We start from the raw sequence: 230686 nt of genomic DNA on the forward strand, positions 1-230686 counted from the left end.
CCAAGATCGCGGCTGCGTTAAGGATCACGCTTACACCACAAGAGCAACAGGCCCTTGCCGCAAAACCAACCGAGAATTTGCAAGCTTATGATCTTTACCTCAGGGGCAGGAATTACGCTCGACGCGTCGGACGTCAAGACCTTCAGATCGCCGTGCAGATGTATGAGAATGCGGTCGCCCTTGACCCCGGTTTCGCCCTCGCCCATGCCGGTCTCGCGAACGTATGTGCCCAATATTACTATCATTTTGAGAGACAACAGCAATGGCTTGACCGCGCGATAGCGGCGACCCGAAAGTCCAGCACCAATGGCAATGATGCACCGGAAGTCAAACTTGCCGAAGCATGGGTCGATTACGCCGAAAAGCGAAATGAGGAGGCGGTAAACAAGATCCGTCAGGCCCTTGAGCGCGATCCGGACCTGGACGGCGGCTACTATTTGTTGGGAAGATCGCTCTTTGACGCCGGGAGATACCACGAGATAGTGGCGGTGATGGAAGATGCACTGGCTCATGCCGGAGAGAACTACAACACCACGATACCGATCCACAACGCGCTCGGAGCCCTAGGAAAGACCGACGCCCTCAATAACTATTTGCATCGTGAGGTCGCCATTTACGAGACACATTTGAAAAAGGTGCCCGAAGATGCTCGGGTCCGAATATTGCTCGCAGGCGATTATGCCAAACAGGGGCGTCTAGAAGATGCAAAACGCGAGGCGGACATGGCCGTCGCCCTTCGTCCCGACGACGCGATGGTGCTATACAACGTCGCTTGTAGCTTTTGTGCGATGAACAAACCGCAGGACGCTATGAACGCTCTCAAAAAGGCTTGGGATGCGGGCTACCGCGATCCCGCATGGACCCGGCAAGACCCCGATCTTGCGATACTGCACGGCGAGCCCGAATTTGAACGACTATATCCACCTGCGGATGCATTAGCGGCTTGATCGGCTGGTCCATCAGCACGTTCAAACCGAAAAATGACCGCATTCCTGATAATTGCTGGCTTAGTGATCTTGGTCTGGTTGGCCTATCAAGCCACTCCCGACGGATTCAAGTTTTTTCCTGACCGCAGACGGAAGGATGCATTCTCGCGCTCGGAATTGGTTTCGGCGCTGTTGAAACTCGACGATGCTTCACTTTCCACATTATTCGAGATCTATAAGAATGAGTTCGGCCCAGGACCGGCTCGCTATGCCCGACAGACCTATAAAAAATGGAAATCAGGTGAAGTTCGTGCGGCAAATCAAACCTTCAGGCGATTGTTTGAGCATATGCCAAGGGTAATGCCGTTCGATCTGAAATGTGAGGTTCTCAGGCATTTCATGGAGGAGTTTGCAGCAAAGGACCATCACGAGATACGAGTAACGACAAGCGATTGGGAACAAAAATTGAAACCGCTTGTGCATCAGATGATCACAAAGGCGTTCACTTCGCAGCTTCCGGCTGAGGTTGAAAAAAAACTTGCGTGGCTTGGGGAAGGCGACATGCAGGCGGCGCAGGAGATTCTGCGCCGGTCACAAGTCGAGGAGAGCCGGATAATGGTTTCCGACCTTCAAAACGAGTTTAATGCTATCAATCGATTATTGTCTGAACCTGGTTTAAGGCCGCGTGTTAAACACGTGTTAGAATTTCCTTACGGCACGATCACGCTCCATATTTCACGAGAGGCAAAGGCAAATGGAAGATGAACGATTAGAAGTTGTACCGAAAAAGCAATCGCTGTTTCCGGTCTCTGCGGAGGACATCGTTGACAATGCGCTGCATAACCTTGATGAAGGTCAGGCGAAGCGGGTTACTGAAAAGGCGGCAGATGAGATCGTCCGGCTCGCTGTAGAAAAGAGAAAAGCTGAATACAGAAATGCGGCGGCCCACGAAGAAATGAACAATCTTGTTCGAAACGCTCGGTTGCTTGAGCAACAAGTTGGCGATTTCAAGATCAATTCAACTTTTGAGACCGCATCGGGGACGACGAATGTCGAGATCAAAAAATCAGTTCTAACGACAACAAATCTAATAATGATCGGTGGCATTTTGTTTGCGGCCCTCGTTCTTATTTTCCTTCTACTGCGTTGATCTTACCTCCCGAGTGACTCAGGACAAAAAAATTTGGGGCAGACCGAAAGGCCTGCCCCAAACTAGTTTCAGCAAAGTCGAACGCTCTTAATAACTACTGCCCTTGTCCGAGCGAATATCCCGCTTCGCCGTCGAAGTTGTAGAGATGCTCGGTTTTGATGAAATCGATCCCTTCTGCATCGAATCGCGACAGCAGATCGATGACCTGCTTGTGCGTTACGATGCCGCCCTGTTCGTCGGCCATGAAACGGCAACGCCAGTGGTCAACGCAGAATGTGTCGGGCATGCCGTTCGGATAGACCTTGGTGCCGCGGTTCGAGATCATTACTAATTTGAGTCCGTCGCCGTTCACTTTCTCGACCATCGCACCGAGCTTGTCGGCGGTGCCGTAAAAGCTGCCGTCCCACCAGTGAACGAAAACATCGACGCCGACGAGGTCTTTCTTTTGCGGTTCGCGGATGGTGTAGATCGGTTTACGGTCGGCCTCGGCGATGACCTCGGGTTTCACATACTCGACGGCTTTGAGCGTCTCCGGTTTTTGACCGAGGCGATCGACTACGGCCTGTGCAAATTCTTTCGTGCCGACCTTTTCTTTCGAGACGCCTTCCTTAAACACGTCGTAAGTATGCACGCCGTCTTCGACCGTACGGAGCCACGCGTTGTGTACGAGCTCGGCAATATCAGGCTGGCCGATATGGACCAACATCATCACCGAACCCAGGAACAATCCTGAAGGATTAGCCAGATTCTGTCCCGCACGTCGGGGAGCCGAACCGTGGATCGCCTCAAACATCGAGATGTTCTCGCCGATATTTGCCGAACCCGCAAGCCCGACCGAGCCCGCGATCTGAGCAGCGACGTCTGACAAAATGTCGCCGTAAAGATTTTGCATCACGATGACGTCAAAATTCTCGGGCGTGTCGGCCATCTTGGCGGCGCCGATATCGACGATCCAGTGATCGGCTTCGATCGACGGATATTCCGCAGCGACCTCGTCAAAAACCTCGTGAAACAGCCCGTCGGTGCGTTTCATGATGTTGTCCTTCATGAACGCCGTGACCTTTTTACGGTTGTTCATACGGGCGTATTCAAACGCGTAACGGACGATCTTTTCACAACCGGGACGCGAGATAAGCTTGAGGCACAGCTCGACCATGTCCGTCTGTTTGTACTCGATGCCGGCGTAGGTGTCCTCTTCATTTTCGCGGACGATGACAACGTCCATCACCGGGTGCTTTGTCTTAATGAACGGATGATAAGAAACGCACGGGCGGATATTCGCATAAAGGCCGAGCGTCTTGCGGACCGTCACGTTCAGCGACTTGAATCCGCCGCCCTGCGGTGTCGTGATCGGCGCTTTTAGGAAAACCTTTGTTCTCCGAAGCGAATCCCATGACTCAGGCGCGATGCCGGCAGAATTTCCCGAGAGATAGACCTTCTCGCCGATATCGATAGTTTCGATATCGATGCGGGCACCGGCTTCTTTGATGATATGAAGGGTCGCATCCATGATCTCGGGGCCGATCCCGTCTCCATGGGCGACTGTTATAGGCACATTTGACATAGTTGTATTAAGTTCCCTCTAAAAGATCGAATAGCAAAGGATAAACGAGGATTTTACTTGAACACGGTGTTCAAGGCAATCGGCCGCCCTGTTCAAAGGCCTGACGGCGGACGCCCTCTTTTGAGCGAAGCCAGATACAACCTATACTAAAAAGACACGCTATGAATAACTTGCTTTACCTGAAAACCTCGGCAGCGCCTCGATTTCGCATCTCCCTTTTGGCTTTTCTTGCGATGACTTTCATCGGAGCTCCGGCTTTTCAGGAGACGTTCGGCCAGTTTCCGCAGCAGCGGCGGCTTGAGATACGCGAACAGCGGCAGGCGGAGGCTGAAAGGCGCAGAGTTCAGCAAAATGAGGCGGAGCTTGCAAAACGCGACGCTGTCCCTCAGCCGCGAGCGGCGGTGATGAACGTGAACGTCCAGATGGCCCTGACGACCCAAGAGGCTAAGACCTTTGCAGAGGCGAACGCAAAAGCGGCCAAGCGTGTCCGCGACGGCGAGACGCTGTGGATGCATCTAAAATTTCAGGGGAAGCTCGGCGATTACGTGCTGACCTTTCGCGACGAGGAAAGCGGAACGCTGCGGTACCTGCTTTACGCCGAGACCGGCCCGCAGGACGACCCGACCGCTCTGGCGAAGTATGCGATCGAGTTTTCAAAAGACGACCTGGCAAACCCCGAGATCCGCATCTCATTGACACCAATAAGCCCCGGCCAAAGGATCGCAACCCCTGTCTTTCTTGCAACGGCGGCAACCCGGCAGCCTGGCGTCTGGAACAACGAACTCCGATTGACGAATAATCCGGTCATCCCGCGGACACCGAATGATAACCTCGCAAAGCTCGCCTTTGCGCTGGATCTCGGAGAGGGAAACCCTCGGTTTTCAGGGCTTTGGAATACATTTCGTAGTTTTGGACTCAGCGGCCCGGCGGCCGATACCGCACTTCCGGTGGCGAGGTCTTTCTACAGCCTGCCGATAAAGACTGCGATCCAGCAACACTTGAACGGAAAGAGCATCGAGCCCGTGAGGTTCTTTTTTGCTCAGGACCATTGGCTTGAACAACTGCAGTCAACAACGAACAAAAACCGGGAGCGAAGTGTTATCGCGATCTTTACTTACAAGAATGGCGAGGAATGCTTCTTTGGGGCCGCGACCGCTACGCAGGCCTATTCGCTGATGAGCAGCAAATTCGACGACGCCAAGATCGAATCACGCGACGGCATGCCGCTCGATTGCAAGGAACTGCAGTAGGACGAGCGGCCTAGCTGATCTGATCGATATTACTCGCGAGGGCAAAGTCGAGCTCGGTCAGGCCGCCGCGGTCGTGGGTCGTGATCTCAAATTCAGCGTAACCCCAGCCGAGCTTTATGTCAGGATGATGATCAGCGGCCTCGGCAAGCTCGCCGGCTCGGTTCACGAAGCTTAGGCTCTCGGCAAAGTTCGCGAACTCGAATCGCTTTCGCAGCGTTCCATCTATCACATCCCAGCCTTTGAGCCCGCTAAGGCGCTCCGCGATCTGATCTTCGGCCAATCGTTCCCGTGTCATTGTTTTTCAGCGCTCCTCTTTTCGGTTATACTTCCTCTTTATTTTAGAAGATAAATATCAAATTCCGTTTTTTCGAATGCGTTATCGAGCTTCAATTTCTAGCCTCATTGTATTTCTTGCCTTCGCGTTGGCGGCGTGCGGCGGCCCGGACAAGCCGGCCTCGCCAAAAGAGACGTTTCAAACCTATGCAAAGGCCCTAAAGCAAAAGGACATCACGACGATGAAGCTTTTGCTTTCCTCCGAAACGCTCAAAATGCATGAACAAGAGGCAAAAGCTCAGGGCGTTACGGTCGATGACATTGTAAAACGCGAGGCCCTGATCGGCGAATCGCAGACCGTCGTCAAGTTTCGCAACGAAAAGATCGAGGGTAAGCGAGCAACGCTCGAGGTCGAGAATTCCTTCGGCAGTTGGGATACGGTCCCGTTCGTCTTAGAAGAAGGCGAATGGAGGATCGATAAGAAAGGCTTTGCCGACCAGATGATGCGTGACATCGAGGAAAGCCAGAGGCAGATCGACGACGCGATCAACCAGGGACGACAGGGCGACCCGATCGCTCCGATGACCGATCCGGCAATGAGCCCATCGCCGGTTAACCCCTTCTAACGCAGAAAGGAGAGATTGTGACACTGATAAAACCTTTCCGCGCTCTTCGTCCGGCCCCCGACGCCGCCCGCAGCGTTTCAAGCGTTCCTTACGATGTGATAACCGAGGACGAGGTTCGGGAATTCATCCAGGAAAACCCTCTCAGCTTTCTACGCATTACGCGGGCAGATGCCGACTGCTCTGAGGCCGACAACCACCTCCAAAAGGCCGAAGAAAACCTCAAAGAACTGATCGAAAGTGGCGTGCTTTCTGAGGAGCCTGAGCCTGCTATTTATATCTATCGACTCATCGCTGAAGGGCACTCGCAGACCGGCGTTGTTGCCTGCTGCTCGCTTGATGAATACCGGCAAGGCCTTATAAAAAAACACGAGCACACGCGGCCGGAAAAGGTCGCCGAGCGAACGCGGCACATGGTCTGCCTGCGGGCCCAGACCGGGCTGATCTTCCTCGCTTACAGGGGAACAGACACGATAAATGGCTTGGTCGCGGAGGCGGTTTCGGGCGAGCCGATCTACGATTTTACGTGCACAAACGGCATCCGCCAGACTGTCTGGAAGACCGTCCGGCCGAGCGACTTTGAGGATGCGTTTGGTGACGTTCCCGCACTATATGTCGCCGACGGGCATCACCGTTTGGAGAGTGCACGGCTGGCAGCGGATGAACTCGCCGCCGCAAACCCGGAACACGATGGGACCGAAGATTATAATTTTGTGATTGCCGGGATGTTTCCGGCCGAGCAGCTAAAGATACTCGCCTACAACCGCGTCGTCCGAGATGATTCCGGCCGTACGGATGAGGAGATACTCGCTTTGCTTTCGGAGAGCTTCATCATTTCGCCCGCCGAACGAGCGGTTCCCGAAGAGCACGGCGAGATCATAATGTACATGAGCGGCAAGTGGTACGACCTTCGCCACAACGTCAATTACTTTCGCGAGCCGGACCCGATCGAGCGGCTCGATGTGACGATACTCCAGCAATACGTCCTCGCACCGGTCTTTGGGATTCAAGATCCGCGGACCGACGAGCGGATCGGGTTCGTCGGCGGCATCCACGGCACGGACGAACTAGTACGCCGGGTCGATTCCGGCGAAGCCCGGGCGGCTTTCTCGCTTTTCGCGACGACGATGGACGACCTCTTTGCCGTCTCGGACATGGGCGAGACGATGCCGCCAAAATCGACCTGGTTCGAGCCAAAGCTCAAAGACGGCCTCTTCATTCACCGCATCTGATCACGACCTTGGCAATGCAATGTCCCGAACGCCGGTAAGCACGCCGCCGCTTCGCTCGAGCGTCAGGATCGGATTAAAGCCGCCCTTTCGCGATTCGCGTTCGCGGGATGAGATAAGCTGATCGCCTTCGAACAAGATCGAATCGATCCAGTCCTCTTTGGCCTCGGGCGTCGTGACGGTCATATGGATATGGGCCGCGAACCGTCGGCTCGGATACTGGGCCGGGCGGATCGTCTCAAATTCATATCTGCCCTCGGCGTCGGTCAAGAGCCATCCGCGAAAGCGGCCGTGTTTGTGCTCACTTCCGCGTCCGTAAATGCCCTCAATGTCAGTGTGATAAAGGTAGATCAGCGTATTCGGCGCCGGAGTTCGCTCATCGTGAAGATAAACGCGGCCGCCGATCCGGAGCCGCTCGCCCTCTTCATCGGGGCCTGCAATGACGGCCTTTGAAGCAAGATTTTCCGGCATATCGCGGGCACCGCACCACTCGCATCCGGCATCTGCGATCGCATTTTTCAAGAGCCGCTGTCGAACGTCAGCGCCTCCGATCTGCGCACTTACATCAGGCCGACAACCCGGCAAGAGCGGCAGCACAGCGAATGCCGCCGCAGCACGCAAAAAACCCCTACGCCCTTCACTTTGGATATTGATCATTCCGTTAACCCCCTTATTGAAATGAAACACCGCCGGGCTTAATTTTGTGTCCGGTTCCTAGGGAAATTCCAACCTTTACCCGCAAATGTGATAGAATTCGCCCGTTTCAAGCGCTGAAAGGCCTTTAAAATGATCGAACATTTTCCGGAAACCGAACGACTAGCGTTTCGCGCATTCACCCTCGACGACCTGCCGTTGCTGATCGAACAGCGTGCCGACCCGGAGATGAATCGCTATCTCGGCGGGCCGGAGCGTCAGAACACAGAGGCTATAACTAAACGCTTCCGGTTTTACATATCGTGTTACGAGTCGCACGGTTTCGGGATGTGCCCGGTGATCTGGAAGGAAACGGGCGAGATGATCGGCGCCGCCGGGCTGCAGCCATTGGTCGGGACAGACGATATCGAGGTCGGATACAGCCTGATACCGGAATATTGGCGTCGCGGTCTGGGGTTAGAATCGGCGCGGGCCTGGATGGATCTCGGATTCGGCGTCCACGGCCTCGAACGCATCGTCGCTGTCGCCCACCCGGAGAATGCCGGTTCGCGGCGGATAATGGAAAAGCTCGGAATGACATACGAAAAAACGGAGGAGCATTACGGCGAGGATTGCGTCTTTTATGGCATATCACGAGAGACCTACCTTGCCGCGGGATGAAATTATGAAAAAGCTTGCAGCCGATGCGGTTTTTTACCGTAATGGACTTCAACAGCCTTGTAAAGGAATATATCGCGAAGCATTCAGTGCTCTAGTTGCCATAAGGACGTGAAGCCGAATTACCTAAAGCTAATCTTTGCCGCTATCGCTTCGGTTTACTTCCTTTGGATCGCGTACGACCCAATGGAAGGAAGCTTTCTCGACCTCGTTGATCTCCCAATACACGAGACAGGGCATCTTTTGTTTAGGCCGCTCGGCGAATTTATGATGATCGCCGGCGGAACCCTTTTTCAGGTGATAATGCCTGCCATTTTCGTCGGCTACTTCTTTTGGAAAGGCAATTATTACTCGGCTGCCATAGTGCTTTTCTGGGTCGGCCAGAGTATCCTTAATGTTTGGGTTTATGCGTCGGATGCCGTCGTGATGCAGCTCGTTCTGCTCGGCGGCCTGACCGGAAGCGAGGGCAGCTTTCACGACTGGAACTACATGCTGACGCGGCTCGGGCTGCTCGATTCGACCAAGACGGTCGCCGGGCTGATTCGCGCCGCCGGAACGCTGTCCATAATCGCTGGTGCGGCGCTCTCCATCTATCTTTCATTTGGTGAAGAGGCAGAGCTCGACTTCACCGACGATCTATGAAGGTAAGCCTGATCACAGGAGCATCGAGCGGGATCGGCGAAGCATTTGCCCGGAGGCTCGCGGCCGAAGGGCACGACCTGTTGCTGGTTGCTCGGTCCGAGACGAAGCTCGCCGCACTTTGCGAGGAGCTTCGGGCAGCTGACGGTGTCTCGGCAAATTACGTCGCGATCGACCTTACGGATTACGAGGCCGACCGCCGGCTTTATGAAGAAACGGAAAGGCATGGCCTGCAGGTTGATTGGCTTATCAACAACGCCGGGTTCGGTTCGATGGGCGACTTCATTGAGCTCGATCTTGAACGCGAGCTTGAGATGATCGGCCTTAACGTGATGGCCCTCGTGGCTCTTACACATCGTTATTTACCGGGAATGCGGCAGCGGAAAAGCGGGACGATCATCAATGTTTCCTCGACGGCAAGCTATCAGCCGGTTCCCTACATGGCGACATATGCGGCGACAAAGGCTTTTGTGACCTCTTTCTCACAGGCGATCGCGGAAGAGAATCGGCGAGATGGTATTCTGGTGCAGGCACTTTGCCCGGGGCCGACCGAAACGGCCTTTTTTGATACCGCAAAGATCGAACCGACCTCGATGTTCAAACAGCAGCAAACGGCCGAGGATGTCGTCGAAGCCGCGATGCGGGCGGTCGCAAGCGGCAAGACAAAGGCGATCTCGGGCTGGATGAACAGATTGGTCGCCACCGCGAGCCTGATGGTGCCGGACAGGCTGATCACGAACGTCGTCGGGAAGGCGATCGGGCCAAAGTTTCGAAGCAAGAAATGAGATTTACCGTACTTGGCAGCGGCTCGACCGGCAACGCAGTGCTGATCTCCAGCGATCGGACCAACGTCCTCGTTGACGCCGGCCTGAGCGCACGTGAGATCGTTCGGCGGCTTGGCGAGGTCGGCGTCTCGCCTGAATCGCTTGACGGAGTCCTGATCACCCACGAGCACTCCGACCATGCCGGGGGCCTTCGGGTTCTACTTCGCTCGATAGCGTGCCGCGTGTTCATTTCGGGTGAAACTGAAGCTGCTTTTTACTCAACCCGTCGCGGAATACAGAACGGCGATAGTGAAGGCATAAAGCGACAAGACGCTTTGAAAGAGCGAACTGTTGCGATCGAATCCGACGCCGAGTTCCGCATCGGCGATATAGATTTCGAGCCATTCACCGTGCCCCATGATGCCGCCGACAACTTCGGATTTGTCGCACGCTCGGCTGGCGTTCGGGTTGCAACGCTGATGGACTTTGGCCATTTCACGCCGCTAATGAAGGAAAAACTTCGCGGGTGCGATGCCGTTGTGATCGAATCGAACCACAGCCGTGATATGCTTAGCGCGTGTCCGGTCTATTCATGGGACCTCAAGCAACGGATCGCTGGGAAAACGGGCCATCTCTCAAACGAGGATCTCGCCGATTGGCTTGAGAACGACTTTGACGGCTCTGCCCGCGATATAGTGCTTGCCCATCTTTCACAGCGTGCGAACGACCCCTCGCTTGCCCGCATTACGGCTGAATCGGCACTCGCGGCCCGGTCGCCGCTCTTCAAGAGCGACGTCAAGGTCTCGATCTCGCAGCCAAAATCGCCGATGCCCTGGTTCACTTTTTAAGGTTTAACATCCGGCCCACAAATATCCGGAAAAACTTTGAAAAAATCCCCGTAAATACTGTTTTTCATTGGTATATACCCGCATTTTGGGTGTATGCTATAGAGTTTAAAGGTGTTTGGCGATTTTCGGGCCGTCATCCGTGCGAATCGTGACGCTAATCCGAGTTCTTTATTTGAAAAGAGGTTTGAAGAGCCCAGGCAGTTCATCGCCGGGCGAGAGATATCAGAATGGCATTTAAGTCTTTATTTAGTTTATTTTCCAGCGATCTTGCGATCGACCTTGGCACGGCAAACACGCTCGTCTACGCTAAGGGCCGCGGAATCGTCGTCAGCGAACCTTCGATCGTCGCGATCAACAAGGTTACGAATCAGGTCGAAGCCGTCGGCCGCGACGCGAAAGAGATGCTTGGCCGCACGCCGGGCAACATCGTCGCCATCCGCCCAATGAAGGACGGCGTTATCGCCAACTTTGAGGTGACGGAGAAGATGCTTCAGCATTTCATCCGCAAGGCGCACAACGGCAAGTCGTGGGTTCGGCCGCGGGTCGTGATCGGCATTCCGTCTGAGATCACGCAGGTCGAGCGACGTGCGGTCGAGGATTCCGCATATCGGGCGAAGGCATCGGAGGTCTATCTGGTCGAGGAAGCAATGGCGGCCGCGATCGGTGCCGGCCTGCCCATCACCGAACCGCACGGCAACATGGTCGTCGATATCGGTGGCGGAACGACTGACATCGCCGTTATCTCGCTTTCCGGCATCGTTTATTCGCGTGCCGTCCGCGTTGCGGGCAACGAGATGGACGAGTCGATAACGCAGTACATCAAGCGAAAGTACAACCTGCTGATCGGCGAGCGAACGGCCGAAGCGATCAAGATCGCGCTTGGCAGTGCCTTTCCGCTCGATGAGCCGCTTTCGATGGACGTCCGCGGCCGAAACCTGATCGAAGGCATCCCGAAGACCATCACCATGACCGACGAAGAGATCCGCGAGGCCCTTTCGGATTCGGTCTCGACGATCATAAACGCCGTCCGCGTCGCTCTTGAACGAACGCCGCCGGAGCTTTCGGCCGACATCGTCGAACGCGGCATCGTCCTTACGGGCGGCGGCGCATTGCTCAAGAATCTTGATAAGCGGCTGATGATCGAGACCGGACTTCCGGTAATGATCGCCGATGATCCGCTCTCCTCGGTCGTGCTCGGAACGGGCAAGATGCTCTCCGATATTGAGCTCCTCAAGCGGGTGAAATGGGACAACTCGCTGATGACGGGTAGTTAATTTTTTTCCGTTGGACTTGCGACGCGGGGACACGGAGCAGTTTTGCCGGGTCGCCGCGTTGCTTGCTTAAGGGCCCGAGCCGTCTCTCTCAAAAAATGGTTGAACGAAGTCAAACAGAGGTCTGGAGATTGACGCCGTGGCTCGTCATCTTTCTACTTCTGGGTAATTTTATCTTGATGGTGTTCAACGCCCGCGTCGAAGGCGGCGAGCGGGTTATTAAGGTATGGGCTCTGACGGCCGCCGATTTCGTTCAGTCACCGGTTACGACGATCAGCTCCGGGGTCTCGAACTATTTCACATCATTTGCCGAACTCAGATCGGCGCAGGACGAAAACACCCAGCTAAAGGAGCGCGTTCAAGAGCTTGAGGTCGAGATCAAAGGACGGTCCGACCTTGAATCCGAGAATGAAAGACTTCGGCAATTGCTCGATCTGAAAGAAAAGAGCAAGTACCGTGTGCTCTCGGCCCGCATCATTGGCCGCGACCCTTCCGCCTGGTTCAACTCGGCGGTGATCAATCGCGGAAGCCTAGATGGCATCGCTCTCAATATGCCGGTGGTGACGGATGGCGGATTGGTCGGCCGAGTAACGGCCGTCGGGCCGCTGACGGCACAGGTCGATCTGATCACCCACGACAAATCGGGCCTAGGGGCGGTCATCGGTGAGATCGGAAACTCGAATGCGCTCGGCGTTGTCAGCGGAACTGGCAAAACGGATGTGATCGAAATGCGATATGTTTCGGGAAGCATTGAGGTTTCGCCGGGGCAGGTCGTCTTCACGACCGGGCAAGACGGCATTTATCCGGATGGTTTGAAGGTCGGGGAAATTGTCGAGGTCATCTCGGGCTCGGCAACGGTGCCGCATCGGATATTCATTAAGCCGGCCGCCGGGCTCGGGTCTATGCAAGAAGTCGGCGTATTGCTTTATGAGCCCGAGCAGAAACCGGATTTTGAGAGCTCGCTCTCACCGGGCGAGAGGACGAACAGGCGGCAGGGCACAACGCCCTAGAACGAGATGGAACAGGTCAAGGTCACCATTGCATTGATACTTGCCGTACTGGCACAATGGTCGCTCCGTAATGTCGCGGAGCCCTTCGCCTATGTCGATTTCCCGCTGATCATAATCGTTTTCGCCGCCCTGCAGCGAAACTCGATGCGTGCGATCATTTACGGCACCCTCGCCGGGCTCGCCGTCGATGCTCTCAGCAGCGGACTTCTCGGGGCGAACGGCTTTACCAAAACGCTTGTCGCTTTTATGGTCGCGGAGCTTGCCCGGCGAGTCTATCTGGACAACCTATTCTTGCGGATGTTCGTCATAGCGGGAGCGTGTTTGATCGACGACCTCGCTTATTATGGGTTGCATCAGTTGCTCGGGGTTCCGCCCTCGGCTCCTCTGGTAACGACCGTGGCGTATTCATTCATCGGAACCCTGATCGCCGGAACGATAATCTTTTTCGTATTGGATTACGCTTCATCGGATCGGCTCCGGCCGCGTCGGCGCGAGACACTTTCACCACGCAGGCAATCTCGGCGACGGAATCCGATAAAACTGAACCGATAACGGACGCAATATGAAGCTGCACGAACAATCGCAGAATTTGGGGTTGAGGATCGTGACGATCCAGGTCGTCGCATTCATTTTGCTCGCCGTTCTCGGCGTGCGTTTGTATTATTTGCAGATAGTCCGCGGGGAACACTTTCAAGAGCGGGCCGAGAATCAGAGAATACGTTTGATCCCGATCCCGGCACCTCGGGGAGCGATCTTTGACCGAAACGGCAACATCCTTGTGGATTCGCGGCCGACCTTTAACATCGTCATCTCAAAAGAGCCGCTCAAGACCATCGACACCGATGAACGGATTCCGGAGTATTCTCGCGGCCTTAGCCTCGAACCGCAGGTGGTCACCGAGCGGCTCAACGCCATCAACAAACAGACGGATTTTGAGACGCTGATCCTAAAGGACAATGCTTCTATGCAGGATATCGCCTGGGTCGAGGCGCATTCGCTTGAGTATCCGGAGCTTCGCGTCGAGCTTCAGCCGCAGCGATTTTACCCGCATGGCAAGTACATGGCGCATATTCTCGGCTACGTCGGCGAGATAAGCCCGAAGCAACTCGAATCCGAACGTTGGGCAGGCCTGCGACCGGGAGACATTATCGGCAAGGGCGGCCTTGAGGAGTATTACGACGAGTTCCTTCGCGGGCGGCCCGGCTACAGGAAAGTGATCGTTGACAGCCGCGGGCGCATTCAAAGCGAGATCGAGGTCGTGCCTCCGCAGGCCGGGCAGGACATGGTATCGACCATCGATCTTGACGTCCAGATGGCGGCGGAGCGGCAGATCGAGAACTCTGCTTCAAAGCGCGGCACCATCCTTGCGATGGATTCACGAAACGGCGAGATGCTGGCAATGGCCTCGCAGCCGTCATTCGACCCGAACATCTTCGTTCAGGGAAGCAAGACGCGTGAAGGCCGGAAGCAGATAGCGGAATATTGGCAGGACGAGGAACGGCCGCTATACAACCGTGCGATACAGGGCCGCTACCCACCGGGTTCGACTTGGAAGATCCCAATGTCTGTTGGCGGCTTCCAATCGGGCGCTATGACCGAGTCGAGCAATGCTTTTGCCTGCGGCGGCGGCATTCAGATCGGCAGCAAGTTCACTAAGTGTATGGGCAACCACGGCACGCCCACGCTGATTCCGGCCATCTCGCGTTCGTGTAACGGATATTACTACCGGCTCGGCCTAAAGATGGAGATCGAAGGCATCATCGATATGATCGAGACCTTTGAGTACGACCGCCGGACCGGCATCGACCTGCCAAACGAGAAGATCGGCCAAACGCCGAAGAGTTGGCGGCCGATCGTCGAGAAACGCGAAGGACGCTGGCCGGACATCCGTACAGTTTACGCTTCCATAGGGCAGGACACGGTCGTCGTTACGCCGATCTCGCTCATCCGAACGATCTCCGCGGTCGGGATGTTCGGGCGGATGTATGTCCCGCATTTTCTAAAAGAATTCAGGCCGATCGTCGGCACCGAGCACTTTGACGAGAGACCCGGCTTCGGCTTTCAACGTCCGGAACCGAAGATCATCGAAATGACGCCCGGTCAGCAAAAAATGATCGCCCAAGGCATGGCGGATGCGGTAACGGGAGGAACGGCAAGGGTCGTCAATATCCCTGGGTTTGATGTCGCCGCCAAGACGGGCACGGCACAGGACGGCGACCCGAAAGCCGGCAGGAAAGACCACGCCTGGATAGTTACGTATGCCCCGGCCTTTAATCCGGAGATCGCGGTCATTGGGCTGATCGAGAACGTCGGCTTCGGCGGGACCCACGCCGGCCCGGCTGTCAAGGGCGTTTATGAGGCATATCTGGCCAAAAAGAATCCGCAGCCAGCGGAGCCGACCGAGGTTGCAAAAAGATAGCAGATGGTAGCGATACTCGAAAAACATTCGTTAAGAGATTTTGACTGGCTCACCACGGTGTTGGCAGTTGCGATCGCCTGCTTTGGCGTCTGGCAGATCTATAATGCCGTCCCAACAGCTTCTATTTGGTCGAAGCAGATTATCGGCCTAAGCATCGCTATCTTCGCTTTTCTTGTCGTCGCGTTTACCGATTATCGCCGGATCATTGAAGCCGCTCCGATCTTCTATGGCTTTGGCCTGCTGCTGTTGTTTCTTGTCCTGACGCCTCTCGGGGTAGAGGTGAACGGTCAGAAAGCCTGGCTTTGGCTTCCGGTCGTCGGGCAGTTCCAGCCCTCTGAATTTGCGAAGATCCCGACCGTGCTGATGCTTGCGAAATATTTCGGTGACCGAAAGCCGGTGCCTTTGAGACTCAAAGAGCTTCTGATAGGTGGTGCGATCTTGGCGGGCCCGGTTGGGCTGATAATGCTCGAACCGGACGCCGGGCAGGCGATCACGTATTTTCCGTTGCTTATCGCGATACTTTTTCTTTCGGCTGTCAAAGTTCGTTATATCGTCGCAACACTCCTCGCCGCGGCGATCCTTATCCCAACGTCGTATTATGTCGGCGTACAAAGCGGCGTGATCAAACAGTACCAGCGGCAGCGGATCGAAGCGATCATCAACCCCGAGGCTGTAGATCCGCGTGGATTCGGCTACCACACCATTCAATCGATGATAACGGTCGGCAAGGGCGGCCTTGCGGGTATTCAGGGCGACACGGAAACGTCGCAGAGCGTGCTCAAGTTCCTCCCCGAGCCGCAAACGGATTTCATCTTTGCGGTTACGGCCGAACACACCGGATTTATCGGCTGCGTTTCGTTGCTGCTTGCCTATGCGCTACTGCTATCAAGGCTGATCGCCGGTGCTCGCGAGGCTAACGACCGGGCGGGAATGCTTGTTATAATGTCCATTGCGGCGGGGCTGGCGTTTCAGATATTCATGAATATCGGGATGACGCTCGGGATACTGCCCGTTATCGGCGTTCCGCTGCCGCTGATGAGTGCCGGACTTTCGGCAATGCTCGCGACGTTCATCGCGATCGGATTTGTGGTCAGTATCAAGATGCGGCGGTTCGTCAATTGAACAGGTAATATTCTCGAAGAGGTTTTATGGCGAGAGAAAGAAAGATCGTTGAGAAAGAGATCGGCTCTATTGAGCGGAAGAATGGATTGTTGGCGAAGGCTGCCTGGTTCACCGCAGCACTGCTTTTGGCACTTGCGGCCGGAGGCCTCACCGGCGTTTTGGCCTCGTATTATCTCAACAATTCGCGGTATTCCGTCGAGGTCTCGGCACTTGCGACATATCGGCCGCCGCAGGTGACCACGATCTATGCAGACGACGGCGAGACGATCCTTGCCGAGTTTGCGATCGAAAAGCGTATTCCGATCAAGGAAAGCGACATCCCGCAAAACGTTGAGGACGCCCTCATCGCGATCGAGGATTTTCGCTATTACGACCACATCGGCATTGACCCCTATCGCATCGCGGGTGCCGTTTACAAGAACTTCACCACCGGGTCGACCGAGGGTGCCTCGACGATAACGCAGCAGCTTGCCAAGAATCTTTTTCTCTACAAAGATCAGACCTACACCCGAAAGGTCAACGAATGGATGGTCGCGCTCCAGATCGAACGCTTTTATACAAAGCGGCAGATCCTTGAGATGTACATGAACTACGTCTTCCTCGGAGCAGGGGCATATGGATTTGAGGCCGGGTCAAGGACGTATTTCGGCAAATCGCTGAACGACCTGACCCTTGAGGAAGCCGCACTGCTCGCCGCCATCCCGAAGTCACCCGAATATTCGCCTACAAGGAACATAAAGCGGGCAGAGATGCGGCGCAATATCGTGCTCGATCAGATGGCGAAGTATTTCCCCGAGCGCTATTCGCAGGCCGCCGTTAACGCGGCTAAGGCGAAGCCGATCAAGCTTGCCGATACAGCCTATTACCAGTCGCTTCCGAAATCGACGCCGTGGGATTACCCGGTCGAGGAAGTTCGCAAGTATCTCGAGGATAGATACACGACCCGCGTCGCTCAAGGCGGGCTGAAGGTCTACACGACCATTAACGTCGAAGCCCAAAAGATCGCCACACGCGTCATTCGCGAACGGCTGCGGTCCTTCGATAAGGGACGCAGATGGCGGTCGGATTACAAGGACATACTTGTCGACAACGACGGCCAGCCGATCACCGACCAGAAAGAACGAGAGAAAACTCTGAACGCCTTCAAGCACGCCGATTGGTACGGCGACGAGTACGAAGAGGGCGAGTACATCAAGGGGCTTGTCGTGACTCAGAATCCGGTCGCTGATGAGGTCGGAGTTCGGTTTGGGCGCTACAAAGCGGTCGTTCGCAGTAAGGATATGGGCCGGAGCGGCAAGCGGCCAAAGGACGAGCTCAAGCCGGGATATCTTGCGGAGTTTTTGATCAAGAAGGTCGATAACGAGAAGCAAATGCTTGAGGTCCAGCTTGAGCAGGTGCCCGAGATCCAGGCCGCGATCACTACCGTTAATGCCAAGACCGGCGAGATCGCTGCGATGGTCGGCGGATATGATTTTCATACCAATCGATTTAACAACGCGACGCAGGGACTTCGGCAGACCGGTTCGGCCTACAAGCCATTCATTTATGCCGCAGCGGTTGAGGACGGTATGACGCCGGACATGATCGTAAGCGGTGCCCCGCTCAAGCGGGGCGGTTGGCAGCCTTCTAACTACGACGGATCGCCGAGCCACCCGAATGTGCCGATGAAGGTCGCCCTTGCCAAGTCGTATAACCTCGCTGCCGTGCATTTGCTCGATCAGGTCGGGATTCAGGCGGGTGCCCAGATGGTCCGTCGGTTCGGTATCACAAACCCGATGGCTCCGAGCCTTCCGTCAGCACTTGGAGCTTCTGAAGCTTCGCTGCTCGAAATGGTCGCGGGCTTCGGCGTCTTCCCTAATAAGGGCGTTCGGATTCAGCCACATCTTATCCGTAAGGTTTATAGCCGCGACGGCACGTTGCTGGAAGAGTTTGACGGCTCGAGCAGCCGCGTTACGAGTGAATACGTTGCACTCACGATGGTCGATATGATGCGTGGCGTGACATCCGGCGGCGGAACGGCGGCCGGGGCGAGTGCAGCCGGCCATCCGCTTGCCGGCAAGACCGGAACGGTAAATAAACATACTGACGTTTGGTTCATTGGTTACACGCCGACATACGTTACGGGTGTTTGGATGGGCAATCCGCTAAGGAAGGAATCGATCGGCCGCGGCATGACCGGCGGCGGCACGGCACTTCCGATCTTCAATGCCTTTATGAACCCGTTCATGAAGGACAAGCCCCGAGACACGTTTCCGGGCGTGCCCCCAATTCCCTCTGAGATCCGGGCATTGATGGAGCGAAACAAACGCGAAGAGGCTGAGAAGCTTGCCCGTGCAGAGCTTGCGGCAGCAAGATCGGGAGCAAGCACGCAGACGGTTGAAACTGAGACCACCGAGACTCAGACCGGCACGGGCTCAGCAGTCACGACACTACGTCCCGGCAATGATCAGCGGCCGACAGTCCCCGAGCCGCCGCCGCCGGTCATTCGCCCGCAACCGCAGACTGAACCGCGAAGAGTACCTGACGCTAAACCACCTTCACAACCGGAAGGCACTCAGCGCAAGGGCAAGAAGGGAGACGGCTAGAACTCGCGACGCGGGGACCTAGAGACAAAGCGACGCGGCGAAGCATTCAATTGCTTTCGCCGCGTCATTGTTTTCGACTGCTCTTTGCACTATTGAGATGTACTCACATCTATTCAACAAAGCGTCCAAGATAGTACGGCAGCATCTTTCGCCACCATGGCCAGTCGTGGTTAACGTCGTGGCCCCAGAGTTCGAGGAGGTGCGGAATGCCTTTTGAATGCAAGATGCCGGAAAGCTCGCGGCTCCTATCCGGAGCTTCATACGATCCCTGGCCCGAAACGATAACGATCGAATCCGCCTTTCGAAGGTTCGGCAGATGATGGCCGTCGTTCAGATTTTTCAGGTACATCGCGGGGTTGTTGAAATAAACGCTATCGTTGTAAAACCCCTTGTCCAGGTAATTGTAGATGTCGTAGCTCCCGCTCATTGCAATGGTCCCGCGGAAGTCGTGTGAATGCTTGAAGTAAGTATTTGCCGCAAGGTATGCGCCGAGCGAGGCTCCGGTCGTAAGCGGACGCGCGTCCTGTCCGCATTCGTTGCGAATGAGCGGCAGGACCTCGTCCATGATGTAGCGATCGTAGCGGTTTAGCATCTCGACCTTCCAGGCCGGGTGCGACTCGCGGTTAAGCAGGCTATATTTGTTGACCGAGTTGATCGAATACGCCCGGATCTGGCCGTTCTCGATCAGTCCTTTGATCGCATCGACCAGATGAAAGCGCTCGTATTCAAGGTAGTCTGCCGCCGCGGTCGGGAACATCAGTAGCGGATAGCCGGCGTGTCCGTAGGCAACCAGCGGCATGTCCATATTCAGGTTGTGGCTGTGCCACGAGGTTATATCGCGTCGCATATTTTGTCAGAGGCCCGCGCATAAGCGAGGGCATAAATCATTTGTCGAAATATTTGAGAATATGTGAAATCCCGGCCGTCCGCAAGCGAGCTTTGCTCCGCGATGCGGGGCCTTTCAGGAATTCGAGGTGATCTTCAGCCCGGCAATGCCCGCGATTATCAGCATTATGCAGACGATGCGGACGGCGTCCCGCGGTTCATTGAAGAGCACCATCCCTAGGATTGCCGCACCGACCGTCCCGATACCGGTCCAAACGGCGTAGGCCGTACCGATCGGCAGCGTCTTGACCGCAAGCGAGAGAAAGTAGAAGCTCGCGATCATCAACACACCGGTAATAAGGCTGGGCACAAGCCGTGTCCAGCCTTCGGTGTACTTGAGCCCGATCGCCCACGCGATCTCCAGAATTCCTGCGATTGCGAGGTAGATCCAGTTCACCCTAATTCACAAATACTAGCGACAGAGCCGGGGTTCTGCCGCTATCTGTGTAACGCTGATTAACGAAAGCCGAACAGTCGACAAAAGCATCGAAAATCTCCCGAAGTCTCGTTCGAAACGCCTCGGTCTCAGTGATTTCGATCTGCAACATCTCATCTGGTTTGATCAGAAATCTAGTCATCCCTTCTTCATCCAGACTCGACATGCAGTCGATCCAGGCATCCATGTTCTTTCCATAGAAATCGGGAAAGCCGAAAACTTCCATGCAGTATTCGTGGAAGGATTTCCAGTCTTGCACGTTAGAGCTTTCGAATCTAACCGCGGCCACTATTTGATTACCGTTATGTCTCGCGTCGTTGAGTTATACCCGCCGTTATCCACGACATTGCCGTCCTTATCGATGAGTTCGAGCTTGATCGTGTGCTTGCCGGCGGTCCAGCCCGCGAGCCACAGCGGTGCCCATTTCTCGATCATCTTCGGTTCGCCACCGTTGACCGAATAGCGTATTCGGTATTCGCCGCCGTCTCCGACGAGCTTAGCGTTCGCGAGCCAGAAGTCGATCATTATCGGGTCGGCGTCGGCCCCCTTGTATTCGCCCTTCGGCCGGCTGTAGGTGAGCAGCGGCTTGGTGGCGTCGATGGCTCCACCCGCAGAGGCCGGCATTTCCTTGCCTTCGGGCGTTGGTGCAGCGTTGGCATTTGAATTGGCATTTGCGGCCGGCGTAGCGTTCGCGTTTGAATTCGACATCGTCTGGCCAGAATTGGTCGTCGCCGGGAGGTCAAGATTCGCTCCGCCGTTCTTTACCGTAAACTTCACAACGTCAAACGCGTCCGCGTTCTTGTAGCTTTCATGCCAGGGCCGCGAGGCAAAGACCCGCAGCGTGTGCTCGCCGTCCGGGACGTTGCGGAGTTCGAATTCCTGGTCGATGTTGTAATAGGCCTCATAGGGCTGGTTATCGAGGATGACGTGAATGTGATTGCCCATCTTCGTCTCCGGGTCCATTCCCGGCCTGTAGCCCTTCAGATCGCCGCCAACCACGAGCTGCACGCGTACCGTCGAAGACTCGACCGTTGAGCCCTCGACCGGAGCGGTGATGCTAACCATCGGAGCGGCGGCATCCTGCTCGCCGCGGGCGGCCATCATGTCCTTGATCCGCTGCGGCACTTCTGCATCCGTCAGTATCAACGGGCCGGCCGGAGCGACGTTTGCATTGGCCGCGTTGTTATTGGTATGGCCCGAGTGATCCTCGGTGCCGGAGCCGCAAGCAGCCGCGAACGCGGCCACGGAGATCATAGTAAAGATAAGCAATTTTTTCATAATTTCCTCCCTGTAGTAAAAACATCAGGCTGCGGAAACAGCCGGAATTTCAATATCGCCGGTCACCTCCGCAACCCCAAAAACGTCCGCAAAATTCCGTATCAGCCGATCTTCAACCTCGGCCATCGGCACCTCGCGGCCGAGCAATCTTTCCATCGACGTGACGGGTTCACCCTCGCATGCGATGATCCAGTTGAAGTAGCTGAGGTCGGTATTCACATTGAGCGCAAAGCCGTGCGTCGTGACCCATCGCTTGATGTGGATACCGATCGCCGCAACCTTGCCCTCGGCGGTGTGCACACCCGTCAGCCCCTCGATCCGAAACGCTTCGATTCCGTAGTCGGCCATCGTTCGGATCAACACTTCCTCGATATCGCGGACGTACTTATGCACATCCTCGCGATCGGGCGAAAGGCTGATTATCGGGTAACCGACAATCTGGCCGAGCCCGTGATACGTCACCTTTCCGCCGCGATCGCTCTCAAAGACCTCTGCCCCGATCTGCCGTAGCACTTCGGCGGTCGCAAGCACGCCCGCCTCCTTCGCTCGCCGCCCGACCGTGTAGGTGTGCGGGTGCTCGAGCAGGAGCAGGTAGTCGCGTTCGCGTCGCTCGATGACCTCGCGCTCAAGCTCTTTCTGGAGCACGAGAGCCGTTTGGTAATCGATACGCGCAAGGCGTCGAACCTCAAGCGTGCGTTTTAGCATCTACCTCTATGATAAGATTTTCGCATAGCAATTTACAGGACGGACAAATTCAATGACCAAACGCTTCGCTTTTCTGCTCGCCTTCATTCTGCTCGGTTCGGCTGAGGCCGCCGATGCGCAAACGCGTCGGACGACCCGCCGACCCGCACCGCCAAAGGTAGTTACGAGCACCGCGCTTCCCACGAACGCGCTCGCCGAGCGTAAGGCCGGGGCTGAAAAAGCGGCGATCCAAATCAAAAATGTCAGCCGGTTCATTTTCCTGCTCGGCGGCGTGGCAAAGGGGATTGAGGACATTGACAAAGACCCTCGAGCGAACCGGGCGGCGAAAGATGCCAACGAGACCAACAAACGGGAGCTTGTCCAGGCGATCAGGAACCTCGAGGCCGGCCTGCAGGCACTTGAGATCGAGTTCCGGACAAAGGAAACGCTCAAAAAGAACGTGCCTATCATCGGCGGTATCACCGAGCTTGCCCGAACTTCGGGCGACCTAGCCGCGGCGGGGCGTTTGACCGAGGCCGGGCGGCCGCTCTTGACCGTGGTCGAAAAGCTCTCGGACACGCTAGTCGAAATGCCTTAGGGCTTTTGCAGCTTAGGCCCGGCGGTTGCGGGGTCGCAGGCCTCGACCGGTTCATTTCGGGCGCTTAACAACTCACTTCCCGTCTCAAGCCCGAGCTTTTGCCGAATGAACTTTTCGGCCTCGGGCTTGATCATTTCGCCATTGATGACCTTCGGCCGCGTGACGAGCACGTCGCCATCCGGCATGACCGCTGCGGGCTCGATAAAGACATACCAAGGCGTTCCCCATTTTCGCCTGTCGCCTGCCTCGCGGCGTTGCGTAAAGTGGACCGTCTTCTCGCGGTCGGCCGGTTTGTCGGTTTCATAGACCGATGGAAATGTGAGTTTTTTCTGCTCAAAGTGCTCGCGCATCTTCCGCAGCGAATCGTACTCGCCGACGCCGATTATCGCCAGGCCCTGATCGCCGTATTTTTCATCCAGCTCGCGGACGAAGTCCACGTCATGGGCCCAGTTCGGGCACCACGGGGCCCAATAAACGACCATCACGAACTTCTTGCCTTTGACGAACTCACGTAAGTTCGTCTCGCCTTCGCCATTCAAGTTCTTCCGGGTCCAATCCTTATAGGCAAAGTTGCCGTCGATGATCGGGGCCTGTTCGTATTGCCCAAATGCAACGGCCGCGGCCGCGAGGATGACGAAAAGTATCGATAAACGCTTCATAAAAACCTGCTTGAGAAAGATTATTGGTTCAGACGCAGTAACACAACCAAAAGTTGCAGATTGCCTACGCATCGCCGCCCTCCTGCAAGAGTTTCGACCGCCGCCCGAACAGCCGCCCGCCCCAATAGACAACATTGAGGTAAATACCAGTCAGCACCGAGAGCGTCGCGATGCCGGAAAGGATGAGTAGCAGCGGCACCTGCCAGCGGCCGGCAAAGAAATAGAAATGCGCCTCGCGGAAGAAACGCGTCCGGGCCGTAGGCGGCTTTGAAAACTCGGCAACGCCGGTCTCGGCGTCGATAAATATCGAATCTGCCCCGAGCCCGCCTATCGACTGATATTGCGGACGGCCGTCTTTCATCAGCAGCGTCAGCGCCGTTGTCGGGAGTTCGCGTCCGGCGAGCCGGTTGGCGCTTGCGATCGCCTCGGCCGGCGAAATGCGGACGCGCTCGGCAGCGATATTTTCGACCACGCCGCCCTCGACCGCGTTCGGGAGCGAGTAAAGAAATCCGCTCGCCGCCCAGCCGAGCAGCGGAATGGCGGCCGCGAGGCCGAGCAGAAGATGCAGTTTGTAGATAAAAGCTCGCATAATAAAAAGCCAGATTAACACACCCGCCGGCCGCCAATTTTGGCCCCGTGCGGATTAAATTCGGAGTGCGACTATGCTAATCTGAGAACACTTATGAGTGCTCCGACAGTTACCGAGATCTTCAAGCGTGCGCTTGAGCTTCGCGAAAAGAACCCGAACGCCGATTACCCGGCCCTGAAGTCGCAGTTGATCGGCGAGTATTCCGGCAAGCCGTTTCCGGACACCGCCTATCTGACCATCCCGGAATATGACAACATCGTGCCGGAAGAGGACTGGACCGCCGGGCTGCCTGTAACGCTCCGCGGCATTCAGAACGAGGACTGGAACGACGTCATTCATGGCATCATCATCAGCCTCGAGCAGGTCGAGAACTATCCGATCCAGTCCGGCCGCGAGGACGACCCGACCAAGGACTGGCGCAACCGAAGCTCGCGGATCGCCGAGGCCGAGGACAAGGTGACCGAAAAATGGATGCCCGAAGACCTGATGTCCCTCGCCAAACGAAATACTCATAACTGACCTCCTCTCCGCAGTTTCTGACCAGAAAGCGTCTCCGGCCGGGCCGGGAACGCTTTTTTCTTTTGGGCTGCGTGTTTCATTTTTTATAAGGGCCATAGGTTTCTGAAACGGTTGAAACGAATGAATGAAATGAAATGCCTGAAAGACGTGAAACGCTTGAAACGCTCTGGAGTTTTGAGTCCCGGCTTTAGCCGGCCTCTCGGATTCCGCATTCCGCATTCCACCTTCCGCATTTGGTAGTGTTCTGTTTTTTTCGGGCATCGCGCGTTCGCGGAAACGCCGTGAACACCGAAAACATCGCGAACATCTGGAACGATTGGGACGAATGGGACAGATGGGACATCTTGGACATCTGGGACACGCGGCCGGGATTGGGTCTTGGAGTTGTGGCTTTCTCTCGCATTGTCAATTGTTAATCGGACCATTGTTAATTGGTCAAAAATGGAGATTGGGCTTTGGTCTTTGGTCTTTGTTTTTTGCATTTTCACACTCGAACTTGGCATTCCTTTTAATTACGAATTACTAATTTCTAATTATTAATTGGCTGGAATGAAGGTGCTCCGGTCTGCTTCCCCGTTGCTCACTGCTCACTTCCTCCCGCTGTCCATTTTCTTAGGCCGTCAGACGAAATTGAATGGCGATCCGTGAGAAATGGAAGATATGGATGATATGGAAGGTGCGAGTTGTGATGTTGCGATGTTCGGAGTTCCAGCTTTAGCTGGCCTCCGGAACGCGGGCATCCTGCCCGCCGCAAGTAGGAACCACAAAAAAAGAAACGAAGAAACCGGAACTCAAGTTTGGCTTTCTCCTTTACCCTTTACCCTTTTTCCTTATTACGGAACACCCTCCCTACCGGTCGGGTTTCCGCCTGTGGTGACGCCCAACGCGTCGCGCGGCCCGACCGCGACGGAGGGCTCCGATGAAGGGGCCTGCACGTAAGTAAGGGCGGTTTCTCGAATTCGGAATTCGGAATGATGAATTCGGAATCTGGAATCTGGAATTTGGAATTTCCGATCCCTCTTGACTTCACTGCTACAATTATCCCAACAAGCCAACCGCCGCCCGGCCCGGAGCATCTTTGATGGTTGGAAACATGCAATTTCGAAAGCCGGACGAGATTATCATCGAGTCAAACGGAGCGAGCAATGTCAAACTTACTATCCGAGACAAGATGCGTTTGCGCTAAATCGATCATATTTTTCGTAGCTGCCCTATTCGTCGCATGTGGTGGCGCGAACCTTGATCCTCCTGGAAGGGCACAAGCTAGCAATACGCAGGTGCCAGTCGAACGTGACAAGGAAGACAGCCTTGCGAACAGGCTTTCGGCTCTGTATGACGCTAAGAATTGTCGTGGCTTCTTCGATACATTCCCAAGTTCTTTCTCGGAATTCGAACGACTTTACGGGTTCAACGATGCTACGAGTGAGAGCCCTCTTTATTCGAAGTATGAAAGACACGTTCAGTATTTCTTAAGTTGTCCGGACATTTCCATTCGCGAACGGCTCGAAAAGGCGATTGGCGTCGGAGTCGGCGGCAAATGGGATGCGGACGCTACAGCAAAGATACAGGAAGCAAGTTATGAATTGATCAAAGAGAATCCTGCAGAATCGGAAGAAATTCTAGACCGCTTGCCTGAAACGCAGGCGTCCTCGTTTTGGTTTTTCGTCCTTGATGGTCCGCACCCACAAGACAATGCGACCCTTGAAAAAGTGAATGTCCTGGTGAATGCGTTAGGCAAAGAATCGAAGCAATCACAGCTACTGACGGTGCAGCACCAAGAACTGCTCAGAAACGCGCGTTCACATTGAGACAGCTATGGATGCCCAAGTAAATTGGTATATGCAACGACGAAGGAGGTATTTGGTTGTGAATCGTACAGAGGGATCGAATGCATTTGATCTCACTTGCAGTTTTTCAGTGGTCGGTTTCATGGTAGTTGTCCTTGCTAGTTGGGTCGTTGGCCAGACAGTCGATGTTCGCGACACTAGCATGCCGAATGTTTATTTGTCCTTCGAGAATCAAAGGCAGTCAAATTCCGGAACTCGCGGCAAAAGGGATTCACTGTTCATTTTCCGAATTCATAATAATCTTTCGGTCCCGATCAATGTCGCGGCCAATTTCGACAATCGGTCTTCAGGTGAAATCGAGGATGGCTCCTACCAAATGCCAGACGGGAGACTTGGAACGTTTCTGAAATCCGGGGCAGAAGTAGAGCTGTGCTTTGACGCTGAGGGGCTTTTCGTCCCCCAAGGAAATACGACTCATAAAAAAGCGAAAGCCCCCGCGAATGAGTCTCTCAAGGACAGTTGTGATTTTCGTGTCAATGGAAAGCAACGAGCAGATCCTTTTGAAAGGGGCTATTGGATACGACCGGGAGAGTACGTTAGGTTTGCAGTTCCTTCGAAGATCATCAAGGCGAATACAAAACTCTTTACCGATTTCAGTTATCCTTGGGAGTTCCGCGACGGGATCATGAGACTGAATGAACCGCGGCATAGGGTGTATTTTTTCTATTATGATCTGCCTGTCGAGTTACTGCCGTAAGAGGACAAGATGAAGAGAGTTTAGACTCTGGCTTACGTTGATGTTCTCGCTGGTCTTGCTGGTTTCTGCCGTTTCCGCGCAGACGGGCGGCGTATGTGCGATGAATCCATCTGCGGAGAGATCTGTTCAAGCGGATGCGTTTTGCGGCCCGGCGGGATGCAAGCAGTTTGACTTTCAAGGCGTATCCTTTCGCGTGCCCAGAAATTTTGTTATCCGAAATGTGAATGGAATTGAGGGAACGAGCTTGGTCTCCGAGCATGATGACATTTTGCTTTCGGTTGACGTCCACCCGGACGCGTCACGGCCGACTTTCGAGAGGCGATTAGAGAGCTTTCGGGATGAGGTTTCGATTGTCGGAAACATTCGTTATTGGCGATGGGAGTTTGGTGAATTGACGGGCTGGAAACATTCGATCGGGGTCAATGTTTGGGATGACAGTAAAAATATGTACACGGCGTCGGTGATATTTCTGACGAAGTCACCCAACCACGTGGCTCTTGGAAAAGGAATCATTAATTCGGTTTGCTACGAGAAGAAGGAGCGGTCTGATTCTGGATCGACGATCGATCTTTGCGATATTCAAGCGAAGCCTTCGGAGTTTCTCAACAAAACGCTCGAGGTACGCGCCGACTACGTCGCGGGATTCGAAATGGGCTGGTTCGAGGACGTTCGTGGGTGTGATGCCAAGCAAACGAGTGCGATCGTTTATTTGTTTGACGAGGAATTCGCAAAGGCTACGGGGAAGGCCCAACACAGGCGCTTTGAGCGAAAACTCAAAATTCGGCGCGACGTAGGCTTGCCGCGTTCCGTTCGAGGTACTTATCGGATCCGGGTTGAACCCTATGCGAAAAGAAATGAGATGGATCGGCGTTTCGATTATCAGATTCGTGTCCTTGCGGCTGTAACGATCGAGTAGGATAGAGCTTCTCGTTCATGCAAGCACGTTCGATGCCAATGTCGTCGTCTTCAACGACTCGGTTTGGTGCTATGGCCCGACCCACGTCTTGCGACGTGGGCTACATCGATGGCGTCGTCTTCGACGAATTTGGCTTTTCTGCCTGCTGCATTCTGAGTTGGATGTTAAGCCCTTGCTTACGCGCAGGCTTCTGCATTGGAGCCCTTGCTTACGCGCAGGCCTCTGACACAAGCGGATTCCGCATTCATCATTCCGCATTCCCCATTAAGTTGCGCCCTCCCTTACGGTCGGGCTACTGACACGGTGCGAATTCCAGATTCCAAATTCCAGATTCCAAATTCGCATTCACAACTCACCATTTCACCACTCACTATTCAACATTAACTATTCATCATTCATCATTCCGCATTCCTAATTCCACCGTGAGTCCGTCTTGAGCTTCGAGGACGGTGCATGGGGGCGTCTGGTCGGCGAGTTCGGTGGTTAGGTCGGTGGTGTCCCATTCGGGGTAGAGGTGGGTGAGGACGGCTTGGCGGGGTTCGGCGCGGCGGATGAGCCACGTTGCCTCGGTGAGTTCGAGGTGTGACTCGACCGGCTTGTTGCGAACGAATGAGCACTCAAGAATGAAGAGATCGGCGTGGCGGGCAAAGGCGGCGAGCGGCTCGTGGAAGCCCGTATCAGATGTGAAGACGAGTGTACGCCCGGCGGCGTCGCGGAGGTGGATTGCGTGGCTCTCGGGCGTGTGCGGCGTTTTTGCTGTGACGGCGGTGAGGCCCGCGGCGATAGCGAACGGCTCGGAGGTCTCCGTTTCGATGATCTCGACCGGAAAGGACTGTTCGAGCAAGCGAAAATTGTTAACGCGGTCATAGGCGGCGACGATCTCGCTAATGCCCGCCGGGCCAAAGATGCGGAGCGGCTTTGTGCGGCCCGAGGTCTCCGGCGCGTACTTGATCGCAAAAAGCAGCGGAGCGAGTCCGCCGCAGTGGTCGAGGTGAAAGTGCGAGATCCAGATGGCGTCGAGCCCGGCCCAGTCGCAGCCCTCGGCGGGCATCCGGTGAATGGCCGAGGGTGCACAATCGAGGAGTACCTTCGCGTCCGACGTCTCTACCCAAATTGCCGAACTCGTCCGCCGCGGGTGCGGCACCGAGCTTCCCGAACCGAGTATCTTTACACGCATCAGCCGAATGATAGCAGAGCGAGGCTCTTTGCCCGCAAGCCGAGGTGGCGTAGAATCTAGGGCTTATGGATTCCGCATCGCCGGAAGAGCTGGAGCTCGAGAAAAAACTCCGCCTGCTTGAGCGGCTCAAGGATCGCCTCGCCGACCGCGAGGAGGACATGACGGACCTCCGCGAAGAGCTTGAGCGCTTTGAGGCCCGTTATACGATGGAGGTCGGGCGACTCTATGCCGAGCAGGACGAGCTTGAAGCCGAGATCGCCGAAGAAGAGCTAAAGCTTGTCCCGGACGATGAGGAAATTAAGAAACGCGTAGAGGAACTTCGCCGCCTCGCGGAGGAATCGGCCGCCCGCCTCAAGGCCGCCGAGGAGCACGAGCAGGACAGGTGGGAGCCGACCGCCGAGGCCCGCAAGGCCTATCACGACATCGCCCGTGTGATCCATCCGGACCTTGCCCTCGACGCGACCGAAAAGGAACGCCGGCACGGGCTGATGGCCGAGCTTAATCAGGCCTATGCCTCGGGCGATCAGCAGCGGCTCAACAAGCTCGTTGCCGAATATCGCGTAAGCCCGGAGACGGTCCGCGGCGATTCGGCGGGCGATTCGCTCGTCCGGGCGATCCGCCAGATCTATCAGATAAAGCGGCGGTTTGCCGAGCTCGATGTCGAACGCCGCGAGGCGGAGGCCTCAGAGCTTTACGAGCTCTTTCGCAAGTCGAAGATCGAGGCCGCCGAAGGCCGCGACATGCTCCGGCAAATGGCCGAGCGGGCCGGAACGCACATCCGCAAGACCGCCCGCCGGCTTGAGAACCTCCGGGCCGTTACCGCCGCACAGGAAGAGCACGTTCGCGAGACCTACGGGATGGACATCGGCGATTTCAGGAAGCAGAAATGAAATTTCTAGCAAGCCAGGTCAGCTATTTTCTTAACCAGCGGGAGAGCCGGCAGAACATTTCGGCGCTCGTTAAGTATCTGCTTTTTCTCGGATCGGTCATCACCTTTTACTCGGTGATGTTCCATTTCATAATGGCCTGGGTCGAGGGCAAGTACTTTTCGTGGATCACGGGTTTCTATTGGACGCTCGTGGTAATGACAACGCTCGGCTTCGGCGACATCACCTTTGAGAGCGACATCGGCCGGGCGTTCAGCTTGCTGGTACTCCTTTCGGGCGTTTTACTGCTGCTGATAATGCTGCCATTCGCGTTCATCCGGTATTTTTACGCGCCGTGGCTTGAGGCACAGATACATGCCCAATGCCCGCGTGAGGTTCCGCCCGATACGGCGGGCCATGTGATCATCTGCGGTTACGACGACATCGCCCCGACGCTGATAAAGCGGCTCAATCAGGCAGGCATTCCCTACTTTGTGATCGAAGAAGATGCCGCGGCCGGTGCCCAGCTTTTCCAGACCGGTGTTTCCGTGATCAACGGCAAGGTCGATGGCCGCGGCACCTATGAGCGGATGCGGGTCAGCCACGCAAAGCTCGTCTTTGCCAATCTGGCCGATACGACGAACACCAATATAACGCTCACCGTCCGCGAGGCGGCGCCGGACGTACCGATCGCGGCGACGGCGACCGACCCCGATTCGATCGACATACTAGAGCTAAGCGGAGCAACGCACGTGCTTGCGCTCAAGCAGCAGCTCGGCGAACAGATCGCGAACCGGATAAGCGTCGGCGACGACCGCGCTCATGTTGTCGGTCGTTTCGGCGCATGGACGGTCGCGGAATTCACCGTCCACAGCACCACGCTCGAGGGAAAACACATCCGCGAAACGGGCGTCCGCGAAGCGACGGGCGTAAACATCGTCGGGGTTTGGCGTCGGGGCAGGCTGCTTAAGGCCGAGCCCGAACATCTGCTCGCAGATTCTGACGTTCCGGTAGCAGTCGGGACCGAAGAACAGATCGGCGCACTGGAGCTGTTTCTTGACCGGCAGCAACCGCTCGCCGGTTCGGTGCTGATCCTGGGCGGCGGCAAGGTCGGCCGTGCGGCTGCGGAAGCGCTCAAAAAGAAGGGCCTGACGGTATATATGGTCGAACGCGAGGCCGGCCGCTGCGCTCCGATAAGCGAGTCGCTTGACCGGCTGACGACCGGCGACGCCGCCGACCGCGAGACGTTGATGCGCGGCGGGCTGATGGAAGCTTCGCTCGTTCTGCTGACGACGAACGACGACGCGGTGAACATTTACCTCTCGATCTATTGCCGGCGGCTCAACCCCGAAGTAAGGATAATCAGCCGCATCACACACGACCGGAACCTTGAGGCGATACATCGTGCGGGTGCGGATTTTGTCTTGAGCTATGCACCGCTCGGGGCCGAATCGGTGATGGCGATCGTGCAAGGGCGGCAGGCGTTCGTTATGGGCGAGGGCGTTGAATTCTTTGCGGCGGCGGTGCCGGACAGCCTCGTTGGCAAAACGCTGATGGAAAGCGAGATCGGCGAGAAGACGGGACTGTTGGTGCTTGGCATAGAGGAAGGCAAAAAGATGATCGCGAATCCGCCGCCCGCGACGAAACTCCCGGCCGGCGGCATGCTCGATATGCTCGGGACGAACGAACAACTCCAGGCCTTCAGGGACGCCTTCGGCTAGACGGCAGTGCCGGCGGCATGGCCGGATGCCCACGCCCACTGAAAATTATAGCCACCGAGCCAGCCTGTAACATCAACGACCTCGCCGATGAAATAAAGCCCCGGCACGCGTTTCGCTTCCATCGTCTGCGATGAAAGCTCGCGGGTCGAAACGCCGCCGAACGTCACCTCGGCCTTGTCCCAACCCTCCGTCTCAGTAAACGTCCGCCGCCAGCGGTGAAGCTCTGCCTCGATCATTTCGATGTCGCGGTTGCTCAGCTCATTGAGCGGCTTTTGCGGCAGGCGGCCGGCGGTGAAGATCTCGACAAAACGCTCGGGCAAAAAGCCCTTCAAAAAGTTATCAAGCCGCTGCCGGCTTCGGCGATTCTCATTTACTGCCGTGGCGATATCCTGCGCAGGCAGAAGGTTAAACTCGACCTCGCCGCCGGGCGACCAATAGTTTGAGGCCTGAAGGATCGCCGGGCCGGAGAGCCCGCGGTGTGTGAAGAGAATATTCTCGCGAAAGCTGTGCGCGCCCGCCGTGACCTCGGCATCGATCGAAATACCGGCGAGCCCGCGAAACTCATTCGCCCCCGAAAAAACGAGCGGCACAAGCGACGGCCGCGTCTCCTCGATCGCGAGGCCGAACTGCCGGGCGATGCCGTAGCCGAAGCCGGTGGCGCCGATCTTTGGGAAGGATGGCCCGCCGGTGGCAATGACGAGCGCTTCGCTCTCAAATATTCCGCGGGAAGTGCGAACGACGAAGTGCTTGTCTTTCTCGATCCGCTCGACGCTCGTGTCGGTCTTGATCTCGACCCGCGAAGTGCGGCACTCGGCGAGCAGCATATCGACGATCTCATGCGAGCGGCCGCGACAGAAAAGCTGGCCGAGCTTTTTCTCGTAATACTCGATGCGGTGGCGTTTGACCAATTCGACAAAGTCGGTGGGCGTATAGCGGGCGAGGGCCGAGCGGGCGAAGTGCGGATTGCGCGAGACGAAGTTCTCGGCCGTCGTGTTGAGATTGGTAAAGTTGCAACGGCCGCCGCCGGAGATGACGATCTTGCGGCCGACCTCGGCATTGTGCTCGACGACGAGCACGCGACGCCCTCGTCGGCCAGCCGCGATAGCGCAAAAAAGCCCCGCGGCCCCGCCTCCGATGATGATGACGTCAGCCTTCACCGGCAACAACGCAAGCTACTTAGCAAAGAGCCGGATCACTTCATTCATCAGCTCGTCAAAGGCTTCATTAGTTTCGCCCGCGGGCGTCGGTGGGCGGGTCACCCGGATCTTGATGAAATGATTCTTGTAAACGAAAAGATAGATCTCCGATTCAAGCCCTGTCCTGTTTGCGGAAAGTGTGTAGAGGGTGTAAAGCGCCTCAACGCCATCTCCTTCGCCGATCGTGATCGTGCCGGAGCGGATCTCGCGTACGTTTTGATAATAGCCCGCATCGGCCGCCGCTGCTATATCTGACCTCGCTTGGGTCATCTGGCCGGCGACCGGCCCTGTCAGGCTGTCCGAGATCGTTTTCAGCCCGCCGTTGTAAACATAAAATGTAACGCGGCCGTTTTCACTCGAGTCATACGAAACGCTATAACCGAGTGCGGCGGTCGGGTAGCGCGTTATCGAGCTCTTCTCCCAGCCATCGACCTCGGGAAACTCGACCTTACCGTCAAAGGGCTTGTCCGTCTCGAGCTTGTACTTCTGCTCGGCGGGCGGCGTTGACTGCGGCATCGGCTTTGGCGGCGGTTGTGGCTTCGCTTGCGCGGCGGCAACCATCGCAAGGGCGAGGATCGAAAGAATTGTGGTAGTTAAATGCTTCATTTTGTCTCTCCGTGATGGCTCAGATATTGATCGCACGGGAAAGCGTAAACCAAGCGTTCGGCTTGGTCAATATCTATGCGCTATTCTTGTAGCCTAAATACAATGCTGACTTTGATAACAGGTGCCAACGGGATGGTTGCCCGGGCGGCGAGGGAATATTGCGAAAGTATCGGCGATGAGGTGCACGCGTTTGCTCGAGCTGAGCTCGACATCGCGGATGCTGACGCCGTGCGGCAGACGATCGAGCGGCTGCGGCCGGACGCGATCTTGAACTGTGCGGCGTTTACCGACGTTGACGGTGCCGAAGCCCAAGTCGAGGCGTGCTATGCGGCAAACGTTGAGGGCGTCCGGAATCTCGCCCGCTCGGCGGCCGACTTTGACGCGCGGTTCGTTACCATCTCGACCGATTATGTTTTCAGCGGCGAGAAGGAAGGCCTTTACACCGAGGACGATCTGCCGGAGCCGAAAGGCGTTTACGCCGTCTCAAAATTCGAAGGCGAGCTGGCCGCCGCTGAGGCAAACCCGGAGGCGGTCGTCGTCCGCTCGGGCTGGATCTATGGCCGCGGCGGGACGAACTTTTTGAGTGTTATGCATCGCTTGCTCGGCGAAGGGAAAGCGATCAAGGCCATCAGCGATTCATACGGTACGCCGACCTACGCCGGCGACCTTGCCCGGCGAATGCGCGAACTTGCCGCGAGCGACTTCACCGGCGTCATCCACGTTACGAATGCAGGCGAGGGAACAAGCTACTCAGGCTTTGCGAAAAAGCTGGCGGAGCTTGGCGGATTTGACGCTTCGCTCATCGAGGACGTCTCGGGGGAAACGCTCAAGCGGCCGGCACCGCGGCCAAAGAGTTCAAAGCTTGGCTCGGTCCGCGAGGTAAAAAGCTTGGGCGCCCTTCCCGATTGGGAGGACGCCCTTAAGCGATTCCTTGCGACGGCAAATGTCAGCTAAAAGCTTAAGCCTTGTCGTTCGAGCCGTTGCCGTTTGTTTCAGTGTCCATCCTGGGCGTTGAGGTATCATCCTCGGCGTTCTTGTAATAGTCGTAATAGCCCGCGCCGTAGTAGCCGTACTCGACCGAGCCCTGCTTGATGCCGTTGAGCACCACGCCGTAGATGCGTGCACCGATATTGCCAAGCCGCTGCTTGAACCGCCGCATCAGGTGGAGCGAACTCTTGCCCGCCATCGCCACCAAGATGACCCCATCGACCTGTGTCGAGAGAATGGCTGCGTCGGTAAACGAAATGGCCGGCGGCGAATCGATGATGACGTGCTTATACTTGCTCCGGAGAAACTGAAGCAGGTTGCGCATCTCGTTCGAGCTCAAAAGCTCGGCCGGGTTTGGCGGGATCGGCCCGCTGGTTATCACCTTAAGCCGCGGAAGATCGCGGCAGGCCTTGATCAGGTTCTTGGTATTTCGGTCGCCCGAGAGATAGTTGGTCAGCCCTTCGGAATTCTCTAGGTCGAAATAGTTATGGATCCGCGGCCGGCGAAGGTCGCAATCGACGATGATGACGTCAACATCGGCCTGAGCGAGCGTGATCGCCGTATTGATGGCGGTGGTCGTCTTGCCCTCGGAGGGTTGCGACGAGGTTACCAGGATCGATTGCGGCGGCTTACCGGCGGATGAGAACAGGAGCGATGTTCGCAGGTGGCGATATGCCTCGGCCATCGGCGATTGGCGCTCATCGAGCGCGACAAGGCTTGTAACCGGATTGCCGCCATTCTCGGCAGCAAGCCGCAGCCGCTTTTTTTCCGAGCCGAAATAGTGCGGGATGAGGGCAAGGGTCGGAAGACCGAGCTGGCGGCCGATGTCCTCAGAGGTCTTGACCGAATCGTCGAGATAATCAAGCAGGAACGCCAGGCCGATGCCCGCAGCAAACGAGAGCAACAAGGCAACGATGATGTTGCGGATGCGGTTCGGGCCGACCTTATTTGACGTCTCGGCCGCACCGGCCATCTTGATATTGTCCGGCGTGCTGTTGGCAATGGCTAGTTCCTGTTCCTTGAGTCGCTGGGTATAGGTATCGAGCAGGTTCCGCTTGGTTTCGATGTCGCGTTTGAGCGTCGTCAGCCGCGTCTGCGCCTGGCCTTGTAGGTTGGCTAGTGCAGCTTCGCGATCGTAGGCGGACTGGGCTTGGCCTTCCTCTTTCCGCTTTGCCTCAAGCTGTGCCCGGAGCGCGGTCAACGCTCCGCCGACGGCTTCGCGTTCGATCTTTTTCTGGTCGCGGTCGATGATCGCGGTGACCTCTTGTTCGGTCCGCGTGCGGGTTTCCTTGAGAGAGGTGATCCGCTCCGCCATCTTCTTCACTTCCGGATACTCGGGCGTGTAGCGGACGAGCAGTTCGGACCTTTCGGTCTCGGCCTGTTGGATCTGCTTATCGATATTGCGGATGTCGTCCTGCAGCTTTGCCTTGCGCTCATTGTTGAGCCGCATCGTGTCCTGAAAGATCTTGTTCTCGTAAAGGTCGGGAATGTTCATCCCTTCGCCGCGTTGGCTTGCGGCAAGTGCGGCGTTATAGCGGCTCTCAAGCTGCCGCCGCGTTTCCATCGTCTTGAGGTAGGTTTCGCTTAGCGACCCGAGGCGGCTGGCGGCGAGGTCCTGGCCTTTCTCCTGCAGGGGCAAATTGCTCTCGCGCATCGCGGCGATCAGCTCAAGTTCCTGCTCGGCGATGGTCCGCGAGAGGTCTTCCATCGATTTCTCAAGGTCCTCTTTAGCGCGTATCGCACCTTCCATTTCACGCTGGGCATGCTGGCGGATGAAGACCTCGGGCAGCTTGTTTGCAACCACCTTGGCAAGTTCCTGATTTTTGCTCCGCACCTTTACATCGACGAGGTTCGTCCGCTCAATAGTTGTTGCCGAAACCGAGAATAGCCCCGAATAACTAATAACGCGGGCCTCTTCTTCCGGAGAAAGCACGGGTTTCGTGTCTTCGGTAACCGGAACTTCACTCAGGACTGGCAGCGTGCTTTGCTTCTCGCCCTCGGGTTCAGAACCGGCAAAGATCGAGGAAAAGCCGCTGAACATTCCACCGCCGCCGCCCGCAAGGTTTGGGTCACGATAAAGCCCGAGCTCTTTGACGAGCTCTTTCCTGATGTCAGGGCTTTGCAGAAGCTGGAGCTGCGTCGCCATGTAATTGGCATCGCCGCCGAAATTGATATTGATGGAGTCCTTTGAGGTGACCTTCGGCCGCCGCGGCTCGATCACCATCTTCGAAACCGCCTCGTACTGGTTCGGCTGGCGAAACATATAAAATGCGGCAGCTGAGGTGACGATCGCCATCAACGCCAGGATCAACGGAAGCCGCTTCATGACTACCGTCAGGTAATTCTGGAGGTTTCGCCGGCCCTCGGAGACCGGATCGTCGTACATCGGCAAATAGCTCTGCTGATATTCGGGTGCCGCTGTTCGTATTTCGCCGGCCCTCGGCAATGGAGCTAGCCGCTGTTCCTGTTCCATAAAAGCTCTAAACTGAACGAGATCAATAATATCGGGGGAAATCTCGTGCAAACTTGTTTTATACCATATTCCGCCCGCATTTACACGGTTTTTCCGTCTGACAACTTAACTGGGACTCGATCGCAGGGCCTCAAGTTTTGTTGGCCTTTCGGGCGCGGTGATAGAATAAAAAGTTGAATTTATTTACGTGATCTTCACGAATATATATCTATATGACGCCATTTTCCGAGATAAATAATAATGCCGACGGGTTCGACTTCGAACTCGGCATCGACGGTTATAATTTCTCAGATCTTTATGATGCAGAGAAGCTCCGAGAGCTTGCCGAAAAGTTCTACGCCGAGGTCGCCGAAAAGGAACCCGTGCTCGGCGATGCCTTGCAGAAATACATTGCCGCCCGCGGCGAGGGCTTCGAGCGAAGGGTCGAATCAAAGATATTGACCGATGCCGCACCGTTTCTTTCTGACTTTGTCGGGCGGATCTTTCGTATCTCGCGGGAACGCGAGGCGATCGAGAAAGCCATCCTCGAACAGGACCCGATCTGGAAATACAAGTTCTTTGTCCAGCGGCGAGCGATCAAGTCCTATAAGCCTGAGTCGATAGCCGAGCTTAACCTCAATGAGCTGAATTTGGCCGTCACCGAAATGCGGAACCGGGCATTTGATGAGACGCTCGTCTTTGATGATGAGCTTGGCATTGCCACGATGGCCGCCCGGTTGACCGAGGCCGAAGAGGCATTCCAGAAAGACCCGAATGCGAACGGAGCAAACAAGGCAGCGGTCGATAACATTCAGGCCCTTTACGACAGACAGAAGGATCAAGCATTCGGCAAGGTCTTTACCGAGCACATTATCAAAACGGACGCGACGGGCGAGATGCTTACCGTAAAGGCAGCACTTTCGATCCTCGAAGCTTGGTCGGCGGCCGAGTTCTACAAGAAAGAAAAGCGTTGGAAGGCGTTCAAAACTCCGCACGCGCTCGACTATCAGAACCTCGTTCATCTGATCCACCCGGAACCGAAGCTCCACAACATAATGCGCGGGAGCGAGGAAGAACTTCGTCGGCGCGACGGCTTTAAGCTGACGGACGACCGTGGCACGATGCGCGACGCGCTCTACGAGATCGATTACTGCATGATCTGCCACGAGCGCGAAAAGGACGCCTGTTCGACCGGGCTCCGCGAGCCCTCAGGCGAGCCAAAGCGCAACCCGCTCGGCATCAAGACCGAAGGCTGCCCGCTCGACGAACGCATCTCGGAAATGCACCTGCTCAAAAAGCAGGGCGACCCGATCGGAAGCCTCGCGATCATCACCATCGATAACCCGATGTGTGCCGGAACCGGCCACCGCATCTGCAACGACTGTATGAAGGGCTGCATCTTCCAAAAGCAGGAGCCGGTCAACATCCCTTTGGCCGAGACGGCTTCGCTGACGGACGTGCTCGACCTGCCCTATGGCTTTGAGATCTATAGCCTTCTAACGCGATGGAACCCGCTCAATGCGAAACGCCCGTTTGCACTGCCTTACAACGGCAAGAACGTGCTTGTCGTCGGGCTCGGGCCGGCCGGTTACACGCTCTCGCAATATCTGCTCAACGAAGGTTTTGGCGTGGTCGGCATCGATGGCCTCAAGATCGAGCCGCTCCCGGACGAATGGACCGGCAAGCTCGGAACCGAGTGCCCGCGGCCGGTGAAAGATATTTCGGAGATCACGGAAGAGCTTGATGAGCGAATTCTCTCGGGCTTTGGCGGCGTTTCGGAATACGGCATCACGGTTCGCTGGGACAAGAATTTTCTGACGATGGTCCAGCTTTTGCTCCAGCGGCGGAAACGCTTTCGGGCTTACGGCGGCGTCCGCTTTGGCGGGACGGTGACGATCGAGGACGCATGGGATTTTGGTTTTGATCATATCGCGATCGCGACCGGTGCCGGCCGCCCGACCATCGTCCCGATGAAAAACAACCTGATCCGCGGCATTCGCCAGGCTTCGGACTTCCTGATGTCGCTCCAGCTTACGGGTGCCTTCAAGAAAGACACGCTCTCGAACCTGCAGGTGCGGCTGCCGGCGGTGGTCATCGGCGGCGGGCTTACTGGAGTCGACACGGCGACCGAGCTTTTCGCTTACTATCCGGTGCAGGTCGAAAAGATGCTCGCGAAATACGAAGACGTTATCGCCGAATTTGGCGAGGAAGCGACGCTTGCAAACTTTGACGCCGAAGAGCGGGCAATGATGCTCGAATTTCTCGACCACGGCCGCATGATCCGGGCCGAGCGCAAGCGTGCCGCGGCCGCTGGAGTAGAACCGAATTTCGTCCCGCTTGTGCGTTCATGGGGCGGCGTTTCGCTTGTTTACCGAAAGCGGCTGCAGGATTCGCCCGCCTATCGGCTCAACCACGAGGAAGTGCAGAAAGCACTCGAGGAAGGTATCAACATCGTCGAGTTGATGTCGCCGACCGAGGCTGTGCCGGACGAGTTTGGGGCGGTGAAGGCCTTGAAGTTTGAGGCCGTCAATTACGACGCCGAGACCGGTAAGTTCGCGAACTCCGGCGAGATACACGAATTCCCTGCGAGGACGGTCTGCGTGGCCGCGGGCACCTCGCCGAACGTCATCTATGAGAAGGAAAAGCCGGGAACATTCCAGCTTGATGAATGGCGGCAGTTCTTTAAGCCGTTCAAAGTCCAGCGGAACGGCGACGGCAAACCGTACGTGGCCGAGGCTGCAAAGGGCGAGCCGGCGTTCTTTACCTCATACGAGCACGAGGGCAAATTTATCTCCTACTACGGCGACAATCACCCGCAGTATGCCGGCAATGTCGTAAAGGCGATGGCCTCGGCAAAGCACGGGTATTCGAAAGTGGTCGAGCTTTTTGCCGATGAATTTGCCGAACAAGGCGCGGTGCCGCAGAAGGAACGCGATGCGATCTTCGACAAGCTCATCGCCACGCTCGACGAAGAGCTTCGGGCTTACGTTGTGAAGGTCGTAAGGCTGACGCCGACCATCGTCGATGTCATCGTAAAGGCTCCGCTGCAGGCGAGGAAATTTGAGCCCGGGCAGTTCTACCGGCTGCAGAATTTTGAGACGCAGGCACCGGTCGTCGACGGCACACGGCTGATGATGGAAGGGCTTGCACTGACGGGTGCATGGGTCGATGAAAAGGCCGGGCTGCTTTCAATGATCGTGCTCGAGATGGGCACATCCTCGCGGCTCTGCTCGCTCCTGAAGGAAGGCGAGGAAGTGCTCGTAATGGGCCCGACCGGAACTCCGACCGAGATACCGGAGAACGAGACGGTCCTGCTTGCGGGCGGAGGCCTCGGCAACGCGGTGCTCTTTTCGATCGCACGTGCCTTGAGGGAAAAGCACAACAAGGTCGTTTACTTTGCCGGCTACAAAAACAGCGCCGACCTCTTCAAACGCGAGGAAATAGAGAACGCGACCGACCAGGTGATCTGGGCGACGGACGCGGGCGATTTTATCGAACCGCACCGGCCGCAGGACGCCCACTACCGCGGCAATATCGTCCAGGCGATGGTGGCATATGCCGAGGGCGGGCTCGGCGAGCAAACCGTGAACTTGGGTGAGATCGACCGCATCATCGCCATCGGGTCTGACCGGATGATGAACGGCGTCCGCGAGGCACGCCACAGCGTGCTCAAGCCTTTCCTGAAAGAGCAGCACGTTGCCATCGGCTCAATAAACAGCCCGATGCAATGCATGATGAAGGAGGTCTGTGCACAGTGTCTGCAGCGGCACGTCAACCCGCACACCGGCGAGGAGTTCTTCGTCTTCTCATGCTTTAACCAGGATCAGCACCTCGACTTCGTCGATTTCAAGAACCTAAACGACCGTCTCCGGGCCAACAGCGTTCAAGAGAAACTAACGAACCTCTGGCTGGACCGTGCATTTGGAAAGGAGGAATTCAAGAGGCTTTACGGAAAAGCTGCTTAGTCGTACAACGTTCTAGAGATCGCGGCGGGTCGCCATGCCCGCCGCCCTTTTTTGCCGGATCCACTACCACTATTTCCCTTTCGGTTTCACCAATCTGAGGTTCCAGGTGATCTTCGTTTTGCCGTCAGGTGAAGAGTGCGACCCGGAGAGTCTGTCCCTGTTCTTTGCGTCGACCTTACCTTCGGCATCAAAACTTGTCGGCTGAAGCTTGCCTTCCGGAAGTGACTGCGGTTCTTCCTGGGTCGGCGGCTTTTCGGATGGGCATCCGGAATAGTTGCGTCTGGTCTCGTACTTGCCATAGATGACGCCGGCCGGGGCGTTTACCTTGATGCTGTAGCTGCCGTCGCTGTCTATCGAGATAAAGACCGGCATCGTATCGGTGCCCTGGCCGAGCTGGGTCGTCGTCTCAGTATATTCCTCGCTGAAATTTGTAAAGTATGGATTTTTCCCGGGCTCGCGGCAGCGAACCTCACCGCTGGAATTCGAGCTTTTCCCGAATGTGAATTGCGTTCTTTGCATTACGCGGGCCTTCGGCGAGTTGACTGAAGCTCCAGCCGCGGGAGCTCCGCTAAGCGACGCCTTGATGGTGTGCTGCATATTGGAGGTTTCAGTCGTCCTGCGTTTGACGTTTCTTCTCACAGCATGGGCGGCTCCGCTGTCATCTGTCGTCTTTGTTTCGCTACTCGAAAAGACGTAATTGACCGTGCCGGTCCAGTGCGGCTTGCACGTGTCGGCAAGATAAGGGCCGAGGTCACGCACCAATTGTTCCGCCACCTCGCTTTCGCTTCCGGTTTCCCGGGCGACCGCTCTTGCGGATGTGGTGTCAATTACGGAACCCGAATAGACCGTCGTGCCACCGGGGCCGGGCAGTGCCTGCACATTCATGATCATTCCGGCGCCGAGCCGTTCGCCCAACGCTTTCAGCACATCAGATGGATCGCCGCCCTCAAGGAGCTCACGCTCGCGCTCATCCTGCAAGGCATCGCGCAAATCCTGATCATCCATGGTTTCGACGCATGGTTTTGCATTTTCGAGAGCCGACCGGAATTTATCGCGGAGGCCTTTGGTCGCATTCTCTCCGCCGTTGGCCGGAGAGGTCGTATCGTGAATAACTATCGACGACGCTTTCCCCTGAGCCTTGGAGCCCTCCGCAAGAGAGAAGATGACGACGAAAACGAGGAAAAAGTATAGAGTGTACGGCCTCATTGAAGCGACCTCCCGGGCTGCGTGCAGCAACCCGTTACACCTCCAGTTTCGTCCTTTTATTTCGATAGAATGTGACCGCGGTCACCTGTGCGGAAGATGATCAAAACGATCCCCGCTCGGGCTCTATCGCAGATCGAATTTCGCCGACCGCGTCGCCGCGGCGGTTTTGTATCGGCATTGGCGCGAGTTCTGGTGTCAGCCGGGCAAAACGACCGATCTCACGCGACCCAGAACGTCCCCGAACTCCAAACGGTACTCCAGTCCCTTTTTGTCCTTTGCAACAAGTAGGTTGAATCGAACCCGCTGCATGCAAATTCACCTTTCACCCTTACCAAAGCAAATCCATTTCCAATGGCGACGCGTGAGAGTTGATAATATCCGCCCGCCTCAGGAAACTTTCGGTAGAATGGCTGCCAATGTGTACTACCGCATGTGTCGATCACCGTGAGTAAGTTCTTCTTTTTCGCATCTTCGATTCGCCGCTCATTCTCGGCCCTTCCTTCAAGAAAAAGCCGGTCGAGTTCACCCTGCGATACGAGGTCGTAAGCCCTTGAGTATCGGCCGGGAGGCAATTTCCGTTCGATGCGATACTGCGAACGGTTCAAAAGCTTGAAGCGATCGACCAAGCCTTTGAACTTTCTGGCCGTCGGAAAGCTGGCGGGTTCTGATCTGAAAGTTTGGTCGATGATCACAAAACCTGATTCATTCGAGTAGGTCTGACTCCTTTCCGCGTAGATCGTCCGAAGAACTGCACCGTAAACGGCGTATTCCGACGGAGAAGGCCCCGTTTGACCGAATCCCGGACAAACAAGGAAAAGAAAGAAAACGAAAATAGTCCTTGTTTTCAGCATCGCCTTTGAGCGTTCTCTATTTGATGCAGCTCTCAACCCAACCGATAGTATCACTGCGGGGGTTTGGCCACTTTCCGAAGCACACGGATCAGACGACGAGTGTTTTTCTCAATTATCTGCCAGTTCCACAGGGACGGAGACCCTAATTCGGGGTTGATATCGGACCACGTGTCCGCACCTTTCCGGGATTCTACGCTGAATGAGCAGCTAATATTGTCGATGTCGGTTAGTGTTACCTGAAACGCGATCAACCCCCATCCCGCCATCACATACCGAAAAGTCGCCCCATTGCACTTCTTCGGGTTGAGTTCGACACGACGCTTTCTCACCACGCCATTCGATCCGGGATACCGCAGCGCACAGAAAATAAATTTATGCTTTTCGTTGTTAACCAGTTTGGCGGCAATTAGCTGTTGTAGTGATTCTCTCGTAGGAAAATGCCGGACGTCGGACTCGAACTCTGAATACACCTCGAAAACCTCCGGGTCGCCTTTGTAGACAGCCTCGGAAATTAATTCGAGCGATTCAAGTGTGATCTTCTCCTCACGTTGCATACTGCCAGTTCACTAATGGAAACTCCCATCATAATGCCACACAAGCGATGATCCTTCCGACTTCGTCGCCGCGGCGGTTTTTTATGGGCATTGGCGAGAGGTCGGGGAGGGCTTCGGGGGTGATGAGGCCGAGTTGTTTTAGGATGGCGGCGGAGGCGACGGGACGGGCACGGCGGTCGTCGCCGTCCTCGACCTTGAGCCCGATGGCGAGCCCTGTTGGGTATGCTTCGCTTGGCAGGACACCGCAGAGCCAAAGGCCCTCGGCGCCGACCTTTGAGATGATGCGGCCTTCGGCAGCTTGCATCAGCATGGTGTCGAGCCGGTCGGTGCCGCCGATCAGCTCGGGGTTTTTCACCATCGCCGAGACGACCCTTCCGCAGGCGGCCTTGAGGTCGCGAGAGAAATGGTCGGGCGGCGAGATGAGGTTCATAAAGCCGCGGGCCATCGCGACAAGCGGCAGGGCAAAGTTTGGTGCGGCGCAGCCATCGATGGCGGTCTTGATCTTCGCTGCCGGGACTTCGGTGATCGCTGCGACGGCCTTCAGTATCTCCGCTTGAACCGGATTCTCCGGCGAATCGTAGCTCGTGATGTCGGCCCCGATGTGCTTGGCGAGGGCGAGCATCGCAGCGTGCTTGCCGGAGCAATTGTTGTGAAGCTCGGTCGGATATTCGCCGGCCCGCTGCATCCGCTCGGCCTCTTTGTCGTAAAAGGGCAGGTGCGTTCCGCAGCGAAGATGTATCTCCGAAAGGCCGATCCGCTCAAGCATTAGCTGTGCGATGCGGACGTGGCGAGCCTCGCCGGAGTGCGAGGCTGAGGCGAGTGCGATCTCCTCTTCCGAGAAGCCAGCGGCGTCCGCGGCACCGCTCGTAAGGCACGGCAAGACCTGAAAAGGCTTGGCCGCCGAGCGGATGAACGTGACCGTTTTGGGGCTGCCTTCGGAGGCGATCTCGCGGCCTTCGCCATCGATGATCACGTAGTGGCCGCGATGGACCGATTCCACCACATCGCCGCGAAAGACCTTTGCCAGAACCTTTGAAGCCATAGTAATTCTATCCTGCCGCGGCGAGCATTTCGCGGGCGTTCTCGCGGGCGGCGTCGGTTATCTTTTCGCCGGCGAGCATACGGGCGATCTCTTCGATGCGTTCGGCGGGGCCGAGTTCGCGGAGGGCGATCTCGGTCCGGCCTTTTACGGCCGCTTTCTCAACTACAAAATGCCGATCCGCCTTTGAGGCGACCTGCGCCTGATGCGTAACGCAGAGCACCTGTTGCGACTCGGCAAGCGCCTTGAGCTTGAGCCCAACAGCTTCAGCCACTCGCCCGCCGATTCCGGCATCGATCTCATCAAAAACCGATGACGTCGCCGAACTCCGCGGCCGCGAGGCCGTCTTCAAAACAAGCATCAGCCGCGAGGCCTCGCCGCCCGAGGCGACCTTTGCCAGCGGCTTGACCGCTTCGCCGGGATTTGCCGAGAAGAAAAACTCAACGCGGTCGATGCCACTCGCGGCCGGTTCCGCCGGAAGGCCTTCGAGGCGTGTTTCAAATTTAGCTTTATCAAAGGCAACGTCCTTGAGCGATGCCTCGACCTGCTTATCAAACTTCTTCGCGGCGGACCTTCGTTTCTCGCTGAGGCGTTTCGCGACCTCGAGATACGCTGTCTCGGCCTCGGCGAGCTCGGCGGCAAGTTCTTTCTCGCGAAGCTCGGCAAGTTCGATATTTGAAAGCCGCTGTTCGGCATCGGCCTGATGCTCGAGGGCCGCCTCAACCGAGCCGCCATATTTGCGCGAGAGCCGCGTTATCTCGGCCAGCCGATCCTCGATCTCCTCAAGCCGCTCGGGCGAGTGCTCAAGCCCGCCGCGAAAGTCGCGGAGCGTCGTTCCAAGGTCCTCGGCGACCGCCTCAGCACTTTGCAGGCCTTCGATGTAATCAGCAAATCGGCGATCGTAGGTCGCGAGTTCCTCTATCCGCTTGATCGCCTGCCCGAGCGATGAAAGGGCCGAATGCTCGTCCTCGTAAAGCAGTCCGAAGGCCTCATCGCTGAGCGACGAAAGCTTCTCGATATTTGCCACCCGCCGCTTTTCATCCTCAAGTTCCTCGGCCTCACCGGGCACGAGGCTTCCCTCTTTCAGCTCATCAACCTGAAAACGGAGAATGTCGAGAAGCTGGAGCTTTTCGGCTTCGTCGCGTTTCAGCGTGGCAAGCTCGCGGCGAACGCGTTCGAGGTCGGCAAAGCGATAACCGACCTCCATCGGAAGCTCGCCCGTATCGGCAAAATCATCGAGCAGGGCAAGATGCGTCGCCGGGTCAAAGAGCGTGCTCTGCTCGCCCTGGCCGTGGATGGCGACGAGCTCCGGCCCGAGCCGCTTGAGAAACGCGGCCGTTACCAACTGGCCATTTACGTAAATACGGTTCTTGCCGCTGCGGCTGATGTCGCGGCGGACGATGAGTTCGATCTCGCCTTCGGCGTCATGGTCGATGCCGCTTTCATCAAGCAGCGTGAGCAGTAGCGAATTTGCCGGTAGGAAAAAGATGCCCTCGATGCGGGCCGCTTCCTCGCCGTCGCGGATCAGGTCGGTCGAAATGCGGTCGCCGGTGAGCGCCCCGAGGCTGTCAACAATGATGGACTTGCCCGACCCGGTTTCGCCCGTCAATAGATTGAGCCCGTGGCCAAATTCGGCCTCGAGTTCATCGATGAGGGCGATGTTCTTAATTCTTAGAACGGTCAGCATAATGCCGGGCGGGCCGGCTATCTCTTTATCTTCGGGACGTCCTCGCCGCCCTTGAGCCATCGTCCGAGCGAGAAGATGGCGTCGGGCGGAAACTCGGTCTCGAGCTCGGGACTTGTCCAGTTTACCTGCCGGCCTTTCTTATAGAAAAGAAGATCCGCGAAGGTTCCGCTCTTTATCGGATTGTAACGGCCGATGACGTTGTATCCCGAGACATCAAACTCCTCAAGCCCGGTGACGCTGCTGAGGTCTCCAACCGACCTGACGAAGCCGGGCGTCGCGAGACCGGCACGGCGACGCTCGACGTTGACGGCGATGTCGGACGGCTTGGCCTCGGCCGGCTTGGCCCTTTCGATCACGGTCGCTCCGCGAAAAATGAAATAGAAGATGCGACGCGAGCTATTCCGCGGGATGAACTCGTAAGTGGACGGGCTGTATCTCGCCTCGCTGCCATCGGCAAGTGCGCGAAGTGCCGTGATGTAAGCGACGAAATTCATCTTTGCCAGATAGAACTCATCGCGGCCGTGGAGCCCGCCGGTCTCGATCAAAATGGTCGGTGTGCCCCAGGCGGAAAAGTTGTCGCCAAAGGCCGTCGGTGTCCAGTCATCACCGTAGCGGCCGATGTGACCGGGAATGAACTGGTTGAGCGCCGAATACATAGCCGAGACGAGCCGCGTGTTGCGCTCATGGCCGGGCGTCAGCGTCTTTGCCTCGTCGCCAAAAACGACAAGGAACGAGATCGCGGCTTGCTTGTCGGTTGCGCCGACTGTGGTCAGGTAATTCTGATTATGGAGATTAAAACCGATCTCGGGCTGCCAGGAATCGCGAAGCGCCTTTAGCACACGGCCCTCGGGCGTTTTAAGGTCCACGGCGTCGCGGTTTATATCAATTCCCTGCAAGTTGCGCCGGATGAAGAGCTCGGCGCCATCGGGGTTGAGCATCGGGACGACGCGGAGCGTTATCTTTTCTTCGATCTGCTTGACCCATTCCTTATCGCGATTTTTGTGGAATATGGTAAGCATATCGAAGAGCACCGGCGTTGCCGTCGGCTCATCGCCGTGCATCTGCGACCACATAAAGACCTTGAGCGGCCCGCGGCCCCACTCCGCCTGAAATATCGGGCGATCGGCAACGCTCCGGCCAACCTCGTTAACGCGAATCCCGAGTTTGCGCAATGCTTCGACCTCGTCGATAACGTCTTTGATACGGAGGATCGATGCGGGCTTCTTCACCACGTGCTCGCGTTCCCAGAGTTCGGCGAGTTCGGCGGGCGTTTGCGGCAATGCATTCATTACAAAAAGGACAGCTGTGAGAGCGAGGGCTGCGGCTATTCTCATATGTGAATAAGATAAACCGAGATTTCGGCGGCGGGCAAGGCTGTAAAGACAAAGAGGATGTCGGGAAAGCTTTATTCCCGACATCCTCTATCGAAAACCGACGCCAAATTTACTGTGCGTGGCGGGTTACCGCTTCCTGAAAGACCTTGGTTGCCGGCGGGATGTCCGCGATGGCGACCTTGTTGACCCCGGTCAAAAGATCGTTGGCCTTGAAGCCGTAAAGTGCCATGTTACGGTCGTTGTCAGGACTCATTACGCCACCCTTGAGCGAAACGCCGGCAAAGAGTCCCCTGCTCCGCGAATAAGAAAGGATCTCTGCCTGAAGCTGTGCATCGGTCGTTGCCGCGGCGGTACGGCCAACCGGTCCGGCTGCGACCGAGCCTTCGGCACCGAGCTCGAACCGGTCCTCAAGCAGGTTCTTCAATCCGTCCTCGTTCATAAAGAGCAGCACGTAGTCGGTCGATGAAGCTCCGATCTGGAATCCGACGCTTCCGGCCGCGAGCTTGAATGCCGTCGGAGCGCTCCAGCCACTCGCCAGACGACGAGAAATGAGTCCGTGTCCGCCGCTTCCGCCGATGCCGAAGGCGACCTTCTTGACGCCCGGGAAAACGGCTATAGCTTTCGCATTTTTGAGCAGTGATTCGGGTATCGAATTTGCGGGTATCCTCATCAGCTCGTCAAGGACCTTGCTGGCCTTCTTTGCCGTTTCACCGGCCTTTTTGACCTGATTGCGTTTCTCTTTTTCGCTCATCTGCCCGTAAACGCCGGAAACTCCGAACGCAAATACGACCGCAAGAGCGGTCAGGGCAGCAATGTAATTTCGTTTGAACATTATTCTTTTCTCCTGAATGTCTATTCCCACTAACATGGCCGCGCAGGCAAACTTCGCCCTGAGGCGAATGCCCGCTTAGCCTAAAGTTGCTACATGTTTAAAGCCTAGTGCTATTGAGACGCGAAGTCAATGATTTTCTTTAAGAGCGCTGAGAAGGCTTTCGCGAAAATCGATCTCCGGTGCCACAAGTGTGCTGAGCTCGGCAACGAAACACGGTAAAGAGAACAGCTCGGGCTCGAGCTTTACGGCGTCCTTGGCGGTCGTTAATAATGCAGAAGCACCGGCCGCATTTGCCGATGCTGTGAACCATTCGACATCGGTCTTGGTATATCGATGATGATCGCGAAAGGCCTTGGTTCCGGCGACGTCGGCTCCCGCTCGGCGGAGCGTAGCGAAAAAATGTTCGGGGTTCCCAAGGCCGCAAAAAGCGAACGCAGGCCCGGGCAAGTCACGGTTTGAACCGGCGTTTTCGCCTGCGAGAAAAGCGGAAAGCTCGGTGAACCCCGAGATGCCGCTTTCGGCACGGAAGATCTCGGCCTCGGATGCGAAGCGTCTGATCTCTTGTTCGAGCTTTGCAAGGTCGGCCGCGGCTTCGGCCTTGGTAATGATGACCGCATCCGCACGGCAAAGGTTTGCGGGCGATTCGCGGAGCCTGCCCGCGGGCAGCAATTCGCCGCCGCCGAAGGGATCGGTCGCGTCGATACAGACGATGTCGAGTTCGCGGGCGGCACGCCGATGCTGGAAGCCATCGTCGAGGACAAAGCAGGAGACTGCAAACTCATTTCTCGCGTATTTCGCTGCCGCGACACGGTCGGCATCGGCGATTATGACTGCGGTTCCTGCGAGGCGACGGGCGAGCTCGACCGGTTCGTCGCCGCCCGTTTCGGCATCGGCAAGTATCGATGAGCCATCGGAGACGACGACCCGCTTGCCAGGCTCGCGGCGGCCGTAGCCACGGGTCAGGATACAAACTCGTTCGCCGCTTTCGGCAAGAATTTCGGTGACGAGAGCGACAACGGGCGTCTTCCCGGTTCCGCCGGCGGTGATATTTCCGACGCTGATCACTGGTGCGCCGAGGCTGTGCACTTCAAACCATTTGCGGTCGTAAAGCGCGTTGCGGAGCCCGGCACCGGCCGCATACGCCCAACCGAATGGCGAGAGTGCATTCATCAGAGTTCGAGGAAATTGCGGAGCATCGTCTTGCCGTGCTCCGTCAGGATAGATTCCGGGTGAAACTGAACGCCCTCGATCGCGAGTTCGCGGTGCCGCATCGCCATCACAAGCCCATCGGGCGAGGTGGCCGAGACCTCAAGGCACTCCGGCAGCGAGTCGCGTTCAACAACGAGAGAGTGATAACGCCCGGCGGCAAAGCCATCGGGAATGCCGGCAAAGATCGATCGGCCGTCGTGATTTACTGTAACCGGCTTACCGTGGACCGGCTCAGGGGCACGAATGACCTTACCGCCAAAGTGCTGGCCTATCGCTTGATGGCCGAGACAGACGCCGAGGACCGGCAGCCGGCCCGCAAAACGCTCTATCACCTCAAGCGAGATTCCGGCGTCATCCGGCGTTCCCGGCCCGGGCGAGATAAGGATCCGCTCGGGCTTGAGGTCGGTTTCGATGGCGTCGGCCGTTATCTCGTCGTTGCGGAAAATGCGCATCTCCGCCCCCATTTCGCCGAGGTATTGGACGAGGTTATAGGTAAATGAATCGTAGTTGTCTATTACAAGCAGCATCGCCGTTCTGTCTAATTTCGCACCTGCGGCTTCCAAATACCAAACGCCTTTCGGCAAGAAATCATTTACGAGAGCGTCCTTTCAATATATTATGTTCGGAACTTCTGTTCGAGGTTTTCTATGAGGCCAATCAAACTTGCGTGCACACTAATGCTTTTCGCGGCGGTCGCCTTTCCGCAAAATCCGGAGGATGAGAAAAAGAAAAAGGCCGAGGAAGTGAAGGCGAAAGCCGTTGCGATGCTACGCGAAACGACCTCTTCGGTCGCCAATCTCCGCACGGCCGAGAACCGGATCAGCTTTATGGCCGAGCTTGCCTCGCTAATGTGGATGCACGACCGCGACCAGGCACGGGCGATGTATGGCTCGGTGGTAATGGATTTCAAGAACCTGATCGCCCAGATCGATACTCAGATGAACATGGCCCAGGCGGCCGCAGATGCTGACCTGCGCGATCTCGGCCCCGGACCGGGAATGTTCAACGAACCGACCGATGCGTTACGCGCGGCTACGAAGTTTCGCTCGGCGATGGCCGTTAGGCAGGCGATAGCGATGAGCCTTGCCGAACACGAGCCCGAGCTTGCCCTGAGCTTTTATTACGACGCGATAGCGGGCATCACAAACCCGCGACTCGCAGAGATGACCTCGAACGACGGTTATTTCGAGGTGCAGTTGCTGCAGAGCGTCGCCAAGAAGGATCTTGACCGGGCGGTCCAACTGGCGAAGAATACGCTCAAGGGGCGGCTCAACTATCTGCACATCGGGCTTTTGCGTCAGGTTTACGATAAAGACGCGGACAAGGGCGTCGAACTGGCCGGCGTTTTTCTTTCAAAGATCAAAAACGACGGGCCGGAGAAGCTGGAGATCTATGTGGTCGCAAGCCTTGTAGGGCTGTCGGACGAATTGATGCCGGAGCGGGGCAACGCCGCAAACCGAAAGCCGCTCTACACACAGCAGGAGCTTCGCGAGCTTGCGGACATAATGGGCCGGGCGATGCTGGAGGGCGACCCGGAGATGGGCGCCGGGATCAGCTATATATCGATCATAGATAAATACAGCCCGGCACGTGCGGCGCAGGTTCGGGCCAAGTTCAAAATGGGCCCGGCGGGACGTTCTAGTGGGCGAAACATTGGGACATCGAACGCGATGGCAAACGCCGCTAACACGACTGCGAATATAGGCGTAAGCAGCACACCGAATCCGGATTGGGAAGCCGCTGAACGTGAACGCGAGGCACGCGAAGAAGCCGAGCGCAAGTTGATGGAAGACATCGGTGGCCTCGGCAAAAAGGAATTGCCGAAAGAGGAACGCGACCGCATCGTCGCCCGCTCCCGCGAGATAATAATGAAAACGCCGGGCCGCGAAAAGAAGATCATGGCCCTGAGCGCTCTTGCGACGTCGGTCAAGCAAGCCGGCGATGTCGCACTCACTGCGGAGATTATGCGCGAGGCCGAATCGCTCGTCCGGCCCGATCCGCGAAATTATCAGGACTTTCTCGCAACCTGGATGATCATTTCCGGCTATGCCTCGGCCGAGCCCGACCGTGCCTTTATGATGCTCGATGACACGATCTACCGGGCAAATGAGGTGATCGGGGCATTCGTCCGGGTCGGCGAATTCATTGATGTGACGGAGCAGATGATCGTCGATAGCGAGATACAGCTCGGTGCCTTCGGCGGCGGAATGATCCGCGGGCTTTCAAATGAACTCAACATCGCCGAGGCGACCATCGGGCTGCTAGTCGATGCAGACCTTGCGCGGACAAAGGCCGCGGCCGATAAATTTGACCGCCCCGAGACGCGTGTGCTCGCCCGGATGATGATCCTGCGGAATATCCTTGCCGACAAGGAAAAAGCGGATGATGTCGATGAGATCCTCAGCGGGCTGAAGTAGTCGGAAACTAACGCCAGCTTTGTTCTTTGCGGAAACGCTTTACGACCATGTCGCGACGCATTTTCGGAAGGTGGTCGATGAATAGCTTGCCGTTGCAGTGGTCGGTCTCGTGGAGAAATGCACGGGCGGCGTAGCCTTCGGCCTCGCTTTCAAACCACTCGCCCTTCGTGTCCTGTGCCCGGAGCCGTGCCTTCATCGGCCGCGTAACGACCGCCGGCACTTTGCCGACCGAAAGGCAGCCTTCCTGTCCGGTCTGTTCGCCCTCGGTGTGAACGATCTCCGGATTGGCCGCGATCAGCTTTATACCGTCGCAGTCCATCACAAAAAGCCGGAGGTTGAGCCCGATCTGCGGAGCGGCGAGCCCGACGCCTTCGGCCGCGTACATCGTCTCGAACATATCCTCGCAGAGCGCTTCGAGCTCGGCATCAAATTTCTCGACGGGCTTTCCCATCTGCCCGAGAACGGCCTCGGGATATTCAGTTATCTTGCGTATTGCCATTGCGGTCGGAGCGATGAGGATCAACGAGGGATGACGCCGGTCCGGGCACCGCGGGTATAGCCGCGATGCGCAAAGAACCCCTTCTCTTCACGAGAGAGGCACTCCCAGCAGACAACGGTCCGGTCGTTCGTCGGCGATAGAAATGTGTTGTAGTGCGTCACCTCGCGGTCGCACTCGGTGCAACGCGCAAGCGGCTTTTCGGTCACTTTTGGATCGATCGCAGATATCATCAGGCTTCTCAGACCTCTATAATCACAGGTAGTTTATGTTGGAACAGATTCATTTGCAATGCCGTCCCGGAATCGCCGCTCGATGCCGGCAATCTAATTTGTCCGGCTGACCCTCGTTCCCTCCGCGACGCTGTTGGGCGGATGGAGGATCACCGGTTCTCCCTCGGCAAGCCCGCCGCGAATCTCGACAAACGACGGCGACCGATGGCCGATCTCAATGGTCTTCGTTCTTGCCTTTGAGCCCTCGATAACAAAGACCTGCCATTCCTCGCCGCGGCGGAAAAGAGCGCTTGCGGGCACGCGCAGAACGTCCTTCCCTTCCCAGACGATGATCCGGACATCAACGCGATAGTTATCCCCGAGCCTTTCGGGCGGATCGACAAAATCGGCGATGACATTGACTCGCTGTTCCTCAACGCCCAGCGAAGAGACCTTTGTAAATGCTTGCGGCTCGACGTTTCGGACCTTTGCTTTAAGTTGGGCATCGTCTGCCCGGTTCGAGATGAGGACCTGCATATTGGGCCGGACGAGCGTCGCATCCGCCGAGAGAAGGTCGGCGACGACCTCGATCTGCGATGGCTTGCTCACCTCGGCGATCGGCGCACCGGCCTGAACGATGCCCTCGCTTGTGGCGAAGATCTTGGTCAGGATGCCGTCCGCCGGCACATAGACGTTATAGGCGAATGGGAACACTTTCGGTTCGGGCACCCGGCTCGGGTCGAGCGGCCGCGGCGGTGCCGGATCGATGCGCGTCAGGACATAGCCCTTTGGGACACGGTCGCCCTCATGGAGCTGAATGCGGTACATCTTGCCGGAGACCGGTGCGGTGACCACGAACCGTTCGTGGTAACGGGTTCGGCCCTCGGCGTCAATTGATGAGATAAGCTCGCCGCGGGTGACGCTTCCGGCCTCGACCAGGACCGCATCGGATCGGAAGAACATGAAATAGCCCAGAATGAGAACGAGCACGAGGCCGCCTCCGATATAAAGATAGCGATTCTTTGGTAACTTCATGACTTTACTCCCGCGTTTTAAGCACAGCGATCAGGTCCATATGCCTGATCCTTCTTGCAACGATCATTCCTGAGACGGCGGCTGCGATGACGACGATGCCGGCCGAGTAGATGAACGTCTCTGCCGAAATGACGACCGGCAACCGGACGATCTCAGCATCGACGACCCTCGTGACCAGCCACGAAGTCACGAAACCCAGAAACCAACCCATCGGGATCGCAAGCAGCGTCAGCGCGGCCTGTTCCCCGAGAAGCATTTTGGATATCTCGCGATTTGTGAACCCAAGCACCCGCAGCGACGATAGTTCGCGGCCGCGTTCGGCGAGTGCGATGCGGGCTCCGTTATAGACAACGCCGAATGCGATGACACAAGCAAAGCCGATCAGGAACCACGTCATTGTGCCCATCGTCTTTGCCATAGTATCGTTGAAACTTTCGAGTGCGGCCTTCGGCAGGCCAACGCCCGAGACCGCCGGCGTGCGTTTGAGCCTGGAGTAAAGCTCTGTTCTTGCGTCCTCATCTACGCTCATGAAGGCGCCCGAGACCGTCTCGCCTTCCATCATTAATCGGTTCAAGGCCCGAATGTCCATATAGGCACTCAGCCCAAGCAACTCCCGCGGCACATCGGCGATGGCCACTTCGCGGACCGGCCGCGAGCCCTCGGTCACTTCGACCGTAACGATATCGCCCTTTGCGACCCCGAGCGATTCGGCTAACGTGCTGCCGAGGACGATCCCCTCGGGCGGCAGGTTGACTATCCGCAGGTCGTCATTGACGATGCGGCGGAGTTCTCCGTCCGAGCTGAGCCCGATCAGCCCGACGCGCCGCGAGCGGCTGGCGAAACGAAGCCTGGCCGAAACGACCCGGTAGGGCTCGACCCGCCGGACGCCTGGAAGCCCAGCAAGTTCGAGTGCCGCACGGCCCGGCCGCGGCTCGTTGAAACCGACCTCGACGTCCTCCCTCTGAACAAGATCGAACTGGACCATCACGATCCGGTCGATGGCATCGAAAAAATAGAACCCAATGAATAGCAGAGCGATCGAAAGCGAAATGCCGAAGGCAGAAAGAAGGGCCTTCACCGGCCGGCGGGCAAGATTGCGGGCAGCGATCCGCGACTCGGTCGAGAGCATTTGCTGGAAGCCTGTCGATTCGATGAAGCCGGCGTGAAAGTTCGCGGGCGGCTCCGGCCGCATAGCCTCGGCGGGTGGGAGCGAGACCGCATCGCGGACGGCCGCAGTAGCACCAATGGCCGCAGACCCGATGCTGATAACGAAAGACCAGACGACGACCGGGAGCGAGATGCTGAAATCGAGGATCGGAAAATGAAAGAACTCGCCGTAAAGCCTTGCCATTCCACGGCCCGTCCACCAACCGAGCCCGATGCCGATGACGATGCCGCCAAAGATCGCCAGAACGGCGAGCTGAAGATAATGCAGGCCAATGTCCGCGTTCGAATAGCCGAAGGATTTGAGGAGTCCGATCTGTTCGCGCTCGACATTAACGAGCCGCGTCAGAACAAGGTGGAGCAGAAACGCTGTCACGCCGAGAAAGATGACCGGTATGACGGTGCCGAAGACTTGGAGCTCAGAGAGTTCATTCGCGACAAAGCGGTGCGAGAGTTGGTCGCTGCGGCCATAGGCGCCGAATCCTCCATATGGTTCGAGGATCCGGTCGAGCTTTTCGATAACGTCGGCCTCGCCGGCACCGGGAGCGAGCGTCAAGACAACGTCATTGAAGGCATTCTCCATCTGGAAAACGCTCGCGACCGCTTGTTCGTTCATCCAGAGAATGCCGAACCGGCGGTTATCCGGAAAGATGTCGCCGGGCCGGATCTCATAGATGTACTCGGGCGAAAGCGCAATGCCGACGACCCGCAGCCGCCGCAGCCTGCCGTTGAGCACGGCGCTGACCTGATCGCCGGGCTGAAGCCGGTTGGCATCGGCAAAGGCTCCGCTGATGACAACTTCGTCCCGATCGCCGGGCTCGAGCAAACGGCCGCGGAGAAGAAAGAGCGAATTGAGATGGCCGGCTTCTGTTTCCGGCACCGAGACAAGGCGGCCTTGGGCGGGCTCGGGAAGATCGGGCAGGTCGAGTGTAACCTTTGCCACGACGCGAGCCTCGACCTCGGCAACGCCGGGGATCGCCCTTATCTCGGCCGCAGCCGAACGCGGAGCTCGCTTGAGCCCGGCGAAGACATCCGCAAAACGGTAATGCGAATAGTAATTGTCGCGGCTTTCGACGAGCGACTCGTAGGTGCTTTTCATCGCCACAAAAGACGCCACGCCGCAGGCAACGACAAGCATCGTCGCCAGCACCTGGCCCCGCAGGTGCCAGAGGTCGCGGACCATCTTTTTGTTTAGCGGCTTCATCGCTACCAGACCATAGAATCGGGACTTATCTTTTCGGCATTACGAATGATCTCGGTGATCCGTCCGCTACCGATGTGGATAACGCGGTCGGCCATCGCCGCGATCGCCGCATTGTGTGTGATGATCGCGGTCGTCGTTCCGAGTTCCCGGTTCACCTTCTCGATCACCTTGAGAACAAGCTTCCCGGTCGTCACATCCAGAGCCCCCGTTGGCTCATCGCAAAGCAGAACATCGGGCTGCTTGGCAACGGCACGGGCGATAGCCACACGCTGCTGCTCGCCGCCGGAAAGCTGTGCCGGAAAATGATCGATCCGCTCAGAGAGCCCGACCATTTCGAGCGCCTCTTCGGCCGAGATCGGGCTTTCGGCGATCTCGGTTATCAACTGGACGTTCTCGAGCGCGGTCAGGCTCGGGATGAGGTTATAGAACTGAAAGACAAAGCCGACGTGCTCCCGGCGAAAGCGCGTAAGCTCAGATTCATCGGCCGAGGTTAGGATGTGGTCCTGGTAAACCACCGTGCCTTCGGTCGGCGTATCGAGCCCGCCGATGATGTTGAGCAGGGTCGATTTTCCGCTTCCCGAGGCACCGAGGAGAACGACCAACTCGCCACGGTAAAGCTCAAGATCGACGCCCTTCAAGGCGTGGACCTCGACCTCGCCCATGTGATAGACCTTCGTCACCCCGCGGATCTGAAATACGGCATCGAGAGCCGTGTTCGCGGCCGCATCGCTCGCATTTGCCCCTGATCGTTGTCGCTGTTCCTTCATTTCGAAGTGCCGATTTTCTATAAAATTCGGCTTCCGAAGATACGATCTGCAAAGACCTGTCCACAAAAGCGGAACGGAATTTGAGACAATGCATTTTGTGAAACTGCGTTTAAGGCACAATTCGATCCGCATACGGCTTACCCGGCCCGAGGTTGAAGCACTCGCCTCGTGCACGGCGGTCGAGGAATCCGTGGCGTTCGGCCCCGGAGCGGAAGCGGTTCTTGCTTACGGGATCGAATGCTCCGATGAAGCCTCTGAAGCCGACGCACGGTTTGGGGGTAACCGCGTGGTTGTTAGCCTTCCGCGGACGGCGGCGGTCCAATGGGCGGCGGGCGACGAGGTCTCGATCGAGTTTACAAAGATGGTCGGCGATGGTGCCGAATTGAGGGTGCTGATCGAAAAGGATTTTGCATGTCTCAACCCGCGGCGGGGCGAGGATGAGTCGGATATGTTCCCGAACCCGAATGCGGGAACGGCGTGTTAGCGGACGAGATGTGCGTGGAATTTTCCTAAGGTGCGAGAAATTTCGCAGCTCGGGCATTGCCCGGAGGTAATTGAAATGACAAAAGCAGCACAAAAACACGAATGGGCAGATTTTTTGAAGTTTTTTAGTGAGAAGTTTGAAGGGCGGCCGACGCGGCTCGGCGTTTTCGAGAACGGAAATGACTACTGGCTCGAGTCCGGCCTGCCTTTTGTCGGTGCCGATATTGACACCAAGGACGAGAGGCCGGCTGTCCAGTTGATGGTCGGCGACATGACCCGCAGCATCGAGGACGTCAAGGCGATCCAATTCAAATTCTCAGAGTCGGGCGAGGAAGACGGGCTCGATGTGACCTCGGCAAACGGCCGGACGACCATCCTTCGGTTTGAGAAAGCCGGATAATGGGCGGACCTCTCAGATTGCGATGAATTCGGAACTCGGAGGCGGGCTTTCGTTCGCTTTCTTCTTTATCTGTGCCGAAAGACGATAGGAAATAGTTTTGGCCTTCGCGTGTATTATTGAAAAGATGCTTGACAAGAAGCATCTGGCAAGTTCATATTTCAAAGTTGGAGCTATGAAGCGACGATTTGCAGCCATCATCTTCGTACTGACCATCGCCGGCAACATCTGGGCGGGCGTTTGTCATTGTGTTGAGATGGGCGGCGATTCGGTCTCAAGCTGCTGCAAACGCGAGAAGGTTCAGGGCACCGCGATGAGCGCCCAGCCCTGCTGCGAAGAGCTTTGCGGCGACGAAGGTTTCGTCAATGTGCATCGTGCAAATGCCGATGCGCAGGTGAAGCTCCCTGTCGCTAAGCTTGTCGTGGCCGAGCCATTCGTTCCCTTCACGCCGGTTCGGATTGTCGAACACGCACCACCGCCCGGAGCAGAACGCCTTATCGCAACGCCGCAACTTCCGCGGCCGCCGGACCTTTTCCTACAGCATAATTCCTTCCTGATCTAATTTTTTTCAACGGCCGCCGTTGGGCTTTGAGCGCATTCGTGTGCCTCGAGCCCCGGCGGTTTTTCGCGTGTGCCCGCGATCGCGGGGCCGCAATTGCATTTAAGCCAGAACAAATCAAAAGGAGAAGACCTATGAAGAAGACAACTGTATTTTTGATCATCGCGGCGTTTGCCGTGTTTGCGGCCGCCTGCGGCGGTTCATCGAGCGGCGGAGATGCGGCCGCGGGCGGCAAGACCGTTAAGAGCGGCCCGGCCGGCAACAACCTGACCGCGACGCTCGCCAGCAAGGACGGCGTGCTCCGCAAGGGCAAGCAGGACTTTACGCTGACGTTTACTGATGCCGGCGGCAAGCCGGTCGATGTCGGCTCGGTCTCGCTTAACTTCCACATGCCGGCGATGGGCACAATGGCCGTTATGAACAACCCGGCGACCTTTACGACGACCTCGACGCCCGGCGTTTATGCCGGCAAGACCGATCTTGAAATGGGCGGCGAATGGCAGGCACAGATCAAGTATGAAGGCCCGGCCGGAAGCGGCACGGCAAACTTGCCGATAGTCGCACAGTAACGCACGGAGAAGCAGAGGAAGGCATCGATGATCAATTGGCTGATCGAGTGGTCCATTAAGAATCGCGTTATCGTGATCGCCCTTTACCTGGCACTTGCGGGGGCGGGCTTCTATGCGCTGCTCAACACGCCGATCGATGCCATTCCCGATGTTTCCGATAACCAGGTCATCGTCTTTACGGACTGGCCCGGCCGCTCGCCGCAGGAGGTGGAAGACCAGGTAACCTATCCGCTGGTCTCCAATCTGCAGGGGCTGCCGGGCGTCCGGACCGTAAGGGCGAGTTCGGCGTTTAGCTTCTCGATGATCAACATCATCTTCGAGGACGATGTTGAGCTTTACTGGGCGCGGACGCGCATTCTTGAAAGGCTCAATCTGGTCGCCGCGCAGCTTCCCGCCGGAGTTACGCCGACGCTCGGGCCGGACGCTAGCGGGCTTGGACAGGTCTTTTGGTACACGCTTGAATCAGACAAGCACAACCTGCAGGAACTCCGGACCCTGCAGGATTGGTTCGTCCGCTATCAGCTCAACTCGGTCGACGGCATCTCGGAGGTCGCGACAGTCGGCGGTTACGTCCGGCAATATCAGGTCGATATCGATCCGAATAAACTTCGGGCATACAATATTCCGCTTTCGCGGGTACTCGAGGCGGTTGAGACAGCGAACTCGAACGTCGGCGGCAACGTCGTCGAGCAGGCCGGCGAATGGGCGGTCGTCCGCGGCGTCGGGTTGGTCGAATCGGTCGAGGATGTTGAAACGGTCGTCGTCGGCTCACAGAACGGCACGCCGATCTACGTTCGCGACCTCGGCGAGGTGAAGATCGGCAATGCCTTTCGCACCGGCGCGCTCGACAAGAACGGCAAAGAGGCCGTCGGTGGCGTGGTCATCATGCGGTATGGGGTTAGTGCTCTTGTCGCGATCGACAACGTCAAGAAAAAGATCGAGGAGATAAAACTTGGGCTGCCCGAAGGCGTAACCATCGAGCCCTTTTACGACCGAACGGAACTCATCAACCGGACGGCCGATACGCTCAAGGGCGCGCTCATCGAAGAACTTATCCTTGTAACGCTCGTCAACCTGTTCTTCCTCGCGCATTTCCGCTCGAGCTTTATCGTAACGATACCGCTTCCGCTCGCAGCACTCGCTTCGTTCCTTTTCATGTATCTGTTCGGCATTACGTCGAACATAATGTCGCTCGCCGGCATTGCCATTGCGATCTCGGACCTCGTCGACGCCGGGATCGTCGTTACCGAAAATGCCTATCGGGCGTTGGAGAAAGAGGGCGTCGATTTCACCGACCGCAAACGCGTCTGGGAGATCGTCACCGACGCGACGAAGATGGTCGGACGGCCGATCTTTGCCTCGATGGCGATCATTATCGTGGCCTTTGCACCTGTCTTTGCCCTGACGGGTCAGGAGGGCAAACTCTTTCATCCGCTTGCGTTTACAAAGTCGTTTGCGATGATCGCGGCGGCCGTAATGGCGATCACGCTGGTGCCGGTGCTGTGCGGCCTTATGCTCCGCGGAAAGCTCCGGCCCGAGGAGTGGAACCCGATAATGCGGTTCCTGCGGGCGATCTATCAGCCCGTTTTGCTTGCTGCGTTGAAGCATCGCCTAACGACGATCGCCATCGCACTCGTTCTTTTTGCGGGAGCTATGTTCCTTACCACGCAGATCGGCAGCGAATTTATGCCGCCGCTCAATGAAGGCGACCTGATGTATATGCCGGTGACGGACCCCGGCATCTCGCTCAATGAAGCGACGCGGCTGCTCAGCAAACAGGACCAAATCATTGCTTCATTTCCGGAGGTGAGATGGGCGGTCGGAAAGGCCGGACGGGCCGAGAGCTCGACCGACCCGGCGCCGATAAACATGAATGAAACGGTCGTCCACCTCAAGCCCGAGAGCGAATGGCGGCCGGGGATGACCCGCGAAAAGCTGATCACCGAGATGGACGCCGCACTGCGGATGCCGGGCGTTACGAACATCTGGACCCAGCCGATCATCAACCGAATCGAGATGCTCGCGACCGGCATCCGCTCGCAGATCGGCATCAAGGTCTACGGCAATGACCTCGACACAATCGAACGGACCGGGCAGGAGATCGCCGCCGTGCTCCGCGATGTTCCCGGGGCGGCGGATGTTTATCCCGAGCAGATCGGCGGCGCTCCGTATATTGATATCGAGATCAACCGGCCAGCCGCGGCACGCTACGGCATCGAGGTCGCGACCATTCAGCATGTGATCGAACGCGGCATCGGCGAAACGAACCTGACGACAACCATCGAAGGGCGAAACCGCTTCCCGATCCGCGTCCGCTACGGCGAGGAATATCGCTCTTCGCCCGAGGCGATCGGCCGCATACCGGTGCTCTCGCCGAGCGGCGAAGCAATACCTCTCTCGCTTCTAGCCGAGATCAGATCGGTCGAAGGGCCGGCGATGATCCAGAGTGAGAACGGGCTTCTACGCGGGACCGTGCTGCTCAACGTCCGCGGTCGCGATCTCGGTGGCTTCGTCGCCGAAGCAGACAAGGTTGTCCGCGAACGCGTCCAATTGCCGACGGGCTACTACTTTAACTGGAGCGGGCAATATGAAAACCAGGTCCGGGCTCGCGAGCGGCTGATCATAGTTATCCCGATCGTGATCCTGATAATCTTCGGGACGCTTTACCTGACGTATAACTCATTCCTCGAGGCGGCCCATGTGATGCTCGCCGTGCCGTTTGCGCTGACCGGCGGTTTCTACCTGCTCTGGATGTTGCAATACAACTTCTCAGTGGCGGTCTGGGTCGGGTTCATTGCACTATTTGGTGCGGCGGTGCAAACGGGCGTGGTGATGGTCGTTTACCTTGAGGAAGCCGTGCGGCGAAAGACCGAGGAACTCGGCCAACTCGACCGCGAAACGCTTATGGAAGCGGTCATCGAGGGAGCTCTGCTCCGCCTGCGGCCGAAGGTGATGACGGTCGCGACGATAATCTTCGGGCTTTTGCCGATCATGTGGAGCACGGGAGCGGGCTCGGAGGTGATGCGGCCGCTCGCGACGCCGGTTTTCGGCGGAATGGTCTCTAGCCTGCTGCACGTGCTGATCGTTACGCCGGTGATCTTTTATTGGCTGCGGGTATTTCAATTAAAGAGGGAGGGCGAACGCGATGCGACTGCGTGATCGATTTTCCGCCCTGACCCTGATCGCCGCCGGCGGACTCGGTTTCGTGTTTCTCTTTGCGGCAGGCATTTCGGCTCAAGTGGTGATCGATCCACCGCGGTCGGTCTCGGTCCAAAAGTACCTCGACCCGCAGGGCGGAATGACCGCCGATGAAGCGGTCCGCCGAGCGATCGATGGCAATCAGGAACTTGCGGCAATGCGGAAAGAGGTCGAAGCCGGCGAGCAACTCCTGAGGCAAGCGGGTTTGCGTGCAAACCCGAGCCTTGAACTCGGCGGCGAGCGGCAGATCGCCGGCATGGATAAAAGCTATATGGTCCAGGGCGGCATTCCGCTCGAGCTCGGCGGCCGCCGGGCGGCACGCAAGCGGATAGCCGAAAGCGAACTTGAGATCCGCCGGCTTGCCGCGGCCGAAAGCGAACGGCAGCTTGCCGGCGAGGTGCGGACGAAATTTGGCGAGGCACTTGCGGCGATACTCAAGCTGCGATTTACCGAGGAAATGCTCGTCGCGGCCGAGCGGAACTTTGACCTCGTCGCCGCACAGGTCGAAGAAGGCCGAAGGGCTCCGCTCGAGCGGAACATCGAAGCGGTCGAGCTTAACCGTATCCGTGCGATGCGCGAAGAGGCAGAAGCCGCGGCCGAGATCGCCCTGCTCGATCTGCGAAACCTGATGGGCCTTACGCCCGACGCGCCGATGCGGCTCCGCGGCACGCTCGATGTTGCCCCGGACGCACTTCCTTTGCAGGCAGATGCCGTAGCCGCGGCTCTCATCCGCCGGACGGACCTCGCCGGAGCACGTGCGGTTGAGCAACTCGCGGCCGCACGCGGTGCACAAGCCCGTGCCGAGGGCCGCGTCGATGCCGACCTGATGCTCGGCTATCAGCGGATGGAAGCCGGCTTCCCTTTTCGTGCCTTCGATAGCGAAGGAATGCTGATGCCGATCGAGAACCGGATGAATTTCTTCACATTCGGTGTGCGGCTAAATCTTCCGGTTTTTGACCGGAAGCAGGGAATGATCGCGGCGGCAAAGCTTGAAGAAGAGGCGGCAGGAAAGCGGCGGGAGTTTGGCGAACTGGTCGTCCGGCGTGAGGTCGCCGCGGCGTATGTGAAGTTTAACCGGTCGGTCCGGGCCGAGCAGATCTATCGCGTCGGCGTTCGCGAGCAGGCTGCCGAGAACCTCGAGGTCGTAAGGCAGATGTACGAGCTTGGCGCTCGAGACTTGCTCGAATATATCGGCGAGCTACGGCGGTATATTGAGGTGGAAAGCGGATATATCGACGCCCAACGAGAGGCATATATGGCACGGATCGAGCTGCTGCGAGCAACAAATTCTGAGGAGTTGACGGGCAAATGAACGAGAACGAAAACAACGAAGTGGAAGCGGCGGCACCTCGCAACACAAAGCTGATCGTGGCGATCGCGGGCGGAGCGGTAGTTGTTTTGCTTGCGGCAGTCGCCATCTGGTATTTCGCGTTCGCGGGAGACGGTGCGGCAGGCAGGGCGGTGCCCGCTCCGCGTTCTTTGCCGACCGCTCCGAGCGAAAGCCAGCCATTGACCGGCCAGACCCTGACGATCGGCGCCGAACAGCGTGAGAACGCCGGCCTCGTTATCGAGACCATCGGCGAGCAGCTCGCCGCCGAGCTTGGGCTAACCGCGGCGACCGGCGTCGTCGAGCCGAATGCTTATCGCAACACCCCCGTGCTGCCACTCGTCGGCGGAGTCGTTCGCAGCATCGGGCCGGAGCTCGGCGATCAGGTCTCGCGAGGGCAGACGGTTGCAGTGGTTTTCAGCAATGAATTTGCCGATGCCCAGTCGCGCTACGTCGCCCTGCTGACCGAGGCCGAAAATGCCCGACGAAATTTTGAGCGAACACAGCGGCTAGTCGCAATCAATCAGCCGGGCCGAACCGAATTTGACGCCGCCGCACGACAGATGAAGGCCGCCGAGGCCGCACTCAACGAGATGCAGGCACGCTTTCAGCGGACGACCCGCCTGCTCGCCATCGGCGGTGCAAGCCGTGAGGAACTTGAGCAAGACACGACGAAACTTCGCACGGCCGAGGCCGAAGTGGCCGAGGCCCGCAACCGCTACGACCGTGCCGGCCGGCTGCTTGAGATAAACCCCGAAACGCGTTCGCAGAATGAAGAGGCGCTCAATAAACTCCGCACCGCCGAGGGCGAACTTGCCTCGGCACGGCAGAGGCTTGTTCTATATGGGATGAGCGAGGCGAGGCTGAACGGGCTTCGTTCGCCCTCGCAGATCCGGTCGGAAATGGAAGTGCCGGCACCGGTCTCGGGCACTGTCACGACCCGGACGGCCAACCCGGGCGAAGTGGTCGACGCCAATAAGGAACTCATTCGCGTAACTGATCTTTCGACCGTTTGGGTCATCGCCCAGGCATTTGAACGCGACCTGCCAAAGCTCCGGACCGGCAGCGGGGCGTCGGTCACGACCGCTGCCTTTCCTGATAGGCTTTTCCGCGGGCAGGTGACCTACATCGACCCCGCCATTGACCCCGCAACGCGTACGGCGAAGGTCCGCGTTGAGATACCGAACGGTGATCGAGTGCTCAGGCTCGGGATGTTCGTCAACGTCGCCTTCGGCGCACTTCAGCAGAGCGAGCGGACCGTGCCCGTAATTCCGGCCGACGCCGTGCAAACGGTGAGCGGCAGGCCGACCGTTTTCCTCGCGACGGCCGACCCGAACGTCTTCGAACTGCGGCAGGTCTCGCTCGGGAGTGAGACTAACGGCCGCTATCCGGTGCTTGAAGGCGTTAACGTCGGCGACCAAGTCGTTACGACCGGAAGCTTTCTGCTACGTGCTGAGTGGGTAAAGTTAAACCCGGGGCAATAGCCGGAACATCTATCACTTCATCGAATCAAGAATATCGGCGATGTCCTTTTCGGTCGTGTCGGGATTGATAAAGCAAAATCGGGCGACGGTTTCGTGAACTCCATGTGACCGCCACTTGGTCGGCGCGACGAGGGCAAAGCCATCGCTGTGGTTTTTATAGGTCCAGCGGTTGTAGTCGTCGGGCTGCCATCCGAGCCGGCGATAAAGTACGCACGAAAGGCTCGGGTCGCGGACAAGCTCAACGTGCGGTGCGGCGTCGATCAGCCGGCCGGCGATCTGGGCAAGCTCAATGCCGCGTTCGATCGCCTTGGCGTAGCTGTCGGTCCCGTGCATCGCCAGCGAGAACCAGAGCGGAAGCCCGCGGACGCGGCGCGTCAACTGAATCTGATAATCCGCCGGGTTGAATCCGCGAGCACCTTCGTCGTAAAAAATGTCGAGATACGACCCGCCCTGCGAATGCGCACGGCGGGCGATCTCCGGCTCGCGATAGATGACAGCACCGCAATCATAGGGCGAGAAGAGCCACTTGTGCGGGTCGATTGTGACGCTGTCCGCCAGCTCGATGCCATTGAAAAGATGCCGCACCGACGGGGCCGCGAGCGCTCCGCCGCCATAAGCGGCATCAACATGAAACCAAACGCCGAGGTCGCGACAGATCCGTCCGATGCCCTCAAGGTCGTCGATGATACCGGCGTTGGTAGTCCCGGCGGTTGCGACCACGCCAAAGAACCGCGAGCGTTCCTCGGGCGTCAGCAGGCTGATGCGTTCGGCCAGCATCTCGCTCCCGAGCCGGCCTTCGGTATCGATCAGCATCACGTCCGCATCGATCACTTTCGCCATCGCACGAACTGAAGAATGCGCTCCCGCAGAGCTGATGATCAGCCCGCGGGTCGTGCTACGCGAAGGATCCGCCTCTCGCCATGCCTCGCGGGCGGCTACCATCGCCGATAGATTTGCCTCGGTCCCGCCGCTTGTGAAAACTCCAAAGGCGCCCTCGGGCAAACCTGTCAGCGAAACGAGCCACCGCATCGCTTCATTTTCGGCAAAGATGCAGCCGCCGCCTTCCATCCAGAAGGCTCCGTGGACGCTGGTCGCCGAGGTGACGAGGTCGAACATTATCGCCGCCCGCGTTGGCGAGGCCGGAACGAAAGCGAGATGCCGCGGATGATCGATCGGCACACTCGCCTTTACAAGCACATCACGGAAAAGCTCGAAGGCCTTCTCGCCGCCGATTCCGGCAGGCGTTACGGTCTCACCGACCAGCGAGCGGAGTTCCCGCTCCGACTTCGGCTTGCCGAGATGCGGATCCGTATCGGTGATGCGGTTTATCGCATACTTCATGACGTCGAGCGTCATTTCGATGAGGTCAATGTCTATCTCATGCATTCGTGTTCAATTCTGCTGCGGCCGGTCGAAGGGCGTTATGACCCGGATGCCCGCAAACCCGGCGATGCGGCCACCGATCTCACCCGCTTCGCTCGGTTCCATTGTTTTGAGGACGTGCATCCCTTCGGGACGGCCGGTAATGTTTCCACGCGATTCAAGCACCCACTCGCTCGGGATCGGGCGGAGCGGAATGTTGAGCTCGATCTCGTCCGGGCCGATCTCGCGATAGATTTCGGCGAGCCGCTCGATGTCTGCTTCGGCGGGCCGCGTCAGAAGCATAGTCTGGATGCCGAGAAAGCCTGCAAATTCTTGCCGGAACTGCTGGATGCCGGAAATGATCGAATCGAGACCGATGCCCGCTGCCGGGCGGTCAACGCGGCGGAGCGAATCTTCGGACCAGGCATCGAGCTTGCAGTAAACGCGGTCGGCAAGGCCGGCCTCGGCCCGCACATTCGCATCGCCGAGAAGGGTCGAGTTGGTCAGGATCGCGATCGGTTTGCCGGTCCGCTCGCGGATCGCCGTTATGATCTCGCCGAGATTAGCGGCAAGCGTCGGCTCGCCGCTGCCGGAGAACGTGATGACAACGGCCGACTGCCAATCTGCTTTTTGCAGGTCGCTGATGACCTTTTCGGTCGGGATGAAAACGGCCCGTTCGGTGGTTACGCGGTTGATCTTGCCTAGCTGGCAATAAACGCACTCGAACGAACAGATCGAATCGACGCAAAGGACGTCCACACCGAGCGAACGCCCCAGCCGCCAGGAATCGACCGGGCCATAGATCGAGTTGTGTTCAGCTTCGGCCATCGCGTTCAGATGCCCGTATGATAACCGATGATGAGCGAAAGGACAGCCGCGAGGCCATAGATGACCTCCCAGACGCCGATCTTCATCGCCTTTGCCGGCCGGCGGAAGCGAGAAAGGCCGATCACCGAACGAACGAGAAGAAGTACAAAGACCGCGGCCGCAAGCAGCGGCAGAAGCCCGGCGTTCCAAAGCAATGCGGTCACGGCGAGAGCGACCAAATGCGAAGCGGCAGGCACCGCGAACGAGAACGGCTTGCCCTTTTCTAGCCGCAGCCGGCTGCGGACGTAAAGTATCGAAGGAACAAACCTTGCGATGAAGAACACCCAGATCGCCGCGGCCTGCGGCCAATCAAAACCGCCGGCAAGCGCGATGGCCGCGGCCGATGAAGACATCGCAAAGGCACCGGTCAGCTCCGCGGCAAGCTCGCGGTTCTTTCGCGAGGCATCGCAATAGATCTGATAAAGGGCAAATGGCGCGACCACCGCAAACGGCAAAAAGGCGACAAGCGGCGAGGTCAGAAACGAACCTGCAAGGCCGGCCGCAAACACCGCGAAGAAGATCAACACGAACTGAAGCGCGATGCGGGTTTGCGGAAGCGACCTGCCGGCGAGCCGATCGACGAGAAAGATCTGCAGCGGCCGCCGCATCATAAATGCGCCGATCACCATTACTGCAATCGGCAATGAAGCTGCCGAAAACGCGATCGCAGTAGCCGCGACGATCGGCTCGAACAAAAACCCCCACGATCCGTGCTCAACCGGAAGAACGATCTTGCTTGCTCGGATCGCGGGGCGTTTGAATTCGACTTCGGCAGCCTGCTGCATTGCTTGTATTTTTGCCCTAGGCCGCGACTGCGAGAGCGGCGTCTTCGAGTTCGACGGCACGAGGGAAGAGCACGTTATTCTCCAGGTGAATGTGCTCGTGAAGGTCGCGTTCGAGCTCGGCCAATCGGTAATAAAGCCCCGTAAAGCTCGGGCAAGCATCCGGCGGCGGCGTGTAGTCCTTCGAGAGCGACCGCATTTTCCTGAGTATATCACCGGCCGTATCGTGCTCGCTCATCATCATCCGGATCGGATTGCGGACCGTACCGAAGGGCGGCATCGGTGCGGGCAGCCCTTTCTCTTTGCAGCGGGCCAGCCGCTCGACGAAGGGAAAAAGCACCTCTTCCTCTTTCATCATATGAGGGAAAAGGTCATCTGAGAGTTCTTCGAAGGCGGCCTTGAGCTCGATCAGCTCTGAGTGGTTGTCGCCATGGACGCGGGCGACCTTGTCCATCAGCGGTGCGAGGCTGCGAAGCTCGTTCTTCGTGAAAACGTGATGCTTATCAAGGATGTGCGAGATAAGTTCAGGGAGCGAAGCGTTGCCGACCCAGGGATCGGCCGCGACGCCCGTGGCAAAGAGAGCCTCGAGCCGCTCGATCACGTCTCGTGTGTCAACGCCCGCACGCTCGCAGGCCTCGGCGATCGGCTTTCTGCCGCCGAAGCAGTAATCGATCTTAAATTCTTCAAAGACCCTTGTCGTTTGCGGCATTTCAAGGGCGATCTCGCGTACGGTCATGGTTGAAAGGTTTTGCATAATTACTCCTAAGACAGGTAATGTCACTCTTGATTATGTTGCCCGGCGGTGCGGAAAAAAATGACCCCGGTCATAAAGCGAAGATTTAATGAAAGCAGCGGCTTACATCATTGCCGGCGGTGAGGGAAAGCGGCTCGGGCAGCCGAAATGGACGGTCGAGCTCGGTGGAAAACGGATGATCGCTTTCATCGCGGAAGCGCTTTCGGAGGTAGCTGAGGACGGCGAAGTGACGGTCGTTGCGAGGCGGCCTATCGAGGTTGAAGGTTTTAGGGTCATCGCAGATTCGCCGCCGATCAGTGCCGCGGAAACGGCCGGCGGGCCGCTCGTCGGGCTTTACACGGCGTTGCTGGATTCAGAGAGCGAGTGGCTAATCGCTGCGGCCTGCGACCTGCCTTTTGTTACGGATGAATTATTCAGGCGGCTCTTGAGCGAGTGTTCGGACGATCTCGACGCTGTTGTTCCGGTTCAGCCTGATGGAACACCGCAGCCGCTTTCTGCGGCGTATCGCGTGGCGGCCTGTCTGCCCGCGGCGGAGAAGGCGATCGCGGATGGAAATCTCAGTATGTTCAGCCTTTTGGATTGGGTCCGAACACGGTTCGTGCCGTTTGATGAGCTTGAAGATCTTACGGATTCAGAACGCTTCTTTTTCAATATCAACACTCCCGACGACCTCGCGAAAGCCCGCGAGATGATCCGCACCCGCCGCTGACCGAACCCGAACCCGCCTGCCGGTCGAATTCGTTATCACGGAGCAGTTAGTTAAGCTTGAGCTTGGAACGGATGAGAAAACTCGCCCTACAGATAGCCTTCGTGCTTCTCGCTGCCGTCGGTGCCTTTGGCCAGATGGGCGAGGTGCGCGTCACCGTTCGCGATTCGGCCGGAAGGACGCTGGCGACCGCCGCGGTTGAAGTACAGGCAACAGGAGGAACCGCAAGACCATGCGAGGAAGCGGTTGGCGGATTCGTTTGCCGCATCGAGCCCGGCGAAAGGGTCTCGGTTTCGGCCAGCGGCTTTGCCCGAGTTGAGAGAAGCGTTTCAGCAGATGAACTTGCGTCAGGCGAGATCGAGATAGTGCTCGAACCCGCCGGGCTGCGCGAGACGGTCGTCGTCTCCGCCGAGCGGACGGAGGTGAGGCTTGGCGATTCGCCGGTCAGCATCGCCGTCATCGGCCGCAATGCTTTGGAGCGAACGGCGGCACCGACGGTCGACGACGCGCTCAGGCAAGTTCCGGGCTTTTCGACCTTTCGCCGCTCGAGCAGCCGCAACTCAAATCCGACCACGCAGGGCGTCTCGCTTCGCGGCGTCGGTGCAAGCGGGGCGAGCCGGACAGCGGTTCTCTTTGACGGCGTTGCGATCAACGACCCATTCGGTGGCTGGGTGCAATGGAACCGCATTTCGCCGCTTGCGGTCGAGCAGGTCGAGGTTGTCCGAGGCGGCGCTTCGAGCCTTTACGGGAGCGGATCATTGAGCGGCACCGTCGCCATCGAACCGCGTTCGACGCGGGAGCCCTTCGCCGTTTCGGGTGAATTTTCGGCCGGTTCGCAGGAGACGCTTTCCGCCGCCGGATTTCTCGGCACAAATTACAAGAGCTGGTTCGCCGATCTCAATTTCGACCGCCTGCAGACCGAGGGCTACGTTCCGGTCTCAGGTGAGGATCGAGGCCCGATCGATGAGGCCGCCGGGGTTCGCTCCGTGAATCTGAGCGGCCGCTTTGGAAAGCGATTCGGCGATACGGGCTCGCTGTTTGTTCGCCCGTCGTACTTTTCCGAAGACCGAACCAATGGCACGCCGCTCCAGCGAAATCAGACTCATTCGCGGGGTTTGATCGCCGGCGGCCGGTTCGAGCGTGCGGACGGAAAGCTCGGAACTGAGTTCCGCGCGTTCGGCGGGACGCAGGTTTATGACCAGACGTTCACTGCGGTCTCGGCCGCTCGCGATGCGGAAACGCTTTCGCGGCTGCAGCGTTCGCCTTCGCAGAACGCCGGGCTTTCGGCGCGGGTCTTCTCGCTGCTCGGCAGCCATTCGATCGGTGCCGGTTTTGAGGTCCGCGAGGTCCGCGGCTCGAGCGACGAGGTCGGCTACTTTGGGGGCAACCCGACATCGCTTCTAGGCTCGGGCGGCCGCGAACGCTCGTTCGGCGTTTATGTTCAGGACGTCTTTGCGTGGGGCTCGCGGGCGGTGATCGCCGGTTCGGCACGCTACGACCGTTGGTCAAACGACCGCGGGCTTTCGGCAATGCAAAGCCTCGCTACCGGCATCACGACGACAACGATTTTTCCCGACCGCGAGGAAGACGCTCTCAGCCCGCGGCTTTCCGTGCTCTATCGCATTACGCCGGAGCTTTCGCTCAATGGCTCGGCCTCGCGGAGCTTTCGCTCACCGACGCTCAACGAGCTTTACCGCGGATTTCGCGTTGGCAACATCGTGACCAACGCCAATGCCGATCTGCGGGCCGAAAGGGCAACGAACTACGAGGCCGGAGCGAGTTTTGCACGCGGGCCGGTGTACGTTCGCGGGACCGGATTTTTTACCGATATCGACCGGGCGGTCGCGAATGTCACTCTCGTGGTCACGCCTGCGCTGATCACCCGCCAAAGGCAAAATGCCGGCACGACGCGGTCAGCAGGGTTTGAACTCGACGCCGAAGTGCGGATTTCGCGGCTGACGCTCAATGCCGGATATCTTTTTGCTGATTCCCGCATAACCGAATTCCCGTCAAATCCGGCGCTCGTTGGAAACTTCATTCCGCAGGTGCCCCGGCACCAGTTCACCTTTCAGGCACGCTACACCGCCCGCCGCTGGGACCTCGGGCTTCAAGGCCGGGCCGCGGGACAGCAGTTTGACGACGACCAGAACCAGTTTCGGCTCGAACCCTTCTTTCAACTAGATGGTCTCTTTAGCTTTCGGGTGAATGAAAATCTCGGCCTCTTCCTTGCGGCCGAAAACATCTTCAACAGCCGCTATTCGATCGGCCTAACGCCGCTCAGAAGCGTTGCCGCACCTGCCTCGGTTCGCCTCGGTATCCGGTGGAAATAGAAAAGGCGAGCCGTAGCCCGCCTCTCATGATCGATATCGAAACCCGCTACTCGGGTTGGCCTTTGCAACCCTCGCCAAAAAGGGCCGGCTGCTTTGTGCTGATGATCGGATAACTTTCGGCCTCTTTATTGATCTCAAGCCACGGGAGATATTCTTCCGGGATCGACATATCAGAAAAGATCGCCTCAACCGGGCACTCCGGCAGGCACGCATCGCAATCGATGCAGGTATCGGGATTGATCAAAAGCTTGTCCGGGAGTTCATGGAACGCCTCGACCGGGCAAACCGCGGCACAATCCGTATATTTACATTCAACGCAAGGTTCAGCAACGATATATGTCATCTACTATTGGATCTCCGATGTTCAAGGTGCCTGCAGGCCAAAGATACAAACTAATATTCGCATAAGAAGTTGTCAAATCCTTTAGAATCAATGTTAGAATGAGGCATCCTGTAGGACAAATATTGATTTTTTGCGGAGATCCCGATGAAGAATACCAAAGCCGAGCATGAGCTCGCCCTCGAATTTTTGCGTGTGACCGAAGCCGCCGCCATTGCCTCAGCCAGGACAATGGGCCAAGGCGACCGTAAGCACTCCGACCACGTCGCCGTTGAGGCGATGCGAGAGGTTATGGACACCGTCCCGATGCGCGGCCGCATCGTTATCGGCGAAGGCGAACGCGACGAGGCGCCGATGCTCTACATCGGCGAAGAGGTCGGCGGCGGTGCGTTTACGGACGAATCGCGTGCCGAGTTTCCCGAGGTCGATATCGCCGTTGACCCGCTCGAGGGAACAAATCTTTGTGCCCTCGGTGCCAATAATGCGATCGCCGTGCTTGCGGCGGCCGAACGCGGCGGGCTGCTCAATGCTCCGGATATATACATGGATAAGATCGTTGTTGGGCCTTCGTGCCGCGGCTCGGTCGATATCGATGCCCCCGTTGCGGAAAACCTCAAGAATATCGCCCGCCGGCTTGGCCGCGAGATCGAGGACCTGACCGTTATCTGCCTTGACCGCAAGCGTCACCGTCAGCTTGTTCAGGACGTACGCGCGACCGGAGCGCGCATCCGGCTCATATCTGACGGCGACCTTTCGGCGGGAATCTCCGCGGCCGTAGCCGGGACAAATATCCATGCCCTCATGGGTATTGGCGGAGCGCCCGAGGGCGTTATCACGGCTGCCGCGATGAAGTGCCTGAACGGCGAGATCCAGGCGAAGCTTGTCTTCGACCCCGAAAAGCTCGGTGTTGACGCCTCAAAGGTCCCGCCGGCCGAGGAGGTCATTGAGCGGATAAAGGAGATGGGAATCAACGACCCAAACAAGATCTACGACACCAATGACCTTGCACCCGGCAAGAAGGTCATATTTGCGGCGACCGGCGTGACCGATGGCTCGCTGCTCCGCGGCGTGCGTTTCTTTGGCGAGGGCAAGCGAACCCATTCGGTCGTGATGACGACGGACTCGAAGAGCATCCGCTTTGTCGATACGGTCCACGTCGAAGGCGGGCCCGATGCCGTTATCAGGTTTTAGTCTGGGCTAATGATGGACGACAGCAAACCATTTGTACTCGATCTCATAGAGGTTGGAGCGGGCGATGTGGCCCTCGTCGGCGGCAAGTGCGCAAGCCTCGGCGAGCTCTTCCGCGAGCTGACGACCGAGGGCGTCAACGCCGTTGACGGCTTCACGACGACGAGCCACGCCTACGAGGTCCTGCTTGAAACAGGCGGGCTTCGCAAGAGGCTTCGAGAGCTCCTGAAGGGCCTTGATGTCAATGACGTTGATGAACTTGCCCGCGTCGGTGGCGAGGCTCGGCGGCTGATGCTTGAAACGCCGTTTCCGCCCGAGGTCGAAACGGCGATCAAGACCGCATACGAGCAACTCGGCGAGCGTATCGGCAAGAAATCGTTCGAGGTCGCGGTCCGCTCGTCGGCAACTGCCGAGGATCTGCCGGACGCCTCGTTCGCCGGCCAGCAAGACACGATCCTCAATGTCCGCGGCGATGCCCGCTTGATAGAAGCCTGCCACGAATGCTATGCCTCGCTTTGGACAGACCGTGCTATTTCCTATCGGACAGCAAAAGGCTTTGACCATTTCGACGTCGCACTCTCTATCGGCATTCAGCCGATGATCCGCTCGGATGCGGCCTGCTCCGGCGTGATGTTTACGCTCGATACCGAAAGCGGCTTTCGCGACGCGGTCGTTATCAATGGCGCCTGGGGACTCGGCGAGGCGGTAGTTCAGGGAATGACGACGCCCGACGAATGGATCGTCTTCAAGCCGACGCTCAAGCAGGGCTTTCGGCCGATCGTCACGCGAAAGCTCGGCGTAAAAGAAGTGAAGATGGTCTTTGCCGATGATGGAAGCGGAACGCAGGTCCGCGACGTCGTCGAATCGCAGCGAAAGCGTTTTTGCCTCGCGGGGTTTGAGGTGCTGCAGCTTGCCAAGTGGGCTTGCGCTATTGAGGACCATTATTCGAAGCTTGCCGGTAAGTCGCAGCCGATGGACATCGAGTGGGCAAAGGATGGCGTCACCGGCGAGCTATATATTCTTCAAGCTCGGCCCGAGACCGTCCACACGCAGCAGGACAATAACTACATTGAGACATATGCGCTGACCGGCACCCACGGAGCTCCGCTCTCGTCCGGAGTCGCCGTCGGCAACCGGATCGGCCACGGAAAGGCTCACGTATTGCTCGATTCGAGCAAGCTCAATTCGTTCAAGGAAGGCGAGATCCTCGTCACTTCATCGACCGATCCGGCCTGGGAGCCGATCATGAAAAAGGCTTCCGCCATCGTTACCGAACGCGGCGGCCGGACATGCCACTCGGCGATCATCAGCCGCGAGCTCGGCATTCCCTGCATTGTCGGCACCGGCGACGCGACCGAGAAGGTCAAGAACGGCACTGACATCACTGTAAGCTGTGCCGAGGGCGACGTCGGAAACATCTATTACGGCAAGATCGATTTCGAAGTGCAGCGGCACAAGATCTCGTCCGATAAACGCCCGGAAACGCAAATCATGATGAACGTCGGCGACCCCGACCATGCGTTTACCGTCTCTCGCCTGCCGAACGACGGCGTCGGCCTCGCCCGGCTCGAGTTCATCATCAACAACCACATCGGCATCCACCCGATGGCTCTCGTCAATTATCCGCGGCTTCGCAATCGCGAGGACGTTCAGCTTATAGCCGACCGCATTCTCGAGGAAGACCCGAAGGAGTATTTCGTCCGTTCGCTGGCCGAGGGCATCGGCCGCATTGCCGCCGCGTTTTATCCAAAGCCGGTGATCGTCCGGATGTCCGACTTCAAATCGAACGAATACGCGATGCTGATCGGGGGTGCCGAATTTGAGCCGCACGAAGAAAATCCGATGCTCGGCTTTCGCGGAGCCTCGCGCTACTACGACGACCGCTACAAGGCCGGCTTCCGGCTTGAGTGCCTTGCGATGCGGCGCGTCCGCGAGGATATGGGCCTGACCAACGTAAAGGCAATGATCCCGTTCTGCCGGACGGTCGCCGAGGGCGAAAAAGTGATCGCTCTGATGGCCGAACACGGCCTTGTGCAGGGCGAGAACGACCTTGAGATCTACGCGATGTGCGAGCTGCCGGCAAACGTCGTCTTTGCTGATGAGTTCCTTCAGGTATTTGACGGCTACTCGATCGGCTCGAACGACCTGACCCAGCTTGCCCTCGGGCTCGATCGTGATTCGGAAATGGTCGCCCACCTTTTTGACGAACGCGACGGCGCGGTGATGAAAATGGTCGCGATGGCGATCGAGGCCGCCCGCCGCAATGGCAAAAAGATCGGGATCTGTGGCCAGGCTCCCTCGGACTATCCGGAGTTTGCCGATTTCCTCGTCGAGCACGGCATCAATTCCATCTCGCTCAACCCGGATACGGTGATCAGCGCAGCTCATCACATTCTCGAAACCGAGAAGAAGATGAAAAGCTCGGCCGCGACTTCCGAAGCTTGAGCGGTTACCCGCCGCTCATCAAAGATGATAAATTGACCTCAATGGCACGCCGTGCAGATGAATACATTTCGCTCACCGATTCGGGCAGCCTTCGCCGACAGGCCGTTCGGGTCGTTGCCATCACCGGTATCGTAACCGCGGTTTGGCTTCTTCTGATCCTTTCGCCGCCTCTACTTTACGCAGCCGGCTTTGGCTCGGCGGGCAGTTCGGTTTTCGGGTTCTTTGGTAACATCTGCCACCAGATCCCGGAGCGTTCGTTCCATTGGCTTGGCCACCAGTTGGGCGTTTGCTCGCGCTGCTTTGGTGTTTATGCCGGGCTCGTTGCGGCGGTCGTTGTTTATCCGCTCTGGCGGGCGGTGGATAATATCGAACCGCTTCCGCGCATCTGGCTGCTTCTTTCGGTAGTTCCGATGGCGGTCGATTGGGCGCTGACCATATTTGGCCTCTGGGAAAATACCTTTTTCACGCGGACGCTGACCGGCCTGATACTCGGCTTTGCATGCGGCGTTTACATCTTGCCCGCCCTTGTTGAGATAACGCGCAACTTCCGACCGCCGGCCCGGCAGGCCGCGGCATGACCTTCACGGAAACGTATCAGCCGGGAACCTTGCCGGACTTAAGTCGTATTAATATTGACTTAAGTGCTAAAAAAATCAGAAAATTGAGGTTACCAATGAAGTTTGATGAAAAAAGTGCCGTCGAGCGTTCCAAAAGGGACCTCGCCGAGCGCCTCGGCGTCGGCGAAAACGAGATCAGCGTTAAGAAGGTCGCCAGCACAGAGTTCCCAGATATGTCGCTCGGTGCCCCCGAAGATGGCGAGATGGCCGCACAGATGATCGCCACCGGTTGGAAGATCGGGCTTGCATCAAATGGCAAGGACTACGAATATCGTGCGGACAAATATCAGCTCAGGCTGAAGGACTTTAAGGGCCGCAACCACGTCATCGTTTACTAATTTCCGTTCGGAGTAAAGCAGTATGAACCGCAATAATTTTCTTATCCACTTCGTCATCGCTCTCGTGCTTGTCACCCTCGCCGGCGTGCTCGGCCAGATGGACAGATGGCGTTCGAGCCTAAGGCCGGCAACATCGGAGACGCGCGACCTTGCCCGCAATAACGGCGAAGCCCGGCAGCAAGTTCGTGCCGACGGCGAACCCGAAGTGCTGGTGCGGTTCAAGCCGGGAGCTTCCCGAACCGAGATCGACCGACTCACGCGCCGGTTCAATGACCGCGTTGAGGATCGCATCGAATTCGTCCGCGGATTGAAATCGATCGATGACCTCGATAATGCAGACCCTGAAACGGTAGCGGCACAATATCGGGCGATGGCGGATCTTGTCGAATATGCCGAACCGAATTTCCGTATCGAAACCGAGCTCCCGGATTTTCGTCCCGTTGCCGAACGCAGCGATGAGGCTCCGGTAAATTCGCCGAACGATCCCTATTTCAATGATCAATGGGCGCTCTTTAACAATGGCGAGAATGGCGGCAAGTCGCGTGCGGACATCGATGCTCAAAAAGCCTGGGAGCTGACAAAGGGCAGCGAAGAGGTGGTCGTCGCGGTGCTCGATACAGGCGTTGACTACACGCACCCGGACCTCGTTGCAAATATGTGGACGCGGCCGGATAATATTCCGCAATACTCGGACGCACAGCTCGGCACCTTCAACGACCGGTTTGGCTTTAACGCACAGAGCAACCTCGCCGACCCGATGGACGACAACGGCCACGGAACGCACTGTGCAGGTGTGATCGGAGCCGAAGGCAACAACGACCTCGGTATCGCCGGCGTGAATTGGAACGTGCAGATAATGCCGCTCAAGTTTCTCGGCCGCGGCGGATTTGGCACGACCAAGGACGCGATCGAGGCGATCAACTACGCCATAGACCGCAAGCAGAACGGCGTGAACGTACGCGTCATCTCAGCAAGCTGGGGCTCGACGCAATATTCGAAAGCTCTTGAAGATGCGATCCGTGCCGCCGGCGAGAACGGCATTCTCTTCATCGCCGCTGCGGGCAACTCCTCGACCGACAACGACCGCCGCCCGCATTATCCCTCGAACTACGATCTGCCGAACGTGATCAGCGTGGCCGCACTCGACCGCAACGATTCGCTCTCGTCGTTTTCAAATTACGGAGCAAAGACGGTCCACGTTGCCGCTCCGGGACGCGATATCGTCTCGACCTGGCTTAAGGAAGCGTTCCGCGAAGCATCTGGCACCTCAATGGCAACGCCGCACGTCGCTGGCATCGCAGGGCTGATGATTGCCGCCGAACCGGAAATCACGGTCGAAACACTTCGCAAGCGTCTGATCGCAGCTACTGACAAGCTTGAAACAGTCGACGGCAAGGTCGTCTCAGGCGGCCGCATAAATGCCGCAAAGGCACTCGCGAAGTAAAGCTCAACTATATCGGTCGGCAATCGACGATTTGGAGCAGGCCCCGTATCGGAAGATCCGGGGCCATTTAATTTTTTCGACAAGCTGCAAGTGTAAATTATTGTAAACAGGAGATTTATCCACGACATCAGTTATCTGTCCGGTTTTGGCACGCACCTTGCTTTTTTACACGGCGGGCAATGGCAGACCCATTGCGAGTTCAAAATAGGAGAGGTAAAGAAATAATGTTTAAGAATCTTAAAGGGACCATAGCGATCGCCGCTTTTGCACTTGCTGTGATGGCTCTGCCAACGGTTGCTTCGGCACAGTGGCGTGACCGCGACCGCAATGATGATTATTACGGACGCGGCAACTACAACCGCAACATTCGCGGGACGCTTGAAAATCTCAAGAACCGTGCCCGCAACTTTGAGCGTACGACCAATCGGATCGAAGATCGCCGCGATGACCGCGATGACCGATGGGGCCGCAACGACCGTAACAGGAACAACAGAGATGACCGCTGGGGCCGGAATGACCGTGGCAACTGGGGCGGCAACCGCAATGGGAATGTTGGGCGGCTTGAGAATCTTGCCGATCGCTTTAAGAAGGCAACGGACGACCTCCGCGACGACTACGGCAACGGCCGCAATTTGAACGGCAGCCGTGACGAGGCTCGCCGGGTTCTCGACCTCGGCCAGCAGATCGAGCAGGAAATGCGAAACGTCCGCGTCAATCGTCAGGCACAGAACGAATGGAACCGCATCCGCCGTGACCTCAACGTCGTCGCTCAGGTCTATGGATACAATTACAACAACAGGGGCAACTTCCCGCGACGCAACACGGGCGGCTTCCCGTGGCCCTTCTAACTAGCTGATCGCTCCCTTATTGATTACCAAGGCCGGACGTGTTAACGCGTTCGGCCTTTTTGTATTAAAGTGGCTTGAGAAGCGAATGGCAGGCGTTCTTTATATAGTTCCGACACCGATCGGCAATCTCGGCGACCTCTCGCCGCGTGCCGAGGAAACCCTGCGCTTGGCCGACGTCGTCGCCTGCGAAGATACCCGCCACACTCAAAAGCTCCTGAACCATTTCGGCATCAAGGTTGAGCTCGTCAGCTACCACGAACACAATGAACAACAGCGGGCCGCCGAGCTCATCCGCAAGCTTGAAAGCGGGCTCTCGGTCGCGCTCGTCTCGGATGCGGGCACACCGGCGATCAGCGACCCCGGTGTGCCCCTTGTCCGTGCTGCTCATGAAGCGGGCATAAAGGTGATCTCGTTGCCCGGGCCGTCTGCATTGATTGCGGCCGCGGCGGCCTCGGGGCTTGGGACGGATTCGATATTTTTCGGCGGTTTTCTTCCCTCGCGGCCCGGCCAGCGGCGCAAACGGCTCCGCGAATGTGCGGAAATTCCGGCAACTCTCGTCTTTTACGAATCTCCGCACAGGATCGCCGCGAGCCTTGCAGACTGCCTTGCCGTGCTCGGCGACAGGCAGGCTTCGATCTCCCGCGAACTCTCAAAGATCCACGAAGAGACCCTCACCGGAAAAATTAGTCAGCTCATCACAATAATTGATGCAAAAGCTAAAGGCGAATTCGTTCTAGTTATTGACCGGGGAACATCTGAGGCGGCAATCGCCGATAAAGACACCCCGGATTTGAAAGAACGGGTCAGAGCACTTGAGGCAGAAGGGATGACATCCCGCGAAGCCTTAAAGAAAGCGGCGAAGGAACTCGGGCTTGCCCGGTCCGAAGCCTACAGGCTTTTGCATATCGACGGCGAATAGCCCGAACGCTCACCCCAAACTTTTTTTGCAAAGGACCGCAGGTCCGCAAGCAACTTTTTCCGAAGATTAGGATTCTGAGAAGCGCAAGATAGCGAAGAACCAATTGATAGCCGAGGTACGAAAGATCATGCTTAGATCACGCTTAGCATTAGCCGCATCCGCCGCCGTGGCGGTAGTTTCCATCCTGACAGCTCCCTTGAGCGTAGAGGCCCGCCGCTGCGGCGAAGAGCCGCCGAAGACGCTGCTCGCCCTTTACCGCGAAAGCGCCGAGATACATATCGCAAAGCTCGATCGGCAGATCGAGACCGGTATCATCGAAGAGGGCGAAAGCTATCGTGTTATGGGCATCCAGCGGCAGTTTTCCATCTCAACGACGCTGAAGGGCGAGACCCGCAAGTTCATCGCCATTGACGACCAGGAATATCGCTACACCGGGCAAGAGGCGGAGCCGGTAGAGGAAGGGCCGGATGAGCACGTGGTCGGCACCAAGGTCGGCGATACCGTGATGCTCTTCGTCAAACCGAGCGAGGAAGACAATACTAAGCTGGTGCTATCGCATTACCGCGATGCGGAAAAGAAGCTTGAGGCCGAAGAGATGTCCGCCTATGAAAAGATGGTCGGCAGCCTCAATAGCCTCCACACCAATGGCACACCGACGGACGACGCCGTTATCGGCTGGCTTATGTCGGTCGCACGCGATCCGCTTACGAGATGGGAAGGCGTCGCCGAGCTTCTGACCTCGGTCGAATACGGTGAGTATCGCCAGGAGCGGCTTAACTACCTTAAGGAACAAAAGGCAAAGCCGGAAGGGCTTGAAGAATGGGAAGCCGAGGAGCTGAAGGAACTCGCTGAAGACTCGAGAGAATATGGCAGTGCGAGGCTCGCGACCCGGTTGACCGCAGCACAGAAAGAAGAGCTTCTCGCCTTGGCCCTTGAGGTCGAACCAAAGCCGGCCGAGGGCGATGCCAAATATCCGGAAATGAGCGAAGGCGACCGGATGCTGATGGAACTCGTTTCGCGGTGGGGCGATTCGCGGCTGGTCGCCAAGATGGCCGATTCGCTTCGCGGCAACATTGAGCCTTATCAGGCTTCGCTGATGATGGAAAAGATCGTCCGCATCATCGATGACGCCGATGCACGAAAGATCGCCGAGCGATATTCCGGCGTGTTCTATATGGACACCGATGAGGCCATTACGGCCGAGCGTGCCGGAGAAATGGAGCTTACCGCCGAAGAAAGCGGTATATTCCCGAACGCGGAAAACAAGAACCCGGCCGCGGTCAAGACCTTCGGCCAGCTTCGCGATGAACTGATAGGACGCTTCGTCTCGCGTGTCGAGGTTGTGCTTACTACGGCGGCTAAGTAGATGCCGCTAAACAGACAAAAAGGGGAAGGCTTCCGGCCTTCCCCTTTTTATTTATCGGCTACGGAGTTCCGGCGGCAGTTCTTTATCAACCTTTGGCCGTTCTCGCATGTCGGTCAATTCCCACATCGTCAAAAAGATCGTTCGCGTTATCTTTTCATACTTAGCGTAATCGATCTTGTCCGGGTGGTCGCCGGGCTGGTGATAGTCTTCGTGAACACCGGTGAACCAAAAAGCGATCGGGATCCCATTGACCGCGTAGTGGAAGTGGTCTGAGCGGAAAAAGAAGCGGTTCGTGTCCTTTGGATCGTCATACTTGTAGTTGTAGTCAAGCTTCAGAAACGCATCGTTCGTGCCCTTGGTTATGGATCCAAGCGTCGAGCTCATCATCTCAGAGCCGATGACATAAACCTCATTCGGGCCCGAAAGGTCCTTGTTTCGCGGGTTCGTATCGTCGGCCTTCTTGCTTCGGCCGATCATGTCGATATTGAGCTGGGCGATGACCTGCTTGATATCGACGGTCGGGAACTTGTTGAAATATTCGGCTCCCCAGAGCCCCTTCTCTTCACCCGCGTGCCAGACAAAAAGCACCGAACGCTTAGGCCGCACCTTTGAAACGGCTAACGCCTCGGCCATCGCGAGAAGTGCGACCGTGCCCGAGCCGTCATCATCGGCCCCGTTCCAGATCTTATCCTCGCCCGGCGCGTTCGGGTTGGTCCCGACGTGGTCGTAGTGGGCTCCGACGGCAACCATCTCATTCTTTAGCACAGGATCGCCGCCTTCCCAGAGGGCGACAACGTTCTGCGTCATTCGGGTTTCCTGCTTAGCGGCAACCGAGATCTCGGCGGTCTTGCTTATTGCAAAAGCGGTCTTTGAATCGCGCGTTCCGGACTGGCCCGCGAGCACCTCGGCACCGGTCGCACCCGAGACGAGCAGGACAGGCATCGCTTGGGCCGCGGCCGGCGCGTCTCTTAAACCTTCGATATATGAACTTCCGCGGGAAAGGAAGTTCCGAACCTGTCCCCAAGCAGCATCGACCTGCGGCGAGCCTATCATGATGATGCCTTTCGCCCCATTCGCGTTGGCATGTGTGACCGGGTCGGCCCAGTCCGTGCCTTTTGTTCCGGTCAGGTCTGCAGCCGTGACACCGGCGGGCATTCGCGTCAACGTGTTCTGGGCCGGAAATCCCGGTTCGTAAAGCACGACGATCTTGTCACGAACATCGACGCCCGCGTAAGCATCCACGCCTTTCGACTTGACCACCCAACCGTGGCCCGCAAAGACCATTTCGCCCGAGATGGAACTATTCCCGCCGAAGCGGAAGAAGTCGTCATTGAGCTTGAACGATCGTTCGCCGATCTTGAGCCGTGTCGCTTCGGCGTCGATGGACTCGGTCTTGAGTGTCATCTTCTGGAAGAAGGTGCCGTTATCGCCGGCGGGCTTAAAGCCCCAACGCGAGAGGTTCATCTTCAGGAACTCGGCCGTTACGTCGAGGCCCTGCGAGGGCGTATCGCGGCCGGCCATCGCATCGGACGCGACAAAGTGCAGCCAGTTGCTGAGCTTATCGGCGGTGATGGTCTCGGCGATGCGACGTTCGGCCGGAGTTACCCGGACCGGAGCCTGGGCCAAGGCAATGCTCGGCGCCAGAAGGCTGATGAACATCAAAAGGGCAAATAGGTTTTTTCTCATTATCTCTCCAATGAACAAAAGGTTAGCTGATGTTGTAGATACGAAAAGCGGGCCTGGCAAGTTTCGGTTCAGCTGCCGATAATCGCGATCTTGTGTTTATCGGCGAGCTTTATCATTTCTTCGCGGTCGAAAATGAGCGTCTTGCCGGCGGTGACGGAAAGGCAGGTCACACCAGCGGCGATCATCGTTTCAACGGTGGGGACGCCGACGACCGGGACGTCGAACCGCATATCCTGATCGGGCTTGGCGACCTTGATGACCGTTAGCTTGCTGTTTGCGAGCTCGCCCGCCCGCAGAATGGTCGCGTCAGTTCCCTCCATCGCTTCGATCGCGACGCAGGCCTTCGCCCGGACGACGATCGTCTGCCCGAGGTCGAGCCTCGCGATCTCAGACGCGATGTGGAGGCCGTATTCGATATTCTCCCGCTCGGTCTCGTTCGGGGTGCGTTTGGTGAGCGGGCCGCTCGGAGCGAGTTGGTCCTTGATGAAATGTGTCGAGTCGATCAGCTCGATGCCTTCCTTTGCCATTTCGTCCGCGATGCCGCCGATGAGCGCATCGGTATTTCGCTTCGGCAAGTTCCAGAGCATCTTGAGCATTCTAACGTCCGGCAGCGAGCCCGAGAAGATCTGCACGTGCTTGACCTGTCCGGCCATTATCGCCCGGCCGACGCCTTCGCGTTTGAAAAAGTCGATCATCCTGCCCAGTTGGCCGATGCCGACCCACGTCACTTTATCGGCGACCTCGTCGATCCGTGGATCGGTCTCTTCTTTGATGGCGACAACGGAAAGCGAAGCCCCGGCCCGCCGAGCTCCCTCGACGACCAAAAACGGAAACTGCCCATTGCCCGCGATTAGGCCGTATTTCATATCGTCGGTTCGTCGGTCTGTATGCTTCTTAATGTCATACATTGAATCTCGTTCTTTCGCCGAGCGGCGAAGCTCTGCTTCGCCGGGATGCTTGCCACCATCCGCGGCTATGCCGCCATTCAAACGAGCGGCACAGCCGCAACAATGGTGCACCTAGATGGAAAAGCAGAGCTTTTCCACTCGGCGAATTTCTCAGATGCAAAACGTCATTCCAGAACTCTGCCAGATAATTCTAGTTCACACCCTCTTAAAGCGGAAAACGCGGCCCGGTGTGGACCGCGTTCGCCGTTCTTTTATCTCGGCCGAGGGCTATTGCCCGGCCGCCTTTGCCTTGGCAAAATCGCCCGCCTTGAAGAGCGAGATCTTGCTCGGCGTGATGTGCCGCTTAACGGCGGCATTGACCTGCTCAAGTGTCAATGCCTCGATCTTCGCTTCAAGATCGGCGTTCCATTGATATGTCCGGCCGATGTCGAGATAGCTGGCAAGACCCGAAGCGATCGAGCCATCTGCCGCACGCTGACGCTGCTGTGCAAGCAGGTAACCCTGCTTTGCACTCGCAAGCTCTTCGGCGGTAAAGCCTTCGTTGACCACCTTGACCATCTCTTCCATGAAGGCCGCCTCGAGCTTATCGCGGTTCTCGGGAGCATAGATGGCCTGGCCGAAAAAGACCGCATTATCGCCGACCGAAGGTACCTGAAGCCCGGCGCCGACGCCGTAGCTCAGGCCGTCCTGTTGCCGGATGCGGGTCGCGAGCCGGGAGTTGAGAAATCCGCCGCCGATTATCGAACTCGCGATCTGCATCGCCGGATAATCCGGGTGGCTATTGTTCATCTGAATGTTGAGGCCGGCAACGAAGAACGCGTTCGCCTTATCGGGCGTTTCGAAGTTCTCATTTGCCGCCGCGATGTCGGCATATCCGGTGAGGATCCGTGCATAGGGCTTCGAGCTCTTCCAGTTGCCGAAGTGACGTTCAACAAGCGAGCTGACCGCCTGCGGATCGAAATCGCCGACAACGGCGAGCTCACCCTGCGACGCTCCGTAAAAATCCTTGTGGAAAGCCTTTACGTCGGCGAGCGTGATCGCCTTAAGTGCATCGATGTCTTCATCGAGCGTTCCCGAATAGCGAACGTCGCCTTTCGGGTAGCGATTGAAATGCCGCTGCAATGCACGAAGCGCGACCTGTGTCGGATCGCTTCGGCCGGATTCGAGGTTGGTGATGTTCTGCAGCTTGAGCGTTTCGAACTCGTTCTCAGGGAAGCTCGGATCTTTGAGGACCTCGGCGACAAGGTTCATCACTTCAGGCAGATTCTCCCGCGTCGTCTCGATGCTGACGTTAGCGCTCGTTGCCCCGCCAGAAACGCGAACGGTCGCCTTCAGTCGGTCGAACTCGTCCTGGATCTGCTGCCGGGTTCGCTTTGCGGTGCCGCGGGTCAGAAGGCTGCCGACCATGTTGCCGACAGACGAGCGGTTCATCAGGCTCTTCTCATCGCCAAAGCGGATCCGCATGTTGGCAAAGACCGTATCGCCGCGGTTGTCCTTAACGAGGAACGCCGTCTTGATGCCGCCGATCTGGGAACGGGCGGTGCGCGATTCGATATTCGCAGGCGTCGGGTCAAATGCTTCGCCGGCCGCGATCGCTTCGCCGCCCTTGTAATCATTTACAAGCTTTGCAAGCTCTTCCTGCGAGACCATCGGGATCTCGGCACGGTCCGGGGCTTCGGTCGGGATGAACTTTGCGATCGTCCGGTTCGATTGCTTCAGATACTGCCGGGCGACGCGTTGGACGTCCTCGGGCGTTACATTCTTGATGCGGTCGCGGTTGATGAAAAACAGCCGCCAGTCGCCCATTGCGATGTATTCGCTAAGCCCGAGCCCGACGCGGTTCGGGTCGTTGAGCGTCTGCTCAAAGTCCTTTAGCATCGCGGTCTTTGAACGCTCGACCTCTTCCTTGGTCGGCGGTTCCTTGCCGAAAGTTTCGAGCGTAGAGACCATTATGTCGCGGACCTCGTCAACATTGCCGTCCTTAGCAAGGGTGGCGGTGTAAAACTTGTAGCCGGGGTCGTGAAACTCGAAAACGTTGCCGCTAACGCCGGTTGCCTTCTTGGTTTCGACAAGCAACTTGTAGAGCTTGCTCGATGGGCTACCGGCCACAACGTCCGCAAGTATGCTGAGCGGCGCAGCGTCCGGATGTGACCCCGCCGGGATGCGATAACCGGCGCCAACAAGCTGGATGTCGCCTGTGCGGCGAACCGTTACCATCCGCTCGCCATCCTGAACGGGCTCGACCGTATAGATCGGCTGAAGCTGGCGCTCCGGCTTCGGGATCGCGCCAAAGGTCTTTTTGATAAGGCCGAGTGTTTTATCAACGTCAAATTTTCCCGCGACGAGCAGAACGGCATTGTCCGGCTGGTAATACTTGCGATAAAAGGCCTGCAGCCGCTCGATCGGGACATTCTCGATATCGGAACGTGCGCCGATCGTCGTCTTGCCGTAGTTGTGCCACTCAAAGGCCGACGCCATCATCCGCTGGAGCGTTACACGGAACGGGCTGTTCTCGCCGGACTCGAATTCATTGCGGACAACCGAAAATTCACTCTCAAGGTCCTTCTTCGCGATGAAAGAATTGACCATTCGGTCAGCTTCGAGGTCGAGTGCCCATTCGAGGTTATCGTCGGTGGCCGCGATGGTCTCAAAGTAGTTCGTGCGGTCGTACCATGTCGTACCGTTCGGAGCGGCGCCGCGTTCGGTGAGCTCCTTCGGGATATTTGGGTGACGCGGCGTGCCCTTGAAAACGAGATGCTCAAGCAGGTGAGCCATTCCGGTCTCGCCGTAATTCTCATGCCGCGAGCCGACCATGTAGGTGACGTTGACAGTGACCGTCTGCTTAGTTTGATCAGGGAAAAGCAGTATGCGAAGGCCGTTATCCATCCGATACTCGGTGATTCCCTCGACAGTCGCACCTTTTACGATGCCCTCGGGAAGCTTCGCCGCGGTTTGAGCGGGAACCGCAACGGCCAGCCCGTTCATAAGCAAAGCAAAAATGGCAAAGCTCAACGAAAATGGACGCAAAAACACTCGTTTATTCATAATTAAAACCTCATTATTTGTTTCGATTACTATTCTTAAATAGTTTCCGATGGTTACAAGAATCTGGTTACACTGCTAGCGTTCCGTGAAGGGGCCGCGAATGTGGAGAATGGTAACCACGTTTCCGTCAAGATGAAAAAGTACGTTGTAACGACCGACGGCCAGCACTCTGGTTTCCGCGTTGTAGAGCTGCTGTTGCGGCGTCAGCGGATACCCAAGAGGAGCTCGGCTGAGCTGCTCAATGAGCATATCGCGCATCTCAAAATACCATTTCGCTGCCTGCTCCGGGCCCCAAACCTCGCAACCCCATTCAAATGATGCGTCAAGATCTGCAATGGCCTGATCGGTAAACTCGACCTCGAATCGCTTCATTTCCCGAGCAGCGTTCTATACTTTTTCTCGAAGTCCTGAAACACCTGCTCCGCCGGTTTTGTCCGGCCCGCGTGCATGTCTTCGATACCGCGGTTGACGCTCGCGATGAGATCAAGACTTTCTTTTTCGCGCAGATACTCGTCGTACGACTCGGCGTCGATCACCACCATGTCGGCCTTTCCATTGACGGTAAGCACGATCGGCTGTTTGGTCTTCTTTAGCTGCCGCCTGAATTTTGCCGTATCGCGCTTGAAGACGCTCAGGCTTTGAATATCACGGACGAGTTTCATCTCTCTAGTTTAACACACGTTGCTAAATCGAATGCTAATTTCGCAACATGAGTAAAGCTACTCCGCCTGCTCGCGGGCGTGGTATGAGCTTCGCGTCAGCGGTGATGATTCGACGTGTTTGAAGCCCATTTCGAGCCCGATCCGTTTCCATTCGGCAAATTCTTCGGGCGTTACGTACCGCTCGACCGGCAGCCGCTTTTCGTAGGGCTGCAGGTACTGGCCGATGGTCATTATGTCGCACGAAACGCTGCGGAGGTCGCGCATCAGTTCGACGACCTCCTCGAAGGTCTCGCCAAGCCCGGCCATAATGCCGCTCTTGGTTTTCATCGCGGGCTGCTGCGTGTCGCGCCAGCGGGCCGAACGCTCGAGCAGCTCAAGCGTTTGGTCATATTTCGCATCCGGCCTTACGCGGCGGTAAAGCCGGGCGATGGTTTCCGTGTTGTGATTGAGAACGTCTGGGCGGGCTTTGAGGACATTATTGAGCGCGTCCTCATCGCCGTTGAAATCGGGTATCAGCACCTCGACCTTGCAGCCGGGGTTAAGTTCGCGGACCTTGAGGATCGTCTCCGGCCCAATGCATCGAGCCGCCATCGGGCAGGTCGTCGCGATTGACCGAAGTGATCACGGCATGCTTGAGCTCAAGATGCTTCACGGCCTCGGCAACGTGCGTCGGTTCCATCGGGTCAAGGTCCATCGGCTTGCCCTTATTGACGGCACAGAAGCCGCAGTGCCGCGTGCAGGTATCGCCGCCGAGCATGAATGTGGCGGTCTTGTCCGTCCAGCACTCAAAGATGTTCGGGCACTTCGCCTCTTGGCAAACGGTATGCAGATTCAGCCCGTCGATCAAGTTAAGGACCTTATTCTGATTCGTCGGGTCGCCAAGCTTTATCTTGAGCCAATCCGGCTTCTTCAGCCTCTCTCTACCTTTCCGGTTCAAAAACTTCTGAACCAGCACTTTTTCTTCGATCATAAAGCTAAAGAATACCAAATCTACATCGAAAGTCGTGAGAGGCTTCACTCAAGATGACCATCGAACGCTTTGTTCTATTGCACGATCCGGCACGCCACACGGCCGACGATGCTTGAGGGCGAGACGGTTCCGAAGGTCCGGCTGTCGGTACTTTCCTCGGGGCTGTCACCGATCAGTTCAAATCGCCCGTCCGCAGTAATACTGCCGATCCGCTTGATCATCCGGGTGCCGCTCTTATAAGGGTGGCGAGCGACAACAACATCGCCGAGCTTCAACTCCCGGGCCCGCTCATATATCAAGACATCGCCCTCCGAAATAAAGGGCTCCATTGATGAGCCCTCAACACGGACCGCCTCCCTCTTGCCGAGAAAGAGCAGCAGTCGATCAAGCAAACGTGCATCCCTGATCTCGTCCATAGCAAAGCCGGAAAAGGCCGGACGGCGATGAACCGTTCCGGCCGATCTGATCAATGGAGCGATCTTTAGGTCGTGTACCACTCGACCTGTCGATCTTTGGACGCCCAAAAGATCTCGTGGATCTCTTTGATCGCGTCCATCAGCTCATTGCGTGCTCAAGGCTGACCTCGACCTTGCAGGCGGAGCAAAGCTTCGCGGCCTTCCAAAACGTGTCGTGGAGGTTCGGGTACTTTTCCAGGTGGACCGGTTTAAAGTAATCGGTCCAGAGAATGAGCAACTCATCCTTGGCGACCTGTGCCTGCTCTTCCTTGACCACGATGTAGCGGGTCAGCGTATTGTGATAGTTTGCGGTCGCCTTTGCATCGCCGCCATCCGGCACCTGGAGATCAAGGATCTTCTTCGTCATCGAGAGAACTGCCTCGGCCGCAATTCGGGCGGATGCAGGGTCATATACTCCGCACGGAGCATCGCAATGTGCTTCGGCGGTTCCGATATTTGTTGGTGTAAGTCTTAGTTTCTCAAACATAATTTTCCTCAACTATATCAAATTCAATCCACCGGACGCGGGCCGGCATCAATTCCTTCGACGCTTGCCTGGCGGATGACGCGGACGTGGAGATCATCCATCAGCCGCACTTGGCATGAAAGCCGCGTGTGCTCGCCGAGGTCGGTCTTGGTGGCTAGAATCGCCTTTTCCGGTTCGCCGATCGGGCCCGGATCGCCCGAGAGCACCTCGACCCGGCATGTCGTGCAGCGGGCATTGCCACCGCAGCGGTGAAGAATATCCACCTCGTTATCCTCAAGGCAAAGCACTAGCTTTTTGCTCTCGTCACACTCGAATGCGAGCTGTCCATTTGCTGTTTCAGCCGTAATTCTTGGCATATTTAATATATTCCCCCAATTTTCTTTGATTTTATTTTTTGTCTCCGATCTTCACTTTTTCCCGATTTTGATTTATCGCGACGTAAACCACTTCGGCGTCCGTCACCTTCACTTTCTGGCCCTTGCTTCCGTAACGCTCGGCCTCGACGACCACATGAATGGTGATCGAGGTCGTGCCGACCTTTATCGTCTCGGCGTAAAAGCTGACAAGGTCGCCCATAAAGACCGGTTCGTGGAAGATGATCTCCTTCATCGCGACCGTGACAAAGCGGTCGTGCTTCGTGTGCCGGCCGGCCTCGACCGCTCCGGCGACGTCAATATAGCTCAGGATCACACCGCCAAAAACGGTCCCGTGGGCATTAGTATCCCGCGGCATCATCGTCAGCCGTATCGCCGCATCGCGGATCAAGCCCGCGGGTTCAGTCTCTTGTTCATTACTCATAACTATCTGGACAAAGCCAAGTAATCGCGTAATCGTAAGATGCTAAATCGTCTTACGATAAAAGCAATTCGATCAACCCTTTGTGGCCTTTGTGCACAAGCTCCGCGACCTTTGTGTTTAAGCACCCTTCACAATTCAATACCTGTCTGATCATCAAGGCAGCTTAAACACCAAGTACTCAAAGGACTTGCACAAAGGGCACAAAGCTTCGATCAACCCTTTGCGAACTTTGTGCACAAACTTTGCGACCTTTGTGTTTAAACTCCCTTCACCTTTCGAGCTCCCGGCTGATCATCAAAGGATCAATCGCTTGATGCCATTTTTCAACAATTCGACATTGAAGTTTATCAGTAGCCCGAGCTTGTAATCACCCAACCGCATGTACGTGAGCGTCTGTGCCACGAATATCGGGTGCAGGGCTTCAACGGCCTTCACTTCAACGACCAGTTTCTTCTCGACCACCATATCGATGCGATAGCCGATCTCTAAATTGACCTCTTCGTATATCAGGGGCATTGGTTTCTGATTTTCAACGAAGAGTCCGTTCTTCCGTAGCTTGTAGAGCAAACACGCGTGATAGGTGCTTTCAAGAAGCCCGGGCCCGAGCGACCGGTGCACATCCATCGCGGCTCCGATCACCTGATACGAAAGCTCATTTTCACTGAGCGAAGAATTCATTTCGCTATCTTCTCCACCGTCCAGTCGCGGATGGCTTTGCGGAGTTCGTCGAGGTGTTCGTCGAAGAAGTGTCCGCAATCTTTGAACCAGACAAGTTCCGCATCGGTCACCTTTGCCACTTCGTCCACGAGCCGTTTCAGATTTTCAAGATCGCCAAATTCATCCTGGTCGCCGTGGACGAAAAGTATCGGCTTGCGGACCTCGAGGAGGAACTGGTAATCGCCGTATTTATCGACCGGCGTCCCGATGCTGATCAGCCTCCGGACACGCGGGTCGTCCTTGCCGACCTCCATCCCCGTCCGCGAACCGAACGAGAAACCGGCGAGCGTCATATCCTCGCCCGGATACTCGGCGGCCATATGGTCGAGCGCCGTGCGGACGTCCTCCATTCCGCCGGGGATCTCCGAATGAACGCCGGTCGATGCTCCGACGCCGCGAAAATTGAACCGCAGCGTCGCGAGCCCCGCATCTACAAGCCCCGCCGCTGCCCGAAAGACGACCTTATTATGCATCGTCCCGCCGCCGAGCGGATGCGGGTGGCAGACCACGCCGACGCCACGCCGTTCACCCGCAGGCTCTTTCAGAATAGCCTCAAGCTGCCCGTGCGGAGCCGGAATTAGCAGGTTCCCCTTTGGATACATACCGAAACTTCGATTCTAGATAGTGGCCCCGCGATAAGCAAACACTCCCGCCGACGCCAAAGGTGCAAATACGAACAGACCCGATAGAATTCGCCCGTCCTTTCGTGATAACTTTTCTGTTTAATGTTTTGCGGGCCAGAGGCTTGCTGCACGGCTTTCTATTGCAAATGGAAGAACAGAACCCAAACGATACCTTTGCCGCCGAGGCGGCCGAGGGAGTTTTGCCCGAAAAGGGGCGCACGGGCTGGCGCGAGTACCTCGAAAGCGAGGACGCCACCCGAATGGTCTATCTCGTCTTTGCCCTCGCTGCCTCGGCGATGGTGATGAGCTTTCTGCAGTTCAGGACCGATGCCATCTGCTGCGGCGATTGGGACGGGTATTACCACATCCGCTGGAGCCAGCTTCTCTGGGAAAGCCTCTCGGCCGGCAAGTGGCTCCCAAGCTTTGATTGGCTGCCGCTGACGGTCCTCGGGCCCGAGCAATACAACGACCACCACTTTCTTTTCCACCTTTTGCAGATACCGTTTCTCTGGTTCCTTGAGCCCGTAATGGCCGCGAAGGTCGGGGCCGTCGTGTTTGCGACCGCCGCCATCGTTTCGGTCTATTGGCTGCTCCATCGCTACAAGGTCGATTACCCGCTGATCTGGTTCGGGGCCATCATGACCTGCGCCAATATGTTCTTTTACCGGATGAACATGGCGAAGGCTCCGCCGCTGACGATCGTTTTGACCATCGCAGGCATTTATCTTCTTTTTGAACGGAAATACGTCTGGCTTCTGCCGCTGATGTTCGCCTTTGTCTGGACGTACAGCCTCTTTCCGCTGCTCTTCATCGCGGCGATGATCTGGGTCGCGATCCTTGCCTTTAACGAACGCAGGTTCGAGTGGCGGCCGCTTGCATATACCGGCGGCGGGATGATCCTCGGCAATATCATCAACCCATACTTTCCAAACAATCTGACGCTCTTCTATGAGCATTTCGTAACGAAATTCAAGGTCGGCAGCGACTTTGCCGTCGCGGTCGGCGGCGAGTGGTATCCCTATACGGGAATGGAGTTGATCACGCATTTTCCAGTCGCTCTCGCGGCGATGCTTGTCGGCTATATTCTCTTTATGCCGCGGAACGGCAAGCTCCCGGAAAAGGCGACTTTCTTTCTCGTTTTCGTCACCATCCTGCTTGCGGCGCAGTTTCGCTCAAAGCGTTTTGCCGAGTATTTTCCGCCATTCGCCATTCTCTTTGCAGCGTTCAGTTGGCAGTCGTTCAATTTCAAACAGGTCGTCGAACTCCCGAACGAATTTCGCCGCGACATCGAGCCCTATCTTGACGCCGTCAAGACGCGGTCCGAGATCATATGGGAGGGCGTCCGGAAAGGCTTTGTCTGGACGCTCGGCGTGGTCCTCATCATTTATTTCATGATAAATATGATCGGCCTGCAGGCCATCGGCATCGAGCACGGCGGGCTGATGACCACCATCAAGAACAATGAGAGCGATGAAAAATATCGCCGGGCGATGACCTGGGCGACCGGTGTTGATAGCGAAGGCAAGGAGAACATCCCGGCCGGCGAGCGCATCTTCAACGCCAACTGGGACGATTTTCCGAAGCTCTTTTTCCTCAATACGAAGCACGCGTACGTTTACGGCCTCGACCCAAATTATCTCTATTCGAAAAACCCCGAGCTCTATATGCTCCTGCTTGAGATAACCGCCGGCAAGATCGAGGACGCCGGGCCGATGATCCGCGAGCGGTTTGGCGCCCGGCACGTTTTTGTCGATTCCCGCGAGAATGAGGCGATGATCGCACAGCTCCTCGATAGCGGCTGGGGCGAGATAATTTACGAGGACGACGAGGCGAGGATCATCCGCATCCGCGAGGAAAAAGGTGTGCCGACCGAGCTTGAGAACGAGCCCGAAACCGAAGAGGAGAAGCGGCTGCTGGATGAAGAGGAGCGAAAGTTCGAGGCGAACGCCAATGCCAATGCGGAGCCCGAAGATGAAGAACCTGCGAATGCAAATTAACCGCAGCATTATCGCTCTGACTTTGGCGGCGGCTTTTTTGCTTGCCGGGTGCGGCCCGCATCCGCGCTTTGCCAACGTCAACGCTCCGCAAAACGCCGCCGAGGCTAACGAGACGCGCCCGCGTCGGCCGCAGATCGAGGTCGATATCGAATCGATGCGGACCGCGGATTTTACCTTCGTTTACGTCTTCCGGCGAAAGGACGGCGGCGTGCTTGACGCGGACGACCGTGGTTTCTTAAATGAGCAGAAGCCGCCGGAGATAAATCGTGTAAAATTATCGGACGAGGGCCGTGCCGTGATCTTCGGCTCGAATTTTCCTCTTCCGGAACCGCAGATGACGACGCTGCGGGAGCGATTCGCCTTCGAGGACCTTTCGCGGCCGCGGCCCGAACCGCCGCCGAACGCTAACGCTAACAACCAGGGCTGATGAACAACGAAACACCCGAACCGCAGGAACAGCCGACCGCAACGCCCGTCCGTGTTCGTGCTATTGCGCTCGATGAGGCCTCGTTCTCCTCGCGGGTGATATTTCGCTGGGTGGCGATCACCCTGCTAGTCCTTTTCGCCGCGGTCACTCTCGGCTACGTCGTCAGTTCCCTCCGGCTGCTGCTCTTCTTCGTCGCTCTTTCGGTCCTGCTCGCTTATCTTGTTGATCCACTAGTAGGGCTGATCCGCCGGCCGTTCCAGTCGCGTCATCTCGAGCGATTTATGCCGCGGCCGCTGGCCATCGTGCTCGCTTTCGCGATAGTGCTTTCGGTCGTCGGGCTTGCCGTCAGCTACATTGCTCCGCGGGCGGTCGAACAGGCGAGGGATTTTGGGGCGAGCATTCCGAGCTATGCGAATAGCCTTCGGCAAGCGATCCAAGACATGAACCGCCGCTTTGACCGGCTGCGGGTGCCCGAAGAGGTCCAGACACGGATCAATGACCAACTCGTAGCCATCGGCGAACAGATCACGACCACCGCCGGCGGCTTCGTTTTTTCAACGCTGATATATCTTCCGTGGCTCATTATCGTCCCGATCCTGACATTCTTTATGCTCAAGGATGGCGATCTGATCCGCATCTCGACGCTCAGGATGTTTCCGCCCGGCCGCTGGCGGGAGCGTGCAGGCCTGGTACTTACGGACATCAGCAACACCATTGCAGCCTATACCCGGGCGATGCTCATCTCGTCGGTCTTTATCGGCACGATCTGCTCGATCGGGTTTTACATCATCGGCATGCGCTATGCTTTGCTGCTCGGAATACTTGCGGGTGTTTTTGAATTCGTCCCGCTACTCGGGCCGCTGACGATCGGTATTATCTCAACTGCTGTTGGAGCTCTAGGATCGGACCCGCAACGCGGCATCTGGGTCGCGATTTTCCTCATCATTCTAAGGGTCTTCCACGACTACGTTTCATACCCGCGGATCGTCCGCGGAGGCATTCATCTGCATCCACTTCTGATCATTCTTTCGGTCCTCGCCGGCGAGCAGATCGCAGGCATTACGGGTGTTTTTCTGGCGATACCGATCGTCGCCATTCTTACCGTGATGTACAAACACGTGCTTGAGCATCAGGGCCGGCGGACGCTTCTCGAAAGCCTTCGGGCACCCGACCCTGTCGCCGAACCCCCGGAGGGCGACGAGCGATGACGCCCTTGCTCTGGCTGCTGTTATTTCTGGTCGTCCTGACGGCGCTCTCGCTGCTGGTCTATGGTCTGGTGGTCTATTTCTTTTATTGGGGAGATAAGGACGGGCCGCCGACTAAGAAACGCCGCTAGCGGGCGAGCTTTTCTGTTCGGCGATCAGCGTTGGGTATTTGCCGGTCCAGCATGCCGTGCACGACGTCTCCGCCGGCAGGCCGATCGCCTCAAGCATTCCCTCATGTGAGAGGTAGCCAAGGCTATCCGCACCGATATATTCGCAAACTTCCGCAACCGACAACTTCGCCGCGATCAGTTCGTCTCGGCTCGGTGTATCGACGCCGTAGTAGCAAGGGCTTATCGTCGGCGGGCACGAGACCCGCATATGGACCTCGATCGCACCCGATTCGCGCACCATCTGGACGATCTTTTTCGACGTGGTCCCGCGAACTATCGAATCATCAACCAGCACGACCCTTCGCCCGCGCATCAGGTCGCGGATAGGGTTCAGCTTTAGCCTGACACCAAACGACCGGATCGACTGCGAGGGCTCGATAAATGTCCGGCCGACGTAGTGGTTGCGGATGATGGCCTGCCGGTAGTTGATGCCCGATTGATTTGCGAAACCGATAGCAGCCGCAACGCCCGAGTCGGGGACCGGCACAACGAGGTCGGCCTCCACCGGCTGCTCGATGGCGAGCTGCTTGCCCATTTTGTGGCGTGATTCATTGACCGAGCGGCCATAAATTATCGAATCGGGCCGCGAGAAATAGACATGCTCAAATGTACACGCCGAGTGCGGCTTCTGCTTGAATGGCTTTGAGGAATGAAGGCCGGCGGCATCGACGATGATCATCTCGCCGGGCTCGACCTCGCGAATATATTCGGCATCGATCAGGTCAAAGGCACAAGTCTCGGAAGCCACGCACCAGGCGTCCTTAAGCTTGCCCAAAACAAGCGGCCGAAACCCACGCGGGTCGCGGACGGCGACCAATGCCTCGGGCGTTAGGAACAGGAGCGAAAAGGCGCCTTCGGTTTCGTTGAGCACCTGCTTCGCGGCTTCTATCGCATTTGCCGCCGGAGTTCGGGCGATGCCGTGGAGAATGGTCTCGGTATCCGAGGTCGAGGAAAAGATCGCACCGGCCTTTTCAAGCTCGGCACGGCGTGCCTCGGCAAAGGGCAAGTTGCCGTTGTGGCAGACGGCGATCTGCCCATGCTGGCAAATGACCGAAAACGGCTGGACCTCTTTTATCGTATTTCGTCCGGCGGTCGAATATCGCGTATGGCCGATCGCGGCCGAGCCGATGAGGCGATTGAGCACATCTTCGGTCAGGACATCGGCGATCAGTCCCTGCGAACGAAACTGATGCAGGTTCTCGCCGTCGCTAGAGACGATGCCGCACGCCTCCTGTCCGCGATGCTGTACCGCAAACAACCCTAGCTGCGTTAGTGTCGAAGCCTCCGGATGGCCAAAAATGCCGAAAATGCCGCACTCTTCGTGAAACTTATCGAGGACGAGATCCATCTCTTCTATTTTAGCCACAGCGACCCCAGAGAGCACGGAGCAAACCAAACTTTTTCAAACGGCCCGTAATAACAACCTCTTCACCAATCACCATTCACTCTGGCTAATTTCTAATTCTTAATTTCTAATTGCCAGTTCCGCCCGCGTCCCTCGTCCCTTGTCCCTTGTCGCTCATCACTCGTCACTCATCACTCACAGCTACCGACACAACAATGCACTTCGAAGTCGGCGTAAAGCTCCGGCGGGCAAAGCTACCGAGCGGAACGAGTGGATTCGCCTCGGGAAAATATGCCGCCGTGCAGCCGCGGGGGATCTTGTACGGTACGGCCGTAAAGCCGCGGACGTGCCGCTCGCCGTCCTCCCAATAGCTTGTGACATCGACGCGGTCGCCGCCCGCGAGGCCGAGCTCGGCGATGTCGTCCGGGTGCATAAAGACGACCCGCCGGCCGCCATCGATGCCGCGATAGCGATCGTCAAGCCCGTAGATGGTCGTGTTAAATTGATCGTGTGAGCGGATGGTCGTCATCAGCATCCGGCCCGGCGGGACCGTTGTGTATTCAAGCGGCGATGCCGCGAACATTGCCTTGCCCGTGGCGGTCGCAAAGACGCCGTCTCGCGGCGGATTGGGCAAATAGAAACCGCCCGGTTTTCTGATGCGTTCGTTGTAATTCTCAAATCCCGGAACGACCCGCTCGATAGCGTCGCGAATGCGGTCGTAATCTGCCGCAAAAGCCTGCCAATCGATATTCGACCTTTCGCCGAGCGTCGCCGCGGCAAGCTGGCAAACTATCCACGCCTCGCTGCGGAGATGCTCCGATGCCGGCTCGAAAATGCCCTTCGACATCTGCACATTGAGCATCGTGCTTTCGGTCGAGACGAATTGCTCGCGTGGAGCGCGGCTTGGAGCGCGGACACTCTTGTCCGCATCGCCGGTTCCTCCGGCGAGACCATCGCTATAGTGCATCGATCCAGTCTCGCCGACATCTGTTCGCGTCGAAGCGACGCTCATGCGGACAGGAGTGTCCGCGCTCCTGTCGATCTCCGACCGGCCAAGACAGGGCAATATGAGCGACACCTTGCCGGGCGTGAGCGCCGTCCGGTTGAGCTTTGTGATCACCTGAACGGTCAGGTCGCAGTTTTGCACCGCCGCGGAAACGGCCGCTGTGTCCGGCGAGGCCGCGACGAAATTCCCGCCCATCGCGAAAAAGACCTTCGCTTGCCCGTCCCGCATCGCGGCGATGCTCTCGACCGTGTTAAACCCGTCGCGTTCCGGCGTTTTGAAAGCGAACTCGCGTTCGAGGTTCTCGCGGAAAACGGGTGTCATCTTTTCCCAGATGCCCATCGTCCGGTCGCCTTGCACATTTGAATGCCCGCGAACAGGGCAGAGCCCCGCACCCTCTCGCCCGATCGCCCCGCGAAGCAGATGCAGATTGACGATGTCCTGAATGGTCGCGACCGCGGCCGTGTGCTGCGTGACGCCCATCGCCCAGCAGGTGATGAACGAGCGGGCAGCGATGATCATCTCCGCCGCCTCTTCGATCTCGCCGCGGGTCAGCCCCGAACCTTCAAGTATCGCGGCCCATTCGGTCGCATCAAGCTCCGCCTCAAGCTCGGCATAGCCCGCCGTTCTTTGTGAAATGAAGTCGCGGTCGAAAACGCTCCCGGGCTCGGCACGCTCGCGTTCGAGCATGATCTTCATCAGCCCCTTGAGCACGGCCATATCGCCGCCGATGCGAACGGGCAGGTGCAGATCGGCAAGCTTTGACGGGCGTAAACCGAGCACGGACAATGGGTTGCCATGCTGCGGATTCGGATCGACAAAGCTCGTCAGCCCGACCTCGGGCAGCGGATTGATTGCGATCATCTTCGCACCGGCCTTTTTTGCGGCGGCAAGCGAAGAGAGCATCCGCGGGGCATTCGTCCCCGGATTTTGCCCGATAACGATGACAAGATCGGTCCTTTCGAAATCCTCGAGCCTGATCGTCGCCTTGCCGAGCCCGATCGATTCGGCAAGCGCGACGCTCGTCGATTCGTGGCACATGTTCGAGCAATCAGGAAGGTTGTTCGTGCCGAATTGCCGGACGAAAAGTTGATACAAGAACGCAGCCTCATTCGACGTCCGGCCCGAGGTGTAAAAGATCGCCTCATCCGGCGAAGCGAGCGAATTGAGCTTCCCGGCGACGAGCGAGATCGCATCTTCCCAAGCGATCGGCTCGTAGTGCGTGCCGCCCTCACGCAGGACCATCGGCTCGGTCAGCCGGCCCTGCGAATTGAGCCAGAAATCGCTCCGAGCAGCAAGCTCCTCGACCGAACGGCTGGCAAAGAACTCGCGGCCGATCCGCTGCTTCGTCGCCTCGTCGGCAAGTGCCTTTGCGCCATTCTCGCAAAATTCGTTTATCGTTCGGTGCTCGGGGTCGGGCCAGGCGCAGGATTGGCAGTCGATGCCGCCCTTTTGATTGAGGCGCAGCATTCCGTGCGTCGCACGGATCGGCCCCATTTTGCCGTAAAGATGCCGAAGCGCGTTCGTGACGGCATGAATGCCCGCCGAGGTCTCCGGCGGCGGCGTCACTTTGAGCTTTTCGTCACGCTCGGTCATCCAAAAAAGAGCTTACAGCTTGAGGCTTATAGCTAAAAGCTGTTGTTGCAAAAACAGCCGTAAGCCGTTAGCTATCAGCTATTAGCAGGAATGCGTTCGCCGCCGCAATAAACGTTGAACCGGCCATCGCGTACGAAGCCGGCCAGCGTCATTCCGTATTCGCGGGCGAGTTCGACCGCGAGGCTCGAGGGCGCACCGACCGCGGCGAGGATCGGAATGCCGGCGACTAGTGCTTTCTGAACAAGCTCGAAACTCGCACGGCCGCTGACGAGCAGGACGCGTTCGCCGAGCGGTACTTCGCCATCAAGAAACTTTCTGCCGATCACCTTATCGAGTGCGTTATGGCGGCCGACATCTTCGCGGACGATGTCGAGCCTGCCATCAGAATCGAACAACGCCGAGGCATGCAGCCCGCCGGTGCGGTCAAACACATTTTGCGATCCGCGGAGTTTGTTTGGCAAAGAGTGGATCAGATCAGCCGAAACGCGAAGGCAGTTCGCGGCGATCGGCTTCGCTTCGGTGCGAAGTGCCTCGATCGAAGACTTGCCGCAGACGCCGCAGCTTGATGTCGTGTAAAAATGCCGTTCGAGCTTTTTGATATCGACCGTAGCACCTTCAGCGAGATCGACGCGGATCGTGTTTGAATTTGGAATTCCAGCTTTAGTTAGCTCGTCGGTCGGAATTTTGCCAGTTGAAGCTGGAACTCCGAGCCTTCCGCAATGATGGATCTTTTTGATATGTTCGGGGACTTTGACGATCCCTTCGGTGAACAGAAACCCGGCGGCAAGCTCGGCATCTTCGCCCGGCGTCCGCATCGTGATCGAGACCGCACGATGCTTCGCGTCATGAAACCCGAGGCGAATCTCAAGCGGCTCTTCTATCGCGAGATCGTCCAAGGCTTTCGCCCTCGATTCCCCAACAACGCGATGCACATCGGTTCGTGCCACAGAGTTCACCGAGGCCACTGAGGAATCGAACTTCATTTCCGCGGGACCGGCCATATTAACTCCGTGCTCTCTGCGTGCTCTGTGGTAAAAATGCCTTAATCTGCAGGGAGGATGCGTCCGCGGCATTCGCCTAGGCCTATACGGCGAAACCCTTCGCGTTCGCAGTAGCCCTTCATAATCACTTCGTCGCCGTCCTCGAGAAAACGCCGCTGTTCGCCCGAGGGCAGATCGATCGGCTCGGTTCCGCGCCAGGTCATTTCGAGCAGGCAGCCGCGTTCGCTTTTTTCTTTCCCGCTGACGGTGCCGGTCGCCATCAGATCGCCGGTCTGCAGGTTGCAGCCATTCGAGGCGTGGTGCGTTAGCATCTGGCCGATCGTCCAGTAGAGGTCTTTCGGGTTCGACCGCGAGAGCAGATGCGGCTCGATGTTCTCATTCCGCATCTTTTCGGTCTGGATGTAAACCTCGAGGTTGATATCTAGCCCGCCGAGCTTCTGATTCCGCTCGTCGCTGAGATATTCGAGCGGCTGCGGGTCATCGGGATCGCGTTCGAAAGCAGGCGTGCGAAACGGTGCAAGTGCCTCCATTGTAACGACATACGGCGAGATGGTCGTCGCAAAGCTCTTCGAAAGAAATGGCCCGAGCGGCTGATATTCCCAGGCCTGTATGTCGCGGGCCGACCAGTCATTGACCAGACAAACGCCGAAAATATGTTCTTCGGCTTCGCTGATATTGATCGGCTCCCCAAGCTCATTTCCCTTGCCAACAAAGAACCCGAGCTCCATCTCGTAATCGAGATTTTTCGCCGGGATGAAGACCGGCGGCTTTTCCGCATCGCTCCGGTTCTGGCCCCGCGGCCGCTTGATATCGGTTCCTGATATCACGATCGACGAAGCCCGCCCGTGATACCCGATCGGGATGTATTTGTAATTCGGCAAAAGCGGATTGTCCGGCCGAAACATCGACCCAACATTCGTCGCATGATAGATCGAGCAATAGAAATCAGTGTAATCACCGATGGCAAACGTTGGAAAATACTCGACTTCATCAGCCGAAAGTAATACGTTTTCCAGTCTGTTTCTCGAATCCTCCGACGCTCCCGATTCGAGTCCCTTCAATAAATCTCGTCGAATTTCCGCAGAGGCACCCGCAGACAAACGACGCGGGTCATCAAGCTTCCATTCCTGCAAATCCGTGCTCCACCAGCTGCTGGGATTTGCACCGGCATATTCGACCAAATCGACAATTTGATCGCCTATTCGCACTCCGATACGGCTTCCAAACTCCGAAGTTTTGTGGCGAAAGTTACAAAACGGCAAATTCTGTATAGGAAAATCCGTATTCGGGTCGTTGGCGGATTCGACCCAGCTCTTCAGATTCGGGTCATGTGTTTCGTTTATCTCGTACATATTCTTCATTACTCACACCCTGCTACCGCGCCGACGTAGTACTCTCGGCCCCTTCAGCTCTCCCACAGGCGGAAACCCGACCGGTAGATACTGTCTTAGAGCAAGCCCATTGCGCGGAGGTCTTCTACCGGTTCGTCGAATGAGCATGAGCCGAAGGAGATCATCCCGCGGGTCCGGAGAAGCTTTAGGTGAGCGGTCGTCAGGAAGTATTCGCTTCGCCAGGCGACGCCGGCTTCGCTAAATGAAAATACCTCTTCAAACTCCTCTTCCATCAGCTCCTCGAGCAACGATGGCCGGTAGCTCTCGCGGGCAAATGCCGTCATCAGCAGCATATTGAGAAAGCCGTGCATCGCACCGCGGGGCGCGTCCGCGGCATAGGTCAGCGGCTTAAAGCACCGGAGCGGATGGTGCAGCCCGGCCGTCGCCTTGAAAGGCACATTCGCCGCCATACAGCTTCTTACGAAGCGGATTATCTCCCGCGATGTCGGGAAGTCCGTCGGCGTCACACCGCCGGTACGCATCTTTGCCCGCTGTTTATGGGCGGCAAGCGACATGACAAGATCGACGAACTCATCGCCGGTCGCTATTTCAAAAAATGCCGTCAGCCCCTCGGGCAATATTGCAACCGTATTCTCGATCTTCGAAACGGTCGTCGCCTTTACCTCAAGCGTGTCGATGACGGCCCGGCCCTCGTTGTCGCGGTTAAAGTCGTTGACGGTCTTAATGGTCGCCGTGATGTCCTCGCCTGAAAGCGCGCTCAGCCGCCAGGGAAGCTTCGAGCCGCCCGAAAGAAGATCACGGGCCGAATCAAGAAACTCGTCAAGCCGTGCCGTCGGCACCACAAAGCGGCCCATCATCCAGCCGAGTTCGCCGCTCCGGTAGGCCGCATAATTGACGACGGCCTCCTGCATCGAAAGCTGCGAGGGCGGAAAAAGCCCGGCGTAGTCGATCAGATCATCAAGCAGCGTTTTTACGGAATCAACGGGTTTTACGGGTTCGGCGGCGGCGTTCATCTCTTTCCAGGCAGTCTATTCGGTATAATTCGCAATGATACGGATTGCCCCCAGGATTTACAAACGCGTTGCATTTTGGCTGCCCTCTTGCCTCGCACTCGGCTTTCAGTTATCTTTCTAAGGATTTTTGAGTAATATGCGTGTTTTAGGTATCGATCCGGGAAGCGAAACTCTCGGCTGGGGCGTGGTCGAGGGCTCGGGCTCGAAGTACACTTCGGTCGCCTTCGGCACGGTCCGCTCAAAGAGCCGTGATGCATTTTCAAAGCGGCTGATGGGCATTTATGCCGGCGTCGCGGAGGTCATCGACGAGCACTCGCCGGATGTTCTCTCGATCGAGGAAGCCTTTTACGCGACGAACGTCAGCGTTGCGATGAAGCTCGGCCAGGTCCGCGGCGTCGTGCTCCTGCTTGCTGAGCAGCGTGGGCTGGCGATCGCCGAGTATGCCCCGCGGCTGATAAAGCAAACGGTCGTCGGCTACGGCAATGCCGAAAAGCATCAGGTCGGCGAGATGGTCAGGATATTGCTCGGGCTCCGCACCGTCCCGAAGCCACACGATGCCGCCGATGCTCTCGCGACGGCCATCTGCCATTTTCACCATGCCGGAGCCGCCGCCCGAATATTGAAGCAAAGCTTATGAAACCTGCTCTCCTGCTGCTACTTCTTTGTTTATTCACCTTCACCGCCGAAGCACAAAGGCGGTCGCGTGCACGCACTCCGCAACCGCCCGAGGTCGGTAAGACGGCGGTCGTGATGGATGAGACGATCTCCGTGCTCCGCGACAAGCCGAGCCTATTCGCCAATGCTGTCCAGCGAATGCGCCGCGGCCGCATTGTGAAAATACTCGGTGTTGCCGAGGCCGATGGCGTGCGGTTCTTCCGCGTCTCGGCGGTGCCGCCGGCGGCGGGTTGGCTGCAGGCGGATTCGGTATTCGGTAAATTTCGTCCGGCCGATGAGGAACGTTTCGTTTCGCTCATTCAGGCCTCAAGCGGCTTTGAGCAGGTCGAGCTCGCGACCCATTTTCTAAAGCTCTACCCGGCGTCGAGCTTCCGCCCCGCTGTCCTTTTGCTTTACGGCGATCTGCTCGAGGACGCCGCCACGCGCCTCAGCCGCGATGCCAATAACCGGCTCGACCGCCGGGAAATGGCCGCCTCGGGAGCGCCGGTCCACAGCTACTATCTCAACTTCGTAAGCCTCGACCGATACCGCCGGCTCGGCATCCGCTTCGTCTTCAATTCTTCAACGCGGCGGTTCCATTACGACGGCGAATCGTGGGCCGAGGTCGTCCGAAAACACGCGGCAAGCCCCGAATCTGCCGAAGCCCAAAAGCGGCTTGATTCGTTGAAAGAAAAAATGGAAAGGACGGAGTCGCGTTAAAGAGCGACGGCGATCTCGGCCGCGACGCGGGCGTTCGATTCAAGCAAGGCGATGTTTGCCTGCATCGTTCGGCCGGAGCTTTTTGCGGCAAGCTCGGTGAGCAGGAAAGGAGTCACGGCCTTGCCGGTGATGCGTTTCGCTGCCGCCTCTTTCAACGCGTCGGCGATCAAACGCTCGGCCTCGGCCCGCGGAAACTCATCCGCCTCCGGCACGGGATTGACGACGAGCAAAGCCTGAGAAAGCCCAAGCTCGCCGCGTGCCTCTGCGATCTTTGCCACGTCTGACGCCTTTTCAAGCCGGACGTCGACACCGAGCCCGCTCGAACGCGAAAAGAACGCGGGAAATTCGCTGCATCGCCAGCCAATGACCGGCACTCCATGCGTCTCAAGCCATTCGCGCGTCGCTGAAAGGTCGAGCACGGCCTTTGCACCGGAGCAAACAACGATTATCGGATTCGCAGCAAGCTGCGGCAGGTCGGCGGAAATGTCGGAAAGCCCGCCGCGATGAACCCCGCCGATGCCGCCGGTCGCAAAGACGCGGATGCCGGCGTTGCGGGCGATGAAAGCGGTTGTTGCGACCGTCGTCGCGCAATCGAGTTTGCCGGCAATTGCGATCGCAAGGTCGCGGATCGAGGCCTTGCGGACGCTTTCTGACTTGGCAAGATGTTCAAGCTCCTCGCGGGTTAGCCCTGCCTTTATCCGCCCGCCGAGGATGGCGACCGTGGCCGGTATCGCACCTGCCTCGCGGACGATGCTTTCGAGCTTTAGTGCAGTTTCGATATTTTGCGGGTATGGAAGCCCCTGCGCGATCACGGTCGATTCGAGCGCGACTATCGGGCGGTCGAAATGGACCGCACCGGAGACCTCATCGCTAAGATCGAACCTCATCAGTGAATGCGGGAAAATTACTTGACGAACTTACCTATGCGGTCGAGCCGCGGGTGCGTCAGGCAGCCCACCATGCTCCCGTTCGAAGCTCCGCGGTCGCACGACCAATAGACGAACATTGCCCGGCCGATGACAAGTTCACGCGGAACGAAACCCCAAACGCGGCTGTCCTCGCTGTCGTCGCGTGCATCGCCGAGCACAAAGAAATTATCAGGCGGGACGACCATCGTCTTACCCTCGACGGCAAATTCATAGCCAGAGGTCGGCAGCCGCCGCCCCGCACGAACAGCGTCCATCGTCGTCTTGCTGTAATAGACGGTCCACTTCGCGTTCGGGTCTTTCTCCTCGAACTCGAGCGTCTCAAGTTGCGAGATACTGTTCGGAGCATCGCCGATGACGCGATTTTCGGCCAGCGGCTCGCCGTTGATGTAAACACGATTATTGCGAAATTCGACCGTCTCGCCCGGCAGCCCGATGACGCGTTTTACGTAGTTGATCTGATAGGCCTTGAGCGGCGGATTTGAGCCGCGAAAGCGGTCGCGTTCGGGCTTAGCCCGGTTGCCGGGATATTTGAAAACGATGATGTCGCCGCGTTCAATATTTCGCATCGGGAGAAACGGCAGCGGATCACCCGCGGGGTTGAAAATGAACTTGTTGACGAGCAGATAATCGCCGACGAGGATGGTGTTCTGCATCGACCCGGTCGGGACGGTCACCGCCTGCAGGATGAAGGTCATCCCAAAGAGCGCCATTACGAGCGTTACCGTCAGCGACTCAAAATACTCGCGAAAGAGCGACTTCGGCGGGCCGGTTGGCTTTTTCGCCTGCTCTTTCTGTTTTTCATCAACCTCGGCCGTTGCAACCTCAGGCTTGTCAATGCTCATAGCTTACTGTCTCTCATCAAGATCTTTTGTTTCGGCGAGTGCCAATTCAGCCGCCGCGATCTCGGCTGCCTTTTTGCTCCGGCCCTCGCCTTCGGCCGAGCCGCCTTTCCAGCTAACGCGAACGTGAAACGTCCGGTCGTGCGGCGGGCCCTCCTCTTTTGTCGTTCGGTATTCCGGCAGCGGAAACCCGGCACCCTGCAGCCGCTCTTGAAGCAGCGATTTGAAATCTAACGAGTCCGCAGGGCTTGCTGCTGCAACACGCTCACCGAAGAGCTTTAGTGTCACATCCCGTGCGGCCGGATACCCGCCATCGAGAAATACGGCTCCGACGACTGCCTCGAACGCGTCCGAGATCAACGTCGATTTATCGCGCCCGCCCGACTTTTCCTCAGCCGTCCCGAGCAATAAGGCCTCCCCAAGCCCGAGCTCGCGTGCGATCGCTTCAAATGCTTTCGCGCTTACAAGCTGGTGCTTCATCTGCGTCAACTCTCCCTCGTGCGAGTGCGGATGCCGCCTGAAAAGCTCCTCGGCTACCACCAGGCCGAGCACTGCATCGCCGAGAAACTCGAGCGTCTCATAATCGTCGGTCGTGCGTCGCGGTTCGCTGCGGGCCTCGCGGCCGGCTTCACGTTCGGTTGCGACCGAACTATGCGTAAGTGCACGCCGTAGCAGTGCGGGATCCGCAAATTTATGTCCGATCCTGTCTTCCAGTTCCGCAATGCTAATCGAGGCCACGAGATAGTTTAAGCGGTCGCCCAGCAAATACAAAACCGGACGCCCTTTCATTTGAAAGAACGTCCGGCCGATCGTTAGATAGTGTCCAAAGCTTTTTCAAGCCTTTCCGGCAAGTTAGTTACCCGAAGCGGTATCGGTCGAGGTATCAGCGGCGGTCGGCGATTCGATGACGACCGGCGTGACCTCTGAGGTCGGGTTCGGCATCGGCTTCTGGATCGTCGATGCGATGAACTCGTCCACTCCCGTTTCCTTCTCAAAGCGAACGTTGTAGAGCGTCTTTACGTTGTTGTAAAGCCCGTCGCGGTAAGCCTTGGAAGCGGCATCGGCCTTCGTGTTCTTATAAGCACGGGCATAGGCATCAACTCCGCGTTCGGCGGTAGCCTTAAGAAGGCCTTCCTTTGCCGCGATCTCGGTGTCCTTGGCGATCTTCTCCTCGTCGGTCGTCAGGGCATTGCGGGCAACGATCATTTCCTTGACCTGATCCGCAAGCTTGGTCACCTCTTCAAAGTAGTAGTCGCCGATGGCACCGTAAACGGCCGGATTCGATTTACCAACCGGCATCTGGGTCAGTTCAAAGTAATCAACCAAACCGGCTTTCTTGTCGCCCTGGCCGTAGAACTTGACGTAGGCTTTTGCATAGGTGAGGTCGGCAATGACCTGCTCCTTGGTGCCTTCAAATTCGAACACACCGAATGCGTCCTGACCGGCCTTGTTCTTCTTTGTCGCTGCGGTTCCGCTGCGAAGCATCGAGAGTGCCTTGTCAGCCATCATCAGCGAATCTGAATTGAACGCGTTGTTCTTCTTCGGCGGAGCTGCTTCGAAAAGAGCTGCCTGCCCGAGCGGGATGATCACATTGAGGATACGCGGGTCGCTCGGAGCGATCGCCTGAATTTCCTTTGCAGCGGCAAAGGCCTCGACCCAATTCTTATTCTGTCCGCCTACGGCTGCATCATATTTACGGAAAAGCGGGCTCAGCTTCTGGTCGAGCTCATATTGAGCAACGTCCTTTTCCCACTGCGGCATCAACGGTTTTAGCCAATCGACAAAAGCTTTGGCCGACTCGCAATTGCCATACTTCTCGAGGTACTGCTTACCGGAATCGACCGAAACCTTGAGCGTTTCAAGCTTGCCGTAATTCTCGATAACCTTGTTATAGAGAGCATTCATCCCGTCGAAATCTTCACACGGGTCCTGAGCCGAAACGGCCGAGCTTCCGGCGGCCATAAATACCGCCAAAAGTGCCGAAATACCTACATATCTAATGATCGTTTTCATTTGTCTAACTTCCTCCAAGACCTGCTTGTTACTAACTCTGCTAAAACCGGAAAACATCGAATCGGTTTCGCGTGAAATCTGATGTATCGTTCGGAAAAATAGTTGCTAAAAAATCAGGGCCCTCTTATCTGCTCACCGGGAATAGATTCCCCGCCTACTTTGAAAAAGTAGTGACCAATAATAATCATTTATTGCGGGAAATGATGTCAAGCGAAAGCGCGAAAAACTCTCTCCGGCCGATCAACACGTTCCTTAATTACGGACGATGCGCGGACGCGGCTTTTCCTTGGCGGCGGTTCTCGGCTTTGCCTTGGGGTCGGGCTTTTTAGCTGTTGGCTTGGCCTTTGCCGGAGTTTTTGCACTTGCTTTCTTTGCAGGGGCGGCCGCTGGCTTTTTGGCGGCGGGTTTAGCGTTGCTCTTTGCCGGGGCCTTTGTATTGGCCGCTGGCTTTTTGGTAGCAGGGACCTTCTTAGTTGCGACAGGCTTTTTCGCCGAATTGGCCGCCGGTTTCTTTGCGGGTGAACTTTTCGCCGTGGTGACGGGCTTTCTTGGTGCCGGCTTTGCCGTTGCCGGGGTCGTTTTTGCTGCGGCTGTCGGCCGCGAAGCCGGTTTGCGTGCCGGTGCGTTGACCGGCCGGGAATCGGTCTTTTTCACCGCCGGGGCTGCGGGCTTTGCCGCGGGGCGTGCCGGAGCTGAGGCGGCGTTACTGCGGTCGTATTCGATAACCACCGGCTTAAATACCGGTGCCGATTGCGTTGTTCGCGTGACCCGCGGAGTTTCCGTCGGACGCTGCTGCGAAGCTCCGGCAACGTTCGTCCGCTGCGGAGCGGCCTCGACGGCCTCATCAGCTAATTCTTCGTCCTCGTCGCCGTCCTTTTCTTCATCACCGGCCCGAGCCGCTATCATCGCCTCGCGAGCCTGCGCCGGACGATTGCGGAAATTTTGCAGGGCCAGAAGCCGCTGCGGATCGCGCCGAATGCGGTTGCCGAGAGCGTTATATATCTGACTTGCGATCGCTGCCGAAATGCGTCCGCGGGCGGCCTGTCCGCGGGTGATGACGACAACGGCGTAATCCGGATCTTCGATCGGTGCGACCGATGCGAAAAGTCCGACCCACGAGCCCTGCCCAATGCAGGAACCGGTTTTGCCGGCGACGCCGAGCGTCTGGTCCAATCCGCGGCGGGCCGTGCCGTATTCGGCGGCTCCGATCATTCCCGGGATCACGCCCAAGAGCGTTTGGTTGGGAACACTTGCGGTGCCCTTGAGCCTTGCCTGCTGGCTTGTTCGCTGAGTGCGTTCGCGGGTGATCTGCGGCGTTACCCGCTTGCCGCCGTTGGCGATCGTTGTCACCATTACGGCGAGCTGAAGAGGCGTCACCTCAAAATCATCAGCGTGCGAATAGATCCGCGGATTGTTGTTGCCGTAGGGCAGCTTGCCTGCGTATTCGCCTTCGGCATTGATGCCGGTCGGCTGGCCGAGCCCAAGCTGTTTTGCGTAATAAATAAGCTTATCGCTGCCGAGCCCGCTGCCGACGCGTTGAAAATATGGATTGTTTGAATAGGCAAGAGCATCGTCAAGGTCCATTCTCCCGGAGTCTCCGCTTATGGCCCCATCCGGCGTGATCCTGTTCTCATTGATCCCAGCGACGCCGGTCACAAGCTTGACGGTCGAGCACGGCTTATAGCCTTTCTTGATGGCCCAATCCTGATTGACCATCGTTACGACGCGGCCGGTCTTTGCCTCCATCACGACGATCGTTCCGGCACGATCGCCGAGAGCGTTGACGGCGGCCTGTCTGATGCCGAGGTCTTCGCCTTGGGTGTTGTCGCGGGCGATGTTAGCTGCGGTCTCGGTCTGTAGCCCGCGTTCAAAGGCAAGGGCTCGTTCGCGGGCACGCCTCGCGGCCTCTGCCCGTCGACGCTGCTCGGCAAGGGCGGCCTGACGGCGGGCTTCCTCGGCCTTTTTGCGGGAAGCCTCTTTGCGCCGCTCGGCAGCGGTCATTTTCTTCGCGGGTTTGGCTGCGGTTCGCTTATTTTGGGCTGTTCGAGTTGAGGTAGCTTTTTTCGGGGCAGCCTTTTTGGTCGCTGTTGCCTTCTTAGGGACGGGCTTTGCCGCGGTCCGTTTCTTTGTTTGGCCCGCCGAGATACCGGCAAACACAAAAACGGCCATCAAAACGATAATTCCGGAACGGCGGCAGAAAGCGATCGAAAAAAGGTTCATCCGTTACCTCAACGCTGATTATGATCTTTTCTAAGTTTGGAAGCCGAGTCCCGCAAGGAAGAGCAATTGTTGTGAAGCGGAACTTTGCGAATCGACTGATTTTCAAGATAACATTCAATCCACGCTGTTGCAAGAGGTTTTTAAGCACTTGTTTATCTCGGTGACCTAAATGGGGTTTTTTGGTACATTTCGCGGCCGTTTGCTGCTCATTCTGGCCCTAATGCTGATAGCCACGCTTGGAGTTCAGTATTACATCAACTTGTTGATGCAGCAGGAGAACACCGAGCTCCGCGACCAGCAAAGCCAGGCGATAACATCGGGCTTTCAGCTCGGCGTCTCGAGCCTGACCCGTCAGGACCGCATCCGCGACCTCGTCGACCAACCCGACCAGGCATACCTTGATAACGACTCGCGGCAGCGGATACTCGATATCCTCGTTATCACCAACCAATGGCAGGTCCTCGACAGCCTGACCGACACATATCTGCCCGAGAGTGGCGAGGGCGATGAGGTCATCTACAAACGGCTCGGCGACTTGACGGACCTTCCGCCGCTGATGAACGGCGAACGGCTGGGTGCTGACCTCGAGCGGTTTCCGAACCGCCGGACGGCCGAAAACAAGCTCCGCAACGACGAAGCGCACGCTCTCCCGGTCGAGACCAGCCAGGGCCGCTGGTACATAATGGTCCTGCTCCGCAATGACCGCAATGAAGCCGCAGCCCGTGCCGCACAGCCGCTAATAGTAATGCTCGGCGTGCTGTCGATCTCGACGCTTATCACGTTCCTGCTCGTCTGGCGGTTCACGCGGCCGATCGCGAACCTTTCCGGCGCCGCAAGGCGCGTTGCCGATGGCGACCTAACCGTCCGCGTTCCGGACGATTATCGCGGCGACGAAATGGGCCGGCTTGCGATGCGTTTCAATGAGATGACCTCGGAGCTCGAGAAATCGAAAGTGCTTGAGGAGCAACTCCAGCAGGCGGAGAAGAGCGCCGTTATCGGGCGGCTCGGCTCGGCGATCGCACACGAGATACGTAACCCGCTCAACTACATTAACCTGACGCTCGATCATCTTCGCTCAAAGTTTGCTCCCGAGGAAGAGGACCGGCAAAGGACTTTCAAAAAGCTGATCACGCAGGTGAAGGACGAGGTCGCGAGGATAAACCAGCAGATCACGGATTTTCTCAGCTATTCGCGGCCGGCGGTTGCCGACCTGAAACCGGTGGATGCCAAGGCGATAATTGAAGACTCGCTCCGCATCGTCGAAGGCACGGCGGAAGAGAACGGAATCAAGGTCGCCGTCATCGAGCACGAAAATGTGCCGCAGATCGCCGCCGACGCCGAGATGCTCCGCTCGGTCTTCAATAATCTTTTCATCAACGCCGTGCAGGCAATGGGGGCAAACGGCGGCAACCTGACGGTCCGCATCGAGCCGGACGCGGAGCCCGGCTTTGTCCGCATCGAGGTCGCCGACACGGGCAACGGCATCCCGGCCGAAAACCTCTCAAAGATATTCGAACCCTATTTTTCGACCAAAGAAACGGGCACCGGACTCGGCCTAGCGATCGCCCACAAAGCGATCGAAGCCCACAACGGAAGAATAGATGTAGACTCAAAAGAAGGTGAAGGAACGACGTTTGTCGTTCTGCTACCGAGCAACGGAAATTAGCCACAGAGGCCACAGAGATCTGTTAATTGATACTCTCTGTGCACTCGGTGGCATACACAAATTATGGCTAGAAAATCCATCCTCGTCGTTGACGACGAGAAGAACCAACGCGAGATTCTTGAGACGATCCTCTCCGGTGAGGGGTATGACGTAACGACGGCGAGTTCCGGCGAGGCGGCAATGAAGTTTGTCGAGTCGCGCCGCTTCGACCTCGTCTTGACGGACCTCAAGATGACCGGAATGTCGGGGCTCGACCTGCTGAAAGAGCTGACGAATTTTGACCGCTCGATCATCGTCATTTTGCTGACGGCTCATGGTTCGGTCGATTCGGCCGTCGATGCGCTGCGTCTCGGTGCGTTCGATTATCTCCAGAAGCCCTACGACAGCGACAAGCTGCTCGACACCGTCTCGCGGGCATTGAACAAGCTTTCGGCACTCGATACTGAGATCGTTTCCGTCTCGCCGGAGATGGACAAGATCAAGAAGCTGATCCTCAAGATCGCCAAGTCGAATTCGACCGTCCTCATCCGCGGCGAAAGCGGTACCGGCAAGGAGCTTATCGCTCGGGCGATGCACATTAACAGCCTCCGGGCGAGCAATACGTTTCAGGCGGTAAACTGCGCCGCAATCAACGAGAATTTGCTCGAATCGGAACTCTTCGGCCATGAGAAGGGCTCGTTCACCGGAGCGGTCGGCGAGAAGAAGGGCCTTTTTGAGATAGCCGATGGCGGCACGCTTTTTCTTGATGAGATCGGCGAGCTCGACATCGCCCTGCAGGCAAAGCTGCTCCGTGCGCTGCAGGAGCGGGAGATACGCCGCGTCGGTGGTGTCAAGGAAATCCCGGTTGATGTCCGCGTGCTCGCCGCGACCAACCGCGACCTGCTGAAAATGACCGAAGAAAAGCGGTTCCGCGAAGATCTTTATTATCGGCTCAATGTGCTCTCGATCGAAATACCGCCGCTCCGCGAGCGCCGCTCGGATATCCCGGTGCTGATGGATTTTTTCATCAAAAAGCACACCCGCGGGACCGACCGCGAGATCAAGATCGAACCCGCGGCAAAGGCGTTGCTCAACGATTACCATTACCCCGGTAATGTCCGCCAGCTTGAATCGGCGATCGAGCGGGCGATCCTGCTCTCTGAGAACGACACCATCACGCTCGACGACCTGCCGCCCGAGATGTCGGCCGGAAGCCGCCCGGCAGAGATCGGCGGCGATTCAAATTTCAAACTCCCGCCCGAAGGCGTCAACTTTGAGGACGTCGAACGGAGCCTGATCGAACAGGCGATGGAGCGAACCGACGGCAACATCACCAAATCCGCCAAGCTCCTCGGCCTCACCTTCCGAACGCTTCAGTATCGCCTCGAGAAGTACGGAGTGAAGAAAGAAGGCGATGAAGAAGCTGTGGAGGAGTGAGGAGTGGGAAGTGACGAGTGACGAGCAGGAAGACGTTCAGATCCGACAACTTTTTTGTTACGTTTTCCGCCGTTTGGTGCTATAAGTTTAACGTTTGAGCGGTGATTCTTGTCACTCGTCGCTCACCACTCGTCACTAAACACTATGGAATGGTTCTCGACACTAACACTCGCTCTCGGATCTGCATGGACCAGCGGGATAAATCTTTACGCGACCGTTTCTGTGCTTGGGCTTTTGCAGCGGCTGGGCGGCGTTAAGCTCCCGGGCGGCCTTGATGTGCTCGATAATTGGTGGATCATCGGCATTGCCGGCGGGCTGTATATCATCGAGTTTTTCGCCGACAAGGTCCCTTATGTCGATAGCGTTTGGGACGTCGTCCATACCTTTATCCGCGTGCCGGCGGGTGCGGTGGTCGCCTATGCTGCGGTTTCCGACATGGACCCTGCAATCGTTATTCCCGCAACGCTAATCGGCGGCGGCTTTGCCTTTGCTTCACATGGGACAAAAGCAGCGGCCCGAATGGGTGCGAACCTCTCGCCCGAGCCGGTCTCAAATACCGTGCTCTCGCTGACTGAGGATGTCATAGCCATTGGCGGCGTTCTCCTTGCCGTCTTTGCCCCGGTCGTCATCGCCGTTGTTCTTGTCGTATTTTCTATAGCGTTCTTTTGGTTCTTTCCAAAGATCTTGCGGGCGATCAAAAAGCTCTGGCGCGGTGTGCGGGCTTTTTTCCGCGGCGAATCTTTATCCGACGTTGCACGCAAGGGCGGGTAGGCTGGCCCGTTCTATTCACATAGTTCGTCTGAACTCGAGGAGGAATAGATATGAAACAGCTCTCTCTGACCGCGATTGTTCTCGCTTCCCTTTTGTTCTCGGCCTGTGGAATGGGTGACGAGGCCGCCGTTTCGCAGTCGCCGGGTACATCTTCCGGCGAATCCGAGTTTCAAAACTCTTCGGCGGCAAACACCGCTCCGGCAAGCGCTCCAGATCAGGCACGAAAGACAGCCGGTGGCGGCGGCACACAACCACTTCAGGAAAACATCCCCGTCGATCAGACATCGAGCTCTCAGCAAACGGCCATCCCGACCGACCGCAAGATAATCCGCAACGCCGAACTTGACCTCGAATCCGAGACGCCCGATGAAGCGCAGACTCGCATCACCACGATCGCCGAGCAGATGGGCGGTTTTGTAGTTGAGTCGAAGCAAAGCTCGACCGATGTCCGCTCCTCTCGCCGCGATACCGTTACGATGACCCTCCGCGTGCCCTCGGCTAAGTTTGGCGAAACGCTAGAGGAGATCCGCAAGGCATCAGGCCGCGTCGTGGTTGAGACCGTAAAGGGACAAGACGTAACCGAAGAATTTATCGATATCGAGGCACGGCTCAAGGCACAGCAGGCACTCGAAGCTCAGTTCACCGAGATAATGAAGCGTGCCAATACGGTCGATGACGCCTTGACCGTTCAGCGGCAACTTGCGGTCGTCCGCGGCGAGATCGAGAGGATCGAGGGCCGGAAGCGTTTTCTCGAAAATCAATCAAGCCTTTCGACGATCAAGCTGCGCATCCGCACTCCGGCTGTCATCTCCGCAGGCGGCCCGGGCTTTTTCTCGCGGCTTACGGATTCGATCAACACAGGGCTCGATACTGCTCTCAGCTTCGTGCTCGGCCTCGTAACGGTCCTCATCGCGGCTCTGCCGTTTCTGATCTTCATCTGCTTGCCCGCTTACCTCATCTTCCGATACCTTTGGAGAAGGGCACGGCGGCGGATGACCGCGGCCCGCATCGTTGAAGAAGAGTTAAAGGACGAATGAACTGGGAAAAGGCATTTCAGGCTTTGGCGGTCTTGCTTGCAGCGGCCGCCATTTATTTTTTCTGGGCCGGCAATAGCGACTGGATGTTCGCCTCGGGTGTGCTCGGATCGGTGGCTTTTTTCCTGAGCGTCCGTTTTCAGGTGAAGGAGCGGAACAAGATGCGCGAAGCCGAACGCGAGGCCGCTGCCACGCAGGAAACCAATGACGGTAGTGAAGGCGAGTGAGACGTCCCGCGGCGTTTCAACGCGTTGAATATTGAGCGCGGGTTCCGCATTTACGTCCCTTCCGCGTCTTTATCATTTATGGCAAAGATCGTCCTCGCAACTTTCGGCTCGCTCGGCGACCTTCACCCGAAGATCGCTCTCGGCATCGAACTAAAACGCCGCGGCCACGACGTTACCATCGCCGCGATGGAATTTTACCGCGAAAAGATCGGCCAGATCGGGCTCGGCTTTCACCCGATGGCACCGCACCTTGACCCGAACGACGACTCGCTGGCAAAGGACGTGATGGACAACGACACGGGGTCGGAGACCATACTGCGGGAGATCATAATGCCGAGCCTGCCGGCGATGTACGACGACCTGGTCGCGGCGACCGCCGGTGCGGACCTCGTCGTTTCGGGCGAGATAACTTACGCCATCAAGTCGCTGGTTGAGACGACCGAGATAAAGTGGGTCTCGACCACGCTTTCGCCGATCGCTTTCTTTTCAAATTACGACCCGCCGGTTCCGCCGCCGGCACCGTGGTTTGAGAATCTGCGATTTCTCGGGCCCGCATTTCACCGCCTTGTTTTCTCTTTTGCCAAGCGGCAAACGCATGCTTGGCTCGCCGACTATCGCAAATTTCGCCGCAGCCTCGGCCTCAGCGAAGACCACGACCCGATCTTTGCGGGCAAGTTCTCTCAAGACGCTCACCTCGCGATGTTCTCGCGTGTGCTTGGCGAGCCGCAGCCCGATTGGCCGCCGCATACATTGCAGACCGGCTTTTGCTTTTACGACGGACAGGCCGATAGCGGCAAGATGCCCGAAGGCCTCGAGGACTTTCTCAATTCCGGCGAACCGCCGATCGTATTCACGCTTGGCTCGGCCGCTGTAATGGACCCGGGCGAGTTCTTTAATGAGAGCATCAAGGCCGCGAAAAAGCTGAAGCGGCGGGCGGTGATGCTTTACGGCATTTTCAACGAACCTCCGGACGGCTTGTCGGATGACGTTGTCGGTTTTGACTACGCGCCGTATTCGCGCATATTTCCCCGAGCGGCCTGCGTCGTCCATCAGGGCGGCGTCGGTACGACGGGACAGGTCTTGAGAGCCGGCGTGCCGCACCTGATAATGCCCTATGGCCACGACCAACCGGACAACGCCGCACGCTGCCGCCGGGCCGGCGTCGCCGAGATCGTTCGGCGGGGCAATTACAACGCGGACACAGCCGCAATAGCTATCGACCGGATACTCGACGACGCGTCTTATCGGACAAAAGCGCGTGAGCTAGCCGCCGTCGTCGTCATGGAAGACGGGACCGCCGCGGCCTGCGACCGCATCGAGAAAGTTTTAAACTCGGCATCTTAAACGCTAAGATGAAGTTTTAGCGTTATGCGAACACTCCGGGCTGAACATTCCTGCAATTTTTATCTTAGACGGCACGCCGTTTCGGCCGTTATCTTTTTGGCCATTGCGTTTGCTACCGCGCTTCCCGTAGCGGCGCAGGACGTTGCCCTTGAACCGGCGGAGATCGCCGAAAAGTTTTCGCTCCCGCGCGTCGGCTCGGCCGAAGACTTTGCAAAGGTCGCCCGGACCCTCCACCCCGAAACGCCTTACTCGCTCCCGCACGCGATGTTCTTTATCGACCGCAAAGAAGGCAACCGGATCTACTACGCCGATTCGAACCGCTACCGCTTTCATAAAGATTTTCTGCTCGCGACATATTTAGTTCCGCGCGGTGCCGATGTCTTCAAACCGGTTTACATCGATGAGGACCGAAGATTCATCGTCGGGACGGTCGCCTTTCAGCGGACGGTCGATAAATACACCTGGGAGATCTGGGAAGGCGATATGGCGACCGCCGAGCACCTGAAAACGGCACACGAGGTCATCAACCGAACATTCTTTGCCGCTGTCGCGTACAAGCCGAATTCGACGCGGCAAGAAGATCTCTCGGCCGGGCTCGGGTTTCCGCGGGTGCTGCAGAGCGAGATAATTAAGAATCAGGAGTATGTTGCCCTTAATCCGGGCCGTGCCGTCGGGCGTATCCACGTCATCGAAAAGCTCGATGACACGGTCGAGATCGGGGAAAACGAGATCCTTGTGCTTCGCGAGCTACCGATGTCGCTGCCGCCGGTTCGCGGGATAATCGTTGCCAAGCCTTCGTCGCCGCTTTCGCACGTCAACATCCTTGCTAAGGGCTGGAACATTCCGAATATTTACATCAAGGACGCCGACAAGCTTTTTAAGGACAAGCATTCTTTCGTCTGGGAGCTTGAGGCGACGATGACCGAGTACAAGTTTCGCCCGGCCGATACCGAACTGCTCCGAACCGATTTCAGGTCGCCGGACCAGCAGATACCGCCGGTCGATATGGCCGTGACAAAGCTCACCGGCCTCAAGGAAATGCGGCGGACGGACAGCGTCGCCTTCGGTGCAAAGGCCGCAAATCTCGGCGAGATCTTTCACGCCAAAGTGCCTGGCATCACCGTCCCGGATGGCTTCTCGATCCCGTTCTTTTGGTACGACAAGTTCATGAAGGACAACGGCCTGGACAAGGTCGTTGAAAAGCTGCTCGAGGATTACGATTTCATCCACAACCCGCGTTACCGAAAGCAGAAACTCGAAGAACTTCAGGCCGCGATCCAGAAGGGCACGATCGACCCAGCACTTCGCCGGCAAGTGTTTTTGCGATGGAAAAAGCAGCTCGGTTACGCCCCCGTCTTTGTCCGCAGTTCGTCGAATGCCGAGGACCTGCCGAATTTTTCAGGTGCCGGGCTTTACTCGAGCGCGTTCAACATCCGCACCGCCGACCAGATGCTTGAAGGTATCAAGAAGGTCTGGGGTTCGCTCTGGAACGCACGGGCATATGAATCGCGCGTTCGTAACTACGTGAGCCAGGACGACGTTTATATGTCGGCCCTGATACAGGTCGGCGTCGATATGGAAAAAGGCGGCGTGCTCATCACCAAAGACCCTTACAACAACGTCAAAGGCGATGCCGTTTATATCAGCTCGGTCTGCGGACATAATTCGCGGGTGGTCAACAACAGCGGCATCCCGGAACAGATACTTTTCCTCGGCGAGACGAATTCCATCTCGGTCGTTACGCTCTCCGATCAGGAGAACGCACTTCGCTTTGATGCCCGCGGAGACCTGAAGCAGGTCGTGGACAAATGCGCCGGGCCGAACGGCCGTGTGGTCAGCGATGCCGATGTCCGGCGGCTGGTCGAAGCCGCACGGGTGATCACCGCGGCCTTTGATTCCGTGCCGCAGGATATAGAATGGGGCATAATGCGCGGTAGAATATACGTAGTTCAAACGCGGCCCTATGCCGATTAAAATTAGTTGTTTTTTGGAGACATTTATGAAGAAGATCTCTTTGGTCATTATTGCAGGTTCTCTCTTTGCCGCCGGTTGCAATTCCGGAACGGCCGACACTTCCACAGCGGACAACACCGCGAACGCACCGCTGCGTGCCGAGAAAATGGAACCGACGACGCAGCATACTTTCGAGAACATGCCGGAGAAACCGGTTGGGCCAGTCAAGCCGACCGGCGGGAAATGGAGCGCAAATGGCGACCCGATAGACACAACCGATCTTGACAAGGCCATCGCCGATGCCGAAAAGAATCTCAAGGCCAAGCCGAACGACACGGCCGCAAAGGCCGCCGCGGTCGATGCCTATTACGAACGCGGATTTGCGCTGACCGAGGCTCGGCAATATGCCGCGGCCCTCGGCGATTACCGCCGGGCCCTGAAGATCGACCCGAACCACGAGGATTCGAAAACCTGGCAGCAACAGATCATCGGCATCTACGAGATGATGAAAAAGGACTATCCGAAACCGGGCGAAGAACCCGCACCGCTGCCGTTCAAGAAAGAAGGAGCGTAAGAAGGTGAAAATGTAAGAAAGTGAAAAGGTGAAAAAGGGGTGGACCGTTCAGCGGCCGGCGAATGTTTTCCAAGTCTAAGTTCTACCCTTTTCACTTTCTAACATTCCCACTTTTTCACTTTTCCCCTTTTTAACTTTTTCACAGGCATTTAATACACTGTTGAGTTCGATTTTCGACATTAGTTTCAAACAACATCTATGGCAATTTCAGCAACCGACATGAGAAAAGGCATGGTGATCCTCCACGAAGGGGCACCGGTTAAGGTGATGGACTTTCATCACCACACGCCCGGCAATCTGCGGGCGATGGTTCAGGCGCGGCTTCGTAACTTGCTCACGGGCAATTCGTTCGAGTACCGCTTTCGCTCGAATGAGGCGCTCGAGCGCATCGTTCTTGAGCAGCTAAAGATGGAGTATCTTTATTCTGACGGCTCGCATCACCACTTCATGAACCAGGAGAATTATGAGCAGGTGGCGCTGACCGAAGAAGAACTCGGCGACGCGGCCCAGTGGCTAATGCCAGGCCTGACGATCGAGGTCGAGTTTTACAACGGCACACCGATCGGCGTTGAGCTTCCGGCCTCGATGGAGCTGACCGTCACCACTACCGAACCGCAGCTCAAAGGTGCGACCGCCTCAAACTCAAACAAGCCAGCAACGCTCGAAAACGGCGTAACGCTAATGGTGCCGCCCTTCGTCGCCGAGGGCGAAAAGATCAAGGTCAACCCCACAGAATCGCGGTATATGGAAAGGGTCAAGTAGTTGCAGAGTTGTAGAGTTTGCGAAGTTGCAGAGTTTGGAGCCGCTTCTAAACTCTGCATTTTTATGTAAACTCAGGTTCGGCAATGTACTTCATCTACAGCATCTTGCTTTCGACCGCATTCGTGCTGATGCTGCCGCTGTTCCTCGTGCGGCGGGAGAAGTATGCCGCGGGGTTCAAGCAACGGCTCGGAAATTATCCCGAATTCAAACACGACGGCCGGAAGGTCATTTGGCTCCACTGCGTCTCGGTCGGCGAGGCGAATGCGGCACGGCCGCTGGTCGATGGACTGCTCAGCGAATTTCCCGGCCATCGAGTAGTGATCTCAACCACAACAAGGACCGGGCAGCAGCTCGCGGAGAAGATCTTTGCAGGCAAGGCTGAGGCCGTTTTCTACTTCCCTTTCGATTGGAAATTCTCTGTCCGGCGGGCTCTGAACCACTTCAAGCCCGCGGCTGTTCTGCTGATGGAGACCGAGATCTGGCCGCGGTTCATCAGCGAAGCGAAGCAGAGCGGGGCGAAGGTCGCGATAGTCAACGGCCGGCTATCCGAGCGTTCGTTCGGACGATATGGAAAGGTGAACGGCTTTTTGAAACGCGTGCTCGCGGACGTGGATCTCGCCCTGATGCAGGGCGGTGACGACGCCAACCGCCTCATCTCGCTCGGGCTCGCCGCCGCAAAAGCGAAGGTAACCGGGAACATAAAATTTGACATCGCCGATGACCCACGGGAGCAGGAAATCGCAGCGGAGCTAAACGCACGCTTTCGGTTCGATGACGGCCGGCCGGTCATCGCCGCCGCAAGCACACACGAACCCGAAGAGCGATGGCTGCTCGATGCCTTTTGCTCGATTCTTGCGGGCGAAGCGAAGAAAAAACCGCGGCTCGTGATCGCCCCGAGGCACCCGGAAAGGTTCGGTGATGTGGCTCGGCTGCTTCGTGAATTTCGCGACGACGAAGCTTGCGAATTCAAGCGCTATCGCACCGCCCGGCGGAGCGATGCACCGAGCGATGCAGACACCGAAGCCGACATCATCTTGCTCGATTCGATCGGTGAGCTGCGTGCTCTTTATCAGCTGACGTCGATCGCGTTCGTCGGCGGTTCGCTCATACCGCACGGCGGCCAGAGCGTGCTCGAACCCGCGGCCGCAGGTAATGCCATCATTACCGGCCCGCATACGTTCAATTTTGCCGACGTGATGCGTGTCTTCCTCAAGAACAACGCCGTCATCCGGCTTCCCGAACAATCGAACGAGGCCATTCCCGACGACCTCTTTATGCATATTTCGGACCTGCTCGAAGAACCCGAGGAACGCGCTGAACTTGCCCGAAATGCCCGGGCTGTGATCGAAGCGAACCGCGGAGCAACGGAGAGATCGGTCTTGGAGTTAAGCCACCTCCTAGAGGCTCTGAGAAAATGAAGTTCCTGCGAAAACTGTTGGTGCCAAGCTATTCGAGGCGGGCCGATTACGACTCACTAGACAGCACGTCCTCTCATTACAGTTTCCCGTGCCCGACGTGTTCGGCTAAGGTAGCGCTCTCTTTCGCAGATGCAATACGGCACTGTTACACATGGGAAGACGAAATTGATCAAATAGACGTGGAATTGATAAAGGACTATTTCGAAATGAACATCGTCGGCAAATCACAAGACGGAGGATGGCCGTCAGTATTCATAGTCGATTGCAGTAGCTGCAGTTCAAGATTCATGATCTATTTTGGCGTTTCGGAGATATCAAATTCGGTCTATCGTGTCGTCATCCAGTCAATCGCCGAAATTTCACCAGAATGATCATCCAGTTGCTGCTACTTTTTTTGTCGATTCTGCTCGTCTGGTTCAGCTTTAAGTCGTTCCGCGGCGGTGTTGAGTATCTGCGTTTCTTTCGCGAGGAGCTGACGAAGCCGCCTTCGGAGTGGGAACCGATGGTCACGATCATCGCTCCGTGCAAGGGTGTTGACGAGGGGATGCTCGCGAACTTCGACGCTTTGCTCGATCAGGACCTGCCCGAGTATGAGGTCATCTTTGTCATCGACGACGCGGACGACCCGGCCGCCGGCGTGATCGAGCAGGCGTGGCAGGAGGCCGAGCGGCACGTCAAATTGGTCGTCGCACCGAAAGCGAACGGATCGAGCCAAAAGGTCGAGAACCTTCGCGAAGGTGTTCTCCATGCCGACCCGAGAAGCGAGGTTTTCGTTTTTGTTGATTCCGATGCACGCCCCTCGCCCGGCTGGCTGCGTGCCCTCGTCGCACCGCTCCGCGATGAAACCATCGGTGCCGCGACCGGTTACCGCTGGTTCATCTCCGAAGAGCCGACGCTCGCCTCCGAACTTCGCTCGGCATGGAACGCTTCGATCGCTTCTGCGCTCGGCCCGAACGAGAAAAGCAATTTCACCTGGGGCGGTTCGATGGCCATCCGCCGCGACACGTTTGAACGCATCGGGATGCGCGACAAATGGCAGAGCACGCTTTCCGACGATTTTGCCGTTACGCGGGCGATGCGTTCTGCGGGGCTTCGCATCCATTTTGTACCGCAGGCGCTAACCGCTTCGGTCGAAAGCTGCACTTTCCGCGAGCTTTTCGAATTCACGAACCGCCAGATGAAGATCACGCGGGTCTATATGCCGCAGCTTTGGCTGATGTCATTCTTTGGCTCGGGGCTTTTCAATCTCGTCATGGCCGCGGCGATCCTGATCGCCATTCTGAGCAAGGCCAACGGCGTTCCCGTCTGGGCGGCTCTCGCAACTCTGTTTCTTGTCTCATTCTTTTCCGTCGGCAAGGCCGTGCTTCGCCTCTACGCCGTCCGGCTCGCCCTGCCGCAGTTCGGGCCCGAGCTTCGCCGCCAGCAGTTCTCGCAGTACACGCTCTGGCTCTTCACACCGGCGATCTTCTTCGCAAATTGCGTCGCCGCTCTGCTCTCGCGGGAGATCATTTGGAGGGGCACGCGGTACCGTCTTGTCTCTCACGAAGCGACGGCCGTTTTCCCCAAACATCAATAATAACAACCTTTTGCGCACCGTTAGCACCAAAGAGTGGTATATTCCTGTGGGAATTAATGACGCCTGAGGCGTGATGACTGTTATGACCGTAATGAATACTGCTCTGCCCATTTTTCGCCTATTTCTCGTTCTGGTGCTTTTTGTGGCTCCCTCTACCCTCGCGCAAGATAAGGAGCCCGAAGCCACACCAACTCCGCCGCCGGCCGGTAAGGCCCCGCTCATAATCATTCCCGGTATCACGGGCTCGGAGCTCAAGAACTCGAAGACGGACAAACTTGTTTGGTTCACCCGCGGTCGTGATAAGGACGACGACATTCGCCTCCCGATCTCGCCCGACCTTAAGAAGAACCGCGATTCGCTCGTCCCCGGCGACATAATCCGCGGCGTTCGACTCCTCAGGTTCCTGCCCGAGGTTGAGATTTACAACCAACTGATTCAATCGCTCGAAAAACGCGGAGGTTACCGCGAAGCAAAGTGGGACGACCCGAAGCCCGGCGACGACCAGGACACCTTCTATGTTTTCCCCTACGACTGGCGGGTCGATAACGTAGAGACCGCCCGAAAGCTCATCCGCGATGTCGAACAGCTAAAGAAAAAACTCGGCAAACCCGATCTTAAGTTCAACATTATCGCCCATTCAATGGGCGGACTCGTTGCCCGCTATGCCGCGATGTACGGCGATGCGGAACTCCGCAGCGGAACTGTCCGTCCGACCTGGGCCGGTTCAAAGCATCTCGATAAGGTCTTTATGCTTGGGACGCCGAACGAAGGCTCGGTCAGGGCCCTCGATGCCTTGATCAACGGGATCTCGATCATCAACGGCATTAATTTGCCGTTCGTCCGCGACATTGACCGCTTTGACGTTTTCACAACGCAGTCGATATATCAGCTCCTGCCGCACGAAGGCAGCCTAATGGCCTATGACGAAGAGCTGAAGCCCATCGAGCTTGATATCTTCGACCCCGCGACGTGGGAAGAGTATGACTGGGCGATCTGGAAAGACAAGAAATTTGCAGATAAGTTCAGCGAGGAAGAGCAACGCACTGCCCGGCTCTATTTCCGTGCCGTGCTCAAACGGGCAAAGGACTTTCAGGCGGCGATCTCGCGTCCGGGCCGCGACAACATTCCCGTAACGTTTTACCTGCTCGGCGCGGACTGCAAGGAAACACCGAACGCATTCATCCTCCGCCAGAATGGTAAAAAAGACCGCTGGATAACCCAGTTTGAGCCAAAGTCGTTCAAACGGGACGACGGCACCAAGATCGAGTCCGAGGAGCTGAAACAGTTACTCTTTTCTGTTGGCGACGGTGTCGTAACGAAACGTTCGCTTGCCGGCGAGAGCACGCTGAAACGCGGCGGCGAGCCCGTCGTCCCGATCGCCGCGGAGATCTTTCAGTGTGAGACCCACACCCGTTTGGTGACTAATCTTCAGATTCAGGATAGACTCTTCGGATATATGTGGCCCGCGCTTGCGAATTAGTGGGGCCACGATCCGGCGATGATCAAGAATTTTCTCGATAGCGACCTGCCCGATCCGGTGGAGGAGAAAAAGGCCCGCACCCGCGAGCCCGAAGTGCTCGGCATTTTTGGCATGGAGCCTGAGCTTGATGAGCCTCGGCGGACCGAGCCCTCCATCGAGATACCGCACGAAGACGAACCTGCTTACGAACGCCGTGAGCCCTCGGAACCACCAACACCAACAGTCCTTTTACCTTACGAACCGCCGACCGCAGGCGAGAGCATTCGAATGTCCGGCCTTGCATGGTCCGTCGGCATTACGTTCTTTGGCTCGATACTTTTTATGCTGGTCATTGGCTGGCTGGCCGATACGCTACTCGGGAGTGCTCCGTGGGGCATCGTTGTCGGCGTAGTGATCGGCTCGGTCATCGGGTTTGTCCAGCTCTTTCGCATCAATCGTGAGATCTTCCGCCGGAATGCACCTCCGCCCGAGACGACATCACTTTTTTCGGCCGATGAGCCCGCGAAAACGCCCGAGCCCGCTCCGCCGATCATGCTTCCGCCCGCCGAAACCGCACCCGAAGACCCACCCCGCCCGGACTATCTGCCGCGCGAGGATTGAACTTTCACCAAAGGCAAAGTAAAATTGAGGGTTTGAATGAGCGAACCGGACGATCTCCGTACGCCGGACGCGGCTGAACTGATACCGAGCCAGCATCGGCGGCTGCTTATCTTGATGGCTGTGCTTGGCGCGGTCGCGGCGATTGCCGGGGCGATCTTTAGCTCGATAAGGTTCGGGGCGGGAATTGCGGTCGGGGTTCTGCTCGCATTTGTTAGCTATTTCTGGCTTCGATACTCGCTCAAGAAGGTTTTTGAAAGTACGCCCGAAGGCGAGCGTCCGCGTATCTCGGCCCTTAGATATTTGGCCCGGTACTTTGCTCTCGGTGCGGTCATCGCGGTTATCTACGTAAGCGATGTGCTGCCGATCGTTCCGGTAATTCTCGGTATGGCCGCGTTCGGCTTTGCCGTAGTCGCGGAAGGTTTGATACAGATTTTTTTAAGCTTCTCTAACAGGAAGGATATTTAATAATGCTTTTATTTGCAGGTGAGCACCCGACACCGCTGATCGTCGAATTCGTCAATTACTATATCGGCGAGCCGCTCTATAATTTTCAGATCAATTACACCAAGCCCATCTGGGACAAGTTCTTCTCGAACTTTGGCACCGATGCGGAAACGATGTTCGGTGTTTATACCCCCGAGAACGCCGTTCCTTGGTACACGATAATGTTCGTCATCGCCTGTATTCTCGCGGTGGCGGTAATCGGACTACTGAAGGGCAAGCTCTCGGGCGACGATCCGCAGCCGGGCCAGATGACGCTCGAGGCGGGCTATCTTGCCGTTGCAAACTTGGTTGAGAACGTGATCGGGCCGCACGGGATGAAGTATTTCCCGGTCATCGCGACCTTTGCCGTGCTGGTGCTCATCTCGAACCTGATGGGTACGTTCCCGCTGTTCATGTCGCCGACGGCATCCGTCAACGTCACCTTTGCACTCGGTATCGCGTCGTTCGTCTATTATAACTACGTCGGTATAAGCGAGAATGGCTTTTTGAAGCATATCGGCCATCTTTCCGGCCCGAAGCTGCCGCTGCTGATGGCGATCTTTATCACTCCGCTGATCTTTTCGATCGAGCTTATCTCGAACATGATCCGGCCGCTGACGCTCGGCGTTCGCCTTTTCGCGAACCTTTACGCCGACGAGCAGATCTATTTCCAGATCTCAAATCTTTATCCGCCATACACGCAGATCTTGCTTCCGGCATTGTTGCTGGTATTGGCGGTCTTCGTCGCGTTTGTCCAGACGCTGGTCTTCACCCTGCTTTCGTCGATCTACGTTAGCGAGGTGACGCATCACCATGACGATCATGGCGACCACGACGAGCATGCCGAGGGCCACGTGGCCGCGGCGCATGCATAAGGTTTTTGCGGTGCGTTAAATGCCCCGCGAAGAACGCCTACGGGCGTAACACAATAGAAGAATCCGGACCGGGAACCTGCGTTTTATAGCAGCTATGCCCGCACGCGACAGGCGGCCTGACTCCAACGCGAGTAGAAATCAGGCAATACCGGAAGCGAGGCGAAATAATACCGGCAAAGCAGGCAACGGGCGGTTCTTCTAGATCAAATACAAACAGGAGACCTTTTAAAATGAACAAGATCAAACAGATCGCCTACGCGGTCCTTACCATCGCTCTCGTCGCCCTGCCGGCAATGGCACAGGGTGCGGCCGACAACGACTCGACCGTTGCGTCGTATAAGGCAATCGCGGCCGGACTCGGCTTCGGCCTCGCCGCCGGCCTCGCCGCTATCGGCCAGGGACTCGTCGGTTCGCGTGCGGCCGAAGGCGCAGCCCGCAACCCGGGCGCAGCTTCGACCGTTCAGACCATCATGATCATCGCGCTCGCACTTATCGAGTCGCTCGTGCTCTTCGCACTGCTCATCGTCTTCGTTAAGCTTTAATCGAAGACGGCAGAAAGTGCCGAAAAGTTGAATGCGGACCGGGCGTTCAGGCGCCTAGGTCCGCATTTTCTTTTCATTTTTTCCACATGCGGCCGCGATGTTGCGTCTTAAGTGCAACCCGCATAGGATATTATCGTTCTAATACGAAATGGCTTACGACCTTACAGGACAGACCGTTGCCGAGAAATTCAAGCTTATCGGGCTGGTTAAGAGCGGCCCGGAGGGCGACCTTTATCGTGCCGAAAACACACTGATCGAAAAGCCGGTGACGCTTCTCGTACTGCCGGCCGACGCCGATGCGAAGGCTCGCGAGAGCTTTCGTAAGAATGCGAAGACCGCCTCGGCGGCCGAGCACCCGAACATGCTTAACGTGCTCGATTTCGGCATCGACGGCTCCGGCATTTCATACGCCGTCTGCGATGCCGCCAACCCGGAAACGCTTGGCCAGGCCATCGCCCGCGGCGGGAAGATGCCGGTTGAGAATGCGGTCGAGATCGGCAAGCAGATCGCCGCCGCTCTTGAAACGCTCCACGCCTCGGGCCGTACGCACGGCAACCTGACCGCTGACAATATTTTACTTTCCGAAGTGGCCGAATCTGCTGCTATCGCCAAGGTCGCCGGCATCGGTTCGCTCGGCCCGCTTGAGCGGACGGGCGACGTGCTCGCAGCCGCTCCGTCGGAACTCGCTTATCTCGCACCCGAATTGTGTTCCGGAACAGATTCGCCCGATGCTCTTTCTGATATTTATTCGGCCGGCGTGGTGATCTATGAAATGATGGCCGGTACGGTTCCTTTTTCAGGCGAGAAGCCGACCGATGTGCTGCTCAAGCATATCGAGGAACCTCCGCCGCCGCTTTCCGCCTTTCGCTCGGACCTGCCGCCGACGCTTGAGCCGGTGATACTGAAAGCCCTTTCAAAAAGCCCCGAGATGCGTCAGCAGTCCGGTGCGGAATTGATGGGCGAGCTTTCGGCTGCCTTTGGCGATTCGCCCGCAGCGGTAGTTCAGGAACCGGCAAAGAAGAACAACTTTTGGGCAACGGCGGCGATGGTCTTGATCGGAACGGCCGCTCTCGGCGGTGCTCTGATCTATGCGACTTGGAGCCCAAAGACCGACCCGGCAACCGCGCTCCAGCCGGACGCAAATGGCCTGCCGGTCCAGCCGATCAATCCGGCGACCGGCACCGAAGAGCAGCAGCTCGCCGTGATGCCGGCCTATTCGCTCGACGGAAATTCGAACATGTCGCTTTCGGCTCCGGATACCATGCCGGGCGGCGATGGCTACAACCCCTGGGCGACAGGCGTTCCGCCTCCGGGTGCTCCGAGCTATGTGCCGCCGGGCGGCGAGATGTATAACATCGACCCGCGGACCGGCAGCCCCTTTATGCCACCGGATGGCGGCGTGATACTCGTGCCCGTGCCGGCAAATGTGAATACGCAGCCCACTGGCTCGCCGAGCCCCGGCCGCAACGCGAATGTGAACACCAACACTCGCCCGACAACGCCCGCGAACACCGCGAATACCGCTCCGGCCGCGACGCCGCGTCCCGCCGCCTCGCCGCGAAACACGCCTCCACCCACCCGAACGCCCGCACCGTCGCGGGACGATGGGCCTTCAGGCGATGAGCCCGGCCGATAGCGGCAGCTTTATCGCGGCACTTCTATTGTTTTCAGAATATCCGAAATAACGGCGTCGGTCGTCGCCCCCTCGAGCTCGGCCTCCGCCCGCAAGGCAAGCCTATGGCGGAGCACCGGGCGAGCGATGTCGCGGACGTCGTCGGGCGTCGGAAAATCGCGGCCGCGAATGGCGGCGAGCGCCTTTGAACACAGCAGCAGTGCGATCGAGGCACGCGGGCTCGCGCCATAGAGTATCGTCGGGTGGCTTCGCGTCCGGCGGACGATATCGACGATATACTTCTGCACGCCCGGCTCCATCCGCATATTTCGAACCTCGTGCCGGCAATGCGAGATGGCCGCAGCATCCTCAAGCGGGCGAATATCGAGTTGTTCCAAATGGTGCGAGTTAAATCCCGAGTCCCAGCGGGCGACGATCTCGCGTTCGTCCGCTTCCTGCGGATAATCGATGATGATCTTCAGCAGAAAACGGTCGAGCTGTGCCTCGGGAAGCGGATACGTGCCCTCGTATTCGATCGGGTTTTCGGTCGCCAGCACGGTGAAAAGCGGCGAGAGTTGATACCGCTCGCCGTCGATGGTCGACTGCCGCTCCTCCATCGCCTCAAGCAAAGCGGCCTGGGTCTTCGGCGGTGTCCGGTTGATCTCGTCGGCGAGCAGGATGTCCGTAAAGATCGGCCCGTGGCGAAGCGTGAACTCGGACGTCTGCATATTGAAGACGTTCGTGCCGGTGATGTCCGAGGGCATCAGGTCAGGCGTGAACTGAATACGCGAGAACCGCGCGCCGATTATCTCGGCCAGCGTCTTGACCATCAGCGTCTTCGCCGTGCCGGGAACGCCCTCGAGCAGTGCGTGGCCCTCGGCAAGAATTGCCACCAAGATCTGCTCGATGACCTCGTCCTGGCCGACGATGGTCTTCCGCAGTTCGTTCAAAATATGTGCGATGGTATTGGGTGTATATTGCAGCATCATCAATTTAAGAAAAGATCGGCGATCAGCTTGACCGCCAGCAAAAGCACGGTCGCGATAAATATGCCTCGCAGCCACGCCTCGTTCATCTTCGTCACAAAATACGCTCCGGCGTATGCCCCGGCGAACATCGTCACCGCAAGCACGGCCCCGAGCCTGTAATCCACTAGACCTTGCCACATAAAAACGAGCGTGGCAATCCCGGATGAGAACACGTTCACGAGCTTCGTCGCGGCGATCGCGCCGCCGTACGTCATCCCGAAAAACGCGACAAACGCGGCGGTCAAAACAGTAACGTAGCCGCCGCTGTAAAGCCCGCCATAGATGGCGAGTAGGAACGTCGCCACAAGCCCGAAGGCCGTCAGCGACCATTCGCTGTTCGCCTTTTTGGCTCCATTCGTCCGCGGCCCAAGTAACGTAAAAAGCACGATAGCGATCATCGCTACTGAGACGACGAGTTTCAACCCGATGCCGGTCATCATCCCGACCAAGGCCGCCCCGAGTGCGGAGCCGACCAACGTTACGGCGATCAAGGGCGAGAGCCGCTTTACCTCGAGCGTTCCCGTTCGCAGGAAGGGAATGGTCGCACCGACAGCCATAAATGTCAGCCCGAACATATTGGTCGCGACCGCCACTTTCTCATCGATGCCGAACTGGAACATCACCGGCACCGTGATCAGCGAATTGCTGCCCGTCACGACCCCGACGGCACTCGTTACAAAGAACAATGCGATAAGACCAATGAGCGTCTGCATTCCCACGCGGCTATATCCTCCGCCTGCTGCTCCGCGAGAGCCGCATCGCTTCTTCAAGCTCGCGAAGGCTTCCGGCAAGCTTTAGCAACTCGCGTTTATCGGTCGGCTCGCCGTGGACGATGTCCTCGCATTTCTGCATCAGTGTTCCGACATCGCCGGCGTCGTGGCCGGTGCGTTCGGCGATCATCGCGGCAAGTTCTTTCCGCGAGGTCGTCGTATTATCAATACCAAAGTGGCGTGCGGCCCGCCGGCGGAAATCGCCGTAGATATTCTCCATCGCGAGGTCGAACGCCTTCGTCCGCTGCTGCAGCTCGGCCATCGCACCGACGTATTCCAGCTTTGAGAGCCGATCCGGATCAGGAGCCGGAACCGGCCGGGCAAACCGACGGCTTCGCGAGTACACGACGAATAGCCCGAGCACCGTTAGCTGCAGAAGTATGGCGATCACCGGCGTCCCGGCGAAATACTCGAAGACGCGATTGTTCCCAGAGCCGTAGCCGTGATGGTACTCGTTAAAGACGATGAGCCCGCCGCGTGCGGTCGCGAGATTGACGGCAAACTGGGCGTTGTCGGCGGCCGTAATGCCGCCATTTGCGACGACATACGGGTCGCCTACGTAAACGATCTCGCCCTCGCCGTAAGGAAAATCAACTACAAACGCCCGGCCCGACGCCGTCACGTGAACAAACGGCGCCGTGAACCACGTCTTTGCATCGTCCGGCGGCGTCTCGTCGGCCTGATCGGGTGCTTCAGTCTGCGGTGTTTCGGCAGCAACGGGCGGCGGAGGCGGTGCCGAATTGGCGTCGCTTTCCGGTTCCGCGGTGTAAAAATCGAACGGCGTCGGATCAGGCGTCGGGCCCGAATAAGAATCCGAACCCGTGCCGGTGTCGGCCGGTGCCTCGTAAGTTTCGCCCTCGTAAGTTTCGGCGGTTTCTGCATCGATCGCGGCCACCGGTGCCCTCGTGACCTCGGCCGCCGAAGCGAAACGCGAGGGCTGAATGGCATTGACCCCGCGGGTCAAAAGGCTCGGCAGGTTAGGCCGGTATGCCGGAGTTGCCGCGGTCATCTGTGCCGGATTTGCCGGATCGACCGAAAGAATACCCGCGTCCGCGCCGGGCTTTGCCTCAAGCGTCCAGCCAAGCGAGGTAGTTAGTAGCTGCTTCGGTGGATCGCGGTCGATGATGACAAGCCGCCCGCCGCTCGAGACCCAGCTAAGTATCATCGAGGTGTCGTCCTCGCTCACTTCGCGGCGAAACGGGCCGATCATAACGAGCGTTGCGGGCTGTTGCCGCGTTTCGGTGAGGAGCTCGGCCGGCGGCCGCTGCCACCGCGTCACCTCGCGGCCGGTCTCGGCAAGCAAGGTGTAAAAAGCCTTCGTGCCGGTCGCTCCGGGGTGATAGGTCGAGCGGATCGGGGTCATTTCCTTATCCGGTTCGCGGACCTTCTGGACGTACGAAACGGCGTTCAGCCCGACCATCAGAAGGCCGAGCACGAGAAGAGCAAGCACGATGAAAAGCCTTTGCTTCATTGCCCTCAGGTCTGCCGGATCGTCTCCCTTGCTTCGGTGCTGAATGCGGTCCAGGCACTGCCATCGGCACCGCCCGAACCATACCAGGCACGTTCAAAAATGCCGGTCAGCCCCTGCATCCGGCGGTGAATTTCGGCCTCGCGGCGAAGGTCGCGGAGGTAATCGCGATTCGTCTTGTGGCGAGCGAGCCCGATCAGCCGTCGGTCGCTCAGCTCGCAAAGAAGCGCGATGTAGCCCTTGCGGATCGCACCGCGATGGTCGCCTTTCGCGGCCAAAGCCTCGGCCTCGGCGAGCAGATCCTTCGCCGTCATGTCCTCGCCGATGGTCTCGCCGAGAATTACGCGTTCGCCGTCCTTTTCACGCTTTCGCCGACGGAGCGTTGGGAAGATCACCGGAGCAAGCCTATAGAGCCCGTAAGCGATCGCGGCGACCGCAGCACCGATAACGACAACCTGGAGCAGCATTGCCAGCACCGGCGAGCCCGTAACGCTCGGCCGGGGGCCGCCGCTCGGCAGCAGTCCCATTAGCCAGTCAATGAACTCGCGGATCAGCCTCTGCAGCCAACTCTCCTCGTCGCCCGAAGGCTTTTGAAATTCCTCGCGGTTAAGGATCTCGGCGAGCTTTCGCTTTTCCTCGTCCTTTGTACGCTCGGTCTCGGCGGCCTTTTCGATCTCTTTCAGCTTCCAGAGTGCGGCCGAAAGTGTCTCCTCGATCTCCTCCGCGATCACCGCTCGCGAGCGGCGGTCGGCCGCTGACTCGTATTGCTTGAGCAGCTCATGAAGCCGGGCGTGTGAGAATTTCTCTTTACCGAAGCCGGTATCGACGTCAAGCTCTGGCGGCAAGAGCCGGCGCATCTCGGCTATGCACTCTTGTTCATGTTCTGAGTAACCATCTTCGCCGTCGCGGATCTCGCTGATGATGTCGATCGCGTGGCTGTGGGCCTCATCGACCGCTTCGCGATATTCGGCAAGGCTCATCCCGCTCGCCGCGGCGGCAAGTGACATCAGCAAAATAGCGATGAATGGTAAGCGAAATCGCATCGTCACTTAAGCCCGAGCGTGGTAAAGCCCGGCGAGCTTTGCGTCGCGGCCGGTACGCCCTTCGGCTCGGCCCTAGCCCCGAGAGCCGGCTGCAGCGGATTAAGGTATTGATCGGGCACGTCAGGTATCTCGCCCAGCCGGCGGTTAGCCATTAGCTCGATATCATAACCCTCAAGCCGCACCCGCTGATCAACATAAAGTAAACACAGCCCGATCATCCAGACCGGCGTCAGCACAATAAGGCTCGCCTGCCAGATCAGCTGTGAGGCTATCTCAAACCAGGCGGGCGTAACGGCCTCGGCGAAAGGGCCGAAGTCGATACCGGCGATCCACGCGTACCAGATAAGCGGAATATAGAGCACGGCCAAAGCGGAATAAGTGGCGACGGTCGTGAACCCGAGCAGAGCGGCGAAGCGGAGCGATGTGCCGTTGGCGAGATTGATGCTCCTTCCGATCGACGAAAAAACACCCTCATCCTCGACCAGCATCACCTGCGGCACATATGCAAACCGGCAGGCAACGAACGAGAATGCGATAAAGACCGTAACCATCGCTCCGATGGCGGCGATCACGCTAACGACCGCAGTCGCCGAAGGCATGCTCGCAAGCACAATAGCCAGAAGCCCAAGCACCAATAGCCAGACGAAAGCGCCGACGAAAACAATAACGAACCCGATGGCCGAAAGCACCGAGACAATTATCGCCGAGGCGACCGCGAGGCCGGAGAAGCGGCTCCATGCGTTTCGATAAGTATCGGCAAACGTGATCGGCTCGCCGTGGAGCAGGTGGCGGACAAAGTTGCGCGAGGCTCCGCCCATTACGACCAGAGTCGCGACGGTTTGTGTGAACCAGATCGCGAGTGCTCCGACAAACGAGAACGCGGCAAATGCACCGGATTCAAATGGGTCGTACGCCTCGGTCGTGAAAAAGATCATTCGCGAGAGCAGCAGCCAACCGACCGAGAAAAGGGTTCCGGCAACCACCGGCGGAGCGGCGATCAAAAAGAGCGTTGTGAAATATTTGCGGTAAAAGCGGGTCGCACGGTCAATAAGGTCACCCGCACCGAGCGGTACGATCGAGAGGTTCTGCGTGCTGCCGTGGCTTAGGGACATTCGGTGTGTTCAGATGATTATATCCGCAAAACAGCTATTTTGAACACCCCATTTTCTGGTTACTTCACCGCAACAAAAAGAAAAAGGACGGAAGCCCGAGGGCCTCCGTCCTTGCAAGATCGGCCTTTCAGCCTATTGAGTTTAGAACTCGATACGGAGAGCGAGCTGCGAAACGCGAGGTGCGGTAGTTGCACTGATGCGTCCGAAGTTCGTTCCATTGATATCAAGGAACTGTCCGGGGACGAAGTTAACGGTATTGAACGCGTTGAACAAGTCGCCCTGAACCTGAACCGTAAACCTTTCACCGAAGCGGAAGCGCTTGATGAGCGAAAGGTCAAGGATGTAGGTGGTCGGTCCGGTCACGACCGCCCTCGACAAGCCGCTGGTCTGGCCAGGTGCGTTGTTGAAGAAGATCTGACCCGCGAAGGTCGCAGTGTCAAAACCGTTAGCGCCACGGCCCGTTCCGCCCGCAGCCGAATTGATCGTTCCGTCCGCGTTACGGCCAAGAACTGCCGGCGGAAGGAAGAAGATACCATTCGGGGTGCGATAGATACCTACCAGGCTCTGCAGCTCACTGGCTGTAAGGTTCGTGAGTGCGGTCTGGCGTCCCGAACGGCCGGCACGGTTAAGTGTACCGCGTGCATCCGTAAAGGTGATCGGGGCACCCGAACCAACCTTGAAGATCGCGCCGATCTGGAATCCACCTAGAAGTGTATTCGTCAGGCCGCCCTTGTTGAAGAAACGCTTGCCCTGACCCATCGGGAGTTCGTAGGTCGTCAAGACGTTGAACGTATGGGTCTGGTCAAAATCAGCACGCGAATACTCAAGATCCTGTTGCAGAATATCAAGGAACGGCTCAAAACGTGTTTGTCCGGTTCCCTGACCATCCGTCAGGTTCTTCGAGAAGGTGTAGTTCGCGTTCAGGCTAAGGCCATCGGTAAACCGCCGACGAACATCGACCTGAAGCGAGTTGTAGTTGAACCTGCTGCCGTTTTCGAGAAGGTCAGCCACACCCGTATTCGGGTTTGGAAGGAAGTTGACCGTTCCTTCAAGGCCATTCGTCTTGTAGATGATCGCAAGGTCGGCAGGAATGCCGGCGACCAGCTGCCCGACTACGGTCGAGTTCGTTAGAAGACCACCTGCAACGAGGTTCGGGAAAACCGTCAACACCTGGCTGCCGGTAACGGCCGGGTTATAGTTGCCGCCCGTGTTGCAGCCTGCAGTTGCCTGGCAAAGAAGCAGGTTGCCCCTTGCCCGGTTGAAGTCATCAAGGAAACCGTTTGCACGGATATCCACCTGGTTGTAGTCGACACCGCGAAGCAGGTTATTGCTGCGGGTTCCGACGTAGCGGATCTCGACTGCAGTGTCCCAACCGATCTCACGAGTCACGCCGAAGGAATATTCCTGAACTAGCGGGCTCTGGATGTTCGGATCGACACCAAAAACGGTACCGAAAAGTCCGGCGATCTGGTTGTTTTGTACGTACGTCCGGTTCGGGCCGGTGAAGGTCGGCGTCGGGATCGTCGGAAGATTGTCGATCCGCTCGTTCAACGCCGTAGTGTTAGTGTTCGGGTTGATAGCAGCAACACCCAATGCAAGTCCCTGGTTACCGGTCAATGCATTGTCGGGAGCACGAACGAGTTCGTCGTTGATGTAGCTGATGCGGTATCCGCCACGGAAGACCGGCTTCGAACCGAAGATGGTCTTAAGTATTCTGTTCTCTACGTCCGGATTCCAAGCAAAGCTCAGGATCGGCGAGAAGTTGTTGAAGTCCGTGTTGTAGAACTGGCCCTCTTTGCCGATGTTGCCACCGACGAACTGGTAGGTACCATTCGGGTCAAGCAGGGACGATACCGGGTCGTCATTATTCGCAAAAACAGGCTCCAGAGCGAGTCCGTTCGAGCTGCGCAGCCCCGTGTAGATATCGTAGCGAATGCCCAGGTTGACCGTCAGATCACGACGGACCTTCCACTGATCTGAGAAGTAGAAAGCATAGATCTCATACTCGAACTGGCGACGCTGTGTTGCACCATCGACAAAACCCGAATCCTGAGTCTCAACGTTGAAGGTCTGCGCACCAGCAGAAATTATACCGCCATGCAGAGCAAGAAGAGCATTGGCGGCCCCACGCTGAGCAACCGGAACGCCGCCCGGGAAGAGGGCAAAGTTCGTGAACTGAGCGGTGGAGATCTGCGGCGTGTTGAGGTTCGTTCCGATAGTGAAGGTCGGAACAATACCTGCATCATTGAAAGCGTCGATACGAACCGACTGGAACTGCCCGCCGAACCGGAAGTTGTGGTTCCGGAAGATGAACGTGGCGTTGTCCTGCAGGTTAACGGTATCGACGATGCGGCCCTGGTCCTGGAACGTTACTTCCGGGTTCGTTGCCAGCGGAATGTTCACAAAGTTTGCAGGATTCGCATCTGAGCGAAGGAAGACCGGCTCACTATTGAACCAGCCGCCGCGAAGTTCATTCGACCAGCGGCTCGACGGAACCCAGGTCCAACCGAGCGAAAGGAACGGATTGACCGAGGGCTGCGTAACGCGCGGGCTGTTGTTGAAAGCGTTGTCAATGTCAGCACGGAGGATGTCCTGGCGGACAAACCGGAAAACACCGTTGATCGTGTTCTGCGAGTTTACGTTGTAGTCAACGCGGGTCGCATAGTTGGTCTGCTCCGGGTTGAAGATCTGATTCACCGCAAATCCGGTGGTGTTTCGCTGGTCGCCGACCTGGGTCGAATTACCCGAAGGAAGATTTGCGAGAAAACGGCTCTGGACGACCGGGTTGGTCGCAATAATGCCCGTTCCGAGTGCCGGGTTCAGAATGCTTACCTGAACGATCTGGCCCTGCACAATCCCGTTGCCCGGGTCGTTAGCATTTGCCGTATAGGTGAAGATACCCTGGCTGGCTGCGTTGGTCAGAGTTGTGCTAAGTTGCACCGGAAACGCTGGCTGACGGTCGATCAGCTTTTCATACGAGAAAAAGAAGAACGCCTTGTTCTTGATGATCGGTCCGCCGACGTTGCCGCCAAACTGATTCAGATTGCGGAACTGACGCTCGATTCCCTGAGCATTATTAAAAAATCCGTTCGCCGCAAGGTAATCGTTACGGTTAAATTCAAACAAACGAACATTGAACTTGTTGCCGCCGCGGCGGGTGGTGAACTGGATCTGGGCTCCGCCAAAGCCGTCATCGGCATTCGACTGCGAAGCGACCTGAAATTCTTCAACTTCGTCAACGGTCGGACGAGCCGGCGAAAAGTCGGTTGCGTTCGAGCGGATGAAATTGTCCTGAACGTTCACGCCATCGATGGTCGTGTTCGTGCCCGAGGTGCGGACACCGTTGATGACGGTATTCTGGCTCGGGTTCGATGCAGCTCCCGGCTGAAGCGGGACAAAGTTAAGCGGGTTTCGGCCGAGCGATGGCAGATCGTCGAGCTGCTTACGGTTGACCGAATTTCCGATCTTACCGTCAGCGGTGTTTACGATCTCGGTGCCCGCCGTAACGGTCACCGTTTCTTCAACCGCACCAATCTCAAGCGTTACTTCCTGAGTAACGGCACGGCTGACCTCGACGACCACATTCTCAATGGTCGCGGTCTTGAATCCAGGGGCTGTAACGGTGACGGTATAGGTTCCGACGACAACGTTCGGGAACGTATAAGCACCCGCACCTGACGTCGTAACGGTAGTCTCACGCCCGGTGGCGGTGTCGCGAAGCACGACAGTCGCTCCTGGGACGAGGCCGTCCGGGCCCGAGACCGTACCACGAATTGTACTCGAGGTCAGCTGGGCTGAAGCGAGTCCGGCCCCGAGGGTAAGGATCGCAACAAACAACAGAAATCTTCTCATGAGTCCTCCTAAAGGGTTTTTATCTGACTTGGGAGCGGCATTTTACGGCGTTTTGTCCACAAAAAGTCGGCTCCATAAAAGTAACTTGGCCTTTCAATGAGTCAATTCGCGTGCCAAATGGCCGTAAGTCGGATAAACGCTTGAAATTTGGTTACTTATGCCGCCCGTTGACGCCAGCAATGGCCGGGTTGCTTTCTTAGGTTCGGATTTTTCTTCAAAAATCTGAACAAGTTGTAAAATCTTGAATTCCCGCGTTAGGTGCGAGCGCTTTTTCATTTATTTCGGATCGCGGGGCGCGCGCGCATTAGAGCCGCGGCTTGATCTGGTATGTCTTTAGCTTCGAATTGAGCGTAGTGGCGTTGAGCCCCAATAGCCGGGCGGCCCGGGACTGATGCCCGCCGGTCTGTTCAAGGGCCCGGCGAATAAGATCGATCTCGAACCGTTTCACCTCATCATAGAAGTTCACGCCGCGGGAGATGTCGATATCGCCGGACGCTCCCTCGGCTTCGTCCATCCGCTCTTGAACAAGCTCTGGCGAACGAACCTCGGGGCGGAGGCATTCAACCGTTATCTCGTCGGTCGTGGCGATGACGACCGCCCGCTCGATCACGTTCTCTAGCTCGCGGACGTTACCGGGAAAGTTGTAGTTCTCGAGCAGCGAAAGCACCTCGGATGAGATCTGTTCGGTGATCTCCCGGCCATTCTCGGCGTTGTATTTGCGGATGAAATGCTTCGTCAGAGGAAGAATGTCCTCGGGACGCTGGCGGAGCGGCGGAAGCTCGATCGGTACGACCGAAAGCCGATAGTAAAGATCCTCGCGGAACGTGCCGTTCCTGACCGCCTCTTTCAGGTCCACGTTGGTCGCGGCGATTATCCGGACATCAACCTTTGTCGTTCCGGTCTCGCCGATCGGCGTAAACTCCCGTTCCTGGATCACACGCAGCAGCCGAACCTGCAACTCCGGCCGCAGGTCGCCGATCTCGTCCAAAAAGATCGAACCCGTATCAGCAACCTCAAAAAGCCCTTTCTTTGCCGCGATCGCTCCGGTAAAGGCTCCCTTCGTATGCCCAAAAAGCTCCGATTCGAGAAGCTCAGACGGAATGTTCGAGCAATTGACCACGACGAACGGCTTGTCCGCACGCGGGCTCGCTTCGTGGATCGCCTTTGCGACAAGCTCCTTGCCGGTCCCGCTCTCGCCGGTGATCAAGACGGTCGAGCGGGCCGGCGCAACGCGTTCGACCAAGCGGAAGATGTCTTCCATCTTCTCCGAACGCCCGACGATGGCATCGCGGCTTACGGACCGCGTCATCGCCTGCCGAAGCGTTTGCCGCTCTTCCTCTTTCTTGCGTTTCCTTATACCTTTCGCGACGAGGTTGAGGATCTGCTCATTCTGAAAAGGCTTGCGGATGACGCCCTCGGCGCCTTTTTCCCACGCCGAGATCGCCGTATCGAACGTCGCAAAGGCCGTTACCATCAGCACGACGGCCTCAGGGTCGAGCTTGATCAGCTCCTCGAGCGCGGTCAGGCCGCCCATGCCCGGCATCGAAACGTCCATCAGCACAAGATCGAACGTCTGCGTCGGATAGAGCTCGAGCGCTTCCTCGCCCGTTCGGGCAAGTTCCACCTTGTAACCCGCGCCCGAGAGAATGGTCTCGAGCACGTCGCGCATTATTTCTTCATCGTCACAGACTAGTATCGTGCCTTTGCGTGCCATATACGTAACATTAGAGATTTAACCACATTGATGCGTTGCCGCAAGCGGAGCGGAAAGATTTCACTTGTTTAGCACGAGATCTGCGACGCCCCGGGTGTAAGATAAAAGTGATCAATGGCTGTTTACGATAGCTTTGCTAGGTTTTACGATCGGCTCTTCGCGCCGGCCGAGCGGCGGTTCCTCGGCCGCTGGCGGCGGGAGACTCTTTCGCTCATTCCCGAAGGCTCTCGCCTGCTCGAGCTCGGTGCGGGAACGGGGGCGAACTTTGAATTTTACGCGTTGCCGGAACGCGTCGTCTCGAGCGAAATCTCGTGCGAGATGCTCGCATTTGCCGCCGTAAAGGCACGCGGCAACGCACTGATCCAGGCCAATGCCGAAGAGCTTCCCTTTGCGGCCGATTCATTTGACGCCGCCTTCGCGACGCTAGTTTTTTGCTCGATACCGCGACCCGAATTAGCCTTTGCCGATCTTCGCAGAGTTGTCCGCCCGGGCGGCAGCGTCGTTTTGCTCGAACACGTTCGGCCGCCGGGACTGCTCGGTCGGGTTTTTGACGTCGTGAATTTTGCGACCGTCGCATTGATCGATGATCATTTCAACCGCCGGACCGCCGAAGTTGCGGTCTCCTCCGGTCTTCGGCTTATCGAGAACCGGCGGAAGCTTGCTGGCGTCGTAAACCTTATTGTTCTCGAGAATCCTGACTAGTATCCGGTCTTAGTTTCTGGAAAACCTTTTAGTTCAAACCTTTTCTCTTTTTCGTCGTATAATTTAAGGAAAGCAAAGCGGGATTTTCTGCGGTGTTTTCGGGCATTTTTTTCACGGTCGAGTATATTCAACATGGCGGCTTCAAAAGGTACTAAGATCGCTCTTGCCATTGGCGCGGGGCTTTTCGTTCTTCTCATCGTCGGCGTTATCGCGCTGATCCTATTCGCCGATATGCTCAGCCGGCCGAGCGTGCCGAGCAATAGCGTGCTCGTGCTGAGTGTCTCAGGCTCATTGCCGGACTACGTCCCCGAGGACGAGTTCGCAAAGGCGCTCGGCATCGGCCAACAGCAGAGCTTCACAGGGTTGCTGACCCAACTCCGCAAGGCAAAGGTCGATAACCGCGTTGGCGCCGTTCTGCTCAACATCAACTTCCCCGGCATCGGCTGGGCGAAGGCCGATGAACTTCGCGATGCGATCAAGAGCGTTCGCGACTCCGGCAAGCCCGTCTATGCCTATATGGAAATGGGCACGAATCGGGAGTACTACATCGCGACCGCTGCCGAGCGGATCTACCTGCCGCCGCCGGGCGATCTTTGGGTCAATGGCTTTGCCGCCGAAGCGATGTTCTACAAAGGCTCGCTCGACAAGCTCGGCATTGAGGCCGAGGTGATCCAGATCGGCCCGAAATACAAGAACGCTCCCGACCAATACACCCGCAAGGAAATGGGCGAAGGCCAGGCTGAGGTGATCAATGCTGTGCTTGACGAATACGTAGCACGCTTCACCGGCGCGATCGCCGAGTCGCGAAAGAAGTCGCCCGAAGATATCGCCGCCCTGATCGACAACGCCCCTTACAACGCCGGCCAGGCAAAGGAACTCGGCCTGATCGACGACGCCCTTTACCCCGACCAAATGTATGACGAGATCAAGAAGCGTCTCGGCTACAAGGACGACGAAAAGCTCCGGACCATCAGCGGCGGGCAGTATAAGGAAGTGCCCTCGGATTCGCTCGGCCTGAACAACGGCGAACGGGTCGCCATCATCTTCGCAAGCGGTGCGATCAACTCCGGCAAATCAAGTGACGGCACATTCGGCGGGCAGATGGTCGGTTCGGATACCGTCGTCTCGGCGGTAAATGCCGCAGCCGAGGACTCGAGTGTAAAGGCGATCATTCTCCGCGTCGATTCGCCAGGCGGTTCGGCCCTCGCGTCGGACCTTATGTGGCGGGCGATCGAGAACGCCAAGCTGAAGAAACCGGTCGTCGTCTCAATGGCGGATGTCGCGGCCTCGGGCGGTTATTACATCTCGACTAACGCCAACAAGATCGTCGCACAGCCTTCGACCCTAACAGGCTCGATCGGCGTCTTTGTCGGCAAGCCGGACGTTAGCGGCCTCTATGAATGGCTCGGCATCACCAATCAATACATTCTCCGCGGCAAGAACTCCGGCATCTTCCGGGCGACCGAAAAGTGGAACCCGGACGAGCGGAAAAAGATGGAGGACTTTGCCAACAACATCTATTTCAACAACTTTATCCCGAAGGTCGCCGCCGGACGCAATATGAACGCCGAACGGGCCAACGAACTCGGCCAGGGCCGCGTTTGGACCGGAACTCAGGCAAAGCAGAACGGCCTCATTGACGAATTTGGCGGGCTCGAAAAGGCCATCGATATCGCCAAGGAACTCGCCGGTTTGCCGGCCGATAAGGACGTAAGGCGGATCGTCTTCCCGGCTCCGACGCCGTTCTTCCAAACGCTCTTGGGTAGCGGTGAGGACGCGACCGTCGAATCCGACCAGAAGGCCCAAAGGGCCATAGCCGACGCTCTGCCGAGAGACGCCCGCCGGGCGCTCCGCTACGCCGAAATGTTTGACCGAATGCAGCGCGGCGAAGCAATGATGCTCCTGCCCTTTGAGTTTGAGATCAAGTAGGCGGTGCACGGCGAAGAAGGCCGCAGCCATAAAACGAAAAACTCAAACTGCCGGTGTCTTTGGGACCTTTGTGCAACCCTTTGCGAGCTTTGTGTTTAAGAATGATTCAAACGCAAAGCTCGCAGAGTTTCTGCACAAAGAGCCCGAAGCGGAGATTCAACATGCCGCAGTCGGCAGATTCGTCCGGACTTGAGATTCCTGTTTTGTTTTCAGCCCGCCTTTCGCCTATAATCCGCCTGCGCTCGGCTGAATCTGGCCTGCGTAGCAATTTTATCCTCTCAACCGTATTAGTTCTTTCAACCCAAGCAGAAAGGAGATAACAAATGGTAAGGATCATTCTCGGAGTCGTGGCGGGTTTCATTGCCTGGTCGATACTTTGGATCGGCAGCGACCAAGTGCTGATGTCGCTCTCGCCCGGTTGGTACGGAGCTCACCAACTCGGGATGGAAAAGGCCATGGTCAATACCACGGAGTTTACGGCTGACGCGACGATATTGGTGATGCACATCGTCCGCAGCATCATCATCTCGATCGTTTCGGGTTATCTGGCTGCGGTAATTGCCGGCGAGAATAACCGGACGGCATTGATCCTAGGTGCGCTCCTGCTCGCCTTCGGTCTGATGGTGCAGATCATGGTCTGGAACTACATGCCGGTCTGGTACCACGCGGTCTTCTTGCTTCTGCTCGTTCCGATGACGCTCCTTGGGGCAAAGCTGAAGACGCTTCCGGCCGCCGCACCGCCTGCGGCCGAGGCCTAGCGGTAAGCCTCAAGCGCGAGCGGAATCGGCAAAGCGGCGACGTTCCGACCATAAGCGCGGCGTTCGAGCTTGAGCACCTCGTGCTCTTCGGCCGCAAGCAATTCATCGGGCGGCAGGTGCTCCGGCCGCTCGTAGCAGGCATGGACAATGCACGGAAGAGGCTTGGCCTTCCCGTGAACCAGACAACCCATATCGCCTTCAAATAGCGGGCAGGCAAACTTCGCCTCTGCCCGCTTTTCATTTTTGAGAAGCTCGGCCGATCGTCTTATGCGTTCGGCGGCCCGTTCACGGACTTCGTCCGGCAGCTCGCCGAGCGCGGCATTGATCGCCCGGGCCTCAAGCCGTGTGATGCGGACATTGACGAAGTGCACGTCCGTGCAGCAAGAGCCCTTAACCTCGCAGGTCTCGCAGCTCTTTGCCCGGTGCTCGAACCGCTCTCCGATCTCGGCCGCAAAGTCGGCCTTTCTACCGTTCGCGAGCTCGATCACTTTCCGTTCGGAGATCAGCTTCATCGCCTCGCAAAGCCTTCGTCCGGCATAACGCCGAGTAATTCACATCCTAGTTTCATAATGCTAAGCTTATGATTTTCGCGTGCCGCCCGCGTACGCGCTCCATCAAACTTAAGGATCCGAAAACCATGATTTCCCCAAAGATCATCGCAGCCCTCGTGCTTTTTTCCCTATTCGCGGCCGAGATTCACGCCACCGTGGGTGACGAGGTAAAGCTCAAAAATGGCGACCGCCTGACCGGCAAGGTCATCTCCCGCGAAGGCGAGACGATCACGCTTGAGACCGATTATGCAGGCAAGGTCACCATCGACGCAAAGTTCGTCGATTCGGTCACCGTCGCTGAGGAAAAACCCGCCGAAGCCGAAACTGCCGCAAAAGCAGATGCCAAGCCTGAGCCGGAACCGGTCGCTGAGCCCGAACCGGCCGAACTAAAAGAAGAACCGCGGCTCTTCGGCGGCAAGATGTACGGGCTCTTCACCGGCTGGCAAGGCAATGCCAGCGTCGGGTTCAATTTCACGACCGGCAATTCGCGAACAAGCCAGATGACCACCGGCCTGCGGGCCACGAAGACCGGAACTAAGGACAAACTGACCGTTTACTCGCGGAGCCTCTGGAACAGCAACCGCAATGCAAGCGCAAGCACGACGCAAAATGCCGTTTGGGGCGGCGCCCGCTATGACCGCCGGTTGAGCGACCGGACCTTCGGGTTCGTTTCTTATGATTTCGAACGCGACCGGCCGCGGAAGCTATATTTCCGCTCGGTACCGGGCGGCGGGATCGGCCACCACCTCGTCAAAAACGACCGGACCGAGCTTGACGTCCTTATCGGCGGCGGTTGGAACCGCACATGGCAGGTCGGCCCGAACACCGACACGCCCGAAGCGCTCGCCGGCAATACGCTCAAGCACCGCTTCAACGGCAAGCTTCGGCTTCAGCAGGCGTTCAGCTTTTATCAGAACGTAACCGACCGCAACGAGTTTCGCTTTATCTTCGACTCGAATATGACAGTAGATATAACCAAAAACATCGGCTGGCAGTTCACGGTCGGCAACCGCTACAACAACGACCCGACCGGCACGTCGAAACGCAACGATTTCTTTTTCACAACCGGAATGCGCTGGAACTTTGGCAAGAAGAACTAACGGCCCGGGCGAATCCGCTCGCTTCCTCGCGTGCGAACTTCGATGCGGTTGTTGTATCTTTTAGATAAGAGGAGTTCAGATAATTATGCTTAAAGAAGGCGATAAAGCGCCCGTGTTCAAGGGCAAGAATCAGGACGGCAAGGCCGTCAAGCTTGGTGATTTCAAGGGCAAAAAGCTCGCACTATATTTTTACCCGAAGGACGACACGCCGGGCTGCACCAAACAGGCATGCTCGCTCCGCGATGGGATCGCGGAACTGAAGAAAGCCGGTATCGAGGTGGTCGGCGTTTCGATCGACGACGAAAAGTCGCACCAGAAATTCATCGCAAAATATGAACTTCCGTTCGACCTGCTCGCCGATACTGACAAGTCGATCGTCGAGGCCTTCGGCGTTTGGGGCGAGAAAAGTATGTACGGAAAAAAGTACATGGGGACGCACCGCAAGACATTTTTGATCGATGAGAAAGGCAAGATCGTAAAGATTTTTGATAAGGTAAAGGTAAGCGAACATGCCGATGAGGTACTCGCCGCCTTTGCGAAATAAATGCTTATGAAAATAAAAAGACTTGGACTTTTGACCGCACTCGCCGCGACCGGCCTGTTTGCGGCGGCCTGCGCCGAAACGGGCACGAACACCGCCCGCAACGCGTCGCCCGCTGTTAACGCATCGCCGGCCGCGAATACGAACACAAAGCCCGTTGCTCCGGCCGCTTCGCCCGCGGCCCTTAACATTCCGTTTCCGGATGTTGAGCGGATGCCGCTGGCCGAGGCCAAAAAGGCATTCGACGATGGCTCAGCCGTTTTCGTTGACACACACTCAGCGGCCAGCTTCGACGTTCAACGGATCAAAGGAGCGGTAAACATTCCGCCGGACCAGATCGCCAAGGCGGATTCGCTACCGAAAGGCAAGAAGATAATTGCCTACTGTTCCTGACCGGCCGAAAATTCAAGTGCCGGTCTGGTACACGAACTAAAGAAGAAAGGATTCACCAACGCTTATGCACTACTCGGCGGAACCGCCTCCTGGCGAGAGGCCGGCTTCCCGATGGAAGGCAAGGGAGCGAATTGATCCAATCCAAGAATAATGAAGCCGGCCGCGGAATTTAATCTCCGGGCCGGCTTTTCTTTATCCAAAAACTCCCATCGAGGCTATTCGTCCCTACATTCATACACGGATTTTGCCCGAGAAGTTCCCTGCGTCATCCCGATGCGGTAGAGAATCCATCGCCCGCGTCATTTGACACAAATTTGAAATAGAATTATTCTAAGTCGAAATCGCAACACGTCCCCGTATGATGAAGCAACTTGAGGCCTCAGGTTACACAAAGCAAAGGCACGCCGTGCTGCAGGTGATCCGCGAGTCGGAATCGCACCTGACGGCGAACGAGGTCTTTGAACATGCTCGCCGTCGGCTTGCGGGCATCTCGTTCGCAACGGTCTATAACTCCCTGCGGTATCTCAAGAACGAGGGCCTGATCGGCGAAGTTAGTTTCGGTGCGGACGCGACGCGTTACGACCGCAACCTTCAGCCGCACCACCATGCGATCTGCACGGACTGTGGAAAGCTTGCCGACCTTGAGCTCGCTATCCCGCCTGAGTTGCTGAAGCAGGCTGTAAGGCGATCAAGGTTTAAGCCGGGCGAGATGGACTTTACGCTTCGGGGCCTTTGCCCTGATTGCGGCGACTAGCTGACCGGGATATGCCCCGGTGCACTTTGCCGGCCGCATTTCAACTACCTGTAATTTTTCAAAATACAAACCAAGAGGAACGACAAAAAAGATGGGAAACAACGAAGTAGAAAACCAAGGCGAAGCGTTTGAGATAAATGAATCGAGCCGCTGTCCGTTTACGGGTGGTTCTATCGGCTTTACGACCAGCACAAAGCGATCCAATAGCGACTGGTGGCCGAATGCGTTGGATCTAGGGATCCTCCGGCAGAATTCGGAACTGGCGGATCCGATGGGCAACGACTTCAATTACGCGGAAGAGTTCAAGTCGCTTGACCTCAACGCCGTGATGGAAGACCTCAAGGCCCTGATGACGGATTCGCAGGACTGGTGGCCGGCGGATTACGGTCACTACGGCCCGTTCATGATCCGCATGGCATGGCACGCGGCCGGTACTTACCGTGTTGCGGACGGCCGCGGCGGTGCGGGCAATGGCGAGCAGCGTTTTGCCCCGACCAATAGCTGGCCGGACAACGGCAACCTTGATAAGGCACGCCGCCTACTGTGGCCGGTCAAGCAGAAATACGGCCGCAAGCTTTCGTGGGCAGACCTCTTCGTCCTGGCCGGCAACGCCGCTCTCGAATCGATGGGCTTTAAGACGTTTGGCTTCGGTGGCGGCCGTGCAGATGTTTGGCATCCGCAGGAAGATACTTACTGGGGCTCCGAGGGCGAATGGCTTGCCGACAAACGTTACACCGGCGACCGTGAGCTTGAGAACCCGCTCGCAGCCGTCCAGATGGGGCTGATCTACGTCAACCCCGAAGGCCCGAACGGCAACCCTGACCCGCTCGGTTCGGCCCGCGATATCCGCGAAACCTTTGGCCGGATGGCGATGAACGACTATGAAACCGTCGCACTTACCGCCGGCGGCCACACCTTCGGTAAAGCACACGGTGCCGGCGATGCGGCCCATGTTGGCTCGGAGCCGGAAGGCGCCCCGATCGAGGCTCAAGGCTTCGGCTGGCTGAGCACCTACGCCTCCGGCAAGGGTGCCGATACGATCACGAGCGGCATCGAAGGTGCCTGGACACCGACGCCGATCCAGTGGGACAACAGCTATTTTGAGACGCTCTTCGGCAACGAATGGGAGCTGACCAAGAGCCCGGCGGGAGCAAATCAGTGGCGTCCGGTCAATGTCGAACCGAACGTGCCCGACGCGGCCGACCCGAACAAAAAGCATCTACCGATGATGACCACCGCCGATATGGCGATGCGGATGGACCCGGCATACGAGAAGATCTCTCGGCACTTCATGGAGAATCCGGATGAACTGGCCGACGCCTTTGCTCGTGCATGGTTCAAGCTTACGCACCGCGACATGGGCCCGAAGGCCCGGTATCTTGGTTCGATGGTTCCGGCAGAGGAGCTCATTTGGCAGGACCCGGTCCCGGCCGATTCGCGTTCGACCATTGATTCGTCGGATGTCGGCGTGCTCAAAGAAAAGATACTCAATTCCGGCTTGACCGTTTCGCAACTTGCATCGACCGCATGGGCGTCGGCCTCGACCTTCCGCGGGACGGACAATCGCGGCGGAGCCAACGGAGCCCGCATCCGCCTTGCGCCGCAGAAGAACTGGGAGGTCAACAACCCGTTCCAGCTTGGCACTGTGCTGGCGACTCTCGAGGGCATTCAGAATGAGTTCAATGCCTCGCTCGGCGGCGGCAAACGCGTTTCACTTGCCGACGTGATCGTGCTCGGCGGATGTGCTGCGGTTGAGAAGGCGGCAAGGGATGCCGGCTACGACGTCTCCGTGCCCTTCACACCGGGCCGCGGCGATGCAACGCAGGAAATGACTGAGGTCGAATCGTTCCAATATCTCGAACCACAGTCTGACGGCTTCCGCAATTACCGCAAGAGCCATCACAAGACGCCGGCCGAAGAAATGCTGATCGATAAGGCCGCACTTATGGGGCTGACCGCTCCGGAGATGACGGCACTCGTTGGCGGCATGCGTGTCCTTGATACGAACTGGGACGGCTCAAAGCACGGCGTTTTGACCGACCGCCCGGGCACGCTGACCAACGACTTCTTTACCAACCTGCTCGATATGAGCACGAAATGGGAGTCGGCAAACGGCGACGGCCAGGTCTTCAACGGCGTCAACCGCACGACCGGCGAACAGAAGTGGACAGGCACGCGGGTCGATCTAATCTTCGGCTCGAACTCGGAACTCCGCTCGCTCGCTGAGGTTTATGCCTGCGACGACGGCAAGGAAAAGTTCGTCCGCGACTTCATCGCAGCATGGGATAAGGTGATGAACCTTGACCGGTTCGATCTTGCCTAGTTTCTCTTGCCTGTTTTCTATTACAAGAAGCATCATTGGTGATAATCGCGTAGATGAAGGGGCGGGCCGGAAAAACGGTTCGCCCTTTTGCGCGATTTACAAAGTTGGTTTACAGATAGGACACGGTCTTATTTGGATGGCTTAAGCTATGTTCAAACTCGTTGTTTTTTTGGCCTTGATTTTGATAAACTCCCTGTTGATGGGCATCGCCGTTCCCTGAGCCGTTGTTTATTCCCCAGCACTTGCATTTGATTAGATGCAGGGTTAAGAGTCCCGGACAATCCTAGGAGAGGGAATTTTATGGAGGCTGTGAGATATCTATCGTTCTCGTTGCCGGTTTTGCTGTCCTTAAGTCTTACGCTGAAAACTCAGAAGTATGCGTCCGCGCACGAGGGTTTTGAGGGCCTCTCGCTTCAAATTTCTTCATCCAAGCAGAGTTTTGTCCAACTTGAGCCGATCCCGATAATCTTCAAACTTCGTAATAACACCAATCGCGAAATAGTGGGTCATGCGAATTTTCGATTCTCGTGCAATACCGTTGAAATTTACGTGCGCGACGCACAGCGAGCCGAGCGGAAGATCAAACAATTGTCCACGTATCGTTCACGATGCGTAGGAACTGAAAGTCCGATTCCAGATGGAGCACATATTGATGGTTTCGATGTTTTGAAGTTAGATCTGCTTCGGTATTTTGATCTGCCCGGGCATTACCAGATCAGGGCAGTGTTAAAAAGCACGACTAGTGATGCGAATGCACGATCTGGTTGGTACGATGTCACTATCGCCGCGCCACTTGCTAACGATCTTGATGCGCTTACTTTCTTGCAAGAAGAAACAGATACTGGAAGGGTTTTCTCCGAAATTGATAGCAAAGAGAGGGAAATGATCTTTGAGGATTTTTTGGCGAAGTATCCTGACAGTCCATATTCACCCTATATCCGATTGAACTTAGCGGAACGCCACACATTCTCGGGAAACAGACAGAATGCCTTAGTGGCTTTAGAGCAACTTGAGTCGGTCCAGAACTTCATATATGCACCAAGAGTAAAGGAACTTTTACGATCTCTTAGATGATATTATTCTGACTGACGGTCCGTCATCGGGAACTTGTTGCTCACTTTAAACGTCCGTGCGGGTTCGACGATTCGAGGCCAATATTGTTAACAAAGCTAAGGTTTGTGTCAGGAGTTTGCAGTATCAGTATTTCGACGGGGACACATCTCACCATTGTCGAGTTTTTATAAAATCCTGTTCGGAAATCTAGATCGGGAGTCGGTTTTTACCAGATAGAGCCTATATAAAGCCTAGTTTCAATATGAAAACTCGGGCTAACAATAATCAATGGAATGACGAAGACATGGGCACCCACAATCGTAATTGCTTCCGTTTTATTGACTAGCTTTGTTGTCTTGTCTGGTCAGCAAACATCGGGTCAGGATCTAGAATTTTCGTCGCTCTCACTGAGCGTTTCTACGACAAGAAGCTCGTTCCTGCTCAATGAACCAATACCGATTACTTTAGAGCTGAGCAACCGTACAGGAAATCCGATCCGCGGACACGGGACCCTGCGCTTCTCGTCTAACTTTGTTCAAATATATATTCGGACGCCTGATGGGGCAGAACGTGAAGTCAAGCCCTTATCACCAAACCGTATATTCTCAGTTGGGAAAGACAGTCTTATACCCCCTGGAACGCAGGTAAAGCATACCGAATTGTTGGGATTGGATCTGAACACGCATTTTCCGCTTGCCGGGAACTATCAGATCAAGGCCGTGCTGAAAAGTCGAGACGGTCGGCAGTTTATCTCAACGGATTGGACTTCTTTTGAAATTGCTAATCCAGAGGGTGAAAACTTAAGGGCACTTGAATATCTAAAAGAAAAGACCGATATTGCAAGAGTATTTTCCTCCCCCAAAACCGATGTTGATCATGTCGTTTATGAAGATTTCGTAAAGAGTTTCCCAAATACTCAATACACACCATACATCTGTCGAAACTTGGCGGAGCATTACAGATTTAAGGGATCAGGTGAAAAAGTGTCGCTATACTCCTCTTGCGTTAGTTCGTTCATTTGGTTTCCTGAACTAGGTTCAACTACAACCCTCCACAACTGACCACGGCAACACTCCCTCGTCGAAGGCCGCTTGCAGACAAGGCAAGGCGGCTCTCGAACGGCTGCCATTTCTTTTTTTTAGCTTAGCCCCAGCGGAAGACGCGCTTCATTGCGGGCAGCATCCTGTGGTCGGCGACGACACTGCGGAAAAACTCTTCGTGCTCGACCTCGACCCGGGCCATGTCGATAAGGTCGGCCACGCAATCGTCCATCCCCAGTTCCCGTGCGAACGCTGCGGCGTCCTCGTATTCGATCGAGTTCTTGCTTTCGAGCCGGCCGGCGAAATACATCGGCATGAACCAGCCCGATATGTGGCAGGTCACCCCGAGCGTGCGGCCGATCATCCAAAAGACCTTTTCGCGCACCGGTTTGGGCTTTGCTCCGAGCTTCTCAAGCCACTCGCCTACGCGGCGGCGATGGTCCCATTCCTCTTCCTCGATCCGCTTGATCTTTTCCCTTTCCGGGCTGTCCTTGAGCGACTTCCAATGCCCGCGATATGCATACGCGGCCGCCACCTCGCCCGAATAGGCGTTCTGCAAAATGCGGATGAGGCGTGCTTTTGAATCGCTCATTCAGCTACTTCTTTGAGACTGGAAGTTCGTTCGCCATGGGAAAAAGTGTACGAGCACCATACTTGCGTTCAAGTATACGCCATTGCCATTTAATGACTAAAAACTTGATTTGCTGAAATCTCTTGCGGGAAACGCGAGCGCAAAAGAGCGGCCCGGGAAGGCCGCCATTTCTTTATAATATTGCTGCCCGATCATTCGAAGCTGAGAGCTTCGGTCTTTACCACCTTCCATCGCGGGGCCGACGTCGCGGCAAACTGCGTGCTCTCTTTTCGCGTCGGTTTTATGTTGTTCGGCGATCCGCAATCGGGACGTGGCGGCGGGACGTTGTAGCCGATAACGACGGTATCGAATTTGGCCTGCTCGGCGGTTCGTATAGGGGTTCGTTCAGCCACCGAACGCCGCGCCTTTCTTGAGTTATTGAAGGTGGCTCGCTCACTCGGCCTGACGCTTACTCGCTCGGGCTCTGTGGCGCTTTCCGGCGGATTTCCATCTTCGAGCCTCGTTTCTTCTTGTTGAACCGCCGCGGGGAGTGCGTTAGACAGAGCAGGGCGCAACTGTGCCACCTGCTTTTCGGCAGGCTGCTGCATTTGCAGATACAACATCAAAGCAAACTGCAGAACTCCAATTGTGACGATACCCAAAATCAGCTTGTACATCTTATTACCCCGTGCCGTCTTAAAGTATGTTCAACACTGTTAGTATAACAAACCGGGGGAAAGGTTGCACAATAAAACTGCGAAAAAGTTCGCCTAAACCCGCAGCGAACCGCGCCAGCCGCGGGCGGCGTAGTAGGATTCGGCGCCGTTGTGGTATGTCCAGATCGTTTCGTAGCGTCGGTCGCAAAACATAGCCCCACCGAGTTTGCGGACATCTTCAGACGTCAAGATCCAGCTTGAGGTCTTCAGGTCAAACTCGCCGAGCTTCTGCAGTTCTTTATATTCGGCTTCGGTCAGGACCTTGATGCCCATCTCGGCAGCCATGCCGATCGCACTGTGCTTTGGCTTGTGCTCTTTCCGCGAATCGAGCGCCGCCTGGTCATAGCAGACGCTCCGCCGCCCCTTCGGGCTCTCCGCCGAGCAATCAAAGAAAATGAACTCGCCGGTCTTCTTATCGCGGCCGACCACATCCGGTTCGCCGCCCGTCCGCTCCATCTCACCGAGCGACCAAAGCTTCCCCGCATCCGCCGCAAGCCGCTTCTCCACCTCGCCCCACTCGATCCCCTCATGGCGATGCATATTCGCCTCAAACCGTTTCTTGAGTTCGCTTAGCAACTCCTTTTGATCTGCTTGCGTCAATTTTTTCTGCGCACTCATGGTAGTTTTCATCCTCGATACTATTCGAGGTATGCGTCGTTCTCTAAGTAGTAGATCACACGTTCGACCACTTCATCGGTGGTCGTATTATCGCCTCGGGCTTCTAGGTCTTCGAGTAACTCATTAAGTAAGAAAATTTCAATGCAGTAACTAAATCCGGGGCAGTTTCGGCTAGCGAACTCATCGGGCTTCATTGCCTCCTCGTCTTCAGTCAACGCAAATAGGACGGCTTCGGAGGTTGGCAGGAATTGGCCATCAACCCGTTTGGCATATATGACCAGATCTTCGTTCAGCGACGAGCTACCGATAATCACGTCCGTCAAGTTCATCTTGTGACCAAACCAGACGAAGAAGTACAATGCGATCGTATTGGGGGCCGATCGCACCTCTAAGGCCGGAAATCGAAAGAGACCCAACCGGAGACTTTGGTGGGGACGCCCGAAAGAATTGTCGGCCCAAACTCCAGTCTCATGGCGGCTTCGATAGCGGCCTGGTGGAGTTCGGCCGGGCCGCGAATGATCTCGGCTGATATTACGGTGCCGTCTCCGCCAACAAGTATGCGGACATCGACCCGACCCGCTTGGCTTTTTGCGACACCCGACGGATACGGTGGATTCTTGAAGTTCCTTGCCCGTTTGTTCATCCAGCCCGCGGAGACAATGCGTTCCTTTGGCGGCGGGTTCGGGTCGCATGTGTCGATGCTTCCGCCGATGTTCTCGTAAACGCAGCGGCTAAAATCGGTTTGCCCGGAGACGTAAGGCCACAGCCCATTGCGGTCTTTTGCCAAGATCGCCTCAGCTTTGTCGCGATACATGATGGCATCCGTCTGTTTCTCTTCAAGCCTGGCCGAGATGGCAAGATGGCGATTGATCGAAACCGCACGACCGCGGCTGCGATTGTCGGTTCGCCCCTCTAACAACTTTAGATTTCTTGTCCTGATTTGAAATGCGAGGTCAGACAACGCAGGGCTGCCGTGAAGGTACGATTTGCTCGTAAGAAAAGCGGCGATCCAGAAGTGTTTATCGGCGTCGTCACCCAAATATTTCCAAAGCTCGCTCTCGAAATCCGTCCCGAGACGCATGCGTTCATCTTGGAAAACCTTCGATAGCTTGCCCTTATCGCCGGCAAATCCGCCTTTTTCCTCACGGACGGCCCTCTCGAAACTCTCGAACGGAACTTCTTGAGCAGCACAGACGCCCGAAAATATGAACAAGCACGCAAGCAGAATGAATAGATCTCTGATCATCGCCTCAATGTACCTTAAGTTTTTCTTGAAGAAGTTCGACAGCCTGTTCCCGCGTCACCGTTGGGAAATCAACAAGAAACTCCTCGAGCGAGTGGCCCGCAGCGAGGTAGTCGAGAAGGCTCTGTGCGGGGACACGTGTTCCTGTGAAGACCGCCGCCCCACTCATCACATCGGGCGAAACCGATACAACACTAGTTTCAATGGTTGTGATCATCCGCTCATTATAACGTATATACTTGGGGTTTTTATACATTCAAGTGATCCGGAGTTTAGGAGCATTCGCCCGGGCGGGTGGATTTGTTAGACTGGGAGAAACGGTTTCTGCGGCGTCGGCGCATCTGCCTGGGCGGGCGGGTGCGAAATTTATATAGACGAGCGGCCGCGGCCGATATCAAGGAGGAAATAATTCTATGAAGAGAACGCAATTTGTGATCGCATTGGCGGCTTCGGCGATTTTGGCTGGCACGGCGTGTGGGCAGCGGCCGAGCACCGAGCAGGCACCGGCGGCGGACCAGAAAACGGCGGCGGGACAATGCACGCCGCTTGAGACAAGGCCACCAAATGCTTCCGAGCAGAAGCCGGCATTTGCGGCGCAAACGCGTGTCTGTGGCGTGAAGACCGCAGCAGCCATTGAGGTGACGGTGCTGGCCAAAGGACTCGAGAACCCTTGGGCCGTTGAGCCGCTTCCCGATGGCAGCTTTCTGGTGACGGAAAAGCCGGGCCGGATGCGCATCGTTTCGGCCGATGGCAAGGTCGGCGACCCGATAGAGGGCCTGACGTCGGTAGCCCAAGGCGGAGTTTCAGCCGAAAGCGGACAGGGCGGATTGCCGCCGATAAGCGCCTCGCGACAGGGCGGCTTGCTCGACGTCGCGCTCAGCCCGACATTTGCGAAAGACCGCACCATCTTCTGGAGCTTTTCCGAACAGCGTGAGGGCGGCAGCGGCACATCGGTCGCCCGCGGCGTCTTGAGCCCGGACGGACGAAAACTCTCGGAGGTCCGCGTGATCTTCCGCGCGATGCCGACCTATAACAATGGCCTTCACTTCGGTTCGCGGCTCGCATTCGCCCCGGACGGCAAGCTCTTCATCACGCTCGGCGATCGCTTTGACCTGAGAACCATGCGGCCGCTTGCACAATCGCTTGAGGCCCACAACGGCAAGGTCGTCCGCATCAATCCGGACGGCACGGTGCCTACGGACAATCCTTTTGCCGGCAAGGAAGGCGCGTTAGGCGACATCTGGACCATCGGCCATCGCAATATCCAGTCGGCAGTTTTTGATGACCAGGGCAGGCTCTGGACGGTCGAGCACGGCGCCCGCGGCGGCGATGAGCTGAACATGCCTGAAAAGGGCAAGAACTACGGCTGGCCGGTCGCGACCTTTGGCCAGGAATATACCGGCCAGGCGATCTCAGGCGGCACGACCGCAAAAGACGGCACCGAGCAGCCGGTCTATTATTGGGACCCGGTGATCGCACCTTCGGGAATGGAGTTTTACACCGGAGCGGCCTTTCCGGAATGGAAGGGTAACCTCTTCGTCGGCGGGCTCGCCTCGCAGCGGCTCGTGCGCCTGGTGATGAAAGACGGCCGCGTCGCCGGCGAGGAGCATCTGCTGACCGACCGCGGCAGCCGCATCCGAGACGTCCGCCAAGGCCCGGATGGCTTTCTCTACGTCGTTACAGACGAATCGAAAGGCGAACTCTGGCGCATCGCCCCGAAGAAGTAGCTGACCGAAACGCGACTTTGTTAACCAACAAAAGACCTCGGCCCTATGCGGCTGAGGTCTTTTTCGTTGAGGCAATTTCGGCCGGTTGTTGTCTTCTTAAACTCGTCCCAGTTCACTCTCGAAGAAACTCTTCAGTGCCCGCAGGCGTTTTCGGGTTTCCCATGCGAAAACTGCCTGCATGAGCGGATGAAGAACCGGACGCAGCCATGCCGGGCGGGCTGTGAAATTTACTTTATAGATCACTTCCGAGTGAGCATCGTCGATCTTTGCGTGCCGTATACTCGCGGCAAAGGCGTCAAAGAACGGCGGTTGATTCAACAACTTGACGGCCGCGACCCGCCCTCGGTCAAACGAGACGTATTGAGTTCGCAGTGCGAAGATTCCCAACAATCCTTTCCCTCTGCACACGGAAATCGCGCCTAGACACGCTTCGTCAAATTCAGGTTCGAGATAGGCTTCTTTCAAGAGCGTGTCCCATTCGAGTCTGCGATCGTAGTTATGGATCAACGCAAACACCGCATCGGCCGAAGCAGGGATCGTCTCTCTTATTTCAGTCGTTGCCATGAAGCCCGTCGCTAATGCCGTGCGTTTTTATTGTTCAGCCGCCACTAGGGCTCGTCCCCGCGAGCCGTCGGCTTTCGGGCCGCAGGTACCAGGACGCGACCGTGAGCATAAGCAGCACCGCCGTCGGGAGCATCGTCGCAAAACCATCGCCGATCGCGATGTGCGAGAAGAACGCACCCGACGTGACGAAGAAAAACCCCGCATACGCCCACTCTTTCAGGAGCGGCATTCGCGGTGCGATCAAAACGATCACGCCAAGAATTTTCCAAACGCCGAGCAGCACCAGCAAATACCGCGGATACCCCAGCCGGCCAAAACTGTGCAAGACCTCCGGCATCTTGACGAGCTGCAGAACCGCACTCGCCAGCATGCCCACACACAGCCAAAGCGTCACCACCCAATAAACAACTACTCTCGGAACAGCCATAACCCATTATCGACCAAAATTCACCACAGAGTCACGGAGAGCACTGAGAAAGAACAAGCGAACACTTCTGAAATTCAGTCGTTACATATCAGGATGGAAATAGTACTTGATCGTCCGGCGGAATTTGATCGGACGGTTGCCACAGGTGACCTCGGGTCGATATTGCGACAGTTTGGCTGCTTCCAGTGCCGCCCTTCTCAGCATGCCGTTCCCTTCCCTGACTTTCGCAAAGACAACATACCCTTTCTCGTCGACAATGATGTCAACCAGGACTTCGCCGCTGATCTTAGATCGACGAGCGGTTTCCGGGTAATAGGGTTTGACTAGTTTTAACGGACAGCCATCCCAACAATGCCCCGCGATCTTTGGAAGGGGCTTTCCAAAGTTCTTAATTTGCTCTTCACGGATCGCCTTCGAACACGCCGCCACCGCTTTTTCATCTTCCGCAACATCGGCAAAGAGCTTTTTTCGTTCCTCTTTGGTCTGAACCTGAGCGTTACCGGGATTCACGGCAAAAGCCACAACCAGAACGACAGATAGATATTTCAGCGCTCGTACGTGCATTTATATCTTTAGACACCTTAGATCCGAAAAGGTTCCCGTTACCGGCTGGGGTTCTTCAAAATGTTATTGCTCGACAATCACAAAGTAGACGCTTTTGCCGGCAGCAATCGCGGCCCTGCATAGCTCGGCAAACTCAAGCAAGAACCCGGCAAGATCCATTCTGTTTACGTACGTATCCTGCCACGCACCTTCATCCCACCGTGCCGAAGCATAGAGTAAGTCTTCTTGCTCGGCCACTGCGACGTGCTGAATAAGTTTCGAGTCGATCTGGAAAAACTGGGAACCATCCGCAAGCTTTTCAGCAGTTGCGAGTGATCTCCGTTCTTCCTGGAGGAAGACCGACGACAAATAGTCGATCCGTTCCCGGCTGTAGTTGCCGCCGAGTTGCGTAGGAAGCTTGGCTATGTGGTCCAATACGTCATTGCCGGCTCGAAGTGCCGCAATTTCTTTTGGCTGAGCCGCAAGGAAATAGGTGAACATATTTAATCCGTCCGCGTAGCTCCAGTTTCAATCCTAAATTGTACTGCCGCTCACTGATCAAGAGCCCAGTCGCAATCGCTCCGGGTTCTGACCCGGCTACTCGGGCTGCTCGTTCCTATTCCCCATCTTCTTCGATCTGGGGTGCGCCGGTCTTCACATCGCCGTTGCGTTCGTAATTGGCGATGACAGCCAACGAGTTAGATTACGTCGTCCAGAATTACGACCTCGAGGTGTGACAATCTTTTGAAATTGGGATCGTTGGTAACGAAGTATCCGCAGCTTGCCGCCGTTGCTGTGGCGGCATGGATCGCATCCGGTGTCTTGAAGTTTTGTAGTGCTCTTAGTTCAGCGGCGGCCTTCAAGACATCTGTTGTGATCTCGAAAAGCTCGATTTCGGAAATAGTTAGCAACTTGGTATACGCCTGGACGAGCCTCTGATCGTTTTCCTTGATCGGCTTGACGATTGTTTCAAGCAGAGTCAGGTTACTGGTTACGACCTGTATTGAATCCTTGCGTACCGTAAGCCAAAACGATCTCAAAACAGGCCAATAATCGGCGTGTCTTTCGACGCTGTATATGAGCGGAGCGGTGTCAAAGCCGCGACGAAGGCGGAAATCTTAGTTGTCCCAAGAGTCCCGCTCCTTCGCCAAATATTTATCGACTTCGGCCGCATCGCCGAATACTCGTGCTCCGTTCAATCCTTCTATGATGCTGAGGCCCGAAAGCTGCTCTGCCGACTCTTGGATGGATTCTTGCTCAACGATTATCTTTGCAAGGCGCAGCCTTTCGTGCGGCGGCAAGGGCAAGATCGTGTTCTTATAAATAGTTTCAACGCTCGGCATAACGCCTTCATATTACCACAACCTCGCAGCTGTGAACTCTTAGTTTCTAGGCTTGTTTTTCGATCGTAGGCTCACCAGTCTTTACTTCGCCGTTGCGTTCGTAGTTGGCGATGATGATGCCGTTCGGGGTGACCTGGCCTTCGGTTAACTTGAAGGCCGCGGGGATGGTGCCGTGTTGGAACAAGCGTTTGCCGGTGCCGAGCGTGACGGGGAAGATCATCAGCTCGAGCCGGTCAACGAGGTCGGCTTTGAAGAGCGTCTGGAACATATCGGCACTGCCGAAAACGTGCAGATCGGGGCCGTCTGTCTCTTTTAGTTCGCGGACCTTCGCCGCGAGGTCGCCGCCGAGGAAAACGCTTGGCTGCCAGTCGCTCGACGTGCGGGTGTTCGACGCGACGTACTTGGTCGCCGTCATCACATTCGGCCAAAAGTGAGAATTCTCCGGCCAGTATGGCTCCCAAATGTCGAACGTCTTTCGCCCCAGCAGGAGATCGACCTCTTTCCCCAGCCGCTCCTGGATCACCGCCCCCGATTCTTCATCCGCATACCCAAAGAACCACCCGCCAAACTTGAAACCGTCGCCGTCATTCTCCTCGTTCTGAATGACCCCATCGAGCGTAATGAATTCTGCGGCGATTATTTTTCTCATGTTTCCCCTTCTAAAGTGAAGAATGATCCCTTAGCCAGCTCTCAAACTTCTCGGCGATTCGCAATTTTTTCAAGTGGTTTAGAATGTTCGTTTCGGAACGCATCTCGTCAAACCATGGAAAGGCGATCTCTTGAACGGTATCGGTCAGAATTGTTCCCACCTGACCTAGATCCGAGTCTGGCCGAAGGGTCCATGCGTTAATCGTAGGTTCGAGAACGCGACTAAATACCGTGCAGTCGTACTCACGGGGAAACTTCGACTTGAATTCCGTGCCTTGGTCTCGGTGAAATGCTTTCCAGTAGACGCCGAGATTGACATAAAATGACGCTTCCCAAGCATCATTCCATTGGCTCTTTTGAATATTGAGAACATCGATCGCATTCGAGCTGTCACGCCAAAAGTTCGCTCCGGATTTTCGAAAGCCCTTTTCTTTCATCATTGGCGCCAAATAATTCTTTGTTAATTCGTCGATGAGCTTTGATGGATGCCGGCCCGATGGGGGATCACCTCGCTCCGACAACATCTTTTCGACATTCTCACTAAATGATGGATTTAGCCTTCGTATTATCATATTCAATCGCGCTCAAGCATTAATAAGCTTCTTAATCAGTATTCTTAAACCCAAATCGAATTGCCGCTTCGAGGACGTCGGTGTTTATATCTTTTAGAGTTTTGAATCTGATGCAATAGCCGGTCACGGCCGCTTTGCCTAGGGTGCTGGCGTATGTTTCGGATAGGTATTTCTTGTCTTCGATACCGAGGATATAAACGGAGATCCCGGTCGTGTTCGCGCTCAAGCCGATCTGATAAAACTCCTTCGTTGTCCCGTTGGCGTATCTGATTGTGCGGAGGCCGTAACCGATATTTGGATTTGAGACGATCTTACCCGCTTCATTCTTGCCGTCGAGAAACCACAATTTACATCCCGGATTTACCTGCAGGATCATTTCGTGCAACGCTTGCATCTCGCTGCGTTTGGGCTCGGAATGCGACGCAATGTACGCTTTTATCTCGTTCTTTACGCTCATGTCCTACTCCTTCATTTCGGCAAGCAGGCCCTTGAGTTGGCCGAGTGTCATTGTGAAGCCTTCCTTGAAACCCATTTCGATCATCTTCTCTAAGCGTTCCAATGACTCGTTGTAGATCGAGACGGTTACCGTGGTCTTTCCGTTCTGCTCAAGAAAGTTCAGATCCCAATCGGAACCCGGGAGTTGGAGGTTCTCGTTCTCATCCGCAAACGCGTTGAACAGTTTGAAATTCGTCTTCGGAGTGATCGACGTGTACTTCTGCACCGACCAACGCTCCAAGCCCTCGGGGCTGACCATCGCGTAGAATCGCCGGCCGCCCTCGCGGAAATCCATTACCTTCGTCCTTGATATCCAGGGCTTCGGCGCCCACCATTGGTCGAGGAGTTCGGGTTTTGTGTAGGCATCCCAAACGAGGTCACGCTCTGCATCAAACTCTGCGGTGATCAAAACGGTCTTTGTCTCTTTGTTTACGATAAATTCCATGTCTACTCCTTTCACACGCATTGGGCGGTTCGCCCTTACTGACATGCGGGCTTCTGCATTTTCATGACCTCAAGCATCTCGTCAAGTTGCTCGTACCGCGTTTCCCATATCCTTCGGTATTGCTCAAGCCATTCGTCGATCTCCTTCATCTTGTCGACCTCGAGCAGGTAATAGATCTCGCGGCCACGCTGCTCCTGCGATACGACCTCGCATTCCGTCAGTATCTTTAGGTGTTTCGAGACCGCTTGCCGCGAGGTGTCAAAGTGCTCCGCGATCGCGTTCGGCGTCATCGCCTGCATCGCTATCAACGCAATGATCGCCCGCCGTGTCGGATCTGCAATAGCTTGAAATACGTCCCTTTTCATATTGACGGGCGCAAGTATGCAACCACACGGTTGCATATGTCAAATGCAACCGTTCGGTTTCGTGAAAATCTTATTGATACTTAAATTCAAGAGGCGACGTCTGCTATAGGCGGTGTCGCGTTCGACGGCTTCGATAAGCGTTCTTTTCCATATGAGCCGTTCACCGGCTGGGTGAGCCAAACTCTGCGGATATGGGCGACGATGTACAATTTGCGCACTTGAGCCGATAGGCATCGCCGCGAGTCACTTTGAGGATAGTCACTTGGAAGGTCGCGTCTCGCGAGTAGCGAAGAGAGTCTGGGTTCCCGGGTTCTTCAATGTCAAAAAAGAGCATGCCCGGTGGCGTGTGCTCTCCTTCGATAATCGAGGGGGCTTCATCGATCCGCACGAGTTTTCCATCTTTCAAAAAAGCGATCTTCCTATTAAACTCACCCTCAAATCCCTTTGCCGCCGGGAGGATTTTTTCTGCCTCTACGCCGAGGATACCGGCACGAAAAATGTACATTTCATCCCAGTCGAAGTTCGTCGCCTCTCCGATACTTATTTGGCACGGCTTCTCAAAATTGCAGGATCGGTTGATCAGAGCCCCGACGCTTTTATCGAACGAAGATAGACCGGGCTCGTAGCGGCAGGCGCCGCACCAGATCAACATATACGCGAAGACGATAAAACAGAGAGATCGCGACATCGTTAAACTCACTAATTGCTCAACCCAAAACTCAAGGACAAACTCACACTGCTGCCAAACGGTTGGAGATGGTGTCTCGCTCGACGGCTTCGAAACCGGCGTTTTCAACCAGAATCATGGGCTCTCTTCATGGCTTTGACTGAAAGGTTCTAGGTCTTGCCAAGCACGTCCGCTAAGCATAGCGCGACCACATTACAAGCCCCATTTCTTCTTCCAGTGTTCGGTACTTCCTTGTGAAACCATGTGATCGAAAACATGGTGTCCATTTTCTAGGAGGCTGTGGGCGTGCGGTAATGCATTGATGCATTTTACAATATCAGCCTGCGCAAGTTGGTTCGGATAAAGATTTTTGCGGTCGCTTGTTCGGTTATCAAAAACACAGGGAAACTTCCGAATCCAACGTTCAAAGCGACCACAAATTTTTGCAAGTTCCGGAAATGTCTTACGGAGATTGACGGTCGGAAACCATACCTCACCCGTCACCCAAAAACGATCTTCGCGAAGGTCTGGAAGTTTCAAGCCAGCCGATGGGGTTTTGTTCGAATCGACGATCTTCCGATCCTGATCGTTCTCCTGCCTTAGCCGACACAGAAACGCCTGTAACCAGGTTGCCGAATTCTCGGGATACTGCGATATATCGATCTTACTTGGATAGTATTCGATCTTTCCGATAGCCGGAAAGTAAAAGGCGATCTCGTGGCCGGTTGCCCCAAACTCAGTAACCTCCAAACCATCCGCAACCGGTACAGCTCCTGCATCCCTCAACCAATTAAGTACAAGGGGAAGGTCTTCGTCAGTAGCCAAAAATGTGTGTGCTGTTGCCATTCTGAGGGCCTAAATACTGCCGGGAGCGATGCAGGCTTACACGGTGTTTCTCTCTACGGCGCTAAAGCCGTATTTTTGATCCTGGTAATGATCTGTGATGATCTCGGCTTTGGTCATTTTCACTTCGCCTTCGGCGGCTGTGGGTGAGTTCGCCGCCGTATTCAGACGCTCGCTCTAACGGGTACGAAGGACACCTTTGTCTGGAAGCCGAGCGAGTAGAGTATCCTGAGCAAAAGGTCGCTTGAGACACCGGAGGTGTTGCCGTTAAGTATTGCGGTAAGCTTCGTCCGCGAGGTTCCTGCGAGTTTCGCAGCTTGTTCGTGAGTAAGTTTCTTTGCTTTGACGACGTCTTTTATCTTATCTCGAAGCTTTGCCCGGAATTCGATCTCGATCGCTTCTTGGGGCGTCAGATCGAGAATGTCGCAAAGCTCAAAAGCGTTCTTTGCAATATAGACTTCAGTTTCGCCACGCTTTATTGGTTTAACATTTCCCATAATCTTTTTTTCGCCGTCTCAAGTTCTTTCTGCGGAGTTGCCTGCGTCTTTTTGGCAAAGGCGTGAAAAACCAGAATTCCTTCTTCCGACTTCAAATAGTAGAAAACACGGTAGATACCGTCAGCGTCCTTGACCCGCAACTCGTAGGCTCCGACCGCGATCGTCGGCATCGGTCTCGCATCCGGCATCCCGATGTTCTCGCCACGCTGAAGGTCGAATAACAGTTCGCCGATGTTGATCCTAACGGCTTTGGTAAATCCCCTAATGATCTCTCTTGCCCTCTTGTGAAAGATAACGTCTTTATTCACATTCGCGGACTTTCCTATTGTCCCATATCGGGGACATTCATTTCAAGCAGCAACTTTCTCCACGCGGTTATACACCGTATCCCGCTCGACGGCTTCGAAGCCGGCGTTTTGGATCATGGTGATGATCTCGGCTTTGGTCATTTTCACTTCGCCCTCCGCGGCGTCGGCGTGGGTGTGGCGCCAGTTATGGTGCCGTTTCCAAAAGGAAGCGACGTATGGTCGAAACAACATCCTCGAAGACTTTTGGATCCCGAAAGAAGTAATGGTTAGTGCCGGGCAAAACGATGGCCTGGCCGTGCTTGACCTCCTTGCGGAAGCGTTCGATATTGCTCGACTGATACGGCCTTACGTCGGTCTCGATCCACTCCTCCATTCGTTTTCGCAAAGCGTCGTCCATCCCGGGACGTCCGGCCCAGTGCTTTTCGACCATTACGTAGAAGCTAAGGGCCGGGGCCTTGATCCGGCGATAGTCAGGATCGAATCGATCTCCATACGTGTTGTACTCTTCAAAGATCTTATCCTCTAAGGTCGGGGCCTCAGATGTCTTCTCGGCGATCTGCCGAGGGGCTCGTGGTTCGGTGGCCAAGAACTGTTCGCGACGGCCATACGCTGCATCTAGGAAAACGAGTTTCAGAGTTCGCTTCGGATACTTGGCGGCGAACATTAGCATTTCATTGCCGGCAAAGGAATGTCCGATCAGATGCACTTTATTGATCTTCATCTGGTCAATAAATCCCAATAGGTCCTTTGTAAGAGTATCGACGTCGTAGCCTTTCTCGGGCTTGTCCGATTCGCCGTGGCCCCGACGGGTCAGCGCCAAAACACGAAACCGATCGGTAAACTTCGGAGCGATCTCGTCAAAAACGTGAGCCGTATCACCGGCACCGGGGAGAAAGATCAATGCCTCTCCCGTTCCGCCCCAATCCAGATAATGTAGCCGAACGTTCTTGATGGTTACATAGCCGCTCAAGTGAGGCGACTGGTCATCGCCCTTTCCGCCTTGCTGTGCCAAGGTCGTCGAGGCCACCAAAAAGAAGACGGCAAAACTGGTCACTATCCGCCATGTTCTATGCGTTCTCATATTTTTGCCTTCTCGACCCGGTTGTAGACGGTATCCCTTTCAACTGCTTCGAAGCTGGCGTCTTCGATCATTTCGATGATCTCGGCTTTGGTCATTTTCACTTCGCCTTCGGCGGCGTAGGCGTGGGTTAGTTCGCCGCCGTCGGCAATGGTGCCTTCGAGGTCGACCGGGCCTGGGCCACGGCAACACGTCTACTACGCTGCCAAGACTTCGACGTAATCGCTTCTCGACATGGCCGGCGGAATCTGTGCGCCGGATTCGGTCAGGTCTTCGAGGTGGAATTCAATAGCTTCTTGAATTAGTTGCTTGACCTCTTCCTCAGTTTCGCCGACGGCTACACACCCCGGCAGGTCGGGAACATACGCACCCCAGCTTTCCTCACCCTTTTCAATTACAACCATGTATCGCATAACTATTTCTTCAATCCTGCCTGTTTCAAAACACTATTCAATGTTCCGACCGGCATGTCAATACTTTCTTTACCCGAAACCGTGACCGTTCCAGGTTTTGTTGTGTGGTGAAATTGCCGATGACTGCCACGAGTCCTTACCAGAACCCAGCCATCTTTCTCGATCAATTTTATTACATCCTTAACCTTCAAGCGGTTACGTTCTCCACGCGGTTGTAGACGGTGTCGCGTTCGATGGCTTCGAAGCCGGCGTTTTCGATCATGGTGATGATCTCGGCTTTGGTCATTTTTACTTCGCCTTCGGCGGCGTAGGCGTGGGTCAGTTCGCCGCCGTCGGTGATGGTGCCGTCGAGGTCGTTGGCGCCGAAGTGGAGGGCGGTCTGGGCGGTGCCTTTGCCGAGCATGACCCAGTAGGCCTTGATGTGGTCGAAGTTGTCGAGCATCAGGCGTGAGACGGCGATGGTCTTGAGATTGTCGATCGCGTCGGGGCCGGGCAGGCTGTCAAGCGCAGTGCCGGGCGGGTAGAACGCGAGCGGGATAAAGCACTGGAAACCGCCGGTCTTGTCCTGCTGTTCGCGGAGCCGAACGAGATGGTCAATGCGGTCCTCGATGGTCTCGATGTGGCCGTAGAGCATCGTCGCATTGGTCTTGAGCCCGGCCTTGTGGACCTTGCCGGCGAGCTCAAGCCAGCGATCGCCGTCGCATTTGTGGTCGCAGATGCGGGAACGCGTCGGTTCCGCAAAGATTTCGGCACCGCCGCCGGGGCAGGAATCCATGCCCGCGGCCTTGAGCTTTTCGATAACCTCTTCGTCGGTCATTTTGTAGAACCGGGCGAAGAAATCAAGCTCGACCATGGTGAGAGCTTTCAGATGCAGCTTCGGAAACTCACGCTTGAGCGACGAGAAAAGATCGGTGTAGTACTCGAACGGCAGCTTGCTATTAAGCCCGCCGACGATGTGCAGCTCGGTCGCGCCTTCTTCAACGGCACGCCGTGCAATATCGATACCTTCCTGCACGGAATACGTATAGGCGTCGTCCTGGCGAGCCCGGCGGTAGAATCCGCAGAATTTGCAGTCCGCTACACAGATATTCGTGTGGTTAAAATGGCGGTTGACGTTGTAATAAGTCACCAGGCCATGCTTCCGCCGCCGGACGGTATCGGCCAGTTTGCCGAGGGCGTTGAGGTCTGTGGTGTTGAACAGAGCGAGCCCCTCGTCAAAGCTCAGCCGCTCGCCGTCCTCGACCTTGAATGCGATGTCTATCAAATTTTTGTCAAATGAAAATTGCACGGTAATGATTGTCCTTAGATCAAATTGTTCTCACGTTTATATTCGTCAACTATCCTATTCAAGATTTCGACGCCATTCCGCGATCGCCGCACGGCTCGGTGTTCCGAGAGCCGCGACCGCAGTCGATGGATCGGGCGGATGAAAGGATGCCGCGACGAATAATGCGATAACTTCGTGTGTCCGTCAACGATCCGCCGAACCCGCCGGTAGTTTTCGGCTGAGGGCGTAAATTCGCTTTCGTTCTCGGACCTGCGGAAGATGGCCGTGACAACACCGCCGTCCGCCGACACGACCGACCGGAGCACCGAGAAACCGGCCTTTCTCGCCATTCCTTCAAGCGTGACCGGATTAAAATTGTAAAGGTGGGCCGCGTGGAACCTATGGAGCGGCGAATAGCACGTTGCTTCGACATTCGGCACCTCGATCACAACGATGCCGTTCTCGGTCAGTGCCTCGCGCAGCCGGCCGAGTGTTGCAAATGGATCGTCGAGATGTTCGAAGACATGATGAAGCGTTATCACATCAAGCGATGCGGGGGCCAGTTCCTGCTGCTGGATGAAGCCGCACTCGACCGGCGCGTTCAGTTTGGTGCGGGCGTAGGCGGCATAGCCCTCGTTCGGCTCGATCCCGATCGCGTTAAAGCCCATTGCACGTAGGAGAAAAACAAACTCGCCGCCGCCGGCTCCGACATCGAGAATGGTTCTATCTCGGTCGATATGCGGCTTAATGAAACGGAATCGGCTTACGGCGTTCGCCCCGGCCCGATGGACGTGTTTTGGTTTTGGAGTATATGTGCCCTTGTAGCTGATGCGATAGTCCTTTGAGTAATACTGCTTTATCTCAGCCTCATTCGGCCGCGGGTCGGTCCAGACCAAACCGCACTGCCGGCAAATGACCGTCCGCAAATAATTCTTGTCGCGGTCTACGGTGCTGAGCTCTTCTGAATCTTCCGAACCGCACAGATTGCATGAGATACTTTTGGTCGATGAGTCGGTCGGCATAGGCTTTGACTTGAACGCGGCAATTCGGGTCGCTTTATAACCAAATCATATCAAAAAAGTTGCCGGAGCCCGTCCCGATGACAATGGCGAACAAAAAGCGGGCTTGACCGGCCAACCAACTTCGAATATAAGTTTCCGCGGAAATGCTGAACCGAGATCGATATTGTTGCGCAGTATTCACGAAATGATGTTAGCGAAATACATCAAATTTCTAGCCGTTCTTGTTTGCTTCGGCGTGAGCGTTTTTGGTCAGAGGGCCGAAGCTTGGGCCGCTGAGGGCACGGATGGCCACGTTCATATCCTGAGCCCCGAACTGATCAGAATATGGAAAGGACTCGGCATTCCGTTCTCGCGGCCGGATGAGTATTACTCGGATATTGACGTCATTCTTCGCAACACGAACATTCGCCGGATAGATTTGATCTCGATGGCCCATGTTTATTCGGCGGAAGATTTCGGTGGGTTCAAAAATGAGCGCGAACTCGTCGAGCGGGAGAATTCATTCGTTGCCGCTGCGCGTGATAAACACCCCAAAAAGACCCGTGCCTTTTGCAGCATTGACCCGCTCCGCGACTACGCGCTTGCGGAGCTTGAGCGATGCCGGACACAGCTCAAAATGGACGGCATCAAGCTGCACCACAATGCTAACCAGGTTTACCTTACGGTTCCGGCACAACTGGAAAGGGTCAAGCTTGTCTTCGAGTTCGCGGCGAAGCATAAGTTGCCGATCCTGATGCACTTTGATAACAGCCATCGCCGCTTCGGCAAGCCGGATATTGACCTGCTGGTCGGGTCGATCCTGAAAGACCTCGGCCCGGTCGAGCTCCGCATCGCCCACTTCGGCACCTCGGGCGGTTTTAGTCAGCGGACTCGTGCGTTCCTCAATGCCTTTATCGAAAAGTTCAACACATACCCGACGCTCGGGAGACACAAGATCATCTTCGATATCTCTGCCGTCGCGCTCGATAAGGACAGCGAAGGCGTCCGCAAACTGACCGACGACGAGTTCGCCGTGCTTGCCAGATATATCAGACGGCTCGGGCTCAAGCGCATTTCCTTTGGTACCGATTACCCGCTCTACACACCGGCCGAATACGAGGCGATCCTTCTCACCCGCGTCGGGCTTACCAAAAAAGAACTGCGGCATATCCTTAGAAATAAATGGGAAAGAACTATGAAATACAACGTTGCAATTGAAATTGAGAAGCCGGTCGGCGAAGTCGTCGCACTTTTTGACAACGTAGATAATCTCTACAAGTGGATGGAAGGGCTTGAGAGCTTTGAGCATCTTGAGGGCACGCCTGGCGAAGTTGGAGCAAGGTCGCGGCTTAAGTTCGATATGAATGGCCGAAAGATCGAGATGATCGAGACCATCTCGGTAAAGGACCTTCCGCGTGAGTTTACCGGCACCTACGAGGCCGACGGAGTCTTCAACATCGTCCGCAATCGCTTTGAACCGCTCGGCGAGGGCCGCACGCTTTACACCTCCGAAAACGAGTTTCAGTTCAAAGGTTTTATGAAAATCTTCGGCTGGCTGATGCCCGGCATGTTCAGGAAGCAATCGCTGAAATATCTCGAGGCCTTCAAGCGCTTTGCCGAGAGCAGTTAGCCCGCAGTAGCAAGCCTGATGCGAGCGGAGGGCCGGGTGGCCGGCCAGGCGAGACCGTGCGTCGCTTCCACTGTTATTCTTAGACCCGTGAGATTTTGGGATTTTGCATTCAATAAGATTGATGATAGAGTTCCGCCCGTTTCACCTATCAAGCTAAAGAGAGGTTCAGTTAAATGAACGGTCGAAGGAAATTTATCCTTGGCTCGCTTGGCGTTTTGGCAGCCGGCGGAACAGGACTGTGGCTTGGGAAAAATGTGATCCTGCGGAAAGTGTTGACCTCTTGGTTCGATAACTCAGCGATCGCGCAGACTCTGGCTCCGGCGTTCGACGGCGACTGTGTGCTCACGACCCAGTCAACGGAGGGCCCGTTTTTCGTTCGATCCGAAATGCGAAAGGACATTCGCGAGGATCGGGCCGGCAAGGAACTGACACTGCGGCTAAAGTTCGCGAACGCGGCGGACTGCCGGCCGGTCGAGGGAGCAACTGTCGAGATATGGCACTGCGACGCTGAAGGCCGCTACAGCGGCTATCCGGAAGAGCTTTCCCGCGATGCTTTCGGAAGCGGCATTTTTCTTTTTCAGAATATCAAGGATGGCCACATAACCCCGAAGAACGAGAAACGCTACCTTCGCGGCGCACAGATGACGGATTCTGAAGGTGTATGCGAATTCACGACCATCGTCCCCGGCTGGTATGAAGGCCGATGCCCGCACATTCATATGAAGGTATTTGCCGGCGGGAAGGACGTCTTTACAAGCCAGCTTTACTTCGATGAAACCTTTACGACGCGGACCTACTCCACGTTCGAACCGTACAAGGCACACGGGGATTCGCCATACACACGCAAGAACGATGTTGTGATCGCAGAATCGCCGAACGGGCTCACCGGGCTTGTGCTTGATCCGGTCTGGAGCGATACGGGCCCGATCGTCGCAAGTGCGAAGTTCGGGCTTCAGTTGACCTAGCCCCGACTCCCGGGTCTAACCGACACGTTAAGGGAAACGCCGCGATCGATATGAGAAGCGGGTGGGCGAGGTTCTAGCACTTTCCAGCAACCGTCGATGATCTCGACGAACGATCGAAAGGCCTTGAGGGCCGGACGCTTCGCAGAATGGCAAAACTTGAGTTTTTCCGCTAACGTAACCGGCCCTATATGAAACGGCTTGAAGCGCGGATAGCTAGTTTCCGGTAAACGCAAGTCCCTATCAGTCAACACGCGTAGGTATGCCTGCAGAACAAACGAGACGATCACCCTTTTTCTTCTACTACGCCTGCATTCTATTGTTGGTGGTGACAGGCGGCTTTGGATTCCACGCCTTGATCAAACCGGCAAATCTCCCGCCGGTATCCGAGACTCTCATATTCCACGCGGTTTTCACGTATTCATGGTATGTCCTTTTTGCGATTCAGACAGGTTTGATCCGCGCGAAAAGACCAGCCTTGCACATGCAACTGGGGAAAATGAGCTTTGCCTTAGCACTTGGGGTTGTCATAACCGGGATATTGATAAGCATTGCTCATTACCAAAGAAAGCCCGAAGGCCTCGTGTTCATGGGTGGTCTTGTCAATATGGCCAACTTTTCCTTGCTTTACGGATCTGCCGTCTTCATGCGGAACAGATCTGATTGGCACAAACGGCTGATGCTTTTCGCTGGTATTGCTATGATGGCCCCGGTCTTGGCCCGCGTCGTTCGGGCCGCAGACCTGAATGAATTTGCGGCATTACCCATGTGGCTCCTCTTGATCTTTGTTCCTGCAATTTATGATCTAACCTCGATCAAAACGGTGCATAAAGCTACCTTATTTGGAATTGCCCTGATCATTGGAGGAATTGTCATCATGATAACCATTGGAATGTCGTCCGCCTGGGCAACCTTTTTGGAAAACGCACTAGGATGATATCTTGATGTCCCAAGTTCGAGAACGATCCATGACATATCTCGAAGCATTCAAGCGATTTGCCGAATCGCGTTAACGGCCGAGGCCGTGCCCACTTTGCCGGATACTTCCGCCCGGCTGATCAGCAACCTCACTGCAATTTAACTACGAACCGGGGAAGGTAACGATGAGAGCATCAATATCCGGCCATTTCTATGCGCCTCTTTCTGCGCAAGCGAAAATTATCCGGTTTTTATGATTCTGCTCATTTTCTTAAGACCGTTTGTCCGTTAGGTTTGAATCGATCGCAGGCTAAAAGCAATGAACCACATTACCGAAATCAGCAGGCTGACGTTTGGCAGCGAGCCTGACGAGGGGCATGATCTCCAGCCCGAGCAACTCTTTGACGGGCCATTTCGTCGGGTGCTGCACATCCGATTGCGGGCAGGAGCGGTGCTCAAGAAACACAAGGCTTCGGAACCGATCACGGTTTTGTGCCTCGCCGGAAACGGAACATTCCGGGCCGGGCCGGATCTTGAAGATTCGTGCCAATTAACAAAGGGGACGTTGATCACATTGGAAGCCGAGGTCGAGCACGAAGCCGTGGCCGGGAACGGCCTGCATCTGCTCGTCACAAAATTCAAGGCCGCCTAGAAGCGGCCTGTCCGAGCTCAGGAGAAAATTCTATGAAGAAACTTTGGATCCTTTTTGCGGCAGTGTTCATTTTCTCGTTCAGCATTCTGGGATGGGTCGGCTCTGAGATCTTTCGGCAGGTGCCCCCGATACCGGTCGAGGTCGTGACATTGGACGGCGAGGTCCTGATCCCGGCCGAGCAGATAATGGACGGCCAGAACGTCTGGCAGGCGATGGGCGGAATGCAGGTCGGATCAATATGGGGCCACGGCAGTTATGTCGCGCCGGACTGGACCGCTGACTACCTGCACCGCGAATCCCTTTTCATCCTGAACGAATGGACCCAAGGCCGCTTCGGGGCGGATGGAAGCTCAATGCCGAGCGAAGAGCGGGCGGCGATGATCCAGCGTCTGACCGATCTGATGCGGAAGAACAAGTATGACCCGGCAACCCAGCGCCTTACGGTCGATCCGCTCCGGGCGCGGGCATTTGAGCATAATCTCGCGCATTACACCGAGATATTTACGAACGGCAGTGATGACTATGCTATTCAGCGTGGTGCGCAATCTGATCCTGACCGTCTGCGAAGGTTGAATTCATTCTTCTTCTGGACCGCGTGGGCCTCGGCGGCGAACCGTCCCGACAACGACATCTCATATACGAGCAATTTCCCCTCCGAACCCCTGGTCGGAAACATGCCGACCGACAGCTCGATCATTTGGACCGGCGTCAGCGTCATCGCTTTGATCCTAAGCATTGGTGCGATGGTCTGGTTCTACGCCGGCTGGCACAAAGAAGCGACATCGCCCGACACGCCGGATACTGATCCGTTAATAGGCGAAACGATCACGCCATCGCAAAAGGCGACCGTGAAATACTTCGTCATCGTCTCGCTGCTGTTTCTACTGCAAATAGTGATGGGCATAATCACGGCGCATTACGGGGTTGAGGGCGGTGGTTTCTACGGCTTCCCGCTTGCGGATTATCTGCCGTACGTGGTCACACGAACGTGGCACGTTCAGCTTGGCATTTTCTGGATCGCGACGGCGTGGCTCGCGGCGGGCCTGTTTATCGCACCGTATATCTGCGGATATGAGCCGAAAATCCAGCGGCTCGGCGTCAATCTTTTATTTGGAGCATTGCTGATCGTCGTGCTTGGCTCGATGGCGGGACAATGGGCAAGCGTGATGCATTTCCTCCCCGGCGATCTTTGGTTCTGGTTCGGCCATCAGGGTTACGAGTACGTCGATCTCGGCCGCGTTTGGCAAGCGGCCTTGCTGGTCGGCCTTCTGCTTTGGCTCGGCTTGATCGCAAGAAGCGCGATCCCCGCACTTCGTGCCGATGGCAGTCGATCGCTTGTGGTCCTCTATCTAGTAACGACTGCGGGCATCGCATTCTTTTATGCACCCGGACTTTTTTGGGGAATGCGTTCGCATCTGACGGTCGTCGAATATTGGCGATGGTGGGTCGTACATCTTTGGGTCGAAGGCTTCTTTGAGGTTTTTGCTACGACTGTTATCGCGTTTCTTTTTGCTCGCTTGGGCGTGATCAAGGCGGAGCACGCCGCCTTTGCCGCACTGTTTTCGGCGGCGATATACCTGAGCGGCGGTATCATCGGCACGCTTCATCATCTTTATTTTGCAGGCACGCCGACGGTAGCTATCGCGTTTGGTGCGGTGTTTAGTGCACTTGAGATCGTGCCGCTTGTATTCGTCGGGTATGAGGCGATGGATAACATCCGCCATTCCAAGGCGAGACCGTGGCTCGATCAATATAAGTGGATCGTTTACTTTTTTGTCGCGGTCGCCTTCTGGAATCTGGTCGGTGCAGGCGTCTTCGGGTTTATGATAAATCCGCCGATCGCTCTCTATTATATGCAGGGCCTGAACACGACCGCGGTCCATGCTCACGGTGCGCTTTACGGTGTTTATGGAACGTTGGGACTCGGCTTGCTGTTGTTCTGTATGCGGGCAATGCAGCCGGAAAGGATCTGGAACACCAAGCTGCTGGCGTTCTCTTTCTGGGCGATCAATATCGGAATGATGCTCGAGATATTGCTCAGCCTGTTGCCGATCGGTTTGCTTCAGACTTATCAATCGGTCGCGATCGGATATTGGTCGGCACGCAGCCCTGAGTTTATGCAGTCGGACCTGATGTCGACGCTAAGGTGGATGCGGCTATTTGGCGACACGATCTTTGCGATCGGGGCCATCGCGTTCGTCTGGTTCGCCTTGAAGCTGATGTTCACAAAGGGCAAGAACGGCACTTCAGAGGTCGTCGACAAGTTGGAGTAGCGAACTTACGACCCCGAAACTTTGAATCAAAATGAGCGGCGCCGCCTCGTTGGTGCCGCTCGTACTTAGCATAACGGCGGCGCGGCTGCACGTGAGAATCGAATTATCAGAATGGCTGACATCGAAAATAGACAGGACATCGATCTGTTGATGGAGCGGTTCTACTCTAAGGCTCTGGCAGACGACGTGATCGGCTACATTTTTACCGATGTCGCCAAACTCGACCTCGCTCATCATTTGCCGATCATCGGGGACTTTTGGGAAACGATCGTTTTCCAAACCGGCGTTTATGCTAAACACGGCCGCAACCCGATGCAAGTGCACGGCGAGCTTAACCTGAAGACGCCGCTTGAACTTGACCATTTCAAACGATGGCTCGAGCTTTTTGACGCGACGGTGGATGAAAGCTTTAATGGCGAGCGGGCCGATTTTATGAAGCTGCGTGCCCGTGCGATAGCGAATCGGATGTTCAATTACGTGAGTAAGGTGCCGTCGATTCAGGCTAACTCCGGTGAAGTTCGCGAAGCGGGCCGGTGGGATCAATGATCACCTTGCCGCGGTCGATATCAAGAAGCTCTTTGTCGGCAAGCTTTCGGATCACTCGGATCGTCGTCTCCGTCGTCAGGCCCGCCATTTCGGCGATCTCCTGACGCCGGAGTTCGATCCGGACGGGCCCGATTCGTTCCTCGCGATCGGCCAACTTTAACAAGACATTGGCAACCCGATGTTCGGGCGAAGCGGTGGCGAGATTTTGTATCGTCGCCGTCTTTTCGCGGAGCATCGCACACATCCACTCGATGACGGCAAGGGCAAAATCGGGCGAGGTCCTGATGAGTTCGAGAAAGGCTTTTCGCGGAATAAGAAGAAGTTCCGTCGGTTCCATCGCGATCGCTGCCGATGGGTACGACTTACCGTCAAAAACCGGCGGCACGGCAAACATCTCGCCCCGGTCAAAGATGCCGATTATCACCTCCTTGCCGGGCTCGAGGAAGTGCACCATTTTCACCCTGCCGCTGACGACGACCGGCAGGTTATCCGCACTCTCGCCCTCGGAAAAGATAAGCTCATCCGGGCCAAACCGACGCCTAATGCCGGCCGCGGTAAGCAGCCGGCCGAGCCCTGTATCCTGATCATTGAGAACAGGTTTCATATGCCGGTTTCGCGGGTAAAGACGGCGGCGGCAAAGCTGACGAGGAGTATCACGCTGACGAATGCATTGGTCGTGAAAAAGGCCGCGTTCATCTTCGAAAGGTCGTTCGGCTTGACGAGCGTGTGCTGGTAAACGAGCAACGCCATCACGAGTCCCGCACCTAGATATGCCGGCCAACCGAGCCCGGTGAAAGCAAGGATCAGAAGAAGCACAACGGCCGACTGAAAGTGGAAGAGCCGTGCGATCCAAAGCGAGCGTGCAATGCCGAAGCGTGCCGGTATCGAGTGGAGCCCAGCCTTCGTGTCAAAGTCGTGATCCTGACAAGCGTAAAGAACATCAAAGCCAGCGGTCCACATCAGAACGAAAAGCGAGAGCAGGACCGGCACTTCGGAATCGATAGCACCGCGGACCGCGATCCATGCCGCCGTCGGCGAAATGGCGAGTGCCCATCCGAGAAGAACGTGGGCAAAGGCGGTGAACCGTTTGGCGTATGAATAGCCGAGCACGCTGATCAGTGCGACCGGCGAGAGCGCGAAAGTCAGCCAATTGAGCGAATATGCCGCAAAGACGAAGACCGCGACCGACGAGAGCAGAAAAGCCCAGGCAAAGGTGAGCGACAGGCGGCCGGCCGGGAGTTCGCGGTTTGCCGTTCGCGGATTGGCGGCGTCAATCTCGCGATCGACTATGCGGTTAAACGTCATCGCCGCCGAGCGTGCGCCGACCATTGCGACCGTTATCCAGAGTATCTGCCGCCACGTAGGAAAGCCGTCAGCCGCGAGAACCGCCCCGAGGAAAGCGAAAGGAAGCGCAAACAGCGTGTGCTCGAACTTGATCATTTCGAGCGTTGTCCTGAGTTTGCCGAAAAAGCCCGCCATAGGTTTCGACCGCCAAACCCCTGATGATAACAAATAGCGACTTAGTCTTCGACCGCCTCTCCTAGCCGCCTTTTCTCATCTGTGAAAGCCGAAGTGCCTGCCGCCGGACAGCGTCCGAGACGTTTTTGTTCTTCGATATTCCTACAAGGTCGCGGGCCTGTAGCCGCGTTAAGATCGGCAGCACGCTTGCGATCGGGGTTCGCGGGTTGCGGGCGAGGTTATGGATAACAGCGTAGTTGCGGGCCCATTGCCGCCCGTTTGCGATGGTCCGCAAAACGTCTTCCGGCACCGCACGCATAGCCGCGATCTTTTCGACCTCCTGCTCGGTTATCCGCGCATTGTTGATGACCGCCTGGGCCACGATGCGGTTTGGGTCGCGGATAAGAATGTTCCGTGCCTCGCGGTCGCCTTTCATCGCGAGCTTGACCCGATCTTTCATTCCCATCATCATCACGCGGTTGATCATCGAGACCCGCTCGTACGAAATGTCGCCTTCCTCGCCCTTGAACTCGCCGATTATCTTATGAAGCGCGTGCTGCCGCTGCTCGTCGGTCTCCTCGTAGAGTTCCTCGATATATTCGAGCCCCATCCACGAATCGTCCGTGTCCGCATCCGGCACCTCGATCATCGCCGCGATTAGCATCGCATCCTCGAAGTCGAGATCCGACTCCGCGCTTTCGAAGAACTCGGCCGCGGCGTCTTTGCCCTGAGCGCGAAGTTCATTGGCGATCTGCTCTGCTCCGCGTTCCTTTTCAAAGAATTCGCGGCGTGTTTCTGCAACGTGGCGTTCGGCATCCGGGCTTCGGTTCGGATTTGCGAGAACGGCGTCGATCAGCTTTGGGTGGCGGATAAGAATTTGCTGATTCGTCGCGATCGAATCAAGAATCGCCGTGCTCGTCGAGTTTTCAGCCAGCGAAACAATAGCCTCGGGCGAGGTCTTCGGATTGCGGAAAACTATCTCGTGTATCTCGGGCGCCACGCCCGGATGGGCGGCAAAGTGGTCAAGAACGGCCCGCGGTGCATTCTCGCTCTGAAGCACGGCCGAGACCGCTGCGGCCTCTTGCCCGGCGAGCGTTTCTCTGGCCGCGGTCGCGATCGCCGCATCGGCATCGGACGCAAGATGGGCAAGAGCTTCGAGCAGGTCCGCCTGCGGCAATGGCAGAACGCCTCGAGCGGCCGCAAGCCGGGCTGGCTGCGGAGCTGCTCCTTCGATCAACGTTCGGACTACGGGGTTCGTAGATTCTATCGGGTATTTCATCGGTTCAGACCGGTCAAACTGAATCCGATATTAACATAAATCCGCAAACCGCTTGACTAAAGCGCTAAAGCTGAAATAGCGTTGTAATTTCGCCTTTCATACGTTCTTGATCGATGCAAAAGTACTTAGACTCAGTGATTTCCAAAATGAAACAAGCGTTTTTAGAGAATATAAAGGACCGAAGCGCGGTCATCGGCGTTGTTGGGCTCGGATATGTTGGGCTTCCGCTCATTGTTGAGTTTTGCCGAAAAGGATTCAAGGGCATCGGCTTTGAGGTCGACACCGCAAAGACCGAATCGATCAACAACGGCGAGTCCTACATCGTCGATGTACCAGGCGAACACGTCGCGGAGAGCGTTGCAAAAGGCCTGCTCACCGCAACGACCGATTTCAGCCGGCTCTCAGACTGCGACGTCATCATCATCTGCGTCCCGACGCCGCTCCGAAAGACGAAAGACCCGGATATGTCCTACATCATCGCGGCCGGCGAAGAGATCCAGAAATATATGCGGAGCGGCCAGCTCGTCATTCTCGAATCGACGACCTACCCGGGCACGACCGACGAGGTGCTCCAGCCGATGCTAGAAGAAAAAGGCTTTGCTCTCGACAAGGATTTCCTGCTTGCCTTCTCGCCCGAGCGGGTCGATCCCGGCAATCCGCAGTTTCAGACTCACAACATACCGAAGGTGGTCGGCGGCGTTTCGAAAGATTCGACCGAGGTCGCGGCCGAGCTTTACCGGCAGATCGTCAATGAGGTCCACGCCGTTTCGTCGGCACGCGTTGCCGAGGCCTGCAAGCTCTGGGAGAACACCTTTCGGGCGATCAATATCGGCATGGCGAACGAGATGGCGAAGCTCTGCAACACGCTCGGCATCGATACATGGGAGGTCGTTCGTGCAGCCGCGACAAAGCCCTTTGGCTTTATGCCGTTCTTTCCGGGCCCCGGCATCGGCGGCCACTGCATCCCGCTCGACCCGCATTATCTTTCATGGAAGGCACGCCAGCACGGCTTCGATTCGCAGTTCATCTCGCTCGCCGAGCAGGTCAATTCGAGCATGCCCGCGTATGTTGTAAAGCTCGTCTCGACCGCTCTAAATGACGCACGCAAGGCCGTCAATGGCTCGCGTGTTCTAATACTCGGCGTCGCTTATAAGAAAGACATCGACGACATGCGCGAATCGCCGGCACTTTCGATCATCGACCTCCTCCGCTCGCGTGGAGCCGAGATCAGCTACCACGACCCCTTCGTTGCAGAGGTAACATTCGATCACGCGTACACCATCGGGGCGGGCGACCCGCTCTACAATCAGGAACTGACCGACGACCTGATCAAGTCTGCCGATTGCGTCATCATCTGCACCGAGCACTCCGGCATCGACTACAAGCGCGTCTGTGAACTCGCCCCGCTGATCGTCGATACGCGTAACGCGCTGAACGAAGACACTCGCAACGGAAGCAGTGCGAAGATCGTAAGGCTCTAGGTCCTTTCCGTCTGCAAGGGTTCAAGGCTCGCGTTTGCGGGCCTTTTCTATGCCGAGCGGGCCAATCCGTGTTACCTTTGTGCCGTTATTTGAACGTTCCTAATTTCTGCGCAACTAACAATGACCAAACCAAAAGAACCCGGGTACGCCTCGGCCGTGGGAAGAAGATTCTCGACGGCATTCTTGCTGTTGATACTTGCCGCCTGCGCTTTCGCTCAGGAACCTGAGCCGACGGTAAGCACCGAGACCCGCCCGATAGAAAAGCAGGTAAGGCAGACGTTTGAGTTTAAGGACGACCGCGTTTATTTCTCGAACGAATTTCCCGGCGCCCGCTTGAACTCGATCGAGAAGGACGAGACCGGCCGCTTTGTTGTGACGATCACGCCGGAGAACGCACCGATAAATATGAGCCCGTGGTATGCGTTCAAGGTTTGGTCGCGCAAGAAGAAGGAGATACAGGTTCGCCTCATTTATCCCGAATACGCCCGTCACAGATACGACCCAAAGCTGAGCACCGACGGTAAAACATGGATACCGCTCGACCCGCAAAAGATCATTGAAGAAGACAAAGGCCCGGGCCCGGGGCTCATCGCATCGCGGCCGAAGAGTGCCACGATCACATTGACCGTTTCCAAGCGGCCGCTGTGGGTCAGTGCGCAGGAACTGCAGACATCAAAGGAGGTTTTCGGATGGATCGATGCGATAGCGAAAAGGTCCGGAGCACCCACCGAGGAGATCGGTAAGAGCCGTGAGGGCCGTCCGCTGCGTATGCTCCAGCTCGGCAACTCGAAGTCGAAAAAGATGATGCTTGTCATCTCGCGCCAGCATCCGCCGGAGGTCACAGGCTATTTCGCGATGCAGGCATTCATCGAAAAACTCATCGACGGTTCGCCAACGTCGAAAGCATTTCTCGATAATTGGGGCATTTATGTAATTCCGCTGATGAACCCCGACGGCGTTGATGAAGGCCATTGGCGGCACAACCAGGGCGGCATTGACCTGAACCGCGATTGGCAGGATTTCAATCAGCCCGAGACGCAGGCAGTTCGGGACTTCCTCGCTCGCCGGATCGCCGAGACCGGCGGCCGCTTCTATTTCGGCATTGATTTCCACTCGACGTGGAATGACATCTATTACCCGATGAGCCGTATTTATGAGGGCAATTCGCCGCGATTGGTCCATCGCTGGCTTGAGAATATCCAGGTTGCGATCGATGGCTACGAGCCGCGAATTCAGGCAAATGAGCGGCTTTACCCGACCCGCGTCTCGCGAAACTACTTCTTTGATTGCTGCGGTATGGAGGCGATCGTTTATGAGATCGGCGACAACACGCCAAGGGATTTCATCAGACGGAAGGGCGAGGTTGCCGCTGAAGAGTTGATGCGGCTTTTAATGGAACCAAGGCCCTAGGCCGAGGCATTCGCTGCCGCGGTCGAAAGAAACCATTTGACGAACTTTGGAATTCCTTCCTCGATCTTGGTCGTCGGCTGATAACCAAGCACTTCGCGGGCTCGTGTGATATCCGCGTAGGTTATCGGCACATCGCCGGGCTGCAGCGGCTGGCGGTCAATGGTCGCTTTTCGTCCCAGGCTTTCCTCGATCAGCTCGATCAAACGCTTCAGCTCCGTCGTCTCTGATTCGCCGAGGTTCAGCACCTCGTGCTTGGTCGCGGTGTAGTCCATCGCCGCCCTCACGCCCTGAATGATGTCGTCGATGTAGGTGTAGTCCCGCCGCGTCGTGCCGTCGCCAAACATCGGCACCGGCTTGCCCTCGGCGATCAGCCGCGTGAATTTATGGATGGCAAGATCCGGCCGCTGCCGGGCGCCGTAAACCGTAAAGAAACGAAGACAGACGGTCCGTAGGTCGTAAAGGTGCGAATACGTGTGACAGAGCAATTCGCCCGAGGCCTTCGTCGCCGCATAAGGCGAGATCGGCTTGCGGATCGTCGCGTCCTCTTTAAAAGGCACGGCACAGGTAGCGCCGTAAACGCTTGAAGACGACCCGAAAACAAAATGCGGCACGCCATGCTCGCGGGCAAGCTCGAGAAGGTTCAGCGTGCCGATAACGTTCGTATCGTAATAAAGCTTAGTTTGAGTCAACGAGGGCCGCACGCCCGCTCTTGCAGCGAGGTGCACTACTTGGTCGAACCGGTTATTCGCAAAGACCTTTCCAAGCTTTTCGCAATCGCGAATATCGCCCTCGATGAACTCTACGTCCGGCGAACCCGCAAAGGCAGCAAGGTTCGCACGTTTGATCCCGGGGGAATAGAAATCGTTGAGGTCGTCAATGATGACGACCCGCCAATCTCCGCTCCGCAGCAGATCTTCACATAAATGCGAACCAATAAAACCGGCACCGCCGGTCAATAAAACGTTCTTTTTCACAATAGGTCAGTAAGATCGGGGACAGAACCCTGTGCGGGATAGAGAAAAGTTATCACGGTAAAAGAACTTGTGGCAATATGGCTAATTCAAAAACCGCGAACGGGCATTAAAGCGATGGACGACCTCCTCGAGAAAACCTTCATAGGTGAAGTGCTCGGCCGCATATTGCGGCTTGAGCTTGAACATCATCGGAAGAGCGATCCGCCATGCCATCCACTGGCGTTGGCGGTCCGTCAGGTCCCATCGCCGCCGCAGAAAATTCTCCGCTACCTCGACCTCGTCGAAGGTGAGCTTTGAGATATCGGCCTGCATTTCCAGCGGTTTCTGCACGCGGCGGAAGGCACCATCGGCGATCGGATTTGAGAACGTCTCGTCAAAGGTCGGAGCCTCGTCGCTCCGCTCGCGGATGACGACCGTTCCGGCAAAAATGTCGCCGAACCGCTGGTCGCGATTGCTCAAAAAGATCGTGATCAGCCCGACCGAATAGACCGGGATCACAAAGCCGGGAGCCGCGTCAAAAACACGAACAAGATTGCGGGCGGCGGATTCCCAGAGCGTTATCGGGCGGCCGTCCTCGCGGATCACGCGGAGCTTCATCAACCGCTTGCCCGGCGTTTGGCCTTCCCAGATCCACTCGAAAATGATGAAATACGCCGAAAAGACCAGAAAGAGCAGCAGGACGACCAACGCGATCACCCACTTCGGCGCCTCGCTGACAAGGCTCTCGACCGTCGAATCCGGCCTGCCAAATCCGAACGCACCGGCGATCGAAAACCCGATCGCGATCACGGCGATGTAAGTTACGTACTGGATCAAATGGTCGATCGCGACCGCCAAAAAGCGATTGCCGATGGACGCAAGCGCAAAGGCAAGCGGCACCCGCTCGGGCGTTTCGATGATGAGCGTCTCCTCGGTCTCGATGACACTTTCTGCCGCAGCCATTCGCACCTCATCATTATTCCCTCATCCATATCTGCAATGCAATCGAAAAGTATCCTTGCAGTTTCAAATTCCGCTTCTCTATACTCTAAGGTTAGGAAGCCGCAAGCTTCTTGGAGGTCATTGACTTTGCAACCGAAAACACACCGAGGCCGAATAAACGCTCAAGGCCTGCGATTTGCCATCGTGGTGAGCCGCTGGAATGAGTTCCTGACGTCAAAGCTTTTGAGCGGTGCACTCGACGCCCTCGGCCAGCACGATGCCGATGAGGACGCCGTAAGCGTTTTTGAAGTGCCCGGCTCTTTTGAGATACCGCAGACGATGCTGAAGGCCGCCGAGTCGGGCCGGTTCGATGCGGTTATCGGGCTCGGGGTCGTTATCCGCGGTGAGACGCCGCATTTTGACTACGTCGCGGGCGAGGCAGCAAAAGGCGTTGCCCAGGTCGGAATGGAAACTGGCGTCCCTTCGGTATTTGGTGTATTAACGACCGATACGCTCGAGCAGGCGATAAACCGCTGCGGCGGCAAGGCCGGAAACAAGGGATACGAAGCGGCGGTGACCGCCATCGAGGTCGCGAATCTGCATAAACAGATCGCCGAGCTCGAACAACCTGCAGAAGCGGGAAAAGTTCGTCAACATGTCGTTTGAAAAACAAAGCAAGGGCTCCGGAGTGCGGCGAAAGGCTCGTGAATGCGCACTCCAGATGCTGTTCGCGGCCGATTACCTTGAAACTGATCGGGACGCAACGGTGCCCTTCTGGTCCGAATTTGGGTTCGAATCGCTGGCCGAGGGCTCTGCAAAAAGCATCTCGGCGGTGCCCGAAACGCTTGACCGCCTCCGCACTTCAGCGACGCGTCTGCGCCCGTATCTAAAAAAACTCGACCCTTACGACCGCAATTCGCCCTTCCTTACCGATCACAAAGAACTCGTTTTTAGCCTCGACCGTGCCGAAGAATCATTCAAAACGGCGATGGGCGTTTTGGTCAGCGGCTCCTCGCCCGACCTCAGCAGCCTTCGCCAAAGGCTCGCTTCCGCACGCGACCAACTCGGCCGGTTGGCGGCCACCGTCTCTACCTCTTCAGCCTTGAAGGCCGACGAGAAACGCGAATTTGCCGGGATAGCCGCAGATGCGGATAAGCATTTCGAGATACTCACCTCGAAGTCGCTGATCGCGGTCGAGAAACTTGCCGCCGAATCCGTGATGCCGCGTCAGTTCGCCGACCGCATTGTCACCGGCACGCTCAAGAATCTTGCGACGATCGATAAAACGATAATGTCGCGGGCCGAGCATTGGCGGCTTGAGCGGATGGCTGTGGTTGACCGGAACATTCTCCGGCTTGCGGTCTATGAATTTCTCTATGAAGATACTCCCGGGACGGTCGTGATCAATGAGGCACTTGAGATCGCCCGGACCTTCTCTTCCTACGAAGCCACGCAGTTCATCAACGGACTGCTCGATGCCATCCGGCTCGACCTTGAGGGCAAAGGAGATGTGAAGGCAGAGCCAACAGAACCCGCACCGGACTCCGAGACCAAAACGGCCTCAAACCCCTGAAATATAATGCGAACGGGCACCGGCAGTTTCTGGTTCTTGCGTCGCTACCGTACCGCAGCGGCGGTTCTCGCTTGCCTGCTCGCCGCCGGCATCGCTTCCGCACAGGAACTCCCGGACAAGATCCGCGGCTATAAGGTCCATAAACAGATCGTCACCGTCAGCGAAACGGCCCAACAGAAAGGCACGTCCTCGCCGGCCGTCACGACCGAGATAGATACAGAAAAGGTAGTCCTCAAAGACATCTCGCTTACCGGCCTGAGCTTTGAGATGCCGATCGAGCTTTCCGCAATGCCGCACAGCGGCCGCGTCGATTTCATAAGCTTTTCCGAGATGACCGTTAACGGCATTCCCGTTACGGTCGATGAATTTCGGACGGAGTTCCGGTTTCAGAAAGGCGAACAGATATTGCTGCCTTCCCCGGTGACCATCTTTGTCCCGACGCATCGCCTTGTTCAGGCGGCCTGGCGTGAGATGCGCGACTCACAGCCCGTCTGGCGCGTCGCCGGCCGCGTGTTCGTTTTCGGCCGCTTTAAACGACTCGGGATCCATCACAAACGCGTCGTCCCGGTCGATATCGACATTACAATAGCCAATCCGGTGGGCAAGGACGGCAAATAGCCGCTCCTTATCTTTTTCCGCGGTTTCGGTTAAAATTAAAGTTTACTTTCGGTGCCATTTATCTAAGTTTTAAGGAAAATACTATAGTGAGCGACAAGATCACGAACATCTCGGAATTTATTACGGATAACTTTGGAGCAAACGCCAGCTATGTTGAGGCGTTGCTTGAGCGTTTTAAGAACGACCCGCGGTCAGTGGACGAATCCTGGCAAAGCTATTTCGGCGAGCTTTTGAGCGGCGGAATGCCCGACGCGGATGCACCGGCCAAGCCGGCCGAAGAAGCGAAACCCGCACCGGCGGCAAAATCCGAGCCTGCCGCAAAGCCGGCGACTCCGCCCGCACCTGCCGGCGTTGAGACCAAGGCGATCTTCGGCCCGGCAAAAAAGATCGTCGAGAACATGGAGCAGAGCTTGACCGTCCCGACGGCGACAAGCTTTCGCGACGTTCCGGTCAAGCTGCTCGAAGAAAATCGCCGCGTCGTCAACGAGCAGCTCAAGTCTCGCGGCAAGGGCAAGGTCTCGTTCACACACCTCATCGCCTGGGCGATCGTCCAATCGGCAAAGGCATATCCAACGATGAATAAGGGCTATGCCGTTGTTGATGGAGCTCCCTCACGCATCGAGAACGAAAGCATCAATCTCGGCATCGCCATCGATATCGAGAAAAAGGACGGCTCGCGGAGCCTGCTTGTCCCGAACATCAAGGGCTGCGAAAAGATGACCTTCCGCGAGTTCCTTGATGGCTTTAACGAGCAGGTCGGCAAGGCCCGCGACGGCAAGCTTGAGATCGCAGACTTTCAGGGCACGACCATTTCGCTTACAAATCCCGGAACGATCGGTACGGTTGCCTCAAACCCGCGGCTGATGTCCGGCCAGAGCGCGATCATCGCGACCGGCGCCATCGAGTATCCGGCTGAGTATCAGGCGATGACCGAGGCCGCACTCTCGCAGATCGGCATCAGCAAGACGATGACGCTGACCAGCACCTACGACCATCGCGTCATACAGGGTGCAGAGAGCGGCTTCTTCCTTGCAAAGATCCATAAGCTGCTCGTCGGCCAGGAAGGTTTCTACGACAAGGTCTTTACCGAGCTCGAGATCAAGATACCGCCGATGCGGTGGGCTGAGGATTTCAACCCCGCACTCTTCGGCGGCGACCGCATCGGCGAGCAGACCGAGAAACAGGCGAACGTCCTGCAGCTCATCAATGCCTATCGGACCCGCGGCCACCTTCTCGCCGATATCGACCCTCTCGATATGGCTCCTTATAACGCAGAGGAGCTCGAGCTTGAGAACTTCGGCCTGACCATCTGGGACCTCGACCGTGAGTTCATCACCGGCGGGCTCCATGGCGAAAAGACGCTGACGCTTCGCCGTATTCTCGAGATACTTCGCCGAGCGTACTGTGGCAAGGTCGGCACCGAATATCGCCACATTCAGAGCAAGGAAGAGAAGGAATGGATCCGGCGGCAGATCCGCAAGCACTTCGTTGATACCGAACCGCTTGCACCGGAGGTCAGGAAAGAACTTCTCCTCAGACTGATCGAGGCCGAGCAGTTCGAGCAGTTTCTGCACAAAAAATACCTCGGGCAAAAGCGTTTCTCGCTCGAGGGTTGCGAAACCGTTATCCCGATGCTCGACCAGTTGGTCGAAAGCTCGTCCGACCGCGGCGTTGACGAGATCTTTATGGGCATGGCCCACCGCGGCCGGCTCAACGTGCTTGCAAATATCGTTGGCGACGTACACTCAGGCGACCTCGCCGAGCGTATCTTTACCATCTTTGAGGGCAGCTCGCACCCGAGCTTTCCGGCCGATGAAGGCGACGTAAAATATCACCAGGGAGCGATCGGAAAGCGGCAGGCGAAGTCCGGCAAAGAGATCCAGATCGAGCTCGCCTGTAACCCTTCGCACCTTGAGTTCGTCGATCCGGTCGTTGAGGGAATGGTCCGCGCACGTCAAGATCAGCTCCTCGGCGGCGCCGAGGCCGATGCCCGCGAGCGCGACGCGGTCCACGACCGCATTCTGCCGGTTCTGCTTCACGGCGATGCGGCATTCGCCGGCCAAGGCATTGTGATGGAAACGCTCCAGCTCGCGAGCCTTCGCGGCTATCGGACCGGCGGCACCATCCATATCATCATCAACAACCAGATCGGCTTTACGACATCGCCCGAGGCGAGCCGCAGCTCGATCTATTCGACCGACGCCGCACAGATCACACAGACGCCGATCTTTCACATCAACGGCGACGACCCCGAAGCCGCTTATCGCGTCATTCAGATAGCGCTCGATTATCGGCAGGAATACAACAAGGACGTCGTTCTCGACCTCGTCGGTTTCCGCCGGCTTGGCCACAACGAAGGCGACGAGCCGAGCTACACACAGCCGCTGATGTATGCGCGGGTCAAGGCGCATCCGGGCGTCCGCCATCTTTACGCACAGCACCTGATCCGCGAAGGCGTGATCACCGAGGAAGAGCTTGCCGAGATGACGGGCCAGATCGTCGGCAAGTACGAAGGTATTCTCGAACGCGCCAAAGAGATCGCCGGCGGCTCGAAAAAGCGGACCGAGCTTCCGCCGCACCTGGCCGAAGAGGATGGCTCGGCGGTCATCGAAACCGGCACCGCCCGTGAAGTGCTCCGCGAGATCGCGGACACGATCACGCTCATCCCCGAGGCCTTTTCGATCAATCCGAAAATGGTCGGCCAGCTCGGCCGCCGTGCGAAGATGGGCACCGGCGAGGTGCCGATGGATTGGGCGTTTGGCGAGGCGATGGCGTTCGGCTCGCTCGTCAAGGAAGGCCACCGCGTCCGCCTCAGCGGACAGGACTCCGGCCGCGGCACATTCTCGCAGCGGCACGCCCTGATGTATGACACCAATACCGGTGACCTCTGGTCGCCGCTGGGCGACATCCGCAGCGAGGACGACCCGCTCGCACGCTTTCAGGTCTTTGACAGCTCGCTCTCGGAGAACGCCGTGCTCGGCTTTGAATACGGCTACGCGGTTAAGGCGAATGACGCACTTGTCATGTGGGAAGCGCAGTTTGGCGACTTTGCCAATGGCGCACAGGTCATCATCGATCAATACATCGCCGCCTCCGAGGACAAATGGGGCCAGAAATGCCGCCTCGTGTTGCTGCTCCCGCATGGCTACGAGGGCCAGGGGCCGGAGCACTCATCGGCCCGGCTTGAGCGCTTCTTGCAGCTCTGTGCCGAGAACAATTTACAGGTTTGCTACCCGACGACGCCGGCCCAGTATTTCCATATGCTCCGGCGGCAGGTCAAGAGCGATAGCGTTCGCCCGCTGGTCGTGATGACGCCCAAGAGCCTGCTTCGGTTGCCGGCTGCGGCCTCGCAGATCGAAGAATTGACCGGGGGCGGTTTCCGTCCCGTGATCGATGACGCGGCGGTCGAGGATCGCTCGAAAGTGGTTCGCGTCGTGCTCTGCTCCGGCAAGGTCTTTTATGACCTGCAGGCCGGCCGCGAAGATTCGCACGATGGCCGCGTCGCACTCGTCCGGCTCGAGCAGTTCTATCCTTTCCCGTCGGCGGCGGTTACTGAAACGCTTGCCGCGTATCCGAATGCGAAGGACATCGTCTGGGCACAGGAAGAGCCGCAGAACATGGGCGGATGGACGTTTGCCGAGCCGCGGATACGCAAGCTGCTTGCCGATGGCCGCAAGCTTCGCTACATCGGCCGCCTCGCCTCGGCCTCGCCGGCTACCGGGTCTTACACCATCCACGAACTCGAACAAAAAGAGATCGTGGAACGCTCCATCATCGCGGATACCGACGAGATCTCAGCCGCAAGCGAGCCCGAGGTCTCAGAAAAACTCGCGCCTGCATCTGCGTAAGGCGGTGAAGACATCTTATAGTTAAAAGGGCGCCCGGCTGCCCCCGGCTCTTTCCCTCGAGCAAATGACAAATACGTTACCTATCGCCTTTGGACTCGTTGCCTTTGCGTCCGGCATTGCCGGTCTCGCCGGCTGTGGTTCGACGCCTGCCAGCGGCCTCGAACCCTCGCGATCTGCTGAGGCAAAGGCGACGCCCACTCCAACGCCTTCTAACAAGAATTCGATCACCATCGCCGCCGTCGGCGACATAATGCTCGGCTCGCCATTTCCGAACGATACCCGAATGCCGCCGAACGACGGCCGCGACCTGCTGAAAGACGTTGCGCCGCTTCTTTCCGCCGCGGACATCGCCTTCGGAAACCTTGAAGCCCCGATGACCGACGGCGGCGAGTCGGCGAAGTGCCGCCCCCGAAAGCCTGCGAAGCCGGTCAAGCCCACCGTGCCGACCGAGCCGATCGAGCCGGTTGAACCGGTCAACGTCAACAAGCCGAAAAAGCCCAAGCCGGACGAGCCGATCCGCTGCTACGCCTTCCGAATGCCGACCCGCTACGGCAAGTATCTGAAGGAAGCGGGATTTGATGTGCTCAGCCTCGCGAACAACCACTCGCTCGATTTCGGCCTTGCCGGCATCGCCGATACCCGCGAAACGCTCGACGCTCTCGGCCTTAAACACGCAGGCAGCAATCGGCTGAAACACTCGACCGCCTATCTTGAGGTGAAGGGCCTGACGGTCGCCTTCATCGGCTTTGCACACAACACGATCGTCCCGAACGTCAACGACCTCGTCGCCGCCCGCCGGCTCGTCACCGAAGCTGATAAGAAGGCGGACATCGTCGTCGTTTCATTCCACGGGGGAGCCGAGGGCACGGGCAGCCAAATGGTGCCAAACCGGACCGAGATGTACTTTGGCGAAAAGCGCGGAAACCTGCCGCTCTTCTCCCGAACGGTCATCGATGCCGGTGCCGATCTTGTGCTCGGCCACGGGCCGCATGTGCTCCGCGGCATCGAGGTCTATAAAGGCCGCCTCATCGCCTATTCGCTCGGCAACTTCGCCACCTACGGCTGGTTTCGGCTCGAGGCCGAGCTGGCCCTGACGATGATCCTCGAAGCCGAGCTCGACCGCGATGGCCGCTTCGTCGCCGGCAAGATCCACGCCGGCCGCCAGGAAGGCCGCGGCATCCCCGTGCTCGACCCCAGCGGCGAGGCCATCAGCAAGGTCCGCACCCTCTCGCTAACCAACTTCGGCCCAACCGCCCCCAACATCTCCGAAACCGGCACCATCACACCCAAACTCTAACCCGTTCAACGCTTCAAGTCCCGGCTTCAGCTCCTCGTTCTGAGTCCCAGCTTTAGCTCGCATTCTGCTCTTTAGCGCGAGCCAGATGCCCTTGCCGCTACATCGAAAAACTGATACCGGTGCGCAGAGAGTTGGAAGTTCTCGATAACGGCTATCGGGCCATATGTTCTTGCGTTCGGTTCGTATTTCACGAGTGGGAGCTCAGCTTAAAAAGCTGCCTGGATACTCTGCCCTTAGTAAATAAAGGGCCAGACATTTGCACAAGGGCAACCAATGTGACACCTCATTAATGTGTGCTGCATCGTCTATCGTAATAGGCGTCACGGCCTCATCTCTTAATACTGTGTGCGCAATCCTATTTCGGACCATATCTAGTTCGGAGCTTTTGTTAATAACGTCGTTCACTTTCCGACCAACTACCGCTGCTGGAAAAACTTGGCTAATAGCTAAGTCGCTCCAGCGTTGTTTACCGAATAATGCAGATAGCCAGGCTTGCTGTTCTGAATTGGAATTAGGTATCAGGTCTTTAGGTCTATTAGGTTTTCGTCCGGGTAACAAGATGCGTTCGTTCTCTTTCTTGACGCGTCCTTCCCTCATCTTTCGCAATCCCTCTATTATCTTGTAAAAACAAAGGAACTGATAGTTTGGGCTGTTGCTGTTTAGACCTTCCCTGTACAGGCTCGCATATCGTTCAAACTCAGGTTCCTTCGAAACATTAACGAGCATCGGGGTTTTTTGGTTACGAAAAGGTAAGGTTACACTGCTCATGTGGGCATTTGTGGCCAGTTCTTTTATCGCCCATCTTGAGATGTAAACCGGTGCATTGTTTAACAAAGAAATACGACTTAAGATGGGACAAAGTGCATCGAACGCCTTGTTCATTGCGTCGGTTAGACTTTCTGCATGGAGCGTTGAACACTCGATCAAAGACAAATAGCCTTTCTCATTAGCCTTGCCCCGAAACTCGAAATTTCCGCTAGGAAGACTGGCCATTAGAATCGCCTCCAGTTCATTTGGATCACCTACGAAAAGGTGGGAATCACCTTCGTTGGGGTCAAACCCAAACTTGATATGGTTCTCCGCCACTGGCGGTTCGTTAGGCTTGCCAAGTAGAAAGGTTACGTGGTAATTGCCGGGCGAGCCGCCTGGAATTGGGCGTTCCTTACTCTTACTGTTGAATGGAGCAATATTCAACAATAACGGTATACCACACAGTCCCCAGGTTCCCTCCATTTTCAATTCTTGATCTTGTGAAGTTTTCATCGTCGATTTTTGAGCACAGCACTTTTTATATTTCCTACCGCTTCCGCACGGACACATTTCATTTGGCTTTATCTTTGTCATTATTCGAATCAACCATTTGTGATCGACGACCTATTCCGATTGGGACTACGCGACATCCCCATCCGAATCTTCGTGTCAGACCTGCGACGTTGCGTTTTTGTCTCTTTCGCTATCCACTACATTACAACTAAGCGGAAAGACAACGGGGAGCTAATCGCGCTGGCGCGAAATCACTACAATTATCTTTCGCGTTAAAATCGCAGGCCTCGCCCGAATTTCCATGTTGTTTTCCGATGGTTGCCCCTCGGTTGCCCGATCCACGGATCCGCTAAAGGTTTCTTGAATCGACAAACTCGATGCCTTCTTCGTCTTTAATGACTTTCGCGATGTTGATATATTCGCCGGCGTAACCAAGCAGTTTCAGAAATATCCGGTCTAGGAAGTTGACCATGAAATAGTATTCCTCGATCGGGTCGGCAAGCGGCGCACATTCGGCTCGCTCGGGAGCAGTCGCCGCGTTGCAATAGAAGTCGGCCGCGTGTACGAGCTTATTCCGGCAAGCTATGAAAAGCTTCACCTCGCGCTTGTCCGGGTTGAACCCGATCTCCTCGAAAAGCTTGGTGAGCGAGTATCTAAATGAGCGACGATTAAACGAACGCATTCGTGCTTTATTGGTGAAGGTCGATCGTTGTTCAGGGCTGACATCTGGATCGTGCTTCAATACGGCGTCGAACGCCTCGGTCAGCGCCGGCGTCAGCTTTTCGAATTTCTCATCGGGGATAATGAACTCGGAAAATGGACTTCCGTCGCGATGCAAAAAAGCGTGTTTTAGTCCCTCCAGAGCAACGGCCAATTTTGCACCGCGAGTCTCCATGAAGTCCGATTCGCTCTTCGCGTCAATGTAAGAATCGATCGTTCCGCGGTCGAGTTCGTAATCCTTGCACCGTTGGCAAAACACCGTGTATGCCTGCTCAATGAAAAGCCTGGTGGGATTGTCGTCAGCGCGACAGTCGATTACGCTGAGCGGGCCGTACGGTTTGCTGATGCGGTGTGCGTGAGTTCTTCGTATCAGATTGCCGTCCTTGTCGAGCTGGTCACGAAATATCCATTGGATCTTGGTGCCCCGTGCAACTGACGCAATCAGGCAAAGGCGTCCGATTACCGCGTCGATCTCCTTGACGTTTCGGAACTTCTCAACATCCACCTCAGCAGTACAGGTCACTTCTATTGATTTGAGAGTGGATACACGAAGCATCGTTTCTTTATAATCCTTTGCTGGCTTGAGCTCGACAAGACACCATTCTCTATTGTCGGTCAGCCTCAAAGGGAGGCATTCATGCCAGTACTGATCGAACAAGATGTGCGCTCGGCTCATTCTGAAGTTGGTGAGGCCGAACCTTAATTTCGCGGGAGCTTTGTCCGACGCGGTCACCACAAGTTCCTTGGGCTTCAACGCCGTCCGCGATCCGGCTCGGCCCAAACTGCCCAAAAGAACATTTATGCTTGTGTTCCGCCCCCGACTTTCTACTGTCTTTCCGTCTTTCGTCTGGCCTCGTAACTGTACTTCATCTCCCAGACCAAACATAAAATACTCACCGGGAAGGGACGTGCACAGGAGAATGATCGTACCGTCCTTCAGTTGTCCGGTTTCGAACTCGCATTCGTAGTCAGCTCCGTTTGAAGAGGTAAGTATGCCCGTGCCTTCGTAAATATCGATGCACTTTCCGTAATGATCTTCGAGGCTCATCGAGTTAGAATAAAACACAGTTGGAGGATTGTTTACCCGAAGCAAAGCAATAAATCATTTTGGAGCAAATGGCTGCTGAAAGCGCAATGCCGCCAATTGCGCATACGCCCTAGGCGTCTGAGTTGCTTCACCTTTCAACGATTTCATTGGCGTCTTTTCGCGAACCATCTTCTTTTCATTAAATGTAGTGCCCGCCATGCATCCATTTTCTCCGTTGTGCATCTCAGAGAAATAGAAATACAGATTTCGAATAATCGTTAGTTAAACAGATTCACAAACGAAGCGAGGTAAATGTTATGAAGGGCTTAGCAAGTTTCAGCCTTACGGTGGTGGTGTGTTTTTGCATCGGAGTTGTATCGGCATTTGGACAGACCGCGTACCGGATCTCGGCGCCATACACGAACCAAAATTTGACGATCTTCCTTATCCACGGTGAAGATGCGAGCAGCAATAAAGATCTGATCACGCTGCAAGAGGCGATGGAGATGAAGGTCTTCAAGGTGTATGAAACCGAAGACGTGGACGAGTTGATCGTCGAAAACATCTCGCCTAAGTACGACGTTTTCATCCAGTCCGGCGACATCGTTAAGGGCGGAAAGCAGGACCGCGTGCTTGCGATCAGCATCATAGTTCCGCGAAACTCCGGCAAGGTCTCGATCGAAGCTTTCTGCGTTGAATCAGATAGATGGGAAGGCCGCGGCAACGAAAGCCAGAAGGAATTTTCATCGTCGGAAGAAAGAATAGTTTCCCGGGAGCTGAAGCTCGCGGCAAATGGACCGGGAACGGCATCGGGATCTGGAACGGGTTCAGGTTCGGGTTCGGCATCGGGTGCGGCACCGCCTCCTCCGGCTAGGGGTTCACAAACAGCGGTTTGGACTGAGGTGGCGAACGCACAGAGGAATATCTCTGCCAACGTGACCGTCGATGTTACGGCAAACAGCTCAGCCTCGAGCCTCCAGCTTTCGCTTGAGAATAAGAAACTCGTAAAAGCCAGAGAAGAGTTCGCAAAGAAATTCTCTGAGCTTACAAAAGGCAAGACCGACGTCATCGGGTATGCCTTCGCCATCAATGGCAAGATAAACAGCGCCGATATTTACGTGTCCAATCACCTCTTCAACAAGGTCTGGCCGAAAATGCTGAACGCGGCCGTCACCGAAGCGATCTCGCTGGCCGATCAAGAAGAAGCAGAAAGCGAACCGACCGCGGGCGATATCAGCACCTTTCTCTCGGAGGCCGATAAAGGAACACCGAAAGAACGTCAAACGGTTGCCAAATCAAAAGTCGTCACCCGCTCTACAGAAAATGAGGTCGTATACGAGGCGAGAGATAAAGCAAACGTCGTCGTTCATCGTAGCTATGTGAAATTGAACTGATCGCGCCACACGGGAAAAACTGCGGAAAATAGAAAAGCGGTGGTCAATATGACCACCGCTAAACTCTTCTAAAAATTGGCTCCGCAGGTAAGACTCGAACTTACAACCCTTCGGTTAACAGCCGAATGCTCTGCCATTGAGCTACTGCGGAATGCACCCCGCGAGGGGCGAACTTAGAGAATAGGAGTTTCGAAAAACCTTGTCAAGCGCATTTGGGCGAGGCTTTTGAATGTGGCGGGCGAACGGTTTAGTGTGTATTCCCCCGCGGGCGCATTAAGATATGCGGCATCGGGATAGCCATTCGCCGCCGGGCGATTTTCTTGTATAATCACGGGGCTATGGCCAAGGCAGAGTTAAAGACACAGGAAACGGACGCGAGCGTTGAGGACTTTATCGGCTCGGTAGAGAATGAAACGCTGCAGCAGGATGCCTTTCGCCTGCTTGAGATGTTTAAGCGGATCACGAAAGAGGAGCCAAAGATGTGGGGCCCTTCGATCATCGGCTTCGGGAGCCGGACGTTAAAATACGAATCGGGCCGCGAGCTTGATTGGATGATAACGGGCTTTAGCCCGCGGAAGGCGAACCTTTCGCTTTACGTGCTCTGCGGCGCTGAGGGTGAGGACGAGCTTCTTGCCAAGCTCGGCAAATACAAGAACGGCGTTTCGTGTCTCTATATCAACAAGCTGGCCGATATCGACGAAAAGGTGCTCGAACGCCTGATAAAAGTATCGGTCGCAAAAGCGCGAAAGAGCACGAAGGCGTGCTGAGTCTTCGCTCAGCTATCCTTTGCGATCAACCGATCCGAGGGCTGCTCGCCGCCGCCATCGCGTTCGGGAATGATCAGGTTCGCCGGCGTCGCTCCGGCCGAATCAACGGGCTCAAGAGCGGCGTTCAAAACATCGCTCACCCGCTTTGCCTTGATTATCTCCAGTTCCTTGCGGACGTCCTCCGGAATCTCATCAACATCGGCCTCATTCTGCTCGGGCAAAATTATCCGGCGGATGCCGGCGCGATGTGCTGCGAGCACTTTTTCCTTGATGCCGCCGACCGGAAACACCAAACCCGAAAGCGTTATCTCGCCCGTCATTGCCGTATCTGACCGCACCTTGCGGCCGCTGTAAAGCGAGGCAAGCGCCGAGGCCATCGTCACACCCGCACTCGGCCCGTCCTTCGGGATAGCCCCGGCCGGAACGTGGAGGTGAACGCCGTTCTGCTTGATGGCATCGGGGTCAATGTCAAACTCTGCGGCGTGCGACCAAAGGTAGCTGCGGGCCGCCTGAGCCGATTCCTTCATCACATCGCCGAGCTGGCCGGTCAGCGTAAGTCCGCTGCCGCCGGGCAGGCCGGTCGCCTCGATAAAGAGAACCTCGCCGCCCATCTCGGTCCAGGCCATTCCGGTCGCAACGCCCGCGGGCATCTCGGTTCGTGCCGATTCCGGATGAAACCTCGGCGGGCCAAGATACTCACGGATCTCCGCTACATCGATCGTAACTTTGTCTTTCGAGCCCTCGGCGACCTTCAGCGCGACCTTGCGGGCAATGTTGCCGATGGCTCGTTCGACCTGCCGCACGCCGGCCTCGCGTGTGTATCGCGAGGTGAGCAAATTGATGGCGGCGTCGGTGATCTCAAACTGCTCTTCGGTCAGTCCGTTTTCCCGCACCTGCCGCGGGACAAGATATTGCTTCGCGATGTTGAGCTTCTCGCGGTCGCTGTAGCCGGCGATCTGGATTATCTCCATTCGGTCGCGGAGCGGCATCGGGATCGGCCCGAGCGAATTCGCCGTCGCGATGAAAAAGACCTTCGAAAGATCGAACGGCAGATCAAGATAATTATCGCGAAACGTATTGTTCTGCGCCGGGTCGAATATCTCGAGCAGGGCGGCCGATGGGTCGCCGCGATAGTCGTTGCCAAGCTTATCTATCTCGTCAAGCATCATCACCGGATTATTGACGCCGACGCGGCGAAGAGCTTGAATTATCCGACCCGGCATCGCGCCGATGTATGTCCTTCGGTGGCCGCGGAGCTCGGCCTCATCGCGCATGCCGCCAAGCGACATCCGCTCAAATTCACGCCCGAGCGAGCGGGCGATCGAACGCCCAAGTGAGGTCTTGCCAACGCCCGGAGGCCCGACGAATAGCAGGATCGGGCTCTTCGAATCCGGCCGCAGCTTTACGACCGCGAGCGATTCGAGTATGCGTTCCTTTACGTCCTCAAGCCCGTAGTGATCTTCATCCAAAACCCGGCGGGCCTCGCCGAGGTCGAGTTTTTCTTCGCTCGATTTCCGCCAGGGAAGCTCGAGCACATATTCGAGATATGTGCGGATAACGTGATAGTCCGGCGCCGACTGCGGCAGAGCCTCCATCCGCTTGAGTTCCCGCTCGGCCTCTTTGCGGACGTCGTCGGGTATATCGGCCGTTTCAAGCCGCTCGCGGAGCTGCTCCGCCTCGGCCTTTTCGCCTCTATCCTCGTCCTCGCCGAGTTCTTTTTTGATCGCCTTTAGCTGCTGTCGGAGAACGTAATCCCGCTGGGCTTTATCCATCTCGCCCTGTGCCTCGGACGCGATCTTGGTCCGGATCTGCATTATCTCGACCTCGCGGGCGAGAGCGGCGTGTGTCAGCGTCAAAAGCGAATCGACCGTTTCGGACTCGAGCATTTTTTGCTCGGTCTCGGTGCCAAGGTCGAGCACCGAGGCCATGAAATACGAGAGCTGGACCGGGTCCTGCTGCGTCATAACAGCCATCCGGATCTCCGGCGGCACCTGTGGAAGCATCGCGAGAGCTTCCTGGATCAACCCGTGTATGTTCCGCTTGAGTGCCTCGATCTCTTCCTCGTCAACGCGTTCGAGCTCCGGCAGCTTTTCGACGCGGGCCTTGAGATACGGCTGTTCCTCAAGCCACTCGACAATGCGGAAACGCTCAAGCCCCTGAACGATGAGCTGCATCACGCCCTCGTTCCGCATCATCCGCTTGATGCTGACGATGGTGCCGATGGTGTAAATGTCGTCGTACTTCGCCTCGTCGCCGGAGACCCCTTCCGTTTTCGTAGTAATGCAGCCGAGAAGCTTTTCCTCGGTGGTCAGCGCGGATTCGGTAGCCCGCATCGAGCGCTCGCGGCCGACCGCCAGCGGCACGACCGTGTCCGGAAAAAGGGTCGTATTCTGAAGCGGCAATATCGCCATCTCAGAGATATGCGGAATTTCGACCTCGGTAACTATCGTCGGATTTTGGGGTGTTTCATCTGCCATTATTTCCCTTCGTTTTGTTTCAGCCACTTCTCGCGTTCTACTCTGCAAGTGGAACAGAAATAGGTTTCTTCATTTTCAATGCCGGTGTCTACACATCCACGGTTCGATTCGAGATTGGCATTCGGGAAAAACGTTTCCTCCGCTCGGTCATATCGTTCAAAGTAATCGTCCTCGTCTGAGAAACGAGCAATCAACCCGTAAGATACGGACTGAATCTCTACTTCCATCAACCTGTTATGAACTTCGCAATACCGGTCCTTAATGACACCATCTTTCCGCGGCAGCAAAAGCGTCTTCGGTGCATATGTGCCTACAGAAACTTTGACCACAAAGGAGGATTCGAATGAAGATTCCGTCCGCGTTACACGCTCCACCTCACCTTGTTCAATGGTGAACCAGCCTCCATGAGTGTAATGAAACTGAAGGACCACTGTTCTAACTTCTGAATCAGCAACGGGTGCGAACCGCCATTCTCTTGCCGCTTGGGCAGAGATGGCTCTCAACAACGGATGCCCGGAAATTACCTTTGCTGAACTTACATTACCCTCCGGAGCGATCTCGATAGCAACGATCACTTGACCTTCGGCTCTAACCACTTCAGCCGCTGGAGGGTACTTCTCCGGGGCTTTACGAAAGATCGGCTCAAGTGAATTTTGAGCCGAGGCGAGCGTCCCCGCCGAGAGAAGAACTAAGATTATTGAAAGTTGTCTCATCTTTCTTTCGACTTCAGCCGGATGATCAGCAAACCGTTATCGAACATGTGATCGAGCGTTACGCCCTCGATCGGCGACGGGAATTTGAGCGTTTTCTCGAAGCGGCTGTAGGTGATCTCCATCTGGTGATACGAGGCACCGTCGCCGCACGAGCGGTCCTTTCGGCAGCCGACGATGTAAAGCACATTGCCCTCGACCTCTATTTCAACATCTTCGGCCGCAACGCCGGCAAGTTCGACCTTGACGACCCAGCCTTCAGAGGTCTGATAAACATCGGCCGCCGGAAACCACAAACGCCCCGAGGGCTTTGCTCCCTTTGAAGAACCGAGAAATTGAAAATGACGGTTGAATGCCTTTGCCATAATGGCCGAAAACCTACTTCTTGCTCCAAAATGCCGTGCCGCTTGAGATCTCTTCGAGCGTTTCGGCGATCTCGCGTTCGTCTTCCATTTCAAGCGCGACGTCCGCCATTGAGATAATGCCCGCGAGCGAGCCATCCGCCTCTACGACCGGTATTCGGCGGACCTGCTTATCGCCCATCAGCCTTACGGCCTCAAAGGCAAAGTCGTCCGGCCCGACAGAAAATATCTCGGTCGTCATCGCCTCGGCGATCGGTGTTTCCGGCCCCTTGCCTTCGGCGACCGCCCGGACGACGATGTCGCGGTCGGTTACGATCCCGACAAGCCGCCCGCTCTCGACCACCGGCACCGAGCCCACGTCGCCCTCGCGAAGCAACCGGGCAACATCGCGAAGCGTCATCTCGCGAGTCGCGGTCGTAACCTTCGCCGTCATTATCTGGCGGCACTTAACGCGCTCATTCTTTGTCGCTTCGGTCATCGCAATTTGCTCCGTTCTTTTATTTTGTTTTAGATATGCTTATAAAGCAAGGAAAAGAAATTTCGAGCCCCGCAGGCGTGAGATGCCGCGGCCGTTGCGTTATCCTATTTGTTTAGCAGCAAGCGGCCAATTCTCACCTTTGAGCCGCGGGGCCGCCTGAATGTAATGGGAAAGTCGAGAACAAATAAACGAAAACCGCCGCGTGAAGGACGCGTCGTAACGGTCGGCCGTGCAGAATCGGTCCCGCCGGGCCGCGGAGCGACCGTCCAGCTAAAGGACGGCAGCGAGGTCGCGGTATTCAACGTCGGCGGCCGCTTTTTTGCCATCGAGAATTTCTGCCCTCACAAGGGCTATCCGCTTGCCGATTCCAAACTCCGCGGCACAACGGTCGAATGCGAATTCCACGGCTGGAAGTTCGACGTAACCAGCGGCGAGTGCTTCACCAAGCCGCAATGCTCGATCGACCGCTACGACGTCACCATCGAGGACGGAATGATCAGGCTCCACGTATAAAAAAATCGGCGAGCCCGCCATCGAGCTCGCCGAACATTAATTTATCAGGTCCTTCGACCCGTCGGGTCAAATGCTGCGGTTACGGTAGGCGATTACCAGCGGTTCCGGGCCGCTTGTGTATTCCGTGATGCCGCGTTCGACAAACTTGCCCTTCCGCGGTTCCATTACCTCGACCATCTGCATATCAAGGTCATAGCCGCAAATGACGTTAACGTGGTTGCCATTCGAGAATGCGTCGAAGTAGCCGACGATTACCGGGCCGCGTGTCGCAAGTGTCTCGTGGATAAGCCCTGGACGAAGTGCAGGCTCCTCATAAACGAACATTTCGAACCGCGGCTGACGGTAAAGGCTAAGCAACTCGTGCTTCTCCAGAATGCCATAGTCTGCGTGGCTCTTCTTATGTACATCACCCGTTGTGCTGTCGCTGTTGTACATCGCCTTGATGTCCCTCTCTTTCCTTAAAGCCGACTGCGAAAAAACGGTTCCGAATTTGTTTGCACGCTGCCACCATTCAAGACAGGCGGCCCAGCATGCGTTCTTATGTTCCTGTTTGATCGGTTTAACTTTTTTATAATCGTTATCTACAAAGCCCATTATTAAAGCCTCCCATACAGGTTTACTGACTGCTGTTCGCGGCGGTTTTTGCATAAGCCGAGCACAAAAACGGCGGGAACGCCGTTTTCGGGCCCCGCCTTTTTGGTTTAAGTTACGCTGAAGATCAGAATCTCAAGGCCACATTCTGCCCGTCAAGCACGAGGTTGTTACCGATAACGGCGTTCAGATTCCGGCCGCTGTATCGCACCTCGATCTCGCCCGAGGCATCGGCATCACCCGAACTCTGGACCATTATCCTTGCCGAATTGCTGTCAAAGGCGACGAGCTTTCCTTCAAAGTTGATCGTTCCGTTAAGCCGGGTTATCGAGACGGTCGCTGTGCCGTCGGTTTGGATCGTCACCGTTCCGCGAATAATCAAATCCGTACTGCGGCCTTCGATCTGGAATGAGCCCGTGCCAAACTTCGAAACGTTTAGCGACTGGCCCGTTATGACCTCGGGCTCATCGCTCGCCGGGCTAACAACGATCTCAACGCCCTGAACATTCGCGTTGCGAAGGTTGACGGGCGTTCCGGCCTCCGATCGGAATCGAAGCGTCTTATTCGAGCGAATCTCGGCCAACACCACATAGCTTCGCTGAAGATTGACGTCGCGGCGTTCGTACCCGAGTTCGAACGGCAAAGGCACCTGCCGCGTGCCGGGCGTTACGGTCGTTTCCGCCACCGGCGTCCCTTCGGGATCTTCGGCGTCAACGAGCTTAACGAGAATCTCTGAATCTGCCGGCAGGGCGATCCTCTGCCGATAGGTGACCGTTCCGCGGATCGTTCCCGAAGCCTGTCCCGTTCCCGGGCCCGGACGGCCGACGGGGACAACGACGATATCGACATTCCGCGGGCTTCCCTGCGTGATAACCGGATAATTGGTGTCCGTCGTGTAAAGCAGCCGCCCGCCGTCGCGGATCTCGGCCCGGATCGCGTAGCGGTTCCGCTCCTGGATGCGCGTCCGGTCGTAGGCAAAACTGAAATCGAACGGGACCTGCTTGCCGCCGGTGTTGATCTGTTGCCGGGCGATAACGTCCGCCGCAGCATCCGCCCTTGAGACATCAAGCAGCGAAACGGTCAGAACAGCCGTCGGCGGAAGCGCCATCCGTGTCCGATACGTCACCGTTCCGGAAACGACGTTGTCCTGCGCCTCGATCGGGCCTGAATTCTCGCAGTTCGGCCGCGTATCCACGTCAACGGCCTTGACTACCGGACGCGTTCCCAACGTGATCTCGTAGTTGACGTAGCTCGTCCGCGAGGGACAGCACAATCCGTCGTCGTCATCGTAGCGGACGAACTGAACGGTCAGGTTATCGGGGTTAAAGAATTGGATCGTGCTCAAAGCTCCATCGGTCCGTGAATTGGAGACCGTCGGGGCGAGCGTCCCGGCAAAGCGGTTCCCGACGAAGACGAAACCGTTGTATTCGTTCGGCCGGCACATCCCGTCAACGCTCGCCATTGCGGTTACGATCGCGATCGTCCCGTAGCTGTACGTCGGGCCGAAGAGGAACCAGCCCGCCCGAGTCAGTGCCCGGTCGTTGATCGTTTCCGCTGCCCGGATCGTGCCGCGGCACATCTGCGAAGTTGGCGCCTCGCCGTTACTACGCGGAGCGGCCGGTATTACTCCATTGCCGGTGTTCCACGGCGTCGAGAATCCGCGGTCAAGCCAAGAGGTTTGGCCGAAGGCCGTAGCGGACAGTATGGCAAAAAGCAGCGTCAAAAGACGGATATTCATTATTCTCTCCTCCCAAAATGATCGTTTTAACGATAAAGCAACTCACCGGTATAGTCCTAGTGAGCGTCAAAATTTGCAGTGTTCCAAGATTTTATCACCCTCGTCAATTCCGGGTGAATAGGCCTCAGGCGTCGTCACCGATCGCCTCGACCGGGCACGCCATCAACGCTTCTTCACATAGGGCAAGTTCTTCGGGGGAAATGGGCTGTTTATAAACGTACGAATACCCGTTCTCGTCATTGCGGGTAAAGTTTGCCGGAGCCGTGTCGCGGCAAACGTCGCAGTCGATGCACATCCGGTCAACATAGAACCGGCCGCGGACGTTGTCCGGCAATTTGTCAGAGAGCTCTGCCATTTTTGCCTGCTACTTGCCCGTTTCGGTCATCCGGATCATCCTCTCAAGGGCGATATTGGCAAAGTGCTTCGTTTCGTCATCGACGACTATCTCGTTCACCACAACGCCCTCGGCAAGGTTCTCGAGCGCCCATGCCAGGTTCTGCGGGGCGATGCGGTACATCGTCGCACACATGCAGAGGTCCGGAGCGAGAAGGTGAATTTCCTTATCCGGAAACCGCTGAGCGAGCCGGTTGACAAGATTGACCTCGGTGCCGATCGCCCACTTTGAACCTGCCGGTGCGTTTTCGACCGTCTTGATGATAAAGCTTGTCGAGCCGTTCAGGTCGCTGCGCTCGACAACCTCGTACGTGCACTCCGGATGGACAAGCACCTGAACGCCCGGAACCTTCTCGCGGATCCGGTCGACGTGCCACTCCTTGAACCGCCCGTGGACCGAACAATGGCCTCGCCAAAGAATCAGCTTTGCCTCAAGCAAGGCTTCGGGCGTATTTCCGCCTAGTTCCTCATTCGGATTCCAGACGACCATCTTGTCGAGCGGGATGCCGAACTTCGCTCCCGTGTTCCGCCCAAGATGCTGGTCCGGGAAAAAGAACATCTTGTCGAATTCCTTCAGATATACATCGAAAAGCGGGACCGCGTTCGACGAGGTGCAGACGACGCCGTCGTTCCGCCCGCAAAAGGCCTTGATCGCCGCCGATGAGTTCATATAGGTGATCGGTGCGACCTTGCTCTTTAGGACACCGATATCGCGGAGCTGTTCCCAGGCGTCCTCGACCTGATCGATGGTCGCCATGTCCGCCATCGAACAGCCCGCACCGAGGTCCGGCAAGATGACCCGCTGCTGCGGCTTGCCGAGTATGTCGGCCGATTCGGCCATGAAGTGAACGCCGCAGAAAACGATGTGCTGAGCATTCGTCTCCGAAGCCATCACGGAAAGCTGATACGAATCGCCATTCAGGTCGGCGTGGCGAATAACGTCGTCACGCTGATAATGGTGCCCGAGAATGATCACATCGCCGCCCAAGGCCTCGCGAGCAGCCTCAATACTCGAGGCCAACTCCGCCTCCGGCATCACCAAAAAATCCTCGAGCGGGCGAACCTGCTCAACCACTGTACTCATCATCGCCTCCGGTCAAAAACGCCAACGAAATCCCCTTTCCCATCAAATTTGATGATGTCACTTGCCCCGCCTTTGCGCAAGCAAGTTGCACCTCAACTGATCATCGATCTGTTCCGGTGTGCTGCGTTTCGCCGGGATCTGATCGAAACGGGCGAGTTCACATCTTTTGTAACAATTTCTTAACAAAGTTTACCAATTTATTTAAGGCTGAATTCACATGCCGTTCAGGTCGCGCGGATAGAGTTGTTCCTTCGCAGCAATCGATCAGCTCACATTTGTCCCACCGGGCACCGGCGGACTTTTGCCGCGAAACGCTGTTGAAGGAGGCCATCGAGGCCGATCGTACTTCACAGCAGAGAACCGAACAACCGGAATCTTAATGATCTCTTTAATGCGATCAACAGTTTTGACTCGATGGAGACGGGACATTCATCGAACGAAAGACCAAGTAACCAAGCACAGAAGCCCAAAACATTTGGAGGAAAAATGAGAAATTTGTTCAAAGCAATATTTGCCGTGGCCATGATCGTTTCGATCAATGCAGCTGCTTTCGGCCAGATCGCGTATTCGATCACGGACAACAACCGCGACGTCACGAATCTTCAGCAACAGTATTACCAGTTTGACCTAGCCACGGGTCAAGGCACGCTGATCAGCAACCTTACGCTCAACGGCCAGACCATTCGCCGTGAGTATGAAGGCCTTGCCTCGATCGGTTCAGTCCTTTACGGTGTCGCTGAGTTTGACACAGAACTTTGCAATACGGGTTCGGATCCGGTCACTGGATTGGCATCAGACCTTCGCGTCTTCCGTACGCCGGGAACCTATCCGCAGCCCAACGGTGTCGCCGGCCCGATCGGCCCGCAAGTTGGCGAGACCTGCTTCCCGTCGGGCTTTACCGAGGCCGCCGCTGCATACAACGCGACCGACGGCTGGATCTATGCGATCGCCAGCGACGATAATCTTCCGGCATCGGCTCCGCGAAGCCGCCTTTTCCGCATTAGCCCGACCACCGGCTTTGCAACTCAGATCGGATCGGGTGCGACCGCTGCCGGTCTCATCAAGACCGCTGACAGCCAGGGCGGCGACGAGAATCCATACTTTGACGGCCTTGCCGTTACTGCTGATGGCCGCATCTTCGCATCGGAAAATCGGTTCAACAACAACGCCGGAGCAAATGGTTCGATCTATCAGCTTTTCGCGACCGGCCCGAATGCCGGACGTGCCCGCTTCATCACGAACACGCTCCCGACGGACGTTAACCGTGATACCGGCCTTGCCTCTTTTGGTAACACGCTCTATCTCCTTCTTGAGGATGCACGTGTTTATACCATTACCGACCTAACACCGGGACCGGCAGGAACGGCGAAGGCAACCGCACTTGTTTTCCCGCTCGGAAGTCCGGCCAATTCGAACACACTTTCGACCCCGGGCTGCCTCAGCACCGGAGCTTTCTGCGGCGATTTTGAAGGATTCGACATTCCGGTCCTTCCGATTCGCTAGGCGTCAGTTGGTTACGAACAAGGGGAACTATCGGCTTCGGGCGGCGGACTTTGATCGCCGCCGCCCGAAGCAAACTTAAAAGAACGAATATTTTTTTGGAGAGAACAAATAGCGAGGATTTTTGAGCCATGCGCACAAAACGATTCATACAATTTATTGCTCTGGTAGTTTTTGGCCTTGCCAGCCTTAACGGAGCTTTCGGACAGGCGACCGATAACGGCAGCATTAGCGGTACCGTTTCGGACCAAAATGGAGCGCTGATCCCCGGCGCGACCATCACTATCAAGAATTTGGCTACGGGGCTAACCCGCAGCACGACCGTCCGCGACAACGGAACATGGAACTTTGCCGTGCTTCCTCTCGGCGATTATGAAGTAAAGGCCGAGGCCGCCGGATTTGAGCCAAAGATCGAACAGGCAAATGTTGGATCAAGTGTCTCAACACAAGTATTCCTTATTCTCGGCGTCGCCGGAGTGGAAGGAAATGTCGTTGACGTTGTTGTTACCGACGATAGCGGTCCGCTTCCGGAAGGCACGAGTGTCACCGGATCTCAGCTCACGGGCAAAAAGCTCGAGTCGCTTCCCTCGATCCGCGGAGCGTTCACTTCGCTTACGACCGATGCTTCGGTTTCGGGCGATCTTAATGATCCGCTTGGAACCGGCAGCGGTAACCAGGAAGTCTCTGTCGCCGGCTCACGTACAACATCGCAGTCGGTGCTTTTTAATGGTATCGACGCCACCAACGCCACCGGCACCGGCTCGCTTACCGGCAACATCTCGCCCGCACCGGAAACGGTTCAGGAAGTAAAGATATTGACCTCGGGCTATGATGCCTCGCTCGGGCGCAGCGGCGGCGGCAATATCCAGCTCGTAACACGCGGCGGCGGAAATACCTTTAACGGCAACGCCTACGCCTATGTTCAGAATGAGCTTTTCAACGCAAACGATTTCTTTTTTAACCGAGATGGTATCGATCGCCAGAAGGCACGCAAGTTCGAAGGCGGTGCCACGCTCGGCGGACCAATTAAGAAGGACCGAGCGTTCTTCTTTGTAGGTTATCAGCGGACGGATTCGAAATCAGCCTACGTACCGACCGCACAAAGCTACACCGTGCTTCCCGAGGCACTCGCACTGATCACAGATCGGTCCGATCCCGAGAACATCCGGCTCGCATTCCTGAGAACAGCACAGAACGGCGGACAGGTCAGCACCTTCGGAAACGCATTCACGTTCCTTCCGGGGCCCGGTGCCCCCGGTTACTGCGTTCGGACCCTGACGCCGGGCACCTTTGCCGGAACGATCGCTTCGACCTGTATCGACCCGACCAGCCCGGGGTTTAGGCTCTTTGGCCTCCGCAATCCGGTGACAGGCGGGTTTATTATTCCGCAGCTGACGGCCGGACGCTACGAGCCGCTTTTTTATAACACCGCCAACGTCGAGGCCTTGCTCAACGGCACGACCCGAATCACCGACTTTACGCCATTCGGACTGCCGAACGGCCTGCCGATCCTCGACCGTGGCGTGCAGGGCCGAGTCCGCGGCGGGTTCCCGCTGGTTCGCGTTAGGAATGTTTTCCCTGCGGAGTATGAACAGGATCAGATCACAGCAAGGATCGATTACACCCTTTCACCGGGCAATAGCGAAGGCAAAGGCCTCAATACTCTCGCCGGAACGTTTTTCTGGGCAGATTTCCCGTCGCTCGATCCTTTCTCAGACGACACACTTGTTTCGGCAACACCGCTTATCAAGGCCGATAAGAACCGGACGCTGGCGATCACGAATACACACTTCTTTTCACCGACTCTGATCAACGAGGTCCGCTTCGGCTACTTCTTTCTGGATAACACCCGCGAGCTTGACGATCGGTTTCTATCTAACGAGCTGACAAACCCGGGCCTTGGGATCTTTAACCCGGCGACGGTCTTCGATTCGGGACCCGCGACCCTCCGCGGTGCTCGCTGGGCAGGCTTCGGCAATTTCCGCGATTTTTCGCTGATGGCCCCGAACGACGTTTACAACAAGCGAAATCAGACGACCCTGACCTTCGCTAACAACATGACCTGGATCAAGGGCCGCCACTCGCTTCGCTTCGGTGCCGAGCACAAGCGGAACTTTTATGACACGAATCTTCCCGAAGAGCAGGGCGTTGAGTTTGAGGGCCTGACGAATTTCACCGAGCTGCTGACAGGCTTTGTGCCTGAAGCGGACGTCGCTTTTGGCATCAGCGACAAGCAGTTCCGGTTCAACGACCTCAGCTTTTACATCTCGGACGAGTTCAAGCTCTCGCAGAAGCTTACGCTGACGATGGGCCTTCGCTGGGATTGGTTCGGTTGGCCGATCGAAAAGTTCGGACGTTTCTCGAACTTTGATTTCTCACGCGTGACCGATCCGAACAACATCGAGCCGGGCTTCATTCTTCCGACGAACATCGCCAACACGGGCGTTGCCGCGATCGACCAATCGCTCGGCGGGATAGCTTCGGCCGGCAACAAGCACACGCTCAACGGCCAGGACCTGAACAATTTCGCCCCGCGCGTCGGCTTTGCGTTCAAGCCGTTCACCAACGATTCGACCGTCATACGCGGCGGCTACGGCATCTTCTTTGATCGGCCGTCGGCGGCGTTCATCAACACGATCTACTCCAACTATCCCTTCTTTAAGGAGATAGAAGTGCAGACCGAGAGCTCGCCTTCGACCGTCCAGACGACGACGGCGTTCGGGCAGACAAACCCGATGTTCCCGTTCTCGAGCTACTTCCCTTACCGAGTGGCCTTCCGCGATGCAGACCGCTTTACGCCCTACGTATTGGTCGATCAGGGCCCTGGGGCTGACCCAATCGCAGGCGTTGAACCGCTCGAGTTTCGAGCGATCGACCGCGACCTGAAAACGCCAATGGTCCAGCAATGGAATATCGGTATCCAGCGGGAATTTGCATTCGGCAGCAGCGAGAATTGGACCGTCGAGGCTCGTTACGTCGGATCGAAGGGGCAGAACCTGCTTCTGGCGGTCGGCTTTAACCAGCCGTATGACCTTAATGACCCGAACACGCCGGACTACATTTACGGACGTTTGAACGATGCGTTCGACCTCGCACGCCCGGGCATTCTCCCGGCTCGTGCTCCGGGCCTGAGCGAGCGTGATCGCGGTACACGGCCGAACAATGATGTTGACGGAGCATTTGGGGCCTGCAGCACCATTTGGCGTGCGATCCTCGGCTACAACCCGTGCAACAACGGAAACGGCGGCATCGACCTCAACGCATCTGCGGCAAACTTCCAGTTTGTAAATGCCCTGATCGCGGCTGAGGTCCGAGTCCCGTACCTCGGTTTTGACCCGACGGACGCGATCATTCTGCAGTCGCGCGGCTACTCGTCGTACCATTCGGGATTGCTGAACGTTTCGCGTCGCCTCTCGAAGGGCTTTGCCTTGAATCTCTCTTACACCTGGTCGAAATCGATCGACATCGGCTCGACCGACCCGGGCAGCACGACCGCCTCGGGCCGGCCGGACACGCCGAACCTCGGCCTTGTTGTGCAGGGCGACCAGCGGAACCTGAACGCCAATAAGGCGGTTTCGGACTACGACCGGCCGCACAAGTTCGCAGGTACATTCACCTGGGAACTTCCCTTTAACAAGTCAAAGAACAAGTGGATCAACGGCTTCCAGCTCGTCGGCTCGGGACAGTGGCAGTCAGGCGCACCGTTCAGCATCATCGCCTCTGATGCGGGATTTGAGGTTCTCCGGACCAGCGGCGATATCGAGTCACAATTCCTGGGCATATTCCTTGAAGCCACGGAACGCAACGCTCCGCTTCTTCCGCTCAACACTCTTGTCCGCATCTTTAATGTCGGCGGGGCAAGCGGAACGATCTTCAATGCGGCTTTCGGACGCCCGAGTGTTCGAAGCCTCGAGCTGCTACGTCGCGGCGGTGCAGATCGACTCCGTGAATACTTCAACATATGCCAGGACCCGAACAACACCGAATGTGCCCTTGTCGCACCGCTCGGCGGCTTTGGAAATCTCGGCAGGAACACGCTCCGCGGCCCCTCGCAAAAGCGTATCGACTTCAGCTTGCAGAAAACGACACGGCTTTCCGAGCGGCTTTCACTCGAGCTGAAGTGGGACGTTTTCAACATCTTCAACTGGGCAAACTTCGCAAACCCGAACTCCGACCTCAGCGATGAAACGGACTTCGGCCAGATAACGAGGACAGTTGGTGCGCCGCGTGTAATGCAGTTCGGAGCAAAGTTGAGGTTCTAGGGAACAAGAACGGAGAAGTAAACATGGATAGGAAGTACATTTTTGCATCAATAGCTATCGTAGCCGTGATCATCGGCGGGCTCGCTTTTGTTTTCTCAGGCCCGTCGGCTGATGCCGAACCGCTGACCACGCTGACCGATGCAGACGTCGAAGCCATTGCCCGCTCGCAGGAGCAGCTTGGCGATAAGTCGCTTGTCGAATCGCTCGAGGTTCCTGAGGCGAAGCAAGCATTTCTACAGGGAATGAAGGAACACTTAGCTCTTGCGGCCGCCGCAAAGCAAGAGGGTCTCGATGGAGACCCTCTCTTCAAGATCAATCGGGACTACAAGGTAGACCGGCTTTTGGCTGATATGTACGAAGCCAAACTCGGCCACAGCCCCAATAATCCGTATCCGGTCGCAAAGGAAGACATCGACCGCATCTTCGCAGACGCGAACAATGCTAGTGCCTTCAAGCGGGATATGGATGCGCTCCAGAAGATACAGAACGACGCTAATCATAAGATGGGAACCGGGATAATGCCCGGCGTTCTTTTCGGCGAAAGTCTCGAGCGGGCAAAGAAGAGTTGGGCACGTGCAAAGATCCTCTCGGACCAAGCCAAAGCCGATGCGGAGTTCATGGCGAGCAATGAAGTAAAGCTCCGCGTCAGCGTTCTCGAAGCGGGACTGCTCTCGACTGACTTGCTTCGCAAGCACTGGACCGAACGCATCCGGGCGACCGATAGCGAGATCGCCAAATTCATCGCCACCCGGCCCGAGTATGACCTCAAACGGAAATGGCAGAAGGCCGACGAGGTCCTCAAGCGTGCATTGGCGGGAGAGAGCTTTGCAAAGCTCGTTGCGGAGTTCACCGAACACCGGCCCACAAAAGCAACCGGCGGACTCATAGATAACATCGTCGCCGGCGATGATCCCGGCCCGGTCGAGAACGCTCTTCTCGCTGCAACTCCCGGCAAGGTTCTTCCGCAGGTTGTCGAAAGCGAACTCGGGCGTCACATTTTGATGCTCGTTAAGCGGACGCCGAAAAAGCTGGCCGATGGCCGCGAAAAGATCGAATACAGCTATCGGCAGATTCTTTTTCAGAACAAGTTTGAACAACCTGGGGTCAATGACCCGGAAATTCCTCCGCCGTTCATGACGGCAGAAGAGATCGCTCGGATGATCATCGAGCGTGAAAAACGTGACCGTTTGGTCGCCGAATACATGGCGAAAACCAAGATCGAAGTCCCGGGTGCGAGCCCGGCGGCTTCTGAATAGCAGGGGCCACCGTGCCCGATTTTCCGTAATCGTCCGAATCACTATTTTGTCCTGAGCCCGAAAAGGTGATGAAAGTCACAAACAAGGAGATGAGAATGAAGAGAAAAGATTATCGTTTTACGCTAGGCGCGTTTCTTGCCGCCTGTGCGATCTTATTCAGCTCGGCGTCCGTCGCCGACGCGCAAGCAATTTCTAAAGGCGGAGATCTGACAGGCACATTCACTCTGTTGATCAACGAGGTCGAGGCCGACCCCGGCAATCAACAGAATGACTCGTGTCAGTACATCGAGCTTCGTGGTGTTCCAAACTCGACCGTACCGGCGAACGTTTATTTTGTCGCCATCGACAGCGATGCGGCATTTCCGGGACGCCTTCACCATGTCGTCCCGGTCGGCGGGGTGACGGTTGGCTCGAACGGCCTTATTTATCTCCGCAACACGGTTGCCCCCGTCTGCCAGAATCGCACGGCAGCGGCCGGCACGACCGTTGTTGATTATAGTTCGGTCATTCGCATCGGCGGCGGAAACCTCGAGGTCGGTTCGGAAAGCTTCGCTATCATCACAACCGCCGCGAATATCTTCGCCGGTCTTGATATCGATGCAGACGACGATGGCACTCTCGACATCGCCGTGACCACGGTTTACGATGCAGCCGCGTTCCTCATCAACCCGGATGAGCACTTCGTTTATCCGAACGGTGCCGGTTCGAGCGCGATCCTCGGAACCGCTTTCCAGGACGTGCCCGATGCCTTCGTCCGCTTCCCGAGCAACGACACTGCGTTCAGCACGGCCGCCTACTATTACGGCGAGATCGCTGCATCACCCGATGAGGCAGTCGCCTTCGTCGATCCGCGAAGTGCAAACTTCCCCACCGGCGGCGTTCTTACGCCCGGTGCACCGAACGTTCCGGCAGCGGCCCCGACAACTCCGGCCCGTGCCGACTACGATGGCGATGGCCGCACCGATCTTTCGGTCTTCCGGCCTTCAGAAGGCAACTGGTATCTCTTCGGTTCAACTGCCGGCTTCAGCGTTCTTAACTGGGGCATCAGCACCGACGTGATCGTTCCGGCCGATTTCGACGGCGATGGCAAGACGGACACTGCGGTCTTCCGTGCAGCGGCCGATGCGGCCCAGCCGGACTTCTGGATCCTCAACAGCAATGGCTTCACCTTCTCCGGCTCCTCATGGGGCATTGATGGTGACCTTCCGGCGGTTGCGGATTACGACGGCGACGGCAAGGCCGATGTTGCGGTCTATCGACCCTCGAACGGCACCTGGTACATTGTTCTCAGCTCGAACAGTTCTGCGGTGATCGTCAACAATCCGGGCACGACGCCAGTTCCCGGTGACTACGACGGCGACGGCCAGGCTGACGGCATCATCTACACCAACGGAAGCTGGGTCGGAACGCTTTCGAGCGGCCCGCAGGTTAACATCGCTCTCGGACAGGCCGGCGACATCCCTGTTCCCGGAGACTATGACGGCGACGGCCGTGACGACCAGGCGGTCTTCCGTCCTTCGGATGGCACCTGGCGGCCGATCCTTAGCAGCAACGGCTCGCAGCCGGTGATTCAGTTCGGTGCTGCCGGAGACATTCCGATCGTCGGAGATTACGACGGCGACGGCACCGAGGACCAGGCGATCTATCGCAACGGACAGTGGTGGGTCAATGCTTCGACCGCCGGCGTCTCGGTACAGCAATTCGGTATCAGCACCGACCGCCCGACACCGGCGTTCGCCCGTCCGTAACCATTGTGTCAATACCGGAGGCCGGTTCGACCGGCCTTCGGAATTCGATCAAGCGATCATCCCGGCCCTCGATTCGAGGGCCGGTTTTTTGCGCCCGGCTGACCGCATTTTAAAAATGAGGGGGGCGAGGTCTTGCCAAACCTCGCCCCGTTTTGGAGAGAACTGTGAACAGTTCCGACATCTCCGACCAGAAGATCGTTTCAGTCTTGTTACAGTTCGATTTAAAGTTTATCTAAGCACCGTAAAATGGGTGTTACGCTTAGGAAAACTTGAAGTTAACTAATAGTTATCCTCGACCGGGCAGCTCAGGTCCTCATTCTCGCTCAGCACTCGCCGGATCGCCGACCGCCACCCGAAAAGGAAGCCCGCAGAGAAGGCAAACACCAGCCCAAGCACAACTGCAACAAGGGTAATCGTTTCGGTAATTGACATCGGCTTAAACTTTTTGCGTTTGCGGTCCGAGAGATCGAATCGCCCTTGCCTTTCTCAACAGAAAGAGACCAGACCTCAACCCGCTAAACGCATAAAGGTATGATAAATGTGCGATGTGAACTTACTGTTTCGGGAAAGAAAAAGAATTGGGCCGACATCTGCCGGCCCGCTTCGTACTAAGAATGTTTGCTGTGTTTTATGAAGGCGGCTTCGGTCAGATAGACGTTCAGTTCGCATATATCTTTAACGTAGTCACCGATGCGTTCGAGGTGCTTTGCGACGAAGAGCAGGTGGGCGGCACCGGTCGTTGACGAAGGATTGTCGATCATCATCTCCAGCAATTCGTTAAAGACCCGCTTGTAGCTTGAGTCGATCTCCTTATCTCTCTTGATGACCTCACGCGAGAGCTGCGAATCCTCTGACGTAAATGCATCGAGTGCCGAGCGGAGCATCTCGGCCGCGGTCTTTGCCATGATCGGAAAATCGACGTAGTTCTTGATCTGCGGTTCGTTGTTGAGCACGATCGCCGCCTCGGCAATGCTGCTTGCGTGGTCCGCTATTCGCTCAAGTATCGGCGTGATCTTCGCGACTGATATCACGAACCTAAGGTCATGCGCCGCCGGTTGCTGGAGGGCAAGTATTTCGATGCTCATCTGGTCGATCTCAAGCTCCATCTGGTCGATGATCTTATCTTCGTCGAGCACCTTCTTCGCCAGTTCGCTGTCCCGCTCTACCAACGCCTGCATCGCCCGGTTAACGGCCGCTTCGGTCGCACCGCCAAGCAGAAGGATCTTATCCCTCAGCAGGTCCAGTTGTTGGTCAATAATTCTATGTTCCATCGCTACAAAGTTACCAAAAGGGTAAAACCCCTTATTATAAACCTATTTACGGGTTTACCCAAACCGCCCGGTGATGTAGTCCTCGGTCAATTTCTCGTCCGGGTTGGTAAACATCTTCTGCGTCGGGTTGTACTCGATCAGCTTGCCGAGCATAAAGAACGCCGTCCGGTCCGAGACACGTGCCGCCTGCTGCATATTATGTGTCACGATAACGATGGTGTAGTCCTTCTTCAGCTCAACGACGAGTTCCTCGATCTTCTGAGTCGCGATCGGGTCGAGCGCCGAGGCCGGCTCGTCCATCAGGATCACGTCCGGCTGGACGGCAAGTGCCCGGGCGATACAAAGCCGCTGCTGCTGCCCGCCGGAGAGCCCGAATGCCGATGTGGTCAACCGGTCCTTTACTTCGTCCCAAAGTGCCGCATCGCGGAGAGCCTTCTCGACCCGACGATTCATATCCTCGCGGTCAGAGTGGATGCCGTTGATCCGGATGCCGTAAGCTACGTTTTCAAAGATCGACTTCGGGAACGGGTTCGACTTCTGGAAGACCATTCCGACCTTTCGCCGGAGCGCAACGACGTCGGTTCCCGGAGCATAGATATCTTTTCCGTCAATGATCACCTGGCCCGATACAGAGGCGATCGGGATCGTGTCGTTCATTCTGTTAAGCGTCCGCAGGAACGTCGATTTTCCGCAGCCCGAAGGCCCGATAAAAGCGATGACCTCGTGCTCGGGCAGCTCAAGCGAGATGTCGAAGAGCGCTTGCTCCTTCCCGTAATAAAAATCCAGATCCTTTATGCTTATTTTGCTCTGCATCCTGTTCCAGCCTGCTAATACTTCTTCCGCGTCAGATATCTCACAATGATATTTATAAAGAGAATAAATCCGACCAGAAGAAGCGTCGCCGCCCATGCCATCGCGTGCTCGACCTCGAACGGGCCGGTTGCAAAGTTATATATCTGCACCGTCAGCGAGGACATCGGCTGGTCGTAATAAAAGTTGTAAAAACGGCTGTTGAGTGCCGTAAAAAGCAACGGAGCCGTCTCGCCGGTGATGCGGGCGATGGCAAGCATTGCGCCTGTCGCAATGCCCGACATTGCCGCCGGCAGGACGATGTTCCACGAGACCCGCCACTGCGGTGCGCCGAGAGCAAGAGCTCCCTCACGCATCGAGTTTGGCACGAGGTTTATCATCTCCTCGGTCGTCCGGGCAACTATCGGAATCATAATGATCGCCAGTGCAAGCCCGCCGGCGAGTCCCGACTGCCGGCCCATCGGCATCACGACGACCGTGTAGATAAAAATGCCGATGATGATCGAGGGCACGCCGATCAACGTATCGGCGATGAACCGGATCGTGTTGCCATACCAGTTCTTGCCGAATTCTGCCAAATAAACACCCGCCGCGATCCCGACCGGAAGCCCGATCGCCGCAGCGAGCAGCGTCATCATCGCCGAGCCAACGATCGCATTGCCGATCCCGCCGCCTTCGCCGACCGGCTTTGGCGTATCCGTCAAAAATTCCCAACTTATCGACGAAATGCCCTGATAGGCAATAAAGCCGATGATTATCAGCAGCACGGACGTAGCGAAAACCGCGCAGATGGCAGTAAGCGAGGTCATCACCAGATTGATGATCCGCCTTTTGTTATGTCCGGTTGCTGCCTCAGTCATCAGAGTTCCAAGGTCCTAAGTATGCTTCGAAGCGTTCGCCCGTCCGGCCACGCTCATAATCAAGAGCTTTGCCAAGCCGTTGATCACGACCGTTACAAGAAAGAGCACGAGTGCCATCTCGATCAACGCGCTCAGGTAGATCTCATCCGTCGCATCGGCAAAGTTGGCCGCCAGTACCGAGGCGATGGTATAAGCCGGCTCAAAGAGCGAGGCCGAGATCTGCGGCGAATTGCCGATCACCATCGTTACCGCCATCGTCTCGCCGACCGCCCGCCCGAGCCCGAGCACGACCGCTCCGGCGATGCCGGACGCCGCATTCCCGAGCACGATCATCGTCGTTTCCCACTTGGTCGCTCCGAGAGCGAGGGCCGCTTCCCGCTGTGTGTTCGGTACGGCCTCAAGTACATCGCGGACGACCGCGGTCACGATCGGCGTGATCATTATCGCCAAGATGATGCCGCCCGTCAGCATCCCGATTCCGGTCAGCCTTCCTTGGAAGATCGGCAGAAAGCCGAGATTGTCCTGCAGGACCGGCCCGAGATATTCGCGTATAAAAGGAGCAAGTACAAAGATACCCCAAAGCCCGTAAACGACCGACGGGATCGCCGCCAGGAGTTCGATCATGAAAGCGATCGGCTTTGCGATCTTCTTCGGCGCCTGCTCAACCAGAAACACTGCGATGCCGAGCGAGATCGGCACCGCTATAAGAAGAGCAAGAAGCGAGGAGATCACCGTGCCGTAAATGAACGGCAAAGCGCCGAAAAGTTCCTGCGAGGGGTTCCATTCGCGCGCCCACAGAAAGCCGATGCCGAAACGCTGAAGCGTCGGCATCGAGCTCTGCACCATCATGTAAAATATCGCCGCGACGATGAGCAAGATGCTCGATGCCGCAACAAACAGAATGGTGCGATAGACCTTGTCTCCGAGGGTGCTGGACTGTGCCACGTTCGGTTAAAAGTAAATGTGAACTATTGTCGGAGTGGTTTGCCCCCGCTGGTGATCGACATCAGCTTTGCATCGACCTTCGTGACCAGCGACTCCGGCAGCGGAGCATAATGCAGGTCAACGACGTATTGCTCGCCATCGTTTATCGCCCACCAGAGAAAATCGACGAGGGCCTTACCTTTTACCGCATCCGGCTGATCCTTGTAAACGAGCATAAAGACCGTGCCCGAGATCGGGTAGGCATCGGCACCGTCAGCATTTGTTATCTCAAAGCGAAGGTCGTCCGCCATCTTGTCGGTAAATGCCGCAGCGGCCTTTGAAACGGTCGAGCTGTCTGCCGTAACAAAATTGCCGGCCTTATTTTTGATCTGCGCCGCAGGCAGGTTGTTTGCTTTCGCAAATGTCAGCTCTACATAGCCGATCGTATTCGGCGTGTTCTTGACCTGGCCCATCACGCCTTCATTGCCTTTGCCGCCGATCCCGACACCCTGCGGAAGTTGCGGGTTCTTCGTCCGGCCGACCTTCTCTTTCCACTCGGGAACCGTCTTTGAGAGATAGTCTGTAAAGATATCCGAAGTGCCGCTGCCGTCGGCCCGGAAGACCGGTGTGATGTCAGTATCAGGCAGGTTGAGGCCTGCGTTCTCGGCCTTGAGCTTTGGGTCGTTCCACTTGCGGATCTTGCCAAGAAAGATGTCTGAGATAAGCTCGGGAGTAAGCTTGAGCGGCTCCTTCACATCCGGAAGGTTATAGGTCAGCACAACTGCGCCGAGCACGACCGGGATGTGAACGATCTCGCCGCCGGTCGTTTGCTTCATCTCGTCGTCGGTCATCGCCGCGTCGCTGCCGCCGAAATCTACTGTTCGGTTTTGAATGCCTTTGATTCCCGCTCCCGAACCGGTCCCGCTATAGTCGATCTGGATGTTCGGGTTGAGCTTTCCAAATTCGCTGCCCCATTTATCCATCATCGGCTTAACGAAGGTCGAGCCCGTTCCCGAGATCTTCATCGTACCTGAGGAACTTGTATTGCCGCCGCCGCCCATCTGTTGGCCGCTGCAGGCAAGCGAAACTGCTGCAAAAAGAGCGATTGCAATGCATCCTAGCTGATTGAAATGTTTGCGTTTGTTAGTCATCTTCTCTGTCTCCGGGCCGAAGCCTCTTTCCGTTACTTCTTGGTTGAGCGCTCTGGCTGGTTAATCTTAAAATTATAGTCGAACGAGCATTTTATACAGGTTACATTACACTTAACTTGTGCGATAATCTTGTCGAACGGCAAAAAACTTAACATTGCGTTAACACCGAAGTAACATGTGTGCAATATCCTGAGGTCTTATCCTAAAACGCAGTCTCTCCTGAATCGTACGCCTTGCGGCGTAACCGAGTGCGGAAGGTAAATGATCATGGACCTAATAGATGAACTAGGGAGCGACCTCGCGGTTGCGATTCTGATCGAGAAACGGCACTCACAGAAGATCGAAAGCCGTCAGGCGATCGACCTCATAATGCGAATTCAGGGCCTTCTTGCCGAAACCGACTCAAATCGAATGGCGAGCGGACATCAACGTTCGGATTCTGCCGCTTCGCAACGCTCACACTAACTCCGCCTTTAGGCCTTTGTTTACTTGCACTTTACTGTGCCGTCTTTCTTTCTAAAACTCCGCAACCACCGATTGCGGCGAACTTCGCCTCTCGCGTCTTCATCGTAGTGCCTGCATTGCCAGCCCCCGGCAAATGGCATATTATCCTCACTACATTTCGAGGAGGGAGAATCATGAAAAGAGGTCATTTTGCGAAAACTTTTGCGGTATTTGTTCTGATGTGGTCGCTGGTCGTATTGCCGCCGGCAATGATCGCGCAGACCGCGGTGAAAATGCCGAAGAATAAATACAAGGTCCAGGACGACGTTCAGCTTGGTGAAAAGGCTTCGACCCAGGTAGAACAGCAGTTTCCTATATTGAACGATACCCAGGCAACGCAGTACGTAAAGAGGGTGGGTGCACGGCTTGTTGCAGCGATCCCGCCGCAGTTTCGCGAGCCGGCGTTCGACTATGATTTTCAGGTCGTCAACGCCAGCGACATCAATGCATTTGCCCTGCCGGGCGGTCCGATGTACGTAAATCGCGGAATGATTGAAGCTGCTCGAAACGAGGGCGAAATGGCCGGGGTTATGGCTCACGAGATAAGCCACGTCGCACTTCGCCACGCAACGGCTCAGCAGACAAAGTTGAACAACCCTTGGAACCAGATCCTCGGCATCGGTGCCATCCTCGGCGGTGCGATCCTCGCCGGCGAGGCCGGGGCACAGGCCGGGCAGATCTTTGCCGCGGGCTACTTTCTCCGCTACAGCCGTGAATACGAGACGCAGGCAGATATCCTCGGCTCGCAGATAATGGCCAATGCCGGCTACGATCCGCGCGACCTTGCGGGCATGTTTCAAACCATTGCCGGTGAGGGTGGAAACCGAGCTCCGGAATGGCTCAGCAGTCACCCCGACCCGGGCAATCGCCAGCAAAAGATACTTGCAGAGGCACAGCGGCTTGATGTCTCGCCCAACCCAATAAAGGAAACGCCCGAGTTTCGGCGCGTCCAGAGCCGGCTGCGGTCAATGCCGCCGGCAAAGTCGCTCGCAGAGCTTCAGCAGGAAGCCGAGCGTGGCCAGAATACGGGCTCAGGCGGAGCGATGTCCGGCGGACGATATTCGCAGAACGTCCCGCTGCCTTCGACCCGCTATCGCGCTTATGCGGTGGGAAACTGGCTGCGGATGAACGTTCCGCAGAACTGGCGTGAATTCAGCGGCCAACGCGACGCGACGTTCGCCCCTGAAGGTGCATACGGCGACAACGGCTTTACGCACGGGATGATGATCGGTGTTCACCGCGGGCAGAGCGGGCAGTTTAACCGCGATATAGATGAATTTGTGAGAGGCCTTATGCAGGCGAACGGGTATCTGCGACAGCAGTCGGGTTATCAGCAGGTTCGCTTTGCCGGCCGTCAGGGCCTAGCTATTCAGCTTGCGGGCCGTTCGCCGATCTACGGCGGGACCGAACTCGTTACGATCTATTCGGCCCCGCTTCGCAATGGTGAGACGTTTTACGTCATCGCCGTCTCGCCGCAACAGCAGGCTGCGAACTACGATCGGACCTTCCGGACAATACTAAACTCCGTAAGGCTCAACGACGCCTCGCTTTAACAAGCGTCAAGAAAAAGAAGATCCCGGATTCGCAACCAGCGCATCCGGGATTTTCATTTTCACATCTACCCGCTCACTGCTCACTGCTCACCGCTCGCTGCTCACCACCCCTCGTTCCCATCAACAGCACCACCGCAACCAGCGAGATCACCGCACTCGTGATGAACGCGGTTTCCGCATTGAACTGGTACCAGAGAAATCCGAACAGCACTGATGCGGGCAGGACCGCAATGCCGAAGGCGAGGTTGAAAAGCCCGTAAGCCGTTCCACGCTTTTCGGGTTCGACCATATCAGCGACAAGCGCCTTCTCGGCTCCTTCCGTAAGGCCGAAATAGGAACCGTAGATGATGAACAAGACCCACGTCTGCCATGGCGAATCGATGAATGCAAACCCGATATAGACGAGCGCATAGATAACCCAGCCGGCGGCGATCAGCGTCCGCCGCCCAAAGCGGTCCGAGAGATCGCCGCCGAGGAGCGAAAATACGACCTTGCTAAAGTGAAGCGCCATCCACAGAACCGGCAACATTACCGGCGAGATGCCGGCCTGCTCCGCTCGCAGCAGCAGGAATGCATCGGTCGAATTTGAGAGCGTGAAGAGTGCGACGATCAGGAGATAGCGCTTGAAGCGCCCGTCAAAACCGGCAAGCGAAACGGTGAACTTGATCGGCTCGGCGGGCTCCGCTCGGGCTTTATCCTCGCGGACGAAAAATACGATGACGAAAAGTCCGAGAACGACCGGGATAGAGGCGAAGAGGAATACTTGCTGATATTCGCGGATGGAAGGCTCGGCCGAATCGAGTGCGATATAGCTCAAAAGCAGAACCGCAATGACCGGGCCGATCACGGCGCCCAAATGATCTGCCGCACGGTTAAAGCCAAAAGCAAGCCCGCGCCGCTCGGGTTCGACGTCCGCTGCGAGCAGTGCATCGCGAGGAGCACCGCGGATGCCCTTCCCAACACGGTCCGCTGCCCGGACAACCAGCACTTGCGGCCAAACGGTCACGAAAGCAAGCAGCGGCCGAGTCACCGCCGCAAGCGAATAGCCGAGAAAGACCGGTAGCTTCCGCTTATTGAATTTGTCGCTGAGATAGCCGGAGAAAAGCTTGAGAATACTTGCAGCCGATTCCGCCACGCCTTCGATCAACCCTATCGCAAATGGCGAAGCTCCCAGTGCAAGAAAAAGAAAAGCGGGCAGGAGCGGATAGATTATTTCGCTCGAGGTGTCGTTGAGCAGGCTGACGAGGCTGAGGGCAAAAACATTCTGCGGAAGCCCGCGATAACGGGCCATCCAATCGCGGATCTTTGAAAGCAGTGACACTAAAGGCCTCGGGAGTTGGGTTTATCGGCGGCGCGTCGGCGGAGCTTTTTCGGCTGCATCGCTGCCGAGGGCGAAATACCAAAGCGTTCCGCCGCCGACCAGCGTCGCGATCAGCATTGCGCCAAGAAGGACGAGCCGGAGAGCGAGCCGGACGCTCTTTCTCAACACTCGAAAAACAATGTAAGCTACCGCCGCACCGACAAGCAGGACAACGATCGCCAAAACGGCAAGAATGATCCCGGAAGTTTCCATTACTTCATCGCTCCTTTTCGGCCATCGTCCGCTCGATGTGCTGCAGGTCTTCCTCGGTCAGCGACGAACTCTCGGCCGGTAGTGCAAATTCTTCATCGATCCACGCGCCAAAGTCCAAAAGGCGGCATCGCTCCGAACAGAATGGCCGAAACTCATTGCCCTCGTAGGCCGTCATTCGCCCGCAGGTTGGGCATTTGATTTCCTTTAACATCACTCAATAAAAGCCAAGATTAACACATCGGAGCGGCCGCGGTCAGCTTTTCCGGGCCGTAGATTTTTGTTGAACCGAACGGGAATTGATGCAATCATTAGGGTGTTGACAGAACATCCGGAGCATCAGTTTCGTTAATATCTTCATCACACAAGCTCGCGGAGGAATTATGAGCGATATAAAGGACCGGTTCGAATCGTGGCAGAAAGAGGCCAAGGAAAAGTTTGGCGAGATCGATAAGCAGCTCGGCATCTCAGAGAACGTCGTCGAGGGCGTCAAGACCGTCGCCGACACCGCCCAGAAAGGCGCCGAGCGGATCCGGGCTGAGGCCGAAAAGAGCGGCGTCGGCAAACAAGCCGTAAAGGTCGCCGGCGAAACGGTCAAGGTTGCACAGGAGACTGCAAAACAGGCATGGACCGCCAGCGAGCCGCTCCGCGAGGCCGCAGGCGACGCCGCCGGAAAGGCCGGAAAGTCCGCCGGAGACGTCATCGGTTCGGCAGGCGAAAGGGCCGGCGAGATGTTTGAAGATGCCCGCGAGACCGTATCAAAAACGGCCGAGGGCGCGACCAAGGCATTCAACCTCGGTGCGGGCTGGGCTCGGACGGTCGATTCGGCTATGACCTCGCTGACCAAGGCGTCGTCATGGGTCGCCGAAAATCCGCTTCAGGCCGCAGCTACTGGTTTTTCGATGGCTGTCGGTGCCGGGCTCGGCGCCGTATTTACGGGCTTTAGCTCGCACTGGCTTTTCAATTCCGCCCTTCCCGCTTGGTCTGTGCAGAAAGCTGCGGAGCAGTTCAACGAATATCTCCGTTCGCGTGAAAAGATGATCGCCGAAGGCAAGCTCGACGAGGCCCGAACCGCGCAGATCCGCTTCGAACGCGACATCGCCCGCTACTTTGGCGCACCGATGCTCGGCGCGTTTTCGTTCGCTTCGGGTGCGGTGATGATGACGAACGTCGTCAACCCCAAGACCATTACCGGCGCACCGATCGATTGGCTCATCGGCGGCAATCCGCTCCTCGAGGGCGTCTGGTTCTTTGGCAACGGCGTCGTCTGCTTTAAGACCAGCTACGATTTCTTCATGATCGCGCTCGAAGGCCAGGAAGATGTAGAGAAGATGGTCCGCGAGATCAAAGGACTGCTGCCGGCTTGAGCAGTGGTCAGTGGTCAGTGGTCAGTGGTCAGTGGTCAGTGGTCAGATGATACTCAGACGCTCTAAATAAGTTTCTCTGCAAAGGGCTAATGGCTTACGGCTCACTGCTCACTGCTTACTGCTCACCGCTCACCGCTCACTGCTCACTCCTAACCTATCTTTATTGGGAATGGCACAAAGCTAAGTATAAATATCACTAGAACACCGAACGCGATCAGCTTTCGTTTCCCGTCGATCGGCGAGGTGTCCCATGGTTCCGGATGCCCGATCCGCATCATTATCCCGAGGAGCACGGCGATCAGAAAACCGCTCGGGCTGTTGAAATAGATCATCCCCAGCACCGACAGCACGGCCATGATCGCAAAGGCGATCCGGCCGGTCCAATAATGCACTCGTTCGCCAAACACAGCATAGATCGCGTGCCCGCCATCGAGTTGGCCCGATGGGATCAGGTTGAGCGCCGTAACCAATAAACCGACCCAAGCCGCGTAGTAGAACGAATTCCCGTAGATCGCATCCGTGCCCGTACCCGCCAGCCACCCGATCGCCTGCATCAGCAGCGGATCGGAAAAAACGATCCCCTGATAATTCGCAACAACCTGGGCCGGGGCTTTTTCGGCAGTAAAGATGCCAAGAAATGCGATCGGAAGCAGGGCGATAAAGCCCGCGATCGGCCCAGCGACGCCGATATCGAAAACGGCCTTTCGCGAGGGCATCGGCGAGCGTATCTTGATAAATGCGCCGAACGTGCCGGCCGGCCCGATGAGCGGCGGAGTCGGGATGAAATAGGGCAGCGTCGCGTCAACGCGGTAAATGCGGCAGGCTACATAGTGCCCCATTTCGTGGGCGATCAATATAAAAAGCAGCGAGACGGAGAAGGAAAGAGCCTGGGCAAGATGGCTCCAGTCCGAGAAAAGATAGGCTACCGCCGAAATGACGATCGCTGCATAGCTTGCCGGTGCTAGAGCGAGAAACTCAAAAAGTTCTTGCCAGCTTTGCGGGTCGGCCTCGGGAAAGATCATCTGCGGGCCAAAGGGATAAAGTGTCCCGGCGATCGTTGATGTGATCAGCGTCAGCAACAGCAACCCGATGTGCCGCCAGGGCCGAAGCTCATCGCGTTCCAATTTGAATGCATTTTCGTGTCCGGCGGTCTCGGGTAGTTCCTGCATTTGCTGCTTGCAAATAATTATCGCAAACTACTTGGCCCGATGCATTCGGAGTAGTTTGCGATACGTTAAAAAGATTAAATTTGCTGCTATTCGCCTTGGTCCTCTTCCGCGTTTCCGCCGGTGAGTTCCTTGCCCGGTTTGAACCGGATCGTTTTGCCGGCCGGGATCGGCACTTCCTCGCCCGTCCGCGGATTTCGCCCGACGCCTCGCTTACGCGGCTTAACGACAAATACCCCAAAACCTCGGAGTTCTATCCTTTTGCCCTGGGCAAGGGCTTCCTTCATCGCGTTAAAAAGCGAGTCGACCACCTGCTCCGCTTTCTGTTTGGGAACTCCGGTCTTGTCGGCGACCTGATTGACGATGTCCAGTTTTATCATTGTGCCCTCCGGGCAGTTCGGTTGACCCCAGGGAAAGAACGACCCGTCGCGTCAAATCTGATAATAAACCCGTAAATCCACTTTTGTCAACATTTTGCGGTGAAAGAGCGGAGAACATTTTTTGCCATCGCAGGCGCGAAAATCTCCATTTCGCCGATATTCGGCCTCAGTAACTTGCACGGCAACGAGCCCAAAGATGTTCTTGCCCGGGAAAATTGATGGTAAAATCTCGACAATCGTTCTTAAGTTTTGATCAAAGCGAGGTAAGCAAATGCGTTGGAGACAGCAGCGGCAGAGTTCTAACATCGAGGACCGGCGGGGCATGGGCCGCGGCATTGCAATGGGCGGCGGCGGCATCGGCGTGCTGATCATTGCCGCTCTTGTTTGTCTGCTCGGCGGCGACCCGCGCCAGTTTCTCGAAGGGCTTCCGGCTCAGCCCCAAACGCAGCAGCAACCCGCCGCGGCGAACAACGCACCACCCGACGAGAACCGGCAGTTTGCTGCGGCGGTCCTCGGAAGTACCGAAGACGTTTTCTCGCAGATCCTGCCCGCCCAAGGCGGCCCGCGCTATCAGCCGCCGACGCTTGTTCTTTTTTCAGGCGAAGTCTCCTCCGCGTGCGGCTACGCGAGTGCAGCAATGGGCCCGTTCTATTGCCCCGGCGACCGAAAACTTTACCTAGACTTCGCTTTTTTTGATGAATTGAAACGCGAATTCCGGGCACCCGGCGATTTTGCACAAGCTTACGTAATCGCCCACGAGGTCGGCCATCACATCCAGAACCTGCTCGGGACAATGGGACAGGTCCAAGCCCGCGGACAGAACAACGCCCTTTCAGTTCGCCTTGAGCTGCAGGCGGATTGCTACGCCGGCGTTTGGGCCCATCATGCGGCGAAGAAAGGCATCGTCGAACCGGGCGACCCTGAGGAAGCTCTCCGTGCAGCCGCCGCCGTCGGCGACGATATGATCCAAAAGCGGACGCAGGGTTACGTTGTTCCCGAATCGTTCACCCACGGCTCGTCAAAAGAGAGAATGGAATGGTTCACCCGCGGTTACAATGACGGCGACATGCGGCAATGCCAGACTTTCCGCTAGGCGTGTTTACCCCGCCGAGGTTGGCGTAAACGGCCGGCCGTAAAGTTCCTGATAGACCCAACCGAGCACGCGAGCCTCGGCCGTGTAAAGCGTTTCGATCCACGAACTTGTCAGGTAAAGCCGCCGCTCGGTGTTGGTGGTCAGCTTTTCGGCATTTTCCATTATTGAAGCCGCCGGGTCAGCGTCGAGCTTGTTCGCTTCTGCGATCTCCCGCTTCGTCTCTTTAGCATCGTGGATTGCCGCGAGAATGTCGTTGAGCCAAAGCCCGAAGAGCGGCTCGGAGCTGTTTTCCTGAACCGCCTGAAATACGCCGATCGCAAACCTCGCCTCGGCATTCTCGAAGGGATAGATCGGAACGCCGTTCGCTTCATCGTCCGCCTGTTTCCAGAGGAAAAGCTCGTTCGACATCGCGTGGCGAATGCGAGCGGTCCGCTCGTCGAAGTTAAGAAACCACTCGATCAGATCGGCAAGCGAACTATTATCCAACGTCCCGGTAGCATCGCGTTTAAGTTTCGGCGGCTCCTGGCCTGCCGCTGTTGCTGCATCGTTCATTTCGAGTTCAAGTTTACACACTTTCCCGCCGCGTTTCACCCATCGGAGCGAATCGCAACTTCGTTGACAAACGCGGTTTTTCAGCCGATACTTAGGGCACCTCAAACTCCCGCGGAGACGTAACTATGGCAACTAGCTACACAACCTGTCCGAACTGTCGGGCGCAAAACCCCGGAACTTTCCAGAACTGCTCAAATTGCGGATCGTTCATGGGCGTCGGCTCGCCGATGCAGCATTCACCGCAGATGCAAACCAAACCCGCCGGTGCCGATAAAAAGATCGCAGCGGGCCTTTGCGGCATTTTGCTCGGCGGCCTCGGGATTCACAAATTCATTCTCGGCTATCAGCAGGAAGGCATCATTCTGCTCTCGGTCTATCTCATTTCCTTCATCATCGCGATCGTGACCTGCGGCATCGGCACGCCCTTGATCCTGATCCCGACGGTCATCGGCATCGTTGAAGGCGTCATCTATTTGACCAAATCCGACGAAGAATTTGTACAGACCTATATCATCGGCAAAAAGCCGTGGTTTTAGATTCTGAAGCCTGAAAGATGTTCACCGGATTGATCGAAGAGCTTGGCCGCGTCCGCACGGTCGGAGCCCGCGGCGAGAACGCCCGAATCGTCATTGAAACAAAGCATGTGGTCGAAGGCACCGCCTCGGGTGATTCGATCGCCGTCAATGGCGTTTGCCTGACGGCGCTTGATATCGGCAAGAATTCCTTCGCCGCCGATGTTTCCCGCGAAACGCTCGTTCGCTCGACGCTCGGCGGCCTCGCACCGGGCTCGGCGGTCAATCTTGAGCGAGCCGTAACGCCTTCAACGCGGCTCGGCGGGCACATTGTTCAGGGCCACGTCGATTCCCGCGGGCAGTTTCTCGGCGCTGAGAAGATCGGCGATTTCTGGACCGTGCGGATCGGCTTCCCGCCTGAAATGGCCCGCTATCTGGTTTTCAAGGGCTCGGTCGCGTTAGAGGGCATCAGCCTGACCGTCGCCTCGCTCGCCGACGCTCATTTCGAGATCGCCGTTATCCCAAAAACTTGGGAGCTCACCAATCTCTCGTCGCTCAAACCCGGTGACCCGGTAAATCTCGAAGCCGACGTCATCGCAAAATACGTCGAGCGGATGATACAAGCGCGTATGCCCGATTCGCGTATTACTATGGAGACGCTCGAAAAGGCCGGCTTTGTTTAGCCCGCCGCGGCGGCTCGGAGCGTTATGAGATTCGCCCGATATACATTCGCCATCGCCGGCATCTATGGCATCATCGCCCTTGTCCCGCAATATTTTCTCGAGAAGCAGATCGGCATCGATAGCCCGCCGGCGATAACGCACCCGGAGTATTTCTATGGCTTCATCGGCGTGGCTCTAGCGTTTCAGGTCGTTTTCTTGATCATCGCGCGCGACCCCGTCCGTTTTCGCCCGATAATGCCGGCGGCGGCGCTTGAAAAGATAGCATTCGTCATTCCGACCTTCTATCTTTATTTCAATGGCCGTGCTCCCTTGCAAATAACCGCCGGAGCCGCCATCGACCTCTTGCTCGCCGTTCTTTTCACCATCGCTTTTATCCGCACCCAGAGACAATAAAAAAGACGGCACCCGAAGATGCCGCCTTTTGTTTTATGCCTAGTAACTTCTTACTTCGGCCCGCCGGCGAGTTTGCCGATGAGGGTGAAGAGCGGAAGGTACATCGAAATGACGATACCGCCGATGGTGACGCCGAGGAAGGCGATGAGCACGGGCTCGATCATTGCCAAGAGGTCGGCGATGGCCGAATCGACCTCTTCTTCATAGAAGTCGGCGATCTTTCCGAGCATCGCATCGAGTGCGCCGGTCTGTTCACCGACTCCGATCATTTGACCGACCATGTGCGGAAAGACTTTTGTCGCCTTGAGCGGGTCAACGAAGTTCTCACCGCGCTCAACGCCGGCCCGGACCTTAAGGATCGCATCCTCAATGACGACGTTGCCGGCCGTCTTCGATGTGATATCGAGCGACTGGAGAATCGGAACGCCCGAAGAAAGAAGCGTCGAAAGAATACGCGAAAATCGGGCGACCGCTACCTTACGGAGCAACGGGCCAAAAATCGGGGTTTTGAGCAAAAGTGAATCGATATGCCAGCGTCCCTTTTCGGTCTTGTAATAAGCACGGGTACCTATCGCCGCAGCTATCAGAAAGGCTAGTGTTGCGAGCCCGCCCCATCCAGCGAGAAATCCGCTTAAGGCCATTACGATCCGCGTCGGCAGCGGAAGCAGCTCGCCCGGACCTAGCAGGCCGATAAAGATCTGTTCGAACTGCGGGATCACCACGATCAGAATCACGGCAATTGCCGCAATGGCAACAAGGATGACGGCCGCCGGATAGATCGACGCCGAGATGATGCTTCGCTTGAGCTTGACTACCTTTTCAATAAGGGTAGCTAGCCGCTGAAGGATCAGGTCAAGCACACCGCCCGTTTCGCCAGCCTCGACCATGTGCGTGTAGAGCCCATCGAATACCTTCGGGTGCCTTTGAAGCGCTGAGTGAAGCGTCGATCCCTCCTCAACATTCTGCCTGACTTGGCGAAGCACTTCCTTGAAGAAAGGGTTTGGCTGCTGCTCAGCTAAAATGTCAAGACACTGAACAAGCGGCAGTCCCGCATCGATCATTACCGAGAACTGGCGGGTAAAGACCGCGAGTTCCTTAGCATTGACCTTTTTACGCGTCCCCAGCTTTGGGATCGAGATGACCCGGCCTTTCTCATTCGCCTGTGTCATTACGATCTGTTCGCGGCGGAGCAGGCTGCGGAGTTCGTCCGCGTTTGCCGCTTCGCGTTCGCCTGCGACCAATTCGTTCAAGCGGTTTCTTCCTTTATATGCAAATGTTGGCATCTCGTTTTCTACACTCCTTTGGTTTCAAATCCCCTTGGTTATCTGGCGGGCGGGCGTTGTCCGATCGGGCGGCCCTGTGCATAAGGGCTCGCGTGGCCGCCTGCCGGCATTCCCGGCTTTGCCCCGCCGCCTCCGTAAGACTGATTTAAGCCCGATCCGCGTTCGAGTAGTTCCTTCAGCTCATCGGCGTTCGAGGTCCTCTGCATCGCGGCATCGATCGTGATCAGCTTTTTATGCACGAGCGTCGCTAGCGACTGGTTAAAGGTCTGCATTCCGAACTTGTCCTGGCCGGTCTGCATCATCGAATAGATCTGGTGGATCTTGTCTTCGCGGACGAGATTCCTGATGGCCGAGTTGGGCACAAGTATCTCAAGCGCCATGCAGCGGCCATCGCCTGTGGCTTTCGGCAACAGTGCTTGACACATGATGCCTTCCAGCACGAGCGAAAGCTGAGTACGAACCTGCGCCTGCTGTGACGCCGGAAAGACGTCGATGATTCGGTTGATGGTCGAATAGGCTGAGTTAGTGTGCAGCGTTGCAAATGTCAAGTGTCCCGTTTCCGCGATTCGAAGAGCCATTTCGATGGTCTCAAGGTCACGCATTTCGCCGACGAGTACGATGTCCGGGTCCTGGCGAAGCGCTGTTCTCAGAGCCGCTCCAAACGAGTGTGTATCGGCCGCGACCTCACGCTGATTGACCACACAGCTCTTGTGGTTGTGCAGAAATTCGATAGGGTCTTCGATGGTGAGGATGTGTTCGTGGCGTTCGCTGTTGATCTTGTCGATCATCGCGGCAAGCGTCGTCGATTTACCCGAACCGGTCGGGCCGGTAACGAGGATCAGTCCGCGGGGCTTGTTGCAAAGGTCAGAAACAATTGGAGGAAGGCCGAGGTCTGAAAATGTCTTTATCTCGTAGGGGATCGCACGAAAGACCGCGCCGACCGCTCCTTTCTGGTTGAAGAGGTTGGCACGAAACCGCGACATCCCTTTCAATCCGAACGAGAAGTCGAGTTCGAGATTCTCTTCAAAGCGGTGCTTCTGGGCGTCCGTCAGGACCGAATAGGCAAGCCGTTTAGTATCCGCCGGCGTCATCGGAGGAAATCCGTCGAGCGCCCGAAGATGGCCGTGGACGCGGACTTGCGGTGCGGAGTTGGTCGTCAGGTGAAGGTCAGACCCGCCGAGGTCGGTCATTCGCTTGAGCAACTCCGGAAGCGTTATCTGCGAGGCAATGTTGTCTGTGGTTTCGATACTCATGGTTCTTTGGGTGCGGGTGGATCGGGCAGCCGTGAGGTATGGCGGCTCACGGCTCCCGATCAAGGTTTGGAGGGTTGTTAATCGCGAACTGCGGCCTGTTGCGTGCGGCCTGCGCCGCCGCGGAGTGACTGGATCACCTTTTCTGATTCCTCAGCAAGGCGTTCGGCCGAATCGGTCGCCGAGTTGGTCGCAACGCTATAAACGCGTCCGCCGGCTTCGGTGAAATAGAAGAGGCGTGAATGAACGCGGCCATCGCGGGCCTGTGACTGTGCGACGACAACATAGACAGTGTCGTTTCCGACCAGCTTCTGATAATCATTGACCACCCAGCCGTTCTCCTTGATCATCTTGTTGATGACGTCGCGGCGGAGTGCCGTTGTCGGAATACCGCCGACCGTCCGGTTGTTGACGCGGGTCGAAGTATCACCCGTTGCCGCACCGACCACTGAGATCGAGGCCGAACCGACGTTCGAGCCACTGTTGCCGGCGACGTTGAACTTCAATTCGTTTGAGTCCGCACTACCGACCGACCAGTTCTTCGGAGCCGGAGCACCCGAGGGAAGCACCGGTGCCGTGGTCTTCGCCTGCGGCTTGGCTGCTGCTACCGATCGCCGCTCCTGAGCAGCTTGTCTCGCCCGGGCGAGCCTTACCTGACGGAGCCGCAGTGCACGCCGACGCTGAGCAACCTGCCGCTTGCGGCGTTCCTGTGCACGATAAAGCTGCCACCAACGTTTTGAATACTTCTTGACACCGCGCCAAGACCTTTTCGCTTTCTTCTTGTTCTTGTAGCGCTTGGTCTTGACCGACCCAGCCTCGGCATATTCCGTCGCCAGCGGGATCAATGTCCCTAGGCCAAGCAGCAAAGCTATTGAAACTACGATCGCACGAATTGCCATACTTCCTCCTGTGGTTAAATCACTGTTTCCTTGACGACCTCATCGATCGTCGTGATGCCTTCTCTGATCTTGCAAAGCCCTGATTCACGCAGTGTGATCATTCCGAGCTCGATCGCCTTTTTGCGTATCTCGATCGCACTGGCGCCGATGATTATCAGCTCTCGAAGTTCGTCCGTGACCTCCATCACCTCATACAAACCGACCCGACCCTTGAAACCGGTGTTCAGACAGTTGTCGCATCCGCGGCCTTTGTAGAGTCGTAGGTCATCGACCTCACTTGGCGGAAAGCCGATCTCAATAAGCAGTTCTTTTGAAACCTCGATCTCTTCCTTGCAGTCCTTGCAGATCCGCCGGATCAGCCTCTGTGCCTGAATTAGGTTGACAGAGGTCGCAACGAGGAAGGGCTCGATGCCCATATTGACGAGACGCGAAACGGTCGAGGGTGCATCGTTTGTGTGCAGCGTCGAGAGAACAAGGTGGCCCGTAAGAGCGGCCTTGATCGCGATCTCAGCCGTTTCAAAGTCACGAATTTCACCGACGAGCACGATGTTCGGGTCCTGACGCAGGAACGAGCGAAGGGCCGCTGCAAAGTTGAGCCCGATCTGTTCCTTCATCTGCACCTGGTTGATGCCTTCGAGGTTAAATTCAACCGGATCCTCGGCCGTCATGATGTTCGTCTCAGATGTGTTCAGAGACTGCAGAGCCGAATAGAGTGTATTCGTTTTACCCGAACCGGTCGGCCCGGTGACGAGCACCATTCCATATGGATTAGCGATCGCTCGTTTGAACTTAGCAAGGCTCTCTGGTTCAAAGCCTAGTCTCGCCATGTCAAGCATCAGCTTGTCTTTGTCCAAGAGGCGAAGCACGACCTTTTCTCCGAAGAGGGTCGGCAGGGTCGAGACGCGAAAATCCAACTCACGCGAGCGGTCATCGACCTTCACCTTGATCTTGATGCGGCCATCCTGCGGGAGTCGCTTTTCGGCGATGTCCAGCTTCGCCATGATCTTGAGCCGTGAGATGAGCGCATCGCGCATCTTCATCGGCGGTTGCATTACGTCGTAAAGAACACCGTCAATGCGGAACCGGATGCGAAAAAGCTTTTCGTAGCTCTCAACGTGGATATCCGAGGCTCCGCGGCGAAGACTGTCAACAAGAAGTACGTTGACGAGCCGAACGACCGGCGCATCTTCGGAGGCACGAGCGAGATCGGCAAGATTTATCTCTTCATTGGTATCAACGACCTCAAGCTCCTCACCATCACCGTGGAATTCAAAGTCGCCAAGCGATACGTCCAGGTCAG

General features: G+C 56.7%; 221 protein-coding genes, 1 tRNA gene and 2 pseudogenes (2 of these 224 only partly in view). 103 read left to right on the plus strand and 121 right to left on the minus strand.

Annotated elements, in window-relative coordinates; all coding sequences use genetic code 11:
• The 3 genes in view from IPM21_03405 to IPM21_03415 are tightly spaced (at most 33 nt apart) and all read left to right on the plus strand, a layout consistent with a single transcriptional unit that may run on beyond the window.
• Window positions 1-947 carry the 3' end of a protein kinase gene (locus tag IPM21_03405; GenBank protein MBK9162946.1) on the plus strand. 1210 nt of this gene lie to the left of the window's left edge, so 947 of the gene's 2157 nt are visible here — the last part of the coding sequence; its start codon lies beyond the left edge, outside the window; the stop codon is at window positions 945-947.
• A gap of 33 nt (window positions 948-980) precedes the next feature.
• On the plus strand, window positions 981-1691 hold the full coding sequence (locus tag IPM21_03410; protein ID MBK9162947.1) for a hypothetical protein: 711 nt from the start codon (window positions 981-983) through the stop codon (window positions 1689-1691).
• The gene (locus IPM21_03415) at window positions 1681-2076 is read left to right on the plus strand and encodes a hypothetical protein (GenBank protein ID MBK9162948.1); all 396 of its coding nucleotides are present in this window, start codon (window positions 1681-1683) and stop codon (window positions 2074-2076) included. The genes IPM21_03410 and IPM21_03415 overlap by 11 nt, the downstream gene beginning before the upstream one ends.
• Window positions 2077-2170: 94 nt before the next feature.
• Here the strand turns inward: IPM21_03415 and IPM21_03420 are convergent, their stop codons facing one another.
• Complete coding sequence (locus IPM21_03420; GenBank protein MBK9162949.1) at window positions 2171-3640, minus strand: NADP-dependent isocitrate dehydrogenase; 1470 nt, start codon at window positions 3638-3640, stop codon at window positions 2171-2173.
• A 161-nt stretch (window positions 3641-3801) separates the two neighbouring features.
• Here IPM21_03420 and IPM21_03425 point away from each other — a divergent pair, with 161 nt between their 5' ends.
• Window positions 3802-4890, plus strand: a complete 1089-nt coding sequence (locus IPM21_03425; GenBank protein MBK9162950.1) for a hypothetical protein — start codon at window positions 3802-3804, stop codon at window positions 4888-4890.
• Between the two features lie 10 nt (window positions 4891-4900).
• On the opposite strand, the gene IPM21_03430 is transcribed toward IPM21_03425, so the two are convergent.
• Window positions 4901-5185: a 4a-hydroxytetrahydrobiopterin dehydratase gene (locus IPM21_03430; protein ID MBK9162951.1), complete on the minus strand. Its 285-nt coding sequence runs from the start codon at window positions 5183-5185 to the stop codon at window positions 4901-4903.
• Window positions 5186-5261: 76 nt separating this feature from the next.
• Between IPM21_03430 and IPM21_03435 the strand changes: the two genes are divergently transcribed.
• Window positions 5262-5789, plus strand: coding sequence for a hypothetical protein (locus tag IPM21_03435; protein ID MBK9162952.1), 528 nt, complete (start codon window positions 5262-5264; stop codon window positions 5787-5789).
• Between the two features lie 17 nt (window positions 5790-5806).
• On the plus strand, window positions 5807-7018 hold the full coding sequence (locus IPM21_03440; GenBank protein MBK9162953.1) for a DUF1015 domain-containing protein: 1212 nt from the start codon (window positions 5807-5809) through the stop codon (window positions 7016-7018).
• Here the strand turns inward: IPM21_03440 and IPM21_03445 are convergent, their stop codons facing one another.
• Window positions 7019-7672: an intradiol ring-cleavage dioxygenase gene (locus IPM21_03445; GenBank protein MBK9162954.1), complete on the minus strand. Its 654-nt coding sequence runs from the start codon at window positions 7670-7672 to the stop codon at window positions 7019-7021. It lies immediately after the preceding gene.
• 129 nt (window positions 7673-7801) lie between these two features.
• On the opposite strand from IPM21_03445, the gene IPM21_03450 reads away from it, so the two are divergent.
• From IPM21_03450 to IPM21_03495, 10 genes are all read left to right on the plus strand, one after another.
• Window positions 7802-8329: a GNAT family N-acetyltransferase gene (locus tag IPM21_03450; protein ID MBK9162955.1), complete on the plus strand. Its 528-nt coding sequence runs from the start codon at window positions 7802-7804 to the stop codon at window positions 8327-8329.
• Between the two features lie 108 nt (window positions 8330-8437).
• Window positions 8438-8968, plus strand: a complete 531-nt coding sequence (locus tag IPM21_03455) for a hypothetical protein (GenBank protein MBK9162956.1) — start codon at window positions 8438-8440, stop codon at window positions 8966-8968.
• A complete protein-coding gene (locus IPM21_03460) occupies window positions 8965-9750 on the plus strand; it encodes an SDR family oxidoreductase (GenBank protein ID MBK9162957.1) in 786 nt (261 codons plus the stop codon). The genes IPM21_03455 and IPM21_03460 overlap by 4 nt, the downstream gene beginning before the upstream one ends.
• Window positions 9747-10577 carry an MBL fold metallo-hydrolase gene (locus IPM21_03465; protein MBK9162958.1) on the plus strand — a complete coding sequence of 277 codons (831 nt, stop codon included), beginning with the start codon at window positions 9747-9749 and terminating at the stop codon, window positions 10575-10577. The genes IPM21_03460 and IPM21_03465 overlap by 4 nt, the downstream gene beginning before the upstream one ends.
• 227 nt (window positions 10578-10804) lie before the next feature.
• The gene (locus IPM21_03470; GenBank protein MBK9162959.1) at window positions 10805-11851 is read left to right on the plus strand and encodes a rod shape-determining protein; all 1047 of its coding nucleotides are present in this window, start codon (window positions 10805-10807) and stop codon (window positions 11849-11851) included.
• 95 nt (window positions 11852-11946) lie between these two features.
• Complete coding sequence (gene mreC / locus IPM21_03475; protein ID MBK9162960.1) at window positions 11947-12858, plus strand: rod shape-determining protein MreC; 912 nt, start codon at window positions 11947-11949, stop codon at window positions 12856-12858.
• 6 nt (window positions 12859-12864) lie between these two features.
• Window positions 12865-13410, plus strand: coding sequence for a rod shape-determining protein MreD (mreD, locus tag IPM21_03480; GenBank protein ID MBK9162961.1), 546 nt, complete (start codon window positions 12865-12867; stop codon window positions 13408-13410).
• 10 nt (window positions 13411-13420) lie between these two features.
• Window positions 13421-15277, plus strand: a complete 1857-nt coding sequence (gene mrdA, locus IPM21_03485; protein ID MBK9162962.1) for a penicillin-binding protein 2 — start codon at window positions 13421-13423, stop codon at window positions 15275-15277.
• 3 nt (window positions 15278-15280) lie between these two features.
• Window positions 15281-16399, plus strand: a complete 1119-nt coding sequence (locus IPM21_03490; GenBank protein MBK9162963.1) for a rod shape-determining protein RodA — start codon at window positions 15281-15283, stop codon at window positions 16397-16399.
• 26 nt (window positions 16400-16425) lie between these two features.
• A complete protein-coding gene (locus IPM21_03495; protein ID MBK9162964.1) occupies window positions 16426-18984 on the plus strand; it encodes a PBP1A family penicillin-binding protein in 2559 nt (852 codons plus the stop codon).
• Between the two features lie 109 nt (window positions 18985-19093).
• Here the strand turns inward: IPM21_03495 and IPM21_03500 are convergent, their stop codons facing one another.
• The 5 genes from IPM21_03500 to lipB form a co-directional block, all read right to left on the minus strand.
• On the minus strand, window positions 19094-19783 hold the full coding sequence (locus IPM21_03500) for an esterase (protein MBK9162965.1): 690 nt from the start codon (window positions 19781-19783) through the stop codon (window positions 19094-19096).
• Window positions 19784-19945: 162 nt separating this feature from the next.
• A complete protein-coding gene (sugE, locus tag IPM21_03505; GenBank protein ID MBK9162966.1) occupies window positions 19946-20266 on the minus strand; it encodes a quaternary ammonium compound efflux SMR transporter SugE in 321 nt (106 codons plus the stop codon).
• A gap of 1 nt (window position 20267) precedes the next feature.
• The gene (locus tag IPM21_03510; protein MBK9162967.1) at window positions 20268-20594 is read right to left on the minus strand and encodes a barstar family protein; all 327 of its coding nucleotides are present in this window, start codon (window positions 20592-20594) and stop codon (window positions 20268-20270) included.
• Window positions 20594-21583: a hypothetical protein gene (locus tag IPM21_03515; protein ID MBK9162968.1), complete on the minus strand. Its 990-nt coding sequence runs from the start codon at window positions 21581-21583 to the stop codon at window positions 20594-20596. The genes IPM21_03510 and IPM21_03515 overlap by 1 nt, the downstream gene beginning before the upstream one ends.
• A gap of 24 nt (window positions 21584-21607) precedes the next feature.
• The gene (gene lipB / locus IPM21_03520; GenBank protein MBK9162969.1) at window positions 21608-22288 is read right to left on the minus strand and encodes a lipoyl(octanoyl) transferase LipB; all 681 of its coding nucleotides are present in this window, start codon (window positions 22286-22288) and stop codon (window positions 21608-21610) included.
• Window positions 22289-22340: 52 nt separating this feature from the next.
• On the opposite strand from lipB, the gene IPM21_03525 reads away from it, so the two are divergent.
• Complete coding sequence (locus tag IPM21_03525; GenBank protein ID MBK9162970.1) at window positions 22341-22865, plus strand: hypothetical protein; 525 nt, start codon at window positions 22341-22343, stop codon at window positions 22863-22865.
• Here IPM21_03525 and IPM21_03530 read toward each other — a convergent pair.
• Window positions 22862-23524, minus strand: coding sequence for a redoxin family protein (locus IPM21_03530; GenBank protein MBK9162971.1), 663 nt, complete (start codon window positions 23522-23524; stop codon window positions 22862-22864). The genes IPM21_03525 and IPM21_03530 overlap by 4 nt on opposite strands.
• 64 nt (window positions 23525-23588) lie before the next feature.
• Window positions 23589-24113, minus strand: a complete 525-nt coding sequence (locus IPM21_03535; protein MBK9162972.1) for a PepSY domain-containing protein — start codon at window positions 24111-24113, stop codon at window positions 23589-23591.
• A gap of 93 nt (window positions 24114-24206) precedes the next feature.
• Between IPM21_03535 and IPM21_03540 the strand changes: the two genes are divergently transcribed.
• The 4 genes from IPM21_03540 to IPM21_03555 all read left to right on the plus strand — a co-directional run bounded on the left by IPM21_03540 (window position 24207) and on the right by IPM21_03555 (window position 28092).
• Entirely contained in the window at window positions 24207-24632 is a 426-nt protein-coding gene (locus IPM21_03540) for a hypothetical protein (protein ID MBK9162973.1), read from the plus strand.
• Between the two features lie 1277 nt (window positions 24633-25909).
• On the plus strand, window positions 25910-26440 hold the full coding sequence (locus tag IPM21_03545) for a hypothetical protein (GenBank protein ID MBK9162974.1): 531 nt from the start codon (window positions 25910-25912) through the stop codon (window positions 26438-26440).
• 58 nt (window positions 26441-26498) lie between these two features.
• On the plus strand, window positions 26499-27176 hold the full coding sequence (locus tag IPM21_03550; protein MBK9162975.1) for a hypothetical protein: 678 nt from the start codon (window positions 26499-26501) through the stop codon (window positions 27174-27176).
• Between the two features lie 193 nt (window positions 27177-27369).
• Window positions 27370-28092: a hypothetical protein gene (locus IPM21_03555; GenBank protein ID MBK9162976.1), complete on the plus strand. Its 723-nt coding sequence runs from the start codon at window positions 27370-27372 to the stop codon at window positions 28090-28092.
• A gap of 391 nt (window positions 28093-28483) precedes the next feature.
• On the opposite strand, the gene IPM21_03560 is transcribed toward IPM21_03555, so the two are convergent.
• On the minus strand, window positions 28484-29269 hold the full coding sequence (locus tag IPM21_03560) for a ribonuclease Z (protein ID MBK9162977.1): 786 nt from the start codon (window positions 29267-29269) through the stop codon (window positions 28484-28486).
• 65 nt (window positions 29270-29334) lie between these two features.
• Between IPM21_03560 and IPM21_03565 the strand changes: the two genes are divergently transcribed.
• On the plus strand, window positions 29335-30159 hold the full coding sequence (locus IPM21_03565) for a hypothetical protein (protein MBK9162978.1): 825 nt from the start codon (window positions 29335-29337) through the stop codon (window positions 30157-30159).
• Window positions 30156-31856 carry an NAD-binding protein gene (locus IPM21_03570; GenBank protein MBK9162979.1) on the plus strand — a complete coding sequence of 567 codons (1701 nt, stop codon included), beginning with the start codon at window positions 30156-30158 and terminating at the stop codon, window positions 31854-31856. Before IPM21_03565 ends, IPM21_03570 begins: the two co-directional genes overlap by 4 nt.
• Here IPM21_03570 and IPM21_03575 read toward each other — a convergent pair.
• Window positions 31853-33013, minus strand: a complete 1161-nt coding sequence (locus IPM21_03575) for an NAD(P)/FAD-dependent oxidoreductase (GenBank protein ID MBK9162980.1) — start codon at window positions 33011-33013, stop codon at window positions 31853-31855. The two genes, IPM21_03570 and IPM21_03575, sit on opposite strands and share 4 nt — an antisense overlap.
• 15 nt (window positions 33014-33028) lie before the next feature.
• Window positions 33029-33658, minus strand: a complete 630-nt coding sequence (locus tag IPM21_03580) for a hypothetical protein (protein MBK9162981.1) — start codon at window positions 33656-33658, stop codon at window positions 33029-33031.
• Between the two features lie 102 nt (window positions 33659-33760).
• Between IPM21_03580 and rfbD the strand changes: the two genes are divergently transcribed.
• The gene (rfbD, locus tag IPM21_03585; protein ID MBK9162982.1) at window positions 33761-34612 is read left to right on the plus strand and encodes a dTDP-4-dehydrorhamnose reductase; all 852 of its coding nucleotides are present in this window, start codon (window positions 33761-33763) and stop codon (window positions 34610-34612) included.
• Between the two features lie 4 nt (window positions 34613-34616).
• Here rfbD and IPM21_03590 read toward each other — a convergent pair whose 3' ends face one another.
• The gene (locus tag IPM21_03590) at window positions 34617-37118 is read right to left on the minus strand and encodes a polysaccharide biosynthesis tyrosine autokinase (protein ID MBK9162983.1); all 2502 of its coding nucleotides are present in this window, start codon (window positions 37116-37118) and stop codon (window positions 34617-34619) included.
• 212 nt (window positions 37119-37330) lie between these two features.
• Between IPM21_03590 and IPM21_03595 the strand changes: the two genes are divergently transcribed.
• Window positions 37331-41062: an FAD-dependent oxidoreductase gene (locus IPM21_03595; protein MBK9162984.1), complete on the plus strand. Its 3732-nt coding sequence runs from the start codon at window positions 37331-37333 to the stop codon at window positions 41060-41062.
• Window positions 41063-41131: 69 nt separating this feature from the next.
• On the opposite strand, the gene IPM21_03600 is transcribed toward IPM21_03595, so the two are convergent.
• The 9 genes from IPM21_03600 to IPM21_03640 all read right to left on the minus strand — a co-directional run bounded on the left by IPM21_03600 (window position 41132) and on the right by IPM21_03640 (window position 50301).
• Window positions 41132-42268: a hypothetical protein gene (locus IPM21_03600; protein MBK9162985.1), complete on the minus strand. Its 1137-nt coding sequence runs from the start codon at window positions 42266-42268 to the stop codon at window positions 41132-41134.
• A 218-nt stretch (window positions 42269-42486) separates the two neighbouring features.
• Complete coding sequence (locus IPM21_03605; protein ID MBK9162986.1) at window positions 42487-43119, minus strand: hypothetical protein; 633 nt, start codon at window positions 43117-43119, stop codon at window positions 42487-42489.
• Window positions 43120-43169: 50 nt separating this feature from the next.
• Window positions 43170-43673 (minus strand): hypothetical protein, encoded by a 504-nt coding sequence (locus IPM21_03610; protein MBK9162987.1) that lies wholly within the window; start codon window positions 43671-43673, stop codon window positions 43170-43172.
• A gap of 28 nt (window positions 43674-43701) precedes the next feature.
• Window positions 43702-44715 carry an asparaginase gene (locus tag IPM21_03615; GenBank protein MBK9162988.1) on the minus strand — a complete coding sequence of 338 codons (1014 nt, stop codon included), beginning with the start codon at window positions 44713-44715 and terminating at the stop codon, window positions 43702-43704.
• A gap of 7 nt (window positions 44716-44722) precedes the next feature.
• The gene (gene recN / locus IPM21_03620; protein MBK9162989.1) at window positions 44723-46459 is read right to left on the minus strand and encodes a DNA repair protein RecN; all 1737 of its coding nucleotides are present in this window, start codon (window positions 46457-46459) and stop codon (window positions 44723-44725) included.
• Entirely contained in the window at window positions 46417-47733 is a 1317-nt protein-coding gene (locus IPM21_03625; GenBank protein MBK9162990.1) for a peptidase M14, read from the minus strand. The genes recN and IPM21_03625 overlap by 43 nt, the downstream gene beginning before the upstream one ends.
• Window positions 47734-47842: 109 nt before the next feature.
• Window positions 47843-48565 (minus strand): lipid-binding SYLF domain-containing protein, encoded by a 723-nt coding sequence (locus IPM21_03630; GenBank protein ID MBK9162991.1) that lies wholly within the window; start codon window positions 48563-48565, stop codon window positions 47843-47845.
• 126 nt (window positions 48566-48691) lie between these two features.
• Window positions 48692-49735, minus strand: coding sequence for a tetraacyldisaccharide 4'-kinase (gene lpxK, locus IPM21_03635; GenBank protein MBK9162992.1), 1044 nt, complete (start codon window positions 49733-49735; stop codon window positions 48692-48694).
• Window positions 49735-50301: an aminodeoxychorismate/anthranilate synthase component II gene (locus IPM21_03640; protein ID MBK9162993.1), complete on the minus strand. Its 567-nt coding sequence runs from the start codon at window positions 50299-50301 to the stop codon at window positions 49735-49737. Before IPM21_03640 ends, lpxK begins: the two co-directional genes overlap by 1 nt.
• 120 nt (window positions 50302-50421) lie before the next feature.
• Here IPM21_03640 and IPM21_03645 point away from each other — a divergent pair, with 120 nt between their 5' ends.
• Entirely contained in the window at window positions 50422-52191 is a 1770-nt protein-coding gene (locus IPM21_03645; GenBank protein MBK9162994.1) for a hypothetical protein, read from the plus strand.
• Window positions 52192-52198: 7 nt separating this feature from the next.
• Here IPM21_03645 and def read toward each other — a convergent pair whose 3' ends face one another.
• The 5 genes from def to IPM21_03670 form a co-directional block, all read right to left on the minus strand.
• Window positions 52199-52690: a peptide deformylase gene (def, locus tag IPM21_03650; protein MBK9162995.1), complete on the minus strand. Its 492-nt coding sequence runs from the start codon at window positions 52688-52690 to the stop codon at window positions 52199-52201.
• A 20-nt stretch (window positions 52691-52710) separates the two neighbouring features.
• Complete coding sequence (locus tag IPM21_03655) at window positions 52711-52920, minus strand: hypothetical protein (protein ID MBK9162996.1); 210 nt, start codon at window positions 52918-52920, stop codon at window positions 52711-52713.
• A 93-nt stretch (window positions 52921-53013) separates the two neighbouring features.
• Window positions 53014-53934, minus strand: a complete 921-nt coding sequence (locus IPM21_03660) for an HlyD family efflux transporter periplasmic adaptor subunit (protein ID MBK9162997.1) — start codon at window positions 53932-53934, stop codon at window positions 53014-53016.
• Between the two features lie 4 nt (window positions 53935-53938).
• Window positions 53939-56302, minus strand: coding sequence for an ABC transporter permease (locus IPM21_03665; GenBank protein ID MBK9162998.1), 2364 nt, complete (start codon window positions 56300-56302; stop codon window positions 53939-53941).
• 2 nt (window positions 56303-56304) lie between these two features.
• The gene (locus IPM21_03670; GenBank protein ID MBK9162999.1) at window positions 56305-57069 is read right to left on the minus strand and encodes an ABC transporter ATP-binding protein; all 765 of its coding nucleotides are present in this window, start codon (window positions 57067-57069) and stop codon (window positions 56305-56307) included.
• Between the two features lie 88 nt (window positions 57070-57157).
• Between IPM21_03670 and IPM21_03675 the strand changes: the two genes are divergently transcribed.
• The 7 genes from IPM21_03675 to IPM21_03705 all read left to right on the plus strand — a co-directional run bounded on the left by IPM21_03675 (window position 57158) and on the right by IPM21_03705 (window position 65086).
• Window positions 57158-57553, plus strand: coding sequence for a hypothetical protein (locus tag IPM21_03675; GenBank protein ID MBK9163000.1), 396 nt, complete (start codon window positions 57158-57160; stop codon window positions 57551-57553).
• Window positions 57554-57628: 75 nt separating this feature from the next.
• On the plus strand, window positions 57629-57952 hold the full coding sequence (locus IPM21_03680; GenBank protein ID MBK9163001.1) for a DUF5335 family protein: 324 nt from the start codon (window positions 57629-57631) through the stop codon (window positions 57950-57952).
• A gap of 124 nt (window positions 57953-58076) precedes the next feature.
• Window positions 58077-58511: a hypothetical protein gene (locus IPM21_03685; protein ID MBK9163002.1), complete on the plus strand. Its 435-nt coding sequence runs from the start codon at window positions 58077-58079 to the stop codon at window positions 58509-58511.
• A 131-nt stretch (window positions 58512-58642) separates the two neighbouring features.
• The gene (locus IPM21_03690; protein MBK9163003.1) at window positions 58643-59077 is read left to right on the plus strand and encodes a FixH family protein; all 435 of its coding nucleotides are present in this window, start codon (window positions 58643-58645) and stop codon (window positions 59075-59077) included.
• 27 nt (window positions 59078-59104) lie between these two features.
• Window positions 59105-62236, plus strand: coding sequence for an efflux RND transporter permease subunit (locus IPM21_03695; GenBank protein MBK9163004.1), 3132 nt, complete (start codon window positions 59105-59107; stop codon window positions 62234-62236).
• Window positions 62223-63587 (plus strand): TolC family protein, encoded by a 1365-nt coding sequence (locus IPM21_03700; protein ID MBK9163005.1) that lies wholly within the window; start codon window positions 62223-62225, stop codon window positions 63585-63587. Before IPM21_03695 ends, IPM21_03700 begins: the two co-directional genes overlap by 14 nt.
• Window positions 63584-65086: an efflux RND transporter periplasmic adaptor subunit gene (locus IPM21_03705; GenBank protein MBK9163006.1), complete on the plus strand. Its 1503-nt coding sequence runs from the start codon at window positions 63584-63586 to the stop codon at window positions 65084-65086. Before IPM21_03700 ends, IPM21_03705 begins: the two co-directional genes overlap by 4 nt.
• A gap of 12 nt (window positions 65087-65098) precedes the next feature.
• On the opposite strand, the gene IPM21_03710 is transcribed toward IPM21_03705, so the two are convergent.
• From IPM21_03710 to ric, 4 genes are read right to left on the minus strand one after another with little or no spacing between them, the layout of a single operon-like run.
• A complete protein-coding gene (locus IPM21_03710) occupies window positions 65099-66472 on the minus strand; it encodes an aminotransferase class V-fold PLP-dependent enzyme (protein ID MBK9163007.1) in 1374 nt (457 codons plus the stop codon).
• Window positions 66473-66478: 6 nt separating this feature from the next.
• A complete protein-coding gene (locus IPM21_03715) occupies window positions 66479-67276 on the minus strand; it encodes a radical SAM protein (protein MBK9163008.1) in 798 nt (265 codons plus the stop codon).
• A 5-nt stretch (window positions 67277-67281) separates the two neighbouring features.
• Complete coding sequence (locus IPM21_03720) at window positions 67282-68100, minus strand: YwiC-like family protein (protein ID MBK9163009.1); 819 nt, start codon at window positions 68098-68100, stop codon at window positions 67282-67284.
• A gap of 16 nt (window positions 68101-68116) precedes the next feature.
• On the minus strand, window positions 68117-68851 hold the full coding sequence (gene ric / locus IPM21_03725) for an iron-sulfur cluster repair di-iron protein (protein ID MBK9163010.1): 735 nt from the start codon (window positions 68849-68851) through the stop codon (window positions 68117-68119).
• A gap of 88 nt (window positions 68852-68939) precedes the next feature.
• On the opposite strand from ric, the gene IPM21_03730 reads away from it, so the two are divergent.
• The gene (locus IPM21_03730; protein MBK9163011.1) at window positions 68940-69560 is read left to right on the plus strand and encodes a molybdenum cofactor guanylyltransferase; all 621 of its coding nucleotides are present in this window, start codon (window positions 68940-68942) and stop codon (window positions 69558-69560) included.
• A gap of 71 nt (window positions 69561-69631) precedes the next feature.
• On the plus strand, window positions 69632-71887 hold the full coding sequence (locus IPM21_03735; protein MBK9163012.1) for a TonB-dependent receptor: 2256 nt from the start codon (window positions 69632-69634) through the stop codon (window positions 71885-71887).
• A gap of 46 nt (window positions 71888-71933) precedes the next feature.
• Here the strand turns inward: IPM21_03735 and IPM21_03740 are convergent, their stop codons facing one another.
• Window positions 71934-72230, minus strand: coding sequence for a 4Fe-4S binding protein (locus tag IPM21_03740; protein ID MBK9163013.1), 297 nt, complete (start codon window positions 72228-72230; stop codon window positions 71934-71936).
• A gap of 144 nt (window positions 72231-72374) precedes the next feature.
• Here IPM21_03740 and glpX point away from each other — a divergent pair, with 144 nt between their 5' ends.
• The 8 genes from glpX to IPM21_03780 all read left to right on the plus strand — a co-directional run bounded on the left by glpX (window position 72375) and on the right by IPM21_03780 (window position 81392).
• A complete protein-coding gene (gene glpX, locus IPM21_03745) occupies window positions 72375-73418 on the plus strand; it encodes a class II fructose-bisphosphatase (GenBank protein ID MBK9163014.1) in 1044 nt (347 codons plus the stop codon).
• Window positions 73419-73427: 9 nt separating this feature from the next.
• Entirely contained in the window at window positions 73428-75860 is a 2433-nt protein-coding gene (gene ppsA / locus IPM21_03750) for a phosphoenolpyruvate synthase (protein MBK9163015.1), read from the plus strand.
• A 41-nt stretch (window positions 75861-75901) separates the two neighbouring features.
• Window positions 75902-76438 carry a DUF2085 domain-containing protein gene (locus IPM21_03755; protein MBK9163016.1) on the plus strand — a complete coding sequence of 179 codons (537 nt, stop codon included), beginning with the start codon at window positions 75902-75904 and terminating at the stop codon, window positions 76436-76438.
• A 95-nt stretch (window positions 76439-76533) separates the two neighbouring features.
• The gene (locus IPM21_03760) at window positions 76534-76815 is read left to right on the plus strand and encodes a hypothetical protein (GenBank protein MBK9163017.1); all 282 of its coding nucleotides are present in this window, start codon (window positions 76534-76536) and stop codon (window positions 76813-76815) included.
• A gap of 22 nt (window positions 76816-76837) precedes the next feature.
• A complete protein-coding gene (locus tag IPM21_03765; GenBank protein ID MBK9163018.1) occupies window positions 76838-78259 on the plus strand; it encodes a S8 family serine peptidase in 1422 nt (473 codons plus the stop codon).
• Window positions 78260-78483: 224 nt separating this feature from the next.
• Entirely contained in the window at window positions 78484-79107 is a 624-nt protein-coding gene (locus IPM21_03770) for a hypothetical protein (GenBank protein MBK9163019.1), read from the plus strand.
• 85 nt (window positions 79108-79192) lie between these two features.
• The gene (rsmI, locus tag IPM21_03775) at window positions 79193-80026 is read left to right on the plus strand and encodes a 16S rRNA (cytidine(1402)-2'-O)-methyltransferase (GenBank protein MBK9163020.1); all 834 of its coding nucleotides are present in this window, start codon (window positions 79193-79195) and stop codon (window positions 80024-80026) included.
• Window positions 80027-80153: 127 nt separating this feature from the next.
• Window positions 80154-81392 carry a hypothetical protein gene (locus IPM21_03780; GenBank protein ID MBK9163021.1) on the plus strand — a complete coding sequence of 413 codons (1239 nt, stop codon included), beginning with the start codon at window positions 80154-80156 and terminating at the stop codon, window positions 81390-81392.
• A gap of 51 nt (window positions 81393-81443) precedes the next feature.
• Here IPM21_03780 and IPM21_03785 read toward each other — a convergent pair whose 3' ends face one another.
• The 12 genes and pseudogenes from IPM21_03785 to IPM21_03840 all read right to left on the minus strand — a co-directional run bounded on the left by IPM21_03785 (window position 81444) and on the right by IPM21_03840 (window position 91722).
• The gene (locus tag IPM21_03785; protein MBK9163022.1) at window positions 81444-83078 is read right to left on the minus strand and encodes a M20/M25/M40 family metallo-hydrolase; all 1635 of its coding nucleotides are present in this window, start codon (window positions 83076-83078) and stop codon (window positions 81444-81446) included.
• 68 nt (window positions 83079-83146) lie between these two features.
• Window positions 83147-83944, minus strand: a complete 798-nt coding sequence (gene lpxI / locus IPM21_03790; GenBank protein MBK9163023.1) for a UDP-2,3-diacylglucosamine diphosphatase LpxI — start codon at window positions 83942-83944, stop codon at window positions 83147-83149.
• 309 nt (window positions 83945-84253) lie between these two features.
• Window positions 84254-87031: an insulinase family protein gene (locus tag IPM21_03795; GenBank protein MBK9163024.1), complete on the minus strand. Its 2778-nt coding sequence runs from the start codon at window positions 87029-87031 to the stop codon at window positions 84254-84256.
• Between the two features lie 75 nt (window positions 87032-87106).
• Window positions 87107-87403 (minus strand): type II toxin-antitoxin system RelE/ParE family toxin, encoded by a 297-nt coding sequence (locus IPM21_03800; protein MBK9163025.1) that lies wholly within the window; start codon window positions 87401-87403, stop codon window positions 87107-87109.
• Window positions 87400-87693 (minus strand): type II toxin-antitoxin system Phd/YefM family antitoxin, encoded by a 294-nt coding sequence (locus IPM21_03805; GenBank protein MBK9163026.1) that lies wholly within the window; start codon window positions 87691-87693, stop codon window positions 87400-87402. The genes IPM21_03800 and IPM21_03805 overlap by 4 nt, the downstream gene beginning before the upstream one ends.
• A 57-nt stretch (window positions 87694-87750) precedes the next feature.
• Window positions 87751-88663 (minus strand): annotated as a pseudogene (gene lipA / locus IPM21_03810) (lipoyl synthase).
• Between the two features lie 74 nt (window positions 88664-88737).
• The gene (gene sodX / locus IPM21_03815) at window positions 88738-89079 is read right to left on the minus strand and encodes a nickel-type superoxide dismutase maturation protease (GenBank protein ID MBK9163027.1); all 342 of its coding nucleotides are present in this window, start codon (window positions 89077-89079) and stop codon (window positions 88738-88740) included.
• A 65-nt stretch (window positions 89080-89144) separates the two neighbouring features.
• Window positions 89145-89605 (minus strand): annotated as a pseudogene (gene sodN, locus IPM21_03820) (superoxide dismutase, Ni).
• A 23-nt stretch (window positions 89606-89628) separates the two neighbouring features.
• Window positions 89629-89961: a (2Fe-2S)-binding protein gene (locus IPM21_03825; GenBank protein ID MBK9163028.1), complete on the minus strand. Its 333-nt coding sequence runs from the start codon at window positions 89959-89961 to the stop codon at window positions 89629-89631.
• Window positions 89962-89992: 31 nt separating this feature from the next.
• Window positions 89993-90337 carry an acyl-CoA thioesterase gene (locus tag IPM21_03830; GenBank protein MBK9163029.1) on the minus strand — a complete coding sequence of 115 codons (345 nt, stop codon included), beginning with the start codon at window positions 90335-90337 and terminating at the stop codon, window positions 89993-89995.
• Between the two features lie 360 nt (window positions 90338-90697).
• The gene (locus IPM21_03835) at window positions 90698-91081 is read right to left on the minus strand and encodes a GxxExxY protein (protein ID MBK9163030.1); all 384 of its coding nucleotides are present in this window, start codon (window positions 91079-91081) and stop codon (window positions 90698-90700) included.
• The gene (locus IPM21_03840; GenBank protein ID MBK9163031.1) at window positions 91078-91722 is read right to left on the minus strand and encodes an alpha/beta hydrolase; all 645 of its coding nucleotides are present in this window, start codon (window positions 91720-91722) and stop codon (window positions 91078-91080) included. The genes IPM21_03835 and IPM21_03840 overlap by 4 nt, the downstream gene beginning before the upstream one ends.
• Before the next feature lie 167 nt (window positions 91723-91889).
• On the opposite strand from IPM21_03840, the gene IPM21_03845 reads away from it, so the two are divergent.
• The 3 genes from IPM21_03845 to IPM21_03855 are packed head-to-tail and all read left to right on the plus strand — an operon-like array spanning window position 91890 to window position 95375.
• On the plus strand, window positions 91890-93740 hold the full coding sequence (locus tag IPM21_03845; protein ID MBK9163032.1) for a hypothetical protein: 1851 nt from the start codon (window positions 91890-91892) through the stop codon (window positions 93738-93740).
• Window positions 93715-94167 carry a hypothetical protein gene (locus IPM21_03850; protein ID MBK9163033.1) on the plus strand — a complete coding sequence of 151 codons (453 nt, stop codon included), beginning with the start codon at window positions 93715-93717 and terminating at the stop codon, window positions 94165-94167. The genes IPM21_03845 and IPM21_03850 overlap by 26 nt, the downstream gene beginning before the upstream one ends.
• On the plus strand, window positions 94167-95375 hold the full coding sequence (locus tag IPM21_03855) for an AI-2E family transporter (GenBank protein ID MBK9163034.1): 1209 nt from the start codon (window positions 94167-94169) through the stop codon (window positions 95373-95375). Before IPM21_03850 ends, IPM21_03855 begins: the two co-directional genes overlap by 1 nt.
• A 111-nt stretch (window positions 95376-95486) precedes the next feature.
• Here the strand turns inward: IPM21_03855 and IPM21_03860 are convergent, their stop codons facing one another.
• From IPM21_03860 to IPM21_03880, 5 genes are all read right to left on the minus strand, one after another.
• Window positions 95487-96890 carry an amidophosphoribosyltransferase gene (locus IPM21_03860; protein MBK9163035.1) on the minus strand — a complete coding sequence of 468 codons (1404 nt, stop codon included), beginning with the start codon at window positions 96888-96890 and terminating at the stop codon, window positions 95487-95489.
• A 181-nt stretch (window positions 96891-97071) separates the two neighbouring features.
• Window positions 97072-99486, minus strand: a complete 2415-nt coding sequence (locus IPM21_03865; GenBank protein ID MBK9163036.1) for an FdhF/YdeP family oxidoreductase — start codon at window positions 99484-99486, stop codon at window positions 97072-97074.
• A gap of 74 nt (window positions 99487-99560) precedes the next feature.
• On the minus strand, window positions 99561-100469 hold the full coding sequence (gene fdhD, locus IPM21_03870; protein MBK9163037.1) for a formate dehydrogenase accessory sulfurtransferase FdhD: 909 nt from the start codon (window positions 100467-100469) through the stop codon (window positions 99561-99563).
• Window positions 100470-100528: 59 nt separating this feature from the next.
• Complete coding sequence (gene fahA, locus IPM21_03875; protein ID MBK9163038.1) at window positions 100529-101839, minus strand: fumarylacetoacetase; 1311 nt, start codon at window positions 101837-101839, stop codon at window positions 100529-100531.
• A gap of 95 nt (window positions 101840-101934) precedes the next feature.
• Window positions 101935-102852, minus strand: coding sequence for a hypothetical protein (locus IPM21_03880; GenBank protein ID MBK9163039.1), 918 nt, complete (start codon window positions 102850-102852; stop codon window positions 101935-101937).
• Between the two features lie 136 nt (window positions 102853-102988).
• Here IPM21_03880 and ruvC point away from each other — a divergent pair, with 136 nt between their 5' ends.
• Window positions 102989-103489 carry a crossover junction endodeoxyribonuclease RuvC gene (gene ruvC, locus IPM21_03885; GenBank protein ID MBK9163040.1) on the plus strand — a complete coding sequence of 167 codons (501 nt, stop codon included), beginning with the start codon at window positions 102989-102991 and terminating at the stop codon, window positions 103487-103489.
• The gene (locus IPM21_03890) at window positions 103486-104226 is read left to right on the plus strand and encodes a hypothetical protein (GenBank protein ID MBK9163041.1); all 741 of its coding nucleotides are present in this window, start codon (window positions 103486-103488) and stop codon (window positions 104224-104226) included. Before ruvC ends, IPM21_03890 begins: the two co-directional genes overlap by 4 nt.
• Here IPM21_03890 and IPM21_03895 read toward each other — a convergent pair.
• The 5 genes from IPM21_03895 to IPM21_03915 form a co-directional block, all read right to left on the minus strand.
• Entirely contained in the window at window positions 104223-105116 is an 894-nt protein-coding gene (locus tag IPM21_03895; GenBank protein ID MBK9163042.1) for a pseudouridine-5'-phosphate glycosidase, read from the minus strand. The two genes, IPM21_03890 and IPM21_03895, sit on opposite strands and share 4 nt — an antisense overlap.
• Before the next feature lie 14 nt (window positions 105117-105130).
• Entirely contained in the window at window positions 105131-105997 is an 867-nt protein-coding gene (gene lepB / locus IPM21_03900; GenBank protein MBK9163043.1) for a signal peptidase I, read from the minus strand.
• A gap of 3 nt (window positions 105998-106000) precedes the next feature.
• Window positions 106001-106783 (minus strand): ribonuclease III, encoded by a 783-nt coding sequence (rnc, locus tag IPM21_03905; GenBank protein MBK9163044.1) that lies wholly within the window; start codon window positions 106781-106783, stop codon window positions 106001-106003.
• Between the two features lie 63 nt (window positions 106784-106846).
• Window positions 106847-108007, minus strand: a complete 1161-nt coding sequence (locus tag IPM21_03910) for a hypothetical protein (GenBank protein ID MBK9163045.1) — start codon at window positions 108005-108007, stop codon at window positions 106847-106849.
• A gap of 252 nt (window positions 108008-108259) precedes the next feature.
• Window positions 108260-110227 (minus strand): hypothetical protein, encoded by a 1968-nt coding sequence (locus IPM21_03915; GenBank protein MBK9163046.1) that lies wholly within the window; start codon window positions 110225-110227, stop codon window positions 108260-108262.
• A gap of 169 nt (window positions 110228-110396) precedes the next feature.
• On the opposite strand from IPM21_03915, the gene IPM21_03920 reads away from it, so the two are divergent.
• The 17 genes from IPM21_03920 (at window position 110397) to IPM21_04000 (ending at window position 128584) form a co-directional block, all read left to right on the plus strand.
• The gene (locus IPM21_03920) at window positions 110397-111893 is read left to right on the plus strand and encodes a HAMP domain-containing protein (GenBank protein MBK9163047.1); all 1497 of its coding nucleotides are present in this window, start codon (window positions 110397-110399) and stop codon (window positions 111891-111893) included.
• A 63-nt stretch (window positions 111894-111956) separates the two neighbouring features.
• Window positions 111957-113309, plus strand: coding sequence for a sigma-54-dependent Fis family transcriptional regulator (locus tag IPM21_03925; GenBank protein ID MBK9163048.1), 1353 nt, complete (start codon window positions 111957-111959; stop codon window positions 113307-113309).
• 144 nt (window positions 113310-113453) lie between these two features.
• Window positions 113454-114080 carry a DUF4126 domain-containing protein gene (locus IPM21_03930; GenBank protein MBK9163049.1) on the plus strand — a complete coding sequence of 209 codons (627 nt, stop codon included), beginning with the start codon at window positions 113454-113456 and terminating at the stop codon, window positions 114078-114080.
• Between the two features lie 50 nt (window positions 114081-114130).
• On the plus strand, window positions 114131-115117 hold the full coding sequence (locus IPM21_03935) for a DUF4349 domain-containing protein (GenBank protein MBK9163050.1): 987 nt from the start codon (window positions 114131-114133) through the stop codon (window positions 115115-115117).
• Window positions 115114-115341 (plus strand): hypothetical protein, encoded by a 228-nt coding sequence (locus IPM21_03940; GenBank protein MBK9163051.1) that lies wholly within the window; start codon window positions 115114-115116, stop codon window positions 115339-115341. Before IPM21_03935 ends, IPM21_03940 begins: the two co-directional genes overlap by 4 nt.
• 78 nt (window positions 115342-115419) lie before the next feature.
• Complete coding sequence (locus IPM21_03945) at window positions 115420-116685, plus strand: glycosyltransferase family 1 protein (GenBank protein MBK9163052.1); 1266 nt, start codon at window positions 115420-115422, stop codon at window positions 116683-116685.
• A 24-nt stretch (window positions 116686-116709) separates the two neighbouring features.
• Window positions 116710-118659, plus strand: a complete 1950-nt coding sequence (locus IPM21_03950) for a PEP/pyruvate-binding domain-containing protein (protein MBK9163053.1) — start codon at window positions 116710-116712, stop codon at window positions 118657-118659.
• 25 nt (window positions 118660-118684) lie between these two features.
• The gene (locus IPM21_03955; GenBank protein ID MBK9163054.1) at window positions 118685-119212 is read left to right on the plus strand and encodes a tetratricopeptide repeat protein; all 528 of its coding nucleotides are present in this window, start codon (window positions 118685-118687) and stop codon (window positions 119210-119212) included.
• Window positions 119213-119410: 198 nt separating this feature from the next.
• Window positions 119411-119974 carry an elongation factor P gene (gene efp, locus IPM21_03960; protein MBK9163055.1) on the plus strand — a complete coding sequence of 188 codons (564 nt, stop codon included), beginning with the start codon at window positions 119411-119413 and terminating at the stop codon, window positions 119972-119974.
• 83 nt (window positions 119975-120057) lie between these two features.
• Entirely contained in the window at window positions 120058-121392 is a 1335-nt protein-coding gene (locus IPM21_03965) for a 3-deoxy-D-manno-octulosonic acid transferase (protein ID MBK9163056.1), read from the plus strand.
• Window positions 121393-121759: 367 nt separating this feature from the next.
• Window positions 121760-122968 carry a glycosyltransferase gene (locus IPM21_03970; protein MBK9163057.1) on the plus strand — a complete coding sequence of 403 codons (1209 nt, stop codon included), beginning with the start codon at window positions 121760-121762 and terminating at the stop codon, window positions 122966-122968.
• A 73-nt stretch (window positions 122969-123041) separates the two neighbouring features.
• Window positions 123042-124448, plus strand: a complete 1407-nt coding sequence (locus IPM21_03975) for a hypothetical protein (protein MBK9163058.1) — start codon at window positions 123042-123044, stop codon at window positions 124446-124448.
• Window positions 124449-124466: 18 nt separating this feature from the next.
• Window positions 124467-125048, plus strand: coding sequence for an AtpZ/AtpI family protein (locus tag IPM21_03980; GenBank protein MBK9163059.1), 582 nt, complete (start codon window positions 124467-124469; stop codon window positions 125046-125048).
• A gap of 36 nt (window positions 125049-125084) precedes the next feature.
• Window positions 125085-125513 carry an ATP synthase subunit I gene (locus IPM21_03985; GenBank protein MBK9163060.1) on the plus strand — a complete coding sequence of 143 codons (429 nt, stop codon included), beginning with the start codon at window positions 125085-125087 and terminating at the stop codon, window positions 125511-125513.
• Between the two features lie 2 nt (window positions 125514-125515).
• Entirely contained in the window at window positions 125516-126406 is an 891-nt protein-coding gene (atpB, locus tag IPM21_03990; protein MBK9163061.1) for a F0F1 ATP synthase subunit A, read from the plus strand.
• Window positions 126407-126636: 230 nt separating this feature from the next.
• On the plus strand, window positions 126637-126948 hold the full coding sequence (locus tag IPM21_03995; protein MBK9163062.1) for an ATP synthase F0 subunit C: 312 nt from the start codon (window positions 126637-126639) through the stop codon (window positions 126946-126948).
• 148 nt (window positions 126949-127096) lie between these two features.
• Complete coding sequence (locus IPM21_04000; GenBank protein MBK9163063.1) at window positions 127097-128584, plus strand: serine/threonine protein kinase; 1488 nt, start codon at window positions 127097-127099, stop codon at window positions 128582-128584.
• An 8-nt stretch (window positions 128585-128592) separates the two neighbouring features.
• Here the strand turns inward: IPM21_04000 and IPM21_04005 are convergent, their stop codons facing one another.
• The 7 genes from IPM21_04005 to IPM21_04035 all read right to left on the minus strand — a co-directional run bounded on the left by IPM21_04005 (window position 128593) and on the right by IPM21_04035 (window position 139547).
• Complete coding sequence (locus IPM21_04005; protein MBK9163064.1) at window positions 128593-129546, minus strand: MoxR family ATPase; 954 nt, start codon at window positions 129544-129546, stop codon at window positions 128593-128595.
• A gap of 2 nt (window positions 129547-129548) precedes the next feature.
• Window positions 129549-130280: a sulfite exporter TauE/SafE family protein gene (locus IPM21_04010; protein ID MBK9163065.1), complete on the minus strand. Its 732-nt coding sequence runs from the start codon at window positions 130278-130280 to the stop codon at window positions 129549-129551.
• Between the two features lie 31 nt (window positions 130281-130311).
• Window positions 130312-131829 carry a DUF4350 domain-containing protein gene (locus IPM21_04015; GenBank protein MBK9163066.1) on the minus strand — a complete coding sequence of 506 codons (1518 nt, stop codon included), beginning with the start codon at window positions 131827-131829 and terminating at the stop codon, window positions 130312-130314.
• A 5-nt stretch (window positions 131830-131834) separates the two neighbouring features.
• Entirely contained in the window at window positions 131835-132869 is a 1035-nt protein-coding gene (locus IPM21_04020) for a DUF4129 domain-containing protein (protein ID MBK9163067.1), read from the minus strand.
• 2 nt (window positions 132870-132871) lie between these two features.
• On the minus strand, window positions 132872-133981 hold the full coding sequence (locus tag IPM21_04025) for a hypothetical protein (GenBank protein ID MBK9163068.1): 1110 nt from the start codon (window positions 133979-133981) through the stop codon (window positions 132872-132874).
• Between the two features lie 141 nt (window positions 133982-134122).
• A complete protein-coding gene (locus tag IPM21_04030) occupies window positions 134123-137833 on the minus strand; it encodes a TonB-dependent receptor (protein MBK9163069.1) in 3711 nt (1236 codons plus the stop codon).
• Between the two features lie 304 nt (window positions 137834-138137).
• On the minus strand, window positions 138138-139547 hold the full coding sequence (locus IPM21_04035) for a sigma-54-dependent Fis family transcriptional regulator (GenBank protein ID MBK9163070.1): 1410 nt from the start codon (window positions 139545-139547) through the stop codon (window positions 138138-138140).
• A gap of 114 nt (window positions 139548-139661) precedes the next feature.
• On the opposite strand from IPM21_04035, the gene IPM21_04040 reads away from it, so the two are divergent.
• The 3 genes from IPM21_04040 to IPM21_04050 all read left to right on the plus strand — a co-directional run bounded on the left by IPM21_04040 (window position 139662) and on the right by IPM21_04050 (window position 142936).
• On the plus strand, window positions 139662-140249 hold the full coding sequence (locus IPM21_04040) for a methyltransferase domain-containing protein (protein ID MBK9163071.1): 588 nt from the start codon (window positions 139662-139664) through the stop codon (window positions 140247-140249).
• A 132-nt stretch (window positions 140250-140381) separates the two neighbouring features.
• A complete protein-coding gene (gene sppA / locus IPM21_04045) occupies window positions 140382-142178 on the plus strand; it encodes a signal peptide peptidase SppA (GenBank protein MBK9163072.1) in 1797 nt (598 codons plus the stop codon).
• A 323-nt stretch (window positions 142179-142501) separates the two neighbouring features.
• The gene (locus tag IPM21_04050) at window positions 142502-142936 is read left to right on the plus strand and encodes a hypothetical protein (protein ID MBK9163073.1); all 435 of its coding nucleotides are present in this window, start codon (window positions 142502-142504) and stop codon (window positions 142934-142936) included.
• Here IPM21_04050 and IPM21_04055 read toward each other — a convergent pair.
• Window positions 142933-143448, minus strand: coding sequence for a hypothetical protein (locus tag IPM21_04055; GenBank protein ID MBK9163074.1), 516 nt, complete (start codon window positions 143446-143448; stop codon window positions 142933-142935). The two genes, IPM21_04050 and IPM21_04055, sit on opposite strands and share 4 nt — an antisense overlap.
• A 125-nt stretch (window positions 143449-143573) precedes the next feature.
• On the opposite strand from IPM21_04055, the gene IPM21_04060 reads away from it, so the two are divergent.
• The 7 genes from IPM21_04060 to IPM21_04090 all read left to right on the plus strand — a co-directional run bounded on the left by IPM21_04060 (window position 143574) and on the right by IPM21_04090 (window position 150712).
• Window positions 143574-144587 (plus strand): DUF481 domain-containing protein, encoded by a 1014-nt coding sequence (locus IPM21_04060; protein MBK9163075.1) that lies wholly within the window; start codon window positions 143574-143576, stop codon window positions 144585-144587.
• Window positions 144588-144669: 82 nt separating this feature from the next.
• On the plus strand, window positions 144670-145131 hold the full coding sequence (gene bcp, locus IPM21_04065) for a thioredoxin-dependent thiol peroxidase (protein ID MBK9163076.1): 462 nt from the start codon (window positions 144670-144672) through the stop codon (window positions 145129-145131).
• 6 nt (window positions 145132-145137) lie between these two features.
• Complete coding sequence (locus IPM21_04070; GenBank protein MBK9163077.1) at window positions 145138-145521, plus strand: rhodanese-like domain-containing protein; 384 nt, start codon at window positions 145138-145140, stop codon at window positions 145519-145521.
• A gap of 358 nt (window positions 145522-145879) precedes the next feature.
• Window positions 145880-146275 carry a transcriptional repressor gene (locus IPM21_04075; protein ID MBK9163078.1) on the plus strand — a complete coding sequence of 132 codons (396 nt, stop codon included), beginning with the start codon at window positions 145880-145882 and terminating at the stop codon, window positions 146273-146275.
• A gap of 91 nt (window positions 146276-146366) precedes the next feature.
• Complete coding sequence (gene katG / locus IPM21_04080; GenBank protein MBK9163079.1) at window positions 146367-148598, plus strand: catalase/peroxidase HPI; 2232 nt, start codon at window positions 146367-146369, stop codon at window positions 148596-148598.
• A gap of 300 nt (window positions 148599-148898) precedes the next feature.
• Complete coding sequence (locus IPM21_04085) at window positions 148899-149672, plus strand: hypothetical protein (GenBank protein ID MBK9163080.1); 774 nt, start codon at window positions 148899-148901, stop codon at window positions 149670-149672.
• A gap of 272 nt (window positions 149673-149944) precedes the next feature.
• A complete protein-coding gene (locus IPM21_04090; protein MBK9163081.1) occupies window positions 149945-150712 on the plus strand; it encodes a hypothetical protein in 768 nt (255 codons plus the stop codon).
• Between the two features lie 82 nt (window positions 150713-150794).
• Here the strand turns inward: IPM21_04090 and IPM21_04095 are convergent, their stop codons facing one another.
• The 6 genes from IPM21_04095 to IPM21_04120 form a co-directional block, all read right to left on the minus strand.
• Complete coding sequence (locus IPM21_04095) at window positions 150795-151283, minus strand: demethoxyubiquinone hydroxylase family protein (GenBank protein MBK9163082.1); 489 nt, start codon at window positions 151281-151283, stop codon at window positions 150795-150797.
• Between the two features lie 191 nt (window positions 151284-151474).
• The gene (locus tag IPM21_04100) at window positions 151475-151939 is read right to left on the minus strand and encodes a hypothetical protein (GenBank protein ID MBK9163083.1); all 465 of its coding nucleotides are present in this window, start codon (window positions 151937-151939) and stop codon (window positions 151475-151477) included.
• Between the two features lie 93 nt (window positions 151940-152032).
• On the minus strand, window positions 152033-152608 hold the full coding sequence (locus IPM21_04105; GenBank protein ID MBK9163084.1) for a DUF4256 domain-containing protein: 576 nt from the start codon (window positions 152606-152608) through the stop codon (window positions 152033-152035).
• 8 nt (window positions 152609-152616) lie between these two features.
• On the minus strand, window positions 152617-152925 hold the full coding sequence (locus IPM21_04110; protein ID MBK9163085.1) for a hypothetical protein: 309 nt from the start codon (window positions 152923-152925) through the stop codon (window positions 152617-152619).
• Window positions 152926-152984: 59 nt separating this feature from the next.
• Complete coding sequence (locus tag IPM21_04115; protein MBK9163086.1) at window positions 152985-153842, minus strand: energy transducer TonB; 858 nt, start codon at window positions 153840-153842, stop codon at window positions 152985-152987.
• A 4-nt stretch (window positions 153843-153846) separates the two neighbouring features.
• Window positions 153847-154056 carry a DUF433 domain-containing protein gene (locus IPM21_04120; protein ID MBK9163087.1) on the minus strand — a complete coding sequence of 70 codons (210 nt, stop codon included), beginning with the start codon at window positions 154054-154056 and terminating at the stop codon, window positions 153847-153849.
• A 196-nt stretch (window positions 154057-154252) separates the two neighbouring features.
• Here IPM21_04120 and IPM21_04125 point away from each other — a divergent pair, with 196 nt between their 5' ends.
• The gene (locus IPM21_04125) at window positions 154253-155566 is read left to right on the plus strand and encodes a PQQ-dependent sugar dehydrogenase (protein MBK9163088.1); all 1314 of its coding nucleotides are present in this window, start codon (window positions 154253-154255) and stop codon (window positions 155564-155566) included.
• Between the two features lie 96 nt (window positions 155567-155662).
• On the opposite strand, the gene IPM21_04130 is transcribed toward IPM21_04125, so the two are convergent.
• The 20 genes from IPM21_04130 to IPM21_04225 all read right to left on the minus strand — a co-directional run bounded on the left by IPM21_04130 (window position 155663) and on the right by IPM21_04225 (window position 167063).
• Window positions 155663-156130 carry an SRPBCC family protein gene (locus IPM21_04130; protein ID MBK9163089.1) on the minus strand — a complete coding sequence of 156 codons (468 nt, stop codon included), beginning with the start codon at window positions 156128-156130 and terminating at the stop codon, window positions 155663-155665.
• A gap of 34 nt (window positions 156131-156164) precedes the next feature.
• Window positions 156165-156557: a DoxX family protein gene (locus tag IPM21_04135; protein ID MBK9163090.1), complete on the minus strand. Its 393-nt coding sequence runs from the start codon at window positions 156555-156557 to the stop codon at window positions 156165-156167.
• A gap of 81 nt (window positions 156558-156638) precedes the next feature.
• The gene (locus IPM21_04140) at window positions 156639-157121 is read right to left on the minus strand and encodes a TonB family protein (protein MBK9163091.1); all 483 of its coding nucleotides are present in this window, start codon (window positions 157119-157121) and stop codon (window positions 156639-156641) included.
• A gap of 63 nt (window positions 157122-157184) precedes the next feature.
• Window positions 157185-157601: a hypothetical protein gene (locus tag IPM21_04145; GenBank protein MBK9163092.1), complete on the minus strand. Its 417-nt coding sequence runs from the start codon at window positions 157599-157601 to the stop codon at window positions 157185-157187.
• Between the two features lie 197 nt (window positions 157602-157798).
• Complete coding sequence (locus tag IPM21_04150) at window positions 157799-158140, minus strand: type II toxin-antitoxin system VapC family toxin (protein MBK9163093.1); 342 nt, start codon at window positions 158138-158140, stop codon at window positions 157799-157801.
• 78 nt (window positions 158141-158218) lie between these two features.
• Window positions 158219-158443 carry a hypothetical protein gene (locus IPM21_04155; protein ID MBK9163094.1) on the minus strand — a complete coding sequence of 75 codons (225 nt, stop codon included), beginning with the start codon at window positions 158441-158443 and terminating at the stop codon, window positions 158219-158221.
• Between the two features lie 46 nt (window positions 158444-158489).
• Window positions 158490-159092 (minus strand): dihydrofolate reductase family protein, encoded by a 603-nt coding sequence (locus tag IPM21_04160; protein MBK9163095.1) that lies wholly within the window; start codon window positions 159090-159092, stop codon window positions 158490-158492.
• Between the two features lie 10 nt (window positions 159093-159102).
• Window positions 159103-159615 (minus strand): DUF4304 domain-containing protein, encoded by a 513-nt coding sequence (locus IPM21_04165; protein ID MBK9163096.1) that lies wholly within the window; start codon window positions 159613-159615, stop codon window positions 159103-159105.
• Between the two features lie 79 nt (window positions 159616-159694).
• Window positions 159695-160120: a DUF1801 domain-containing protein gene (locus IPM21_04170; GenBank protein MBK9163097.1), complete on the minus strand. Its 426-nt coding sequence runs from the start codon at window positions 160118-160120 to the stop codon at window positions 159695-159697.
• Window positions 160121-160123: 3 nt separating this feature from the next.
• Window positions 160124-160624 carry an SRPBCC domain-containing protein gene (locus IPM21_04175; GenBank protein MBK9163098.1) on the minus strand — a complete coding sequence of 167 codons (501 nt, stop codon included), beginning with the start codon at window positions 160622-160624 and terminating at the stop codon, window positions 160124-160126.
• A gap of 14 nt (window positions 160625-160638) precedes the next feature.
• On the minus strand, window positions 160639-160968 hold the full coding sequence (locus IPM21_04180) for a winged helix-turn-helix transcriptional regulator (protein MBK9163099.1): 330 nt from the start codon (window positions 160966-160968) through the stop codon (window positions 160639-160641).
• 160 nt (window positions 160969-161128) lie between these two features.
• Window positions 161129-161764: a hypothetical protein gene (locus tag IPM21_04185; GenBank protein MBK9163100.1), complete on the minus strand. Its 636-nt coding sequence runs from the start codon at window positions 161762-161764 to the stop codon at window positions 161129-161131.
• A gap of 84 nt (window positions 161765-161848) precedes the next feature.
• Entirely contained in the window at window positions 161849-162481 is a 633-nt protein-coding gene (locus tag IPM21_04190) for a hypothetical protein (protein ID MBK9163101.1), read from the minus strand.
• Window positions 162482-162642: 161 nt separating this feature from the next.
• Window positions 162643-162975: an XRE family transcriptional regulator gene (locus IPM21_04195; protein MBK9163102.1), complete on the minus strand. Its 333-nt coding sequence runs from the start codon at window positions 162973-162975 to the stop codon at window positions 162643-162645.
• Window positions 162954-163283: a type II toxin-antitoxin system RelE/ParE family toxin gene (locus IPM21_04200; GenBank protein MBK9163103.1), complete on the minus strand. Its 330-nt coding sequence runs from the start codon at window positions 163281-163283 to the stop codon at window positions 162954-162956. The genes IPM21_04195 and IPM21_04200 overlap by 22 nt, the downstream gene beginning before the upstream one ends.
• Window positions 163284-163467: 184 nt before the next feature.
• Complete coding sequence (locus IPM21_04205) at window positions 163468-164364, minus strand: alpha/beta hydrolase (GenBank protein ID MBK9163104.1); 897 nt, start codon at window positions 164362-164364, stop codon at window positions 163468-163470.
• A gap of 194 nt (window positions 164365-164558) precedes the next feature.
• Window positions 164559-164774, minus strand: a complete 216-nt coding sequence (locus IPM21_04210; GenBank protein MBK9163105.1) for a type II toxin-antitoxin system HicB family antitoxin — start codon at window positions 164772-164774, stop codon at window positions 164559-164561.
• A 2-nt stretch (window positions 164775-164776) separates the two neighbouring features.
• Window positions 164777-164965 carry a type II toxin-antitoxin system HicA family toxin gene (locus IPM21_04215; protein ID MBK9163106.1) on the minus strand — a complete coding sequence of 63 codons (189 nt, stop codon included), beginning with the start codon at window positions 164963-164965 and terminating at the stop codon, window positions 164777-164779.
• Window positions 164962-166062: an aminofutalosine synthase MqnE gene (gene mqnE / locus IPM21_04220; protein ID MBK9163107.1), complete on the minus strand. Its 1101-nt coding sequence runs from the start codon at window positions 166060-166062 to the stop codon at window positions 164962-164964. Before mqnE ends, IPM21_04215 begins: the two co-directional genes overlap by 4 nt.
• A 14-nt stretch (window positions 166063-166076) precedes the next feature.
• Window positions 166077-167063, minus strand: a complete 987-nt coding sequence (locus tag IPM21_04225) for a class I SAM-dependent methyltransferase (protein MBK9163108.1) — start codon at window positions 167061-167063, stop codon at window positions 166077-166079.
• 184 nt (window positions 167064-167247) lie between these two features.
• On the opposite strand from IPM21_04225, the gene IPM21_04230 reads away from it, so the two are divergent.
• From IPM21_04230 to IPM21_04255, 6 genes are all read left to right on the plus strand, one after another.
• The gene (locus IPM21_04230) at window positions 167248-168672 is read left to right on the plus strand and encodes an amidohydrolase family protein (GenBank protein ID MBK9163109.1); all 1425 of its coding nucleotides are present in this window, start codon (window positions 167248-167250) and stop codon (window positions 168670-168672) included.
• 173 nt (window positions 168673-168845) lie between these two features.
• Window positions 168846-169637 (plus strand): hypothetical protein, encoded by a 792-nt coding sequence (locus IPM21_04235; GenBank protein MBK9163110.1) that lies wholly within the window; start codon window positions 168846-168848, stop codon window positions 169635-169637.
• 259 nt (window positions 169638-169896) lie between these two features.
• Window positions 169897-170571 (plus strand): hypothetical protein, encoded by a 675-nt coding sequence (locus IPM21_04240; protein MBK9163111.1) that lies wholly within the window; start codon window positions 169897-169899, stop codon window positions 170569-170571.
• Window positions 170572-170871: 300 nt separating this feature from the next.
• Entirely contained in the window at window positions 170872-171204 is a 333-nt protein-coding gene (locus tag IPM21_04245; protein ID MBK9163112.1) for a hypothetical protein, read from the plus strand.
• Between the two features lie 32 nt (window positions 171205-171236).
• Entirely contained in the window at window positions 171237-173477 is a 2241-nt protein-coding gene (locus tag IPM21_04250) for a nitric-oxide reductase large subunit (GenBank protein ID MBK9163113.1), read from the plus strand.
• Window positions 173478-173588: 111 nt separating this feature from the next.
• Window positions 173589-174023 carry a group III truncated hemoglobin gene (locus IPM21_04255; protein ID MBK9163114.1) on the plus strand — a complete coding sequence of 145 codons (435 nt, stop codon included), beginning with the start codon at window positions 173589-173591 and terminating at the stop codon, window positions 174021-174023.
• Here IPM21_04255 and IPM21_04260 read toward each other — a convergent pair.
• From IPM21_04260 to IPM21_04270, 3 genes are all read right to left on the minus strand, one after another.
• Window positions 173980-174627 (minus strand): Crp/Fnr family transcriptional regulator, encoded by a 648-nt coding sequence (locus IPM21_04260; GenBank protein MBK9163115.1) that lies wholly within the window; start codon window positions 174625-174627, stop codon window positions 173980-173982. The genes IPM21_04255 and IPM21_04260 overlap by 44 nt on opposite strands.
• The gene (locus IPM21_04265) at window positions 174624-175502 is read right to left on the minus strand and encodes a UbiA family prenyltransferase (GenBank protein MBK9163116.1); all 879 of its coding nucleotides are present in this window, start codon (window positions 175500-175502) and stop codon (window positions 174624-174626) included. Before IPM21_04265 ends, IPM21_04260 begins: the two co-directional genes overlap by 4 nt.
• A gap of 61 nt (window positions 175503-175563) precedes the next feature.
• The gene (locus IPM21_04270; GenBank protein ID MBK9163117.1) at window positions 175564-176760 is read right to left on the minus strand and encodes a hypothetical protein; all 1197 of its coding nucleotides are present in this window, start codon (window positions 176758-176760) and stop codon (window positions 175564-175566) included.
• A gap of 113 nt (window positions 176761-176873) precedes the next feature.
• Here IPM21_04270 and IPM21_04275 point away from each other — a divergent pair, with 113 nt between their 5' ends.
• The gene (locus tag IPM21_04275; GenBank protein MBK9163118.1) at window positions 176874-178241 is read left to right on the plus strand and encodes a nucleotide sugar dehydrogenase; all 1368 of its coding nucleotides are present in this window, start codon (window positions 176874-176876) and stop codon (window positions 178239-178241) included.
• Window positions 178242-178361: 120 nt separating this feature from the next.
• Window positions 178362-179651 (plus strand): hypothetical protein, encoded by a 1290-nt coding sequence (locus IPM21_04280; GenBank protein MBK9163119.1) that lies wholly within the window; start codon window positions 178362-178364, stop codon window positions 179649-179651.
• On the opposite strand, the gene IPM21_04285 is transcribed toward IPM21_04280, so the two are convergent.
• On the minus strand, window positions 179648-180625 hold the full coding sequence (locus IPM21_04285) for a GDP-mannose 4,6-dehydratase (protein ID MBK9163120.1): 978 nt from the start codon (window positions 180623-180625) through the stop codon (window positions 179648-179650). The genes IPM21_04280 and IPM21_04285 overlap by 4 nt on opposite strands.
• An 81-nt stretch (window positions 180626-180706) precedes the next feature.
• Window positions 180707-181567, minus strand: a complete 861-nt coding sequence (locus IPM21_04290; protein ID MBK9163121.1) for an RDD family protein — start codon at window positions 181565-181567, stop codon at window positions 180707-180709.
• A 126-nt stretch (window positions 181568-181693) separates the two neighbouring features.
• On the opposite strand from IPM21_04290, the gene IPM21_04295 reads away from it, so the two are divergent.
• From IPM21_04295 to IPM21_04315, 5 genes are all read left to right on the plus strand, one after another.
• The gene (locus IPM21_04295; GenBank protein MBK9163122.1) at window positions 181694-182212 is read left to right on the plus strand and encodes a 6,7-dimethyl-8-ribityllumazine synthase; all 519 of its coding nucleotides are present in this window, start codon (window positions 181694-181696) and stop codon (window positions 182210-182212) included.
• Window positions 182202-183119 carry a transcription antitermination factor NusB gene (gene nusB / locus IPM21_04300; GenBank protein ID MBK9163123.1) on the plus strand — a complete coding sequence of 306 codons (918 nt, stop codon included), beginning with the start codon at window positions 182202-182204 and terminating at the stop codon, window positions 183117-183119. Before IPM21_04295 ends, nusB begins: the two co-directional genes overlap by 11 nt.
• Before the next feature lie 6 nt (window positions 183120-183125).
• Window positions 183126-183737, plus strand: coding sequence for a hypothetical protein (locus tag IPM21_04305; protein ID MBK9163124.1), 612 nt, complete (start codon window positions 183126-183128; stop codon window positions 183735-183737).
• A gap of 98 nt (window positions 183738-183835) precedes the next feature.
• The gene (locus tag IPM21_04310) at window positions 183836-187585 is read left to right on the plus strand and encodes a multifunctional oxoglutarate decarboxylase/oxoglutarate dehydrogenase thiamine pyrophosphate-binding subunit/dihydrolipoyllysine-residue succinyltransferase subunit (GenBank protein MBK9163125.1); all 3750 of its coding nucleotides are present in this window, start codon (window positions 183836-183838) and stop codon (window positions 187583-187585) included.
• Window positions 187586-187649: 64 nt separating this feature from the next.
• Window positions 187650-188882: a CapA family protein gene (locus tag IPM21_04315; protein MBK9163126.1), complete on the plus strand. Its 1233-nt coding sequence runs from the start codon at window positions 187650-187652 to the stop codon at window positions 188880-188882.
• Between the two features lie 201 nt (window positions 188883-189083).
• Here IPM21_04315 and IPM21_04320 read toward each other — a convergent pair whose 3' ends face one another.
• The gene (locus IPM21_04320; protein MBK9163127.1) at window positions 189084-190226 is read right to left on the minus strand and encodes an SEC-C domain-containing protein; all 1143 of its coding nucleotides are present in this window, start codon (window positions 190224-190226) and stop codon (window positions 189084-189086) included.
• Window positions 190227-190494: 268 nt separating this feature from the next.
• A complete protein-coding gene (locus tag IPM21_04325) occupies window positions 190495-191913 on the minus strand; it encodes a hypothetical protein (GenBank protein ID MBK9163128.1) in 1419 nt (472 codons plus the stop codon).
• Between the two features lie 296 nt (window positions 191914-192209).
• Between IPM21_04325 and IPM21_04330 the strand changes: the two genes are divergently transcribed.
• The gene (locus IPM21_04330) at window positions 192210-193286 is read left to right on the plus strand and encodes a hypothetical protein (protein ID MBK9163129.1); all 1077 of its coding nucleotides are present in this window, start codon (window positions 192210-192212) and stop codon (window positions 193284-193286) included.
• 76 nt (window positions 193287-193362) lie between these two features.
• Here IPM21_04330 and IPM21_04335 read toward each other — a convergent pair.
• Window positions 193363-193437 (minus strand) — tRNA-Asn (locus IPM21_04335).
• Between the two features lie 187 nt (window positions 193438-193624).
• Between IPM21_04335 and IPM21_04340 the strand changes: the two genes are divergently transcribed.
• A complete protein-coding gene (locus IPM21_04340) occupies window positions 193625-194053 on the plus strand; it encodes a DUF1801 domain-containing protein (protein ID MBK9163130.1) in 429 nt (142 codons plus the stop codon).
• A gap of 8 nt (window positions 194054-194061) precedes the next feature.
• Here IPM21_04340 and lon read toward each other — a convergent pair whose 3' ends face one another.
• From lon to IPM21_04360, 4 genes are all read right to left on the minus strand, one after another.
• Window positions 194062-196464, minus strand: coding sequence for an endopeptidase La (lon, locus tag IPM21_04345; GenBank protein ID MBK9163131.1), 2403 nt, complete (start codon window positions 196462-196464; stop codon window positions 194062-194064).
• A gap of 65 nt (window positions 196465-196529) precedes the next feature.
• Window positions 196530-197243, minus strand: coding sequence for a TonB family protein (locus IPM21_04350; protein ID MBK9163132.1), 714 nt, complete (start codon window positions 197241-197243; stop codon window positions 196530-196532).
• Complete coding sequence (locus IPM21_04355) at window positions 197240-197605, minus strand: Hsp20/alpha crystallin family protein (protein ID MBK9163133.1); 366 nt, start codon at window positions 197603-197605, stop codon at window positions 197240-197242. The genes IPM21_04350 and IPM21_04355 overlap by 4 nt, the downstream gene beginning before the upstream one ends.
• Before the next feature lie 13 nt (window positions 197606-197618).
• Entirely contained in the window at window positions 197619-198080 is a 462-nt protein-coding gene (locus IPM21_04360; GenBank protein ID MBK9163134.1) for a CBS domain-containing protein, read from the minus strand.
• A 165-nt stretch (window positions 198081-198245) separates the two neighbouring features.
• Here IPM21_04360 and IPM21_04365 point away from each other — a divergent pair, with 165 nt between their 5' ends.
• The gene (locus IPM21_04365; GenBank protein ID MBK9163135.1) at window positions 198246-198593 is read left to right on the plus strand and encodes a Rieske (2Fe-2S) protein; all 348 of its coding nucleotides are present in this window, start codon (window positions 198246-198248) and stop codon (window positions 198591-198593) included.
• A 66-nt stretch (window positions 198594-198659) separates the two neighbouring features.
• On the opposite strand, the gene IPM21_04370 is transcribed toward IPM21_04365, so the two are convergent.
• The 4 genes from IPM21_04370 to nadA all read right to left on the minus strand — a co-directional run bounded on the left by IPM21_04370 (window position 198660) and on the right by nadA (window position 202399).
• Window positions 198660-199187: a hypothetical protein gene (locus IPM21_04370; protein ID MBK9163136.1), complete on the minus strand. Its 528-nt coding sequence runs from the start codon at window positions 199185-199187 to the stop codon at window positions 198660-198662.
• Window positions 199188-199311: 124 nt separating this feature from the next.
• Complete coding sequence (locus IPM21_04375) at window positions 199312-200922, minus strand: YbaY family lipoprotein (GenBank protein ID MBK9163137.1); 1611 nt, start codon at window positions 200920-200922, stop codon at window positions 199312-199314.
• A gap of 124 nt (window positions 200923-201046) precedes the next feature.
• Entirely contained in the window at window positions 201047-201277 is a 231-nt protein-coding gene (locus tag IPM21_04380) for a ferredoxin (protein MBK9163138.1), read from the minus strand.
• Window positions 201278-201286: 9 nt separating this feature from the next.
• Complete coding sequence (nadA, locus tag IPM21_04385; protein MBK9163139.1) at window positions 201287-202399, minus strand: quinolinate synthase NadA; 1113 nt, start codon at window positions 202397-202399, stop codon at window positions 201287-201289.
• Window positions 202400-202885: 486 nt separating this feature from the next.
• Between nadA and IPM21_04390 the strand changes: the two genes are divergently transcribed.
• From IPM21_04390 to IPM21_04405, 4 genes are all read left to right on the plus strand, one after another.
• The gene (locus tag IPM21_04390) at window positions 202886-203902 is read left to right on the plus strand and encodes a hypothetical protein (protein ID MBK9163140.1); all 1017 of its coding nucleotides are present in this window, start codon (window positions 202886-202888) and stop codon (window positions 203900-203902) included.
• A 128-nt stretch (window positions 203903-204030) separates the two neighbouring features.
• Entirely contained in the window at window positions 204031-208161 is a 4131-nt protein-coding gene (locus IPM21_04395; protein MBK9163141.1) for a TonB-dependent receptor, read from the plus strand.
• A 23-nt stretch (window positions 208162-208184) separates the two neighbouring features.
• Window positions 208185-209417, plus strand: a complete 1233-nt coding sequence (locus IPM21_04400; protein MBK9163142.1) for a peptidylprolyl isomerase — start codon at window positions 208185-208187, stop codon at window positions 209415-209417.
• Window positions 209418-209512: 95 nt separating this feature from the next.
• Window positions 209513-211165, plus strand: coding sequence for a VCBS repeat-containing protein (locus tag IPM21_04405; GenBank protein ID MBK9163143.1), 1653 nt, complete (start codon window positions 209513-209515; stop codon window positions 211163-211165).
• Between the two features lie 279 nt (window positions 211166-211444).
• Here IPM21_04405 and IPM21_04410 read toward each other — a convergent pair whose 3' ends face one another.
• The 6 genes from IPM21_04410 to pstS form a co-directional block, all read right to left on the minus strand.
• Window positions 211445-211597, minus strand: coding sequence for a hypothetical protein (locus IPM21_04410; protein ID MBK9163144.1), 153 nt, complete (start codon window positions 211595-211597; stop codon window positions 211445-211447).
• Window positions 211598-211773: 176 nt separating this feature from the next.
• Entirely contained in the window at window positions 211774-212436 is a 663-nt protein-coding gene (phoU, locus tag IPM21_04415; GenBank protein ID MBK9163145.1) for a phosphate signaling complex protein PhoU, read from the minus strand.
• A 54-nt stretch (window positions 212437-212490) separates the two neighbouring features.
• Window positions 212491-213249 (minus strand): phosphate ABC transporter ATP-binding protein, encoded by a 759-nt coding sequence (locus tag IPM21_04420; GenBank protein MBK9163146.1) that lies wholly within the window; start codon window positions 213247-213249, stop codon window positions 212491-212493.
• Window positions 213250-213263: 14 nt separating this feature from the next.
• On the minus strand, window positions 213264-214106 hold the full coding sequence (gene pstA, locus IPM21_04425; protein MBK9163147.1) for a phosphate ABC transporter permease PstA: 843 nt from the start codon (window positions 214104-214106) through the stop codon (window positions 213264-213266).
• A 15-nt stretch (window positions 214107-214121) separates the two neighbouring features.
• Window positions 214122-215051 (minus strand): phosphate ABC transporter permease subunit PstC, encoded by a 930-nt coding sequence (gene pstC, locus IPM21_04430; protein ID MBK9163148.1) that lies wholly within the window; start codon window positions 215049-215051, stop codon window positions 214122-214124.
• A gap of 23 nt (window positions 215052-215074) precedes the next feature.
• A complete protein-coding gene (gene pstS / locus IPM21_04435) occupies window positions 215075-216181 on the minus strand; it encodes a phosphate ABC transporter substrate-binding protein PstS (protein MBK9163149.1) in 1107 nt (368 codons plus the stop codon).
• Window positions 216182-216448: 267 nt separating this feature from the next.
• Here pstS and IPM21_04440 point away from each other — a divergent pair, with 267 nt between their 5' ends.
• Both IPM21_04440 and IPM21_04445 read left to right on the plus strand, forming a co-directional pair.
• A complete protein-coding gene (locus IPM21_04440) occupies window positions 216449-216646 on the plus strand; it encodes a hypothetical protein (GenBank protein ID MBK9163150.1) in 198 nt (65 codons plus the stop codon).
• A 173-nt stretch (window positions 216647-216819) separates the two neighbouring features.
• Window positions 216820-218238, plus strand: coding sequence for a M48 family metalloprotease (locus IPM21_04445; protein MBK9163151.1), 1419 nt, complete (start codon window positions 216820-216822; stop codon window positions 218236-218238).
• A gap of 73 nt (window positions 218239-218311) precedes the next feature.
• On the opposite strand, the gene IPM21_04450 is transcribed toward IPM21_04445, so the two are convergent.
• Genes IPM21_04450 through IPM21_04460 form a run of 3 tightly spaced genes read right to left on the minus strand, consistent with a single transcriptional unit; the run spans window position 218312 to window position 220022 of the window.
• The gene (locus IPM21_04450) at window positions 218312-219559 is read right to left on the minus strand and encodes an MFS transporter (GenBank protein MBK9163152.1); all 1248 of its coding nucleotides are present in this window, start codon (window positions 219557-219559) and stop codon (window positions 218312-218314) included.
• Window positions 219560-219580: 21 nt separating this feature from the next.
• Window positions 219581-219811: a hypothetical protein gene (locus tag IPM21_04455; protein ID MBK9163153.1), complete on the minus strand. Its 231-nt coding sequence runs from the start codon at window positions 219809-219811 to the stop codon at window positions 219581-219583.
• A 4-nt stretch (window positions 219812-219815) separates the two neighbouring features.
• Window positions 219816-220022, minus strand: a complete 207-nt coding sequence (locus tag IPM21_04460; protein MBK9163154.1) for a DNA gyrase inhibitor YacG — start codon at window positions 220020-220022, stop codon at window positions 219816-219818.
• A 169-nt stretch (window positions 220023-220191) separates the two neighbouring features.
• On the opposite strand from IPM21_04460, the gene IPM21_04465 reads away from it, so the two are divergent.
• Window positions 220192-221175, plus strand: coding sequence for a hypothetical protein (locus IPM21_04465; protein ID MBK9163155.1), 984 nt, complete (start codon window positions 220192-220194; stop codon window positions 221173-221175).
• A 149-nt stretch (window positions 221176-221324) separates the two neighbouring features.
• Here the strand turns inward: IPM21_04465 and IPM21_04470 are convergent, their stop codons facing one another.
• Both IPM21_04470 and IPM21_04475 read right to left on the minus strand, forming a co-directional pair.
• Entirely contained in the window at window positions 221325-222344 is a 1020-nt protein-coding gene (locus IPM21_04470) for a site-2 protease family protein (GenBank protein MBK9163156.1), read from the minus strand.
• Window positions 222345-222430: 86 nt separating this feature from the next.
• Window positions 222431-222721, minus strand: coding sequence for an integration host factor subunit beta (locus IPM21_04475; protein ID MBK9163157.1), 291 nt, complete (start codon window positions 222719-222721; stop codon window positions 222431-222433).
• A 271-nt stretch (window positions 222722-222992) separates the two neighbouring features.
• On the opposite strand from IPM21_04475, the gene IPM21_04480 reads away from it, so the two are divergent.
• Window positions 222993-223814, plus strand: a complete 822-nt coding sequence (locus tag IPM21_04480; protein MBK9163158.1) for a zinc metallopeptidase — start codon at window positions 222993-222995, stop codon at window positions 223812-223814.
• Window positions 223815-223820: 6 nt separating this feature from the next.
• Here IPM21_04480 and IPM21_04485 read toward each other — a convergent pair whose 3' ends face one another.
• Window positions 223821-224366, minus strand: a complete 546-nt coding sequence (locus IPM21_04485) for a hypothetical protein (GenBank protein ID MBK9163159.1) — start codon at window positions 224364-224366, stop codon at window positions 223821-223823.
• 245 nt (window positions 224367-224611) lie between these two features.
• Between IPM21_04485 and IPM21_04490 the strand changes: the two genes are divergently transcribed.
• The 3 genes from IPM21_04490 to IPM21_04500 are packed head-to-tail and all read left to right on the plus strand — an operon-like array spanning window position 224612 to window position 225954.
• Window positions 224612-224902 (plus strand): NINE protein, encoded by a 291-nt coding sequence (locus IPM21_04490; protein MBK9163160.1) that lies wholly within the window; start codon window positions 224612-224614, stop codon window positions 224900-224902.
• Between the two features lie 17 nt (window positions 224903-224919).
• Window positions 224920-225561 (plus strand): riboflavin synthase, encoded by a 642-nt coding sequence (locus IPM21_04495; GenBank protein ID MBK9163161.1) that lies wholly within the window; start codon window positions 224920-224922, stop codon window positions 225559-225561.
• A gap of 24 nt (window positions 225562-225585) precedes the next feature.
• The gene (locus tag IPM21_04500; GenBank protein MBK9163162.1) at window positions 225586-225954 is read left to right on the plus strand and encodes a hypothetical protein; all 369 of its coding nucleotides are present in this window, start codon (window positions 225586-225588) and stop codon (window positions 225952-225954) included.
• Between the two features lie 50 nt (window positions 225955-226004).
• Here the strand turns inward: IPM21_04500 and IPM21_04505 are convergent, their stop codons facing one another.
• The 4 genes from IPM21_04505 to pilB form a co-directional block, all read right to left on the minus strand.
• Complete coding sequence (locus tag IPM21_04505; protein MBK9163163.1) at window positions 226005-227237, minus strand: type II secretion system F family protein; 1233 nt, start codon at window positions 227235-227237, stop codon at window positions 226005-226007.
• Window positions 227238-227275: 38 nt separating this feature from the next.
• Window positions 227276-228490 carry a type IV pilus twitching motility protein PilT gene (locus IPM21_04510; protein ID MBK9163164.1) on the minus strand — a complete coding sequence of 405 codons (1215 nt, stop codon included), beginning with the start codon at window positions 228488-228490 and terminating at the stop codon, window positions 227276-227278.
• A 77-nt stretch (window positions 228491-228567) separates the two neighbouring features.
• A complete protein-coding gene (locus IPM21_04515) occupies window positions 228568-229386 on the minus strand; it encodes a hypothetical protein (GenBank protein MBK9163165.1) in 819 nt (272 codons plus the stop codon).
• Between the two features lie 14 nt (window positions 229387-229400).
• Window positions 229401-230686 carry the 3' portion of a type IV-A pilus assembly ATPase PilB gene (gene pilB, locus IPM21_04520; protein ID MBK9163166.1) on the minus strand. Its footprint extends 547 nt past the window's final position, so 1286 of the gene's 1833 nt are visible here — the last part of the coding sequence; the start codon falls outside the window, past its right edge; its stop codon occupies window positions 229401-229403.

The sequence above is a fragment of the Acidobacteriota bacterium genome (assembly GCA_016716435.1).
Taxonomy (GTDB): domain Bacteria; phylum Acidobacteriota; class Blastocatellia; order Pyrinomonadales; family Pyrinomonadaceae; genus OLB17.

Excerpts from the sequence above, each read along its gene's own strand:
- IPM21_04405 (MBK9163143.1), top strand. The coding sequence starts at position 209,513 with ATGAAGAGAAAAGATTATCGTTTTACGCTAGGCGCGTTTCTTGCCGCC.
- IPM21_03740 (MBK9163013.1), bottom strand. The coding sequence starts at position 72,230 with ATGACATATATCGTTGCTGAACCTTGCGTTGAATGTAAATATACGGAT.
- IPM21_04190 (MBK9163101.1), bottom strand. The coding sequence starts at position 162,481 with ATGGCAACAGCACACACATTTTTGGCTACTGACGAAGACCTTCCCCTT.
- recN (MBK9162989.1), bottom strand. The coding sequence starts at position 46,459 with ATGGCTCAAGGGCGGCGAGGACGTCCCGAAGATAAAGAGATAGCCGGC.
- IPM21_04505 (MBK9163163.1), bottom strand. The coding sequence starts at position 227,237 with ATGCCAACATTTGCATATAAAGGAAGAAACCGCTTGAACGAATTGGTC.
- lpxK (MBK9162992.1), bottom strand. The coding sequence starts at position 49,735 with ATGAATGCACTCTCGCCATTCGGTTGGGCGTATGCGGCCGGTGCCGGG.
- IPM21_03625 (MBK9162990.1), bottom strand. The coding sequence starts at position 47,733 with ATGAGAATAGCCGCAGCCCTCGCTCTCACAGCTGTCCTTTTTGTAATG.
- ppsA (MBK9163015.1), top strand. The coding sequence starts at position 73,428 with ATGATGGACGACAGCAAACCATTTGTACTCGATCTCATAGAGGTTGGA.
- IPM21_03560 (MBK9162977.1), bottom strand. The coding sequence starts at position 29,269 with ATGCGTGTAAAGATACTCGGTTCGGGAAGCTCGGTGCCGCACCCGCGG.
- IPM21_04330 (MBK9163129.1), top strand. The coding sequence starts at position 192,210 with ATGAAGGGCTTAGCAAGTTTCAGCCTTACGGTGGTGGTGTGTTTTTGC.
- IPM21_03980 (MBK9163059.1), top strand. The coding sequence starts at position 124,467 with ATGATCAAGAATTTTCTCGATAGCGACCTGCCCGATCCGGTGGAGGAG.
- IPM21_03715 (MBK9163008.1), bottom strand. The coding sequence starts at position 67,276 with ATGGCCGAAGCTGAACACAACTCGATCTATGGCCCGGTCGATTCCTGG.
- IPM21_03630 (MBK9162991.1), bottom strand. The coding sequence starts at position 48,565 with ATGTTCAAACGAAATTACATTGCTGCCCTGACCGCTCTTGCGGTCGTA.
- ric (MBK9163010.1), bottom strand. The coding sequence starts at position 68,851 with ATGCAAAACCTTTCAACCATGACCGTACGCGAGATCGCCCTTGAAATG.
- ruvC (MBK9163040.1), top strand. The coding sequence starts at position 102,989 with ATGCGTGTTTTAGGTATCGATCCGGGAAGCGAAACTCTCGGCTGGGGC.
- pstS (MBK9163149.1), bottom strand. The coding sequence starts at position 216,181 with ATGACTAACAAACGCAAACATTTCAATCAGCTAGGATGCATTGCAATC.
- IPM21_03605 (MBK9162986.1), bottom strand. The coding sequence starts at position 43,119 with ATGCTGAAAACAAGGACTATTTTCGTTTTCTTTCTTTTCCTTGTTTGT.
- nusB (MBK9163123.1), top strand. The coding sequence starts at position 182,202 with ATGTCGTTTGAAAAACAAAGCAAGGGCTCCGGAGTGCGGCGAAAGGCT.
- IPM21_04265 (MBK9163116.1), bottom strand. The coding sequence starts at position 175,502 with ATGGCGGGCTTTTTCGGCAAACTCAGGACAACGCTCGAAATGATCAAG.
- IPM21_03720 (MBK9163009.1), bottom strand. The coding sequence starts at position 68,100 with ATGCAGCAGGCTGCCGAAGTCGAATTCAAACGCCCCGCGATCCGAGCA.
- IPM21_03755 (MBK9163016.1), top strand. The coding sequence starts at position 75,902 with ATGGCACGCCGTGCAGATGAATACATTTCGCTCACCGATTCGGGCAGC.
- IPM21_03490 (MBK9162963.1), top strand. The coding sequence starts at position 15,281 with ATGGTAGCGATACTCGAAAAACATTCGTTAAGAGATTTTGACTGGCTC.
- IPM21_03420 (MBK9162949.1), bottom strand. The coding sequence starts at position 3,640 with ATGTCAAATGTGCCTATAACAGTCGCCCATGGAGACGGGATCGGCCCC.
- rfbD (MBK9162982.1), top strand. The coding sequence starts at position 33,761 with ATGCTGACTTTGATAACAGGTGCCAACGGGATGGTTGCCCGGGCGGCG.
- IPM21_04350 (MBK9163132.1), bottom strand. The coding sequence starts at position 197,243 with ATGAGACAACTTTCAATAATCTTAGTTCTTCTCTCGGCGGGGACGCTC.
- phoU (MBK9163145.1), bottom strand. The coding sequence starts at position 212,436 with ATGGAACATAGAATTATTGACCAACAACTGGACCTGCTGAGGGATAAG.
- IPM21_03925 (MBK9163048.1), top strand. The coding sequence starts at position 111,957 with ATGGCTAGAAAATCCATCCTCGTCGTTGACGACGAGAAGAACCAACGC.
- IPM21_03765 (MBK9163018.1), top strand. The coding sequence starts at position 76,838 with ATGAACCGCAATAATTTTCTTATCCACTTCGTCATCGCTCTCGTGCTT.
- IPM21_03700 (MBK9163005.1), top strand. The coding sequence starts at position 62,223 with ATGCGACTGCGTGATCGATTTTCCGCCCTGACCCTGATCGCCGCCGGC.
- IPM21_03845 (MBK9163032.1), top strand. The coding sequence starts at position 91,890 with ATGGAAGAACAGAACCCAAACGATACCTTTGCCGCCGAGGCGGCCGAG.
- IPM21_04050 (MBK9163073.1), top strand. The coding sequence starts at position 142,502 with ATGGTAAGGATCATTCTCGGAGTCGTGGCGGGTTTCATTGCCTGGTCG.
- IPM21_04195 (MBK9163102.1), bottom strand. The coding sequence starts at position 162,975 with ATGGGAAATGTTAAACCAATAAAGCGTGGCGAAACTGAAGTCTATATT.
- IPM21_04500 (MBK9163162.1), top strand. The coding sequence starts at position 225,586 with ATGAGATTCGCCCGATATACATTCGCCATCGCCGGCATCTATGGCATC.
- IPM21_04375 (MBK9163137.1), bottom strand. The coding sequence starts at position 200,922 with ATGAATATCCGTCTTTTGACGCTGCTTTTTGCCATACTGTCCGCTACG.
- IPM21_04005 (MBK9163064.1), bottom strand. The coding sequence starts at position 129,546 with ATGCTGCAATATACACCCAATACCATCGCACATATTTTGAACGAACTG.
- IPM21_03915 (MBK9163046.1), bottom strand. The coding sequence starts at position 110,227 with ATGAACCTTTTTTCGATCGCTTTCTGCCGCCGTTCCGGAATTATCGTT.
- IPM21_03615 (MBK9162988.1), bottom strand. The coding sequence starts at position 44,715 with ATGGCTTCAAAGGTTCTGGCAAAGGTCTTTCGCGGCGATGTGGTGGAA.
- IPM21_04395 (MBK9163141.1), top strand. The coding sequence starts at position 204,031 with ATGCGCACAAAACGATTCATACAATTTATTGCTCTGGTAGTTTTTGGC.
- IPM21_04250 (MBK9163113.1), top strand. The coding sequence starts at position 171,237 with ATGAAGAAACTTTGGATCCTTTTTGCGGCAGTGTTCATTTTCTCGTTC.
- IPM21_04440 (MBK9163150.1), top strand. The coding sequence starts at position 216,449 with ATGGACCTAATAGATGAACTAGGGAGCGACCTCGCGGTTGCGATTCTG.
- IPM21_04290 (MBK9163121.1), bottom strand. The coding sequence starts at position 181,567 with ATGGCTGCGGCAGAAAGTGTCATCGAGACCGAGGAGACGCTCATCATC.
- def (MBK9162995.1), bottom strand. The coding sequence starts at position 52,690 with ATGGCAATACGCAAGATAACTGAATATCCCGAGGCCGTTCTCGGGCAG.
- IPM21_04315 (MBK9163126.1), top strand. The coding sequence starts at position 187,650 with ATGACAAATACGTTACCTATCGCCTTTGGACTCGTTGCCTTTGCGTCC.
- atpB (MBK9163061.1), top strand. The coding sequence starts at position 125,516 with ATGCTTTTATTTGCAGGTGAGCACCCGACACCGCTGATCGTCGAATTC.
- IPM21_04230 (MBK9163109.1), top strand. The coding sequence starts at position 167,248 with ATGATGTTAGCGAAATACATCAAATTTCTAGCCGTTCTTGTTTGCTTC.
- IPM21_03975 (MBK9163058.1), top strand. The coding sequence starts at position 123,042 with ATGACTGTTATGACCGTAATGAATACTGCTCTGCCCATTTTTCGCCTA.
- mreC (MBK9162960.1), top strand. The coding sequence starts at position 11,947 with ATGGTTGAACGAAGTCAAACAGAGGTCTGGAGATTGACGCCGTGGCTC.
- IPM21_04120 (MBK9163087.1), bottom strand. The coding sequence starts at position 154,056 with ATGATCACAACCATTGAAACTAGTGTTGTATCGGTTTCGCCCGATGTG.
- IPM21_03590 (MBK9162983.1), bottom strand. The coding sequence starts at position 37,118 with ATGGAACAGGAACAGCGGCTAGCTCCATTGCCGAGGGCCGGCGAAATA.
- IPM21_03640 (MBK9162993.1), bottom strand. The coding sequence starts at position 50,301 with ATGCTGCTTGTAATAGACAACTACGATTCATTTACCTATAACCTCGTC.
- IPM21_04400 (MBK9163142.1), top strand. The coding sequence starts at position 208,185 with ATGGATAGGAAGTACATTTTTGCATCAATAGCTATCGTAGCCGTGATC.
- IPM21_04115 (MBK9163086.1), bottom strand. The coding sequence starts at position 153,842 with ATGATCAGAGATCTATTCATTCTGCTTGCGTGCTTGTTCATATTTTCG.
- IPM21_03940 (MBK9163051.1), top strand. The coding sequence starts at position 115,114 with ATGAACTGGGAAAAGGCATTTCAGGCTTTGGCGGTCTTGCTTGCAGCG.
- IPM21_04025 (MBK9163068.1), bottom strand. The coding sequence starts at position 133,981 with ATGTCCCTAAGCCACGGCAGCACGCAGAACCTCTCGATCGTACCGCTC.
- IPM21_03430 (MBK9162951.1), bottom strand. The coding sequence starts at position 5,185 with ATGACACGGGAACGATTGGCCGAAGATCAGATCGCGGAGCGCCTTAGC.
- IPM21_03470 (MBK9162959.1), top strand. The coding sequence starts at position 10,805 with ATGGCATTTAAGTCTTTATTTAGTTTATTTTCCAGCGATCTTGCGATC.
- IPM21_03535 (MBK9162972.1), bottom strand. The coding sequence starts at position 24,113 with ATGCGAGCTTTTATCTACAAACTGCATCTTCTGCTCGGCCTCGCGGCC.
- IPM21_03680 (MBK9163001.1), top strand. The coding sequence starts at position 57,629 with ATGACAAAAGCAGCACAAAAACACGAATGGGCAGATTTTTTGAAGTTT.
- IPM21_04445 (MBK9163151.1), top strand. The coding sequence starts at position 216,820 with ATGAAAAGAGGTCATTTTGCGAAAACTTTTGCGGTATTTGTTCTGATG.
- IPM21_03570 (MBK9162979.1), top strand. The coding sequence starts at position 30,156 with ATGAAATTTCTAGCAAGCCAGGTCAGCTATTTTCTTAACCAGCGGGAG.
- IPM21_04030 (MBK9163069.1), bottom strand. The coding sequence starts at position 137,833 with ATGAGAAGATTTCTGTTGTTTGTTGCGATCCTTACCCTCGGGGCCGGA.
- IPM21_03965 (MBK9163056.1), top strand. The coding sequence starts at position 120,058 with ATGTACTTCATCTACAGCATCTTGCTTTCGACCGCATTCGTGCTGATG.
- IPM21_04490 (MBK9163160.1), top strand. The coding sequence starts at position 224,612 with ATGCAAACCAAACCCGCCGGTGCCGATAAAAAGATCGCAGCGGGCCTT.
- IPM21_03695 (MBK9163004.1), top strand. The coding sequence starts at position 59,105 with ATGATCAATTGGCTGATCGAGTGGTCCATTAAGAATCGCGTTATCGTG.
- fahA (MBK9163038.1), bottom strand. The coding sequence starts at position 101,839 with ATGTACGAGATAAACGAAACACATGACCCGAATCTGAAGAGCTGGGTC.
- IPM21_03855 (MBK9163034.1), top strand. The coding sequence starts at position 94,167 with ATGAACAACGAAACACCCGAACCGCAGGAACAGCCGACCGCAACGCCC.
- IPM21_03950 (MBK9163053.1), top strand. The coding sequence starts at position 116,710 with ATGCGAACACTCCGGGCTGAACATTCCTGCAATTTTTATCTTAGACGG.
- IPM21_03425 (MBK9162950.1), top strand. The coding sequence starts at position 3,802 with ATGAATAACTTGCTTTACCTGAAAACCTCGGCAGCGCCTCGATTTCGC.
- IPM21_03850 (MBK9163033.1), top strand. The coding sequence starts at position 93,715 with ATGAAGAACCTGCGAATGCAAATTAACCGCAGCATTATCGCTCTGACT.
- IPM21_03710 (MBK9163007.1), bottom strand. The coding sequence starts at position 66,472 with ATGCATGAGATAGACATTGACCTCATCGAAATGACGCTCGACGTCATG.
- IPM21_04325 (MBK9163128.1), bottom strand. The coding sequence starts at position 191,913 with ATGAGCCTCGAAGATCATTACGGAAAGTGCATCGATATTTACGAAGGC.
- IPM21_03995 (MBK9163062.1), top strand. The coding sequence starts at position 126,637 with ATGAACAAGATCAAACAGATCGCCTACGCGGTCCTTACCATCGCTCTC.
- rnc (MBK9163044.1), bottom strand. The coding sequence starts at position 106,783 with ATGAAAGGGCGTCCGGTTTTGTATTTGCTGGGCGACCGCTTAAACTAT.
- IPM21_04515 (MBK9163165.1), bottom strand. The coding sequence starts at position 229,386 with ATGGCAATTCGTGCGATCGTAGTTTCAATAGCTTTGCTGCTTGGCCTA.
- IPM21_04090 (MBK9163081.1), top strand. The coding sequence starts at position 149,945 with ATGACGAAGACATGGGCACCCACAATCGTAATTGCTTCCGTTTTATTG.
- IPM21_04175 (MBK9163098.1), bottom strand. The coding sequence starts at position 160,624 with ATGCGTGTGAAAGGAGTAGACATGGAATTTATCGTAAACAAAGAGACA.
- IPM21_03445 (MBK9162954.1), bottom strand. The coding sequence starts at position 7,672 with ATGATCAATATCCAAAGTGAAGGGCGTAGGGGTTTTTTGCGTGCTGCG.
- IPM21_04075 (MBK9163078.1), top strand. The coding sequence starts at position 145,880 with ATGATGAAGCAACTTGAGGCCTCAGGTTACACAAAGCAAAGGCACGCC.
- IPM21_04235 (MBK9163110.1), top strand. The coding sequence starts at position 168,846 with ATGAACGGTCGAAGGAAATTTATCCTTGGCTCGCTTGGCGTTTTGGCA.
- IPM21_03645 (MBK9162994.1), top strand. The coding sequence starts at position 50,422 with ATGAGGCCAATCAAACTTGCGTGCACACTAATGCTTTTCGCGGCGGTC.
- sppA (MBK9163072.1), top strand. The coding sequence starts at position 140,382 with ATGGCGGCTTCAAAAGGTACTAAGATCGCTCTTGCCATTGGCGCGGGG.
- IPM21_04380 (MBK9163138.1), bottom strand. The coding sequence starts at position 201,277 with ATGGCAGAGCTCTCTGACAAATTGCCGGACAACGTCCGCGGCCGGTTC.
- IPM21_03540 (MBK9162973.1), top strand. The coding sequence starts at position 24,207 with ATGAGTGCTCCGACAGTTACCGAGATCTTCAAGCGTGCGCTTGAGCTT.
- pstA (MBK9163147.1), bottom strand. The coding sequence starts at position 214,106 with ATGACTGAGGCAGCAACCGGACATAACAAAAGGCGGATCATCAATCTG.
- IPM21_03610 (MBK9162987.1), bottom strand. The coding sequence starts at position 43,673 with ATGCAACGTGAGGAGAAGATCACACTTGAATCGCTCGAATTAATTTCC.
- IPM21_04275 (MBK9163118.1), top strand. The coding sequence starts at position 176,874 with ATGCAAAAGTACTTAGACTCAGTGATTTCCAAAATGAAACAAGCGTTT.
- IPM21_04365 (MBK9163135.1), top strand. The coding sequence starts at position 198,246 with ATGGGAAAGTCGAGAACAAATAAACGAAAACCGCCGCGTGAAGGACGC.
- IPM21_03970 (MBK9163057.1), top strand. The coding sequence starts at position 121,760 with ATGATCATCCAGTTGCTGCTACTTTTTTTGTCGATTCTGCTCGTCTGG.
- IPM21_04015 (MBK9163066.1), bottom strand. The coding sequence starts at position 131,829 with ATGAAGCAAAGGCTTTTCATCGTGCTTGCTCTTCTCGTGCTCGGCCTT.
- IPM21_03840 (MBK9163031.1), bottom strand. The coding sequence starts at position 91,722 with ATGTATCCAAAGGGGAACCTGCTAATTCCGGCTCCGCACGGGCAGCTT.
- IPM21_04355 (MBK9163133.1), bottom strand. The coding sequence starts at position 197,605 with ATGGCAAAGGCATTCAACCGTCATTTTCAATTTCTCGGTTCTTCAAAG.
- lon (MBK9163131.1), bottom strand. The coding sequence starts at position 196,464 with ATGGCGATATTGCCGCTTCAGAATACGACCCTTTTTCCGGACACGGTC.
- IPM21_03460 (MBK9162957.1), top strand. The coding sequence starts at position 8,965 with ATGAAGGTAAGCCTGATCACAGGAGCATCGAGCGGGATCGGCGAAGCA.
- IPM21_04260 (MBK9163115.1), bottom strand. The coding sequence starts at position 174,627 with ATGAAACCTGTTCTCAATGATCAGGATACAGGGCTCGGCCGGCTGCTT.
- IPM21_04470 (MBK9163156.1), bottom strand. The coding sequence starts at position 222,344 with ATGCAGGAACTACCCGAGACCGCCGGACACGAAAATGCATTCAAATTG.
- IPM21_03690 (MBK9163003.1), top strand. The coding sequence starts at position 58,643 with ATGAAGAAGACAACTGTATTTTTGATCATCGCGGCGTTTGCCGTGTTT.
- IPM21_04100 (MBK9163083.1), bottom strand. The coding sequence starts at position 151,939 with ATGTACAAGCTGATTTTGGGTATCGTCACAATTGGAGTTCTGCAGTTT.
- IPM21_04000 (MBK9163063.1), top strand. The coding sequence starts at position 127,097 with ATGGCTTACGACCTTACAGGACAGACCGTTGCCGAGAAATTCAAGCTT.
- IPM21_03450 (MBK9162955.1), top strand. The coding sequence starts at position 7,802 with ATGATCGAACATTTTCCGGAAACCGAACGACTAGCGTTTCGCGCATTC.
- mreD (MBK9162961.1), top strand. The coding sequence starts at position 12,865 with ATGGAACAGGTCAAGGTCACCATTGCATTGATACTTGCCGTACTGGCA.
- mrdA (MBK9162962.1), top strand. The coding sequence starts at position 13,421 with ATGAAGCTGCACGAACAATCGCAGAATTTGGGGTTGAGGATCGTGACG.
- IPM21_04165 (MBK9163096.1), bottom strand. The coding sequence starts at position 159,615 with ATGTTGTCGGAGCGAGGTGATCCCCCATCGGGCCGGCATCCATCAAAG.
- IPM21_04180 (MBK9163099.1), bottom strand. The coding sequence starts at position 160,968 with ATGAAAAGGGACGTATTTCAAGCTATTGCAGATCCGACACGGCGGGCG.
- IPM21_03670 (MBK9162999.1), bottom strand. The coding sequence starts at position 57,069 with ATGAAGGAACAGCGACAACGATCAGGGGCAAATGCGAGCGATGCGGCC.
- IPM21_04270 (MBK9163117.1), bottom strand. The coding sequence starts at position 176,760 with ATGAAATACCCGATAGAATCTACGAACCCCGTAGTCCGAACGTTGATC.
- IPM21_03415 (MBK9162948.1), top strand. The coding sequence starts at position 1,681 with ATGGAAGATGAACGATTAGAAGTTGTACCGAAAAAGCAATCGCTGTTT.
- katG (MBK9163079.1), top strand. The coding sequence starts at position 146,367 with ATGGGAAACAACGAAGTAGAAAACCAAGGCGAAGCGTTTGAGATAAAT.
- lpxI (MBK9163023.1), bottom strand. The coding sequence starts at position 83,944 with ATGAAATACGGCCTAATCGCGGGCAATGGGCAGTTTCCGTTTTTGGTC.
- nadA (MBK9163139.1), bottom strand. The coding sequence starts at position 202,399 with ATGAGTACAGTGGTTGAGCAGGTTCGCCCGCTCGAGGATTTTTTGGTG.
- IPM21_04135 (MBK9163090.1), bottom strand. The coding sequence starts at position 156,557 with ATGGCTGTTCCGAGAGTAGTTGTTTATTGGGTGGTGACGCTTTGGCTG.
- IPM21_03945 (MBK9163052.1), top strand. The coding sequence starts at position 115,420 with ATGGCAAAGATCGTCCTCGCAACTTTCGGCTCGCTCGGCGACCTTCAC.
- IPM21_03795 (MBK9163024.1), bottom strand. The coding sequence starts at position 87,031 with ATGAATAAACGAGTGTTTTTGCGTCCATTTTCGTTGAGCTTTGCCATT.
- IPM21_04475 (MBK9163157.1), bottom strand. The coding sequence starts at position 222,721 with ATGATAAAACTGGACATCGTCAATCAGGTCGCCGACAAGACCGGAGTT.
- IPM21_03865 (MBK9163036.1), bottom strand. The coding sequence starts at position 99,486 with ATGACCGAGCGTGACGAAAAGCTCAAAGTGACGCCGCCGCCGGAGACC.
- IPM21_04455 (MBK9163153.1), bottom strand. The coding sequence starts at position 219,811 with ATGGAAACTTCCGGGATCATTCTTGCCGTTTTGGCGATCGTTGTCCTG.
- efp (MBK9163055.1), top strand. The coding sequence starts at position 119,411 with ATGGCAATTTCAGCAACCGACATGAGAAAAGGCATGGTGATCCTCCAC.
- IPM21_04125 (MBK9163088.1), top strand. The coding sequence starts at position 154,253 with ATGAAGAGAACGCAATTTGTGATCGCATTGGCGGCTTCGGCGATTTTG.
- IPM21_04485 (MBK9163159.1), bottom strand. The coding sequence starts at position 224,366 with ATGAACGATGCAGCAACAGCGGCAGGCCAGGAGCCGCCGAAACTTAAA.
- IPM21_03665 (MBK9162998.1), bottom strand. The coding sequence starts at position 56,302 with ATGAAGCCGCTAAACAAAAAGATGGTCCGCGACCTCTGGCACCTGCGG.
- IPM21_04225 (MBK9163108.1), bottom strand. The coding sequence starts at position 167,063 with ATGCCGACCGACTCATCGACCAAAAGTATCTCATGCAATCTGTGCGGT.
- IPM21_04095 (MBK9163082.1), bottom strand. The coding sequence starts at position 151,283 with ATGAGCGATTCAAAAGCACGCCTCATCCGCATTTTGCAGAACGCCTAT.
- IPM21_04360 (MBK9163134.1), bottom strand. The coding sequence starts at position 198,080 with ATGACCGAAGCGACAAAGAATGAGCGCGTTAAGTGCCGCCAGATAATG.
- IPM21_04140 (MBK9163091.1), bottom strand. The coding sequence starts at position 157,121 with ATGCACGTACGAGCGCTGAAATATCTATCTGTCGTTCTGGTTGTGGCT.
- IPM21_04410 (MBK9163144.1), bottom strand. The coding sequence starts at position 211,597 with ATGTCAATTACCGAAACGATTACCCTTGTTGCAGTTGTGCTTGGGCTG.
- IPM21_03835 (MBK9163030.1), bottom strand. The coding sequence starts at position 91,081 with ATGAATTCTTCGCTCAGTGAAAATGAGCTTTCGTATCAGGTGATCGGA.
- IPM21_03600 (MBK9162985.1), bottom strand. The coding sequence starts at position 42,268 with ATGAGGCCGTACACTCTATACTTTTTCCTCGTTTTCGTCGTCATCTTC.
- lepB (MBK9163043.1), bottom strand. The coding sequence starts at position 105,997 with ATGAGCATTGACAAGCCTGAGGTTGCAACGGCCGAGGTTGATGAAAAA.
- IPM21_03935 (MBK9163050.1), top strand. The coding sequence starts at position 114,131 with ATGAAACAGCTCTCTCTGACCGCGATTGTTCTCGCTTCCCTTTTGTTC.
- IPM21_03800 (MBK9163025.1), bottom strand. The coding sequence starts at position 87,403 with ATGAAGCGATTCGAGGTCGAGTTTACCGATCAGGCCATTGCAGATCTT.
- fdhD (MBK9163037.1), bottom strand. The coding sequence starts at position 100,469 with ATGAAGTTCGATTCCTCAGTGGCCTCGGTGAACTCTGTGGCACGAACC.
- IPM21_04155 (MBK9163094.1), bottom strand. The coding sequence starts at position 158,443 with ATGCCGAGCGTTGAAACTATTTATAAGAACACGATCTTGCCCTTGCCG.
- IPM21_03655 (MBK9162996.1), bottom strand. The coding sequence starts at position 52,920 with ATGATATCTGCGATCGATCCAAAAGTGACCGAAAAGCCGCTTGCGCGT.
- IPM21_04245 (MBK9163112.1), top strand. The coding sequence starts at position 170,872 with ATGAACCACATTACCGAAATCAGCAGGCTGACGTTTGGCAGCGAGCCT.
- IPM21_04255 (MBK9163114.1), top strand. The coding sequence starts at position 173,589 with ATGGCTGACATCGAAAATAGACAGGACATCGATCTGTTGATGGAGCGG.
- IPM21_03890 (MBK9163041.1), top strand. The coding sequence starts at position 103,486 with ATGAAACCTGCTCTCCTGCTGCTACTTCTTTGTTTATTCACCTTCACC.
- IPM21_04040 (MBK9163071.1), top strand. The coding sequence starts at position 139,662 with ATGGCTGTTTACGATAGCTTTGCTAGGTTTTACGATCGGCTCTTCGCG.
- IPM21_04510 (MBK9163164.1), bottom strand. The coding sequence starts at position 228,490 with ATGAGTATCGAAACCACAGACAACATTGCCTCGCAGATAACGCTTCCG.
- IPM21_03685 (MBK9163002.1), top strand. The coding sequence starts at position 58,077 with ATGCTTGACAAGAAGCATCTGGCAAGTTCATATTTCAAAGTTGGAGCT.
- IPM21_04110 (MBK9163085.1), bottom strand. The coding sequence starts at position 152,925 with ATGAACTTGACGGACGTGATTATCGGTAGCTCGTCGCTGAACGAAGAT.
- IPM21_04145 (MBK9163092.1), bottom strand. The coding sequence starts at position 157,601 with ATGTTCACCTATTTCCTTGCGGCTCAGCCAAAAGAAATTGCGGCACTT.
- IPM21_04085 (MBK9163080.1), top strand. The coding sequence starts at position 148,899 with ATGGAGGCTGTGAGATATCTATCGTTCTCGTTGCCGGTTTTGCTGTCC.
- IPM21_03730 (MBK9163011.1), top strand. The coding sequence starts at position 68,940 with ATGAAAGCAGCGGCTTACATCATTGCCGGCGGTGAGGGAAAGCGGCTC.
- IPM21_03880 (MBK9163039.1), bottom strand. The coding sequence starts at position 102,852 with ATGAACGCCGCCGCCGAACCCGTAAAACCCGTTGATTCCGTAAAAACG.
- IPM21_04305 (MBK9163124.1), top strand. The coding sequence starts at position 183,126 with ATGCGAACGGGCACCGGCAGTTTCTGGTTCTTGCGTCGCTACCGTACC.
- glpX (MBK9163014.1), top strand. The coding sequence starts at position 72,375 with ATGAAGAATACCAAAGCCGAGCATGAGCTCGCCCTCGAATTTTTGCGT.
- IPM21_03780 (MBK9163021.1), top strand. The coding sequence starts at position 80,154 with ATGCTTAGATCACGCTTAGCATTAGCCGCATCCGCCGCCGTGGCGGTA.
- IPM21_04210 (MBK9163105.1), bottom strand. The coding sequence starts at position 164,774 with ATGCGATACATGGTTGTAATTGAAAAGGGTGAGGAAAGCTGGGGTGCG.
- IPM21_04055 (MBK9163074.1), bottom strand. The coding sequence starts at position 143,448 with ATGAAGCTGATCTCCGAACGGAAAGTGATCGAGCTCGCGAACGGTAGA.
- IPM21_04060 (MBK9163075.1), top strand. The coding sequence starts at position 143,574 with ATGATTTCCCCAAAGATCATCGCAGCCCTCGTGCTTTTTTCCCTATTC.
- IPM21_03525 (MBK9162970.1), top strand. The coding sequence starts at position 22,341 with ATGACCAAACGCTTCGCTTTTCTGCTCGCCTTCATTCTGCTCGGTTCG.
- IPM21_03910 (MBK9163045.1), bottom strand. The coding sequence starts at position 108,007 with ATGAAAACGATCATTAGATATGTAGGTATTTCGGCACTTTTGGCGGTA.
- IPM21_04495 (MBK9163161.1), top strand. The coding sequence starts at position 224,920 with ATGTTCACCGGATTGATCGAAGAGCTTGGCCGCGTCCGCACGGTCGGA.
- IPM21_03495 (MBK9162964.1), top strand. The coding sequence starts at position 16,426 with ATGGCGAGAGAAAGAAAGATCGTTGAGAAAGAGATCGGCTCTATTGAG.
- IPM21_04390 (MBK9163140.1), top strand. The coding sequence starts at position 202,886 with ATGAGAAATTTGTTCAAAGCAATATTTGCCGTGGCCATGATCGTTTCG.
- IPM21_04420 (MBK9163146.1), bottom strand. The coding sequence starts at position 213,249 with ATGCAGAGCAAAATAAGCATAAAGGATCTGGATTTTTATTACGGGAAG.
- IPM21_03930 (MBK9163049.1), top strand. The coding sequence starts at position 113,454 with ATGGAATGGTTCTCGACACTAACACTCGCTCTCGGATCTGCATGGACC.
- IPM21_04130 (MBK9163089.1), bottom strand. The coding sequence starts at position 156,130 with ATGGCAACGACTGAAATAAGAGAGACGATCCCTGCTTCGGCCGATGCG.
- IPM21_03785 (MBK9163022.1), bottom strand. The coding sequence starts at position 83,078 with ATGAGAAAAAACCTATTTGCCCTTTTGATGTTCATCAGCCTTCTGGCG.
- IPM21_04170 (MBK9163097.1), bottom strand. The coding sequence starts at position 160,120 with ATGAGCGTAAAGAACGAGATAAAAGCGTACATTGCGTCGCATTCCGAG.
- IPM21_03565 (MBK9162978.1), top strand. The coding sequence starts at position 29,335 with ATGGATTCCGCATCGCCGGAAGAGCTGGAGCTCGAGAAAAAACTCCGC.
- lipB (MBK9162969.1), bottom strand. The coding sequence starts at position 22,288 with ATGCTAAAACGCACGCTTGAGGTTCGACGCCTTGCGCGTATCGATTAC.
- IPM21_03435 (MBK9162952.1), top strand. The coding sequence starts at position 5,262 with ATGCGTTATCGAGCTTCAATTTCTAGCCTCATTGTATTTCTTGCCTTC.
- IPM21_04320 (MBK9163127.1), bottom strand. The coding sequence starts at position 190,226 with ATGACAAAGATAAAGCCAAATGAAATGTGTCCGTGCGGAAGCGGTAGG.
- IPM21_04370 (MBK9163136.1), bottom strand. The coding sequence starts at position 199,187 with ATGGGCTTTGTAGATAACGATTATAAAAAAGTTAAACCGATCAAACAG.
- IPM21_04105 (MBK9163084.1), bottom strand. The coding sequence starts at position 152,608 with ATGAAAACTACCATGAGTGCGCAGAAAAAATTGACGCAAGCAGATCAA.
- sodX (MBK9163027.1), bottom strand. The coding sequence starts at position 89,079 with ATGGACGAGATCAGGGATGCACGTTTGCTTGATCGACTGCTGCTCTTT.
- IPM21_03735 (MBK9163012.1), top strand. The coding sequence starts at position 69,632 with ATGAGAAAACTCGCCCTACAGATAGCCTTCGTGCTTCTCGCTGCCGTC.
- IPM21_03955 (MBK9163054.1), top strand. The coding sequence starts at position 118,685 with ATGAAGAAGATCTCTTTGGTCATTATTGCAGGTTCTCTCTTTGCCGCC.
- IPM21_03760 (MBK9163017.1), top strand. The coding sequence starts at position 76,534 with ATGAAGTTTGATGAAAAAAGTGCCGTCGAGCGTTCCAAAAGGGACCTC.
- IPM21_04070 (MBK9163077.1), top strand. The coding sequence starts at position 145,138 with ATGAAAATAAAAAGACTTGGACTTTTGACCGCACTCGCCGCGACCGGC.
- IPM21_04460 (MBK9163154.1), bottom strand. The coding sequence starts at position 220,022 with ATGTTAAAGGAAATCAAATGCCCAACCTGCGGGCGAATGACGGCCTAC.
- IPM21_04465 (MBK9163155.1), top strand. The coding sequence starts at position 220,192 with ATGAGCGATATAAAGGACCGGTTCGAATCGTGGCAGAAAGAGGCCAAG.
- IPM21_03530 (MBK9162971.1), bottom strand. The coding sequence starts at position 23,524 with ATGAAGCGTTTATCGATACTTTTCGTCATCCTCGCGGCCGCGGCCGTT.
- IPM21_04480 (MBK9163158.1), top strand. The coding sequence starts at position 222,993 with ATGCGTTGGAGACAGCAGCGGCAGAGTTCTAACATCGAGGACCGGCGG.
- IPM21_03675 (MBK9163000.1), top strand. The coding sequence starts at position 57,158 with ATGCATTTTGTGAAACTGCGTTTAAGGCACAATTCGATCCGCATACGG.
- IPM21_04020 (MBK9163067.1), bottom strand. The coding sequence starts at position 132,869 with ATGCGATTTCGCTTACCATTCATCGCTATTTTGCTGATGTCACTTGCC.
- IPM21_03500 (MBK9162965.1), bottom strand. The coding sequence starts at position 19,783 with ATGCCGCTGGTTGCCTACGGACACGCCGGCTATCCGCTACTGATGTTC.
- IPM21_03860 (MBK9163035.1), bottom strand. The coding sequence starts at position 96,890 with ATGGATCTCGTCCTCGATAAGTTTCACGAAGAGTGCGGCATTTTCGGC.
- IPM21_03985 (MBK9163060.1), top strand. The coding sequence starts at position 125,085 with ATGAGCGAACCGGACGATCTCCGTACGCCGGACGCGGCTGAACTGATA.
- IPM21_03770 (MBK9163019.1), top strand. The coding sequence starts at position 78,484 with ATGTTTAAGAATCTTAAAGGGACCATAGCGATCGCCGCTTTTGCACTT.
- IPM21_03705 (MBK9163006.1), top strand. The coding sequence starts at position 63,584 with ATGAACGAGAACGAAAACAACGAAGTGGAAGCGGCGGCACCTCGCAAC.
- IPM21_04240 (MBK9163111.1), top strand. The coding sequence starts at position 169,897 with ATGCCTGCAGAACAAACGAGACGATCACCCTTTTTCTTCTACTACGCC.
- IPM21_03830 (MBK9163029.1), bottom strand. The coding sequence starts at position 90,337 with ATGCCGCGGGATACTAATGCCCACGGGACCGTTTTTGGCGGTGTGATC.
- IPM21_03465 (MBK9162958.1), top strand. The coding sequence starts at position 9,747 with ATGAGATTTACCGTACTTGGCAGCGGCTCGACCGGCAACGCAGTGCTG.
- IPM21_03825 (MBK9163028.1), bottom strand. The coding sequence starts at position 89,961 with ATGCCAAGAATTACGGCTGAAACAGCAAATGGACAGCTCGCATTCGAG.
- IPM21_03920 (MBK9163047.1), top strand. The coding sequence starts at position 110,397 with ATGGGGTTTTTTGGTACATTTCGCGGCCGTTTGCTGCTCATTCTGGCC.
- IPM21_04205 (MBK9163104.1), bottom strand. The coding sequence starts at position 164,364 with ATGAGAACGCATAGAACATGGCGGATAGTGACCAGTTTTGCCGTCTTC.
- IPM21_03580 (MBK9162981.1), bottom strand. The coding sequence starts at position 33,658 with ATGAAGCATTTAACTACCACAATTCTTTCGATCCTCGCCCTTGCGATG.
- IPM21_04160 (MBK9163095.1), bottom strand. The coding sequence starts at position 159,092 with ATGAGAAAAATAATCGCCGCAGAATTCATTACGCTCGATGGGGTCATT.
- IPM21_03515 (MBK9162968.1), bottom strand. The coding sequence starts at position 21,583 with ATGAAAAAATTGCTTATCTTTACTATGATCTCCGTGGCCGCGTTCGCG.
- IPM21_03805 (MBK9163026.1), bottom strand. The coding sequence starts at position 87,693 with ATGAAACTCGTCCGTGATATTCAAAGCCTGAGCGTCTTCAAGCGCGAT.
- IPM21_03595 (MBK9162984.1), top strand. The coding sequence starts at position 37,331 with ATGACGCCATTTTCCGAGATAAATAATAATGCCGACGGGTTCGACTTC.
- IPM21_04340 (MBK9163130.1), top strand. The coding sequence starts at position 193,625 with ATGGCCAAGGCAGAGTTAAAGACACAGGAAACGGACGCGAGCGTTGAG.
- rsmI (MBK9163020.1), top strand. The coding sequence starts at position 79,193 with ATGGCAGGCGTTCTTTATATAGTTCCGACACCGATCGGCAATCTCGGC.
- IPM21_03410 (MBK9162947.1), top strand. The coding sequence starts at position 981 with ATGACCGCATTCCTGATAATTGCTGGCTTAGTGATCTTGGTCTGGTTG.
- IPM21_04035 (MBK9163070.1), bottom strand. The coding sequence starts at position 139,547 with ATGGCACGCAAAGGCACGATACTAGTCTGTGACGATGAAGAAATAATG.
- IPM21_04280 (MBK9163119.1), top strand. The coding sequence starts at position 178,362 with ATGACCAAACCAAAAGAACCCGGGTACGCCTCGGCCGTGGGAAGAAGA.
- IPM21_03660 (MBK9162997.1), bottom strand. The coding sequence starts at position 53,934 with ATGAAGTTACCAAAGAATCGCTATCTTTATATCGGAGGCGGCCTCGTG.